This is a genomic window from Mesorhizobium sp. WSM4307 (genome assembly GCF_007003945.1).
Lineage (GTDB): Bacteria > Pseudomonadota > Alphaproteobacteria > Rhizobiales > Rhizobiaceae > Mesorhizobium.
In genome coordinates this window covers 1-223,555 of record NZ_VFTB01000009.1, presented here as the reverse complement: position 1 = coordinate 223,555, position 223,555 = coordinate 1, and the positions used below count along the sequence as shown (strand labels likewise).

The 223,555-nt window shown below is 64.3% G+C and carries 218 protein-coding genes, 2 tRNA genes and 2 pseudogenes (1 of these 222 cut by a window edge); 132 read left to right on the top strand and 90 right to left on the bottom strand.

Annotated elements, in window-relative coordinates:
• The 3 genes from FJV83_RS22930 to FJV83_RS22920 form a co-directional block, all read left to right on the top strand.
• Nucleotides 1-1,856, top strand: partial view of an ABC transporter permease gene (locus FJV83_RS22930; RefSeq protein WP_142886455.1) — the 3' portion only. It extends 694 nt beyond the left edge of the window; 1,856 of the gene's 2,550 nt are visible here — the last part of the coding sequence; the start codon falls outside the window, past its left edge; it ends in the stop codon at nt 1,854-1,856.
• Between the two features lie 243 nt (nt 1,857-2,099).
• Nucleotides 2,100-2,873: a Bax inhibitor-1/YccA family protein gene (locus tag FJV83_RS22925; protein WP_095774825.1), complete on the top strand. Its 774-nt coding sequence runs from the start codon at nt 2,100-2,102 to the stop codon at nt 2,871-2,873.
• A gap of 119 nt (nt 2,874-2,992) precedes the next feature.
• Nucleotides 2,993-3,577, top strand: a complete 585-nt coding sequence (locus FJV83_RS22920; protein WP_142886456.1) for a GNAT family N-acetyltransferase — start codon at nt 2,993-2,995, stop codon at nt 3,575-3,577.
• Between the two features lie 115 nt (nt 3,578-3,692).
• Here the strand turns inward: FJV83_RS22920 and FJV83_RS22915 are convergent, their stop codons facing one another.
• A complete protein-coding gene (locus FJV83_RS22915) occupies nt 3,693-4,079 on the bottom strand; it encodes a DUF2794 domain-containing protein (protein ID WP_142886457.1) in 387 nt (128 codons plus the stop codon).
• A 631-nt stretch (nt 4,080-4,710) separates the two neighbouring features.
• Nucleotides 4,711-5,496, bottom strand: a complete 786-nt coding sequence (locus FJV83_RS22910; protein WP_142886458.1) for a thioredoxin family protein — start codon at nt 5,494-5,496, stop codon at nt 4,711-4,713.
• 179 nt (nt 5,497-5,675) lie between these two features.
• On the opposite strand from FJV83_RS22910, the gene FJV83_RS22905 reads away from it, so the two are divergent.
• Entirely contained in the window at nt 5,676-6,344 is a 669-nt protein-coding gene (locus tag FJV83_RS22905) for a ceramidase domain-containing protein (RefSeq protein ID WP_142886459.1), read from the top strand.
• 77 nt (nt 6,345-6,421) lie between these two features.
• Here FJV83_RS22905 and acnA read toward each other — a convergent pair whose 3' ends face one another.
• Nucleotides 6,422-9,112 (bottom strand): aconitate hydratase AcnA, encoded by a 2,691-nt coding sequence (acnA, locus tag FJV83_RS22900; RefSeq protein WP_142886460.1) that lies wholly within the window; start codon nt 9,110-9,112, stop codon nt 6,422-6,424.
• A 285-nt stretch (nt 9,113-9,397) separates the two neighbouring features.
• Here acnA and ccmA point away from each other — a divergent pair, with 285 nt between their 5' ends.
• The 4 genes from ccmA to FJV83_RS22875 all read left to right on the top strand — a co-directional run bounded on the left by ccmA (nt 9,398) and on the right by FJV83_RS22875 (nt 11,790).
• On the top strand, nt 9,398-10,006 hold the full coding sequence (ccmA, locus tag FJV83_RS22895) for a heme ABC exporter ATP-binding protein CcmA (RefSeq protein WP_142886461.1): 609 nt from the start codon (nt 9,398-9,400) through the stop codon (nt 10,004-10,006).
• A gap of 208 nt (nt 10,007-10,214) precedes the next feature.
• The gene (ccmB, locus tag FJV83_RS22885) at nt 10,215-10,880 is read left to right on the top strand and encodes a heme exporter protein CcmB (protein WP_095774818.1); all 666 of its coding nucleotides are present in this window, start codon (nt 10,215-10,217) and stop codon (nt 10,878-10,880) included.
• Nucleotides 10,881-11,041: 161 nt separating this feature from the next.
• The gene (gene ccmD, locus FJV83_RS22880) at nt 11,042-11,215 is read left to right on the top strand and encodes a heme exporter protein CcmD (RefSeq protein WP_095774817.1); all 174 of its coding nucleotides are present in this window, start codon (nt 11,042-11,044) and stop codon (nt 11,213-11,215) included.
• Entirely contained in the window at nt 11,212-11,790 is a 579-nt protein-coding gene (locus FJV83_RS22875) for a DsbE family thiol:disulfide interchange protein (RefSeq protein ID WP_142886462.1), read from the top strand. The genes ccmD and FJV83_RS22875 overlap by 4 nt, the downstream gene beginning before the upstream one ends.
• Before the next feature lie 227 nt (nt 11,791-12,017).
• Here FJV83_RS22875 and FJV83_RS22870 read toward each other — a convergent pair whose 3' ends face one another.
• Complete coding sequence (locus FJV83_RS22870) at nt 12,018-12,185, bottom strand: hypothetical protein (RefSeq protein WP_019862058.1); 168 nt, start codon at nt 12,183-12,185, stop codon at nt 12,018-12,020.
• Nucleotides 12,186-12,477: 292 nt separating this feature from the next.
• Between FJV83_RS22870 and FJV83_RS22865 the strand changes: the two genes are divergently transcribed.
• Complete coding sequence (locus FJV83_RS22865) at nt 12,478-13,398, top strand: SMP-30/gluconolactonase/LRE family protein (protein ID WP_142886463.1); 921 nt, start codon at nt 12,478-12,480, stop codon at nt 13,396-13,398.
• A 56-nt stretch (nt 13,399-13,454) separates the two neighbouring features.
• Entirely contained in the window at nt 13,455-13,661 is a 207-nt protein-coding gene (locus tag FJV83_RS22860; protein ID WP_010912352.1) for a 4-oxalocrotonate tautomerase family protein, read from the top strand.
• Nucleotides 13,662-13,869: 208 nt separating this feature from the next.
• On the opposite strand, the gene FJV83_RS22855 is transcribed toward FJV83_RS22860, so the two are convergent.
• The 9 genes from FJV83_RS22855 to FJV83_RS22815 form a co-directional block, all read right to left on the bottom strand.
• Nucleotides 13,870-14,400, bottom strand: coding sequence for an NADPH-dependent FMN reductase (locus tag FJV83_RS22855; protein ID WP_095774814.1), 531 nt, complete (start codon nt 14,398-14,400; stop codon nt 13,870-13,872).
• 39 nt (nt 14,401-14,439) lie between these two features.
• Entirely contained in the window at nt 14,440-15,060 is a 621-nt protein-coding gene (locus tag FJV83_RS22850) for a pyridoxamine 5'-phosphate oxidase family protein (protein WP_142886464.1), read from the bottom strand.
• 24 nt (nt 15,061-15,084) lie between these two features.
• Entirely contained in the window at nt 15,085-15,759 is a 675-nt protein-coding gene (locus FJV83_RS22845; protein WP_095774812.1) for a septation protein A, read from the bottom strand.
• A 45-nt stretch (nt 15,760-15,804) separates the two neighbouring features.
• Nucleotides 15,805-17,676 carry a signal recognition particle-docking protein FtsY gene (ftsY, locus tag FJV83_RS22840; RefSeq protein ID WP_142886465.1) on the bottom strand — a complete coding sequence of 624 codons (1,872 nt, stop codon included), beginning with the start codon at nt 17,674-17,676 and terminating at the stop codon, nt 15,805-15,807.
• A 12-nt stretch (nt 17,677-17,688) separates the two neighbouring features.
• The gene (mtaB, locus tag FJV83_RS22835) at nt 17,689-19,029 is read right to left on the bottom strand and encodes a tRNA (N(6)-L-threonylcarbamoyladenosine(37)-C(2))-methylthiotransferase MtaB (protein WP_185973424.1); all 1,341 of its coding nucleotides are present in this window, start codon (nt 19,027-19,029) and stop codon (nt 17,689-17,691) included.
• Nucleotides 19,029-19,913, bottom strand: coding sequence for a diaminopimelate epimerase (gene dapF / locus FJV83_RS22830; RefSeq protein WP_142886466.1), 885 nt, complete (start codon nt 19,911-19,913; stop codon nt 19,029-19,031). Before dapF ends, mtaB begins: the two co-directional genes overlap by 1 nt.
• A 98-nt stretch (nt 19,914-20,011) precedes the next feature.
• Nucleotides 20,012-20,173, bottom strand: a complete 162-nt coding sequence (locus FJV83_RS22825; protein ID WP_095774809.1) for a DUF1328 family protein — start codon at nt 20,171-20,173, stop codon at nt 20,012-20,014.
• A 181-nt stretch (nt 20,174-20,354) separates the two neighbouring features.
• Entirely contained in the window at nt 20,355-20,921 is a 567-nt protein-coding gene (locus FJV83_RS22820; protein ID WP_179296519.1) for a hypothetical protein, read from the bottom strand.
• Nucleotides 20,922-20,992: 71 nt separating this feature from the next.
• On the bottom strand, nt 20,993-22,045 hold the full coding sequence (locus FJV83_RS22815; protein ID WP_185973425.1) for an MBL fold metallo-hydrolase: 1,053 nt from the start codon (nt 22,043-22,045) through the stop codon (nt 20,993-20,995).
• Nucleotides 22,046-22,280: 235 nt separating this feature from the next.
• Between FJV83_RS22815 and FJV83_RS22810 the strand changes: the two genes are divergently transcribed.
• Together FJV83_RS22810 and zapE are read left to right on the top strand one after the other, a co-directional pair.
• Nucleotides 22,281-22,820, top strand: coding sequence for an AprI/Inh family metalloprotease inhibitor (locus tag FJV83_RS22810; RefSeq protein WP_095774807.1), 540 nt, complete (start codon nt 22,281-22,283; stop codon nt 22,818-22,820).
• Between the two features lie 188 nt (nt 22,821-23,008).
• The gene (gene zapE, locus FJV83_RS22805; protein WP_142886468.1) at nt 23,009-24,223 is read left to right on the top strand and encodes a cell division protein ZapE; all 1,215 of its coding nucleotides are present in this window, start codon (nt 23,009-23,011) and stop codon (nt 24,221-24,223) included.
• A gap of 36 nt (nt 24,224-24,259) precedes the next feature.
• Here the strand turns inward: zapE and FJV83_RS22800 are convergent, their stop codons facing one another.
• Nucleotides 24,260-24,688 carry a GNAT family N-acetyltransferase gene (locus FJV83_RS22800; protein ID WP_142886469.1) on the bottom strand — a complete coding sequence of 143 codons (429 nt, stop codon included), beginning with the start codon at nt 24,686-24,688 and terminating at the stop codon, nt 24,260-24,262.
• A 234-nt stretch (nt 24,689-24,922) separates the two neighbouring features.
• Between FJV83_RS22800 and mdh the strand changes: the two genes are divergently transcribed.
• The 11 genes and pseudogenes from mdh to lpdA form a co-directional block, all read left to right on the top strand.
• Nucleotides 24,923-25,891, top strand: a complete 969-nt coding sequence (gene mdh, locus FJV83_RS22795; RefSeq protein WP_142877731.1) for a malate dehydrogenase — start codon at nt 24,923-24,925, stop codon at nt 25,889-25,891.
• A gap of 49 nt (nt 25,892-25,940) precedes the next feature.
• Complete coding sequence (gene sucC, locus FJV83_RS22790; protein WP_095774803.1) at nt 25,941-27,134, top strand: ADP-forming succinate--CoA ligase subunit beta; 1,194 nt, start codon at nt 25,941-25,943, stop codon at nt 27,132-27,134.
• 4 nt (nt 27,135-27,138) lie between these two features.
• Nucleotides 27,139-27,510: a cupin domain-containing protein gene (locus FJV83_RS22785; RefSeq protein ID WP_095774802.1), complete on the top strand. Its 372-nt coding sequence runs from the start codon at nt 27,139-27,141 to the stop codon at nt 27,508-27,510.
• Nucleotides 27,511-27,513: 3 nt separating this feature from the next.
• A complete protein-coding gene (locus tag FJV83_RS22780) occupies nt 27,514-28,011 on the top strand; it encodes a DUF1579 family protein (protein ID WP_142886470.1) in 498 nt (165 codons plus the stop codon).
• A 12-nt stretch (nt 28,012-28,023) separates the two neighbouring features.
• A complete protein-coding gene (gene sucD, locus FJV83_RS22775; protein ID WP_142886471.1) occupies nt 28,024-28,926 on the top strand; it encodes a succinate--CoA ligase subunit alpha in 903 nt (300 codons plus the stop codon).
• A 130-nt stretch (nt 28,927-29,056) separates the two neighbouring features.
• Nucleotides 29,057-32,044: a 2-oxoglutarate dehydrogenase E1 component gene (locus FJV83_RS22770; protein WP_142886472.1), complete on the top strand. Its 2,988-nt coding sequence runs from the start codon at nt 29,057-29,059 to the stop codon at nt 32,042-32,044.
• 31 nt (nt 32,045-32,075) lie between these two features.
• A complete protein-coding gene (gene odhB, locus FJV83_RS22765) occupies nt 32,076-33,353 on the top strand; it encodes a 2-oxoglutarate dehydrogenase complex dihydrolipoyllysine-residue succinyltransferase (RefSeq protein WP_095774798.1) in 1,278 nt (425 codons plus the stop codon).
• A 16-nt stretch (nt 33,354-33,369) separates the two neighbouring features.
• Entirely contained in the window at nt 33,370-34,077 is a 708-nt protein-coding gene (locus FJV83_RS22760) for a DUF4241 domain-containing protein (protein WP_095792253.1), read from the top strand.
• The gene (locus FJV83_RS22755) at nt 34,077-34,577 is read left to right on the top strand and encodes a hypothetical protein (protein WP_142886473.1); all 501 of its coding nucleotides are present in this window, start codon (nt 34,077-34,079) and stop codon (nt 34,575-34,577) included. The genes FJV83_RS22760 and FJV83_RS22755 overlap by 1 nt, the downstream gene beginning before the upstream one ends.
• Complete coding sequence (locus tag FJV83_RS22750; RefSeq protein ID WP_142886474.1) at nt 34,574-35,329, top strand: SDR family oxidoreductase; 756 nt, start codon at nt 34,574-34,576, stop codon at nt 35,327-35,329. The genes FJV83_RS22755 and FJV83_RS22750 overlap by 4 nt, the downstream gene beginning before the upstream one ends.
• A gap of 74 nt (nt 35,330-35,403) precedes the next feature.
• Nucleotides 35,404-36,819 (top strand): annotated as a pseudogene (gene lpdA, locus FJV83_RS22745) (dihydrolipoyl dehydrogenase); the annotation flags it as partial.
• Between the two features lie 671 nt (nt 36,820-37,490).
• On the opposite strand, the gene FJV83_RS22735 reads toward lpdA, so the two are convergent.
• Nucleotides 37,491-38,558, bottom strand: a complete 1,068-nt coding sequence (locus tag FJV83_RS22735; RefSeq protein WP_142886476.1) for a TraB/GumN family protein — start codon at nt 38,556-38,558, stop codon at nt 37,491-37,493.
• Nucleotides 38,559-38,619: 61 nt separating this feature from the next.
• Entirely contained in the window at nt 38,620-39,558 is a 939-nt protein-coding gene (locus FJV83_RS22730; RefSeq protein WP_095792249.1) for a tyrosine recombinase XerC, read from the bottom strand.
• Nucleotides 39,559-39,654: 96 nt separating this feature from the next.
• On the opposite strand from FJV83_RS22730, the gene rimM reads away from it, so the two are divergent.
• Complete coding sequence (gene rimM / locus FJV83_RS22725) at nt 39,655-40,254, top strand: ribosome maturation factor RimM (protein ID WP_095774791.1); 600 nt, start codon at nt 39,655-39,657, stop codon at nt 40,252-40,254.
• Nucleotides 40,251-40,949 carry a tRNA (guanosine(37)-N1)-methyltransferase TrmD gene (trmD, locus tag FJV83_RS22720; RefSeq protein ID WP_142886477.1) on the top strand — a complete coding sequence of 233 codons (699 nt, stop codon included), beginning with the start codon at nt 40,251-40,253 and terminating at the stop codon, nt 40,947-40,949. The genes rimM and trmD overlap by 4 nt, the downstream gene beginning before the upstream one ends.
• Here trmD and FJV83_RS22715 read toward each other — a convergent pair.
• Nucleotides 40,931-41,683 (bottom strand): sulfite exporter TauE/SafE family protein, encoded by a 753-nt coding sequence (locus tag FJV83_RS22715; RefSeq protein WP_142886478.1) that lies wholly within the window; start codon nt 41,681-41,683, stop codon nt 40,931-40,933. The two genes, trmD and FJV83_RS22715, sit on opposite strands and share 19 nt — an antisense overlap.
• 326 nt (nt 41,684-42,009) lie before the next feature.
• Between FJV83_RS22715 and rplS the strand changes: the two genes are divergently transcribed.
• The 3 genes from rplS (at nt 42,010) to FJV83_RS22695 (ending at nt 43,658) form a co-directional block, all read left to right on the top strand.
• Nucleotides 42,010-42,555: a 50S ribosomal protein L19 gene (gene rplS, locus FJV83_RS22705; RefSeq protein WP_019862024.1), complete on the top strand. Its 546-nt coding sequence runs from the start codon at nt 42,010-42,012 to the stop codon at nt 42,553-42,555.
• 156 nt (nt 42,556-42,711) lie between these two features.
• Complete coding sequence (locus FJV83_RS22700; RefSeq protein WP_142886479.1) at nt 42,712-43,125, top strand: organic hydroperoxide resistance protein; 414 nt, start codon at nt 42,712-42,714, stop codon at nt 43,123-43,125.
• Nucleotides 43,122-43,658 (top strand): MarR family transcriptional regulator, encoded by a 537-nt coding sequence (locus FJV83_RS22695; RefSeq protein ID WP_142886480.1) that lies wholly within the window; start codon nt 43,122-43,124, stop codon nt 43,656-43,658. Before FJV83_RS22700 ends, FJV83_RS22695 begins: the two co-directional genes overlap by 4 nt.
• Nucleotides 43,659-43,682: 24 nt before the next feature.
• Here FJV83_RS22695 and FJV83_RS22690 read toward each other — a convergent pair whose 3' ends face one another.
• The gene (locus FJV83_RS22690; protein WP_142886481.1) at nt 43,683-44,597 is read right to left on the bottom strand and encodes an isocitrate lyase/phosphoenolpyruvate mutase family protein; all 915 of its coding nucleotides are present in this window, start codon (nt 44,595-44,597) and stop codon (nt 43,683-43,685) included.
• Nucleotides 44,598-44,939: 342 nt separating this feature from the next.
• Between FJV83_RS22690 and FJV83_RS22680 the strand changes: the two genes are divergently transcribed.
• From FJV83_RS22680 to FJV83_RS22645, 6 genes and pseudogenes are all read left to right on the top strand, one after another.
• Nucleotides 44,940-45,737 (top strand): transporter substrate-binding domain-containing protein, encoded by a 798-nt coding sequence (locus FJV83_RS22680; RefSeq protein ID WP_142886482.1) that lies wholly within the window; start codon nt 44,940-44,942, stop codon nt 45,735-45,737.
• 269 nt (nt 45,738-46,006) lie between these two features.
• Nucleotides 46,007-46,822 (top strand): amino acid ABC transporter permease, encoded by an 816-nt coding sequence (locus FJV83_RS22670; RefSeq protein ID WP_142886483.1) that lies wholly within the window; start codon nt 46,007-46,009, stop codon nt 46,820-46,822.
• 50 nt (nt 46,823-46,872) lie between these two features.
• Nucleotides 46,873-47,507: pseudogene (locus FJV83_RS22665) on the top strand (class I SAM-dependent methyltransferase).
• Between the two features lie 553 nt (nt 47,508-48,060).
• Nucleotides 48,061-49,470: a 3-isopropylmalate dehydratase large subunit gene (gene leuC, locus FJV83_RS22655; RefSeq protein WP_095774781.1), complete on the top strand. Its 1,410-nt coding sequence runs from the start codon at nt 48,061-48,063 to the stop codon at nt 49,468-49,470.
• 163 nt (nt 49,471-49,633) lie between these two features.
• On the top strand, nt 49,634-50,830 hold the full coding sequence (locus FJV83_RS22650; protein WP_142886484.1) for a GGDEF domain-containing protein: 1,197 nt from the start codon (nt 49,634-49,636) through the stop codon (nt 50,828-50,830).
• 74 nt (nt 50,831-50,904) lie between these two features.
• Nucleotides 50,905-52,116, top strand: a complete 1,212-nt coding sequence (locus FJV83_RS22645; protein ID WP_142877718.1) for a GGDEF domain-containing protein — start codon at nt 50,905-50,907, stop codon at nt 52,114-52,116.
• A gap of 61 nt (nt 52,117-52,177) precedes the next feature.
• Here FJV83_RS22645 and FJV83_RS22640 read toward each other — a convergent pair whose 3' ends face one another.
• Nucleotides 52,178-52,540 carry a hypothetical protein gene (locus tag FJV83_RS22640; RefSeq protein WP_095774778.1) on the bottom strand — a complete coding sequence of 121 codons (363 nt, stop codon included), beginning with the start codon at nt 52,538-52,540 and terminating at the stop codon, nt 52,178-52,180.
• A 349-nt stretch (nt 52,541-52,889) separates the two neighbouring features.
• Between FJV83_RS22640 and FJV83_RS22635 the strand changes: the two genes are divergently transcribed.
• The 6 genes from FJV83_RS22635 (at nt 52,890) to FJV83_RS22610 (ending at nt 57,552) form a co-directional block, all read left to right on the top strand.
• On the top strand, nt 52,890-53,330 hold the full coding sequence (locus FJV83_RS22635) for a hypothetical protein (RefSeq protein ID WP_095774777.1): 441 nt from the start codon (nt 52,890-52,892) through the stop codon (nt 53,328-53,330).
• A 345-nt stretch (nt 53,331-53,675) separates the two neighbouring features.
• Nucleotides 53,676-54,095: a succinate dehydrogenase, cytochrome b556 subunit gene (sdhC, locus tag FJV83_RS22630; protein ID WP_095774776.1), complete on the top strand. Its 420-nt coding sequence runs from the start codon at nt 53,676-53,678 to the stop codon at nt 54,093-54,095.
• Nucleotides 54,096-54,097: 2 nt separating this feature from the next.
• A complete protein-coding gene (gene sdhD, locus FJV83_RS22625; RefSeq protein WP_095774775.1) occupies nt 54,098-54,496 on the top strand; it encodes a succinate dehydrogenase, hydrophobic membrane anchor protein in 399 nt (132 codons plus the stop codon).
• A gap of 1 nt (nt 54,497) precedes the next feature.
• Entirely contained in the window at nt 54,498-56,333 is a 1,836-nt protein-coding gene (sdhA, locus tag FJV83_RS22620) for a succinate dehydrogenase flavoprotein subunit (protein WP_095774774.1), read from the top strand.
• A gap of 2 nt (nt 56,334-56,335) precedes the next feature.
• Entirely contained in the window at nt 56,336-56,773 is a 438-nt protein-coding gene (locus tag FJV83_RS22615) for a DUF3052 family protein (protein WP_142886485.1), read from the top strand.
• Nucleotides 56,773-57,552 (top strand): succinate dehydrogenase iron-sulfur subunit, encoded by a 780-nt coding sequence (locus FJV83_RS22610; RefSeq protein WP_010912301.1) that lies wholly within the window; start codon nt 56,773-56,775, stop codon nt 57,550-57,552. The genes FJV83_RS22615 and FJV83_RS22610 overlap by 1 nt, the downstream gene beginning before the upstream one ends.
• Nucleotides 57,553-57,664: 112 nt before the next feature.
• Here FJV83_RS22610 and FJV83_RS22605 read toward each other — a convergent pair.
• Nucleotides 57,665-57,740, bottom strand: a tRNA-Ser gene (locus FJV83_RS22605).
• Between the two features lie 219 nt (nt 57,741-57,959).
• Between FJV83_RS22605 and FJV83_RS22600 the strand changes: the two genes are divergently transcribed.
• Nucleotides 57,960-58,433: a hypothetical protein gene (locus FJV83_RS22600; RefSeq protein ID WP_095774772.1), complete on the top strand. Its 474-nt coding sequence runs from the start codon at nt 57,960-57,962 to the stop codon at nt 58,431-58,433.
• Nucleotides 58,434-58,649: 216 nt separating this feature from the next.
• On the top strand, nt 58,650-59,279 hold the full coding sequence (locus FJV83_RS22595) for a YceH family protein (protein ID WP_095774771.1): 630 nt from the start codon (nt 58,650-58,652) through the stop codon (nt 59,277-59,279).
• A 113-nt stretch (nt 59,280-59,392) separates the two neighbouring features.
• Here the strand turns inward: FJV83_RS22595 and FJV83_RS22590 are convergent, their stop codons facing one another.
• Nucleotides 59,393-59,818, bottom strand: a complete 426-nt coding sequence (locus FJV83_RS22590; RefSeq protein WP_010912297.1) for an OsmC family protein — start codon at nt 59,816-59,818, stop codon at nt 59,393-59,395.
• A 254-nt stretch (nt 59,819-60,072) separates the two neighbouring features.
• Between FJV83_RS22590 and FJV83_RS22585 the strand changes: the two genes are divergently transcribed.
• The 4 genes from FJV83_RS22585 to FJV83_RS22570 all read left to right on the top strand — a co-directional run bounded on the left by FJV83_RS22585 (nt 60,073) and on the right by FJV83_RS22570 (nt 61,911).
• Complete coding sequence (locus FJV83_RS22585) at nt 60,073-60,282, top strand: hypothetical protein (protein ID WP_142886486.1); 210 nt, start codon at nt 60,073-60,075, stop codon at nt 60,280-60,282.
• An 11-nt stretch (nt 60,283-60,293) separates the two neighbouring features.
• Nucleotides 60,294-60,650: a YciI family protein gene (locus FJV83_RS22580; protein ID WP_095774876.1), complete on the top strand. Its 357-nt coding sequence runs from the start codon at nt 60,294-60,296 to the stop codon at nt 60,648-60,650.
• 160 nt (nt 60,651-60,810) lie between these two features.
• Nucleotides 60,811-61,338 (top strand): hypothetical protein, encoded by a 528-nt coding sequence (locus tag FJV83_RS22575; protein ID WP_095774769.1) that lies wholly within the window; start codon nt 60,811-60,813, stop codon nt 61,336-61,338.
• Between the two features lie 174 nt (nt 61,339-61,512).
• Nucleotides 61,513-61,911: a GFA family protein gene (locus FJV83_RS22570; protein WP_095774768.1), complete on the top strand. Its 399-nt coding sequence runs from the start codon at nt 61,513-61,515 to the stop codon at nt 61,909-61,911.
• Here the strand turns inward: FJV83_RS22570 and FJV83_RS22565 are convergent.
• On the bottom strand, nt 61,908-63,167 hold the full coding sequence (locus tag FJV83_RS22565) for a ubiquinone biosynthesis hydroxylase (RefSeq protein WP_142886487.1): 1,260 nt from the start codon (nt 63,165-63,167) through the stop codon (nt 61,908-61,910). The two genes, FJV83_RS22570 and FJV83_RS22565, sit on opposite strands and share 4 nt — an antisense overlap.
• Before the next feature lie 99 nt (nt 63,168-63,266).
• Here FJV83_RS22565 and tesB point away from each other — a divergent pair, with 99 nt between their 5' ends.
• From tesB to FJV83_RS22545, 4 genes are all read left to right on the top strand, one after another.
• Entirely contained in the window at nt 63,267-64,127 is an 861-nt protein-coding gene (gene tesB, locus FJV83_RS22560; protein WP_095774767.1) for an acyl-CoA thioesterase II, read from the top strand.
• 322 nt (nt 64,128-64,449) lie between these two features.
• On the top strand, nt 64,450-64,788 hold the full coding sequence (locus FJV83_RS22555) for a P-II family nitrogen regulator (protein WP_013528889.1): 339 nt from the start codon (nt 64,450-64,452) through the stop codon (nt 64,786-64,788).
• A 31-nt stretch (nt 64,789-64,819) separates the two neighbouring features.
• The gene (locus tag FJV83_RS22550; protein WP_095774766.1) at nt 64,820-66,181 is read left to right on the top strand and encodes an ammonium transporter; all 1,362 of its coding nucleotides are present in this window, start codon (nt 64,820-64,822) and stop codon (nt 66,179-66,181) included.
• Between the two features lie 322 nt (nt 66,182-66,503).
• Nucleotides 66,504-66,779 carry a hypothetical protein gene (locus tag FJV83_RS22545; protein ID WP_142886529.1) on the top strand — a complete coding sequence of 92 codons (276 nt, stop codon included), beginning with the start codon at nt 66,504-66,506 and terminating at the stop codon, nt 66,777-66,779.
• 138 nt (nt 66,780-66,917) lie between these two features.
• Here FJV83_RS22545 and FJV83_RS22540 read toward each other — a convergent pair whose 3' ends face one another.
• A complete protein-coding gene (locus tag FJV83_RS22540; protein WP_095774764.1) occupies nt 66,918-67,289 on the bottom strand; it encodes a hypothetical protein in 372 nt (123 codons plus the stop codon).
• Between the two features lie 196 nt (nt 67,290-67,485).
• Between FJV83_RS22540 and FJV83_RS22535 the strand changes: the two genes are divergently transcribed.
• The 3 genes from FJV83_RS22535 (at nt 67,486) to FJV83_RS22525 (ending at nt 72,182) form a co-directional block, all read left to right on the top strand.
• Complete coding sequence (locus FJV83_RS22535) at nt 67,486-70,143, top strand: DNA translocase FtsK (protein WP_142886488.1); 2,658 nt, start codon at nt 67,486-67,488, stop codon at nt 70,141-70,143.
• A 134-nt stretch (nt 70,144-70,277) separates the two neighbouring features.
• Nucleotides 70,278-70,958 carry an outer membrane lipoprotein carrier protein LolA gene (locus tag FJV83_RS22530; RefSeq protein ID WP_095774762.1) on the top strand — a complete coding sequence of 227 codons (681 nt, stop codon included), beginning with the start codon at nt 70,278-70,280 and terminating at the stop codon, nt 70,956-70,958.
• 417 nt (nt 70,959-71,375) lie between these two features.
• Nucleotides 71,376-72,182, top strand: a complete 807-nt coding sequence (locus tag FJV83_RS22525) for an exodeoxyribonuclease III (protein WP_095774761.1) — start codon at nt 71,376-71,378, stop codon at nt 72,180-72,182.
• A 53-nt stretch (nt 72,183-72,235) separates the two neighbouring features.
• Here the strand turns inward: FJV83_RS22525 and FJV83_RS22520 are convergent, their stop codons facing one another.
• Together FJV83_RS22520 and FJV83_RS22515 are read right to left on the bottom strand one after the other, a co-directional pair.
• On the bottom strand, nt 72,236-72,694 hold the full coding sequence (locus tag FJV83_RS22520) for a cyclic nucleotide-binding domain-containing protein (protein ID WP_095774760.1): 459 nt from the start codon (nt 72,692-72,694) through the stop codon (nt 72,236-72,238).
• A 122-nt stretch (nt 72,695-72,816) separates the two neighbouring features.
• Entirely contained in the window at nt 72,817-73,500 is a 684-nt protein-coding gene (locus FJV83_RS22515) for a response regulator transcription factor (RefSeq protein WP_010912284.1), read from the bottom strand.
• A gap of 144 nt (nt 73,501-73,644) precedes the next feature.
• On the opposite strand from FJV83_RS22515, the gene FJV83_RS22510 reads away from it, so the two are divergent.
• The gene (locus tag FJV83_RS22510) at nt 73,645-74,181 is read left to right on the top strand and encodes a L,D-transpeptidase (RefSeq protein ID WP_185973428.1); all 537 of its coding nucleotides are present in this window, start codon (nt 73,645-73,647) and stop codon (nt 74,179-74,181) included.
• A gap of 77 nt (nt 74,182-74,258) precedes the next feature.
• On the opposite strand, the gene FJV83_RS22505 is transcribed toward FJV83_RS22510, so the two are convergent.
• Nucleotides 74,259-74,501: a hypothetical protein gene (locus tag FJV83_RS22505; RefSeq protein WP_095774758.1), complete on the bottom strand. Its 243-nt coding sequence runs from the start codon at nt 74,499-74,501 to the stop codon at nt 74,259-74,261.
• A gap of 130 nt (nt 74,502-74,631) precedes the next feature.
• On the opposite strand from FJV83_RS22505, the gene gcvA reads away from it, so the two are divergent.
• Nucleotides 74,632-75,564: a transcriptional regulator GcvA gene (gcvA, locus tag FJV83_RS22500; protein ID WP_142886489.1), complete on the top strand. Its 933-nt coding sequence runs from the start codon at nt 74,632-74,634 to the stop codon at nt 75,562-75,564.
• A gap of 24 nt (nt 75,565-75,588) precedes the next feature.
• Here gcvA and FJV83_RS22495 read toward each other — a convergent pair whose 3' ends face one another.
• The 7 genes from FJV83_RS22495 to tsaD all read right to left on the bottom strand — a co-directional run bounded on the left by FJV83_RS22495 (nt 75,589) and on the right by tsaD (nt 80,401).
• A complete protein-coding gene (locus FJV83_RS22495; RefSeq protein WP_142886490.1) occupies nt 75,589-76,332 on the bottom strand; it encodes a glycosyltransferase family 25 protein in 744 nt (247 codons plus the stop codon).
• A gap of 15 nt (nt 76,333-76,347) precedes the next feature.
• A complete protein-coding gene (locus FJV83_RS22490) occupies nt 76,348-76,764 on the bottom strand; it encodes a DUF1761 domain-containing protein (RefSeq protein WP_095774755.1) in 417 nt (138 codons plus the stop codon).
• Between the two features lie 69 nt (nt 76,765-76,833).
• Nucleotides 76,834-77,490 (bottom strand): methyltransferase, encoded by a 657-nt coding sequence (locus FJV83_RS22485; protein WP_095792229.1) that lies wholly within the window; start codon nt 77,488-77,490, stop codon nt 76,834-76,836.
• On the bottom strand, nt 77,487-77,912 hold the full coding sequence (locus FJV83_RS22480) for an EVE domain-containing protein (RefSeq protein WP_095774753.1): 426 nt from the start codon (nt 77,910-77,912) through the stop codon (nt 77,487-77,489). Before FJV83_RS22480 ends, FJV83_RS22485 begins: the two co-directional genes overlap by 4 nt.
• A gap of 38 nt (nt 77,913-77,950) precedes the next feature.
• Nucleotides 77,951-78,247, bottom strand: a complete 297-nt coding sequence (locus FJV83_RS22475; RefSeq protein WP_095774752.1) for a YciI-like protein — start codon at nt 78,245-78,247, stop codon at nt 77,951-77,953.
• A gap of 40 nt (nt 78,248-78,287) precedes the next feature.
• Nucleotides 78,288-79,319: an NAD(P)H-dependent glycerol-3-phosphate dehydrogenase gene (locus FJV83_RS22470; RefSeq protein WP_142886491.1), complete on the bottom strand. Its 1,032-nt coding sequence runs from the start codon at nt 79,317-79,319 to the stop codon at nt 78,288-78,290.
• Nucleotides 79,316-80,401, bottom strand: a complete 1,086-nt coding sequence (gene tsaD, locus FJV83_RS22465) for a tRNA (adenosine(37)-N6)-threonylcarbamoyltransferase complex transferase subunit TsaD (protein WP_179296525.1) — start codon at nt 80,399-80,401, stop codon at nt 79,316-79,318. The genes FJV83_RS22470 and tsaD overlap by 4 nt, the downstream gene beginning before the upstream one ends.
• A gap of 102 nt (nt 80,402-80,503) precedes the next feature.
• Between tsaD and hemC the strand changes: the two genes are divergently transcribed.
• The 6 genes from hemC to FJV83_RS22435 all read left to right on the top strand — a co-directional run bounded on the left by hemC (nt 80,504) and on the right by FJV83_RS22435 (nt 86,605).
• Complete coding sequence (gene hemC / locus FJV83_RS22460; RefSeq protein WP_095774874.1) at nt 80,504-81,430, top strand: hydroxymethylbilane synthase; 927 nt, start codon at nt 80,504-80,506, stop codon at nt 81,428-81,430.
• Nucleotides 81,431-81,432: 2 nt separating this feature from the next.
• Nucleotides 81,433-82,149, top strand: coding sequence for a uroporphyrinogen-III synthase (locus FJV83_RS22455; RefSeq protein WP_142886492.1), 717 nt, complete (start codon nt 81,433-81,435; stop codon nt 82,147-82,149).
• A 110-nt stretch (nt 82,150-82,259) separates the two neighbouring features.
• Nucleotides 82,260-83,726, top strand: a complete 1,467-nt coding sequence (locus FJV83_RS22450; RefSeq protein ID WP_142886493.1) for a COG4223 family protein — start codon at nt 82,260-82,262, stop codon at nt 83,724-83,726.
• Between the two features lie 10 nt (nt 83,727-83,736).
• Nucleotides 83,737-85,338 carry a heme biosynthesis protein HemY gene (locus FJV83_RS22445; protein WP_142886494.1) on the top strand — a complete coding sequence of 534 codons (1,602 nt, stop codon included), beginning with the start codon at nt 83,737-83,739 and terminating at the stop codon, nt 85,336-85,338.
• Between the two features lie 52 nt (nt 85,339-85,390).
• On the top strand, nt 85,391-85,870 hold the full coding sequence (locus tag FJV83_RS22440; RefSeq protein ID WP_095774746.1) for a TerB family tellurite resistance protein: 480 nt from the start codon (nt 85,391-85,393) through the stop codon (nt 85,868-85,870).
• 18 nt (nt 85,871-85,888) lie between these two features.
• Nucleotides 85,889-86,605 (top strand): glutamine amidotransferase, encoded by a 717-nt coding sequence (locus FJV83_RS22435; RefSeq protein WP_142886495.1) that lies wholly within the window; start codon nt 85,889-85,891, stop codon nt 86,603-86,605.
• A gap of 36 nt (nt 86,606-86,641) precedes the next feature.
• Here FJV83_RS22435 and FJV83_RS22430 read toward each other — a convergent pair whose 3' ends face one another.
• The 8 genes from FJV83_RS22430 to FJV83_RS22395 form a co-directional block, all read right to left on the bottom strand.
• Nucleotides 86,642-86,950 carry an NIPSNAP family protein gene (locus FJV83_RS22430; protein ID WP_095774744.1) on the bottom strand — a complete coding sequence of 103 codons (309 nt, stop codon included), beginning with the start codon at nt 86,948-86,950 and terminating at the stop codon, nt 86,642-86,644.
• Between the two features lie 48 nt (nt 86,951-86,998).
• A complete protein-coding gene (locus FJV83_RS22425) occupies nt 86,999-88,237 on the bottom strand; it encodes an MFS transporter (RefSeq protein WP_095788902.1) in 1,239 nt (412 codons plus the stop codon).
• 260 nt (nt 88,238-88,497) lie between these two features.
• Entirely contained in the window at nt 88,498-89,598 is a 1,101-nt protein-coding gene (locus FJV83_RS22420; RefSeq protein ID WP_142886496.1) for a pyridoxal phosphate-dependent aminotransferase, read from the bottom strand.
• Between the two features lie 122 nt (nt 89,599-89,720).
• Nucleotides 89,721-90,176, bottom strand: a complete 456-nt coding sequence (locus FJV83_RS22415; protein ID WP_095774741.1) for a MucR family transcriptional regulator — start codon at nt 90,174-90,176, stop codon at nt 89,721-89,723.
• Between the two features lie 212 nt (nt 90,177-90,388).
• Nucleotides 90,389-91,093 (bottom strand): ROK family protein, encoded by a 705-nt coding sequence (locus FJV83_RS22410; RefSeq protein ID WP_095792223.1) that lies wholly within the window; start codon nt 91,091-91,093, stop codon nt 90,389-90,391.
• A gap of 14 nt (nt 91,094-91,107) precedes the next feature.
• Nucleotides 91,108-92,484: a glucose-6-phosphate dehydrogenase gene (zwf, locus tag FJV83_RS22405; protein WP_095774739.1), complete on the bottom strand. Its 1,377-nt coding sequence runs from the start codon at nt 92,482-92,484 to the stop codon at nt 91,108-91,110.
• A 22-nt stretch (nt 92,485-92,506) separates the two neighbouring features.
• On the bottom strand, nt 92,507-93,523 hold the full coding sequence (gene gnd / locus FJV83_RS22400) for a phosphogluconate dehydrogenase (NAD(+)-dependent, decarboxylating) (RefSeq protein ID WP_142877833.1): 1,017 nt from the start codon (nt 93,521-93,523) through the stop codon (nt 92,507-92,509).
• 48 nt (nt 93,524-93,571) lie between these two features.
• The gene (locus tag FJV83_RS22395; RefSeq protein ID WP_142886497.1) at nt 93,572-95,989 is read right to left on the bottom strand and encodes a glucan 1,4-alpha-glucosidase; all 2,418 of its coding nucleotides are present in this window, start codon (nt 95,987-95,989) and stop codon (nt 93,572-93,574) included.
• Between the two features lie 209 nt (nt 95,990-96,198).
• On the opposite strand from FJV83_RS22395, the gene FJV83_RS22390 reads away from it, so the two are divergent.
• The 5 genes from FJV83_RS22390 (at nt 96,199) to FJV83_RS22370 (ending at nt 102,885) form a co-directional block, all read left to right on the top strand.
• Complete coding sequence (locus tag FJV83_RS22390; RefSeq protein ID WP_142877831.1) at nt 96,199-97,212, top strand: ABC transporter substrate-binding protein; 1,014 nt, start codon at nt 96,199-96,201, stop codon at nt 97,210-97,212.
• Nucleotides 97,213-97,261: 49 nt separating this feature from the next.
• Nucleotides 97,262-98,731, top strand: a complete 1,470-nt coding sequence (locus FJV83_RS22385; protein ID WP_142886498.1) for a sugar ABC transporter ATP-binding protein — start codon at nt 97,262-97,264, stop codon at nt 98,729-98,731.
• 1 nt (nt 98,732) lies between these two features.
• Nucleotides 98,733-99,713: an ABC transporter permease gene (locus tag FJV83_RS22380; RefSeq protein ID WP_185973426.1), complete on the top strand. Its 981-nt coding sequence runs from the start codon at nt 98,733-98,735 to the stop codon at nt 99,711-99,713.
• Between the two features lie 3 nt (nt 99,714-99,716).
• Nucleotides 99,717-100,664, top strand: coding sequence for an ABC transporter permease (locus FJV83_RS22375; RefSeq protein WP_095788895.1), 948 nt, complete (start codon nt 99,717-99,719; stop codon nt 100,662-100,664).
• A 154-nt stretch (nt 100,665-100,818) separates the two neighbouring features.
• A complete protein-coding gene (locus FJV83_RS22370) occupies nt 100,819-102,885 on the top strand; it encodes a 3-hydroxyacyl-CoA dehydrogenase NAD-binding domain-containing protein (RefSeq protein ID WP_142886500.1) in 2,067 nt (688 codons plus the stop codon).
• 37 nt (nt 102,886-102,922) lie between these two features.
• Here the strand turns inward: FJV83_RS22370 and FJV83_RS22365 are convergent, their stop codons facing one another.
• From FJV83_RS22365 to FJV83_RS22325, 9 genes are all read right to left on the bottom strand, one after another.
• A complete protein-coding gene (locus FJV83_RS22365) occupies nt 102,923-104,431 on the bottom strand; it encodes an aldehyde dehydrogenase family protein (RefSeq protein WP_142886530.1) in 1,509 nt (502 codons plus the stop codon).
• Nucleotides 104,432-104,451: 20 nt separating this feature from the next.
• Nucleotides 104,452-104,796: a cupin domain-containing protein gene (locus FJV83_RS22360; protein ID WP_095774732.1), complete on the bottom strand. Its 345-nt coding sequence runs from the start codon at nt 104,794-104,796 to the stop codon at nt 104,452-104,454.
• Between the two features lie 22 nt (nt 104,797-104,818).
• Nucleotides 104,819-105,160 (bottom strand): cupin domain-containing protein, encoded by a 342-nt coding sequence (locus FJV83_RS22355; protein WP_095774731.1) that lies wholly within the window; start codon nt 105,158-105,160, stop codon nt 104,819-104,821.
• Between the two features lie 23 nt (nt 105,161-105,183).
• Nucleotides 105,184-105,534, bottom strand: a complete 351-nt coding sequence (locus FJV83_RS22350; protein WP_095788892.1) for a cupin domain-containing protein — start codon at nt 105,532-105,534, stop codon at nt 105,184-105,186.
• Complete coding sequence (locus FJV83_RS22345) at nt 105,531-106,805, bottom strand: glycosyltransferase (RefSeq protein WP_142886501.1); 1,275 nt, start codon at nt 106,803-106,805, stop codon at nt 105,531-105,533. The genes FJV83_RS22350 and FJV83_RS22345 overlap by 4 nt, the downstream gene beginning before the upstream one ends.
• 10 nt (nt 106,806-106,815) lie before the next feature.
• Nucleotides 106,816-107,889, bottom strand: a complete 1,074-nt coding sequence (locus FJV83_RS22340) for an ABC transporter ATP-binding protein (protein WP_142886502.1) — start codon at nt 107,887-107,889, stop codon at nt 106,816-106,818.
• Nucleotides 107,886-108,680, bottom strand: coding sequence for an ABC transporter permease (locus FJV83_RS22335; protein WP_142886503.1), 795 nt, complete (start codon nt 108,678-108,680; stop codon nt 107,886-107,888). Before FJV83_RS22335 ends, FJV83_RS22340 begins: the two co-directional genes overlap by 4 nt.
• Nucleotides 108,673-109,515 carry an ABC transporter permease gene (locus tag FJV83_RS22330; protein WP_142886531.1) on the bottom strand — a complete coding sequence of 281 codons (843 nt, stop codon included), beginning with the start codon at nt 109,513-109,515 and terminating at the stop codon, nt 108,673-108,675. Before FJV83_RS22330 ends, FJV83_RS22335 begins: the two co-directional genes overlap by 8 nt.
• Nucleotides 109,516-109,579: 64 nt before the next feature.
• Nucleotides 109,580-110,644 carry a spermidine/putrescine ABC transporter substrate-binding protein gene (locus FJV83_RS22325; RefSeq protein ID WP_095792212.1) on the bottom strand — a complete coding sequence of 355 codons (1,065 nt, stop codon included), beginning with the start codon at nt 110,642-110,644 and terminating at the stop codon, nt 109,580-109,582.
• A gap of 236 nt (nt 110,645-110,880) precedes the next feature.
• Between FJV83_RS22325 and FJV83_RS22320 the strand changes: the two genes are divergently transcribed.
• The 4 genes from FJV83_RS22320 to FJV83_RS22305 are packed head-to-tail and all read left to right on the top strand — an operon-like array spanning nt 110,881 to nt 115,790.
• Nucleotides 110,881-111,819: a GntR family transcriptional regulator gene (locus tag FJV83_RS22320; protein WP_095774724.1), complete on the top strand. Its 939-nt coding sequence runs from the start codon at nt 110,881-110,883 to the stop codon at nt 111,817-111,819.
• Between the two features lie 10 nt (nt 111,820-111,829).
• Nucleotides 111,830-113,113: a glycosyltransferase gene (locus FJV83_RS22315; RefSeq protein ID WP_142877826.1), complete on the top strand. Its 1,284-nt coding sequence runs from the start codon at nt 111,830-111,832 to the stop codon at nt 113,111-113,113.
• 5 nt (nt 113,114-113,118) lie between these two features.
• Nucleotides 113,119-114,489 carry a glutamine synthetase family protein gene (locus FJV83_RS22310; protein ID WP_142886504.1) on the top strand — a complete coding sequence of 457 codons (1,371 nt, stop codon included), beginning with the start codon at nt 113,119-113,121 and terminating at the stop codon, nt 114,487-114,489.
• 2 nt (nt 114,490-114,491) lie between these two features.
• Nucleotides 114,492-115,790 carry an FAD-binding oxidoreductase gene (locus FJV83_RS22305; RefSeq protein WP_185973427.1) on the top strand — a complete coding sequence of 433 codons (1,299 nt, stop codon included), beginning with the start codon at nt 114,492-114,494 and terminating at the stop codon, nt 115,788-115,790.
• Between the two features lie 41 nt (nt 115,791-115,831).
• On the opposite strand, the gene FJV83_RS22300 is transcribed toward FJV83_RS22305, so the two are convergent.
• A complete protein-coding gene (locus FJV83_RS22300; protein ID WP_142886505.1) occupies nt 115,832-116,602 on the bottom strand; it encodes an IclR family transcriptional regulator in 771 nt (256 codons plus the stop codon).
• A 117-nt stretch (nt 116,603-116,719) separates the two neighbouring features.
• Between FJV83_RS22300 and FJV83_RS22295 the strand changes: the two genes are divergently transcribed.
• The 7 genes from FJV83_RS22295 (at nt 116,720) to FJV83_RS22260 (ending at nt 124,522) form a co-directional block, all read left to right on the top strand.
• Nucleotides 116,720-117,577 carry a CoA transferase subunit A gene (locus FJV83_RS22295; RefSeq protein ID WP_095774720.1) on the top strand — a complete coding sequence of 286 codons (858 nt, stop codon included), beginning with the start codon at nt 116,720-116,722 and terminating at the stop codon, nt 117,575-117,577.
• Nucleotides 117,574-118,371 (top strand): CoA-transferase subunit beta, encoded by a 798-nt coding sequence (locus FJV83_RS22290; RefSeq protein WP_095792210.1) that lies wholly within the window; start codon nt 117,574-117,576, stop codon nt 118,369-118,371. The genes FJV83_RS22295 and FJV83_RS22290 overlap by 4 nt, the downstream gene beginning before the upstream one ends.
• A 1-nt stretch (nt 118,372) precedes the next feature.
• Nucleotides 118,373-119,578 carry a 3-oxoadipyl-CoA thiolase gene (pcaF, locus tag FJV83_RS22285; protein ID WP_142886533.1) on the top strand — a complete coding sequence of 402 codons (1,206 nt, stop codon included), beginning with the start codon at nt 118,373-118,375 and terminating at the stop codon, nt 119,576-119,578.
• A gap of 154 nt (nt 119,579-119,732) precedes the next feature.
• Nucleotides 119,733-120,764 (top strand): BMP family protein, encoded by a 1,032-nt coding sequence (locus tag FJV83_RS22280; protein WP_142886506.1) that lies wholly within the window; start codon nt 119,733-119,735, stop codon nt 120,762-120,764.
• Nucleotides 120,765-121,035: 271 nt separating this feature from the next.
• Nucleotides 121,036-122,526, top strand: coding sequence for an ABC transporter ATP-binding protein (locus tag FJV83_RS22270; protein ID WP_142886534.1), 1,491 nt, complete (start codon nt 121,036-121,038; stop codon nt 122,524-122,526).
• Nucleotides 122,526-123,581, top strand: a complete 1,056-nt coding sequence (locus tag FJV83_RS22265; RefSeq protein WP_142886507.1) for an ABC transporter permease — start codon at nt 122,526-122,528, stop codon at nt 123,579-123,581. Before FJV83_RS22270 ends, FJV83_RS22265 begins: the two co-directional genes overlap by 1 nt.
• Nucleotides 123,578-124,522, top strand: coding sequence for an ABC transporter permease (locus tag FJV83_RS22260; protein WP_095788881.1), 945 nt, complete (start codon nt 123,578-123,580; stop codon nt 124,520-124,522). The genes FJV83_RS22265 and FJV83_RS22260 overlap by 4 nt, the downstream gene beginning before the upstream one ends.
• 22 nt (nt 124,523-124,544) lie before the next feature.
• On the opposite strand, the gene FJV83_RS22255 is transcribed toward FJV83_RS22260, so the two are convergent.
• Entirely contained in the window at nt 124,545-125,312 is a 768-nt protein-coding gene (locus FJV83_RS22255) for an SDR family oxidoreductase (RefSeq protein ID WP_142886508.1), read from the bottom strand.
• Nucleotides 125,313-125,603: 291 nt separating this feature from the next.
• Here FJV83_RS22255 and FJV83_RS22250 point away from each other — a divergent pair, with 291 nt between their 5' ends.
• Together FJV83_RS22250 and FJV83_RS22245 are read left to right on the top strand one after the other, a co-directional pair.
• The gene (locus tag FJV83_RS22250) at nt 125,604-125,759 is read left to right on the top strand and encodes a hypothetical protein (RefSeq protein ID WP_010912229.1); all 156 of its coding nucleotides are present in this window, start codon (nt 125,604-125,606) and stop codon (nt 125,757-125,759) included.
• A gap of 136 nt (nt 125,760-125,895) precedes the next feature.
• Entirely contained in the window at nt 125,896-126,837 is a 942-nt protein-coding gene (locus FJV83_RS22245; RefSeq protein ID WP_142886509.1) for an LLM class flavin-dependent oxidoreductase, read from the top strand.
• A gap of 6 nt (nt 126,838-126,843) precedes the next feature.
• Here FJV83_RS22245 and FJV83_RS22240 read toward each other — a convergent pair whose 3' ends face one another.
• A complete protein-coding gene (locus FJV83_RS22240) occupies nt 126,844-127,527 on the bottom strand; it encodes an isochorismatase family cysteine hydrolase (protein ID WP_142886510.1) in 684 nt (227 codons plus the stop codon).
• 14 nt (nt 127,528-127,541) lie between these two features.
• Between FJV83_RS22240 and FJV83_RS36505 the strand changes: the two genes are divergently transcribed.
• The 4 genes from FJV83_RS36505 to FJV83_RS22225 all read left to right on the top strand — a co-directional run bounded on the left by FJV83_RS36505 (nt 127,542) and on the right by FJV83_RS22225 (nt 130,166).
• The gene (locus FJV83_RS36505) at nt 127,542-127,709 is read left to right on the top strand and encodes a hypothetical protein (protein WP_179295975.1); all 168 of its coding nucleotides are present in this window, start codon (nt 127,542-127,544) and stop codon (nt 127,707-127,709) included.
• Between the two features lie 90 nt (nt 127,710-127,799).
• Nucleotides 127,800-128,744, top strand: coding sequence for a tonB-system energizer ExbB (exbB, locus tag FJV83_RS22235; protein ID WP_142886511.1), 945 nt, complete (start codon nt 127,800-127,802; stop codon nt 128,742-128,744).
• Nucleotides 128,745-128,751: 7 nt separating this feature from the next.
• A complete protein-coding gene (gene exbD, locus FJV83_RS22230) occupies nt 128,752-129,219 on the top strand; it encodes a TonB system transport protein ExbD (RefSeq protein WP_142886512.1) in 468 nt (155 codons plus the stop codon).
• Nucleotides 129,216-130,166, top strand: coding sequence for an energy transducer TonB (locus FJV83_RS22225; RefSeq protein WP_095788877.1), 951 nt, complete (start codon nt 129,216-129,218; stop codon nt 130,164-130,166). The genes exbD and FJV83_RS22225 overlap by 4 nt, the downstream gene beginning before the upstream one ends.
• 52 nt (nt 130,167-130,218) lie before the next feature.
• On the opposite strand, the gene FJV83_RS22220 is transcribed toward FJV83_RS22225, so the two are convergent.
• The 5 genes from FJV83_RS22220 to FJV83_RS22195 form a co-directional block, all read right to left on the bottom strand.
• Nucleotides 130,219-130,539: a hypothetical protein gene (locus FJV83_RS22220; RefSeq protein WP_095774710.1), complete on the bottom strand. Its 321-nt coding sequence runs from the start codon at nt 130,537-130,539 to the stop codon at nt 130,219-130,221.
• Between the two features lie 106 nt (nt 130,540-130,645).
• The gene (locus FJV83_RS22215) at nt 130,646-130,891 is read right to left on the bottom strand and encodes a hypothetical protein (RefSeq protein WP_095774709.1); all 246 of its coding nucleotides are present in this window, start codon (nt 130,889-130,891) and stop codon (nt 130,646-130,648) included.
• Between the two features lie 66 nt (nt 130,892-130,957).
• Complete coding sequence (locus FJV83_RS22210) at nt 130,958-132,016, bottom strand: SagB/ThcOx family dehydrogenase (protein WP_246691905.1); 1,059 nt, start codon at nt 132,014-132,016, stop codon at nt 130,958-130,960.
• 413 nt (nt 132,017-132,429) lie between these two features.
• Nucleotides 132,430-133,179: a helix-turn-helix transcriptional regulator gene (locus FJV83_RS22200; RefSeq protein ID WP_095774707.1), complete on the bottom strand. Its 750-nt coding sequence runs from the start codon at nt 133,177-133,179 to the stop codon at nt 132,430-132,432.
• A gap of 316 nt (nt 133,180-133,495) precedes the next feature.
• Nucleotides 133,496-133,571: transfer RNA gene (locus tag FJV83_RS22195), tRNA-Ala, on the bottom strand.
• 145 nt (nt 133,572-133,716) lie between these two features.
• On the opposite strand from FJV83_RS22195, the gene FJV83_RS22190 reads away from it, so the two are divergent.
• Together FJV83_RS22190 and FJV83_RS22185 are read left to right on the top strand one after the other, a co-directional pair.
• Nucleotides 133,717-134,007, top strand: coding sequence for a YggT family protein (locus FJV83_RS22190; protein ID WP_027047523.1), 291 nt, complete (start codon nt 133,717-133,719; stop codon nt 134,005-134,007).
• Nucleotides 134,008-134,020: 13 nt separating this feature from the next.
• Nucleotides 134,021-134,341, top strand: coding sequence for a DUF167 family protein (locus tag FJV83_RS22185; protein ID WP_095788875.1), 321 nt, complete (start codon nt 134,021-134,023; stop codon nt 134,339-134,341).
• 3 nt (nt 134,342-134,344) lie between these two features.
• Here FJV83_RS22185 and FJV83_RS22180 read toward each other — a convergent pair whose 3' ends face one another.
• From FJV83_RS22180 to FJV83_RS22170, 3 genes are read right to left on the bottom strand one after another with little or no spacing between them, the layout of a single operon-like run.
• A complete protein-coding gene (locus FJV83_RS22180) occupies nt 134,345-135,226 on the bottom strand; it encodes a MurR/RpiR family transcriptional regulator (RefSeq protein ID WP_095788874.1) in 882 nt (293 codons plus the stop codon).
• 42 nt (nt 135,227-135,268) lie between these two features.
• A complete protein-coding gene (ugpC, locus tag FJV83_RS22175; RefSeq protein ID WP_142886514.1) occupies nt 135,269-136,336 on the bottom strand; it encodes a sn-glycerol-3-phosphate ABC transporter ATP-binding protein UgpC in 1,068 nt (355 codons plus the stop codon).
• A 2-nt stretch (nt 136,337-136,338) separates the two neighbouring features.
• Complete coding sequence (locus FJV83_RS22170) at nt 136,339-137,109, bottom strand: SDR family oxidoreductase (protein ID WP_142886515.1); 771 nt, start codon at nt 137,107-137,109, stop codon at nt 136,339-136,341.
• Nucleotides 137,110-137,291: 182 nt separating this feature from the next.
• Between FJV83_RS22170 and FJV83_RS22165 the strand changes: the two genes are divergently transcribed.
• From FJV83_RS22165 to FJV83_RS22150, 4 genes are all read left to right on the top strand, one after another.
• A complete protein-coding gene (locus FJV83_RS22165) occupies nt 137,292-138,524 on the top strand; it encodes a sugar ABC transporter substrate-binding protein (RefSeq protein ID WP_095788872.1) in 1,233 nt (410 codons plus the stop codon).
• Between the two features lie 490 nt (nt 138,525-139,014).
• Nucleotides 139,015-139,884: a sugar ABC transporter permease gene (locus tag FJV83_RS22160; protein WP_010912213.1), complete on the top strand. Its 870-nt coding sequence runs from the start codon at nt 139,015-139,017 to the stop codon at nt 139,882-139,884.
• Nucleotides 139,881-140,705 (top strand): carbohydrate ABC transporter permease, encoded by an 825-nt coding sequence (locus tag FJV83_RS22155; RefSeq protein WP_142886516.1) that lies wholly within the window; start codon nt 139,881-139,883, stop codon nt 140,703-140,705. The genes FJV83_RS22160 and FJV83_RS22155 overlap by 4 nt, the downstream gene beginning before the upstream one ends.
• A gap of 23 nt (nt 140,706-140,728) precedes the next feature.
• Nucleotides 140,729-142,204 (top strand): M81 family metallopeptidase, encoded by a 1,476-nt coding sequence (locus FJV83_RS22150; RefSeq protein WP_095788870.1) that lies wholly within the window; start codon nt 140,729-140,731, stop codon nt 142,202-142,204.
• A gap of 159 nt (nt 142,205-142,363) precedes the next feature.
• Here the strand turns inward: FJV83_RS22150 and FJV83_RS22145 are convergent, their stop codons facing one another.
• The 6 genes from FJV83_RS22145 to FJV83_RS22120 all read right to left on the bottom strand — a co-directional run bounded on the left by FJV83_RS22145 (nt 142,364) and on the right by FJV83_RS22120 (nt 147,650).
• Nucleotides 142,364-144,418: a M3 family metallopeptidase gene (locus FJV83_RS22145; protein ID WP_142886517.1), complete on the bottom strand. Its 2,055-nt coding sequence runs from the start codon at nt 144,416-144,418 to the stop codon at nt 142,364-142,366.
• Nucleotides 144,419-144,510: 92 nt separating this feature from the next.
• Nucleotides 144,511-144,945, bottom strand: a complete 435-nt coding sequence (locus FJV83_RS22140) for a nuclear transport factor 2 family protein (protein ID WP_142886518.1) — start codon at nt 144,943-144,945, stop codon at nt 144,511-144,513.
• A complete protein-coding gene (locus FJV83_RS22135) occupies nt 144,942-145,586 on the bottom strand; it encodes a carbonic anhydrase (protein ID WP_095774697.1) in 645 nt (214 codons plus the stop codon). The genes FJV83_RS22140 and FJV83_RS22135 overlap by 4 nt, the downstream gene beginning before the upstream one ends.
• Nucleotides 145,587-145,733: 147 nt before the next feature.
• On the bottom strand, nt 145,734-146,504 hold the full coding sequence (locus tag FJV83_RS22130; protein ID WP_142886519.1) for a DUF429 domain-containing protein: 771 nt from the start codon (nt 146,502-146,504) through the stop codon (nt 145,734-145,736).
• Nucleotides 146,501-147,385 carry a pyridoxal kinase PdxY gene (gene pdxY, locus FJV83_RS22125; protein ID WP_095792194.1) on the bottom strand — a complete coding sequence of 295 codons (885 nt, stop codon included), beginning with the start codon at nt 147,383-147,385 and terminating at the stop codon, nt 146,501-146,503. The genes FJV83_RS22130 and pdxY overlap by 4 nt, the downstream gene beginning before the upstream one ends.
• Nucleotides 147,386-147,398: 13 nt before the next feature.
• Nucleotides 147,399-147,650 (bottom strand): hypothetical protein, encoded by a 252-nt coding sequence (locus FJV83_RS22120; protein WP_095774867.1) that lies wholly within the window; start codon nt 147,648-147,650, stop codon nt 147,399-147,401.
• A gap of 163 nt (nt 147,651-147,813) precedes the next feature.
• Between FJV83_RS22120 and FJV83_RS22115 the strand changes: the two genes are divergently transcribed.
• The 6 genes from FJV83_RS22115 to ppa all read left to right on the top strand — a co-directional run bounded on the left by FJV83_RS22115 (nt 147,814) and on the right by ppa (nt 152,418).
• Entirely contained in the window at nt 147,814-148,452 is a 639-nt protein-coding gene (locus tag FJV83_RS22115) for a LemA family protein (protein ID WP_095774694.1), read from the top strand.
• 177 nt (nt 148,453-148,629) lie between these two features.
• Nucleotides 148,630-149,472, top strand: coding sequence for a YgcG family protein (locus tag FJV83_RS22105; protein WP_142886520.1), 843 nt, complete (start codon nt 148,630-148,632; stop codon nt 149,470-149,472).
• Nucleotides 149,473-149,476: 4 nt separating this feature from the next.
• Nucleotides 149,477-150,379: a YgcG family protein gene (locus FJV83_RS22100; protein WP_142886521.1), complete on the top strand. Its 903-nt coding sequence runs from the start codon at nt 149,477-149,479 to the stop codon at nt 150,377-150,379.
• Nucleotides 150,380-150,383: 4 nt separating this feature from the next.
• On the top strand, nt 150,384-151,022 hold the full coding sequence (locus FJV83_RS22095) for a TPM domain-containing protein (RefSeq protein WP_142886522.1): 639 nt from the start codon (nt 150,384-150,386) through the stop codon (nt 151,020-151,022).
• 154 nt (nt 151,023-151,176) lie between these two features.
• A complete protein-coding gene (locus FJV83_RS22090; protein WP_010912199.1) occupies nt 151,177-151,683 on the top strand; it encodes a GNAT family N-acetyltransferase in 507 nt (168 codons plus the stop codon).
• 201 nt (nt 151,684-151,884) lie between these two features.
• Entirely contained in the window at nt 151,885-152,418 is a 534-nt protein-coding gene (gene ppa, locus FJV83_RS22085; protein WP_038650389.1) for an inorganic diphosphatase, read from the top strand.
• 85 nt (nt 152,419-152,503) lie between these two features.
• Here ppa and FJV83_RS22080 read toward each other — a convergent pair whose 3' ends face one another.
• The gene (locus tag FJV83_RS22080) at nt 152,504-153,097 is read right to left on the bottom strand and encodes a hypothetical protein (protein WP_095775862.1); all 594 of its coding nucleotides are present in this window, start codon (nt 153,095-153,097) and stop codon (nt 152,504-152,506) included.
• Nucleotides 153,098-153,140: 43 nt separating this feature from the next.
• Nucleotides 153,141-153,758, bottom strand: a complete 618-nt coding sequence (locus FJV83_RS22075; protein ID WP_095775861.1) for a TetR/AcrR family transcriptional regulator — start codon at nt 153,756-153,758, stop codon at nt 153,141-153,143.
• A gap of 74 nt (nt 153,759-153,832) precedes the next feature.
• Here FJV83_RS22075 and FJV83_RS22070 point away from each other — a divergent pair, with 74 nt between their 5' ends.
• The gene (locus FJV83_RS22070; RefSeq protein WP_179296103.1) at nt 153,833-155,116 is read left to right on the top strand and encodes an MFS transporter; all 1,284 of its coding nucleotides are present in this window, start codon (nt 153,833-153,835) and stop codon (nt 155,114-155,116) included.
• A 91-nt stretch (nt 155,117-155,207) separates the two neighbouring features.
• Here FJV83_RS22070 and FJV83_RS22065 read toward each other — a convergent pair whose 3' ends face one another.
• Nucleotides 155,208-155,492, bottom strand: a complete 285-nt coding sequence (locus tag FJV83_RS22065) for a hypothetical protein (RefSeq protein WP_246691904.1) — start codon at nt 155,490-155,492, stop codon at nt 155,208-155,210.
• Nucleotides 155,493-155,689: 197 nt separating this feature from the next.
• On the opposite strand from FJV83_RS22065, the gene typA reads away from it, so the two are divergent.
• On the top strand, nt 155,690-157,519 hold the full coding sequence (gene typA, locus FJV83_RS22060) for a translational GTPase TypA (RefSeq protein WP_095775858.1): 1,830 nt from the start codon (nt 155,690-155,692) through the stop codon (nt 157,517-157,519).
• Nucleotides 157,520-157,580: 61 nt separating this feature from the next.
• On the opposite strand, the gene FJV83_RS22055 is transcribed toward typA, so the two are convergent.
• Complete coding sequence (locus FJV83_RS22055) at nt 157,581-158,207, bottom strand: DUF1062 domain-containing protein (protein ID WP_142886524.1); 627 nt, start codon at nt 158,205-158,207, stop codon at nt 157,581-157,583.
• Nucleotides 158,208-158,595: 388 nt separating this feature from the next.
• On the bottom strand, nt 158,596-159,381 hold the full coding sequence (locus FJV83_RS22050; RefSeq protein ID WP_142886525.1) for an alkaline phosphatase family protein: 786 nt from the start codon (nt 159,379-159,381) through the stop codon (nt 158,596-158,598).
• Between the two features lie 210 nt (nt 159,382-159,591).
• On the opposite strand from FJV83_RS22050, the gene FJV83_RS22045 reads away from it, so the two are divergent.
• Entirely contained in the window at nt 159,592-160,206 is a 615-nt protein-coding gene (locus FJV83_RS22045) for a LysE family translocator (RefSeq protein ID WP_095775855.1), read from the top strand.
• Nucleotides 160,207-160,227: 21 nt separating this feature from the next.
• On the opposite strand, the gene FJV83_RS22040 is transcribed toward FJV83_RS22045, so the two are convergent.
• Both FJV83_RS22040 and FJV83_RS22035 read right to left on the bottom strand, forming a co-directional pair.
• Entirely contained in the window at nt 160,228-160,554 is a 327-nt protein-coding gene (locus FJV83_RS22040; RefSeq protein ID WP_095775871.1) for a YciI family protein, read from the bottom strand.
• 133 nt (nt 160,555-160,687) lie between these two features.
• Nucleotides 160,688-161,251, bottom strand: coding sequence for a peroxidase-related enzyme (locus tag FJV83_RS22035; RefSeq protein WP_095790284.1), 564 nt, complete (start codon nt 161,249-161,251; stop codon nt 160,688-160,690).
• 136 nt (nt 161,252-161,387) lie between these two features.
• On the opposite strand from FJV83_RS22035, the gene FJV83_RS22030 reads away from it, so the two are divergent.
• Both FJV83_RS22030 and FJV83_RS22025 read left to right on the top strand, forming a co-directional pair.
• Nucleotides 161,388-166,205: an NAD-glutamate dehydrogenase gene (locus tag FJV83_RS22030; protein ID WP_142886526.1), complete on the top strand. Its 4,818-nt coding sequence runs from the start codon at nt 161,388-161,390 to the stop codon at nt 166,203-166,205.
• 204 nt (nt 166,206-166,409) lie between these two features.
• A complete protein-coding gene (locus tag FJV83_RS22025) occupies nt 166,410-167,786 on the top strand; it encodes an MFS transporter (protein WP_142886527.1) in 1,377 nt (458 codons plus the stop codon).
• Between the two features lie 135 nt (nt 167,787-167,921).
• Here FJV83_RS22025 and purH read toward each other — a convergent pair whose 3' ends face one another.
• Entirely contained in the window at nt 167,922-169,538 is a 1,617-nt protein-coding gene (gene purH, locus FJV83_RS22020; protein ID WP_142887254.1) for a bifunctional phosphoribosylaminoimidazolecarboxamide formyltransferase/IMP cyclohydrolase, read from the bottom strand.
• Nucleotides 169,539-169,686: 148 nt separating this feature from the next.
• Between purH and FJV83_RS22015 the strand changes: the two genes are divergently transcribed.
• On the top strand, nt 169,687-169,995 hold the full coding sequence (locus tag FJV83_RS22015) for an antibiotic biosynthesis monooxygenase (RefSeq protein WP_142878064.1): 309 nt from the start codon (nt 169,687-169,689) through the stop codon (nt 169,993-169,995).
• A gap of 27 nt (nt 169,996-170,022) precedes the next feature.
• On the opposite strand, the gene FJV83_RS22010 is transcribed toward FJV83_RS22015, so the two are convergent.
• From FJV83_RS22010 to htpX, 3 genes are all read right to left on the bottom strand, one after another.
• Nucleotides 170,023-171,747, bottom strand: coding sequence for a heparinase II/III family protein (locus FJV83_RS22010; protein WP_142887255.1), 1,725 nt, complete (start codon nt 171,745-171,747; stop codon nt 170,023-170,025).
• Between the two features lie 235 nt (nt 171,748-171,982).
• A complete protein-coding gene (locus FJV83_RS22005; RefSeq protein WP_185973477.1) occupies nt 171,983-173,371 on the bottom strand; it encodes an RsmB/NOP family class I SAM-dependent RNA methyltransferase in 1,389 nt (462 codons plus the stop codon).
• Nucleotides 173,362-174,381 (bottom strand): zinc metalloprotease HtpX, encoded by a 1,020-nt coding sequence (gene htpX / locus FJV83_RS22000; protein ID WP_095775848.1) that lies wholly within the window; start codon nt 174,379-174,381, stop codon nt 173,362-173,364. Before htpX ends, FJV83_RS22005 begins: the two co-directional genes overlap by 10 nt.
• Nucleotides 174,382-174,486: 105 nt before the next feature.
• On the opposite strand from htpX, the gene FJV83_RS21995 reads away from it, so the two are divergent.
• Entirely contained in the window at nt 174,487-174,708 is a 222-nt protein-coding gene (locus FJV83_RS21995) for a DUF1674 domain-containing protein (protein ID WP_095775847.1), read from the top strand.
• Between the two features lie 9 nt (nt 174,709-174,717).
• Here the strand turns inward: FJV83_RS21995 and FJV83_RS21990 are convergent, their stop codons facing one another.
• Nucleotides 174,718-175,383, bottom strand: coding sequence for an HAD-IA family hydrolase (locus tag FJV83_RS21990; protein ID WP_095790278.1), 666 nt, complete (start codon nt 175,381-175,383; stop codon nt 174,718-174,720).
• 170 nt (nt 175,384-175,553) lie between these two features.
• Between FJV83_RS21990 and FJV83_RS21985 the strand changes: the two genes are divergently transcribed.
• The 3 genes from FJV83_RS21985 (at nt 175,554) to FJV83_RS21975 (ending at nt 179,899) form a co-directional block, all read left to right on the top strand.
• On the top strand, nt 175,554-176,423 hold the full coding sequence (locus tag FJV83_RS21985) for a transglutaminase family protein (RefSeq protein ID WP_095790277.1): 870 nt from the start codon (nt 175,554-175,556) through the stop codon (nt 176,421-176,423).
• A 380-nt stretch (nt 176,424-176,803) separates the two neighbouring features.
• The gene (locus FJV83_RS21980) at nt 176,804-178,237 is read left to right on the top strand and encodes a pilus assembly protein (RefSeq protein ID WP_095790276.1); all 1,434 of its coding nucleotides are present in this window, start codon (nt 176,804-176,806) and stop codon (nt 178,235-178,237) included.
• Between the two features lie 393 nt (nt 178,238-178,630).
• Nucleotides 178,631-179,899 carry a cyclopropane-fatty-acyl-phospholipid synthase family protein gene (locus FJV83_RS21975; protein ID WP_142887257.1) on the top strand — a complete coding sequence of 423 codons (1,269 nt, stop codon included), beginning with the start codon at nt 178,631-178,633 and terminating at the stop codon, nt 179,897-179,899.
• Here FJV83_RS21975 and FJV83_RS21970 read toward each other — a convergent pair whose 3' ends face one another.
• A complete protein-coding gene (locus tag FJV83_RS21970) occupies nt 179,900-180,640 on the bottom strand; it encodes an MOSC domain-containing protein (RefSeq protein WP_095790275.1) in 741 nt (246 codons plus the stop codon).
• Between the two features lie 51 nt (nt 180,641-180,691).
• Nucleotides 180,692-182,647: an acetate--CoA ligase gene (acs, locus tag FJV83_RS21965; RefSeq protein WP_142887258.1), complete on the bottom strand. Its 1,956-nt coding sequence runs from the start codon at nt 182,645-182,647 to the stop codon at nt 180,692-180,694.
• Between the two features lie 315 nt (nt 182,648-182,962).
• Between acs and FJV83_RS21960 the strand changes: the two genes are divergently transcribed.
• The gene (locus tag FJV83_RS21960; RefSeq protein ID WP_019861862.1) at nt 182,963-183,235 is read left to right on the top strand and encodes an usg protein; all 273 of its coding nucleotides are present in this window, start codon (nt 182,963-182,965) and stop codon (nt 183,233-183,235) included.
• Nucleotides 183,236-183,303: 68 nt separating this feature from the next.
• Here the strand turns inward: FJV83_RS21960 and FJV83_RS21955 are convergent, their stop codons facing one another.
• From FJV83_RS21955 to FJV83_RS21945, 3 genes are all read right to left on the bottom strand, one after another.
• On the bottom strand, nt 183,304-183,816 hold the full coding sequence (locus FJV83_RS21955; RefSeq protein ID WP_142887259.1) for an SUKH-3 domain-containing protein: 513 nt from the start codon (nt 183,814-183,816) through the stop codon (nt 183,304-183,306).
• A gap of 105 nt (nt 183,817-183,921) precedes the next feature.
• Nucleotides 183,922-184,956, bottom strand: a complete 1,035-nt coding sequence (locus FJV83_RS21950; RefSeq protein ID WP_142887260.1) for an aldo/keto reductase — start codon at nt 184,954-184,956, stop codon at nt 183,922-183,924.
• A 58-nt stretch (nt 184,957-185,014) separates the two neighbouring features.
• Nucleotides 185,015-186,196: an MFS transporter gene (locus FJV83_RS21945; RefSeq protein WP_142887277.1), complete on the bottom strand. Its 1,182-nt coding sequence runs from the start codon at nt 186,194-186,196 to the stop codon at nt 185,015-185,017.
• Nucleotides 186,197-186,318: 122 nt separating this feature from the next.
• Here FJV83_RS21945 and FJV83_RS21940 point away from each other — a divergent pair, with 122 nt between their 5' ends.
• Nucleotides 186,319-187,227, top strand: a complete 909-nt coding sequence (locus tag FJV83_RS21940) for a LysR substrate-binding domain-containing protein (RefSeq protein WP_142887261.1) — start codon at nt 186,319-186,321, stop codon at nt 187,225-187,227.
• A gap of 50 nt (nt 187,228-187,277) precedes the next feature.
• Here FJV83_RS21940 and FJV83_RS21935 read toward each other — a convergent pair whose 3' ends face one another.
• Both FJV83_RS21935 and FJV83_RS21930 read right to left on the bottom strand, forming a co-directional pair.
• Nucleotides 187,278-188,327, bottom strand: coding sequence for an aldo/keto reductase (locus FJV83_RS21935; protein ID WP_142878058.1), 1,050 nt, complete (start codon nt 188,325-188,327; stop codon nt 187,278-187,280).
• A 109-nt stretch (nt 188,328-188,436) separates the two neighbouring features.
• Nucleotides 188,437-189,099: a YggS family pyridoxal phosphate-dependent enzyme gene (locus FJV83_RS21930; protein WP_142887262.1), complete on the bottom strand. Its 663-nt coding sequence runs from the start codon at nt 189,097-189,099 to the stop codon at nt 188,437-188,439.
• A 156-nt stretch (nt 189,100-189,255) separates the two neighbouring features.
• Here FJV83_RS21930 and leuS point away from each other — a divergent pair, with 156 nt between their 5' ends.
• From leuS to FJV83_RS21915, 3 genes are all read left to right on the top strand, one after another.
• On the top strand, nt 189,256-191,880 hold the full coding sequence (leuS, locus tag FJV83_RS21925) for a leucine--tRNA ligase (protein ID WP_142887263.1): 2,625 nt from the start codon (nt 189,256-189,258) through the stop codon (nt 191,878-191,880).
• On the top strand, nt 191,867-192,445 hold the full coding sequence (gene lptE / locus FJV83_RS21920) for an LPS assembly lipoprotein LptE (RefSeq protein ID WP_142887264.1): 579 nt from the start codon (nt 191,867-191,869) through the stop codon (nt 192,443-192,445). Before leuS ends, lptE begins: the two co-directional genes overlap by 14 nt.
• A gap of 265 nt (nt 192,446-192,710) precedes the next feature.
• Nucleotides 192,711-195,287: a DNA translocase FtsK gene (locus tag FJV83_RS21915; protein ID WP_142887265.1), complete on the top strand. Its 2,577-nt coding sequence runs from the start codon at nt 192,711-192,713 to the stop codon at nt 195,285-195,287.
• Between the two features lie 82 nt (nt 195,288-195,369).
• Here FJV83_RS21915 and fsa read toward each other — a convergent pair whose 3' ends face one another.
• Nucleotides 195,370-196,026 carry a fructose-6-phosphate aldolase gene (gene fsa / locus FJV83_RS21910; protein ID WP_095775831.1) on the bottom strand — a complete coding sequence of 219 codons (657 nt, stop codon included), beginning with the start codon at nt 196,024-196,026 and terminating at the stop codon, nt 195,370-195,372.
• A 90-nt stretch (nt 196,027-196,116) separates the two neighbouring features.
• Here fsa and FJV83_RS21905 point away from each other — a divergent pair, with 90 nt between their 5' ends.
• From FJV83_RS21905 to lepB, 9 genes are all read left to right on the top strand, one after another.
• Nucleotides 196,117-198,300: a primosomal protein N' gene (locus tag FJV83_RS21905; RefSeq protein WP_142887266.1), complete on the top strand. Its 2,184-nt coding sequence runs from the start codon at nt 196,117-196,119 to the stop codon at nt 198,298-198,300.
• A 38-nt stretch (nt 198,301-198,338) separates the two neighbouring features.
• Nucleotides 198,339-199,034 carry an aspartate/glutamate racemase family protein gene (locus FJV83_RS21900; RefSeq protein ID WP_142887267.1) on the top strand — a complete coding sequence of 232 codons (696 nt, stop codon included), beginning with the start codon at nt 198,339-198,341 and terminating at the stop codon, nt 199,032-199,034.
• A gap of 173 nt (nt 199,035-199,207) precedes the next feature.
• Nucleotides 199,208-199,603, top strand: coding sequence for a DUF4345 family protein (locus FJV83_RS21895; protein WP_095775829.1), 396 nt, complete (start codon nt 199,208-199,210; stop codon nt 199,601-199,603).
• 246 nt (nt 199,604-199,849) lie between these two features.
• Nucleotides 199,850-200,410 carry a F0F1 ATP synthase subunit delta gene (locus tag FJV83_RS21890; RefSeq protein WP_142887268.1) on the top strand — a complete coding sequence of 187 codons (561 nt, stop codon included), beginning with the start codon at nt 199,850-199,852 and terminating at the stop codon, nt 200,408-200,410.
• On the top strand, nt 200,410-201,939 hold the full coding sequence (gene atpA, locus FJV83_RS21885; RefSeq protein ID WP_019861845.1) for a F0F1 ATP synthase subunit alpha: 1,530 nt from the start codon (nt 200,410-200,412) through the stop codon (nt 201,937-201,939). The genes FJV83_RS21890 and atpA overlap by 1 nt, the downstream gene beginning before the upstream one ends.
• A gap of 32 nt (nt 201,940-201,971) precedes the next feature.
• Complete coding sequence (locus FJV83_RS21880; protein ID WP_095793983.1) at nt 201,972-202,856, top strand: F0F1 ATP synthase subunit gamma; 885 nt, start codon at nt 201,972-201,974, stop codon at nt 202,854-202,856.
• Between the two features lie 70 nt (nt 202,857-202,926).
• The gene (gene atpD, locus FJV83_RS21870) at nt 202,927-204,522 is read left to right on the top strand and encodes a F0F1 ATP synthase subunit beta (RefSeq protein WP_181167985.1); all 1,596 of its coding nucleotides are present in this window, start codon (nt 202,927-202,929) and stop codon (nt 204,520-204,522) included.
• A 110-nt stretch (nt 204,523-204,632) separates the two neighbouring features.
• Entirely contained in the window at nt 204,633-205,040 is a 408-nt protein-coding gene (locus tag FJV83_RS21865) for a F0F1 ATP synthase subunit epsilon (protein WP_095793982.1), read from the top strand.
• Nucleotides 205,041-205,128: 88 nt separating this feature from the next.
• The gene (lepB, locus tag FJV83_RS21860) at nt 205,129-206,106 is read left to right on the top strand and encodes a signal peptidase I (protein ID WP_245438148.1); all 978 of its coding nucleotides are present in this window, start codon (nt 205,129-205,131) and stop codon (nt 206,104-206,106) included.
• A gap of 22 nt (nt 206,107-206,128) precedes the next feature.
• Here lepB and FJV83_RS21855 read toward each other — a convergent pair whose 3' ends face one another.
• Nucleotides 206,129-207,631, bottom strand: coding sequence for a mannitol dehydrogenase family protein (locus FJV83_RS21855; protein WP_142887269.1), 1,503 nt, complete (start codon nt 207,629-207,631; stop codon nt 206,129-206,131).
• A gap of 179 nt (nt 207,632-207,810) precedes the next feature.
• Between FJV83_RS21855 and uxaC the strand changes: the two genes are divergently transcribed.
• From uxaC to FJV83_RS21815, 8 genes are read left to right on the top strand one after another with little or no spacing between them, the layout of a single operon-like run.
• Nucleotides 207,811-209,217, top strand: a complete 1,407-nt coding sequence (uxaC, locus tag FJV83_RS21850) for a glucuronate isomerase (protein WP_095775822.1) — start codon at nt 207,811-207,813, stop codon at nt 209,215-209,217.
• Between the two features lie 34 nt (nt 209,218-209,251).
• Nucleotides 209,252-210,229 carry a TRAP transporter substrate-binding protein gene (locus FJV83_RS21845; protein WP_095775821.1) on the top strand — a complete coding sequence of 326 codons (978 nt, stop codon included), beginning with the start codon at nt 209,252-209,254 and terminating at the stop codon, nt 210,227-210,229.
• On the top strand, nt 210,226-210,813 hold the full coding sequence (locus FJV83_RS21840; protein ID WP_179296570.1) for a TRAP transporter small permease: 588 nt from the start codon (nt 210,226-210,228) through the stop codon (nt 210,811-210,813). The genes FJV83_RS21845 and FJV83_RS21840 overlap by 4 nt, the downstream gene beginning before the upstream one ends.
• A gap of 3 nt (nt 210,814-210,816) precedes the next feature.
• Nucleotides 210,817-212,097 (top strand): TRAP transporter large permease, encoded by a 1,281-nt coding sequence (locus tag FJV83_RS21835; RefSeq protein WP_095790260.1) that lies wholly within the window; start codon nt 210,817-210,819, stop codon nt 212,095-212,097.
• 11 nt (nt 212,098-212,108) lie between these two features.
• On the top strand, nt 212,109-212,882 hold the full coding sequence (locus FJV83_RS21830; RefSeq protein WP_142887270.1) for a FadR/GntR family transcriptional regulator: 774 nt from the start codon (nt 212,109-212,111) through the stop codon (nt 212,880-212,882).
• 22 nt (nt 212,883-212,904) lie between these two features.
• Nucleotides 212,905-213,756, top strand: coding sequence for a 5-dehydro-4-deoxy-D-glucuronate isomerase (kduI, locus tag FJV83_RS21825; protein ID WP_142887271.1), 852 nt, complete (start codon nt 212,905-212,907; stop codon nt 213,754-213,756).
• Nucleotides 213,753-214,517 carry a 2-dehydro-3-deoxy-D-gluconate 5-dehydrogenase KduD gene (gene kduD, locus FJV83_RS21820; RefSeq protein ID WP_142887272.1) on the top strand — a complete coding sequence of 255 codons (765 nt, stop codon included), beginning with the start codon at nt 213,753-213,755 and terminating at the stop codon, nt 214,515-214,517. The genes kduI and kduD overlap by 4 nt, the downstream gene beginning before the upstream one ends.
• Nucleotides 214,518-214,526: 9 nt before the next feature.
• Nucleotides 214,527-214,886, top strand: coding sequence for a cupin domain-containing protein (locus tag FJV83_RS21815; RefSeq protein ID WP_142887273.1), 360 nt, complete (start codon nt 214,527-214,529; stop codon nt 214,884-214,886).
• Between the two features lie 232 nt (nt 214,887-215,118).
• Here the strand turns inward: FJV83_RS21815 and FJV83_RS21810 are convergent, their stop codons facing one another.
• Nucleotides 215,119-216,540 carry a coniferyl aldehyde dehydrogenase gene (locus FJV83_RS21810; protein WP_142887274.1) on the bottom strand — a complete coding sequence of 474 codons (1,422 nt, stop codon included), beginning with the start codon at nt 216,538-216,540 and terminating at the stop codon, nt 215,119-215,121.
• A 252-nt stretch (nt 216,541-216,792) separates the two neighbouring features.
• On the opposite strand from FJV83_RS21810, the gene recQ reads away from it, so the two are divergent.
• Complete coding sequence (gene recQ / locus FJV83_RS21805) at nt 216,793-218,631, top strand: DNA helicase RecQ (RefSeq protein ID WP_142887275.1); 1,839 nt, start codon at nt 216,793-216,795, stop codon at nt 218,629-218,631.
• 28 nt (nt 218,632-218,659) lie between these two features.
• Here recQ and FJV83_RS21800 read toward each other — a convergent pair whose 3' ends face one another.
• Complete coding sequence (locus tag FJV83_RS21800; RefSeq protein WP_095775865.1) at nt 218,660-219,430, bottom strand: SDR family oxidoreductase; 771 nt, start codon at nt 219,428-219,430, stop codon at nt 218,660-218,662.
• A gap of 246 nt (nt 219,431-219,676) precedes the next feature.
• Here FJV83_RS21800 and FJV83_RS21795 point away from each other — a divergent pair, with 246 nt between their 5' ends.
• The 4 genes from FJV83_RS21795 to FJV83_RS21780 all read left to right on the top strand — a co-directional run bounded on the left by FJV83_RS21795 (nt 219,677) and on the right by FJV83_RS21780 (nt 222,571).
• Nucleotides 219,677-219,928 (top strand): type II toxin-antitoxin system ParD family antitoxin, encoded by a 252-nt coding sequence (locus FJV83_RS21795; RefSeq protein ID WP_095775864.1) that lies wholly within the window; start codon nt 219,677-219,679, stop codon nt 219,926-219,928.
• Between the two features lie 2 nt (nt 219,929-219,930).
• Nucleotides 219,931-220,224 carry a type II toxin-antitoxin system RelE/ParE family toxin gene (locus FJV83_RS21790; protein ID WP_142887276.1) on the top strand — a complete coding sequence of 98 codons (294 nt, stop codon included), beginning with the start codon at nt 219,931-219,933 and terminating at the stop codon, nt 220,222-220,224.
• 725 nt (nt 220,225-220,949) lie between these two features.
• Nucleotides 220,950-221,906 (top strand): DUF1403 family protein, encoded by a 957-nt coding sequence (locus tag FJV83_RS21785; protein WP_063169437.1) that lies wholly within the window; start codon nt 220,950-220,952, stop codon nt 221,904-221,906.
• A 2-nt stretch (nt 221,907-221,908) separates the two neighbouring features.
• The gene (locus tag FJV83_RS21780; RefSeq protein ID WP_063169436.1) at nt 221,909-222,571 is read left to right on the top strand and encodes an SMC-Scp complex subunit ScpB; all 663 of its coding nucleotides are present in this window, start codon (nt 221,909-221,911) and stop codon (nt 222,569-222,571) included.
• Nucleotides 222,572-223,555: the final 984 nt, after the last annotated feature.

The window sequence follows — 223,555 nt, the reverse complement described above, 5'->3', positions numbered from 1 at the left end:
TTCAGGATCAGGCGGCGCAAAACTTTCCCGAGGCCGGCTGGTCAATCCGCACGCGCGACAATGCGGCGCCGGCGCTGTCGTCCAACATCGAACGCTTCTCGCAATTCCTGACGCTGGTCGGGCTGACGGCGCTGGTGGTCGGCGGCGTCGGCGTCGCCAATGCGGTGCGCGCCTATCTCGACGGCAAGCGCGGCGTCATCGCCACCTTCAAGAGCCTCGGTGCTTCCGGCGGCTTCGTCTTTGCTGTCTATCTCGTGCAGATCCTGATCATTGCCGCCCTCGGCATCGCCGCCGGCCTGGTGCTCGGCGCGCTGATGCCGTTCGTGGCAAGTGCCGCCCTCCAATCCGTCATTCCGGTGCCGGCGCAGGGCGGCTTCTATCCTGGCGCGCTCGCCATGGCGGCGCTGTTCGGCCTGCTGGTGACGCTGGCCTTCGCGCTGCTGCCGCTCGGGCGCGCCCGCGACGTGCCGGCGACGGCACTGTTCCGCGAGATGGGGCTTGAAGGCCGCGGCCAGCCGCGGCCCGTCTATGTCGCTTCGGCGCTCGGCATCGCGCTGTTGCTGGCGGCGCTCGCCATCCTGTTCTCGGGCGACCAGCGCATCGCCTCGATCTTCGTCGGTGCCACCATCTTCGCCTTCCTGGTGCTGCGCCTGGTCGGCGCGCTGGTGCAATGGGCGGCGAGAAAAAGCCCGCGCGTGCGCTTCGTGGCGCTCAGGCTCGCCGTCGGCAACATCCACCGGCCAGGCGCCCTGACGCCGTCGGTGGTGCTGTCGCTGGGGCTCGGGCTGACGCTGCTGGTGACGCTGGCGCTGATCGACGGCAATCTGCGGCAGCAGATCTCCGGCAGCCTTTCGGAGCGGGCGCCGAACTTCTTCTTCGTCGACATCCAAGGCAGCGATGTCGATGCGTTCTCCGCGCTGATCGCCAAGGAGGCGCCAAAGGGGACGCTGGCCAAAGTGCCGATGCTGCGCGGCCGGGTGATGGCGCTCAACGGCGTCGATGTCGACAAGGTCAAGGTGCCGGCCGCAGGCGCCTGGGTGCTGAAAGGCGATCGCGGCCTGACCTATGATGCCAAACAACCGGAAAATGCGACGCTGACCGAGGGCAAATGGTGGCCGGACAACTATGCCGGCGAGCCGCTGGTTTCCTTCTCGGCGCATGAGGGCCAGGAGATCGGACTGAAGCTTGGCGACACCGTCACCGTCAATGTGCTCGGCCGCAACGTGACGGCGAAGATCGCCAATTTCCGTCAGGTCCAATGGGAAACGATGGGGATCAACTTCGTCATGGTGTTCTCGCCCAACACATTCGCCGGGGCCCCGCATGGCTGGATGGCGACGCTGACCGAAAGGAGCGCCACCACGGCCGACGACGCGCGCGTCCTCAATGCCGTCACCCGCGCCTTTCCCGCGGTGACGACGGTGCGGGTCAAGGACGCGCTCGATGTCGTCAACCGGCTGGTCGGGCAGCTCGGCACGGCGATTCGCGCGGCGGCCGGCGTGGCGCTGGTCGCTTCGGTGCTGGTGCTGGCCGGCGCGCTCGCCGCCGGCAACCGGGCGCGCATCCACGACGCGGTGGTGCTGAAGACGCTCGGCGCCACAAGGCGAACGCTGATCACGGCGTTCTCCCTCGAATACATGCTGATCGGACTGGCCACCGCCATCTTCGCGCTGGCGGCGGGCGGCATCGCGGCCTGGTACATTGTCGCCCGTATCATGACCCTGCCGTCGCATTTCATGCCGCAGGTGGCGGTGGCGACCATCGTCTTTGCGCTGGTGATCACCGTCGGCATCGGCCTCGCCGGCACCTGGCGGGTGCTCGGCCACAAGGCGGCGCCGGTGTTGCGCGAGCTGTAGTTCCGGGGCCGACGCCGCTATCGCGGATTAAATCTTGGTAAGGATGGCGGCTGGAAAGCCCGGGAATCCGCATTTCGGCCCCTCACGAACCGTTACATCCGGTTACGGTCTTGTTCTTGACGCGAATAACCATCATATTTCGCCACAGGCATGCTGGAGCCCCGCCAGCGGCGCCTGGGTCCGGTGGATTTACGTCCCAACAGGATCTGACACCGGACGGGGCAGAAGCAATAGAGGACTACAATGGCTGAACCCATTCGCAACTTCCAGACGCGCGCCGTGCCCGGCGCAGCCGTCGACATCGACCAGGGCCTGCGCGCCTATATGATCAAGGTCTACAATCTGATGGGGCTTGGCCTCCTCATCACCGGCCTTGCCGCTGTCGGCACGATCATGCTGGCCACCACCACCGATCCGGCCTCGGCCGTCGCGACGCTGCCGAGCGGCGAGATGCTGACGTCGTTCGGCTACGCGATCTTCGGATCGCCGCTGCGCTGGGTGGTGATGCTGGCGCCGCTGGCCGCCGTGCTGTTCCTGTCATTCCGCGTCCAATCGATGAGCGTTTCGGCGGCGCAGACGACCTTCTGGGTCTATGCCGGCCTCGTCGGCCTGTCGCTGTCGTCGATCTTCCTGGTCTACACCACGGCCAGCATTTCGCAGACCTTCTTTGCCACCGCCGCCGCCTTCGGTGCGCTGTCGCTGTTCGGCTACACGACCAAGCGCGACCTGACGGCGATGGGCTCGTTCCTGATCATGGGCGTGTTCGGCATCATCATCGCGATGGTGATCAACATCTTCCTGCAGTCGTCGGCACTGTCCTTCGCTGTTTCGGCGATCGGCGTGCTGGTCTTCGCCGGCCTCACCGCCTATGACACGCAGAAGATCAAGGAGATGTATTTCGAGGGCGACGCTTCCGATATCGCCGGCCGCAAGGCCATCATGGGCGCGCTGAGGCTCTATCTCGACTTCATCAACCTGTTCATGTTCCTGCTGCAGTTCATGGGCGACCGACGCTAAGGCTTCGCATCATGGTCTGACTGGACCATCGGGTTTGGAAAGGGCGGCCCAACGGCCGCCCTTTTCTTTTGCGCCGGCGTTTGCTGTTATCGAAGGCAGACAGAAGGCTTGCATAAAGAATGAGCAATATCGTGATTCGGGCGGCCAGCGCCGCCGACCTCGACACCATCACCGAAATCTACGCCGACGCCGTGACACACGGAACGGCGAGCTACGAGCTGGAGCCGCCCAGCCGCGCCGAGATGGGCACGCGATTCGCCACGCTCACGGCCGGCGGCTTTCCTTATCTGGTGGCGGAGAAGGACGGCGCAGTGCTCGGCTACGCCTATGCCGGCACCTTCCGGCCGCGCCCGGCCTATCGCTTCATCGTCGAGGATTCGGTCTATGTCGCGCCTGATGCCAAGGGCCAGGGCGTCGGTCTCCAGCTGATGCAAGCCTTGATCGCGGCGGCCGAGGCGGCGGGTTTTCGCCAGATCATCGCGGTGATCGGCGACGGCCATGCCGACAGCGCCTCGGTCAGGCTGCACGAAAAGCTCGGCTTTCGCCATTCAGGCCGGCTCGAAGGCTCCGGCTACAAGCACGGGCGCTGGCTGGACACGGTGTTCATGCAGTTGTCGCTGAATGGCGGTGCGTCGCTGCCGCCCGACCCGGTCTCGCTGCCGGAGCGGAAGTTTCGGGGGGATAAAGAAGAATTGAAGAACTGAGGAACTGGAGAACTGGAGAATTGAAGAACAATGGCGCTTACGTCAGGTATTGAGTGCCTTTTTCCTCAATTCCTCAATTCCTCAATTCCTCAATTCCTCAATTCCTATTCCCGGCTCAGGCCTCGACCACTCTCAGCTTGCTGTCGAAGACGCCAAGCACGCGGCCGAGCTCCTGGCCGCGTTTGAGGATGCGGCCGCCGGCGGCGATGACGGCGAAGGCGCCTTGCTTGCGGGCCAGTTTCGGATCCTTGACGATCTGGAACAGCGGCACTTCGCTGGCGCGGCGGAAGACGGAAAACACCGCCCTGTCGGTCAAATGATCGATGGCGTAGTCGCGCCATTCATTGGCGGCGACCATGCGTCCGTAGAGCCTGAGGATCTGGTCCAGTTCACGCCGGTCGAAGCGCACCGGCTGGTCGAGGCGTGCGCTGCGCGCCTCGTGCAGCGGGATTAATATTGCGGATGCGTCACCATCCCCCGTCCCGCCGCCGTCGTCAGTCATGCCTCGATCCTTCAAAATGAATCTTTGCCAACCAAAATTGGCCCCTTCGCGCTGCAATTGCAAGAGCCGGCGAAGCGGTCGCGGCAGCGCGCCTTTTCGGTCACGTCCAGTCACGTTTGCAAACCGCATGTTGGAATTGGTGATGCTTCGCCACATTTCTGCCTCTTTTTATCCGCGCTCATGCCCCAATGTCCGACGAATTTACCGGCGTTGCCTGAGACGGTTCGGTCCGGCACCGGCTCGTAAACCCCAAGCCCCCCGCCCACGGGTCTGCGTCGGATCGAACCAACCTCGGTTTTTCCTTGGAAAAATCGGGTGCGACGATCCCAAAACTTCAATGACCGGCGTCAGAAGCAAGCTGACGTCGGTTTTTTCATGCCTGACGGTCCGGATCGATCGTGATGTTATCGGCGCCGTCGATCCATGCCGCGACATTGCCCGAAGAACGCGCCGGTTCAGAATAAGCGGTCGCACGAGTTGGCGTCGGTCAGGCCCGGGTCGAGAGCGCCCGATCCTGGACCGCTTTTACTTATAGCAAATGTCACGGCATGGATCCTCGGGTCTCCGCGACGGAGCTTCGCTCCTGCTCCGCCCGTGGATGACGAAGGCAAGGCCGTTTTCGGCGATTGCGTTACGGCTTGTGGATGAAGGCAGCGCCGAGAATGGGTCCTGGCATGCCGTCCTTGCCGACCGACTGCAAAAGCACGGCGCAGCCGCCCTTCTTGGTGATCTCGCTCATCGGCAATTCATAGCGCTGCGCCTTGCCGTGCCACATGCCGGCGGTCTGGATGCTGGTGACGGCGTTCCAATAGGTCATCTTGCGGCCGGAGTTCTCGCCCTGGGCGATCTTGACCATCTGCGGCGGCTCGAAATAAACGATGACGACATGGGCGTCGCTCGGACCGGCGCCGGCATCGCCGGCATCGATGATCACGCGGTCGCTGGTGCGGCTGACCTTGACGGGCACACGCATGCCTTCGCCGGATTTCGCCATGCGGGCCAGCGCGCCGTCGACCTCACCGCGATTGGCACCGTTGACATGCGCGCGGCCATTGAGGACCGCTTGCGGCGTATAGACGGAGCGACTGCCGAAGGCGCGCATGTAATCATATTGCCGCTCGGTGTTTTCCTTGCGGCTGAGCGTGTCCTTCCAGCCGAGATAGTCCCAATAGTCGACGTGATAGGAGAGCGCGACAATGTCTTCCCTGGTCGCAAGTTCGGCGAAGAAGGCATCGGCCGGCGGGCAGGAGCTGCAGCCCTGGCTGGTGAACAGTTCGACCACGCCGAGCGGCCTGTCGGGCGAGGGTTTTTCGGCCTGGATCCCTTCGGCCTCGCCGGCATGGCCGGCACCGGCAAACGCCGAGAAGGCCAGCGCGAAGGCTGCCAGCCAAAGTGATCTTCGCCAGGCCATGATCATTCCAATTCCCGCCGGTGGCGCCGGCTTTGTTCTGATTGTCTGAAATATGTGGCAGAAGCGGAAGTCAACGGGAAGTCACGTTGCGGTGAAATTTTTGCCGTTGCAGCCGCAGCTAAGGCCGCAATAGGAGGGACCCTGCATTTCACGACGCGGTTCGATCGAGGGCTGGCATCATCATCATGTGGCAAACTCTCCTGATCCCTGCCGATCTCTATTGCGAGCGGACCGGGCCTGGACTTTGGGCCGAGCCCGCCAATGCTTTGACCAACCTTGCTTTCATTGCCGCGGGATTATGGGGTGTGCGGGAAGTACGCCGATGCGAGGCCGGCACTTTCGCCGCGGTACTGGCCTGGTGGGTGGTGGCGATCGGCATCGGCTCGACGATCTTCCATACCTTTGCCACCAGGGGCACGATCTGGGCCGATATCCTGCCGATTGCCGGCTTCACCCTCGCCTATACGCTGTTCAATCTGCGCCGCTTCCTCGGCATGGAATGGGGCAAGGCGATGGTGGTCTTGGTCGTCTTCCATGCGGTGGCCGGCGCGATAAGTTTCGCCGTGCCGGACTGGCTGCGCCTGGCATCGAACGGCACGACGAGCTACCTGCCGCCGTTCCTGGCGCTGGCCTTCTTCGGCATCTGGGTGACGGCACACGGCAACCGGGCCGGCTGGTACAATCTGGCGGGGTCGGCGATCTTCGTGGTGTCCGCCTTCTGCCGGATGATCGACCCGATGGTCTGCGCCAGCTTTCCGCTCGGCACGCATTTCCTGTGGCACATCCTCAACGGGCTGATGCTGGGGGTGCTGCTGGCGGCGGTGGCGCGGTTTGGGGGCGCCGAAAGGCAGTAGGCAGTAGGCAGTAGGCAGTAGGCAGTAGGCAGTAGGCGCCTTATTCCCTACTGCCTAAGCCCCATTTCCTTGCTGCCTTATGCAGCCAGATCGCGCAGCACGTACTGCAAGATGCCGCCGTTCTTGAAGTAGTCGAGCTCGTCCAGCGTATCGATGCGGCAGACGATCGGCACGTTCTTCACCGTGCCGTCGCCATAGGTGATCTTGGCGGTCATCGTCTGGCGCGGCTTGATGGTGCTCAGGCCATCGATCTCGACCAGTTCGTCGCCCTTGAGGTTGAGCGAGGCCCAGGACGTGCCTTCCTCGAAGACGAAGGGGATGACCCCCATGCCGACCAGGTTCGAGCGATGGATGCGCTCGAAGGACTGGGCGATGACGGCGCGGACGCCGAGCAGGTTGGTGCCCTTGGCCGCCCAGTCGCGCGACGAGCCGTTGCCGTATTCAACGCCGGCGAAGATGACCAGCGGCACGCCTTCCTTCTTGTACTCCATCGCCGCGTCGTAGATCGATTCCTCTTCCTTCGACGGGTAGTGGATGGTGTAGCCGCCCTCGCGGCCGTTCTCGCCCAGCATGTGGTTGCGGATGCGGATGTTGGCGAAGGTGCCGCGCATCATCACCTCATGATTGCCGCGCCGCGTGCCGTACTGGTTGAAATCGGCGACGCCGACGCCATGGTCGGTGAGATACTTGCCGGCCGGCGAGGCGGCCTTGATCGAACCCGCCGGCGAGATATGGTCTGTGGTGATCTTGTCGCCGAACAGGCCGAGCACGCGAGCGCCCTTGATGTCGCCGATCTTGCCGAAACCGGATGTCATGCCGGCGAAATAGGGCGGGTTCTGCACATAGGTCGAGTTGTCGTCCCAGGCATAGGTCTGGCCTTCCGGCGCCTGCACCTTCTGCCAGTGCTCGTCGCCCTTGAAGACGTCGGCATATTTGCGGGCGAACAGCTCGCGGGTGACGTTCTTCTCGATGAACTCCTGGATCTCGGCCGAGCTCGGCCAGATGTCCTTGAGGTAGACCGGATTGCCGTTCTTGTCCTCGCCCAGCGGCTCGGTCGTGAGGTCCTTGGTGACGGTGCCGGCCAGCGCATGCGCCACGACCAGAGGCGGCGACGCCAGGTAGTTGGCCTGCACGTCGGGCGAGACGCGGCCTTCGAAGTTGCGGTTGCCGGACAAGACCGCGGCAGCAATCAGACCTTTATCGTTGATGGTCTTGGAGATCGGCCCAGGCAGCGGGCCGGAATTGCCGATGCAGGTGGTGCAGCCGAAGCCGACCAGGTTGAAGCCGATCTGGTCGAGCTCCTTCTGCAGGCCTGACTTCTCCAGATATTCGGCGACGACCTGGCTGCCGGGGGCGAGCGAGGTCTTCACCCACGGTTTCTGCTTGAGACCGAGGCGGTTGGCGTTGCGGGCCAGAAGGCCGGCGCCGATCAGCACGCTCGGGTTCGAGGTGTTGGTGCACGACGTGATGGCGGCGATGACGACGTCGCCATGGCCGAGATCATGGTCGGTGCCTTCGACGGCGTAGCGCTTGGAAATCTCCGCCGCCTTCTTGTATTCGGTCTCCATCGCCTTGGCGAAGCCGGCCGGGATGCCTTCCAGCGGGACACGGCCTTCGGGGCGCTTGGGGCCGGCCATGGACGGCACGACGTCGCCGAGGTCGAGCTCGAGCAGGTCGGTGAAGACCGGGTCGGCGGAGCCCGCTTCGCGCCACATGCCTTGTGCCTTGGAATAGGCCTCGACCAGCGCGATGCGGCTTTCCTCGCGGCCGGACATGGTCAAATAGCGGATGGTTTCGCTATCGACCGGGAAGAAGCCGCAGGTGGCGCCATATTCGGGCGCCATGTTGCCGATGGTGGCACGGTCGGCGAGCGTCATGTTGGAAAGGCCCGGGCCGAAGAACTCGACGAACTTGCCAACGACGCCCTTCTTGCGCAGCATCTGGGTGACGGTCAGCACCAGGTCGGTGGCGGTGACACCTTCTTTCAGCTTGCCGGTGAGGCGGAATCCGATCACTTCGGGCAAGAGCATGGAGACCGGCTGGCCGAGCATGGCCGCCTCGGCCTCGATGCCGCCGACGCCCCAGCCGAGAACGCCAAGGCCGTTGATCATGGTGGTGTGCGAATCGGTGCCGACGCAGGTGTCGGGATAGGCTGTGGTTTCGCCGTCCTCGGTGTTGGTCCACACGACCTGGCCGAGATATTCGAGGTTGACCTGGTGGCAGATGCCGGTGCCGGGCGGCACGACGCGGAAGTTGCGGAACGCCTGCTGGCCCCATTTCAGGAACTTGTAGCGTTCCTCGTTGCGCTCATATTCGAGCTCGACATTGCGGGCGAAGGCCAGCGGCGTGCCGAACTCGTCGACGATGACGGAATGATCGATGACGAGGTCGACCGGGACCAGCGGGTTGATCTTCTGGGGGTCGCCGCCGAGTGAGGCCATGGCGTCGCGCATGGCGGCAAGGTCGACCACGGCCGGAACGCCGGTGAAATCCTGCATCAAGACGCGGGCCGGGCGGTAGGCGATCTCGACGCCGGCGGTGCCCTTGTCGGTCAGCCAGCCGGCCACCGCCTGGATCGAGTCCTTGGTGACGGAGCGGCCGTCCTCGTTGCGCAAGAGGTTCTCCAGCAGCACCTTCATCGAATAGGGCAGCTGGGCGATGCCGGTGAGGCCGTTCTTCTCGGCCTCGACGAGGTCGAAATAGACATATTCCGCATCGCCCGCTTTCAGCGTGCGGCGGCAATTGAAACTATCGAGGGATTTTGACACGTGCGATCCGTCCTTGTCTGTTCAGCCTGAAAGGGAACGGACGCCGATGGCATGCAATCACGCGCAAAGGTGCGGGTACGGCCATTTCCGCTGTCCGTTCCCAAGCAACCCGAGCCGTTCAAGGCGGCGCGTGCGCTGGTTCGGCGCTAATTCTGTTCCCGCGCCGACCGCTGGCACGGATGCACCGCATATAGAGAATTTTCTGGAATAGTTCTAGACAGTCAAAAAGCAAATTTGTGCGATGCGGCAGCGACCGCGGAACATTGTTTTCGGGGCAGGCGAGGGATGCGGCTTATCGCCGAAAATCTGGGCGGCGAACGCGGCGGCGAGGCGGTTTTTTCCGGCATCGGCTTTGCGCTCGATCAGGGTCAGGCGCTGGTCGTCACCGGGCCGAACGGATCGGGCAAATCGACCTTGCTCCGGATCATCGCCGGGCTGCTGCCGAAGGCCGAAGGCCGGCTGCTGCTCGAGAACGGCGGCGATGACTTTCCGTCGATCGCTTCGGCCTGCCATTATCTCGGACACCAGAACGCGATGAAGACGGCGCTCAGCGTCGTCGAAAACCTGCGCTTCTGGCGCGATTTCAATGGAAGTGGCGATTCGGGCGTCGAAGAGGCGCTGAAGACGGTCGGGCTCGGCGGCATCGGCCATCTGCCGTTCGGCTATCTCTCGACCGGGCAGCGGCGACGCGCCGCGATCGCCAAGCTTTTGGTCAGCCACCGGCCGCTGTGGCTGCTCGACGAGCCGACGGCGGGACTGGACAAGGCGTCGGAGGCGCGGTTCGCGGGGCTGATGATGAAGCATTGCATGGCTGGTGGGATGATCGTCGCGGCGACGCATTTGCCGCTGGGATTGGATGGGGCTAAGGAATTGAGGATGGGGGAAGCCGGTTGATGGCGGTGCGAGGCGCCCCCCTCTGTCCTGCCGGACATCTCCCCCACGAGGGGGGAGATTGGATGGCGCCCAGGCTTTCGCCAATCCCCTCCGTCGCAAAGACAAGCGAGGCGCCGAAGCTGCCAATCTTCCCCCAAGTGGGGGAGAGGGCCGGCAGGCCAGAGGGGGGCGTGACAAAACGCCAACCTCAACAAAGGACCACATCGTAATGTGGTCCCTCTTCGCCCGTGACATCCGCCTCAACATCCGCGCCGGCGGCGGGGCGTTGACCGGCGTCATCTTCTTCCTTGCCGTCATCGCCACCATCCCGTTCGGCGTCGGGCCGGACCTGAAGCTGCTTTCCCGCATCGGCCCGGCGATCCTGTGGATCGGCGCGCTGCTCGCCTGCCTGCTCGGGCTCGACCGGCTGTTCCAGGCCGACCGAGAGGACGGCTCGCTCGATCTGCTGGTGCTCGGCAACGACCGGAACATGCTGGCGCTGACGGTGCTGGTGAAATGCCTGGCGCATTGGGCGGGCAGCGTTCTGCCGCTGGTCGTCGCCGCCCCCTTGCTCGGCCTGTTCATGAACATGGAGCCGCTCGGCATCGGCGCGACGGCGCTGACGCTGCTGGTCGGCACGCCGGCCATCACCTTCATTGGCGCCGCTGGTGCCGCCGTGGCGGTGGCGCTGCCGCGCGGCGGGCTCTTGATCTCGGTGCTGGTGCTGCCGCTGACCATTCCGGTGCTGATCTTCGGCGTTTCGGCGAGCTATGGCGCGACCGCCGATCCCGATCCTTTCCTGCAGCCCTTCCTCATTCTTGCCGCGCTGACGCTGTTTCTTGGTGTTTTGGGGCCGGCCTCGGCAGCGCTGGCGCTGCGCCACGGAACCGATTGAGCGAGGTTCGGCATGGTTTGCGCGACATCAAGGGCGGCGGCGCGGCGGCCACGTATGTTTGAAACCATGGCGCGTTGCGCAGCCATGGGCATGTCGCTAAGGGAAAGCATGATCGAACGAGGCAGACGGCTGGAAAGAGGCACGCCGATGGAGCGGCAGGCATGAGTGCGCACGCCCTCTATGTCACGGCCGCCTATGGCATCACGGCGGTTGCTCTGGCCGGGCTGATCGGCTGGATCCTGCTCGATCAAAAGGGGCGCAAGCGCGATCTTGCCGAGCTGGAAGCAGCCGGCGTGCGGCGGCGTTCCGACAAGGCGGAGGCGGAGAAGTCGTGAGCGGCGAGACCGAAACACCGACGCGCGGCCGCCGCCTGTTCGTCCTGTTGCCGCTGCTGGTCTTCCTCGGCCTTGCGGGCCTGTTTCTGTGGCAGCTGTTGTCGGGACGCGATGTCTCGGAAGTGCCCTCGGCGCTGATCGGGCTGCCGGCGCCGCAGACCAATCTGCCGGCGCTGGAGGGGTCAAACCTGCCGGGCCTCGATTCCAGGGCGTTCGCCGGCAAGGTCACGCTGGTCAACGTGTTCGCGTCATGGTGCGCACCGTGCCGCGAAGAGCACCCGGTGCTTCTGGCGCTGGCGCAGGACAAGCGGTTCACCATGGCGGCGCTGAACTACAAGGACCGGCCGGAAAATGCCCGCCGGTTCCTCGGCGATCTCGGCAATCCGTTCCAAGCCATCGGCGTCGACGAAGCCGGCCGCACGGCGATCGACTGGGGCGTCTACGGCGTGCCGGAAACCTTCGTCATCGGCAAGGACGGCAGAATTGCCTACAAGCATGTCGGCCCGCTGACGGCGGAAGCGGCGCGGGATTTGTTGCTGCCGCAGATCGACAAGGCATTGGCCGCACCGAACTGACGGCGTTCTCTCGCTTCGTCATTCTAGAGCGAAGCGACGCGGCGCAGACCCTGGAATCCATGCCGGGACGTTGGTCAAGGATTCGGATCAGAATAGCCGCGTATAGCGGTAGACAGATATTCCGCACCGCTGCGGCGCTCGAAGATCACGGCATGAATCCTTGGCTCTTTGCTCCGCTTCGCGTCGCTACGCCCAAGCATGACGAACGTGATAGGTCGACCGAATACTCAGCCGTAGATCTGCTTGTGGATCTGGTAGAGCATTTCCGAGCGGTCGGCGCGCATGTCGGCCAGATCGCGGCTGGAGAAGCTGTCGATTTCGGCGACGAGGCGGTTGTAGTGCTTGCGCTTGGCGATGTTGTTGCGAGCGCGGGTCATGAGATCGTTGAAGATCATAGCAAGGGTCCTTCTGTGCCGCATTCTGGCGGCGGTTTCTTCCTCCCTTGGTCAATACGGAACATGACATAGGATTGGTGCGTTGCAAAAAGAAGATGTTGCAATGCACCATTGCACGCAGCGCATAGCCGGTTAATCGGGTCCTAAGGCGTCCTGGTTGGACGATCAGGGCTGGAACCGCCTGGGCGGCGGTTTCCTCGCCGTTTTGTCATACAAATTGCTGAGGCCGCGTCTTGCCAGATCGATCGCGGGCTGGCTTGATCCGGCATCACGTGATGCCGGGAGGAAATGCATGGCGGCCGCAGACTATTACGAAATTCTCGATCCGCGCTTCGCGCGGCTGTTCAACGGCAACGCGCAGGTGGAGAAGCTGTTCACCGGATGCCGCTGGGCGGAAGGGCCGGCCTGGTTCGCCGCCGGGCGCTACGTCGTCTGGTCCGACATCCCGAACAACCGCATGCTGCGCTATGACGAGACCGACGGCAGCGTCAGCGTCTTCCGCCAGCCTTCGGGCAATTCCAACGGCAACACCGTCGACCGGCAGGGCCGGCTGGTCACCTGCGAGCATTCGGGCCGCCGCGTCAGCCGCACCGAGTATGACGGCTCGGTCACCACCATTGCCGCCAAATGGAAGGGCAAGCGGTTGAACTCGCCCAACGACGTGGTGGTGAAGTCCGACGGCTCGATCTGGTTCACCGACCCAAGCTACGGCATCGACACCGACTATGAAGGCGACAAGGCCGAGAGCGAGATCGGCGCCTGCTACGTCTATCGGGTCGACCCCGACAGCGGCGAGATCGAGGCCGTCATCACCGACATGGTGCGGCCCAACGGGCTGGCCTTCTCGCTGGACGAAAGCCTGCTCTATGTCGTCGACACCGGTCGCACGCATGGCGCTGAGAATCCGGCGCATATGCGGGTGTTCAACGTTGGCAAGCACGGCAAGAAGGTTTCCGGCGGCAAAGTCTTCGCCGACTGCACCGCCGGCCTGTTCGACGGCTTCCGGCTCGACGCCGACGGACGCATCTGGACCAGCGCCGCGGACGGCATCCATTGCTACGATCCCGACGGCACGCTGATCGGCAAGGTCAAGGTGCCGGAGGTGACCGCCAATTGCGTGTTCGGTGGCGCCAAGCTGAACTGCCTCTACATCGCCGGCACCACCTCGCTCTATTCGGTGCGGCTGATGGTGAACGGAGCCAAGACCTACTGAAACAGATCGCGGCGCGAGCGCCGGCTCGGGAACGCAACCATCCTGGGGGAGAAAAAATGCCATTCGTCAACATCCGCATCGTCAAGGAAGTGATCGCCGCCGATCCGGCAGGCAAGAAGGCTGACATCGCCAAGAAAGTCACGGCGGCCATCATGGAAGCCACCGGGCTTGGCAATGACGATGTCTGGGTGGTTTTCGAAGAGGTCAACGCCCGCGACTGGTATGTCGGCAAGACCGATGTGGAGACATTGCGGAAGGGGTAGGTCTTGCCTTCTCCCCTTGTGGGAGAAGGTGGCCTCGCGAAGCGAGGTCGGATGAGGGGTGTTGGAAGGATCGCGACTTTGTAAAAGTAAGCGCTTAGAATCCTTCGATCTTTTCAAGCCTCACTCCGCTGGAACACCCCTCATCCGTCTCGGCGCTGCGCGCCGATCCACCTTCTCGCACAGGGGGAGAAGGGAAAGACTGTGCCGCTCAACGCGAGGCGATGAAATCCGCGAAAGCAGATAGTGCATTGCACATTGCCAGCACGTTCACCGGCTCCGCCAGGATGCCGTCCACCTCCGGCGGCTTCTTCCCCAGCAGGGCAATTTCCAGCCCATCCTCATAAAGCGCGAAGGACATAGTCCGCATGATCTCGGCCAAAGCGGCACGGGCGAACAGCGAGCGCGGCGAGGCGTGCACTGGCATGGCGGGCTTGGCGACGGCGGCGTCGCGCGAGACCAGCCAGTCGAGCGCGTTCTTCAGCCCGCCCGGCACGCCATGGGCATATTCGGGACAGGAGACGATGACGCCATCGGCGCCGGTGACGGCGTCGATCAGCTTGGCCGCTTCGCGCGGCGTGCGCTCGCCCTCGTCATCGGGATTGAAGATCGGCAGACGGCCGAGCCCGTCATAGATTGTGACCTGGCAGCCTGCGGGCGCATTGCGCGCCAGTGCCGCGACCAGGGCCGAATTGGTGGAGGCGGCACGCAGGCTGCCGGAGATGGCGAGGAGGTTCAGCACAGGGTGGGGACCGGTTCGGCGCGAATCGCGTCGGGAAAACTACCACATCGTCTGCTTGTATTCCTCGTCGAGCCAGCGGTCGGTCGCCTCGGCCGAATCGGCGACCACCAGCTGGTCGCGCAGGATCTGGCCGAGCGTCGGCAGCGTGGCGCGGTCGTACCAGGTGTCGGGCTTCCACAGATCGGAGCGCATGAAGGCCTTGGCGCAATGCATGTAGGCGGCCTTGACCGTGACCACGATGACGCTTTGCGGCTCCTTGCCATCGACGGCGAGGCGCTCGCGCAAACCGGCATCGACGGTGATGCGGGCATCGCCATTGACGCGCAGCGTCTCGTTCATGCCGGGGATCAGGAAGAGCAGGCCGACCGAGGGATTGCGCAGGATGTTCTCCAGCGTGTCCAGCCGGTTGTTGCCGGGTCGGTCGGGGATGGCGATGGTCCTGTCGTCGAGAATGGCGGCGAAGCCGGGCTTGTCGCCCTTCGGCGTCACATCGGCATTGCCTTGGCCGTCGGACGATCCGATCAGCACGAAGGGGCTTTTGCCGATGAGGGAGCGGCAGTGGCCGTCGAGTGCCTTCAGCTCCTTGCGGATCGAGCCGTCGGTCGGGCGCGGCGTCTTGTAGATCGTCCGCAGCTCTTCACGCGTGGTGACGAATTCCATGGCTCTCCCCCTGTTTGCAGGGCGCTACTTGCCGGCCTTTTCTTCCCCGCCTTCTTTATCGTCCAGCGAATGGCGCAGGATCAGCGGCATCTGGCTGAAGGTGAACAGAAGCGTGATCGGCATGATGCCCCAGACCTTGAAGGTAACCCAGGCATCGGTGGAAAAATTGCGCCACACCACTTCATTGACGATGGCCAGGAACAGGAAGAACAGGCCCCAGCGGAAGGTGAGCTTGCGCCAGCCTTCGGCATCGAGCCTGAAGGCCGAATCGAAGACATAGCCAAGCAGCGACCTGCCGAAGTAGAGGCCGCCAAGCAGCACGCCGCCGAACAGCGTGTTGACGATGGTCGGCTTCATCTTGATGAAGATGTCGTCCTGCAGATAGAGCGTCAGCGCGCCGAAGATGAAGACCACGACGCCCGAGACCATGGGCATGATCGGCAAGGTGCGCGTCAGCAGCCATGAGGCGATCAGCGCGATGGCCGTGGCGGCCATGAACAGGCCGGTGGCGACGAAGATCGGGCCGCCGAATTCGGCCAAAACAGGGAATTTCTGCACCAGCCACTCGCCGCGCGCATTAGCGAAGAAGAAGACCAGCAGCGGTCCTAGCTCCAGCGCCAGCTTGAGCACGGGATTGACGCCTTCCTTCTTCTCTTTCTGCGGGTCGGACGGATCGCGTTCGAGAATGGGTGGGTTCATGATCTTCCTTCTTACGCACGATCCCGTTGAAACGGAATCATGCCGTTACGCCACTCCAGCGATCGCCCTGGCGAATTCGCTTGCGGAGAAAGGTTCGAGGTCGTCGACCTGTTCGCCGACGCCGATGAAATAGACCGGCAGTTTGTGCTTTGCCGCGATCGCCACCAGAATACCGCCGCGCGCCGTGCCGTCCAGCTTGGTCATCACTAGACCGTTGACGCCGGCGATGTTGCGGAAGATCTCGACCTGGTTGAGCGCGTTCTGGCCGGTGGTGGCGTCGACCGTCTGCAGCACGGTGTGCGGCGCTTCCGGATCGAGCTTGCCCAGCACGCGCACGATCTTTTCCAGCTCCGCCATCAGTTCGGTCTTGTTCTGCAGCCGGCCGGCGGTGTCGATGATCAGCACGTCGGAGCCGGCCTCCTTGGCCTTCTCGAAAGCGTCATAGGCAAGGCCGGCCGCATCTGCCCCGAGCTTGGAGGCGATGACGGGCGATTTCGTCCGCTCACCCCAGATCTTCAATTGCTCGATCGCGGCGGCGCGGAACGTGTCGCCGGCGGCGAGCATCACCGACAGGCCGCCATCGGTCAGTTTCGCCGCCAGTTTGCCGATGGTGGTGGTCTTGCCGGTGCCGTTGACGCCGACCACCAGGATGACATGCGGCTTGTGTGAGAGATCGAGCTCCAGCGGCCGGGCGACAGGGGTCAGCACCTTCTCCACCTCGGCCGCCATGACGGTGCGGACATCGGTATCGGAGACGTCCTTGCCGTAGCGGCTGGCGGCCAGCGCGTCGGTGATACGAAGCGCCGTTTCCGTGCCGAGATCGGCGCGGATCAGCACATCTTCCAGGTCCTGCAGCGTGTCCTCGTCCAGCTTGCGCTTGGTGAAGACGCCGGCGATGTTGCCGGTGAGTTCGCGCGAGGAACGGGCAAGTCCGTCCCGCATGCGCTGGAACCAGGAGCGCCGCGGTGCCGGCTCCGGCGCCTTGACCGGCTCGGCCTTCTGCTCGACCTTTTTGGTGACGGTCACCTTGCCGGGAGCGGGTTTCGATTCCGGCTTCGGCTGTGGGACGGGCTGCGGCTCGGGCGCGATCTCGGCAATGACGGGCGGCGTCTCGACGGGCGTGCGCCTTACCTCCCCCTCGATGGGGGAGGTCCCGGGCGCGGCTCGGGGGTGACTGGCGCTGGCGTTGGCGCCATCACCCCGCCCCGCCACTTCGTGGCGACCCTCCCCATCGAGGGGAGGGTGGGGCGCTGGCGTAGCTTCGGCAGCCGTTGGCGGCACTTCAACGGGAGCGGGTGTCTCGGCCGGGATCTCGGCAGGCGGGACCGGCACTTCGATCGGTGCCGGTTCGGGCTGCCTTTCCGGGCGCGGCGGCACAATCTCCGGCTCGGCAGGTGCCGGAGCAGGGACTTCCTGCGGCTGCGGTTCGGGGACGGGCTCCGGAGCGGCGGGGGGAAGCGGAATCTCCTCGGGAGCCGGCGGCTCCGGGGGCTCTGGCGCGGGTGCCGGTTCCTCTTGCGGCGCGGGCTGCGGCAGGGGTTCCGGCTCGGCGGGAACCGTCGGCTCCGGCGTGGGCGGGATGGTAGGAGCGGTCTCGGGTGCCGGTTCTTCAGGTGCGGGCTGAGGTGCCGGCTCTACCTGCCACTCGATGGGGGTCCCAAGCGGAGCTTGGGGGTGACTGGCGTCGGCATTACCCCTCCCCGCCACTTCGTGGCGACCCTCCCCATCGAGGGGAGAGTGGGGCGCCGGCTCCAGCTCATCGCGCTTCAGAAATTCCGGAACAACCTGATCGGCCGCCGGCTTCAGCGCATCGAGCTGGTCCCATTTGATCGGGGGCAGCGGGGCGGTCTCGTCAACACGCTCCTCGACAACCTCTTTCTTGCCGAACGAAAATATCTTCTTGAAAAAACCAGCCATGCTTTGCGTTTCTCAGGCGGCGCGTGCGGCAAGCGGCACTGCGTTGAGCCGGGCGCCATCGTGGCCAGTAATTGTCGCTTCGACGATCTCGCCCGGCGCGCCGGTGCCGAGTGCGGCGAGGGTAAATCCTTCGGTGCGGCCGAGGCCATCGCGCTCGATCAGGATCGACTGGCGCGTTCCCGGCAGCGAGGACAGATGGCGCCGATAGGTGACCTCGCCGGCGGCGCGCAGCTGGGCGGCGCGCTGCTTGACCACCTCGCGGCGGAGCTGCGGCATGCGCGCGGCGGGCGTGCCCTCGCGCGGTGAAAACGGGAAGACATGGAGATGGGTCAGGCCACATTCCTCGACGATTTTTATCGAGTTCTCGAACATGGCGTCGGTCTCGGTCGGGAAGCCGGCGATGATGTCGGCGCCGAAGACGATCGCAGGGCGCAATTTGCGCACATCCTCGCAGAAACGGATCGACTGGTCGCGCAGATGCCTTCGCTTCATGCGCTTCAGGATCATGTCGTCGCCCGATTGCAGCGACAGATGCAGATGCGGCATCAGCCTGGGTTCGGTGGCGATGGCATCGAGCAAATCGTCGTCGGCCTCGATCGAATCGATCGAGGATAGCCGAAGGCGCTTGACGTCGGGCACCTGCTTCAGAATGGTCTTGACCAGTTTGCCGAGCTTGGGCGCGCCCGGCAGATCGGCGCCGAAGCTGGTCATGTCGACGCCGGTCAGCACGATCTCGGCATAACCATTGCCGGCGAGTCGCTTGACCTGCTCGACCACGGCGCCCATCGGCACCGAGCGGGAATTGCCGCGGCCGTAGGGAATGATGCAGAAGGTGCAGCGGTGGTCGCAGCCATTCTGCACCTGGACGAAAGCGCGGGCGCGGCCCTCGATGGCGTCGACCATGTGGCCGGCGGTCTCGCGCACCGAGAAGATGTCGTTGACGCGGGCCTTCTCGGTGTCGTTGACGCCGAAATCCGGCAGCGCACGGTAGGAATGCGCTTTCAACTTCTCCTCATTGCCAAGCACGAGATCGACCTCGTCCATGGCGGCGAATTTTTCAGGCTCGGTCTGGGCGGCGCAGCCGGTGACGATGATGCGCGCCGCAGGGTTGGCGCGGCGCGCCTTGCGGATCGCCTGTTTGGCCTGGCGCACCGCCTCGCCGGTGACGGCGCAGGTGTTGAAGATCACCGCGCCGCCTTGCAGCGCGCCGAGACCGGCGCTTTCGGCCTCGCGCCGCATCACTTCGGACTCATAGGTGTTCAGCCGGCAGCCGAAGGTCACCACGTCAATGCGGCTGGGGGCCTCGGAAAGGGAGCCGTCGAAGTCCGGGCTCCTGGACAGAGCAACCGACATCAGGCCGCGCTTTCGGTGTCGCGGGCCCAGGTGCCGGTCGAAGGGTCGAAGTTGCCGGAAAATTCCCACTCGGCGGCACCGGTCAGGATGACGTGGTCGTCTTCGCGCCATTCGACATGCAGCGTGCCGCCGCCGGGCGTCAAAAGGCTGACGCTGCGGCCGGTGCGCCTGGTGCGGGCCGCGGCCACCACCGATGCGCAGGCGGCGGAGCCGCAGGCCTTGGTCAGGCCGGCGCCGCGTTCCCAGGTGCGGATGATCATGCTCTCGGGCGAGGTCACCTGTGCAATGGTGATGTTGGCGCGCTCGGGAAAGATCGGGTGGTTTTCGAGCAGCGGGCCGAAACGTTCGAGCTCATAGGACCAGACATCGCGGTCGACCCAGAAGATGGCGTGCGGGTTGCCCATCGAGACGGCGGAGGGCGAATGCAGCACCGGCGCGTCGATCGGGCCGATCTGCAATTCGATCATGCGGGTGTCGCGGAACTCCTCGGCCAGCGGAATCTCCTGCCAGCCGAAACGCGGCATGCCCATGTCGACCGAGATCGTGCCGTCGGCATGTTCCCTGGCGTTGAGAATGCCGGCGCGGGTCTCGAAGGTGAAGATCTTCTGGCCGGTCTCGGCGGCGAGCGCCTGGACGACGCAGCGCATGCCGTTGCCGCAGGCCTGCGCACTGGTGCCGTCGGAATTCAGGATGTCGACATAGTAGGCGGTGCCCGGCGTCTTCGCATCATGGATCGCCATGATCTGGTCGAAGCGGGTCGCGGCATCGGCGTTCAGCGCAAGGGCGGCGGCCGCCGTTACCTGATCGGCACGGCCGCGCATATCGGCGACGATGATCTCGTTGCCGATGCCGTTCATCTTGGCGAAAGGGGCAGTGCTTGCCATTGCTCCGCGAAATTCCGTGTCCGTTTGGCGCTATATGGCGGAAACGGGCGGGAATTACCAGTGCGCAGGCGTGTTCAGTCACGGCGAAGACGCCGGGATTAAGTCACGGCAAAGATGCCTAGCACCACCAGCAGGAAGATGATGAGAACGATGCCGATGAGGATGCGCGCGCCTGTGGCGGCGGCTCCAGCCAGCGCCGGCATGCCGAGCAGGCTCGCCGCGGCGGCGATGATGAGCAGGATGATGATCCATCTGATCATGGGAATGCCTCGCAAACCGACAGATTTGTAACCGCATGAAGAACGCGGCAGTCGTGCCTGGGTTCCCGCGGTTTGCGAGGCGATGTCAGTGGAATCTAAAGCGCGTCATGCGACGCGCTTTAGGTCTCTGCTTTATGCATGTCGTTCTCCCAAAACCGAGGTCACTTTTGGGCGACATGCATTAGCCGGCGATCTCGATATCGGTGCTGAACGGCGCCGTCTTGGTCGAATTCTGGTCATGCATGAGGAAGTTGCACTTGTATTTGCCGGGCGGCAGTCCATCGAGGGACAGGTCGAGCTTGAAGAAGAGTTCGCGGTTGTGCGAGCGGGAAGCGACCTGAACGCTGCCGATTTTCTCGAAGGTACCCAGAGCTTCGCCCGAGTCGGAGAGCACGGTGAGGTCGACGGAAAGCGCGATCTGGCTGTTGCCCAGGCCGTCCGACCCATAGCCGTAGCCGACCGGTTCCATATAGAGCACGACCTTCTCGCCTGGCTTGTAGATCTGATTGGCACGCTCGCTGTAGATGCCGAAGCCGCCGGCCGAATCGACCTGTTTGACATTCTGCACGGCGAGCGGCATCGCTTGCCACAAGGCCTCCTCGGCGCCGCGGAATTTCTCCAGCGCGCCGGCTCCGTCGCCTGCCTGCAGCGCCTTTTCGGCCTCAGCGGCGCGATCCGTGATTTCGCCCGCGAAAGCCGCCGGCATCGAGATTGCCAGCACCATCAGCGCTGCAAGCATGGATTTCATCTGCATTCCCCTTTTTCTGCTGGGCGGACCATCGGCGAAAATGATGGTGCCGTAAATGGCCAATGCAGACTTCAACCGTGCTCGATCTCCGGCACGTTCCAGACCTCGCCGGGTTGCAAGGCGCGAAAGCGCTCCGGCGGCAGGCCCTCGGCCTCAAGGGCCTCAGCCAGTTTGCGGACGGGCTCGTCCATCGGTTCGTCGGTGAGCTGGAATGTGCCCCAGTGGCAGCCGGCGGCGAAGGCGGCCTTGCATAGCTTCATGCCTTGCACCGCTTCCTGCGGGTTCTGGTGCTGCGGCGCCATGAACCAGCGTGGCTCATAGGCGCCGATCGGCAGAATGGCGAAGCGGAAGCCGCCATGTTTGTCCGCCATCAGCCGGTAGTTGATGCCGTCATGGAAGCCGGTATCGCCGGCGAAATAGAGTTTGCCGCCCGGCGTCTCGATGACGAAGCCGGCCCACAGTGCCATGCGCCGGTCGCGGGCGCCGCGCGCCGACCAGTGATGCGCCGGCTCGATGTGGACGGCGGTGCGGTCGCCGATGTCGACCCTGTCGCCCCAGTCATGCGCCGCCAGCCGCATGCCGGGAACCACCTCGCCGATCAGCACATCATTGCCGAGCGGCGTCACCACCAGCGGATCGTCTCTTTCCTTCAGCCGCTTCAGCGTGACGAGGTCGAGATGGTCATAATGGTTGTGGCTTACCAGCACGAGGTCGATCGGCGGCAGATCGTCGAAGGCGATGCCTGGCGCATTGACGCGTTTTGGCCCGGCAAAGGAAAACGGCGAGGTGCGTTGCGACCAGACCGGATCGGTGAGGATGTTCAGCCAGGCCGTCTGGATGAGCAAGGTCGAATGGCCGACCATGGTTACAGTAAGGTCGGTGCCTTCGACCATCGCGGCCGGCCTCGCCAGCGGAAAGGGGCTCGGGCTGGTTGCCGGCCATTTCGCACGCTGGCCGTTGAGCTGCCATTTCATGAGATCGGTGAAGCGGCCGGGCATCCGGCCGCCGGGATTGAAGAACAAGATGCCATCGAAATGGTCGCTGGGCGGACCGCTGTAATAGCGGTTGGCGGCTTTCTTTCTCGCGGCCAAGGTATGCTCCAGCGGGGTTCGGCTCCTAGACATAGGCGTTGCGGCGGTTGGCGCAAGCATTTGCAGGCGAATGCGTGGTCGCGGCCGAACTCCACGGACTTAAGCGACGACCGGACTTGGCAGGTCGAGATTGCGATAAATTTGCAACAATCTTGCCGCAAACCCTATTTTAACCATATCGGGTTGAAATTTCGCCACCTTCTCCATCTTGGTGGAGGGTGATATTGCGCGGACGGCTTCCCCCCAGCCGGATCCGACGGAGGTTGTAATGAATTTTTCGAAAAGCGGTCTTGTGGCCGTATCGCTGGCGGCGCTCGTTGCGAGCGGTTGCTCGACCTCGCGCTTCTCGTCGATGGACGACCAGCAACCGGCGCCACTGCAGCCGGCGCCGGCCGGCCAGGTGACCTCCAATCAGCTGCCGCCGCCGGCCTCGCCCGGCACCACCGACCCGTCGAAGTTCCCGACCGCTCCGGGGAACACGCAGGTGGCGTCCTTGCCGCCGGACGGCCAGGCGCCCGCCGGGGCCGCGGATCTCAGCGCGGCAGCCGTCGCCGGCGTCTGGAATGCCAGCGTTTCCGGGCAAAGCTGCAAGATCGCGACGCCGCAGACCAAGTTCGGCGCCGGCTTCCGCGCCGGGCCGCTGCATTGCCCGGCCCCGATCGACGGCATCAAGTCGTGGAACGTCGCCGGCAAGCAGCTGACGCTTTACGATGAGAATGGCGGGTCGCTGGCGCGGCTCTATTCGTCGGGCGGCTCGAAATTCGACGGCCAGACTTCCAACGGTCAACCGATTTCGCTTACAAGGTAAGCCAGGTATGCCGATATTCAGGTGATGCCGGCCTGCGAACGGCGGGTTTCTGCGCTTCCGGTGCTCACGTACTTTAAGTACGCTCCGCTCCGGTTCTCGAAAGCCGCCATTCTCGGTTCGGCCTGACCTGAATCTCGACACACCTAGTTTCCTTGGAGCATTCCTGCTCTGAACAAACGACGTGACCGATGCATCTGCGTGACGGCCTCCAGACCCATGCGACCGTCAGGCAGCGCTACGACCACCTGGTGGAAACCGGCGCGATCGGACGCGATCCTGCGCAGGAGCGGATCGCCGCCGCGCTCGACCGGCTGACCGACGAGATCTCGGCCAAGCGGCTGGCGCACAAGTCCAGCGCGCTGGGCTGGCTGTTTGCCCGCAAGCGCGAGACGCATGAGGCGGTCAAAGGCCTCTACATCCATGGCGGCGTCGGCCGCGGCAAGACCATGCTGATGGACATGTTCTTCGAGCTGCTGCCGGTCCGGCGCAAGCGCCGCGTCCATTTCAACGACTTCATGGCCGATGTGCAGGACCGCATCCAGAAGCACCGCCAGGCGCGCAAGAATGGCGACGTCAAAGAAGACGATCCGATCCCGCCGGTGGCAAAAGCCTTGGCCGAGCAGGCCTGGGTGCTGTGCTTCGACGAATTCTCGGTCACCGACATCGCCGACGCGATGATCCTGTCCAGGCTGTTTTCGGCGCTGTTCGCCAACGGCGTCGTGCTGATCGCCACCTCGAACGTGGCGCCGCAAAATCTTTACCGCGATGGGCTGAACCGCCAGCTGTTCCTGCCGTTCATCGGCATTCTGGAGCGGCACGCGCAGGTGCTGTCGCTCGACACCGACAAGGACTACCGGCTCGAGAAGCTCGCCCGCACGCCGGTCTATGTCACGCCGGCCGATGCGGCGGCCGACCGGACGCTCGACGAGGCCTGGCGGACGATGACGCGCGGCGCGCCGACAGCCGCGACCTCGTTGACGCTGAAGGGCCGCCAGGTTCCGGTGCCGGCCGCCGCCGGCGACGCGGCGCGGTTTTCCTTCGCCGATCTCTGCGAAAAACCGCTCGGCGCGCGCGATTTCCTGGCGATCGCAGGACGTTTCTCGACCGTCTTCATCGACCACGTCCCGGTGCTGGGCGAAGGCAAGCGCAACGAGGCCAAGCGCTTCATCCTGTTGATCGACACGCTCTACGATCATCATGTGCGGCTGGTGGTGAGCGCCGATGCGCCGCCACAAGAGCTTTATGTGGCAAAACGCGGCGTCGAGGTGTTCGAGTTCGAACGCACCGCTTCACGCCTGATCGAGATGCAAAGCCGTGACTGGCTGGAGGACTGGGCGGAGCGGCGGAAGGTGAAGGCGGCGCCGGATGTGCCGCCGGCTCAGGCCCTGCCTTCGTCGCCCTAGGCAGAGGAACGCAAAGCAGGGCGAAGACGCTGGCCGCTAAAGCCTGTACGCATACATGACGAAACTCTCCGCTTCCCCATGCGGCTCCTTGCGCGATTCATAAAGCGCGCGGGCCGGAAGATTGTCGGGTTCGGTGCCGACCCAGGCCTCCTCGCAGCCACTCTCCCTGCCGATCGCGAACATCGCGTCGAGCATTCTGCGCGCGATCCCCTGGCGCTGGAATTCGGGCGATACGCCGACTTCATCTATATAAAGTTCCGCAACTTTGTCGGGATGGCGGTGGATGACGGCGGCGCATTGCCCGACGACCACGCCATTGGCGAGGGCCACGACCATGAAATGGCCGGGTTGGTTGAGATAGGCTGCCAACCGGTCCGGCCTGACAGGCTCGTCGAACACATCCTCGGCGATCCGCATCACAAGGGCGTCATCGCTGGCTTCAAGCCTTACGATCTCCATACTCATTGTGTAGATTTCTCCAAGTCGGCTTACAAACTTTGACGTTTACGTAAATCCCAACCCATCTAACCGATTGAAAATGTTCACTCCAAAATAATCGTTTGAATTTATCTCGCCCGGAGGCTATTGGGTGCGGCGAAATCTCGCGGGTTTCCTCAGCATTCCGGCCTCTTCCTCGGCGCCGTCATCAAGTCGTCAAAGATTTGGGCGCAGTCACAGACAAAGGGAAAACATCCTCACATGGCACGCAACAAGATAGCGCTTATCGGCTCGGGCATGATCGGCGGCACGCTGGCCCACATGATCGGCCTCAAGGACCTCGGCGACGTGGTTCTGTTCGATATTGCCGAGGGTATTCCGCAAGGCAAGGGGCTCGATATCGCGCAGTCGTCGCCTGTCGATGGTTTTGACTCCCGGCTGACCGGCGTCAACGACTATGCCGGCATCGAGGGCGCCGACGTCTGCATCGTCACCGCCGGCGTGCCGCGCAAGCCGGGCATGAGCCGCGACGACCTGCTGGGCATCAACCTCAAGGTCATGGAACAGGTCGGCGCCGGACTGAAGAAGTACGCGCCCAAGGCTTTCGTCATCTGCATCACCAACCCGCTCGACGCCATGGTGTGGGCGCTGCAGAAGTTCTCTGGCCTGCCCAAGACCCATGTCGTCGGCATGGCCGGCGTGCTCGACTCCTCGCGCTTCCGCTATTTCCTGGCCGAGGAATTCAAGGTCTCGGTCGAAGACGTCACCGCCTTCGTGCTTGGCGGCCATGGTGATTCCATGGTGCCGATGATCCGCTATTCGACGGTGTCGGGCATCCCGCTGCCAGACCTCGTCAAGATGGGCTGGACCTCGAAGGAGAAGCTCGACCAGATCGTGCAGCGCACCCGTGACGGCGGCGCCGAGATCGTCGGCCTGCTCAAGACCGGCTCGGCCTACTACGCGCCGGCGGCCTCGGCGATTGCGATGGCCGAAGCCTATCTCAAGGACAAGAAGCGCGTGCTGCCCTGTGCGGCCCACCTCTCCGGCCAGTATGGCGTCAAGGGCACCTATGTCGGCGTTCCCGTGGTGATCGGCGCCGGCGGCGTCGAGCGCATCATCGAGATCGACCTCAACAAGAGCGAACAGAAAATGTTCGACAGTTCGGTGGCGACCGTGCAGGGCCTGACCGAGGCCTGCGTCAAGATCGCGCCGCAGCTCGCCTCGAAGTAAATCCCGCCAAAACGTCCACCCCAGCAAAACGACCTGGAGATAGTTCCCGATGAACATCCATGAATATCAAGGCAAGGCGCTGCTGAAGAGCTTTGGCGCGCCGGTGGCCGAAGGCGTGCCGGTGTTCAAGGCGAGCGAGGCGGAAGCCGCCGCCAAGGCGCTGCCCGGCCCGCTCTATGTGGTGAAGAGCCAGATCCATGCCGGCGGCCGCGGCAAGGGTAAGTTCAAGGAACTGTCGCCCGACGCAAAGGGCGGCGTGCGGCTGGCCAAGTCGGTCGCCGACGTCGTCGCCAACGCCAACGAGATGCTCGGCCACACGCTGGTGACCAAGCAGACCGGCCCGGCCGGCAAGCAGGTCAACCGCCTCTATATCGAGGACGGCGCCGACATCGAGCGCGAGCTTTATCTGTCGATCCTGGTCGACCGCTCGGTCGGCCGCATCGCTTTCGTCGTGTCGACCGAAGGCGGCATGGACATCGAGGCGGTCGCGCACGACACGCCGGAAAAGATCATCACTGTCGCCATCGATCCGGAAAAGGGCGTCACGGCGGATGACGTGAAGGCGCTCAACGCCGCGCTGAAGCTCGACGGCGACGCGGCCAAGGATGGCGGCACCCTTTTCCCGATCCTCTACAAGGCCTTCGTCGAGAAGGACATGAGCCTGCTCGAGGTCAATCCGCTGATCGTCATGAAGAACGGCCGGCTGCGCGTGCTCGACGCCAAAGTGTCGTTCGACAACAACGCGCTGTTCCGCCACCCCGACGTGCTCGAACTGCGCGACACCACCGAAGAGGACGAGAAGGAGATCGAGGCGTCGAAATACGACCTCGCCTATGTCGCGCTCGACGGCAATATCGGCTGCATGGTCAATGGCGCCGGCCTTGCCATGGCGACGATGGACATCATCAAGCTCTATGGCGCCGAGCCCGCCAACTTCCTCGATGTCGGCGGCGGCGCGTCCAAGGAGAAGGTGACGGCGGCGTTCAAGATCATCACCAAGGATCCGGCGGTCAAAGGCATATTGATCAACATCTTCGGCGGCATCATGAAGTGCGACATCATCGCCGAGGGCGTGATCGCCGCGGTCAAGGAAGTCGGCCTAAAAGTGCCGCTGGTGGTGCGCCTGGAAGGCACCAATGCCGAACTCGGCAAGAAGATCATCAACGACAGCGGCCTCAACGTCGTGTCGGCGGACGATCTCGACGACGCGGCCAAGAAGATCGTGGCGGCGGTGAAGGGCTGAGCCTGTGCCTCCACGCAAGATAAACCTGGTCGAGGCGGCGGATCAGAAGATCAGCAAGGTCTTCGATCCGCATATCGCTGGCGACATCAACGACAGCCAAGCCAAAGTCGCCAAGTTCGGCGAGATCTTCGACTGGCACGCGCATGACAATGAGGATGAAGCCTTCCTCGTGTTGCGCGGGCGCATCGCCATCGATTTCCGCGACGGTCCGGTCGAGCTCGGCGAGGGTGATTTCATCGTCGTGCCGCGCGGTGTCGAGCACCGGCCGCGTTCGCTGACCGCCGAGCCGGTGGTGCTGATGTTCGAGCCGGCGACGACGCTCAATACCGGCAACGCCAAGAGCGACCTTACCGTCACCGACCTGAAGCGGCTCTGACCGATGAACGCGGCCTCCTTCTCCTCGCTTTCCGCCGATCACCAGCGCCTGCAGGTGCTGGTCGGCGCGTGGCGCGGCGAGGAAGAGGTCGCGGCCACGCGGTGGACCGATGCCGGCAAGGCGACGTCCGAAGTTCTGGCGGAGGCGCAGTTCGGCGGCCTGTTCGTGGTGCAGCGCTATCGCCAGCGCCGCGACGGCACGATTTCCTTCGGTTCGCACAATGTGTTCGGCTTCGACCAGCCGAACCGCCGCGTCACCATGCACCAGTTCGATTCGATGGGCTTTGTGCCGGCCTCGCCGGCCACGGGAACGTGGAACGGCAGCGAGCTCGATCTGGAGCGGTTGTCGCCGCGCGGCGCGGCGCGCGTGACGTATATTTTCGACGACGCCGACACCTACCGCATGCGACTGCATTTCAAAGCCGCTGGCAGCGATGGCTGGCAAGACATGGTGAGTGGCGTCTATCGGCGCGTCTCGCCTTCCTCGATCAACAGTTTTTAGAAAAGGGCTCCGATGTCCATTCTCGTCGACAAGAACACCAAGGTGCTAGTGCAGGGCCTGACCGGCAAGACCGGTACGTTCCACACCGAACAGGCGCTGGCCTATCACGGCACCAAGATGATGGGTGGCATCCATCCCAAGAAGGGCGGCGAGACCTGGACCGGGTCGAAGGGTGAGAGCCTGCCGATCTTCGCCACAGTCGCCGAGGGCAAGGCAAGGACCGGCGCCAACGCGTCGGTCATCTACGTGCCGCCGGCGGGTGCCGGCGAAGCGATCCTGGAAGCGATCGAGGCGGAGATCCCGCTGATCATCTGCATCACCGAAGGCATTCCGGTGATGGACATGGTCAAGGTCAAGGCGCGGCTCGATCGCTCGACCTCGCGGCTGATCGGGCCGAACTGCCCGGGCGTTCTCACGCCTGACGAATGCAAGATCGGCATCATGCCCGGAAACATCTTCCGCAAGGGCTCGGTCGGCGTTGTTTCGCGCTCGGGAACACTTACCTATGAGGCCGTGTTCCAAACCACCAATGTCGGCCTCGGCCAGACCACGGCCGTCGGCATCGGTGGCGACCCGGTCAAGGGCACCGAGTTCATCGACGTGCTCGAGATGTTCCTGGCCGACGACGAGACCAAGTCGATCATCATGATCGGCGAGATCGGCGGTTCGGCCGAGGAAGACGCCGCGCAGTTCCTCAAGGACGAAGCCAAGCGTGGCCGCAAGAAGCCGATGGCCGGCTTTATCGCCGGACGCACGGCGCCGGCCGGCCGCACCATGGGTCATGCCGGCGCGGTCATCTCCGGTGGCAAGGGCGGCGCCGAGGACAAGATCGCGGCCATGGAATCGGCCGGCATCAAGGTCTCGCCGTCACCGGCGCGGCTTGGCACGACGTTGGTTGAAGCCATCAAGGGCTGAGCGTCGGTTATGGAATGAGAGCCGACGGCGGTTCGTTGGCTTTGAGGGGACAAGAAGGGCGGGTGAATCGCCCACTATCGCGGCGCTGCCGCAAACGTAAGGAGACGGAGCCAGGCTCCGCTGAAACGACATGGCAAGACAAGATCAGGCCAACGACCAGTTCTCGCTCACCTCGTTCCTCTATGGCGGCAACGCCGATTACATCGACGCGCTCTATGCCGCCTATGAGGACGATCCCGCCTCGGTCAATCCCGAATGGCAGGAGTTTTTCGCCGGGCTGAAGGACGATGCCGGCGATGTGCGCAGGAACGCCAAGGGCGCTTCCTGGGCCAAGCCGTCCTGGCCGCTGCAGGCCAATGGCGAATTGGTGTCGGCGCTCGACGGCAATTGGGGCATCGTCGAGAAGCACCTGGAAAAGAAGGTCAAGGACAAGGCGGTCACCAACGGCATCGTGCTTTCAGACGCCGACGTGCACCAGGCGACGCGTGATTCGGTGCGCGCCATCATGATGATCCGCGCCTACCGCATGCGCGGCCATCTGCACGCCAATCTAGACCCGCTCGGCATCGCCAAGCCGCTCGAGGACTACAACGAACTGTCGCCGGAAAATTACGGCTTCACCGAAGCCGACTACGACCGGCCGATCTTCCTCGACAATGTTCTGGGGCTCGAATTCGGCACCATCCGGCAGATGCTGGAGATCCTGACCCGCACCTATTGCTCGACGCTCGGCGTCGAGTTCATGCACATCTCGGACCCCGAGGAGAAGGCCTGGATCCAGGGGCGCATCGAGGGCGCCGACAAGGAAATCTCCTTCACCACCACCGGCAAGAAGGCGATCCTGCAGAAGCTGGTCGAGGCCGAAGGCTTCGAGCAGTTCATCGACGTCAAGTACAAGGGCACCAAGCGCTTCGGCCTCGACGGCGGCGAGGCGCTGATCCCGGCGCTGGAGCAGATCGTCAAGCGCGGCGGCCAGCTCGGCATGAAGGAGATCGTGCTCGGCATGGCGCATCGCGGCCGGTTGAACGTGCTCAGCCAGGTGATGGCCAAGCCCCACCGCGCCATCTTCCACGAGTTCAAGGGCGGTTCGGCCGCCCCCGACGAGGTCGAGGGCTCGGGCGACGTCAAGTACCATCTCGGCGCCTCGTCGGACCGCGAGTTCGACGGCAACAAGGTGCATCTGTCGCTGACGGCCAACCCGTCGCATCTGGAAATCGTCGACCCGGTGGTGATGGGCAAGGCGCGCGCCAAGCAGGACTATCTGTTCGGCCGCAGCCGCGAGGAGATCGTGCCGCTGGAGGAGCGCGCCAAGGTGCTGCCGCTGCTGCTGCACGGCGACGCCGCCTTCGCCGGCCAGGGCGTGATCGCCGAAATCCTCGGCCTGTCCGGCCTGCGCGGCCACCGCGTCGCCGGCACGCTGCACTTCATCATCAACAACCAGATCGGCTTCACCACCAATCCGCGCTTCTCGCGCTCGTCGCCCTATCCGTCCGACGTCGCCAAGATGATCGAGGCGCCGATCTTCCACGTCAATGGCGACGATCCGGAAGCCGTGGTCCACGCCACCAAGGTGGCGATCGAATTCCGCATGAAGTTCCACAAGCCGGTCGTGGTCGACATGTTCTGCTACCGCCGCTTCGGCCACAATGAGGGCGACGAACCGGCCTTCACCCAGCCGATCATGTACCGCAACATCCGCACCCATAAGACGACGGTGCAGATCTATGGCGACCGGCTGATCGCCGAGGGTCACATCACCCAGGCCGAGCTCGACCAGCTGAAGGCCGACTGGCGCTCGCATCTGGAATCCGAGTGGGAAGTCGGCCAGAGCTACAAGCCCAACAAGGCCGACTGGCTGGACGGCGCCTGGTCGGGCCTGCGCACGGCCGACAACCAGGACGAACAGCGGCGCGGCAAGACCGCCGTGCCGGTCAAGACGCTGAAGGAAATCGGCAAGAAGCTGACCGAGGTGCCGAAGGGTTTCGAGGCGCACAAGACCATCATCCGCTTCCTCGAAAACCGCCGTGAGGCGATCGAGTCCGGTGAAGGCATCGACTGGTCGACGGCCGAGGCGCTGGCTTTCGGCGCCATCCTGCTCGACGGCAATCCGATCCGCCTGTCGGGGCAGGATTCCGAGCGCGGCACCTTCTCGCAGCGCCATTCGGTGCTCTACGACCAGCGCGACGAGACCCGCTACATCCCGCTCAACAACCTGTCGGCGGCGCAGGCCGGCTACGAAGTCATCAACTCGATGCTGTCGGAAGAGGCGGTGCTGGGCTTCGAATATGGCTATAGCCTGGCCGAGCCAAAGGCGCTGACCTTGTGGGAAGCGCAGTTCGGCGACTTCGCCAACGGCGCCCAGGTGGTGTTCGACCAGTTCATCTCGTCGGGCGAGCGCAAGTGGCTCAGAATGTCGGGCCTCGTCTGTCTCTTGCCGCATGGCTATGAAGGCCAGGGTCCCGAACACTCCTCGGCCAGGCTGGAGCGCTTCCTGCAGCTTTGCGCCGAAGACAATATGCAAGTGGCCAACTGCACCACGCCGGCCAACTACTTCCACATCCTGCGCCGGCAGCTGAAGCGCGACTTCCGCAAGCCGTTGATCCTGATGACGCCGAAGTCGCTGCTGCGCCACAAGCGGGCGGTGTCGACGCTGCCGGAAATCTCGGGCGAAAGCTCGTTCCACCGGCTGTTGTGGGACGACGCGCAGCTGTTGCCCAACCAGCCGATCAAGCTCACCAAGGACTCCAAGATCCGCCGTGTCGTGCTGTGTTCGGGCAAGGTCTATTACGACCTCTACGAGGAGCGCGAGAAGCGCGGCATCAACGACATCTATCTGCTGCGCGTCGAACAGCTCTATCCTTTCCCGGCCAAGGCGCTGATCACCGAACTGTCACGCTTCCGCAACGCCGAGATGGTGTGGTGCCAGGAGGAGCCCAAGAACATGGGCGCCTGGTCGTTCATCGACCCGTATCTGGAATGGGTGCTGGCGCATATCGACGCCAAGCATCAGCGGGTGCGCTACACCGGCCGGCCGGCGGCCGCGTCGCCGGCGACCGGATTGATGTCCAAGCACCTTGCCCAGCTCGCCGCCTTGCTCGAAGACGCGCTCGGCGAATAAAGAACAGAACCGACAGAAACGGACAGGCACAATGGCTACCGAAATCCGCGTTCCCACTCTCGGCGAATCCGTCACCGAGGCGACCATCGGCAAATGGTTCAAGAAGGTCGGCGATGCCATTGCCGTCGACGAGCCGCTGGTCGAGCTCGAAACCGACAAGGTGACGGTGGAAGTTCCGGCCGCCGCCGCCGGCACGCTGGGCGAAATCGTCGCAAAGGAAGGCGAGACCGTCGGTGTCGGCGCGTTGCTGGGCTCGATCTCGGCAGGTGGCGCCACCGCGCCGGCGACCAAGCCGCAGGCCGTGGCTCAGGCCTCGTCGCCGGATGCGGCTTCGACCAGCAAGCAGGCCGCCGCCGAAACCGCCAAGGTCGCCGGCGATGCCGGTTCCATCGAGCCGCGCAGCATGCCGCCGGCGCCGGCGGCGGCAAAGCTGATCGCCGAGCACAATCTGTCGGTCGACCAGGTTTCCGGTTCGGGCAAGCGCGGCCAGGTGCTGAAGGGCGACGTGCTCGACGCCATCGCCAAGGGTGCGCCGTCGCAGCCGGCCGAGACACCGAAGGCGGCGCCGGCACCGATTTCGGCGCGCGCGCCATCTTCCGGCGACGATGCCTCGCGCGAAGAGCGCGTGCGCATGACCAAATTGCGCCAGACCATTGCGCGCCGGCTGAAGGAAGCGCAGTCGACCGCCGCCATGCTCACCACCTTCAACGAGGTCGACATGTCGGCGGTGATGGCGCTGCGGACCAAGTACAAGGACGTGTTCGAGAAGAAGCACGGCGTGAAGCTCGGCTTCATGGGCTTCTTCACCAAGGCCGTCACCCACGCGCTGAAGGAAATCCCGGCGGTCAATGCCGAGATCGACGGCACCGACATCATCTACAAGAACTTTGCCCATGTCGGCGTCGCCGTCGGCACCGAGAAGGGCCTCGTCGTGCCGGTCGTGCGCGATGCCGACCAGATGTCGATCGCCGAGATCGAGAAGGAGATCGGCCGGCTGGGCATCGCCGCGCGCGACGGCAAGCTGTCGGTCGCCGACATGCAGGGCGGTACCTTCACGATTTCCAATGGCGGCGTCTACGGCTCGCTGATGTCGACGCCGATCCTCAACGCGCCGCAGTCGGGCATCCTGGGCATGCACAAGATCCAGGACCGGCCTGTCGTGGTCGGCGGCCAGATCGTTATCCGGCCGATGATGTATCTGGCGCTCAGCTACGACCACCGCATCGTCGACGGCAAGGAAGCCGTGACCTTCCTGGTGCGCGTCAAGGAAAGCCTGGAGGATCCGGAACGGCTGGTGCTCGATCTGTGAGCGGGGCTGATCCGCAATGAGCGGCTGGCCGGATACCTTACGCCGATTGTTTCGGCGTGGACGTGCCTGGCTTTTCTCCGATTTGCCTGTGGTCGCTTCGCCCGCCGATTGGGACGCCTCGGAGGTTAGCAGCAATCTCGGCGTCTTCGCCCTAAGCGAAGCCGAGATGGCGGAGCGGAAGATCACCATCGCTACGGTCGGCGAGCTTGAGCTACCGACTGGCGAAATCATCGCTTGCGATCCGCTTATCACCGGGCTGGAACGGCCTGTGTTTAGCCGCAGGGTCAGACCGGGACGCTACCCGGTGACCGTGCTTGAGTCGCAAGGCCGGGTTGCGGCAGCCGTCTTGCGGTTTGGCTCCGGCTTGCCGGCTCGCTGGGAATTGGCCACCTTCGCTCGCGATCGCCCATCGGCCTACGAGTTTGAGTTTATCGTCGATGACGCGGTTGCATCTTTCATGGACAAGTCGGTCCTCACGCCGATGACCGATCTGGAGGAACTCGACGACTATCTTGCTGACGTTGCGTGTTCTCTCGACAGGTTTGGCATGGATCATCCGATTGATGGGAACCCGCTCAATGTCGCCATGTTCGACACTGGCTTCGGTGACGGCACGTATAAGTCCTTCTGGGGTTTGGATACAGCCGGCGAACCACTTCTCCTGATGACGGACTTCGAAGTGCTCGAAAACGCGGACGGCCGAGAAAGCAACCAGGCGAACTGATGACAAACGCCACTACGCACATAATCGGATTTTTGGCCGCTCTCACGGCGGCGAATTCTAGTGCGCATGCCGCCTGCCCGATCGAACTCGCCGTCTATGGCGATGCGCAAAGCGGCAGCGAGATCGATTTTACCCCCACCGGCACCTCCGCCACCGTCACCAACAGTTTCCGCATGATCCTCGACAACAATGTCGTGCTGAACGGCATCGTCATGTGGAACGAAGGCGTGGCACGGCCGAACGGTTCCTTGATGTACAAATGCCCCGAGGGCGACACCACCGGCGCCGAGCTCGCCGCCTGCACCCCCTGGCACGGCGTCATCTACACGTCCGACGACAAGGGCAGCATCGGGCTTTTGCCGGCGCAAGGCGTCGAGGCGCCGAAGACGCTGATCCTGCCGGATCTCGGTCCGGCGCTGCGTCAGTCACCGGCCTATGGCGGCGGCGGCTTTTCGAAAGTGCCGTCGGATGTGTTCACGCTGAAGGGATGCCAGGAATGAGCGAGGCGCAAAAAGTGCTGCTGGTCACCGGCGGCAGCCGGGGCATCGGCGCCGCCGTCTGTCGGCTTGGGGCCAAGGCCGGCTATCGCGTCGCGGTCAACTATGCCTCGAACAACGCTGCCGCTGATGCGCTGGTCGGTGAAATCAAGGCTGCCGGCGGTGATGCGTTCGCGGTCAAGGGCGATGTCGGCAGCGAGCCCGATATCATCTCCATCTTCGAGGCCGTCGACCGCAGCTACGGCCGGCTCGACGCCTTCGTCAATAATGCCGGCATTGTCGACGCCAAGGCGCGTGTCGAGGAGATGAGCGCGGCACGGCTCGAGCGCATGATGCGCATCAATGTCGTCGGTTCCATTCTGTGCGGCCGCGAGGCGGTCAAGCGCATGTCGACGCGCCATGGCGGCAAGGGCGGCGCCATCGTCAACATCTCATCGGCTGCGGCGGTGCTGGGCGCGCCGGACAATTATGTCGACTATGCCGCCTCCAAGGGCGCCATCGACACGTTCACCGTCGGGCTCGCCCGCGAGGTGGCGCTGGAAGGCATCCGCGTCAATGCGGTGCGGCCGGGCATCATCGACACCGACATCCATGCTTCCGGCGGACAGCCGGATAGGGTGGCGCTGATCCAGGACACGCTGCCGATGAAAAGAGCCGGCACCGCGGATGAAGTCGCGGGTGCGGTTCTCTATCTTCTATCCGACGCCGCGTCCTATACGACGGGCGCGATCCTGAATGTCAGCGGCGGCCGCTGAGCGCTCATGCAGTTCGAGCATGATGTTATCCGAAAACCGCGTCACACTTTTCGGCATCATGCTCAAAACAGAAGGACAGTATCATGGCTTATGACGTCGTTATCATCGGATCGGGACCCGGCGGCTATGTCTGCGCCATCAAGGCGGCACAGCTCGGCCTGAAGGTCGCGGTGGTCGAGAAGAACGCGACCTTCGGCGGCACCTGCCTCAACATCGGCTGCATCCCGTCCAAGGCGTTGCTTCATGCCTCCGAAATGTTCGCCGAGGCCGGCCATTCCTTCGACACGCTGGGCGTCGAGATACCAGCGCCGAAGCTCAATCTGAAGAAGATGATGGCGCACAAGGATGCGACGGTGTCGTCCAACGTCAACGGCGTCGCCTTCCTGTTCAAGAAGAACAAGATCGACAGCTTCCGCGGCACCGGCAAGGTGGTGGCGGCCGGCAAGGTGTCGGTGACGGGCGAGGACGGCAAGGTCGAGGAGATCGAGACCAGGAACATCGTCATCGCCACCGGTTCCGACGTCGCCGGCATTCCCGGCGTCAAGGTCGATTTCGACGAGAAAATCATCGTGTCGTCGACCGGCGCGCTGGCGCTGGACAAGGTTCCCGGCCATCTGGTGGTGGTCGGCGGTGGCGTCATCGGGCTCGAGCTCGGCTCGGTCTGGGCGCGGCTCGGCGCCAAGGTCACCGTCGTCGAGTTCCTCGACACGATCCTCGGCGGCATGGACGGCGAGGTCTCCAAGCAGTTCCAGCGGCTGTTGTCCAAGCAAGGTTTCGAATTCAAGCTCGGCGCCAAGGTCACCGGCGTCGCCAAGGCCAAGAAGGGTGCGACCGTCAGCTTCGAGCCGGTGAAGGGTGGCGCCGCCGAAACCATCGCTGCCGATGTCGTGCTGATCGCCACCGGGCGCCGCGCCTATTGCGACAGTCTCGGGCTGAAGGAAGCGGGCGTCGAGGTCGACGAGCGCGGCCGGGTCAAGACCGACGGGCATCTCAAGACCAATGTGCCGGGCATCTATGCCATCGGCGATGTCATCGCCGGGCCGATGCTGGCGCACAAGGCCGAGGATGAGGGCGTGGCGGTGGCCGAAACCATCGCCGGCCAGGTGGGCCATGTGAACTACGAGGTCATTCCGAGCGTCGTCTACACCAGTCCGGAAATCGCCTCGGTCGGCAAGACCGAGGAGGAGCTGAAGAAGGCCGGCATCGACTACAAGGTCGGCAAATTCCCCTTCAGCGCCAATGGCCGCGCCCGCGCCATGCTGCACACGGACGGCTTTGTGAAGATCCTCGCCGACAAGGCCAGCGACCGCGTGCTCGGCGTGCACATTGTCGGCTTCGGCGCCGGCGAGATGATCCACGAAGCGGCGGTGCTGATGGAGTTCGGCGGCTCGTCGGAGGATCTCGCCCGCACCTGCCATGCGCATCCGACGATGTCGGAAGCGGTGAAGGAAGCGGCGCTGGCCACCTTCTTCAAGCCGATCCATATCTGAGGGCGCCCAGCGCTTCGTCGTCCTATGGCGGAGCAAGGAGCGAAGCGACGCGGCGCAGACCCCTGGAGCTGGTCCGCAGCCCAAGGGATCCATGCCGTGGCTTCAGAGCGCTCCTGCGGTGCGGAATTCTGCTCCGCTGCCAAGGCCCCCAACGGTCATCACCCAAAACAAAACGGCCCGCATTTCAGCGGGCCGTTGGTATCTGGTGCCGGGTCGATCAGTTGGCCGGTGCTGGAGCAGGCGCTGGTGCGGGCGCGGGCGCAGGGGCCGGCGCGGGCGCAGGGGCCGGCGCGGGCGCGGGTGCCGGAGCAGGAGCTGGTTCTGCTGGCTTGGCCGGTTCAGCGGGCTTCATCGGTTCTGCCGGAGCTGGCGCGGGAGCCGGTGTGCTGGCCGCCGGCGCTTCGGCGGGTGCCGGATGCTCGCCGCTTCTGCCGAAAACGTAATATGCGACAATCGCCAGGATAACGACGACCAGCGCAATCAGCCAGGGGCTGCCGCCGCCGCCGCCGCTTGGCCTGGGAGTGTCGTTCGATGGATTCGCCATAAAAGTGTCCTCCGTGGATGAAAATGATCAATCAATAGCCATCAACGCGCAACCGTTGAATGGGTTTCACTCTGGCGAAGGAAACCGCCGGAAACGCGGCGTTTTGGTCCCCCCGCTGCCATCCGACTCAATTGACGGCGGTGACAGTATAGCCGGCTTTGCGGAAATCCTCGACCAGTCCCTCGGGACCGGGCAGGTGTAGCGCGCCGACCGCCATGAAGGCGTTGCCCCTGGTCAGGATCGGCCCGGCATGATCGACCATCACCTTGTTGCGGCTGGTGATCATGGTTTCCTCGAAGGCGGCATAGCCCGAGGGATCGTTCTGCTCGTCCGGCATGGCGGCGCGGAACAATGGCCAGAACATGCCGGTGTCGCCGCGCTGGTAGAGCACGATCATGGTCTCGTTGATGTCGTTGACCTTGTCGCCGAGCTTCAGCGTGTCGACCAGGCCCTTCATATGAAAGGCGAGCGGCAGCGAGGCCATGGCGCGCAACTGGCTTTCGGCCGTCTCCAGACCTTCCACCGGCTTGCCGGCCGCCTTGGCGCTCTCGGCCAGCTTGACGTCGAGCACCGGTGCCCCGCCGGACTGGCGGGCGAGTTCGCAGGCCGGCAGCGCCATCATCGCCGACAGCATCCACGGCTTCATCTTGGCGACGGTTGCCGGCGGGATGCCGCGCGCGTCGAGTGCGGCGTTCATCGCCGCCGCTTCGTCCGGCTTCAGCAAGGATGACAGCGTCGTGGAGTCGGTGAACATCATCAGGTCCGGCTCCTTCAGCATCGCCGTCATCATCTTCTGCTTGTCGAGCACGTCGGTGGTTTCGATGATGAGGGTGCCGGCGGCGTCAAAGGCCTTCTGTGCCTCGGGCGGCAACGTGGTGACGCGCGGGTCGGTCATGTGCATGGTGCCGAACAGGTAGGAGGGCTGTTCGCCCGGTTTCTCCAGCTTCCACAACAGGCCCTTGCCATTCAGCGTGGCGGCGGCTTCCGCCTCGATCTTGCTGTAGGTGGCAGGGCTGCTCTTCTGCAGGGCCGACAGCATGTCGGCGCCGCTGCAGGTCGGGACTTCCGCATGCGCCCTGCCGGCCGCGAACAGCAGGACGGCCAGGAAGGACAGGAAAAACAGCACGTTGAGCGCGACAAGCAGCTTCAGCGAGATGGAAGCTGCACGGTCGGCGATGGCAATGACGCGTTTCATGACCCCTTTCTAAGGATGAAAAGCGGCAAAACGGTTAATTGGGGGCACGAAATTGAAGAGGTCACGCCCTTGGATGGGCCGATTCGTAGATTTCCAGCAGCCTTGCGGTGTCGACGCCGGTGTAGATCTGCGTCGTCGACAGGCTGGCGTGGCCGAGCAGTTCCTGGATGGTGCGCAGATCGCCGCCACGGCCGAGCAGGTGCGTGGCGAAGGAATGGCGCAGCGCGTGCGGCGTCGCGGTGTCGGGCAGGTTGAGCGCCGAGCGCAGTTTGGCCATGTCGCGCTGGATGATGGCCGGGTTGAGCGGGCCGCCGCGCGCGCCGCGAAACAGGAGTTCCTTGGGATCGAGATGGTAGGGGCAGAGCCGGCGGTATTCGGTGATAGCCCTGAGCGCCACCGGCAGCACCGGCACCAGCCGCGTCTTGCCGCCCTTGCCGGTGACGCGCAGCACGGTGTCGGCCTCCGAGGCCAGATCGGCGCCGGCGAGGCCGAGCGCCTCGGAAATGCGCAGGCCCGAGCCGTAGAGCAGCGTCAGCACGGCGGCGTTGCGGGCGGCGATCCAGGGCTCCTCGGCCAGCTGGCCTTCCACCGATACGACCTGTCTGGCGTCGCTCGCCGTCAGCGGTTTTGGCAGCGATTTGGGTTGGCGCGGCGCGCGCAGCGCGGCGGCGCCAGCGGCGTTGACCAGGCCACGGCGTTCGAGGAAACGCAGCAGTGAGCGGATGCCGGCCAGACCTCGGCCCAGCGTGCGGGCGCCGGCGCCGGCGTTGCGGCGGGCGGCAAGAAAGCCGCGCAGATCGGCCGGACGCAGATTGGCGATGTCGGAGACGCCGGGCGAGCCGCCGCAATGGCCGGTGAGGAAATGCAGGAACTGGCGCGTGTCTCGCTCATAGGCTTCCACTGTCTCGGGTGACAGGCGACGTTCACGCGCGAGCATCTTCAGCCAGCTTTCACGCGCCGCCTGGAGATCGGGTTTCGCCGGGATGAGGAATTCCTGCATGGCGGCATTTTCTTGTATCCGGGTTAGGAAGCGGTGAAGAGCGCGTCATTGAAATGACAGCCGCGTGGGGTTAGAGCAGGCCAAAGGATATTCGCGATGAGCAAGCCGCAAAACCCTGTCCAGATGGCCGTGATCGGCGCCGCCCATGGCATCAAGGGCGAACTCAGGGTGAAGACCTTCACCGGCGATCCGATGGCGCTGGCCGATTATGGGCCGCTCTATGCCAGGGACGGCCGCGCCTTCCAGATCACGGACATAAGGCCGGCCAACACCGTCGTCGTGGTGCGGTTCAAGGGCATCAGCGACCGCAATGCCGCCGAAGCGCTCGCCGGCACGGAATTGTTCGTCGATCGCTCGATGCTGCCGGACGATGGCGAGGAGGATGAGTTCTACCATGCCGACCTGGTCGGACTGGAGGTTCGCGACGACACCGGCACCGCGCTCGGCAAGGTGGTCGCGGTGCATAATTTCGGCGGCGGCGACATTCTCGACGTGACGCTTGCCGGCCGCAAGGGCGTGCTGATCCCGTTCACCCAGGCCGCCGTGCCTGACGTGTCGATCGCCGAGGGCTTTGTCCGCGTCGACCCGGTGGCGGCCGGGCTGGTCGAGGACGAGGATGGCGAGGCGCCGCGCGAGGAAGATTTCGACCCGAAGGGCAGGCCGCGCGGGCCGCGCGACGCCGGGGGCAACCGGTGACATTCCAGGCCTCGGTGCTGACGCTCTATCCCGAGATGTTTCCTGGCGCGCTCGGCCTGTCGCTGGCGGGCCGCGCGCTCGAGGCCGGGACCTGGTCGCTGGAGGCGATCCAGATCCGCGATTTCGCCACCGACAAGCACCGCACCGTCGACGACACGCCGGCCGGCGGCGGTGCTGGCATGGTGATGCGCGCCGATGTCCTGGCCAAAGCCATCGACCATGCCTCACCGCCGGGCGATGCGCGTCCGCGCCTTCTGATGAGCCCGCGCGGTAAACCGCTGACCCAGGAACGAGTACGCGAGCTTGCCGCCGGGCCGGGCGCCGTCATCCTGTGCGGCCGCTTCGAGGGCGTCGACCAGCGGCTGATCGAGGCTCGGGGATTGGAGGAAGTTTCGATCGGCGATTTCATCCTCTCTGGCGGCGAGCCGGCGGCGCTCGTGCTGCTCGACGCGGTGGTGCGGCTGCTGCCCGGCGTGATGGGCAATGCGGTGTCGGGCGAGGAAGAGAGTTTCGAGAATGGCTTGCTCGAACATCCGCACTACACGCGGCCGCAGGAATTCGAGGGCCGGGAGATTCCGCAAGTGCTGATCTCCGGCAATCACAAGAAGATCGCCGCCTGGCGGCGGGCGGAGTCGGAGAAGCTGACGAGGGAGCGGCGGCCGGACCTCTTCGGCGCTCACCCCTTGCCGAAATAGTAAAACGCCAAAAACAGGCCGACGGCGACGACGAAGCCGCGCACCACGTTTTGCGGCACGCGCTTGGCGATCCAGACGCCGGCATAGCCGCCGAGCGCACCGCCTGGAATCATCACAATCGCCTGCGGCCAGGCGACGACGCCACCCGAGACGAAGACGATGATCGCCACCGCGGCGACGACCACGGCCAACATGTTCTTCAGCGCGTTCAGCCGGTGGTAGTCGCCGGCCTGCGTCAGGCCAAGCGTCGCCAGCATCATCACGCCCATGCCGGCGCCGAAGAAGCCGCCATAGATGGCGGTGACGAACTGTGCCAGCAGACCGGCGAGCGAGCCGACCGCCGCCTCATGACCGGGCTTTGGCGCCGGCTTCAGCCACGGCCCGGCGGCAAACAGGGCGGTCGCGCCCAAAAGCAGCCACGGCACCAGGGCGCGGAAGGACGGGTTGGACAGTGCCAGAAGGATGAAGGCGCCGGCCAGCGCACCCGCCGCCGAGATCAGGCACAGCAGCAGGGCACCGCGCCAGAAGTGGCGGATATCGGTCCAGTAGGCGAGCGTCGAAGTGATATAGCCCGGGAATTGCGTGACCGAGGACGTGGCGTTGGCGACGATCGGCGGCACGCCGACCAGTGTCATGGCGCCGAAGGTGACGAAGGTGCCGCCGCCGGCAACCGCATTGGCGGCGCCGGACACGAAGCCCGCCAGGAACAGCAGGATGGCGTCGAAGACGGACATGGAATGCCACCGCGGAAAACTCAGTTATGTCAGGCTTAGAAAGGCCTGAGGGCCGGCGCAACCCGGCACGAAGCGATTACGATGGTGCCATGCCGGCAAAAAAGACTCGTGCGCGGGCGTGACAAAGCGCTGAAATAGCTGTATGTGCGCGCCGAACCGGAAGAAAAATCTGCCGGACCCGTCAACAATGACGGTGTAGTCGCCCCTGTCCGATGTCTTGCAGACGAATGTCTCGGAGGCAAAGGACATAGCCGAGCGGTCAATGGTACTGCAAGGCGAGTGTCGGACGCTCTGACTGTCGGAAGAACAAGAAGTGGATTATTGAGATGGATCTCATCCGTCAGCTCGAGGCCGAGCAGGCCGCCAAGATCGAAGCCAAGCGCAAGCTCCCCGAATTCCAGCCCGGCGACACCGTGCGCGTCCAGGTCCGCGTGACCGAAGGCACCCGCACCCGCGTCCAGGCCTATGAAGGCGTCGTCATCGCCCGCGCCGGTTCCGGCTTCCAGGAAAATTTCACCGTCCGCAAGATCTCCTATGGTGAAGGCGTCGAGCGCGTGTTCCCGGTCTTCTCGCCGATGGTCGAGGGCGTCGAGATCGTGCGCCGCGGCAAGGTGCGCCGCGCCAAGCTCTATTACCTGCGCGACCGTCGCGGCAAGTCGGCCCGTATTTCGGAAAACACCGGCGTGCGCGCCCGCAAGCTCAACGATGAGGAGCGCGACGCGCTGAACGCCGAGAAGGCCCGCATCGAGGCCGAGAAGGTCGCCGCCGCCCAGGCGCTGGCGGCTGAGACGGCCGCCAAGGAAGCCGCCGAGAAGAAGGCCGCCGCCGAGGCTGAGGCAGCCAAGGCCGCCGAGGCGACCCCGGCCGAATAAGGCTTTCGGAAATCCCATTCAAAAAGGCGGCTTCGGCCGCCTTTTTTCGTTTCACCAGACTGTGAACGCTTTCAGCCCCGGAAACAGCATCCGGCAATTGACGACGCATTATCTTGTGCATTAAATAATCGCGCACAAGATAATCGGAGATTTGCAATGGCACTCTACACCACACAGGCTCACGTCACCGGCGGCCGCGCCGGCCATGGCGAGACCACCGACGGCCTGCTCAAGGTCGATCTGGCGATGGCCAAGGAACTCGGCGGGCCAGGTGGCGCCACCAATCCCGAGCAGCTTTTCGCCGTCGGCTACGCCGCCTGCTTCGAAAGCGCCATCCGCTTCGTCGCGCGCAAACAGAAGCTGCCGCTCACCGATGCCGGGGTTACCTCCACCGTCAGCCTGCTTCCCAATGGCGAGGGCTTCAGGCTCGGCGTCGCGCTCGCGGCCCAGACGAAAGGCCTTGATCAGGCGGCCGCGGAAGCGCTTGTATCGGAAGCACACAAGATCTGCCCCTATTCCAACGCCATCCGGGGCAATGTCGAGGTGGCGCTTTCGGTAAAGGCGGCATGACGGGAAAGACCACAAAGAACACCAGCGACGTCCCGGCGGAGACCGCCGGGACGGTCAAGGTGCCTCGACTCGATCAACAGCTCTGCTTCGCGCTCTATTCGGCGAGCGGGCTGATGACGAAGCTCTATCGACCGTTGCTCGATCCGCTCGGCCTGACCTATCCGCAATATCTGGTCATGCTGGCGCTATGGGAGCACGCACCGAGCACCGTGGGCGCGCTTGGCGAGGCGCTGGGCCTCGATTCCGCGACGCTGACACCGCTGCTCAAGCGGATGGAGGCGGGCGGGCTCGTCACCCGCCGTCGCGATGCCGCCGATGAGCGCCGCGTGCTGGTCGAGCCGACGGCCAGGGGCCAGGCGTTGCGTGCGCACGCGAAGGATGTGTCCCTGGCGCTCGCCTGCAGCGTGCCGCTGGAGCCTGGCGAGGCGAGAGCGCTGCACGCGACGCTCACTCATCTTGTCGCCGGCTTGCGCAACGCCACCGCCGACGACCGGTCGGCGGATGCGGAACCGCTGGTTCCGGGTTTGGGATAATTCATGCCATGCCGCCCGGGGATGTCAGCGCTCGACATCTCTCACGGGATGCCGCAGCGTTTGCCATGAGGGCGCGGTGTCCAGCCTTGAGAACTCTCCTGTCGCGATCTCGGACAGGATCGAGAGCAACGCTCCGCCCGCCGCGCGCGCCAGCGAACCGCCCAGGCTGATGCGGCGAACCCCGGCATCGGCGATCTCAGCGAACGTCAAGCCGGAAGCGCCTTGGCCCAGAACATGGTTGACGGGCGAGCCGACCGACCGGCAGATCGTCCGCAAGCCGTCGAGATCCTTCACGCCGGGCGCATAAAGCACTTCCGCGCCAAGCGCCTCAAAGCGCTTCAACCTGCGGATCGCCTCATCCAGATCGTAAGTGCCCTTGCCAAGGCCATCGGCGCGAGCCGTCAGCACGATGTTGTAGCAGCGCGCGGCCTCGGCCGCGACGGCCACGCGCGCCACGGCATCGTCGAAATCGCGAATGGGATGCAAGGGATCAGGCATCCGGTCCTCGATCGAAACGCCGGCCAAACCGGCTTCCGCCGCAAGCCTGACTGTCTCGGCGACGCCGTCGGCAGTAGCAGCGTAACAATCCTCGAGGTCGGCGGTCACCGGAAGGTGGGTCGCGGCGGCTATCTGTGCCGCGTAGGTCAAGCTGTCGTCACGGCTGATATCGTTTGCGCCGTCCTTCCTGCCGCGCGAGAACGCGTAACCGGAGGAGGTCGTCGCCAGCGCTTTGAAGCCTAGCCCAGCCATCATCCTCGCACCTGCGGCATCCCACGGATTGGGGATGATGAAGCAACCGGCACTATGAAGCGCTCGAAAGGTCTCAACTTTCTCCGCACGGGATGCCACCAGGCCAACACTCCTCTTCCAAGTCGAAGGATCCCGGAATGTGCCTCCGCTTGCACCATGCGGCAAGGGCCAGGCACTGCGCGGCCGCATGAAGGACGTGTCCTCGGCACTTGCCTGCAGCATGGGCTGGAGCCTGGCGAGGCGAGAGCGCTGCACGCGACGCTCGCTCATCTTGTCGCCGGCTTGCGCAACGCCACCGCCGATGACCGGTCGGCGGATGCGGAACCGCTGGTTCCGGGTTTGGGGTAGTCCACGCCGTGTGCGGGGTACGGATTATCCCTGAATTCCGAGGTTGAAGGCATCGCAATCCACTTTCGCGTGAGCTTGAGCAGCGGACCGTCTTGCATGGCGCTTGCGGAAAGCTAAAGTCGGCGCCGTCTTTCCTGCAAGCCCGGCGCATGTCCGGGCGCCTTCAATTTTCCGGAGTGTGTCATGACCAAGTCGAAACTGCTGCTGGCCTGCTTGCTGGCCCTGGTGCTGGCGCCCGTTGTCGCGTTCGCGCAGGCGCTGCCCGATCTCGGCGGCAAACAAGTGGTGGTGGTGACTGAAAACGCCTATCCGCCGCTGCAGTTCATCGATCCCAAGACGGGCAAGCAGATCGGCTGGGAATATGACGCGATGAACGAAATCGCCAAGCGGCTCAATTTCAAGGTCGACTACCGGAACACCTCCTGGGACGCGATGATCCAGGCGGTTTCCGACAACCAGTACAACATCGGCATGACCGGCATCACCATCAAGGACGACCGCAAGGAGAAGGTCGATTTCTCCGACCCCTATATGCGCTCGGAGCAGTTCATGCTGGTGCGCGGCGACGAAAGCCGCTTCACCGACGCCAAGACCTTCGGCGCCTTCAAGGACGGGTTGATCGGTGCGCAGCCCGGCACCACGCCCTTCTACACCGCCGTCTACAGCGTGCTCGACGGCAATGAGCAGAACCCGCGCATCAAACTGTTCGAGACTTTTGGCGCCACGGTGCAGGCCCTGAAGTCGGGCGACGTCGATGTCGTGCTGACCGACGGCACCGCCGGCAAGGGCTATGTCGATGCTTCCGAGGGCAAGCTGAAGCTGATCGGCGGCCCGCTCGGCACCGAGGACTTCGGCTTCATCTTCCCGAAGGGATCGGACCTGGTGAAGCCGGTCAACGCCGCGATCGCCGCGCTCAAGGCGGATGGCACGTTCGATGCGCTGAACAAGAAGTGGTTTCTTGACTACAAGATGGGGCAGTGAGCCTCCTTGCGACGTGCATTTCATGATGGTCATGCGCGGCAATTCGCGCTGAGCTTGCGCTTGAACGCCCCCCTCTGCCCTGCCGGGTATCTCTCCCTCAAGGGGGGAGACTGGCTGTTCGGCCAACGGCGCCCTCCAGTCGACGTAGATGGTTGGCGAAAGCCGATCAAAGATCCGATCTCCCCCCTTGAGCGGGAGATGGCTGGCAAGCCAGAGGGGGGTGCCTTGACGCTACCCTTTCGGGACTTCCATCGCGGCGACATCGCCTGATGGCACCCCCTTCGTCATCCTCCGCCAAAGCCGAATTCCCCTGGTGGCTTGCCGCTGCCGCCGTGCTTGCACTGGCGGCGGCCCTTTTCATCGCGGCCAGCGATCTCTATGCCCAGGTCTTCGCCACGGTCGCCAAGGGCATCGGCATCACCGTCTTCGTCACCGTCGTCGCCTTCGCCATGGCGTCGATCATCGGTCTCGGCGTTGCGCTGATGGGCTTGTCGGGTTCGCCCTGGCTTCGCCAGATCGCGCGCTTCTATGTCGAGATCATCCGCGGCGTGCCGATCCTGGTGCTGTTGTTCTGGATCGCCTTTGCCGGCGCGCCGGCCTTCGTCGCGGCCTGGAACGCGCTGACCGCGCCGCTGCAAGGCGCGGGCTATCTGGGTGAGCTCCTGGTGCGCGACGTGTCGCTGTTGTGGCGGGCCATCATGGCGCTGACCATCGGCTACTCCGCCTTCATCTCGGAGGTCTTCCGCGCCGGCATCCAGGCGGTCGAGAAGGGCCAGATCGAGGCGGCCAAGGCGCTTGGGCTGAGCCGTGCGCAACGCTTCCGGCTGATCGTCTTTCCGCAGGCGATCCGCACCATATTGCCGCCGCTCGGCAATGATTTCGTCGCTTTGGTCAAGGATTCCTCGCTGGTCTCGGTGCTCGGCGTCGCCGACATCACCCAGATGGGCAAGATCTATGCCGCCGGCTCGTTCCGCTTCTTCGAGACCTATTCGATCGTTGCCTATATCTATCTCATCCTGACCGTCGGCCTGTCGCTGGCGCTCAGGGCGCTGGAGCGGCGCCTGCGCCGCCAGCACGAGGAATAGTTTTTGGGTAAGGACAGGGTTACGATCCTGTCGACATCGAGGGAGGTCTCATGATCGTCGACAAGGCCAATGCGGCGCTGGATTCCGTCTATGGCGCGGACACGCCGGAAAGACTGGCGCAGGCCTATGCCGCCTGGGCCGCGACCTATGACAGCGAGACCGCCTCGCTCGGCTATCTCCTGCCGTTCCTGATCACCGCCTGGGTGGCGCGCCATGTTCCGGCTGGCGAAGGGCCGCTGCTCGATGCCGGCTGCGGCACCGGCCTGTCGGGTCCGTCGCTGAAGGCGCTGGGCTATGGCGACATTGCCGGGCTGGATCTCTCGGACGACATGCTGAAGATCGCCGGCAGCCGCAACGCCTATAGCGAGCTGAAACAGGCGATGCTGGGCGGGAAGCTACCCTGGCCGGATGGTCATTTCCGCGCCTTCTTTTCCACCGGCGTGTTCACCATCAGCCACGCGCCGGCGGCGGGCCTGCACGAACTGGTGCGCATCACCAAAAAGCGCGGCCACGCTATCTTCACCGTGCGCGACCAGTGTTCGAGAGCGGCGGGTTTCAGGCCGTGTTCGACGAATTGGAGCAGGCGAGAAAATGGCGGCCGGTCGAGCAAAGTCCGTGGTTTCGCTGCTACGCGATCGCCGAGCCGGATGCGCTGGTGAAGACTTTTGTGTTCGAGGTGATGTGAGCTGCGAGTTCCCCGATCTTGGCTCCCTTCCTCTCCCTCCGGAGGGGGGGAGAGGTGGCGCTGCGTAGCAGCGACGGAGTGGGGGAAGGCGGTCCTCGAATGCACCGCCGCTGACAACTTGCCACAGGGCCTCAATCTGGCGAGGCATCGCCCCGGCTTGAAACAACAACGGCCAAGCCTGGTCGACCCCCACTCCGTCTCGGCTTCGCCGAGCCACCTCTCCCCCGATCGACGGGGGAGAGGAAAGGCGCGAGTTCGTCGAGCTTGGTGCCCTTCCTGCCCCTGAAGATGTGTAAGTGAGGGCGGGGAGCCCGCCAGGCCACGCCGCAATTGCCGAAAAGCCAAAACATTGGTATGAGCCACGCCATGGAAGAGCTTTTTGGCGATCCGGCCTACAAGGGGTTCGTGCTGCAGGACAGAAAACGCCTGCCGTCGCGCTTCTCCGCGCGCGTCTGTGGCGCTTTGACCAGCCGACTTAGCTAGACCGCTTTCGCCGGGCCAAGGGCTTGCGGCGTCACACTCTTCCCATTCTCATATCGACGGATTTACGCACATGAGCGCACCGCGCACCCTCTACGACAAGATTTTCGACGACCACGTCGTCGACCGCCAGGACGACGGCACCTGCCTGCTCTATATCGACCGCCACCTCGTCCATGAAGTGACCAGCCCGCAGGCCTTCGAAGGCCTGCGCCTGAGCGGCCGCAAGGTCCGCCATCCGGAAAAGACGCTGGCAGTCGTCGATCACAATGTCTCAACCTCGCCCGAGCGCAAGTTCGGCATCAAGAACGAGGAAAGCCGCATCCAGGTCGAGGCGCTGGCCAAGAACGCCAAGGACTTCGGCGTCGAATATTATTCCGAGAATGATATCCGCCAGGGCATCGTTCACATCATCGGTCCCGAGCAGGGCTTTACGCTGCCCGGCATGACGATCGTGTGCGGCGACAGCCACACTTCGACGCATGGCGCGTTCGGCGCGCTGGCGCACGGCATCGGCACGTCGGAAGTCGAGCATGTGCTGGCGACGCAGACGCTGATCCAGCGCAAGGCCAAGAACATGCTGGTGCGCGTCGACGGCCAGCTGCCGGAAGGCGTCACCGCCAAGGACATCATCCTCGCCATCATCGGCGAGATCGGCACCGCCGGCGGCACCGGCTATGTCATCGAATATGCCGGCGAGGCGATCCGCTCGCTGTCGATGGAAGGCCGCATGACGATCTGCAACATGTCGATCGAGGGCGGCGCGCGCGCCGGCCTGATAGCCGCCGACGAGACCACCTTCGCCTATGTCAAGGACAAGCCGCGCGCGCCGAAGGGCGCGGCCTGGGACGCCGCGCTCGCCTATTGGAAGACGCTGCAGTCGGACGAAGGCGCGCATTTCGACAAGGTGATCGTGCTCGACGCGGCCAAGCTGCCGCCGATCGTTTCCTGGGGCTCGTCGCCCGAGGATGTCGTCTCCGTGCAAGGCATCGTGCCGAACCCGGACGATATCGCCGACGAGAACAAGCGCACCTCCAAGCAGCGGGCGCTGGACTATATGGGCCTGACGCCGGGCACCAAGATCACCGACATCGCGCTCGACCGTGTTTTCATCGGTTCCTGCACCAATGGCCGCATCGAGGATCTTCGCGCCGCCGCCAAGGTAATCGAGGGCAAGACCGTCAATCCGCGCGTCAACGCCATGATCGTGCCGGGCTCCGGCCTGGTCAAGGAACAGGCGGAAGCCGAGGGTCTCGACAAGATCTTCCTCGCCGCCGGCTTCGACTGGCGCGAGCCGGGTTGCTCGATGTGCCTTGCCATGAACGACGACCGGCTGAAGCCGCATGAACGCTGCGCCTCGACCTCGAACCGCAATTTCGAGGGAAGGCAAGGCTTCAAGGGCCGCACCCATCTGGTGTCGCCGGCCATGGCGGCGGCGGCGGCGATCGCCGGCCACTTCGTCGACATCCGCGACTGGAAATAACCTCCGGTCCACACGTTCCGATGATTGCCGGACCCCGGACCGCATTGCGGTTCCGGGGTCTTTTTCATTCGCGCGGTCCGCATATGCGTTCGGGCTTAACCGCTTGTTTGGGCTTGCGCGCTAAGGTCTTCCCTGACGTAAAGCGAGGGGAAGTCACCGTCCTTTGGACACCGGCCTGTTCATAGCGCTGCTCAATCCGACGATCGCGCTGGCCCTCGGCGCGGCCTTCTTCGTCCTATGGGCCTATCAGCGTCACCGGCCCTATCTGGCCGTGCTGGCGCTCAGCTATTGTGTTTCGGCGCCCGGCTTTCTGTTCCAGTATTTCACCTTGCCCATCGGCATGGTGCTGACCAAGCTGGTGTCCAACATCTGCTTCGCCATCGCCGGCTGCTGCCTGTCGGGCGCAATCGTCGCCCGTTATGGCCGCAAGGTGCCCTATGTGGCGATCGGCGTGCTGACCGGTGGCGGTCTGGCCTCGTTCTGCTGGTTCCTCTTTGTCGCGCCGGATCTCACTTGGCGTATCCTGGCGATGAATTTCGCCTTCGGCGGTCTCAGCCTTCTGGTGGCCGCCGAATTGCGCCCGGTGCGCAACAATGGCCCGACCGAGAAGATCCTGTTCGTGCTGTCGCTGCTGTCGGGCCTCAACTTCTTCGTGCGAACCCTCGTCGTCGTCATCGCGCACGGGCCGTTCACCAGCTATGATGGATTCTACAGCTCGTCCTACTGGACGACGGCGCTGCTGTCGCATGCGCTGCTGTCGCTGCTGATCGCGCTCTGCCTGTTCACCGCCGCGGCGCTCGACGTCATGAAGGCCCTGAAGGCCGAGACGCACACCGATCCGCTTTCGGGCCTGCTCAACCGGCGCGGCTTCGAGGAGCGCGCGGCCCAGCTCCTGCGACACTGCGCGATGGCCAGGTTCCCGGTGGCGCTGGTGCTGGCCGACCTCGATCATTTCAAGGCGCTCAACGATGTGCACGGGCATGCCGCCGGCGACCGGGTGATCGCTGATTTCGCCGCCAAGCTCCGGTCGGCCACCGGCGCGCGCGGCGCTGCCGGACGCATCGGCGGCGAGGAGTTCGCTGTGCTCCTGCCACTCAGCGATCTCGCCGCCGCGCGCCTGTTCGCCGAGGCTGTGCGCACGCTCTACTCGGCAGGCGGCGTCGACGGGCTTCCCGCCGGCACCAAGGTCACCGCCAGTTTCGGCGTGGCGGCCCGCAACGGCGAGGAAGCGCTGGAGCCGTTGATGCGGCGTGCCGACGAGGCGCTTTACAAGGCCAAGAAAAATGGCCGCGACAGCGTGCGCCTGTCGTACGAACGGCCCGAAACGTTGTTCGTGCCGGAGCCGTCCAAGGCCGGCTGAAGCCGTGTATCCCGCCTCACGTTAACGTCTTTTTCGCCCGTCGGTGTTTAGGTGAGACACGGGGTGCGAAAGAGATGAGCGGCGCGAACTTCATCTTGTTGATCAATCTGTCGGTTGCCGGCCTGCTGGCGGCATCCTTCATGGCGGTGGCGTTTCATGATGTCGGCCGCGCCCCGGCGCGCTGGTTTGCTTCTGGCTATGTCCTGGGCATGGTCTATTCGGCGATCGAATTCAGCATTCCCGCCTTCACCGATGCCCGGCTGCCGGTGGTCACCGCCTTCGCGGTTTTCCTGGGCGCAACAATAGCCTTCAACGTCGGACTGGCCCGCAAATACGGCGTCGCGCCGCCATGGTCGCCGATGCTGTTCTTCTTGGTCGCCGCCACCATCGTCGTCTATTTCGTGCAAGACCTGCCGCGCCAGTCGCTGGTGCGCATGATGGCCTACCAGCTCCCCTATGCCGTCATGCAATTCGTCGGATTGGCCATCGTCTGGTCGTCCAGGCAAAGGCGTGGCCGGCTCGATCGTATCCTGATGGCGGTGCTCGCAGCCAGCGGCGTGCAGTTCGCCTCAAAGCCGTTCATCGCGCATGCGCTCGGCGGCTGGGGCGCCAATCCGCAGGCCTATCTGCAAAGCAGCTACGCGCTGGTGTCGCAATCGCTCGGCACCGTCTTTGCCCTGGCCATGGCGCTGCTGACGCTGGCCATCCTTGTCCGCGATGTGTTGGCCGAAGTGACGTCGAGATCGGAGACAGATACGCTGTCCAGACTGCTCAATCGCGGTGCCTTCACGCGCCAGGCCGAGCAGGCCGTGCTTGGCGCCATGCGGCAAGGCGTGCCGGTCGCGCTGGTCATCGCCGATCTCGATCATTTCAAGAGCATCAACGACAATTTCGGCCATGCCTCCGGCGACCGGGTGATCGAGACCTTTGCCGGTTTCCTGCGCGAAGCCGCCGCCGGGCACCATGTCGCGGGCCGCATCGGCGGCGAGGAATTCGCCATCATGCTGCCCGGAACCAATCTGGCCGCCGCCCGGCTGTTCGCCGAGGGCACGCGCAGCGCATTCGGCGCGCTGCCCATCGACGGGCTGCCGGCGGACAATCGCTGCACGGCGAGTTTCGGGGTTGCCGAACTTCATCCCGGTGAAACCACCGCCGATCTCATGCGGCGCGCCGACGAGGCGCTCTACCTGGCAAAGAATGCCGGGCGTGACTGCGTCCGTGTCTCGGCCGGGCCGGGAGGCGAGTGGTCGTCCAGCGCAATCGTCATCAATTCCAGATCAGCATGACTTTGGTCGAAACGTCATCCTGATCCATCTCTTCGCCGTTTCCGTGAAACGGCGAATTGTACTAGCGGCAGGGGCTGAGTTCCGGCATCTCGCCGTCGGAAAGCCCGTACATATAGCTGCGGCCTTTGACGAAGACCGGCGGCCGGTAGCAATCGCCATAGCCTGAAATCTCGTCGGATTCGTTCTGGTAGATCACCTTGGGCTGTCCGGCGCTGGTGTAGTCGGCCAGCTTCTTGGCCAGCTTGCCTTGGCCGACGATGATGCGCTTGTAGCCGGCCGCGCTGTCGATGACGAGATTGCCGAAGGAATCGGCGTAGACGCGATCCTGGTGGCGTCCATTGGCCAGCGTGGGCGTCGCCAGGCCGGCGAGCGAGACGGCCACGATAAGCGCCGAGAGGCGTGATCTGCTTGAGTTCGAACGCATGGTCTTCCCGATGGTTAGAGGCCAAAGCGCGTCGAGACGCGCTTTTTGGTTACTTGTCTGGATGCATGTCGTTGCCCCAAAACCGCTGACGCACTTTTGGGCGACATGCATGGCTCCTCGAATCAGAAATTAACCTTTTCTTAACCTTTGTTAAGAGGCCGGCGCGTTGCGCGGCGATGTCTCGTCAAACATGGTTAATTCCCGACTGGAGTGAAAACCCGATAGCCATCATTCGGCCATGCTTGGCGGCACCATCGCGGCCGGCATCGAATGGACTTAAAGGCAGCCTCGGGGCAACCTTGATCTGGGCGCAACATCGTGGCTAGTCTGCCGCGCGGGAGGACAGCATATGGGATTACGCCGGACGGTTCGGGTGTCCGTTTTCCCGTTGCTTGCCGTCGTTGCGGCCTGTGTGCCGCAGGATGGCGCGCCGAAGGCGGCCAATGTCGTCCCGCCTGCGCCGGCTCGGCAGTCCATCGCAGCCGCGACGCCCCCGGCATCGGCGCCTCCTGCACCGGCAACCAAGATCACCACCGACCTCACCGCGCCGCGATCCACAGTGGGTACGGCAACCTATGGATGCGGCAATGGCAGCGCGATCACCATCCAAAACCTCGGCTCGTCGTTGCGTGTGATCGAGCCGAATGGCGCGACCGAAGAGTTTGCGGCGTCGCCCGCCAACCAGTCCAGCCGCTACCAGGAAGCCGCCACGCATAACGCAATCGTGATCGACGGGCGTGAGGCGTTGGTGATGAAGAGGGGCTCGACGCCGCAGACCTGCAAGCGCTAGGCCGCACGGCCAAGAAGTCGCTTATGCTGCACTGCAGCGATATCGAGCCGGCCTTGGGTCCTCCACCCCTAATCGATTGAAGCCCGAGCCCGCCTTTTTGTCAGACTAAATGACGTTTCCAAAACGATTTTCTGGCTTTGACGCGGTGCAAAAAGAGCATTAGAAACCGCCTGTCCGAAGTCGCAACCGGAAGCGGCAATGCCGCGTTTCCATCTGAGGCTAAGCGCGTCGCGCCGAAACGGATTCATGCGACGCGCTTTGGATTGTTGTTCTGTGCATGCCGTCCTCGCAAAACCGAGGTCACTTTTGGGCGACATGCACGAAGACGCCAAACCTGGGGGAGCCATGAGCAAATCACCAGCCACCCGCGAATTCGCCAGACGTGAACGGCCGCTTTCGCCGCACCTGACGATCTACCGGCCGCCGGTCACCATGACGATGTCGATCATCCATCGCATCACCGGCGGGGCGCTTTATTTCGGAACGCTGCTGGTCTCGGTCTGGCTGATGGCGGCGGCGAGTTCTCAAGGCGTCTTCGACTGGGTCAACTGGGCCTTCGGCACCTGGCTCGGCCGGCTCATCCTGTTCGGCTACACCTGGGCGCTGATGCATCACATGCTGGGCGGCGTGCGCCACCTGGTCTGGGATACGGGCGCCGGGCTGGAAAAGCATACGGCCTCGAAGATCGCCTGGGCGACGCTTGTCGGCTCGGTCCTGCTCACCCTGCTGATCTGGATCGCCGGCTACATGGCGCGAGGAGCCTGATCATGAGCGGCAAGAGCAATACCGACATGCGCACGCCGCTGGCGAAAGTCCGCGGCCTCGGCTCCGCCCGCGAAGGCACCGGCCATTTCTGGCGCCAGCGGCTGACGGCCATCGCCAACATCCCGCTGATGCTGTTCTTCGTCGGGTTCCTGATCGCGCTCAACGGCGCCGGCTATGCGGAAGTGCGCGCGGCGCTCGCCAATCCGTTCGTGGCGCTGGTGCTGGCCCTGGTGCTCATCTCCGGGCTCATCCATATGCGCCTCGGCATGCAGGTGATCATCGAGGATTACATCACCAGCGAAGGCTTGAAGCTGGCGACGATCGCGCTCAATACATTTTTCACCGTAGCGGTCGGCGTCGCCTCGATCTTCGCCCTGCTCAAGCTGGCATTCGGAGGCTGAGTTGGCCAAGGACGCGAAATCAGCCAAAATGGCAGGCTATAATTTTGTCGACCACAAATTCGACGTGGTGGTGGTCGGCGCCGGGGGGGCGGGCCTGCGCGCCACGCTCGGCATGGCCGAACAGGGCCTGCGCACCGCCTGCATCACCAAGGTGTTCCCGACGCGCTCGCACACGGTGGCCGCGCAAGGCGGCATTGCCGCTTCGCTGTCCAATATGGGCCCCGACAATTGGCAATGGCATCTCTTCGACACCGTCAAGGGTTCGGATTGGCTGGGCGACATCGACGCGCAGGAGTACATGGTCCAGCAGGCGCCTGCCGCCGTCTACGAACTCGAACATTACGGCGTGCCGTTCTCGCGCACCGAAGAAGGCAAGATCTATCAGCGGCCGTTCGGTGGCATGATGATGAATTTCGGTGAAGGCCCGCCGGTGCAGCGCACCTGCGCCGCCGCCGACCGCACCGGCCACGCCATGCTGCACACGCTCTACGGCCAGTCGCTGAAGAACAACGCGCAGTTCTTCATCGAGTATTTCGCGCTCGACCTGATCATGGAGCCGGATGGCACCTGCACCGGTGTCGTCGCCTGGAACCTCGACGACGGCACCATCCACCGCTTCTCGGCCAAGATGGTGGTGCTGGCCACCGGCGGTTACGGCCGGGCCTATTTCTCCGCCACCTCGGCGCACACCTGCACCGGTGACGGCGGCGGCATGGCGGCTCGCGCCGGCTTTCCGCTGCAGGACATGGAGTTCGTGCAGTTCCACCCAACCGGCATCTATGGCGCCGGCTGCCTGATCACCGAAGGCGCGCGCGGCGAGGGCGGCTATCTCGTCAATTCCGAAGGCGAGCGCTTCATGGAGCGCTACGCGCCGTCGGCAAAGGACCTTGCCTCGCGCGACGTCGTCTCGCGCTGCATGACGCTGGAGATCCGCGAAGGCCGCGGCGTCGGCCCGAAGAAGGACCACATCTTCCTGCATCTCGACCATCTCGACCCAGCCGTGCTGCATGAGCGGCTGCCCGGCATTTCGGAATCGGCAAAAATCTTTGCCGGCGTCGACCTGACCAAGGAGCCGATCCCGGTGCTGCCGACGGTGCACTACAATATGGGCGGCGTGCCGACCAATTACTGGGGCGAGGTGCTCAACCCGACGGCGAGGAGCCCGGACAAGGTGTCGCCGGGCCTGATGGCGGTCGGCGAGGCCGGCTGTGCCTCTGTCCACGGCGCCAACCGGCTGGGCTCGAACTCGCTGATCGACCTGGTTGTGTTCGGCCGCGCGGCGGCGATCCGGGCCGGCCAGGTCATCGACCGCAAGTCGGCGATCCCCGCCCCCAACGAGGCCTCGGTCGAAAAGATCATGGATCGCTTCGACCGGCTGCGCCACGCCAATGGCTCGACGCCGACGGCAAGCTTGCGTGAAAAGATGCAGAAGGCGATGCAGGAAGACGCCGCCGTGTTCCGCACGCAGGAATCGCTCGAAAACGGCTGCAAGCGCATTTCGCAAATCTGGGGCGAGCTCAAGGACATCAAAGTGTTCGACCGCTCGATGATCTGGAATTCGGATCTGGTCGAGACGCTGGAACTGGAAAACCTGATGGCCAACGCCATCACCACCGTCTACGGCGCCGAGGCGCGCAAGGAGAGCCGCGGCGCGCATGCGCGTGAGGACTTTTCCGCGCGCGACGATGCCGCCTGGCGCAAGCACACGCTGGCCAGGGTGAGCGAAGACGGCAAGGTGACGCTCAGCTACCGGCCGGTGCACACCGAGCCGCTGCTGGCCGAAAAGGACGGCGGCATCAGCCTCGCCAAGATCGCGCCCAAGGCCAGGGTGTACTGACAATGGCGCTGGCGGCCACGGGATATTCCGGCAAGCCCCTTCCGGCCAAGCTCGGCCTGAAGGACGGTATGACTGCCGCCTTCATCGCGCTGCCGCCGGAGCTCGACGAACTGGCCGGCGCCGTCGATTTCGCAGAGGTCGATCGGCTGGCCGAATGGTCCGACATTTCGGGTAGCCATCAAAGATACGATGCCGTCCACGCCTTCACCAAACAACGCGCCGAGATCGAGGATCGCCTTGGCGACGTCGAGGCGGCGATCAAGCGTGACGGCATGGTCTGGGTGTCGTGGCCGAAGAAGGCATCGAAAGTGCCGACCGACGTCACCGAGGGTATCGTGCGCATTGAAGCGCTGAAGCGCGACCTTGTCGACGTCAAGGTCGCTGCCGTGAATGAAATCTGGTCCGGGCTGAAGCTCGTCATCCGAAAGGACCTGAGGTAATGGTCGAACTGACGCTCCCCAAGAATTCGAAGATCCAGCAGGGCAAGACCTGGCCGAAGCCGGAAGGCGCCACCAATCTGCGGGAATACCGCATCTACCGCTGGTCGCCGGACGATGACGAGAACCCGCGCATCGACACCTATTTTGTCGACATGGACGATTGCGGACCGATGGTGCTCGACGCGCTGCTGTGGATCAAGAACAAGATCGACCCGACGCTGACCTTGCGCCGCTCCTGCCGCGAAGGCATTTGCGGCTCCTGCGCCATGAACATCGACGGCTCCAACACACTGGCCTGCACCAAGGGCTGCGACGACATTTCCGGTGCGGTAAAGGTCTATCCGCTGCCACACATGCAGGTGGTGAAGGACCTGGTGCCCGACCTCACCAATTTCTACGCCCAGCACGCCTCGATCGAGCCGTGGCTGAAGACGGTGTCGCCGCAGCCGGCCAAGGAATGGCTGCAGAGCCATGAGGACCGCGAGAAGCTCGACGGGCTCTACGAGTGCATATTGTGCGCCTGCTGCTCGACCTCGTGCCCGAGCTACTGGTGGAACGGCGACCGCTATCTCGGCCCGGCAACCCTCTTGCAGGCCTATCGCTGGCTGATCGACAGCCGCGACGAAGCCAAGGGCGAGCGGCTCGACAATCTCGAAGACCCGTTCCGGCTCTATCGCTGCCACACCATCATGAACTGCGCGCAGACCTGCCCCAAGGGTCTCAACCCGGCCAAGGCGATCGCGGAGATCAAGAAGATGATGGTGGAGCGGCGGGTTTAGCTGCCGGATGCGGTCGATGGCTATCGCACCGGAAGCCGTCGAGGCGGCCGGGAACCGCACCCTCTATTTTTGGGAGTCACCTATTTACTGGAATGCGACTGTTAGACACGCAGAGAGTGGGCGGGGCTCGAACCCGCGTCCTCTCGCTTAGCAGGCGAGCGCTCTATCCAACTGAGGCTACCACTGCGTAACCCTTGCGGGTTGATCGTGTTCGCACGACCGGCGGGAATATGGGATAGCCGCCGTGCGGTTTCAAGTCACTTGCTCCGAAGCAATGAATACCTTTGGATACAGGTAACGAAATCTGCGGTCACGCATCAATCGACTCGCCTTCCCCCAAGAATCAGGCAAGCTACATCCTAGTTCAGCCAATTGAGTCGATGAAACTCTGACAATTGGAGAGATCAATGGTGCGCAGGGTTCGAGCAGGCAACGTAAAAACCGCTTTGTATAAAATTACGAAGGAACTAGTGGCAAAAGGCACATACTCTACTCCAAATGCTGTCAGGGAATTGAGGTCTAAACACGGAAAGGCAGTCGACGCCGATCTCCAAGACGTCTTGGATATGGGCCTAAAAGTTATTGCTGGCATTGTTCGTTCCAGGCCCAATGGGAGTGCCGACCAAGGTGATCTCACGCGGGAACTGGGTATCCGAGAATTTGAGACGTTCTTCTTTAACGGCCCAGACGGAAAATCCGAGAGTAAGGTCGTGAATGTTTTGGATTCGACCCTTGAGGTCTATGACTCTCGCGTGGTTCCAGTGAAAAAATCGCGCGCTGCGCTGAATGTAAAAGAGGGTTCAGCCAAATATTTCGAAGAGATGCGAGAGCAGGGACTGGTGGGTGTGACGCTTCGTAGATACCTCGCTGATCGGAGGTAGAACCTGCGGTGCGGCAGATGTTTGGCTCGCGCGTCGAGCGCAATGAGCTTCAGCTCGCAGTTCTCGCTCACTGCGCCGCTACCATGTGTCCGACGCCAGCGCCTTGATGCGGGAAAAGGACTGAAAAGTGTGACGCTTCGTAGCGCATCTGTCGGTCGAAAATGGACGACGTTTCGCGAACGGTCGTGGTATCGGAAGCTTTGGGTATAGAAATCCATGAGCGAAGACCTTCCCATCCTCTCCCCCATCGAAGCGCGCGTGCTCGGCTGCCTGATCGAGAAGAAGGAGCTGACGCCTGATGTCTATCCGCTGACGCTCAACGCGGCCCTTGCCGCCGCCAACCAGAAGACGGCGCGCGACCCGGTCATGGCGCTGGAACAGACGGAGGTGCACCGGGCGCTGAAGCTGCTCGAGCAGAAGGGGCTGGTGCGACAGATGTTCGGCTCGCGCGTCGAGCGCTACGAGCATCAGATGGCGCAACGCTTCTCGCTGACCACGCCGCAGACCGCCTTGATCGGCCTGCTCCTGCTGCGCGGGGCGCAGACGGCGCATGAACTGTTGGCTCGAGCCGAGCGCATGGCGCGGTTTTCATCCATCGAAGATCTGCGCGGTGAACTCGACATGCTGATCGGCCGCCGGCCGCCGCTGGTGCAGGAAATCCCGCGCGGGCCAGGCCAGCGCGAGGACCGCTACGTGCATCTTCTCGCCGGCCCGGTGGACGTTGCGGCTTTATCGGCGCAACGCAGTGCGCCGGCCATGCCTCACTCCGACCTGGAAGCGAGGCTGGAAGCACTGGAACAGGAAGTCGCCGCATTGCGCGCCCGGCTTGACGCGCTGGGCGCTTAGGCAACTGGCAATCATTATGGATGTTGGCGGAACAGCGCCCCCCTCTGTCCTGCCGCACATCTCCCCTCAAGGGGGGAGATTGGCAGCTCCGACCTCGGCGCTTGTCCGTTTTCTCAGCCAAGCCTGGCGTCGAGCGAGACCTTGATCGCGCCAAGCGCCTTGGAGACCGGGCATTCGGCCTTGGCCTTCTCGGCCAATTCCTTGAATTTCGCCGCATCGATGCCGGGCACCTTGCCGACCAGCGTGATCGCGCTGCCGGTGATGCCGGTGCCTGGAACCAGCGTCACCACCGCCTTGGCGTCGAGTTCGGCGGCGGGCGTGCCGTTCTCGGCCAGGAAGTGCGAAAGCTGCATGGCGTAGCAGCCAGCATGCGCGGCCGCGATCAGCTCTTCCGGGTTGGTGCCGGATTTGCCGCTTTCATCCTCGAAGCGCGCCTTGAACGAATAGGGTGTGCCCTTGAGCGTCCCGCTCTGGCTGTCGAGCGTGCCCTTGCCTTCTTTCAGATTGCCTTTCCAGACGGCGGTTGCGGTGCGGTCCATGAAGTCCTCCTTGGTTGTCGTGAACTCGGGGGTTGTCGTGAACTTGGCCCGGGTGAGCCCCCGCGTCCGCTCAACTATAGCGCGGGTGGGCGCGAACACCACCGCGCTGTTTGGACCACGCACGATGACGGCGCATTTGCATTCGGAAAATATTGGGGCAGCCTGGAAAAAATATCCGCGCAAAAATGTCGACTTCCATGCGACCCGGCCGTCCTGTGGGCGGCCATGGGATTTGTGGCCTGATGGAGGTTCACATGGACAATCTGTTCTTCACACTGTGGAAGAGCCCGGGCCACGCGCCTGAGCGACAGGAAGACTTCTGGCTCGATCTGCCGGCGCCCGGCTTCGGCCGGCTGCTGGCGGCGGTCGCCATCATCGGAGTCGGGGTGTGCCTGCTCGATCATGCGGCGGCCAAAGGCCCGGCTGACAGCCTGATCGCCTCATCCTATGATTCGTCGCGATAAGGGAGATGGACATGCAATATGTTTGCCTGGTTTACGGTGAGGAGAAAGATCTCCACGCCATGACGACAGAGCGGTTGGCCAAGCTCGACGCCGATTCGCTGGCCCATGACCGGTCATTGGACCAACGCGGGATGCTGATCATCGCGCAAGCGCTGCAACCGGTGAAAACCTCGAAAACCGTTCGCAGGCGCCAGGGCAAGCGGCTGGTCACCGACGGCCCGTTCGCCGAAACCAAGGAGCAGTTGCTCGGTTTCGTCATGATCGAGGCGAAGGATCTCGACGAGGCGCTGGAAATCGCCGGCGAGATCCCGCTGGCCGAGATCGGCACCATCGAGGTGCGCGCGATCTACAACGTGCCGGGGTCATAGATGGCGTCCGGCCTCGACGGCAAGGCCCGTGGGCCACGCTTGTTATTCGCCTAAGCTTCACCAGCCGCAAATTGAATTTTCTTCGCCGCAAGCAACCCGCGCGTGTTGAAGCAGCGCGTCAGTTCTCTTATCGTCCCTCGGATTTCCGGGGGATTTCGACATGCCTTTCCTGATTGCTGTCCTTGGCGTGCTGGGTGCGGCTGCGTTCTGGTGGTACCGGATGAAGGCCATGAACGATGCCGCGCGCGAGGTCGCCGATGTCGTCGGGCGCGTGCAAGGCAATATCAGGCGCAAGAAGCTGCGCAAGCAGGCGGCCCTGTCGCCGCTGACGGCGATCGACGATCCGGTGGTGGCCGCAGCGACGCTGATTGCATCGATCGTCTCCGAGAATGGGCCCATCCTGCCGCAGCGCGAGGCCGTCATCCGGGCGGTGATCTCCGAGATCGCCGACAAGAAGAAGACCGACGAGGCGGTGATCTACGCCAAATGGGCGGCCTCACAGATCGACGACACCACCGTCGTCATCGACAAGCTGGCGCCGTTCCTGCGCGAGCGTCTCGACGTCGCCGAACGCAACGATCTGCTGCAGATGGTCAACCGCGCCGCCCAGGGTGGCGAGAAGCGCCTCGAGATCGCCGACCAACGCATGCTGCGGCTGCGGCAGAAGCTGGGTTTTGAAGTGAACTAGGCTGTGCAGCCAGGGCGTAGTGAATGCAGCCTGGGGGCAACGCCTCGCGCACGCGAACACAATCGCTTGCTTCGAATGTCGGAATTGGGTTCCCGCTCTGCGCATTTCATGGCGGCCCCCTCGCTACGACCGGCATAATTTATCGGTCCGTCGATTGGCTCAAGGAGAATTCGCATGCGTGGTCATTGTTTATGTGGCGCCATTGCTTTCGAGGTCGATGGTCCGGCACAAGCATGCGTGAGCTGTCATTGTGAAAGTTGTCGGCGGCAATGTTCTGCGCCGATGACCACCTATATTGGCGTCTTGGACGACCAATGGCGATGGCTGGGCAAGCCACCGAAGGTATTCAATTCTTCTCCCGGTGTGGAAAGAACATTTTGCGATCACTGTGGCTCGCCACTGTCTTTCCGCTCAAAGAACATGTCCGGCGTCATGCATTTCTTTGCCGCGGCGATGGAGGAGCCGGAAAAATTTGCACCAACGCTGCATGTCGCTTTTGAGGAGAAGCTCCCCTGGTTGAAACTCGCCGACGGCCTGCCCACGCGTTTTGGGCCTGACTATAGGAAAGGCTAGATCGCCTCGCCTTTCAGCAGCCGCGGCGTGTCCGCGGACAATCCCGACGCCTGCCGGATGAAAAACTCCTTCAGGCGCGGCATGCGCTCGACGAGGCCGAGGCCGATGTCGCGGACGGTGCGCAGCGGGGTGATGTCGTTGGAAAACAGCCGGTTCAGCACATCCGTCGTGACGCCCATCTGCACCGTGTCGAAACGGCGCCATTGCTGGTAGCGTTCGAGCACGTCGAGTGCGCCGATGTCCTGGCCGAGCCGGTCGGCCTCGACGATTACCTCGGCAAGCGCTGCCACATCCTTGAAGCCGAGATTGAGGCCCTGGCCGGCGATCGGATGGATACCGTGGGCGGCGTCGCCGGCAAGGGCCACGCGCGGAGCGACGAAGGCGCGCGCGATGGTGAGACCGAGCGGCCAGGCGCGCGGCTTGTCGGCGACGCGGATCTCGCCGAGCTTCAGGCCGAAACGCTGTTCGAGCTCATGCTCGAAGACGAGATCGTCGCCTTCCACCAGCGCTTTGGCATCTTGCGCGCGTTCGACCCAGACGATCGACGAGCGGTTGGTGCCGTCCTCATCGGGTTTCAGCGGCAGCGTGGCGAAGGGGCCGGCCGGCAAGAAGTGCTCTTCGGCACGGCCATTGTGCGGTCGTTCATGCGCCACGGTGCAGACGATGCCGGACTGGCCATAGTCCCACTTCACCGTCTTGATGCCGGCCATGTCGCGCAGCTTCGAATTGACGCCGTCGGCGGCAACCAGCAGCCGCGCGGTCAGCGCGGCGCCGTCGGCCAGATGCACGGTGATGCCGGCGCCATTGGTCTCGAAACCCTGCACGGCGACACCTTCGATGATGTCGATGCCGAGCGTTTCGGCCCTGGCGCGCAAGGCGCCGTTCAGCGACTTGTTGGCGACCATATGCGCGAAGGGCTCGCCCGGCGCCACTTCGCCGCCAAAGGTCAGGAACACCGGGCGCACCGGATCGGCATTGCGCGAATCGGTGATGATCATCTCGGTGATCGCCTGCGCCTGCGGCGCGATCTCGGCCCAGACGCCGAGCTGGTCGAGCATGCGGCAGGCGGCAGCGGCAATGGCCGAGGCGCGGCCGTCGCGCTGCCAGGCACCGGCGGGCGCGGCATCGACCAGCGCCACGGCCAGATGCGGTCGAGCCTGCTTCAGCGAGACGGCGGTGGCCAGGCCGACATAGCCGGCGCCGGCGACGAGAACATCGAGCCCGGATCTGGTCTTGGCGTCCGCCTTGCGTTCCATTGCCTTGGCTCCTTGCGCGCCGGCCCTGGCCCGCGCCCTTGACGGCTCGTTCTTCCTGTCGGAAACCGCCATAGCAATTTTGCGGCGAGGTCACAAAACATGACGGCGGCGATCGACGAGCTTCTGAGCATTCTCGACCTCGAGAGGCTGGAACACAATCTGTATCGTGGTCGCAGCCCCCAGGTGGAGTGGCAGCGCGTGTTCGGCGGCCAGACCATCGCCCAGGCGCTGGTTGCGGCGCAGCGGACGGTGGAACCGGACCGCTTCGTGCATTCGCTGCACGGCTATTTCATGCGGCCGGGCGACATCAGGGTGCCGATCGTCTACGAGGTCGACCGCATCCGCGACGGCGGCTCCTTCACCACCCGACGCGTGCTGGCGATCCAGCACGGACAGGCGATCTTTTCGCTGGAAGCCTCGTTCCAGGTCGACGAGAAGGGGCTGGAGCACCAGTTCGCGCTGCCCGACGACGTGCCGCCGCCGGAAGGGCTGCTGACGCAGCGCCAGCTGCTCGAAAGAGCCGAACGCGTGCCGGAGGCGGTGCGCCGCTTCTGGGCGCGCGAGCGGCCGCTGGAGCTCAGGCCGGTCAATCTCCAGCACTATGAAAGCCGCGACAAGCTGCCGCCCCGGCAGAATGTCTGGATCCGCCTTGCCGGCCCGGTTCCCGACGACCGCGCGCTGCAATCGGTGCTGCTGGCCTATCTCTCCGACATGACGCTGCTGGACACCTCGACCTTCGCGCATGGGCGCGGCCTGTTCGATCCCGACATCCAGGCGGCGAGTCTCGACCATTCGATGTGGTTCCACCGGCCGCATCCGCTCGACGGCTGGCTGCTCTATGCCCAGGACAGCCCGTCGAGTTCGGGATCGCGCGGCTTCAGCCGCGGCACGCTCTATGCGCGCGACGGCACGCTGATCGCCTCGATGGCCCAGGAAGGGTTGATCCGGCTCAAGCGTTGAGCATTGCGAGTCTTGTTTGAGCAGGATCACCGGACAAACGAAAACCGTTTGTCCGAGAAAACCCGGCTCGGCTTTTCGGGATCATGCTCAAAGCCGGCAAATTAGGCAATTTCCAAAAATTGCATATTTTTTGAGCATGTGATGTGCCGCGCGCATTGGCACCTGCTGCCTCCAATCACCTCATTCCCTTTGTTTACAACGGGTTAACACCCTGCTTCGGCACTTGGCACGGAGCTTGAATCCTTGTGGGCACTCTCCGGCTCTTTGGGATCGGTGAAGTCGTGCAAACGCGGGGGACCGCAACAGCAAAGGGTGAAACCTTATGAAAATCGTGATGGCAATCATCAAGCCGTTCAAGCTGGACGAGGTACGCGAAGCGCTTACCGCCGTCGGCATCCAGGGCCTGACCGTCACCGAAGTCAAAGGCTACGGGCGTCAGAAGGGACATACGGAAATCTATCGCGGAGCGGAATACGCGGTCAGTTTCCTGCCGAAGATCAAGATCGAGGTCGCTGTCAGTGCCGACATGGTCGACAAGGCCGTCGAAGCCATCACTGCCGCGGCCAAGACCGGCCAGATCGGCGACGGCAAGATTTTCGTTTTCGGCATCGATCAGGCGGTGCGCATCCGCACCGGCGAAACAGACACCGACGCGCTCTGAGCGGCGAACACGTATTCCAATGGAGAGTTCAATGAATATTTCTTCCACCTTGAAGACGACGGGACGGGCGGCCCTTCTGGGCTCGCTTGCCCTGGCAGCATTGGGCAGCGTCGCCGCCTTTGCGCAGGAAGCCGCTCCGGCCGCTGCCGCCGCCGCGCCTGCTGCCGCGCCCACCCCGGTGCTCGACACCGGCAACACCGCCTGGATGCTGACCTCGACGGCCCTGGTGCTGATGATGACCATCCCGGGCCTGGCGCTGTTCTACGGCGGCATGGTGCGCAAGAAGAACGTGCTCGCCACCATCATGCAGAGCTTCGCCATCACCTGCCTGGTCACGGTGCTGTGGTTCATGTTCGGCTATTCGCTGGCCTTCACCACCAATGAATCCGCCAGCATGAACAGCTACATCGGCGGCTTCTCGAGATTCTTCCATCACGGCATCACCGTCTCGACGCTGTGGCTGCCGGGGGTCGCGAACATTCCTGAATTCGTCTTCTCGATGTTCCAGATGACCTTCGCCATCATCACGCCTGCCCTCATCGCCGGTGCCTTCGCCGAGCGCATGAAGTTCTCGGCGCTGCTGATCTTCATGGCGCTGTGGCTGCTGGTCGTCTATGCGCCGATCGCGCATTGGGTCTGGGGCGGCGGCTTCCTTGGCGCGGCCGGCGTGCTCGACTTCGCCGGCGGCACGGTCGTCCACATCAACGCCGGTGTCGCGGGCCTGGTCTGCGCGCTGGTCCTGGGTAAGCGCGAAGGCTACGGCACCACCAACATGGCGCCGCACAACCTGGTCTACTCGGTGATCGGCGCCTCGCTGCTGTGGGTCGGCTGGTTCGGCTTCAACGCCGGTTCGGAACTGGCGGCCGACGGCCTTGCCGGTGCCGCCATGCTCAACACCCAGGTCGCCACCGCCGCGGCGGCTCTCGCCTGGATGTTCGCCGAATGGATCGTCGCCAAGAAGCCCTCGGTGCTCGGCATCATCTCGGGTGCCGTCGCCGGTCTCGTCGCGGTGACGCCGGCTTCCGGCTTCGTCAACCCGACCGGCGCCTTCATCGTCGGCATCGTCGCCGGCGTGATCTGCTACATCTCGGCGGTCAAGGTGAAGCACATGTTCGGCTATGACGACTCGCTCGATGCCTTCGGCGTCCATGGCGTCGGCGGCGTGGTCGGTGCGTTGCTGACCGGCGTGCTCGCCGATCCGGCGATCAATGCGCTCGGCAAAGACGCTTCCATCGGCAAGCAGCTCTACGGCATCGTCTTCACCATCCTGTGGACGGCGATCGCCACCTTCGTGATCCTCTACATCGTCAAGGCGCTGGTCGGCCTGCGTCCGACGACCCAGGAAGAGGTCGAAGGCCTCGACATCTCCCAGCATGGCGAAGTGGTGCCGTAAGGCCAGCCTCGCCAATGGGGCCGGCGGATCCTCCTCCCGCCGGCCCCGTTGTCCCTCACGCAATTCCAGGGAAAACCGCAATCCGGCTTTCCCGGAGCTGCTCCAGAGATCCCGTCGTGACGCTCCCGCAAGGAGCTCACGCCTTGAGGCCCGGATTGTTTCCGGGCCTCTTTTTTTGGTAAAATGTTCTAGCTATACCCCGGTTCGCGCAATCACGTTCGCGTGATGGACCTTTGGGAAGAAACATCGACCGCATTGGTTCCGAACTGTGGGGGCGATCGTCGTTCTGACGCTCGTGCAAAAAACAGGGAGGAACTTTCTCATGAACCTCAAGAATATCTGCCTTGGAGCGCTCGCTCTTTCCATGGTCGGTGGCATGGCATTTGCCGGTGCTCTGGATGAACCGGACAACATGGCACCGTTCTTCACCGATTCCAGCATGAAGACCATGAAGCCCGAGGCGGATTTCAAAGCAGCCTGGGCCTCGACGGCCAAGGACAAGCAGGACCAGATGATGAAGGAGTGCCAGGACGCAGCGATGAGCAAGCCTCACGCCGAATTCTGTGCCAGCCTGATGATGTATGCCGGTCACAAGTGATCGCGCGGGATCGGGCAGAGGCCGATCTTTTTGTTGCCGAGCGAAACGATGGCGGGTCTACGTGCCCGCCATCGCTTCGTTTGCAAGTGCACTTTGGCGGAGACCGCAGGCGTTCCCGATGCCTTCCGGTGACGGCGTCTATCCGCCGATCCCATCGTCCATCATGGTGTTTGTCAGCGCCTCATAGGCGCTGCTGCAGGCCTGGGAATGGGGGCAATTGCGGACAATCAACGTCGGCGCCACCGTCAGCATGGCCGCCATCAGAATTTGCAGGCCGAGACCCAGCAGCCCAAATCCCTTGCCGAAGAGGCCCCTGCACAGAAAATACAGGCCCTGTATCAGGCAGGCGGAGGCGAGCACGTGCAGGAGTGGGCCCGTCGTTCTGGCAAAGGGCGTCACGTGACCATCCGGGAAGCCCACCATCCCGAGCTCGACAAACCAGAGCACAGCAAGCAGGAGACTAAGCCCTGCCCAGGCCAGAGCTGCCACGCGCAGGACGATGGATTGCATGCCTCTATCCATTTTGGTGGTCGCACGGCAACGTTGCACGCTCCGTCCGCTACCGCTTCAACCTGAAGTGACGGGGTTTGATGATCTCAACTTCTTATAGTTAATGCGCCCTTAACCTTCCCACCGATAGTCTGGCATCCGAATCTGCCGGAGTGCGTCATGCGCTCTGGCCAGGCAATCACTGACGGGGAAGAGCATGCGTTCAGGGGCTTCAGCACCGCTCGCGATGACCGATACGGGGCACGGCATCCAGGCTTTCGCACGGCGCCAGGTCGGCCGGCTGGTCGGCGCCGGCATGTTTGCGGCTGTAGCCTTCGGGGTTGCCAGCCTCGCCACCTGGAACGTTGCCGATCCAAGCTTCTCGCACGCCACCAACAACACCGTCACCAACGCCATGGGCTATGCCGGTGCGGTTTTCTCCGATCTCGCCATGCAGTTCTTCGGCCTTGCCGCGGTTGCCGCGCTGGTTCCCGCCGTCATCTGGGGGTATCTGCTGTTTTCGGCGCGCGGCGTCGACAGACTGCCCAAGCGCGGTTTGTTCTGGTTCGGCTTCGCGCTGCTTGCCGCCGCGATCGCCGGCTGCATCGTTCCGCCCAAGACCTGGCCGCTGCCCACCGGCCTCGGCGGCGTGTTCGGCGACATGGTGCTCAAGATTCCCGGCATGCTGATCGGCGGCTACCCGACCGGGCTGATCGCCAGCGTGCTCGCCGTGCTGCTGGCCGGGCCGGCGCTCTGGCTGTTCGCCTATGGCTCGGCGCTGATCGGGCGCAAGAACGGCTTCGCCGTGATGGAAGAGCCGGCGACCGCGGACCCGCGCGAGGACGATCTTCTGTTCGACAATGAAGAGGATGAGGGCGACGAGGGCATATTGGCGCTCGGCGCCATCACCCATTGGTGGCTGTCGCTGCGCGCGTGGATGCATCGCCGCGCGGTGCGCCGCAGGCAGGAACGCGACGAATACGAGCCGGATATGGAGCCGCGCCCCAGCGCCTGGCGGCGCGCCGCCGAGCGTGTCGAATCGGCCGAATTCGCCGAGCAACGGATGAGCCCGGACGGCCGCGCCCGCGTCGAGCCGGAATTCTTCGCCGCCATGGTCAATGACCGCAGCGTATCCGTCGATCCGGACGATGACGACATCTTCGACCGCGACGACATGGATTTCGACGAGGAGCCCGTCACCCAGCGCCGGGCGGCGCCAACGGCCAAGGTGCAGCAGTTCCGTTCGGATGCCGCCACCCGCGTCGAGGCGCCGGCGCCGCGCCCGGCGCCGGGCGCGCGCGTCCAGCGCGAGGCGCAGACCTCGCTGATCGGCTCGGACAAGTTCGAAATGCCGTCGCTGCATTTCCTGTCCGAACCGAAGAACGTCGCGCGCGACCCAAGCCTGTCGAAGGACGCGCTGGAACAGAATGCGCGGCTGCTTGAAGGCGTGCTGGAGGATTTCGGCGTCAAGGGCGAGATCATCGCCGTGCGCCCGGGTCCCGTCGTCACCCTCTATGAGCTGGAACCCGCGCCCGGCATCAAATCGTCGCGGGTCATCGGCCTTTCCGACGACATCGCCCGATCGATGAGCGCGATCGCCTGCCGCGTCGCCGTGGTGCCCGGCCGCAACGCCATCGGCATCGAACTGCCGAACGCCAAGCGCGAGACGGTGTATCTGCGCGAGATCATGGCCAGCCGCGATTTCGAGACGACCAAGGCAAAGCTCGCGCTGGCGCTGGGCAAGACCATCAACGGCGAGGCCGTCATCGTCGACATCGCCAAGATGCCGCACGTGCTGGTCGCCGGCACCACCGGCTCGGGCAAGTCGGTCGCCATCAACACCATGATCCTGTCGCTGCTCTACCGGCTGACGCCGCAGGAATGCCGGCTGATCATGATCGATCCGAAGATGCTGGAACTCTCCGTCTATGACGGCATCCCGCATCTGCTGACGCCGGTCGTCACCGATCCGAAGAAGGCGGTGGTGGCGCTGAAATGGACCGTGCGCGAGATGGAGGACCGCTACCGCAAGATGTCCAAGGTCGGCGTGCGCAACATCGACGGTTTCAACGCACGCGTCCAGCTGGCGGAGAAAAAGGGCGAAAAAATCTCGCGCACCGTGCAGACCGGCTTCGACCGCCAGACCGGCGAGGCGATCTACGAGACCGAGGACCTCGATCTCGAGCCGATGCCCTATATCGTCGTCATCATCGACGAAATGGCCGACCTGATGATGGTCGCCGGCAAGGACATCGAGGGCGCGGTGCAGCGCCTGGCGCAGATGGCGCGTGCCGCCGGCATCCATGTCATCATGGCGACGCAGCGTCCCTCGGTCGACGTCATCACCGGCACCATCAAGGCCAACTTCCCGACCCGCATCTCCTTCCAGGTGACGTCGAAGATCGACAGCCGCACCATTCTGGGCGAGCAGGGCGCCGAGCAGCTGCTCGGCATGGGCGACATGCTCTACATGGCCGGCGGCGGCCGCATCCAGCGCGTGCACGGTCCCTTCGTCTCCGACGATGAGGTCGAAAAGATCGTCGGACACCTGAAGCTGCAGGGTGTGCCCGAATATCTCGACGCCATCACCGAGGATGACGACGAGGATGACGACGAACCGTCCGGCAAAGGCGGCGGCTCCGGCGGCGGTGGCGGCGGCAATTTCGAGGATTCCGACGATCCCTACGACCAGGCGGTGGCCGTGGTGCTGCGCGACGGCAAGGCGTCGACCAGCTACATCCAGCGCCGGCTCGGCATCGGCTACAACCGCGCCGCCTCGATCATCGAGAAGATGGAGAAGGAAGGCATTGTCGGCCCGGCAAACCACGCGGGAAAACGCGAAATCCTGGTGCCGACCGAGGACGACAAGTTCTGATGGCGGGGAGGTCACGGCAACTTTGAACCCTCTGGCGCGTTCAGCAACTAAGCAGCGTTCGGCCCGCCAAACTTCAGCCCAACTGGGGGTTCAGAACAGCGACAGATAGAGGAATCACCACGAGAGTGACCGACATGAAAAACGATCTTTCCAAGCTCAGCGATTTTGCCCCGACCCGCCGCCAGCTCCTCGGCCTCGGCCTTGTCGCTGCCGGTGCGGCCGCCTTCAACGTGGTGCCCGGGTTCGAGCTTCTGGCCTCGGCGCAGGCGGCCGTGCCAGCCGCCGCGCAGAAGATCGCCGACCATTTCTCCTCGGTCAAATCGATGAGCGGCGAATTCGTGCAGTTCGGCCCCAAGGGCGAGCAGACCGGCGGCAAATTCTTCCTCGAGCGGCCGGGCAAAATCCGCTTCAACTATGACGGGGCGTCGAATTTCAAGGTGATTTCCGACGGCAAGTCGGTGGTCATCCTCAACAAGAAAATGAACACATCGGACCTTTATCCGTTGTCGAAGACGCCGCTGAAGCTGCTGCTCGATGACCGGATCGACCTCTCCGGCGACCGCGTCAAAAGCGTCAAGGAAGAAGACGACCTCACCACCATCCAGCTTTCCGACAAGTCGGTGTTCGGCAATGCGCGCATCACCATGATGTTCGATCCGAAAACCTATGATCTGCGCCAGTGGACGATCACCGACGCGCAAGGCAAGGACACGACGGTGATGATCTTCAACACCAAGGAAGGCGTCAGCTTCGCGCCCGACACCTTTGCCATCGACTATACGGCGAACCGCGAGCTGAATACGAAGACGCGCTGATCGCTGACTTGTTAGCCTCCTTGCTTCGCCATCCTAGGGCGGAGCAAGGAGCGAAGCGACGCGGCGCAGACCCCTGGAGCTGTGCTCCGCAGCCCAAGGGATACATGCCGTTACGCAAGAGCGTCGAGGCGGTGCCAGGCGGGGTGGGAACGGTCGCTACAGCGTTCATTCTGCCCCGTCGTCTTGTTCGACAGACCTCACGGAATGGATCCCAGGGTCTCCGCGACGGCGCTGCGCGCCTGCTTCGGCCAGGGATGACGAAGTTCGGGGGCTTTGACCGACCCCGAAGGGTTCGCAGCAAGCCCGGCTTGTGTTTGCGGCGCCCGGCTGGCAGTTTCCGGACCGACTCCCTCAAAAGGCGTCTTCCCTGTCAGGGCCGATCGATCCTGGCTGGCTGCACGCTGTCCGGATTGCCAAATGCCTTTTTCCATCGCCACCTGGAACATCAACTCCGTGCGCCTGCGCATGCCGATCGTCGAGCGCCTGCTCGATGAATACGCGCCCGATGTGCTGTGTCTGCAGGAGACCAAGGTTCCGGACGAGCTGTTCCCGGAAAAGGCATTCCGCAGGCTCGGCTACCAGCACATCGCCTTTCATGGCCAGAAGGGCTATCACGGCGTCGCCACGGTGGCGCGGCGGCCGATCGCGGTGGTCGAAAAGCGCCGCTTCTGCGAGATCGAGGACAGCCGGCATCTGTCGGTGTCGGTGCGCGCCGGCGGCAAGACGATCCTGCTGCACAATTTCTACGTTCCGGCGGGCGGCGACGAGCCCGATCCCGAAATCAACAGGAAATTCAAGCACAAGCTCGACTTTGTCGCCGAGATGAACGCCATTCGCGCCGAGCATACAGAGGTGTCCGCCTCGGTGCTGGTCGGCGACCTCAACATCGCGCCACTCGAGCACGACGTTTGGTCGCACAAGCAATTGCTCAATGTGGTCAGCCATACGCCGGTCGAGACCGAAAACTTCGAGGCGATGCGGCTCGCCGGCAATTGGGTCGACCTGATGCGGCACAACGTGCCATTCGACCAGAAGCTCTACACCTGGTGGAGCTATCGCGCGCAGGACTGGGAAGCATCGAACCGGGGCCGGCGGCTCGACCATGTCTGGTCGTCGCCCAATCTGGTGCCTGATTTCGCCGGCTACGAAATCCTGCGGGCGGCGCGCGGCTGGGAGCGGCCGTCGGACCATGTGCCGGTTATCGCGCGGTTCAACCTGGATTAGGTGTGCCGAAGCTCCCGCCTAATGTAGTTCCTGGCTGCAACCGACGATCGCTCTCACCTCCCCGAAAACCGTGGCGCCAGTTCCTCGATGCGGCGGATCATGTCCTGGAATTCCTCGGAGATGCGCTGGTGCAGCTTCACCGCCACTTCCGGATATTCCTCCAGGATGCGGCGGAACATCTTGCGGCTGAGCCGGATCACTTCCGAGTCGATTTCGGCCGACGCGCTGGTCAGCCGGTTGGTGTCGGCGATCAACGCCAGTTCGCTGAGCATGGTGCCGGGGCCGGCGGTGCCGATCGGGATGCGTTCGCCACTCTGCTCGCGATAGAGCACGATGCGTCCGCTGACCACGACATAGGCCGTATCCGCCTCGTCGTCCTCGCGGTAGAGCTTGTGGTTGGCCTGCAGCAGGGTGGTCTCGGCGCCGAAGGCGAGCAGGCGCAGCTGTTCCTGCGTGAAACCCTGGAAGAGCCTCACGGCGGACAGGATGCGGATGTCGTCATCCAACGCCATCTCTAGCTGCGTCCCCGAACGGTCAGTCCAATCCCTCCTTCACGAGTCGATCCTTAATCCCCTCCAACAGGATCGCACCCGAAAGCGGTCCCGCCCAGACCGCCTATTGGATAATGAAATGTTTAAGGAACCAGCTTGTAGCCACCGCTTTCTGTCACAAGAATTTCCGCATTGGAAGGATCGCGCTCGATCTTCTGGCGCAGCCGGTAGACATGGGTTTCCAGCGTGTGCGTGGTGACGCCGGAATTGTAGCCCCAGACTTCCTCCAGCAGCACGTCGCGCGTCACCACCTTTTGGTCGGCGCGGTAGAGATATTTGATGATCGAGGCTTCCTTCTCCGTCAGCCGCACCTTGCCGCCACGCGGGTCGATGAGCAGCTTCTGGCTGGGTTTGAAAGTGTAGGGGCCGACCGAGAAGGTCGCGTCCTCGCTCTGCTCGTGCTGGCGCAGCTGGGCACGGATGCGCGCCAGCAGCACCGCGAAGCGGAACGGCTTCGTCACATAGTCGTTGGCGCCGGCCTCGAGACCCAGAATCGTGTCCGAATCGGTGTCGTGGCCGGTCAGCATGATGATGGGCGCCTTGTAGCCGCCCTTGCGCAGGATTTTGACGGCCTCGCGGCCGTCCATGTCGGGCAGGCCGACATCCATGATGAGCAAGTCGATGAGGCCGCCGCGTGCCGCCGTGACGCCTTTTGCCGCAGTCGCTTCCTGCAACACGTCGAATTCCTCGTAGAGGGCGAGTTGCTCGACCAGTGTGCCGCGCAGGTCGTCGTCGTCGTCGACGATTAGGATGGTGCGTGAAGTCATGGATCAATCCGTTGTTTTGAAAATGAAATTCAGTTGACCGCTGCGTATTTATGCGGAAGCTGGCCGACACAATAGCCGATCACAGTGATTTGTTCCGTGGCACGATCATACAAGAAAAAACGCGATCGCAATGCAGCCGGCGCAATTTTGCCGAAACGGCTGCGTGTGCTGACCGTGCGGGCAAGGCCCGGCCACCCCAGCCAAGGCCTGCTGCAGGCCGGGAAAACAGTGTTTGCCTGCGCGCTGGGGCGTGGCGGCATCTCGGCCGACAAGCGCGAGGGCGATGGCGCCACGCCGCTCGGCTCGATGCGGATCCTGTCGGGTTATTTCCGGGGAGATGAGTTTGCCGGCGGCCGCCGGACGCGGCTGGCGATGACGCCGATCGGGCCCGATCTCGGCTGGTGCGAGGTATCAGACGACCGCAACTACAACAGGCCGGTCAAGATCCCCTATGGCGCCAGCCACGAGCGCATGCGGCGCGACGACCGGCTCTACGACGCCTGCCTGGTGCTCGACTGGAACATCGCGCCGCGCCGCCGCGGGCGCGGCAGCGCCATCTTCTTTCACCTGGCGCGGCCAGATTTCACGCCGACGCAAGGTTGCGTGGCGGTGACCGCGCGCACGATGGCCCGGCTGCTGCCGCTGCTGTCGGATAGGACGATGGTGAGGGTGGTGCGGTAGGGAATGGGCAGTAGGCAGTAGGCAGTAGGCATCTCTTTCTACGCCTATTCCCTACCGCCTACTGCCCAATCCCTTTTCTATCGCTTCTGCCAACCCGTGCCCAGCAGTCCGATTTCGCGAAGCTCACGGTCCATCGCCCTGGCAATGTCGCGGCGTTCGCCGCCGATATCGCGCAGTTCACGGTCGGAGAGGTCGTCGACCGATTCCAAGGGAAGCCTGGCGGCGACGTTGGCCTGGCGCAGCCAGTCAAACGTGGCGCGCAGCCACTGCGTGAGAGATGATTTCTGGGTGGTGTGGGACTTCAGAGCGATGTCGGTCATGGCTTTATCCGGTTTCTCCGGATATCAAATCCGGTTTGAAGGTATCTCGATGTCGAGATCATGCCGGATTGAAAAACAAACGGGAAACGAGTAGTTCTTTTCAGATCATCAAGTTTTATTTGGAGATCAGATGTCTCGCCTCCTGCCCGGAACGCGCGCGCTGAGGACCTTCGAGGCGGCGGCGCGTCACCTCAATTTCACCCGCGCCGCCGACGAGCTTGGGCTGACGCCGGCCGCGGTCAGCCACCAGGTCAAGGAAATCGAGGATCAACTCGACCTGGTGCTGTTCACGCGCACCAGCCGCACCATGCGGCTGACGGAAGCGGGAAACGTGCTTCACGAAGCATCGATCGATGCGCTCGACCTGCTCAACCGGGCGGTGTCGCGCGCCCGCAAGATGACGCGCGGCACGTCGCTCTTGAAAGTGACGCTCGACGCCCAATTCGCGACGAAATGGCTGATGCGGCGCATCGACGATTTCCGCCGCCAGCGGCCAGGCATCGAGTTGCGTTTCGACATCTCCTACGATGTCAGGGACTTCGAGCGCGACGACGTCGATATCGGCATCCGGTTCGGCACCGGCAGATATGCCGGGCTTTGCGCGCACCGGCTGTTCGACAACATCATCATCCCGGTGTGCAGCCCGGCGCTGCTGGCTTCCGGGCCGCCGCTCAACGAACCGCGCGATCTCTTCCAGCACACGCTCGCGCATATCGATTGGTCGCGGCAAGGCGTCACCTGGCCGAACTGGAGCATGTGGATGCAGGCGGCCGGCGTCGACGATTTCGACGACAGCCGCACCCTCGTCTTCGGCTCCTCGACCGATGCCACGCAGGCGGCCCTCGACGGCAATGCCGTGGCGCTGGCCGACTTCGCCATGGTCGCCAACGACCTGTCGCAAGGGCGTCTCGTGCGCCCCTTCGAGCTCGGCGTCAAGGTCGCGCCGGACTTCGCCTATTTCCTGGTTTATCCGGAAGCCGTGAAGGACGACGCCCGCATCGCCGCGTTTCGTGAGTGGCTGCTGGAGGAAGCGGCAAAGACGCACGGCACGGAGAAGGTGTAGGCCGCTGCCGGGCCCGTCCTTCGGTCACGACCGGGCGCTATGGCCGAAGATCATGCGCGTGTACTTCTTCCAGTTCCATTTCACGCTTTTGTAAAGACGCGGGTATCTTTTCGCCGAAATGGACGTCTGAAACGCCCCGTTTTCGCTGCCCTGTTCGACAATGGGCCGTTCGAACCAAAGCATTTCAACCCCGAGCCTCTCGTCCATCTGCTCAATCTGGTGATCGATCGCCGTCGATATCTTGTTTTGCGCGATCCAGGCGCAACGGGCCTCGGCAACCGGGCGGGTAATAAGGTAGGAATCGGTGCATCTGGCATGCAGTGCCGGATAAAGCTTCTGGCCCTTCCGCAATTTCCAGCCCGGCGTGTAGTAGTTGCTGCCATTGCCGAGATAGATGACGGCCTCGCGGCTGGGGCTGCCGAGTTCGGAAAGCCCCTGCCGGAACTTGGCGACGAAGTCGCGGGCGAGGAAGACGTCGTCCTCGAACACGAGGCAATAGGGAAGGTCGGTCTCGAGGAAGTCGCGCCAGATGCCGACATGCTTCAGCGCCAGCGAGACGGTCGCCGGATGGGTAAGGGCTGGCGCGACCAGCTCGTTTCGGATTTCCGGCGTGATGTCTGCCTGGTCCCAGTCCGTGTAAAAATAGACCGGCACGCCGCGCCGCTCGAATTCGCGGACAATGTGCCGGCGCCGGTCGTCATAGCCCTGCTTGACGTGGCAGATCCGGCTGAACACCTGGTCGCGTGGAAAGCCGGACTCGTCCGCCATCGTCAGCGCGCCGCCTTAGCTTGCCGCGGCGCCGAACCAGCCGATCACCGCGCCGACGATCAACAGGACGCCCAGCCAGTGACCACCGTCGATGAGGGTCAGGTCCCAGCCGAAATTTTCGTAGCGATGGTTGACCGACAGCGTCGTGGCGATGAACCCCAGCCAAAGCACGAAGCCGAAGACAAGTCCGGCGAGCAATGTCGGTTCACCGCCCGTCATCGCGGCGACGATCAGGGCCATGATGTAGGCCATGACCAGTTCGGCGACGAAGCTGATGACGAAAGGCAGGGGCGATTTCTTCATCGTCGCCGGATCGAGCTTGGCGGCCTTCAGCCACGGCTTGCTCAACGCCATGTACCAGGCGGCGCCGAACAGCCAGGCCAAGACGGCGGCGGCAATGACCGCCAGCCAGTTCACTGCTGAAAAATCCATGAGCTTCCCCCTCCAGATGCAGGCCATGCGACATGCATGCATTCTGTATCAGGCGCTTCGGCGATGGCGTCAAGCAAAGCGCCAGACGGTGGTGCGCTTGACCAGGGAATCCTCCAGCGCCCGCGTGACCTCCACCTCATAGACCGCAAGCGGCTCCAGCCCCGATTTCGGCAGATACGACCGGCCGGGATCGCCGACGAAGATCTCGGCTCCGCGCGCCTTGAGTGTCGCGAACCACGGCATCAGACGGTCGGCGAAGGATTTGTCGTAGAAAACGTCCCCGGCCAGCACCACGTCCCAGCCCGCGTCGGTGCCGATGCAATCCGTGCCGAGGAAGCCGATCCCGACGCCATTGGCCTCGCTGTTGAGGCGGATCGCCGTGGCGCAAAACGGGTCGATGTCGGCTGCGATAACTGCGGCAGCGTCCGCCTTGGCGGCGGCGATGGCGACAAGGCCGGAGCCTGAGGCGAAGTCGAGCACGCGCTTGCCTCGCACCGTGTCGGGATTGTCCAGGACATAGCGGGCAAGGCCCTGCCCGCCGGCCCAGGCAAAGGCCCAGAAGGGCGGCGGCAGGCCGATCTCGACCAGCTCGTCCTCGGTGCGCTGCCACAGATCGTGCGCTTCATCGGCGAGACGCAGCAGAATCTCGGGCACATGCGGCGGCGCCATCAGCGCCGTGTTGTCGAGGATAAATTGCTTCGCGCCGTGCGGGGTGAGCGCCGTCACGGAGCGGGCGTCAGGCCGCCCATGCGGCAGACTTCCTTCCATTCGGCCGGGGTCACCGGCTGCACGGAAAGCCGGCCGAGCCGCACCAGCGCCATTTCGGCGAGCTTCGGATTGGCTTTCACCTGTTCTAGCGTCGGCGGCGTCGGCACATCGCGAACCGCGCGGATGTCCACGCATTCCCAGCGCGGATCATCCGAAGTGGTGTCGGGGTGGGCCAGCGCGCAGACTTCGGCGATGCCGACGATGTTGAGCCCCTCATTGGAATGGTAGAAGAAGCCGAGATCGCCGATCTGCATGGCCTTCATGTTGTTGCGGGCGGCGTAGTTGCGCACGCCGTCCCATTGCGTGCCGGCCTTGCCCTTGGCCTTCAACGCCTCGAAGGAGAAGACCGAGGGTTCGGATTTGAACAGCCAGTAGTTCATGTTTCTCCTCCGTGCGATCGAGGTGCAGGCAACCGGAATTAACTAGCCGCCGGCTTGTTGAACGTCCAGTTCCACTGGCGAATTTCGACGCTTTCGAACAGGCCCGCCTTGGCATAGGGGTCGGCGGCCGACAAGGCCTGCGCCGCGGCCAGATCCGGCGCCTCGACGACCACGAGACTGCCATTGGGCTTGCCGTCGGCATCGAGGAACGGACCGGCGAAGGCCAGTCTCTTGTCCGCATTCAGCCCTTCGAGAAAAGCGACATGCTCGGGCCGCGTGTCGAGGCGCACCTGCAGGCTCGCGGGCTTGTCCTTGCAAATCAAAGCGAACAGCATGGTCTTTCTCCTGGGTTCTTCTGGATCAGAGTCGTGGGGATCAATCGTTGGTTTCGGTCTTCAGCGGCCGGGTCATCAGGGCCGTCACCGCCTGGCCGATGGTGATGGTGCCGTCCAGTATGGCCGCCACGGCGGTTATGATCGGCGCGTCGATGCCGCGCTCGGTGGCGATGCGGGCGGCGATCGTCGCCGTCGGCACGCCCTCGGCCAGCGCCAGTCCGGCAAGCGCCTTGCCTTGCCCGAGCGCCAGCCCGTAGGCGAAGTTGCGCGATTGCGCCGACGAGCAGGTCAGCAGCAGGTCGCCAAGGCCGGAAAGCCCCATCAAGGTCTCGGGCCTGGCGCCGAAGGCGGCACCGATGCGGCGCAGTTCGACGAAGCCGCGCGTCACCATGGCGGCCTGGGCGCTGGCGCCAAGCCCGGCGCCGGCGATGGCGCCCGCGGCGATGGCAAAGACATTCTTCAAGGCGCCGCCGATCTCGACGCCGATCAGGTCGTCGCTCGAATAGCAGCGCAGGTTTTCGGCGGAAAAGCGGGCGGCAAGGTCAGCCGCCAGCGCCTCGTCGCGGGCGGCGACCACGACCGCTGTCGGCAGGCCGCGGGCGACATCGGTGGCGAAGCTCGGGCCCGACAGCGCGGCGACCGGATTTCGCGGCAGGATTTCGTCGACAATTGCCGACAGCAAGGCGCCGGTGTCGCGCTCGATGCCCTTGGCACAGAGCACAAGCGGGATGCCGCCCGGCATATGGTCCTTCGCGGCCGCCAGCGTCGCCCGCAGAGACTGCGCCGGCGTTACCGCCAGCACGCAATGGGCCCCCGAGAGCGCCGCCGCAATGTCTGTTGTCGCTTCGATGCCGGGCGCAATGGCGATGCCGGGCAGATAGCGTGGATTCTGGCCTTGGCCGATCGCGGCCACGGTTTGCGGATCGCGCGCGAACAGCCGCACCTTATGGCCGGCGCGCAGCATGGCCAGCGCCAGCGCCGTGCCCCAGGCGCCGCCGCCCAGCACGGCGACCCGCCAGCCGCCTTTATTGGGATTGCCGACGTCTTGGCCGCTCACCGTTTCACCCGTCATGCCTTGGCTCCGCGCCGGCCGGAACCGACCATCGGCGCCGAGATGCTGTCCAGCGGCCAGCGCGAGCGCGGCACGAAATCGAAGCCGTTCTCCTGCGCCATGCCTTCGCGCAGCCGTTCGATGCCGGCCCAGGCGATCATCGCGGCATTGTCGGTGCACAGTTTCAGCGGCGGCGCGACGAAGGTGAACCCGGCCTCGGCGCAGAGCCGTTCCAGCGTTGCCTTGATGGTGCGGTTGGCGGCGACGCCGCCGGCAACCACCAGCGCCGGGTTTTTCGTGCCGGGAAATGTCTGGCCGAATCGCGCCAGCGCGCGCGAAACGCGGTCAGCCAGCGCATCGGCGACCGCCGCCTGGAACGAGGCGCAGATGTCGGCGACGTCCTGGTCGCTCAGCGGCTCGATCGCGGTCGCCGCCTGGCGCACAGCGGTCTTCAGGCCGGAGAAGGAGAAGTCGGGCTGCGCCGAACCCTTCATCGGACGGGGGAAGGCAAAGCGCGAGGCGTCACCCGATAGAGCCGCCGTCTCGACATTCGGTCCGCCGGGATAGGGCAGGCCAAGCATCTTGGCGGTCTTGTCGAAGGCTTCGCCGAGCGCGTCGTCGATGGTGGTGGCCCAGCGCTGATAGTCGCCGACGCCGCGCACCGCCAGGATTTGCGTGTGGCCGCCGGAGACCAGCAGCAGCAGATAGGGGAATTCGAGCCCGTCGGTCAGTCGCGCCGTCAAGGCGTGGCCTTCGAGGTGGTTGACGGCGATCAACGGCTTGCCGGCGGCGGCGGCGATCGCCTTGGCCGTCATCAGCCCGACGATCAGGCCGCCGACCAGGCCGGGGCCGGCGGTGGCGGCGATGGCATCGATATCGGCTAGGGTCGTGCCCGAATCGGCCAGGGCGGCCTCGACGATGCCGTCCAGCGCCTCGACATGGGCGCGGGCGGCGATCTCGGGTACGACACCGCCGAAGGCGGCATGCTCCTCGATCTGGGATAGCACGATGTTGGACAGGATTTTCGGCGCGGCATCGCCCTCCAGCGCCACGACGCTGGCGGCGGTCTCGTCGCAACTCGTCTCAATGCCCAGAACGCGGATCAATTCGTCGCTATCCCAAGAGATTGTGCAGCCAGGCTTTCCCCTTTAGGGAGAATGCCGGAAACGCAAAGCCAGCCGGGGGGTTATCACGGACCGCGCGCCATGCAAACAATCTTGAAAATCGGAACACGCGGCAGCCCGCTGGCGCTGGCCCAGGCGCATGAAACACAGGCGCGGCTGATGGCCGCGCATGGCCTGCCGGCGGAAGCCTTCGAGGTCGTCATCATCTCGACCAGCGGCGACCGCATCCAGGACCGGCCGCTGTCGGAAGCCGGCGGCAAGGGCCTGTTCACCAAGGAAATCGAGGAGGCGCTGCTCGCCGGTGCGATCGACATCGCCGTGCATTCGTCGAAAGACATGCCGACACGATTGCCGGACGGTCTGGAGCTCAGCGCATTCCTGCCGCGTGAGGACGCGCGCGACGCCTTTGTCGGTAGGGCGGTAAAGACCATCGCCGAGCTGCCGCGCGGCGCCAAGGTCGGCTCGTCGTCGCTCAGGCGGCAGGCGCTGATCCGCCGCATGCGGCCGGATCTCGAGGTGGTGATGTTCCGCGGCAATGTGCAGACGCGACTGCGCAAGCTCGACGAAGGGATCGCCGCCGGCACCATCCTCGCCTATGCCGGGCTGAAGCGGCTGGGCCTGGAGCATGTCGCCACCGACTTGATGCCGCTCGACATTTTTCCGCCCGCACCCGGCCAGGGCGCGATCGGCATCGAGGCGCGCATCGGCGATCGCGCCGTCGAAGAAATGCTGGTCGCCATCCATGATGTGCCGACCGGGCAGGCTCTGGCTTGCGAACGCGCCTTCCTGGCGGCGCTCGACGGCTCCTGCCGCACGCCGATCGCCGGCCATGCGACGATCGAGGCCGGAAATCTTTCCTTCGCCGGCCTGATCATTTCACCCGACGGCACGCAGTCGCATGTGGTCGAATTGCAGGGACCGGCGCAGGATGCCGCGCGCATCGGCGATGAGGCCGCGCGGACGGTGCGGGCCAGGGCCGGCGAAAAGTTCTTCGACGGCTGGCTCTGAAGATGCTTCGCGTCCTGGTGACCAGACCGGAACCGGGCGCATCGCGCACGGCGCGGCGGCTTCAGGACACGGGATTCCAGCCGGTCGTTCTGCCGCTGACCGAAACAGTGGCTTTGCCTGTCGATGCGGGGCTCGTCACCGGCGATGCCGTCGCGGTTGCCGTTACCAGCGCCAATGCCGTGCGCCATGCCCCGAACGAGGTCATCGCGGCGCTTGCCGCCCTGCCTTGCCATGCCGTCGGCGCCAGGACCGCCGAAGCGGCGCGCAAGATGGGGTTTTCTTCCATCATTGAAGGCTCAGGCGATGCCGAGGCGCTGGCCGACGCAATGGCGGCGGCATTTCCCGGCAAGGCAGTCACCTATCTCTGCGGACGCGTGCGGTTTCCCGTGTTTGAACAACGGCTGGAGGCGGCTGGAGTCCGGCTCCGCGCCGTGGAGACGTATGACACGCTCCCGGTGCCGTATTCCGACGAGACCATCCTTGCGCTGCTGTCGGGCCAGCCGGTCGATGCGGTGCTGCTCTATTCGGCCAAGTCGGCCGCCGCAATGCAGGCCTTGACCAAGCGGCCGGCTCTGCAAGAGGCCTTTCAAAAAACGCGGTTTATCGCGCTCTCCGCACGCATCGCCGACGCTTTCGACGATGGCGCCGGCAAAGCGATCCGCGTTGCCGCACAGCCCGATGAGGAGGCGCTGCTGGCGCTTTTGCGGGTGCTGCCCTGAGCCGCGTCATCACACCGCCCCTTTTCACCGCTTGGTGATGTGCTAGACCCTTTCTGAACCATCACGCGCCGGCAGGCGCTGAGACGAAGCGAATTTTGCGGAGCCCAGGCATGGTCAAGACGCCGAAGATGCGACACTCGAAAAGCCGCCGCGAGCCGGTGACCATCGATCTCGAGCCCGGTGCCGTTTCCCGCATCGTCGAGGAGGGTGCCGCCAAGGCAGCGGCCGAGACAGACGAGGCGAAGGCTGAAGAAGCCGCCAATGCCTCGCAGCCGGAGGCTCCCGAAGAGCCGGTGCATGCCGACCAGACCGATCTCGAACCCTGGGAACATGCCGACGGCGTGGGGCAGGCCGGAACCGAGCCACCCGCGGAGGCCAAGGCTGTTGAGCCGGAGATGCCCTATCCCGGTTCGGATGCGCCAGCCGACCGCACTGCCGCCTCCGACTACAATTTCGAGGATGCGTCGGCGAAGCGCACCGACGACGGCAAGGCAAAAACCCAGACGCGGGACGAAAAGATGGCGCCGGCCGAGGCAAAGCGTGGCGGCCTGAACGGCATCGCTGCCGGCATTATCGGTGGCGTCGTCGCGCTCGCCGGCGCCGGCGGCTTGCAATTTGCCGGCCTGCTTGGCGCGCCGGGTTCCGGCGCCGGCGTCTCGCTCGACGGCGTCAATGGCGAGATCGCTTCGCTGAAAACCGAGATTGCCGGGTTGAAGGACGGCGGCGGCAACAACGATGCAGCGGCCAAGGTGGTCGGACTTTCCTCGGGACTGGAGCAGGTAAAAGCCGATGTCGCGGCGCTGAAATCGGCGGTCGAACAAGGCGGCGCGGGCGACAATGCCGGGCTTGCAGCCCTTGGCGACAAGGTCAAGCAGATCGAAACCGCGGTCGCCGCCCTCGGCAAGGCCGGCAGCGCGGTGCCGGTCGATCTCGGCCCGCTCAACGAAAAACTCGCCGGTCTCGACGCGCTGGTAAAATCGACAGGCGAAGCGGCGAAGGCCCAGGACAGCCGGCTCGCCGCGCTGGAACAGTCGGTGTCGCAGCTTTCCGGCAAGGTCGAGGCGGCGGCAGGACAGCCGAAGATCGCGCTCGCCATTGCCGCGTCGGCCTTGAAGTCGGCGCTCGAACGCGGTGCGCCGTTCTCGGCTGAACTCGATACGCTCGCGGCGATTTCGCCCAACGCGCCTGAGCTCGCGACCTTGCGGCCCTATGCCGAAAAAGGCGTGCCCACCCGCACCGAGATCGCCGCGCAGATGGATGCCGCCGCCAATGCCATGGTCGCCGCCGCTACGCCGGTCGACCAGAATGCCGGCTTCCTGCAGAACCTGATGGCGAGCGCCGAATCGCTGGTCAAGGTGCGGCCGATCGGCGCCGTCGAGGGTCCCGGCGCGCCGGAAACCGTGGCGCGCATGGAAGTCGCCGTCACGCAGGGCGACTATGCCAAGGCGCTCGGCGAGTACAATTCGCTGCCTGAGGCCGTGAAGGCCGCCGGCGCCGACTTTGCCGGCAAACTGAAGGCGCGCATCGAGGTCGAAACCCAGGTCGACGCGCTGATCTCCGGCGCGATGAAGGCATGAGGGCAACACGATGATCCGCCTGCTCGCCTTCCTCATCGTCGTCTTCGCGCTCGGGCTCGGCTTTGCCTGGCTGGCCGACCGGCCGGGCGACATGGTCGTCACCTTCAACGGCTATCAGTACCAGGTCAGCCTGATGGTGGCGGCGGTGGCCATCGTCGCCGTGATCGCCGCCGTGATGATCCTGTGGTGGCTGGTCAGGTCGCTGTGGAACAGCCCCTATACCATCTCGCGCTATTTCCGCGTGCGCCGCCGCGACCGCGGTTATCAGGCGCTGTCGACCGGCATGATCGCGGCCGGCGCCGGCGACGGCGCGCTGGCCCGCAAGAAGACCAAGGAAGCGGCCAAGCTGATCCGTTCCGACCAGGAGCCGCTGATCCATCTGCTCGAGGCGCAGGCCTCGCTGCTCGAAGGCGACCATGAAGGGGCGCGCCAGAAGTTCGAAAGCATGCTCGACGATCCCGAAATGCGGCTGCTCGGCCTGCGCGGGCTTTATCTCGAAGCCGAACGGCTGGGTGACCGCAATGCCGCCCGCCACTATGCCGGCCGCGCCGCCGCCGTTGCGCCGCAGCTGGCCTGGGCGGCCGAATCGACACTGGAGGAATTGACCGCGCGCGGCGATTGGGACGGCGCCTTGAAACTGGTCGACGCGCAGAAGGCGACGCGGCAGATCGAGCGCGACGCCGCCAACCGCCGTCGCGCCGTGCTGTTGACCGCCAAGGCGCAGTCGCTCGCCGACAGCGATCCCAATGCGGCAAGAAGCGCGGCGCTAGAGGCCAACAAGCTGCAGCCGGATTTCGCCCCTGCCGCGGTTGCCGCCGCCGCCGCGCTGTTCAGGCAGAACGATGTGCGCAAGGGTTCGAAAATCCTGGAGACCGCCTGGAGGGCCGAGCCGCATCCCGAGATTGCCGAGCTCTACACCCATGCCAGGCCGGGTGACGCCGTGCTCGACCGTCTCAACCGGGCGAAGAAGCTGCAGGAGATGAAGAAGAACCACGCCGAATCGTCGATGACCGTGGCGCGTGCCGCGCTCGACGCACAGGATTTCGCCACCGCTCGCAGCGAGGCCGAGGCGGCGATCCGGATGGACCGCCGCGAAGGCGCCTATCTGCTGCTGGCCGACATCGAGGAGGCCGAGACGGGCGACCAGGGCAAGGTGCGGCAGCTGCTCTCCAAGGCGGTACGAGCGCCACGCGATCCGGCCTGGGTCGCCGATGGCGTCGTTTCGGAACGCTGGGTGCCGGTATCGCCAGTTACCGGGCGGCTCGACGCCTTCGAGTGGCGCGCGCCGATGGAGCGGCTTGGCCAGTTGATCGACGGCCGCGACGATGCGCCTGAGGCCACCGTGCCGGTGATCGAGGCGCTGGCGAAGCCGGCCAGTGAAAAGCCGGTCGAAGCGATCGAGCCTGCCACGGCGGGCAGCGAGACAACGGGCAAGGGAACCGATAGAAGCGAAGACCAGGTCACGCCGGTCACGGCGGCTGCGTTTGCGGCGGTGCCGGCCGATGCCGAGGCCGTCGGGCCGGCTGAAGAATTGGCGCGGCTGCCGGATGATCCGGGCGTCGATCCGGACGAGGAAGCGGAAAAATCGCCGCGCCGCTTCCGGCTGTTTTGATCTTGGCCTTCGGGTGATTGACTTGGCCCTTGGGCCGTTTGGGAATGGATTGATGTTCGAACGCGTTCTATCGTTTCTCAGGGATTTGCCGGCCGGCGCCGGGGCGCATACCAGCACGGACGATCCGCGCGTCGCCGCCTCGGCGCTGCTCTACCATGTGATGAATGCCGACGGCGTGCGCCAGGATGTCGAATGGGAGCGGTTCAAGGCCGTGCTCTCCGAGAGCTACTCGATCAGCGGCGCCGAACTCGAAGCGCTCGCCGCTGCCGGCGAGCGGGCCGACAATGAGGCGATCGACCTCTATGCCTTCACCAGCGTGCTCAAGCGCCATCTCGACGCGGACGGGCGCAAGGCCTTTATCGGCCTGATGTGGGAGATCGTCTATGCCGATGGCGAGTTGCACGAACTCGAGGACAATACGGTGTGGCGCGTCGCCGAACTGATTGGCGTCGAACGCCACGACCGGGTCGAGGCGCGCCGCAAGGCGGCGGCGCAGGCGCCGGGCGCGCGCGGAATTTCGAGCGACGAATAGACGGGATCCCGCCTGACGATGCCGCGCGCAACGAGCTCGAAGCCAAAAATCCTGATCGTGCTGCATCAGGAGAATTCGAGCCCCGGACGTGTCGGCCATATGCTCATCGAGGAGGGTTTCGAGCTCGATATCCGCCGGCCGCCGCTCGGCGACGCCTTGCCGGAGACGCTGGACGACCATGCCGGCACGGTGGTGTTCGGCGGACCGATGAGCGCCAATGACGAGGATGAGTTCGTTCGCCGCGAGACCAACTGGCTGGAAATCCCGCTCAGGGAAAACCGGCCGTGCCTGGGCATCTGCCTCGGTGCGCAGATGCTGGTCAACCATCTCGGCGGCAAGGTCGAGGGCCACGGCGAAGGGCTGGTCGAGATCGGCTGGTATCCGATCAAGGCGACCGAGGCCGGCAAGAAACTGATGCACTGGCCCGAAATGGTCTACCAGTTCCACCGCGAGGGCTTTTCCTTGCCCCGCGACGCGACGCTGCTGGCGACGGCCGAGACCTATCCCAACCAGGCCTTCCGCTACGGTGACAATGCCTGGGGCATACAGTTCCATGGCGAACTGACCCGGGTGATGATGCAGCGCTGGGTGGTGCGCGGCGCGCATCGCTTCGAATTGCCGGGCGCGCAGCCCGGCCGCGATCACCTCGGCGGCCGGCTGATCTGGGACATGCATCTGAAGCGCTGGCTGGACGAATTCCTGCGCATGGTGTTCGGCAGGCCGGCGGTGCGATAGCTCCGTCCGTTTCGCAATTCCGGGCGGACTGTTATTCTAGGGTTCGAGCACCGGCCGCATGAAGCTGCGCTCATAGCTCAAAATGCTGCGATTGCGTTTTTCCGCTTCAAACACATCCTGGCATTCCGGGTCAGCCGCCATCCGCATGCGATAGTCCTCGTAGTCGGCAAGGCTCGGAAAGCTGAACATGGCATAGGCGATATTGTTGGCTCCTTCGCTCGGGAGGAAATAGCCATGATGGTTTCCGCCGAGGCGATTGACCAGACCGATCCAGCGGCGGCCATATTCTTCAAACTCGGCAAGCTTGTAAGGGTCGATGACATATTTCAGGTAGCACGTGATCATGGGATTTCCTGTGACAGGGTGAGGTATCTTGCCGGCCATCGGCGAGCGTCAGTTGCGCCCGTCGAGGTGGCGAACCTTGCGCAATTGCGGGAACAGATACGCCCACAGGCCGGCGACCGCGATGGCGCCGACGCCGCCGATCACCACCGCAGGGACGGTGCCGATCAGCGCCGCCATGGTGCCGGCACGGAATTCGCCGACCTCGTTGGAGGCGCCGACGAAGACCTGGTTGACGGCGTTGACGCGGCCGCGCACCTCGTCCGGCGTCCACAGCTGGATCAGCGTCTCCCTGATATAGACGCTGAACATGTCGGTGGCGCCGAGGAGGGCCAATGCGACGATCGACAGCCAGGTGAGGGTGGACAGTCCAAACAGCACGGTGGAGGCGCCGAATGCAGCGACGAAGCCGAGCATGATCACGCCGGCATGGTTGCGGATCGGATGCCCGGCGAGCCACACCGCCACGCAGATGGCGCCAATGCCCGGCGCCGAACGCAGCAGCCCGAGGCCCCACGGGCCGAGCTGCAGGATGTCGCGCGCATAGACCGGCAGCAATGCCGAGGCGCCGGAGAGAAGCACGGCGAACAGGTCGAGCGAGATGGCGCCAAGCACGATCTTCTCGCTCCAGATGTAGCGGAAGCCGGCAAACAGCGTCGCCATGGAGGGCTTGTCGGTGGCGGTCCGCTGGGCGGGCCTGGGAATGGTGAAAATCAAAAGGGCGGCAGCCAGCATCAGGATGGCGGCGCTGGCGTATGCGACCTCCGGAGAAACGCCGTAGAGCAGGCCGCCGGCAACCGGTCCAACGATGGTCGCCGTCTGCCAGGCGGACGAGTTCCAGGCAATCGCGTTGCCGAAATCCTCCGGCGGCACCAGATTGGCGAACAGCGAGGACGAGGCCGGGCCGTAAAAGGCCCGTGCCGTGCCGAACATCGCGAGCACGGCGAAGATCGGCAGCGGGCTGGCGAGACCGCGCAGCGTCAGGACCAGCAGAATGAGGGCGCATGTGCCCTCGATCACCGTCGACAGCGCCATGATCAGCCGGCGTCCGAAGCGGTCGGCGACGACGCCGGTGACCAGCACCAGAAGCAGGGACGGCAGGAACTGGACGATGCCGACAATGCCGAGGTCGAAAGGATCGCGGGTCAAATCATAGACCTGCCAGCCGACGGCGACGGAGACGATCATGGTCGCGAAAGTGGTGAGAAAGCGCGCCGTCCAGTAGCTGAGGAAGGCTTTGTGCCGGAAGGCCGCGTAACGCTGCTCAGGTGAAGTTTGCAGGGATGTCATGAATAAAGGCCCCGTTGCGATGGCATTGGAGCGACGTCCAATTGGACGCACAAAGTTCGCTCCAACACTGTTTGGTTTCGCATCGTGCTTTGCGAAAATCGGAAATGCACTTTCGGGCCGATGCGATGCCGGCGGGGCACTTCCCGGATGGGCGCTGGTCCGACCAATGGAACGTCTAGCAAAGTTCGATGCGCGATGTGTGCGAAAATCGGCACTGGATCAAGGGATTCTCAGCCCGTTGCGTCCATCGCACAAGGACGTTACTGCCGAAGTGCCGCCGAAATGGCGTCGAGCCCGCCTCGCAACTCGGCCTCCGTCGGCCAGCCGAAGCCGACGCGGAAGAAGCGCTTTTCCATCTCGAACCAGTGGCCGGGCCCGACATAGGTGCCATGGTTTTCCAGCAGGTCCACATAGAAGCGGTCGAGATCGAAGCCGGGTTCGACATTGAGGCGCGGGAAGCCGACGACACCGCCTTCGGGCCGCACCCAGTCGACCAGCGGCTCGCGGTCGATCCAGGCCTGGACGATGTCTCGACGCTTCGCCATTTCGGGCAGCAGCGCTCCCAGGAAGGCGTCCCGGCGTTCGAGCATGCCGCGCGCAATGCCTTCGTCGATGACGCTGCCGCAGATGCCGATCTGTTCCTTGGCGGCAAGGAACGTCTCCTGTAGCGCTGGATCCCTGGTGATCAGCCAGCCGATGCGGATGCCTGGAATGCCGAAGGCCTTCGACAGCGACGCGACGCTGATTGCCTTCGGGCTCAGCGAGGCCGCCGACGGCAGGCGCCGGCCATAGGAAAGGTCGCGATAGGTCTCGTCGACCAGCAAATGGCAGTTGCGGCTTTCCGCGAGCGCTACCAGCGCGTCGAGATCGGCCTGGCCCATCATCGTGCCTGTCGGGTTGTGCGGGCACGTAACGCTGATCAGCCTGGTGTTCGGCCGCATCGCCGCCTCGATGGCGTCGACGTCGATGGCAAAGCCGTCCTCGAAGGCGAGATCGACAAAGCTGATGGCGCAGCCGATCGCGCGTGGGGTTTCGATGTTGGTGGCGTAGTTGGGCCGGATGACGACGAGATGGTCGCTCGCCGACAGCAGCGATGTCGAGATGATGAACAGCGCGCCGGCGGCGCCGGCGGTGACCAGCACATCGTCAGACGAGATGCCGGCATCCTGCGCCGCGATCAGCGCACGCAAGTCCTTGTCGCCGCGATGCTCGCCATAGAACAGCGTGAGGTCAGGCAGCGACAGGCCGATGTCGGAGAGCTTCTGGTCGGCGATCGAGCTCTCGGACAGGTTGAAGCAGATGCGGTCGTAGCCGTACTCCTCCGGCGCCTCTTTCTCGATCACCATCCTGGTGTAGTTCATGGCTTCCCCCACATGACCTTTGTCCGGTCTATCCAAGCCACAAAAGCAGGAAGCCTGCCAAGGCGGTTTCGCCGGCAGGCTTCTGTTCCAGTCGTCCTAAATATTGGCTCAGGCCTGAATGCTCAGGCCGAAACCTTCGCCCTGCGGCCCTTGGCCTTGACAGGCGCCACCTCGACCTTGCGGCCGAGTCCGATGGACTTCGCCAGTTGCGAGCGCGAGGCCGCATAGTTGGGAGCAACCATCGGATAGTCCGAGGGCAGGCCCCATTTGGCGCGGTAGGCGTCCGGCGTCAGGCCAAAATGCACGCCGAGATGGCGCTTCAGTGATTTGAACTTCTTGCCGTCTTCGAGGCAGATGATGAAATCCGGCGTCACCGACTTCTTCGGGTTGACCGCGGGAACCAGGGGAGCCGCCACCGGCACCGCCGGCTTGCTGAGCCCGCCGATCGAGGTGGCGACGCTGGCGATGAGGTCGGCCAGGCCGGAGGCGGGCAGGCGGTTCTTCTCAACGTAGGCGGATACGATGTGGGCGGTCAGCTCGAGAAGGTCGATGCGAGCGTCGTTGCTATCGTCGGTCAATGTTTCCTCCGTCTATGGTGCCCGGCCTCGAAAATGGGGATCGTTTTCGAAAGGACGAGGCACAAATCAAAAAATGCTGAAGGGTCTTCAAGCGTATCCAGTGGAGCGCGCGGGTTAGTGCGCGAAATTCCTAGTCGGCAAATCTGCGCAACGCAATGATTAAGCGCGGCGTCACACGTTATTTTGAACAACTATACTAAACAGTAATAATATCAGACAATCAGCGCCTTGTCTCGCCACAGACGAAATCCGCCTTCGAAGGCGCGTGTGTTGTCACCGCGCCTGGCCTCGGCCGGTAACTCGTCGAGCTTATCGACATTGCCGCCGCCAATGATGACATAATCTGGCTGCAGGGCGGCGCGCAGACGGGTGACGACGTCGACGACGTATTTGCGCCACTTCTTCTTGCCGTACTTTTCCAGGCCGCGCTCGCCGACATAGTCCTCGAAACTTCGGCCTTTCCTGTAGGGAAGATGGGCGAGCTCCATCGGCTGGCCGACATTGTCGAAGACCATCGCCGCACCAAGGCCGGTTCCCAGCCCGAGGAACAGCATGCGCCCGCCTTCATAGCTGCCGATAGCCTGCATCAACGCATCGTTGACCACCTTGACCGGCTTGCCGAACTGCGCGTCGAAATCGAAGCCGGCCCAACCCTTGCCGAGATTCTTGGGATCGAGCACCGGCTTGTTGTGACGCACCGGGCCGGGATAGCCCATCGAGATGACGTCGTAGGACAGGCCCTCGGCGAGCTTCTTCACCTTGTCGATCATCTGCTGCGGCGTCAGGTCCGGGCCGGAATCGTCCCGGCGCTCGGCGCCGCCGGCGCTGGTCAGGATCTTGACGTGCGAGCCGCCAATGTCGATCGAAAGCACGATCTGCCCGGCGTCCGATGCCGTCTGCTTCACCGCCTTGGCCATCGTCTCTCCTCCGCTCATGCCACCGGGTCGATCCAGCCGTTGGGAGGCCCGAAGCCGGCCATGGCGTCGGCCGGCCCCCATGTCTTCGGCTCATAGAGATGCGGCGGCGTGGTGTCGCCGAGCACCGGCCCGACAATGCGCCAGGCAAGCTCGGCCGCGTCCTGGCGGGTGAAGAGCTGGCCATTGCCGTTCATGGCGTCGCCGATCAGGCGCTCGTAAGGCGGCATGTCGGCCTTGCTGTCGTCGAGCGCCGTGAGTTCCACCTGTTCGCCGACCATGTCGTCGCCGGGTGCCTTGCGCTGCGCGCCGATGGCGATCACCACTTGCGGGTCGATGCGGAAACGCACGTAGTTCTGGTCGGCGGGCTTGATCGGGTCGAAGACGTCGAGCGGAGGGCGCTTCAGCCGCACCACCACTTCCGTGACATGCACGGGCATGTTCTTGCCGGCGCGGATGAAGAAAGGCACATCCTGCCAGCGCCAGGTGTCGACGAAGAAGCGCACCGCCGCGAAGGTCTCGACCGGCGAATTCGGCTTCACGCCGGGCTCGGCGAGATAGCCGGTGAACTGGCCGCGCACGACATCGTCTTTTGTCAGTGTCCGTATCGCCCTGAGAACCTGCACCTTCTCGTCGATCAGGTCGTCGGCCGAGCGGCCGACCGGCGGCTCCATGGCCAGCAGCAAGAGGATGTTGAGCAGATGGTTCTCGATGACATCCCTGATGCAGCCGACATCGTCATAGAAGCGGCCGCGGCCCTCGACGCCGAAATCCTCGGCCATGGTGATCTGCACGCTCTCGACGAAATTGCGGTTCCAGATCGGCTCGAGAAAGGAATTGGCGAAGCGGAAATAAAGCAGGTTCTGGATCGCTTCCTTGCCGAGATAGTGGTCGATGCGGAAGATCGACTGCTCGTCGAACACCAGATGCAGCACGCGGTTCAGCCAGCGCGCCGACTGCAGATCATGGCCGAACGGCTTTTCCACCATCAGCCGCGCGCCACGCGCGGTGCCCGACTGCTCCAATCCTTGCACGACAGTCTCGAACATGGTCGGCGGCACCGCCATGTAGTGCAGCGGCCGCTGGGCGGTGCCAAGCGCGGTCTTCAGCTTCTCGAAGGTGGCCGGATCGCGGTAGTCGCCGCTGACATAGCGCAGCAGCGAGGCGAATTTGGCGAACACCTTCTCGTCGATCTTGCCGATGGCGTTGACGATGCCGTCGCGGGCGCGGGCCTGCAACTGCTTGATGTCCCAGGCGTCGAAGGCGACGCCGATCACCGGTTCGGTGAGCGTGCCCTTGGCGACCATCTGGTAAAGGGCCGGAAATATCTTCTTGTGGGCGAGGTCGCCGGTGGCGCCGAAGAGCACCAGCGTGTCGGACCGTTCCTGGCTCATGCGTGCGTCTCCCCAGGCCGCGTCACTTGCCGGCCTTCGGCTTTTCGACATGGCCGCCGAAGGCATAGCGCATGGCGGACAACAGCTTGTCGGCGAATTCGGATTCGCCTTGCGAGGAGAAGCGGTCGAACAGCGCCGAGGACAGCACCGGCGCCGGCACGCCGGTGTCGATCGCGGCCTTCAGCGTCCAGCGTCCTTCGCCCGAATCCGAAACCCGGCCGCCGAACTGCGCCAGGCCCGGGTCGCCCTTCAGCGCGCCGGCGGTGAGATCGAGCAGCCAGGAGCCGATGACGCTGCCATGCCGCCAGACCTCGGCCACCTGCGGAAGATCGATGTCGAACTGGTAGTATTGCGGGTTTTCCAGCGGGCTGGTCTCGGCGTCGGCCGTGCGTTGCCGCTTACCGGCATTGGCCGACTTCAAGATGTTCATGCCTTCGGCATAGGCGGCCATGACGCCATACTCGATGCCGTTGTGCACCATCTTGACGAAGTGGCCGGCGCCGCTCGGCCCGCAATGCAGGTAACCGAAGGGCGCGGTGCCGGCGGCCTTGTCGGGAGCCGGCGCGCCGGCATCGGCGCCGGGCGCCAGCGTGGCGAAGATCGAATCGAGGTGCTGCACCGCAACGTCGGGACCGCCGATCATCAGGCAGTAGCCGCGCTCGAGGCCCCAGACACCGCCGCTGGTGCCGACATCGACAAGATGGATGCCCTTGGTGGCCAGTTTCGCCGCCTGGTCGACGGCGTCATGATAGTAGGAATTGCCGCCGTCGATGACGATGTCGCCGGGCTCCATCAGGACCGAGACCTGATCGATGATTTTGCCGGTGATCGCCGCCGGCAGCATCAGCCAGACACAGCGCGGCTTGGCGAGCTTGCCGACGAATTCCGTCAGGGATGCCGTGCCCAGCGCACCGTCGCTCACCAGGGCCGCGACGCTTGCCGGGTTGATGTCGTAGACGACGCATTCATGGCCATCGCGCATCAGGCGCCGCACCATGTTGGCGCCCATCCGGCCCAGTCCCATCATTCCGATCTGCATGGTTTCGTCCTGTTTCCTAGAGATTTTCTGGGTTTGTCGAGGAAGGATCTAGCCGCTATCCCGCTCGCCTGATGTGACGGAGAAGTCGACATTCTCCCAATCGCCGGTTCCGGGCCAGAAAAAAGTGAAGATCAGCGTGCTTCCGCCGCGGAGGCTGGCGGTGGGAAGATCGGCAAGATGGATGCCGAAGGCATTTTCCGCCGTCTGGCTGTCATGGGCGGTTGCCCAATTGTCGCTGCTCCAGTGCACCGTGGCCGCTGCCAGCAATTCGATGCGCAGCGTCTTGCCCTCGGGCAGCGTGCGGATCTTGTTGTTGAAGCGCCAGGTCCTGAACGGCGATGTGGTCTTGCCCTGGATGTAGCGCTTCACGCCTTGCGGCGGCATGTCGAAGACAACGCCGTCGCGCAGCGAGCGCAGCAGCTTGATATGCTCGGAATGCGCCCAGACCAGCGGCATGGCGCTGCCCGAAGGGCGGCCGTGCAGCAATTCGCGCTCGGGCAGGTCGGCGCCGTCCCAGACCTGCTCCGGAAGCAGGCCGCCGGGCTCGGCCGAACCTTCCAATGCCGCCAGAAGATTGGCTGCCTTGTCCTTGCGCCCCGCCGCCAGTTCATAATGGGCGCGTTCGCCGGCCAGAAGCGGCCATGGCCGGCCCTGGCCGGTGCCGTCGAAAGGGGCGCCGTCCTGGTGTTCGCCATAGCCGTCGCCATTGTAGCGATACCAGAGCGAGCCTTGCGGCAGCGCGCAGCGTAACTGCGCGTCGATGACCTGGACCGTATCGACGATGCGCGGGTCATCAGCCGACCTCAGGCCGAAGCGCACCAGCGCCAGCGCGTCCGGGCTGACGATTTCCTGCGCCGGGCGGTTTGTGTCACCGGGCGGCCGGTTCTTGATCGGTACATAGCCGTCCTTCGGCGAGGCGGCCTCGGTGCTGTCGGGCGGCGCGATGCGGACATAATAGCCTTTGACGCCGGCCGCCTTGCCGATGGCCGTGTCGGTGGCATAGGTCCAGCGTTCGACCTGGTCGTTCCAGCCATCCGATGTCTCGCGCAGATAGATTGCTTCGTCCATCTTGCCGCAGGCATCGAGCAGGTCGGCCGCGGCAAGCAGCGCCGCGATCTCCACGGCCAGCGTGAACGGGCTGTAGCCGGCATCCTCTTCCCAGCGATCCTCGCCGGTGACCGGTCCATTGCGCACGACATAGGTCGCGGCGCGCTCGATCATCGGCAGGAAAGCGGCAAGCCTGGCGCGGGGCAGGTGTCCCGCGCGATGCAGGGCGTCGGCCAGAAGCAGCGGGAAGGCGCATTCGTCCATCTGGATGCCGGGCCAATAGGCCGACCCGTCGAGCCAGGCATTTTGCGGCCAATGTCCGTCCGGCTGCTGGATGGAGCGCAGATACTCGAGGATCTGCAGCGCCGAGCCGGCATCGCCGGCGGCGAGAAAGCCGCCCGCCGTCTCGACCAGATCGCGCGGCCAGACCAGATGGTAGCCGCCGAGATCGTCGTCGCCCTTGTTGAAGCCCCAGGGGATGGACAGGCTGGCGACCGCCGCGCCCGGCATGGCGGTGGAGCGGTGCGTCGCCAGAACCGCGGTCGAGGCGCGATAGGTGTTGATGCCGGATGCCGCGTGCCGGTCCAGCGGCAGCAGTCCCGCCTGCCATTTGCGCCAATTCTGGACATAGGCCTTGGCGGCGGGCTCAAAGCCCGTCTTCAGGCTGGCGAAGGCATTTTCGGCGGCCTCGTCCGCTGTCGCGCCGAAACCCAGCGCCAGCACGGCTTTTGTCTTGGTCGGCGAAAAGCCGATCTCGCCGGTCAGCGCGACATTGCCGTCTTCTGCCCGTTGGCAAGCCGGATCGAGGATGCCGGTATGATTGAGTTGCTGCCAGCCGTCGGAGAAGCCGACGTAGCCGGCTGAACAATCCCGCCAGGGCAGCGACGAGGCCAGCGCCAGGCAAGAGCCGCGGCCCGAGGCGAACAGCACGGGCTGTCCCTTGTGGTCGCCGACCCAGGCGGTGTTGCCCATGCCGGCATTGACCAGATGCGGCGCCAGAAGCGCGTAGACGCGGTAATCGCCGGGAGCACCTTTAAGCGCCGTGAAGGTGATTTCCTGCAGCAGCACGGGTTGCGCCGGGTCGCAGAGGATGCGCTTCTCGATGCGGTAGGCGCCGTCGCCGGCGGTGTTGACCAGCCGGTAGGCGGGCACGCCGGCCTCGAAGGGCTCGATTTCATGCGCGGCATCGCGCTTCTCTTCCGAGAAATAGCCGCCGGGACCGGTGACGATCAGGCCGAGATCGCGCGTGCAGGCGCTGTCGAGCCGTGGATAGTAGACTTCGTTGAGGATGCCGTGGCTGATGGTGAACCAGATGTGGCCGGCCGGCGAAAGCGACGTCCCGACGCCGCTCTTGGCGCTCGACGTCCAGCGCGCCGGAATGCCCGGCGCGCCCGGGGGAACGATCGGCGTCACTGCCATCTCTGTTGGCCTCCTGTGCGCATGGCTTACCCATCCACCGACGCCATTTCAATTGGCGCACCGCAAGTTGATCGGCAGGCTTTGCGGATTGCAGTTGACAGGCCGCTATGCCATCTTCATTTGTCTGACAATCGATAAAAAACAGGAACGCAGGCGCGACTTTCCACCTAAAATCCGCACGACCAGCAACTCTTGGGAGGAGTATGAACATGAAGAAACTGTTAGCTCTGAGCGCTCTTGCCGCGATGCTCGCATCGGGCACGGCACTTGCCGATACCAGCGGCAAGAAGATCGCATTCTCCAACAATTACGCCGGCAATTCGTGGCGGCAGGCGATGCTCGACAGCTATGGCATCGTCACCAAGAAGGCGGTTGAAGACAAGATCGTCGGCGCGGCCGACATCTTCACCACCGCCGACAAGGAAGTGCCGACGCAGGCGGCCCAGGTGCAGAACCTGATCCTGCAGGGTTACGACGCCATCGTCATCAACGCCGCCTCGCCGGACGCCCTCAACGGCGCCATCAAGCAGGCCTGCGACGCCGGCATCACGGTCGTCTCCTTCGACGGCACCGTCACGGAGCCCTGTGCCTACCGCGTCGTCGTCGACTTCAAGGACATGGGCAAGCAGGAAGTCGAGCAGATGGCCAAGTTCCAGCCCAAGGGCGGGAACCTTTTGGAAATCCGTGGCCTGGCCGGCACCTCGATCGACGATGCCATCCATGCCGGCATCCTCGAAGGCGTCGCCGCGCATCCCGAGTTCAAGATCGTCGGCTCGGTGACCGGCGACTGGGATCAGACGACGGCGCAGAAAGCGGTCGCGACCATCCTGCCCTCATTGCCCGATATCGTGGGCATCGTCGACCAGGGTGGTGACGGCTATGGCGCCGCACAGGCTTTCGCCGCCGCCGGCAAGCCGCGCCCGACCATCATCATGGGCAACCGGCAGGACGAGCTGAAGTGGTGGAAGGAACAGAAGGACAAGGACGGCTACAAGACCTGGTCGGCTTCGATCGCGCCCGGCGTGTCGTCGCTCGCCTTCTGGGTGGCGCAGCAGGTGCTCGATGGCCGCAAGGACATTCCGCACGACCTGCTGGTGCCGTATCTGGCCTTCACCCAGGACGACTTCGAGGCAGCCCTGCCGAAGATCAAGGAAGGCGGCGTCGCCACCCACGAATACACGCAGGAAGACGCCCTCGCGGCGATCAAGGCCAACATCAAGTGAATGTCGCGCTTGCGTTGCCCTTCGTACCATCGCGCGGATATATCTAGGCATGCCCGAAGGGAACGCTGACATCATCAGACTGAACGGCGCCGAAAAATATTTCGGCGCCGTTCGCGCGCTGGGCGGGGTGGACTTCCACGTCCGGCCCGGCGAATGCGTCGGCCTGGTCGGCCACAATGGCGCCGGCAAATCGACGCTGATGCACATGGTCGCGGGCACACTCACGCCCGACAGCGGCCAGATCGGCGTGCATGGGGGCATCGAGGACAACTACGCGGTGTCGCGGGCGCAAAAGCTCGGCATACGCTGCGTGTTCCAGGAACTGTCGCTGTGCCCCAATCTCAGCGTCGCCGAAAACACGCGCATCAACCATGCCTCGCTCTCGGGCCTCGGCTGGCGGCGCAAGGCGGCCGCGCTGATCACCGCCAAGCTTGACGAGATCTTTCCCGATCACGGCATCTCGGCCTGGGATATTGTCGGCGACCTGTCGATCGGCCGGCGTCAGATGGTCGAGGTGGCGCGCGCCTTCACGGTGACGCAGGACAGGCTCGACCTCGTCATCCTCGACGAGCCAACATCATCGCTGGACGCGCACACGGCTGGCCAATTGCTGGCCTTCGTGCGCCGCTTCATCGCCGGCGGCAAGAGCTGCATCCTGATCTCGCATGTTCTGGGCGAGGTGCTCAGGAATGCCGACCGCATCGTGGTGATGCGCGACGGCAAGGTGGTGGTCGCCGATGCGGCGAATGCCTTCGACCGCGACCGGCTGGTGACCGCGATGGGCGGGGCGGAAGCGCGCCAGAAGATCGCCGCCGAGATTGCCGCGGCCAAGCCGGCTGACGGTCCGTTGCGGGTGCGGGCGCGTCCCGCCGCGCAGAAGGACGGCGCCGACCTTGTCGCCCGCGCCGGCGAGATCATCGGCCTTGCCGGGCTGGCGGGACACGGCCAGACCGACCTGTTGCTGGCGATCTTCGCTGCCGCCTCCCGCGCCAGGACCGGGATCGAAGTGACCGCGCCGGTGGCGCTGGTCGCCGGGGACCGCCAGTCGGACGGGATCTTCCCGCAATGGTCGATCGCCGAGAACATCGGCATCCGATCGCTGGCGCGGCTGCGCAACGGGCTGCTGATCTCGCCGCGGCGCGAGGCCGAGTTGGCCCAGTTCTGGCAGAAGAAGATCGGCATCCGCACGCCCGACATGAACAACAACATCTTCTCGCTTTCGGGCGGCAACCAGCAGAAGGCGCTGTTTGCCCGCGCGCTCGGCTCGGATGCCCAGATCGTGCTGATGGACGATCCGATGCGCGGCGTCGATATCGGCACCAAGCTGGAAGTCTACGACCTCGTGCGCGAGGAGGCTGGCCGCGGCCGCACCTTCCTCTGGTACACCACGGAAACCGAGGAACTCGACAATTGCGACCATGTCTATGTCTTCAAGAACGGCCGCATCGTCGCCAATCTGGGTCGCGACGAATTGACCGAGGAGAAGATCATCCAGTCCTCCTTCGGCGATGCGGCCTGAGATGACCGCCGCCAGCCTCGACGCCCCCACCAGGAGCTCCGCCGAGCGTGGCGCGCTGGCCCGTGCCCGCCTGCTGCGCGGGCTGCTGCCGGCGCTGTCGCTGGCATTGGTGCTGCTCGCCATCGCCTGGCTCAACCCACGCGCCATCAGCTATTTCGGCTTCAGCCTGATGCTGAACCTGGCGATCCCGATCGCGCTGGCGACGATCGCGCAGATGTTCGTCATTTCAGGCAATGAGCTCGACCTGTCGATCGGCACCTTCGTCGGTTTCGTCGGCTGCGTCACCGCGACCTGGCTGAAGGACGCGCCGCTCATCGGCGTCGCCATCCTGGTTGGCTCGATCGGCGTCTATGCGCTGCTCGGCGCGCTGATCCGCCTGCGCAATCTGCCGTCGATCGTGGTGACGCTCGGCATGAGTTTCGTCTGGCAGGGGCTCGCCATCCTCGTCCTGCCCAAGCCCGGCGGCAAGGCGCCGGACTGGCTGCTGGCGATCATGTCGTTCAAGCCGCCCTTCGTGCCGTTCCCGATCATCACGGCGCTGCTGATAGGCCTCATCGTCCATTTCGGCCTGATGCGCACCTCCTATGGCGTAATCCTGCGCGGCTCCGGCGGCAATGCGGCCGCGCTCAAGCGCGCCGGCTGGTCGCTGCTCAAAACCAAGATCGTGCTGTTCGCGCTGGCAGGCGTGTTCGGCGTGCTGTCGGGCATGGCGCTGATCGGCATCACTACCTCGGCCGATGCCAATATCGGCAATGGCTATACGCTGCTGTCGATCGCCGGCGTCATCCTCGGCGGCGGTGAATTCGTCGGCGGCCGGGTGTCGCCGATCGGTGCGGTGATCGGCGCGCTGACACTGGCGCTGGCCGCCTCGCCGCTGCTCACCTTCATGCACATTCCGCCGGACTGGCAGGTGGCCGCCAACGGCGCCATCCTGATCATCGTGCTGGCGGCGCGGGTGCTGATCAGCCGCAGGGAGAGGTAAGCGATGATCCTGGTTAGATCGCTGGCCGGCAAGCCCTGGGTATGGTCGTTCCTCGGCGCGCTTGTCGTGTGGCTGGCGACGATCGCCTTCACCGGCGGCTACGGCGCCGGCGGCATGGTCACGGCGGCGTTGTCGCTCGCGGTGTTCACGGTCATCGTCGGCGTCGGCCAGATGTTCGTCATCACGCTTGGGCCCGGCAATGTCGACCTGTCGCTGCCGGCCAATATCGGCCTCGCCAGCGCGGTCGCCATGAAAGTGATGGCCGGCAGCGATTCCATGATCGTTGTAGGCCTTCTGGCGGCGCTCGCATGCGGCGCGGCGATCGGCGCGGTCAACTATCTGCTGATCTGGGCGCTGCGCATTCCGCCGATCATCGCCACCTTGTCGGCGAGCTTCATCATCCAGTCGATCGACATCAGCTATGGGCGTGGGCTGCAGATCAAGCCGCCGCCCGGCTTTGCCGATTTCACCAACTGGCAGATCCTGGGCATTCCGGTGCTGGCGGTGCTGACCGTGCTGTTCACCATCGGCGCGGCCATCGCCCTGCAGCGCATGATCTATGGCCGCTCGGTGCTGGCGATCGGCCAGAACATCCGCGCCGCATGGCTCGCCGGCGTCAATGTAGGCCGCATCCGCTTCCTCACCTACACGCTGTCGGGCGCGCTCGGCGGCATCGACGGCGCGCTGCTCGCCGGCTATTTCCGCGGCGCCAATGTCGATATCGGCAATGAATATCTGCTCGCCTCGATCGCCGTCGTCGTCATCGGCGGCACGTCGGTGGCCGGCGGCAAGGCCAATGTGCCCGGCGTGTGGGGCGCGGCGCTGTTTCTGGTGCTGCTCTTGACCATGCTCAACACATTCGGGGTCAGCGCGGGCGTTCGCCTGCTTTTGACGGGGCTGATCATCGTCGGGGTGATTACGGCGGCAGGCGGGGAAAAGGCGGTGCGGTGATCGCCGTTCCCGAGCGTCCGGCGAGCATCGCCGCAAGCTTCTGGGGCAGCCCGTCGCGCCGCCAAACGTTGGGCCAGCCCAACAGCGGGTTCCCATTCGCGGCGCGGCCTAGTAAACCCTTCCGCGATCTCAGTCGGTCCCGGGAGGGCTCTGCTTGTCCAATTCTGTCAGCGTCGTGAACGACAATGGCGTCGCCATCGTCACCATCGACAATCCGCCGGTCAATGCACTGAGTTTCCATGCCCGCGAGCCGCTGATGCAGGCGCTTGTCGACTTGCGCGATGACGCTTCGGTCACGGCCATCGTGATTGCCTGCGCCGGGCGGACCTTTGTCGCCGGCGCCGACATCACCGAATTCGGCAAGCCGGTGCAGCAGCCTGATCTGCGCGCCACCGTTGCGATGCTGGAAACCATCGCCAAACCGACGGTCGCCGCCATCCACGGCACCGCGCTCGGCGGCGGGCTGGAACTGGCGCTCGGCTGTCATTTCCGCGTTGCCGATGCCGGCGCCAAACTCGGCCTGCCCGAAGTGAAGCTCGGCCTCTTGCCGGGCGGCGGCGGCACGGTGCGGCTGCCGCGCCTGGTCGGCGCGGTGAAGGCGCTGAAGATGATTGTCTCGGGTTCGCCGGTCGGTGCCGACGAGGCGCATGAAGCCGGGCTCGTTGACGCTGTCTTCGAAGGCGACCTCACCACGCATGCCGTGAACTTCGCCCGGGAAATCGCCCGCAAGGGTGGTCCGTTCACGCCGGTGCGCGATCGCAATGACGGGCTTGGGGAAACCGATCTGGCGGCTTTCGACGCCGAGGCGGCGGACCTCGCCAGGAAAGCGCGCGGGCTGGAAGCGCCGGTCGCCTGCGCGCAAGCCGTGCGCAACGCCCTCACGCTACCCTTCGACGAGGCGCTGGCGGCGGAGCGCGCGCTGTTCGCGAAACTGGTCGCCAGCGACCAGTCGCGGGCGCAACGGCACCTGTTCTTCGCCGAACGCGAGGCGGCGAAGCTTCCCGGCAAGGACACGCCCAAGCGCAGGATTGCCCGCGTCGGCGTCATCGGCGCCGGCACCATGGGCGGCGGCATCGCCATGGCCTTCGCCAATGGCGGTTTTTCGGTCACCTTGCTGGAAACCAGCGCGGAAGCGCTGCAGCGCGGGCTGGGCATGATCGAGAAGAACTATGCCGTCTCCGTTTCGCGCCGTTCCCTGACCGAAGACGCCAAGCGTCAGCGGCTCGCCCAGTTCGAGGGCTCGACCGACTATGCCGATCTCGCCGATTGCGACCTGGTCATCGAGGCGGTGTTCGAGGACATGGCGGTGAAGAAGCAGGTTTTCGGCAAGCTGGATGCTATCGCCAAGCCGGGCGCCATCCTCGCCACCAACACCTCCTATCTCGACATCAATGAAATCGCCGGCTCGATCTCGCGGCCGCAGGATGTGCTCGGCCTGCATTTCTTCTCGCCGGCCAATGTCATGAAGCTCTTGGAGATCGTGCGGGCCGACAAGACCGCGCCGGATGCGCTGGCGACGGTGGTCGATCTCGCGCGGCGGATCGGCAAGGTGGCGGTCGTCGTCGGCGTCTGCCACGGCTTCGTCGGCAACCGCATGCTGGCCGCACGCGGTTCGGAATCGGAAGCGCTGCTGCTGGAGGGCGCGACACCCAGCCAGATCGACAAGGTCTTCACCGATTTCGGCTGGCCGATGGGCCCGTTCCAGATGGGCGATCTCGCCGGCCTCGACATTGGCTGGCGCAACCGCAAGGCGCGCGGCCTGACGGCCGTTATCGCCGACACGCTGTGCGAACTGGGACGTTTCGGCCAGAAGACTGGTCGGGGTTTCTATCTCTACGAAGCCGGCGCAAGGGCAGGCGTTCCAGATCCGGAGGTCGAGGCGCTGATCCGCGACAAGGCTGCTGAGAAGGGCATTGCGCCGCGCGCGATCAGCGCGGAAGAAATCATCGAGCGCACGCTCTATCCCCTGGTCAACGAGGGAGCGAAAATCCTCGAAGAGAAGATCGCGGCCCGTGCCTCCGACATCGATGTCGTCTGGGCCAATGGCTACGGTTTTCCCATCGGCAAGGGCGGCCCGATGTTCTGGGCCGGTCTCGAAGGGCCGGCAAAGATCGTCGAACGGCTCGACCAGTGGCACAAGCGGACCGGCAAGGACGTGTTCAAGCCGGCTCCGCTGCTGAAGCGGATGGCCGAGACCGGCTCCTGGGAGGCCGAGGCGTAAACCTCGTCGAGCCGCGCGGTGTTGCCGCGCCATTCCCTCACACGTGCTTGCGGCCGCCGGTCTCGCGGAACCAGTTGTCGGGGTAGGGATACCACCAGTCCTGGATCGCCGGTCTGTGGTCGATGATGACCATCTTCGAGCGACGGAAGGCATCGAGCCCCTGCCGTCCCAGTTCGCGGCCGAGGCCTGACGCCTTCCAGCCGCCGAAGGGCAGGGCGTCATTGTCGATCAGCGGGTTGTTGACCCAGACCATGCCGGCTTCGAGCCGTTCGGCCGCCTCATGCGCTTCGGCGAGGTCGGTGGTGAACACCGAGGCGCCGAGCCCGAACGGGCTGTCATTCGCAAGCCGTATCGCCTCGTCGAAATCCTTCACGCGGCAGATGGCGGCGACCGGCCCAAAACACTCTTCGCGCACGATCGCCATGCCAGGGGTGACGCCAGTCAGGATCGTCGGCTCGTAGAACCAGCCGGTGTCGTGCGACGGCGGGATGCGCCCGCCGGTGACGGCCTCGGCGCCATGGGCAATGGCGTCATCGACAAGACGCATGACCTTGGCTCGAGCCGCTTCGCTGACCAGGGGGCCGATCTCGGCCTTGTCCATGCCATTGCCGATGCGCAGCGCGCGTGTCCTTTCGGCAAACAACTCGACGAAGCGGTCATGCACGGCATCGACGACGAAGAAGCGCTCGGCCGAAGTGCAGACCTGGCCTGTGAGGTGGAAGGCGGCGGTGACGCTGCCGGCCGCGGCGACCTCCAGCGGCGCGTGTTCGCTGATGATCAGCGGGTCGCTGCCGCCGGCCTCGATGACGCAAGGCTTCATGCGTTCGGCGCAGGCGACGGCCACCGCCTTGCCGGCGGCGACCGAGCCGGTGAAGGCAACCGCATGGGTGCGGTCGGACGTGATCAGCGCCTGGGCCGTGCCCGCGCCGCCTGGCAGGCAGGAGACCAGGCCTGCCGGGAGCGAGCGGAACACGCTCATGTAGTCCAGCGTCGACAGCGTCGTCGCCTCGGCCGGCTTGACGATGCAGGCATTGCCCGCGGCAAGCGATGCCGCCACGGTCCAGCACATCAGCAGGATCGGAAAATTGTAGGGCATGATGTGGACGGAGACGCCATAGGGCTCGTAGCGCGCATATTGGAACGAGCCGGCCTGCGTCGTGCCGGCGATCTTGCCGGCGTCGTCGCGCGCCATCTCGGCATAGTAGCGGAAGATCGGCGCGCAATTGGCGATCTCGCCGATGGCTTCCGGATAGGGCTTGCCCATCTCGCGCACCATCAGCTCGGCGCAGCGGGTGAAATCGGCGGCCTCGATGGCGTTGGCTACGGCATGCAGGTGCTTCGCCCGGCTCTTGGCATCGAGCCTTTTCCAGGCGGCCTGCGCCCCGGTCGCGGCGGCGAGCACAGTATCGATCTCACCATCGCTGGCCGCGGCGATGGCGCCGACCGTTTCCAGCGTGGCCGGATCGATCACCGGTTTGTTTGCACCCGCCATCGGCAGGTAGTCCGGATTGACGAAGAAGGTCGGCCGGTCAGGGGAGAAATGCATGGACATCCTCTCAGATCCGCTCAGCGGATCATGTAGACCTTCTTGATGGTCTCATGGACGGTGCAGACGCCCTTCCAGTCCTGTGGGAAGAAAGCCGCCGTGTCCGGCTCGATTTCGATCACCTCGCCCGATTCGTGCACATAGGTGCAGCGGCCTTCGAGGAAATGGCAGAACTCGTCGCGGGTGACGTGGCAGTGCCATTTGCCCGGCGTGCAGACCCACAACCCGCATTCGGAGCGGCCTTCCGGTCCCTTGTGGAGCAGCTTGCCCGAGGTGTGGGACTGGCCCTCGATCATCGTCGGGATGATGCCCCAGTCGACGAGGTCGGTGACGGCGAGCGGCGATTGCATGATGGGCGTGGTCATATGGATTTCCTTGAAATGATGCTCACCGGCACATGAAGGCCTTGGTCAGCGTTTGCGTGACGATGGAAATGCCGGTCCAGCCGGCCGGAAAGAACACCAGCGTGCCGGCCTCGACCGGAATCTGTTCGCCGTGCTCGTGGACATAGCTGCCGTGACCGGACAGGAAGTGGCAGAACTCGTCGGTGGCGAAGGTGACCTTGCGGGTGCCCGGCGTGCACGACCACAGGCCGCATTCGCTCGACCCGTCCGGATTCTGCGACAGGATCTTGCCGGAGGCGCGCGGCGCGCCGGCAAGCGTGTTGCTGCCCGCGCCCCAATCCTCCAGTTCCACGCTCGAGGCCTGTGGCCAGTGCGGTGTCGACATGTCTTGCTCCCGGTGTCGCGGCGTCAGGCCAGCATGTAGACGTTGCGCATGGTCTCGTGCACCGTGCATTCGCCCGTCCAGCCGGCGGGGAACATGACCACGGTCCCGGCCGAGACTTCTATCACTTCGCCGACATGCGAGCGGTAGGTCGCGCGGCCGACGACGAAATGGCACAGTTCGTCGCGCGGGATCGAGAGCCGCCAGCGGCCCGGCGTGCAGACCCAGATGCCGGATTCCGGCTGGTTGTTCGGGCCCTTGTGCAGCAGCCTGCCGGTGGAATGCGACGCGCCTTCCAATGCATCCGGCTGGGCGCCCCAGTCGACGAGATCGGTGCGGGTGGATGCCTGGTGGAGGTGCGGAGCGGAAGAGGTCACAGCAACGCCTCCAGCAAACCGGCAGCCTTCTCAGGCCCGCTCTGCGCGTGCATCTGTGCCGATGTCCTCGCCAGCTTCGCCTTCATCTGGGGATCGGTCAGGCAGGCCTCGATCTTCGCGACCAGATCGGTATCGCTCCAGTCGTAGCGCGGCATGCCGAAGCCATGGCCGGTTTCCTCGACGCGGGTGGCGTTGTCGTGACCATCCCAGACATAGGGCATGATGATCGCCGGCTTGCCGAAATAGAGGCACTCGGTGAACGAGTTGTTGCCGCCATGGTGGATGACGGCATCGACCTGCGGGATCACCGAAGGCTGCGGGAACCAGCTCTCGACGATGACGTTGCCGGGCACGTCCGTATACTGATCCTTGTAGCCGCCGACATTGACCAGCGCGCGGTAGCGGGTCTTGCCCAGCGTGGCGATGATGCGCTTCAAGAGCTCGACATCGCCGGCGCCGAGGCTGCCGAAGGAGACATAGAGCAGCGGCCCGTCATTGTTCTTCGCGAAGGTGGGCACCGCATAGGGCTTCTCCTGCCGCACGCAGCCTTCGAGATACTGGAATTTCACCGGGTCGAGCGGATGGCGGCGCTTGAACTTCGCCGCTTCGGGATAGAGCAGCAAATTGAGATAGGGCGAGGCCTCGAAGAACTGGCCGATCGGGTAAGGCGCCTCCTTGTTGGCCTTCAGGAAGGCGTTGAAGTCGTCATGGATCGGCTTGATCACCGCGTTGAAGTGGTCGCGGTAGCGCTGGTGGCCGGCATGGTCGTTCTCGCCGCAGCCGGAGAGATGCGGCGGGATGTCCTCGTCCTCGATCTCGTTTTCCGAGCAGGAGATGACGCGTACCCATGGCTTGCCGAACTGTTTTATGGCTGGGAACAGGATGACATTGTCAACGCAGATGACATCGGGCTTGATGGCGGCCAGCACGCCCGGCAGATCCTTCTGCGCCCATTTGGCGCTGTCGACGATCGCCGTCCAGCAATCCTTGACGTAATTGTCGACCTGGTCGTAGGGCGATTTGCGGAAATTCGGGATGTGGCCGTTGATGAAATCCTCCCAGAATTTCGCCATCTGCTCGGGCGGCATCGGCTCGGACAGGTTCACCGGATGCGCCTCGAAGCCGTAGCCCCGATAGACCTCGACGAAGCCGGGATCGGATAGGAACACCGCCTTGTGGCCGCGCGCCTCGACGGCCTGGGCGATGCCGACGGAATTGAGCGCCGGGCCGTAGGCGGCTTCCGGGAAAAAGGCGATCGTCTTCTGCGCCATCAAGCTTCTCCTATTCTGCGAAAATTCTGACATCAGCGGCATCCCAGCCGAGTTCGACCTGGTCGCCCGACGACACTGGCCGGCGGTCGGCTGCGTCCGCGGTGACGCGCACCAGGAACGGCTTTGGCGACAGCGGTGTGCGGATATGCAGCTGCAGATCGAGGCCGTGATAGGCCAGCGCCTCGATCGTGCCGATGGTGCGGTTGGCGGTCTCGATCGATGGGAATAGCCGGATGCGTTCCGGCCGCACCGAAGCTACGGCCGAAGCACCGGGCGTGAGCGTCGCGGGAACCTTACCGGCAATGCGCGCGCCATTCACGGCCACCACACCATCGGCTGACGCCTTGCCCGGGATGAAATTCATCACGCCGATGAAGTCGGCGACGAAACGGTCGGCCGGATGCTCGTAGACCGTGTGCGGGGTGTCGCATTGCAACAGTTTGCCATCCTTGAGCACCGCCATGCGATCGGCCATGACGAGCGATTCTTCCTGATCGTGGGTGACGATGACGAAAGTGATGCCGACCTCGTGCTGCAGGCGTTTCAATTCCAGTTGCATGGCGCCGCGCAGTTTCTTGTCGAGCGCGCCGAGCGGCTCGTCGAGCAGCAGCAGCCTTGGCCGCTTGACCAGGGCGCGGGCCAGCGCGACGCGCTGCTTCTGGCCGCCCGACAATTGCTCCGGCCTGCGGTCGGCGAAGGGGACGAGCTCGGTGGTCCCCAGGATGGCGTCGACGCGGGAACGGATTTCGTTAGCCGGCAAGCGCTCCATCTCCAGCCCATAGGAGACATTGGCGCGCACGCTCATATGCGGGAACAGCGCGTAGGACTGGAACATCAGGTTGACCGGCCGCTTGTTGGGCGGGGTCCTGGCGATGTCCTTGCCGTCGAGCAGGATGCGCCCGTCGCTCGGGGTCTCGAAACCGGCCAGCATGCGCAAGAGCGTGGTCTTGCCGCAGCCGGAGGGTCCAAGCAGCGCGAAGAACTCGTTCTCCCGGATATCGAGCGAGATGCCGTCAACGGCGGTGACCCGGCCGAAATTCTTCGACACATCATCGATGGCCAACAGCGTGCGCGGTTCGCTCATTGGCCGATCATTCCCCTGTTAAGCCGCTGCGACAGGGTCAGCGCGGTGATGCTTACGGCCATGACGATGGTCGCCAGCGCGTTGATCTCAGGTGTGATGCCGAAGCGGATCATGGCGTAGATCTGCATCGGCAGCGTGGTCGAGGCACGGCCGGCGCCAGCGGTGAAGAAGGCGATGATGAACTCGTCGACCGACAGCGTGAAGGCGAGCAGCGCGCCGGCGATCACGGCAGGCGCGATGACCGGCAAGGTCACGCGCCGAAAGGTGGTGAGCGCGGAGGCGCCGAGATCGGCGGAGGCCTCGACGATCGACCAGTCGAAGCTCTTCAGCCTTGCGCGCACCACCGAGCAGACGAAGGCGAGGTTGAAGACGACATGGGCGAGGATGATTGTGTGCAGGCCCATGGTCAAATTGAGCATGGAGAAGAACGACAGCAGCGCGATCGCCAGCACGATGTCGGGAATGATCATCGGCGCGAAGATCAGGGCTTCCAGCCCCTTGCCATACTGCCGGCGCATCTCGACGCCGATCGCCAGCAGCGTGCCGAGCAAGGTGGCGATGGCGGTGGAGACCAGCGCCACGATCAGCGTGTTGAGGGCGGCCGACAGGATCGCGGAATTGTTGGCCAGCGAGGCGTACCATTTCAGCGAGATGCCAGACCAGGCCGTCGGCAGCCCGCCTTCGTTGAAGGAGAGTGCCACCAGCACGGCGATGGGGATGTAGAGGAAGGCGAAGACCAGGCTCAGCACGAGCCACAGCGTGCGCCGCGTCGCAGGGGGGCGCTCAGCCATCCGCGCCTCCCCCGGCCTGCGCCGCCCGCCCCGAGGCACGGTCGGCGGCGAGCGCCTGCGCCATCAGGACCAGCAGCATGATGGCGATCAGCGCCATCGCCAAGGCGGCGCCGAAGGGCCAGTCATTGGCGGTGAGGAACTGGTCGTAGACGAGATTGCCGATCATCTGGAATCGGCCGCCGCCGAGCAACGCCGGGGTGACGAAATTGCCGATCGACAACACGAAGACGAAGACGGCGCCGGCGGCGATGCCGGGCACGGTCAGCGGCAGGATGACACGGCGGAATGTGGTGGCGGCCGAGGCGCCGAGATCGCGCGAGGCTTCGGCGAGTTCGGGGTTGAGCCGCGACAGCGGCGCGTAGCAGGCGAGGATGACGAAGGGCAGATAGTTGTAGACGAGGCCGGCGATGACCGCGCCTTCGGTATAGAGCATTGACGGCGGTTCGCCGGTATAGCCGAGCCAGCGCAGGAGCTGCGTGATCAGGCCTTCGCGGTTGAGCAGCACGATCCAGGCATAGGTGCGGATCAAATAGTTCGACCAGAACGGTAGCACGGCAAAGAACAGGAACACAGGCTGCCAGCGGCGCGGGGCAGCGGAGATGGCGTAGGCGGCGGCGTAGCCGATCACCACCGCGATCAGGGTGGCGGTGCCGGCGATGCGCGCCGACTTCAGGAAAATGCCGGCATAGAGCGGGTCGAAGACCAGCCCGAAATTCTCCAGCGTGAAGGTGTAGTCGATGCCGCCATAAATGCCGCGGCGGAAGAAGGCGAGCGCCAGCACCAGCGCGCACGGCACCACCATCAGCGCCGTCAACCAGACCAGCGCCGGGGCCATCAGCAGGGAGGAGCGAGAGGGGACGGAACGCAAGCTTGCTTCCAAGATGCTGCTGGAATGCCGCCTACTGCGCGGCCTTGATCTCGCTGACGATCTTGGAATAGTCGCGCTGGGCTTCGCCGACGTCACGCAGCTGCTCGAACTTGACGAGATCGGCCACCGGCATCGCCATGTTGGGGAATTTGGCCAGGAAATCGGCCGGCAGGCTTTCCATCGCCGGCTTGTTCGGCACCTTGTAGTCGATGTTCTGCGCCGCCCAGGCGTGGTTCTTGGCGTCGAGCATGAAGTTGATGAACTTGAAGGCGTCGTCCTTGTGCTCGGAAGCCTTCATCACCACCATCGTGTCGACCCAGAGGTCCGAACCTTCCTTCGGAATGACGTATTTGATCTCCGGCTTCTCGGCGATGCCGTAATTGCACCAGCCGTCCCAGGCCTGCACCATCAGCGCCTCGCCCGAAACCAGTTTGGAATAGAAGGTGGTGTCGTCATAGGCGAGCAAGGTCTTCTTTGCCGAGATCAAGAGGTCCTTGACCTCGGCCATCTTGGTCGGATCGGTCTCGTTGACGGAAAAGCCCTTGTCGAGCTGGCCGGCCGCCAGCAGCCAGCGATCGGTCGCCAGCATGGTGGTCTTGCCCTTCAGCGCGTCTGAAGGCGCGAGCAGATCGCTCCAGCTCGTCGGCGCCGTCTTGACCAGGTCCGAGCGGTAGCAGAGGCCGGTCGTGCCCCAGGTGTAGGGCACGGAGAACGAGTTGCCGACATCGTGCGGCAGCTTGGTCGCTTCCGGATAGAGGTTGGCGAGATTGGGGATCTTGGCGTGGTCCATCGGCTCGATCAGGCCGAGCTTGTTCAGCACCTCGGCGAAGGGCGAGGAGACGAAGACCACGTCATAGCCCTTGCCGCTGGCGGCGATCAGCTTGCCCATGATCTCTTCATTGGTGGCGTGCACCACCACTTCGCCGGAGACGCCGGTGGCGGTCTTGAAGGCGGCCATGGCGTCTGGCGCCATGTAGCCGTCCCAGTTGGAGATGACGAGGTCGGCGGCGATTGCCGGCGCCGACAGCGCCATGGCAAGGCCGAGAGCGATTGAAGAGACCTTGAGCGCACGGCGTCGTGGGCTGGTAGCGGTCATGGCAGACTCCCATTCCGGTTGATCGTCGAATTCTGTGCTGGACCGGGCGCGACCCATGCCGCTGCTTTCGATCCTGTTCCCTCGGTCTTTTTTATCGCCGATTATCCTGACAGTACTATTGCAGAAAAAAGTACGTCAATCCATAATTTGCCAAGCGACCGAGGAATCTGGCCGATTGCGCTTGTGCCCGCGATCGGCCAAACCAATGCGGTCATATCCATCCGCCGAGACAAGTCATGCAAGCCGCAGCCCGACGACCTCGCACCAACCATCTCGACCTGGCGCAGCGCATCCTGGATGTGGCGCGCCAGCGCGGCTTCGAGCCTGGCGCGCGCCTGCCCGAACAGCAGATCGCCTCGCTGTGCAATGTCTCGCGTACGCCGGTGCGGGCGGCACTCAGCCTGCTCGCGGAACGGGGCGTCGTGCGCTGGGAGGCCGATACCGGCTATCATCTGGCGGTCGACCTCGCGGCGCAGCCGGCCATCGCCGCCGAGCTTCCGAGCGCGGAGGAGGATGATCTGGCCGAGGCGATCCTGCGCGACCGGTCGGCGCGGCGGCTGGACCAGACAGTGACCGCCGCGGCGCTGATGCGACGCTACAGTGCTGATCGCAAGACGGTACTAAAAGCGCTTAATAAACTGACAGAGGAGAATCTGCTGGACCGCGCGCCCGGCCAATCCTGGCTTTTCCGGCGCACGCCCGACGATCCCGAGGCGCAAGGCGAAAGCTATGAGTTCCGCTTGCTGCTCGAGCCGGCGGCGATCCTGACGCCGGGATTCCGGCTGGACGGCGCGCGGGCGGCGGCGTTGCGCCAGGGCATGGACGCTCTGTCGGCGTTGCCGGATGCCGCCTTCGACACGCGTGAGTTCCAGCGGCTGGACATGGATTTCCACGGCATGATCGCCGAGGGCTGTGCCAACCGGTTCATCGCCGACGCGCTGGCCGATCATCTGCGCCTGCGCCGGCTGCCGGGCATCTATGCCGGGGTCAACGTCTTCCGGCTGCGGCAGTCCTTGCTGGAACACCTGAACATACTCGACCATCTCGAAAGCCGGCAGTATGAGGTGGCTGCCGATCTGCTTCGCATCCACCTGCGGCTCTCCCGCAACCAGCGACCGCAAGCGGCCAGCCGCGGGGCGCCCGCCCTGTTCGGCATGATCAGCCGGCCGGAATGAAGAGGATTAATTGACGCGTAGAGCCAGCCCGACCATCGCGCTGTTTCCCGAAGCAAGCTTCGGCGCCGCGTTGAATTGCGTCGGCATCGCGCAGGCCTTGCGGGCGCGGGGCGCCCGGCCCGTCTTCATCTGCCATGCCGGTTTCTCCGGCGTCTTTGCCGACTATGGTTTCCAGGAATACCAGCTGCCGACCGACGAGCCGCTGAGCGACAGCGAGCGCCAGAGCTACTGGCAGGCCTTCGTGCGCCGGCACCTGCCGCATTTTAGGCTCAGTCCGATCGACCAACTCGAAACCTATGTCGCGCCGACCTGGCAAGCGATTGTCGACACGGCGGTCAATGCCGAGGCGCCGCTGCGGCAATTGCTGGCGCGGCTGAAGCCCGACGCGGTGGTGCTCGACAATGTCATCATGTTTCCGGCGATCGCCGCCGCCGGCTGCCCCTGGGTACGCGTCGTCTCCTGCGCCGAGACCGAGCTGCCGGACGCCGAAGTACCGCCCTACCTTTCCGGCATGGCTGCCGATGACCCGCAACGCGCGGCGTTCGAGGCGCGCTATCTCTCGGCCTCGGCGCCGGCGCATGACCGCTTCAACCGCTTTCGCGTGGATGCCGGCCTGGCGCCATTGCCCAAGGGCCTGTTCCTCGAGGCTTCGCCCGACCTCAACCTGCTGCTGACGCCGTCGATCGTGCGGCGCGAGCGGGCCAAACCGCTCGATCCCGCCCGATTCGTCTATCTCGAAGGCTGCGTGCGCTCGGAAGGGCCGTTCGAGGTGCCGGTGTTTCCGCGCAATGGCGGGCCGCTGGTCTATGTCAGCTTCGGCAGTTTAGGGGCCATGGATGTCGGGCTGATCGAACGCATGCTTGCCGTGTTCGACAGGCTGCCGGCGCGCTTCATCGTCAATGTCGGCGGCCTGCGCGACGCCTATCGCGCGGTGCCGGACAATGTCTATCTCGACGCCTGGTTTCCGCAGCCTTCGGTGGTGGCGAAGTCGGATCTGTTCATCCACCACGGCGGCAACAACAGCTTTTGCGAGGCGCTGCGCTTCGGCGTGCCGTCGCTGATCATGCCCTATTGCTGGGACGGACATGACAATGCGCGCCGCGCCGGCGAGACCGGCACCGGCGATCATATCGGCCGGGATGCCTGGACTGAAGGAGTATTGGAGAGAGCCATTCTCGGCCTGCTGGCCGACGACGCCATGCGCGCCCGCCTGAGGGACAATGCGGCCCAAATGGCGCTGCAACCCGGAACGGACGTGGCCGCGCAAGCCATACTCTCTCTGATACGGACTTGAACGACATGCTTGATAAGAACACGAATACCGCGACCAACGATCCCAGGGCCTGGCTGGCACAGCACGGCATCAACGAGGTCGAATGCCTGGTGCCCGACATGAACGGCGTGCTGCGCGGCAAGGCGCTGCCGACGGCCAAATTCCTCAAGGCGCTGGAAGACCGTGCGCTGTATCTGCCGAGCAGCGCTTTTCTCGTCAGCATCGACGGCCGCTATTCCGGCTCGATCGACGAGGGCTTTGCCTATTCGGATCCGGACATGCGCATGGTGCCTGACGTCTCGACGTTGTGCCTGGCGCCGGGTGCGGGGGCAGGGAAGGCCTATGTCTTCGCCGACACCTTCCACATGGATGGCCGGCCATGGATGGCCTCGCCGCGGCATGTGCTGCGCGCCGTGCTCGATCTCTACCGCCAGCGCGGCTGGCGCGCGGTGGTGGCGCCGGAGGTCGAATTCTATCTGACCGCGCCCAACCCGGATCCGGACAGGCCGCTGATCGCGCCGGTCGGGGCGAATGGCCGTGCCGAGGGCGTGCAGCATCCCTATGACATGGCGGCGCTGGAAGAATTCGAGCCGGTGATCCGGCGCGTCTACGACTATGCCGCGGCCGCCGGGCTGCCGCTCGATACGCTGATCCATGAATCGGGCACGGCGCAGCTGGAGATCAACCTCCTGCATGGCGACGCGCTGCCATTGGCCGACCAGGTGCTTTTGTTCAAGCGGCTGACGCGCCAGGCCGCGCAGCAATGCGGCATGCATGCCACCTTCATGGCCAAGCCGATCGCGGCCCAGGCGGGCAGCTCGATGCATCTGCACATGTCGGTTGTCGATGAGGCGGGCAATGCGCTGTTTGCCAGCGACGATGATGCCGACACCGAGATGTTCGGCCATTTCATCGGCGGCCTGCAGACATATGTGCCGGAAATCATGCCGCTGTTCGCGCCCAATGTGAATTCGTTCCGCCGCATAAGGCCGAACCACAGCGCGCCGGCCAACATCGAATGGTCGCATGACAACCGCTCCTGCGGCTTGCGCGTGCCGGCCGGCGGCCGTTCGGCGCGGCGGGTGGAGAACCGTTTGCCGGGCGCCGATTCCAATCCCTATCTGGCGATCGCCGGCTCGCTGCTCGCCGGCTATCTCGGCGTCGAGCAGAAACTCGCGCGCTCGGCCGAAGCTTCGGGCAATGCCTACAAGATCAAGAGCACGCTGCCCAAGACCATGGAGGAGGCGCTCGATCGCTTCACCGCCTGTGAGCCAGTGCGCAAACTGCTCGGCGAGGATTTCTTCCAGACCTATCTGCGCGTCAAGAGCGTCGAGCTCGACCTGTTCCAGAGCGTGGTGACGAGCTGGGAACGCGATCACCTGCTGCTGAAGGTGTGATCATGGCATCTTCAACAGGTTTCAATTCCGGTCTCGATATCGGCAAATCCTACTATGTCGCCACCGCCAATCCGGCGCCGGACCATCCGGCGCTTGCCGGCGATGTCGAAGCCGATCTGGTTGTCGTCGGCGGCGGCTGCACCGGCTTGTCGGCTGCTCTTCACGCCGCCGAGCGCGGCCTGAAGGTGGTGCTGCTCGAAGGCGGCAGGATCGGCTGGGGCGCATCGGGGCGCAATGGCGGCCAGATGATCCCCGGCCTGCGCAAGGGCGCCAAAGGCCTGGTCAAGCTTTTCGGGCCGGAGCGGGCGAAGGTGCTGTTCGACCTTGCCTTCGAGGCACGCGGCCTGGTGATGGATATCATCGAGCGCCACGCCATCGACTGCGATCTCAGGCTCACCGGCCATCTGGTTGGCGCCGTCAACGGCTCCGATCTCAAGGATTTGGAGGAAGAGGCCAAGTGCCTCGACAGCGTGATGAAATTCCGCGACGTCGAGATCCTGTCGGCAGCCGACGCCCGGGCCAAGGTCGACACCGCATATCATGGCGCGATGTATGAGCCGCTTGGCGGCCACATGCATCCGCTGAACTACACGCTTGGCCTTGCCCGCGCGGCGGTGGCCGCCGGCGTCACCATTCACGAGAATTCGGTGGCGGTGAAGCTGGAGCGCGAGCCTTCGATCCGGGTCTCGACATCGAATGGCTCGGTGCGCGCAAAACATGTCGTGCTGGCGGGCGATGCGCTGCTCAATGGGCTGGAGCCGCGCGTCAACAGCCGCATCATGCCGGTCGGCAATTACATCGTCGCCACCGAGCCGCTGGAAGGCAAGCGCAACGTCATCCCGGCCAATGTCGCGGTCTCCGACACACGCTTCGTCGTCAATTACTATCGTATGTCGGCGGATGGACGGCTGCTGTTCGGCGGCGGCGAGCGCTACACGCCGTCGCCGCCGGCCGACATTGCCGGCTTCGTGCGGCCTCACATGGAAGCCACCTTCCCGCAGCTCAGGGGCTGCCGCATCGATCATGCCTGGGGCGGGCTGGTGTCGGTGACGACATCGCGGCTGCCGCATGTCGGGCACTATGGCGAGGTCTATTTCGCGCATGGCTATTCCGGCAAGGGCGTCATCCTGTCGACGCTGTCGGGCAAGCTTTTGGCCGAAGCCATCACCGGCGACGCCTCGCGGCTCGACCTGTTCTCGACGCTGACGCCGCTGCCGTTCCCCGGCGGCACGGCGCTGCGCGGGCCGCTCTATGTGCTGGGCATGCTTTGGTACGCGATGCGAGACAGGATCAAGCACTGAGGGTGTAACTATCGGAGGCTGGCCCGCCGGCGTTCGACCTCTTAGACCACAAAAAAATCCTCGATGCGCTGTCTGGCTCCAAGCAGCGCCGGCAGGATTTCCCGCTCCATCTCGGCGACGGTAAACCGCGCCGACTGGGTCGAGACGTTGATGGCCGCGACCGTTTTGCCAGCGCGGTCGCGGATCGGCACGGCGATGGAGCGCAGGCCGAGTTCCAGCTCCTCGTCGACGATGGCAAAGCCGTCGGCCTTCGCCTTGCCGATGGCCTCGGCCAGCAGCCCGATGTCGGTGATCGTCTTCGGCGTCCGTCTCTCGATGGTTGTCTGGTGCAGAAATTCGTCGAGTTCCTCCGGCGCCAGGCCGGCGAGCAGCATGCGCCCCATCGAGGTGCAATAGGCGGGCAGCCTGGTGCCGACATCGAGCGAGACGCTGAGGATGCGCCGGCCAGGAATGCGGGCGACATAGACGACATCCTGGCCCGACAGGATCGCCGCAGAGCAGGCCTCGTTCAGCTGCGCGGCGACCGCGCGCATGATCGGCGCGGCGAAGCTCCACAGCGAGCCGCCACCGAGCCATGTGCGGGCAACGGCCAGCAGGCGCGGCGACAGCGAGAACACACGGCCGTCCTGGGTGGCATAGCCTGATGCGACAAGCGTCAGCAGGAAACGGCGGGCGCCGGCCCGGGTCAGGCCGGCTTGCTGGGCCATTTCCGTCAGCGTCATGCCGGAGGGGTGGCGGGCGAGGATCTCCATGACCGCAAGGCCGCGCTCGAGCGAGCCGACATGATCACGGGAAGCGGCTTCTTCGCCCATCTCACCTCCGCCAAAGGGTATCGACGCCCGGATTGACTCCATGACCTTACCCGGCGTAGAAAGTTTCGCATACAAAACATAAGTTCGCAATACGAACTTTTGGACCGGGAGTCGACGATGGTCAAGTTCCTGCCGCTCAAACAGGCCGTGGCCGAGAATTTGAACGATGGCGACTCCGTCGCCTTCGAGGGCTTCACCCACCTGATCCCGACAGCCGCTGCGCATGAGGCGATTCGCCAGGGGTTTCGCGACCTGACCCTGATCCGCATGACGCCGGATCTGATCTACGACCAGATGATCGGCATGGGCATGGCGAAGAAGATCGTCTTCTCCTATGTCGGCAATCCCGGTGTCGGCCTGCTGCGGCGCGCCCGCGATTCCATCGAGAACGGTTTTCCCCGGACGATCGAGGTCGAGGAGCACAGCCATGCCGGCATGGCCAACGCCTATGAGGCGGGCGCGGCCGGCCTGCCCTGCGCGGTGTTCCGCGGCTATCGCGGCGCAGGCCTTGCCGCGGTCAACCCGAACATCAAGTCGGTCACCTGTCCGTTCACCGGCGAGGTGCTGGCGGCCGTTCCCTCAATTCGGCCTGACGTCACCTTCATCCATGCGCAGAAGGCCGACAGGAAAGGCAATGTGCTGGTCGAGGGCATCATCGGCATCCAGAAGGAGGCCGTGCTGGCGGCCAGGCGCGCCGTGGTGACGGTGGAGGAGGTGGTCGACAATTTCGACGATCTGCACCCCAATCTGACCGTGCTGCCGCGCTGGACGATCGCGGCGATCTCGGTGGTGCCCGGCGGCTCGCATCCGTCCTATGCCCATGGCTATTACGCGCGCGACAACGCCGCCTATCTCGAATGGGACGCGATCGCCGCCGACCGCGAGAAGTTCCATGCCTGGATGCAGGCGAATGTCATCGAAAAGAGCGCCGACGATTTCGCTGGCCGCGTCGAGCATCTGAGGAAAGCTGCATGAGCGACAATCCGGGCTTCACCCCCAACGAGATGATGACGATCGCCGCCAGCCGCGCGCTGCGCAATGACGATGTCTGCTTCGTCGGCATCGGCGCGCCGTCCGCCGCCTGCAACGTGGCGCGGCTGACGCATGCGCCTGACATCACGCTGATCTACGAGAGCGGCACGATCGGCACCGCGCCTGACGTGCTGCCGCTGTCGATCGGCGATGGCGAATTGTGCGAGACCGCCGTCACCACCGTCGCGGTGCCGGAAATGTTCCGCTACTGGCTGCAAGGCGGCCGCATCTCGATCGGTTTCCTCGGTGCCGCGCAGCTCGACAAGTTCGGCAACATCAACACCACGGTCATCGGCGACTATGTCCATCCCAAGACAAGGCTCCCCGGCGGCGGCGGCGCGCCGGAGATCGCGACCTCGTCGAAGGAGATCTACATCACCATGGCGCAAACCAGGCGCGGCATGGTCGAGAAGATCGACTTCTTCACCTCTTTCGGCCATGGCGAGGGCGGCGATCACCGCAAGCGGCTGGGCATCGACACCGCCGGGCCGACACTGCTGATCACCGATCTCGCCATCTGGAAGCCGGACCCGGTGACCAAGGAATTCACGGTCGTGTCGCTGCATCCCGGCGTCACCCGCCAGCAGGTGCAGGACAGCTGTGGCTGGGTGGTTAAGTTCGCCGAGGCGCTTGACGAAACACCGGCGCCAAGCGAACTCGAACTCACGACATTGCGCGACCTGCAGGCCCGCACCAAGGCGGCGCATGAGGGAACCGGAAAAGCAAAGGCTGCATGACATGGCCGAGGCCTATATCTGCGACTACATCCGCACGCCGATCGGCCGCTTCGGCGGTTCGCTGTCCTCGGTGCGATCAGACGATCTCGGCGCCATACCGCTGAAGGCGCTGGTCGAGCGCAATGCCGGCATCGACTGGCAGGCGGTGGACGACATCGTCTATGGCTGCGCCAACCAGGCCGGCGAGGACAACCGCAACGTGGCGCGCATGGCGCTGCTCCTGGCCGGCCTGCCCAAGGAAATCCCGGGTTCGACCGTCAACCGCCTGTGCGGATCGGGCATGGATGCGCTGACCATTGCCGCGCGGGCCATCAAGGCCGGCGAAGCGGAATTGATGATCGCCGGCGGCGTCGAATCGATGAGCCGGGCGCCCTTCGTCATGCCCAAGGCCGACACGGCGTTCTCGCGCAATGCCGAGATCCACGACACCACCATCGGCTGGCGTTTCGTCAACCCGCTGATGAAGAAGCAATATGGCGTCGATTCGATGCCGGAGACGGGCGAGAACGTGGCAGAAGAATTCGCCGTTACCCGCGCGGCCCAGGACGCCTTTGCCGTGCGCAGCCAGGACAAGGCGGTCGCGGCGCAGGCCAATGGGAGGCTGGCCAAGGAGATCACTCCGGTGACCATCCCGCAGCGCAAGGGCGATGCGGTGATGGTCTCGAAAGACGAACATCCACGCGCCGGCACGACGGTCGAGGCACTGGCCAAGCTGCCGACGCCGTTCCGCCAGGACGGCACGGTGACCGCCGGCAATGCCTCCGGCGTCAATGACGGCGCGGCGGCGCTGATCGTTGCTTCCGAGGCCGCGATAAAGAAATACGGCCTGGCGCCGATCGCCCGCATCCTTGGCGGCGCCGCCGCCGGCGTTGCGCCGCGCATCATGGGCATCGGCCCGGCGCCGGCGACGCAGAAACTTTGCGCGCGGCTTGGCCTGACGCCGCGACAGTTCGATGTCATCGAGCTCAACGAAGCCTTTGCCTCGCAAGGCATCGCCGTGCTGCGCCAGCTCGGCATTGCCGAGGATGCCGAACACGTCAACCCGAATGGCGGCGCCATCGCGCTCGGCCATCCGCTGGGCATGTCGGGCGCGCGCATCTCGGGCACGGCGGCCCTCGAGCTGCGTGAGCGCGGCGGCCGCTATGGCCTGGCGACGATGTGCATCGGCGTCGGCCAGGGCATCGCCATCGCGCTCGAACGAGCCTGACCGCCGCCTGCCGTTTGGCCTGCGAGAATCAGGGCTGGATTCGGCGCGTCGCCAAATTTGACCATGTGGACAAAAGTCCGGACCCGTTCCATAGTTCCCCGTCTGATTTTTAGAACGGCCGGCTCGACACGGCTGTCAAACAGAGGGGACTGCAATGGAAAACCGGAAGAACAAATCTTCGTCGACACGCGAAGGGATTTCGCGACGCAATGTGCTGGAGCTCGGCGCGCTTGGCCTGGCAGCGGCCATGCTGCCAGGTGCGGCGTTCGCCAAGGACAAGAAGCTGAAGGTGGCGGCGATCTTCGCCACGCCGATCGAGGAGCCGTGGGACAACCAGATCCATGTCGCCTTGCAGAAGGCGGAGAAGGAACTCGGCATCGAATACAGATGGTCGGAGAAGGTGCAGACCGCCGACTTCAGCCGCGTCATGCGCGAATATGCGCAGGGCGGCTACCAGCTGGTGCTAGGCGACGCCTTCGCCGCCGAGCGTGAATCGCGCCGCACCGCAAAACAATTCCCGAAGACCGCCTGGCTGTTCGGTTCGGGCGCCGGTCCGGCCGAACCGAATTTCGGCGTCTTCGACAACTGGATCCATGAGCCCGCCTATCTCTCGGGTATGATCGCCGGCAAGATGTCGAAATCGGGCACGGTCGGCGCCGTCGCGGCGATGGGCATTCCGGAAGTGAACCGGCTGGTCAACGCCTTCTTTGCCGGCGCCAAGGAGGTCAATCCGAACGTCAAGAAGAAGGTCGCCTTCATCGGTTCCTTCTTCGATCCGCCCAAGGCCAAGGAAGCCGCGGTGGCGCAGATCGATGCCGGCGTCGACGTCATCTATGCCGAGCGCTTCGGCGTCATCGAGGCGGCGGTCGAGAAGAAAATCCTCGCCATCTCCAACATGTCGGACCAGTCGAGCCTCGGCCCCGACACGGTCATCACCGGCCCGGTCTGGGACATGTATCCGACGGTCGAACAAGCGATCAAACTGGTCAAGGCCGGCGTCTATACCGCGCAGGACTATGGCGATTTCTCGCGCATGGCCAAGGGCGGTTCGTATCTCGCCCCCTACCACAAGTTCGACAAGACGCTGCCGGCCGAGGTCAAGGATCTGGTCGAGAAGAAGAAGGCCGAGATCCTCGAAGGCAATTTCCGGGTGGATGTCGACGAGAACACGCCGGTTTCGGATTGAGGCTTGCTTTGAGGGGCGGTGCTAAGCGCCCCCCTCTGTCCTGCCGGACATCTCCGCCTCAAGGGGGGAGATTGGCAGCTTCACCCGAGTCACTTTTCTTTCGACCTAGAAAAACTGGCGAAAGCCGAAAGTGACGTCCAATCTCCCCCCTTGAGGGGGAGATGGCCGGCAGGCCAGAGAGGGGTGCAGCGCCACCCGATCAGTCAAAGCTGAATCGTAAAGCCAATTCCGATCAGGAGTATCCTTGCCGACGCCCGCCCCACTCATCGAAATGCGCGGCATCACCAAGAGCTTCGGCGCCGTCAAGGCGAACGAGGCTGTCGACCTCAGCGTCGCGCCCGGTGAAATCCTCGGACTGCTGGGCGAGAACGGCGCCGGCAAGACGACGCTGATGAATGTGCTGTTCGGCGCCTACGCGCCGGACGCCGGGGAAATCCTCGTCCAGGGGCAGCCCGTGCGGATCACCAGTTCGGCCGATGCGCTGGCCGCCGGCATCGGCATGGTGCATCAGCATTTTCACCTGGCGCCACGGCTGACGGTGCTGGAGAACCTCTTGATCGGCATTCCCGGAAAATCGGGACGGATCGACCGCGCCGGCGGGCTGGCGCGGCTGGCCGAAATCGGCCGCCAGCATGGACTGACGCTGGATCCCGACCTGCCGGTCTCGGCGCTGTCGGTCGGCGAACAGCAGCGGCTCGAGATCGTCAAGGCGCTGTTTCGCGGCGCAAAGCTTTTGATCCTCGACGAGCCGACGGCGGTGCTGGCGCCGAGCGAGGTCGACGGGCTGTTTTCAGCGCTGCGCTCGATGGCGGCGCAAGGTCTCGGCATCATCTTCATCTCGCACAAGCTCAACGAGGTGCGGGCGCTCACCCATCGCTGCACGGTGCTGCGGCATGGCCGTGTCGCCGGCCGCGTCGACGATCCGGCCAACACCACGTCCGCCGCCATGGCGCAGCTGATGTGCGGCCACGAGATCGTGCCGCCGGCCAGGGGGCCTTCGACGCCGGGCGAAGCGGTGCTGACGCTCGACGGCATTTCCACCTCGACGCATTCGGGAACCGCGCTGCGCGATGTTTCGCTTGCCGTCCGCTCCGGCGAAATCCTCGGCATTGCCGGCGTGTCGGGCAATGGCCAGCGGGCGCTCGCCGAAGTGATCTCCGGCGTGCGCGCGCCCGATGCCGGCCGGATGACGATCGCCGGCCAGACGGTCTCGCGGTTTTCGCCGCGCGAGGTGCAGGCGCTTGGGCTCGGCCGCATCCCGGAGGACCGCATGACCACGGGTCTGGTCACCAATTTGCCGCTTGCCGATTCGATGGTGCTGCCACGCATCGGTACCGCCGCATTCAGCAGCAAAGGCCTGCTCAAGCCGGACGCGATCCGCACCTTCGCCGAAGAACAGATCAAGGCCTATGACATCAGGTGCCCTGGACCGATGACGCGTGCCGGGGCGCTGTCCGGCGGCAATCTGCAGAAGGCGCTCCTGGCGCGCGAGCTTGCCTTCGACCCGAAGGTTTTGATCGTCTCTCAGCCGACGCGCGGCCTCGACATCGGGGCTGCCCGCTTCATCCACGAGAAGTTCCTCGACATGCGCGCCAAGGGCTGTGGCATCATCGTCATCGGCGAGGATCTCGAAGAGCTGCTGGTGCTCTGCGACCGCATCGCGGTGATGTATGAGGGCCGCATCGCCGGCACGCTCGACAGTGCTGATGCGACGATCGCGCGGCTCGGCCTGCTGATGACCGGGGCGGAGGGCCACGGCTGATGTTTCGCCTCGAAGTGCGCAACTCGACGCCAGCCTGGTTCAATCTTGCGCTTCCGTTGGTGGCCATCGGCGCCACGCTTGTCCTGTGCAGCGGGCTCATCGCGCTGGCTGGCGCTGGCGTGCTCGAATCTTACGGCGTGATGTTCACGGCCTCGCTCGGCGACAGCTACGCCATCACCGAAACGCTGGTGCGCGCCGCACCGATGATCTTCACCGGACTGGCGGTCGCCGTCGCCTTCCGCGCCAAATTCTGGAACATCGGCGCAGAGGGGCAATTGCTGGCCGGTGCCGTCGCCAGCTGCTTTGTCGGCGCCATTCCGATGCCGGGAGCGCTCGCCATGCTGTTGATGGCAATTGTCGGCGCCGCCGCCGGTGCCGCAGTCGCGTTGGTGCCGGCGACGCTGCGGGTCAAATTCAAGGTCGACGATGTCGTCAGCTCGCTGCTGCTCAACTCGGTCATCTACTATGCGCTGATGGCGCTGATCGAAGGGCCGTGGAAGGACAGCTTCAGTGGCTATCCGATCTCGCCGCCAATCGAGGATTCGGCCAATTTCCCGGTGCTGGTCGAAGGCACGCGGCTGCATCTGGGCGTCATCGTGGCGCTGATCGCAGCACCTCTGATCTGGTTCCTAATCGCGCGCACCACGCTTGGTTTCCGCATCAGGGTCACCGGCGAGAACCCGGAAGCCGCCCGCTACGGCGGCATCCCTGTCGAGCGTGTGCTGCTCTCGACCGCGCTCATGTCCGGCGCGCTGGCGGGGCTCGCCGGCGTCGGCGAAGTCGGCGGCGTGCATTTCCAGGTGATGAGCGACATCTCGCCCGGCTACGGCTATTCCGGCATCGTCGTCGCCATGCTGGCGCGGCTCAATCCGCTGGGCGTGGTGCCGGCGGCGATCTTCCTCGCCGCCGTAATGACCGGCGCCGAGGCGATGTCGCGCGCGACCGGCGTGCCGGCGTTCCTCAGCGACGTCATCCAGGGCACCGCCTTGCTCGCCATGCTGGTGGCCCTGCTGTTTACCGCCTATCGCATTCGCCGTGTGGGGGCCGCCCGATGAGCGCGGTGCTGGAACAGATCTTCCAGGTCGGCTTTTTGGCCGCCATCATCCGCATCGCCACGCCGCTGGCCTTCGCCACGCTCGGCGAAATGTTCTCCGAGCGCGCCGGCGTGCTCAATCTCGGCATCGAAGGCATCATGCTGCTCTGCGCCATGACTGGCTTCACCGCCACCAGCCTCAGCGGCAGCCTGTGGCTCGGCGTCCTGGTGGCGGTGCTGACCGGGATGCTGATGGGCGCGCTGCATGCGCTGTTCACCGTGGCACTGGGCCTGAGCCAGCATGTCTGCGGCATCGGCGTGACTTTGTTCTCGTCGGGCCTTGCCTATTTCCTCTACCGGCTGATCTTCGGTCAGCAATCGGTGCCGCCTGCCATCAAGGGCTTTCAGACGCTGCCGATCCCGGTTCTATCGGACATTCCGGTGCTCGGGCCGGCGGTGTTCAACCAGTTCGCGCTGGTCTACATGGCGATCATCGCCATACCGCTCGCGGCCTTCGTGCTTTACCGCACGCCCTGGGGCCTGTCGGTGCGCATGGTCGGTGAGAACCCGCGCGCCGCCGATTCGGCCGGCGTCAGCGTCATTGCCACGCGCTTCCAGGCCGTCATCCTCGGCGGCGCCCTGATGGGGCTGGCCGGCGCCTTCCTGTCGATGGCGCAGTTCAACGCCTTCACCTTCGGTGTCGTCTCCGGACGCGGCTGGGTGGCGATCGCGCTGGTGGTGTTCGGCCGCTGGGACCCGTGGCGCTCGGCGGGCGCGGCACTGCTGTTCGCCTTTGTCGATGCGCTGCAGCTGCGCATGCAGGCGAGCGGCCTCGGGCATATCCCCTACGAGGCGTTTCTGATGCTGCCGTTCATCTTCACCATCGTCGCCATGGCGGTGATGTCGCGCAACGCGGTGGCGCCGTCGGCGTTGTTGAAGCCGTTTCGCAGGGAAGAGCGGTAGCGAGGCCCTTCTCCTGGAAAGCTCACATCGCCGTAAAACCATTGTCGACGAACAGATGCGCGCCGTTGACGAAGCACGATTCGTCGCTGGCCAAATACAGCGCGGCCTTGGCCACCTCTTCCGGCTCGCCGATGCGGCCCTGCTGCGCAGCCAGTGCCGCGTCGGAGACGTCGACGCCGAGCTTGCCGAGGTCGGCGACCTCGCGCAGGCCGTGCGGTGTCCTGATAAAGCCGGGGCAGACGGCGTTGCAGCGGATGTTGCGGTCGCGGAACTCGACGGCAATGGCGCGGGCGAACATGTGGCAGGCGCCCTTGGTGGTGTCGTAGAGCACTTCGTTCGGTGTCGCCGCCACCGCCGAGATCGACGAGGTGCAGACGATCGAGCCGCCGCCCGCCGCGATCATGCCGGGCAGCACGGCGCGCGTCATCAGGAACATCGAACGCACATTGACGGCATGCAGCCAGTCCCCTTCCTGCACGGTCGTCTCCAGGAACGGCTTTATCACGATGGTGCCGGCGTGATTGAACAGCACCGTGACCGGGCCGAGTTTTTCGGTCGCGCCCTTCACTGCCGCCTGAACCTGCGCCTCGTCGGACACGTCGGCGACAAAATGCTCGGCGACATGGCCGCGTGCACGGATTGCCGTCGCGGTGGCGGCGGCTGCCTCGCCATTGCGGTCGATGATCGCCACCTTGGCGCCTTCAGCCGCGAACAGTTCCGAGGCCGCTCCGCCCATTCCCGTCGCGCCGCCCGAAATGATGGCAACCTTGCCTGCCAGTCTTTCGCCCATTTCTATTCCCCTGTTCGACCCAGTTCGCATTTGCTTGTCGGGGGATGCTACCGCGCCCGCACAAGGCGGCCAATGGACCAATTGGGTGCAGCGGGAACAAGGCCATAGGTCCATTCGGACGCGCCCGGAGGAAGGCTCATGCCCTGCCGATCAATTGCGCCGGCAAGCGATCCCAGCAATTCATGACCAACTTAACCCCTGGAGGGAGAAAATTATTCTGCCTACAGCGCAAAAATAGCAATCGACAAAGTCTACAAGTTTTATAGATTAACCGGCGAGACGGAGGTCGATATGTCCTATATCCAGAACGCTCAAACTGACAGCAGCGGCCAGAGGCTGGCCAATGCCCAGACCTTTCGCCCGGCCTATGCCGGAGCTTTCGCCTATCTCGTCTTTGCCCTTGCGTTCGTGTTCACCGGGGCCGTCGTTCTGGGCCTTATTCCCTAGGGCACCGGATCGACAGGGGCCAGCCGCCCCGCTGTATCAGGCAATCGGAGTTGAATGAACCGGATCCGGTGCGTTTGCGCGCGGCCGCGATTCGAATTTTAGCGCGTCCATGATTCCAGCGATGGAGGAGATGACAATGCCGATCGAATTCACCCATGTCCCTGGCAAGACCGCCGACGCCGCCATTCCGTTTTTCTATGATTTTGCCGAGACGGCGACCAAGCTCGGACTGATCGAAGATGGCGGCTTTCAGAAGATCGTCGTCGACGATTCGGCCGGGCTGCTGACCAATATGGATCTTGCCGCTCAGGTGCTCGACCGCACCGCCGCGCTCGAGGTCGTGCTGACCCACTGGGCAGGTGTCGTCGAGCCGACCGTGGCGGCCCGTCAGCTGGCATCGATAGATCGAAAAAGCGGCGGCCGGCTGGCGCTCCGGATGATCAGCGAGCCGTTGAACGATGACGATGCCGAGTCACGGCCGGTCGGGCACAGCGTCGTCTGGCAGCGCATCGACGAATATCTCGTGCTTTTGAAGCGGCTGTGGTCGAATGACCGACCCTTCGATCATGAAGGCGTCTTCTACAGTATCAAGGGCGGCTACGTGCCGCGCAAAGGCCCGCACGGCGCCGACCTGACCATCCGCATGGGCGGGCAATCAGGAACGGCGCTGAAAGTGGCCGGCCGGCATGCTGATATCTTCGAACTGGCACCGGGCTCGATCGACGATGTCAGGCAGTTGATGGAGCGGGTGCGTGGCGCCGCGGCCGAACATGGCCGGGCCGGCAAACTGCGCTTCGCGCTTCCGGTGCGGATCCACCAGGGCGCTTCCGCCACCGGCCACAAGGCGGTCGACCTGTCCGGGCCGCCCGCCCAGGTCGCGTTGTCGCTGCTTGCCTATGCCGGGCTCGGGATCGATGAGTTCATGATCATCGGCGTCGACACGCCGCGCGAGATCGCGACGGCCGGCCGGGAAACGATCGCGCTGCTGCGCAACTCGCTGGCGCGCCGCGAACATGATGTTTTCCAGCCGGGGGCCTACGCGCCTCGCACGGGGCTGGAGACGCGTGCGGCAGGGTGAAGCCGATCAATCGTCTGCGTGATGCCTGTCGCCAAGCCGCGACAGGCCATCGATGACGGCGGCCGAATCGGCCAGGACGCCGAAGACGCCGTCCTCGACCGTCACCATGTGCAGCGCCGCCTCGTGGGCTTGTCTGTCGCCGCTGGCGCAGGCGTCCGAGATCGTCAGGCACTGGAAGTTGCGGTCGCAGGCCTCGCGCAGCGTGGTGTGGACGCAGACGTCGGTCGTGCAGCCGGAAAACATGAGATGCGTGATGCCTTGCGCGCGCAGCACAAGCTCGAAATCCGTATAGGTGAAGGCGCTGTTGCAGGTCTTGTCGACGATGATGTCATCAGGTGCGACCTCGATCTCCGGAACGATCTGGAACCCCGCCCCCGAGCGCAGCAGTATGTCGGTGCCGTCGAGACCGGAGCGCTTGCGGCGCCATTTCTCATAGGGCGTCATGTCGGCCATGTCGGCGCGATAGCCCTGCCTGGTGTGGATGACCGTGACGCCGGCTTTGCGCGCGGCTGATATCAGCCGGTTCACCGTGGGCAGGATCGCCCGCAGCGGCGAGGGGTCATACCCCTTTCTGGCGAAATAGCCCGTGGTCGACAGGAAATCCTGCTGCAGGTCGATGACGACAAGCGCCGTGTTTTCGGCCGCCAGCCTGCCGTCATACGGGAAGTCGAAGGGCGTTGCCTTGATCATCCGAGAGGGTCTCCTTGCCGATCGTGAGAGCCATCCTGACTGGCGAAGCTCAACTCGTCCACTCAGGCCGCGGCTCTGACGCCAAGAAGCAGGATGTTGCGGGCATCGTGCTGCCGCCGGCGAACGTCATCGGTCGTCCCGACGAATTGTTGACTGTTGCACTCATCTTCAATGTTGACTAGTAGAGCCATGTTTCATGCCCGGAGATCGGACCGCCGGGGTGGCGGAATAGGAAGCGGCCGGCCGTTGTGAGGACAAGGAAGAAGCTGTTGTTGTCTAGAACCAGTTTGCTTGCAGCGTTGGTCGCATCCGTCATCCTGTCGGTCTGCATTGTATCGGCCCAGCAACAGCCGGCCAGCGCTGCCCCTGCGGCGGAGGCCGCGCCGGCGTCTGCCGCACCGGCACCCGCCGCAACGGCCCCGGCCACATCAGCGCCCGCGACACCGCCGCCCGGCGCGCCAGCAACTGCGGCGCCCGTCGCAGCAGCGCCGACGGGGACGATGGAGCTGAACCTGCCGCACGATCTGTCGCCATGGGGCATGTTCATGGCGGCCGACATCATCGTGAAGGCGGTGATGATCGGACTGGCCTTCGCCTCGCTCGTCACCTGGACGATATGGCTGGCCAAATCGCTGGAGATTTTTGGCGGCAAGCTGCGCACCCGCCGTGCCGTTCGCGCGATCGGTGATGCCGCGACGCTGACGCAGGCGAGCCGCGCGCTCGATCGCAGCGGCGGCCCCGGCGCGCTTCTGGTCAAGGCGGCGGAAGAAGAGACCGCACTCTCGGCCGGCGCGCTCGACCATGTCGGCGGCGACGGGTTGAAGGAACGGGTCACCTCGCGCCTGTCGCGCATCGAAGCGGCGGCGTCGCGGCGCATGTCGCGCGGCACAGGCGTGCTGGCGACGATTGGCTCCACGGCACCCTTCGTCGGCCTGTTCGGCACGGTCTGGGGCATCATGAACGCCTTCATCGGCATTTCGCAGGCGCAGACCACCAATCTGGCAGTGGTCGCGCCGGGCATCGCCGAGGCGCTGCTGGCCACGGCGATGGGCCTCGTCGCGGCAATTCCAGCAGTGGTGGTCTACAATGTCTTCGCCCGCTCGATAGCCGGCTACCGCCAGATCCTCGCCGATGCCTCGGCGGGCGTCGAGAGGCTGGTCAGCCGCGACCTGGATTTCCGCACGGTCGCGCCGGCGACGGCGCTGGCGGCGGAGTAGCGACGCCATGGGAAGCAGAATCCGCCAGACCCTGGACGACGATCTCGAGGAGAGCCACGAGATCAACGTCACGCCCTTCATCGACGTCATCCTGGTGCTGCTGATCATCTTCATGGTCGCCGCGCCGCTGGCGACGGTGGACGTCAATGTCGACCTGCCGGGCTCGACGGCGACGCCCGCGCCGCGACCCGAAACGCCGCTGTTCCTGACCTTGAAGGATGATCTTACGCTGGCTATCGGCAATGACAGCGTGCCGCGTCCGGCCTTCGCGGCCACGTTGGACAGCAGGACCAGGGGCGACAAGCAGACGCGCATCTTCCTGCGCGCCGACAAGGCGGTCGCCTATGGCGACCTGATGGAGACCATGAACCTGCTGCGCCGCGCCGGCTATCTGAAGATCGCGCTGGTCGGCCTGGAGACGGCGCCCGCGAGCGATGCGCCGGCACCCGCTCCCGCGGGAACGGCGGCGCCATGACGCAGGCGGCGGCCCTGCCGACGACTTACCCGACGCGCTTCGGCTGGCGCGACCTTGGCTTGTGGACGGGTGCGGCGGCGCTGGTGCTTGGCGCCCATGTCGCGGTCGCCTATGCGGTGCAGAGCTTCAGTCCGATCGAGGTGGATGGCGGACCGCCGCCGGCTCCGGTGATCGAAATGGTGCCGATGGCGGTGATGCCGGCCGTGCCCGAACAGGCCGCGATGCTGGAAGCGGCGATGCCCGACCAGGCCGAACCAGCCGAGGAGGCCGAGAGGGTCGCCGAAGCCGAACCCGAGAAAATGGCCGAACAGACCGAACCGACAGCCGAGCAACCGGAAACGGTGCCGCCCGACGGGACCGAGCCGACCACGACAGCCGACGCCGAACCGATCGACCAGCCGCCGCCGGATCAGGTCGTTCCCGAAATCGTCGAAGCCGTGACGCCAGAGGTCGTCATTGCGTTGCCGCAGCCGAAGCCGGTCGAGAAAACCAAGGAAAAGAAACCGGCCCAGGCCAAGGCGAAAAAACCGGCCGAAAAGCCGAAGCCGCGGCCAAGGAAGGAAAAGGCCGAGCCGGCAAGGACGGTTGCCACCGCAAGCGCACAGACAAGGCCGGCGGCCAGGGCGGCCGCGCCGAAATCGGCGGCAGGGGTCTCGGGCATAGATCCGGCCAAGTGGGAATCCCGACTGGCGTCGTGGATCAATCGGCACAAGCGTTATCCAAGTGCCGCGAAATCCAGGGGAGCGCAGGGCAATGTGAACGTGGCCTTCGCGGTGGACGCATCGGGCAGGGTGGTGTCGGCGCGCGTGGCCCGTTCTTCCGGCGATCCCGACCTCGACCGCGCCGCGCTCGCCGTGCTGCAGGGCGCAACGGTGCCGGCACCGCCGCCGGGACTCGGCTCGCGCGTCAGCCGCACGGCGCCGTTCGTGTTCAATTTGCGGGATTAGAGCAGAGGCCCGGCCCGATACTGGTGCTGTCCGATCTTTGTGAGGACCGCGGTCAGTGGCTCATCGAATGGCACAGCGCTTCGACCTGCTCCAGATAGAAGCGGCATTTCACGCGCAGTGTCCTGAGGTTCGGATCGTCGGCGCCGTTGATCTCGATGGTCTGCATCATGAAGTCGAAATGGGCGTGGAAGGCGTCCGCCGCGCCCCATAGGCTGTCTGCCTGCCAGGTGTCGGCCATCGCCAGGGAAATCATTTGCCGGGCCTCGGCGCGTGCGGCATCTGGCGATGCCGGCCGACGGGCGATCAGGGTCTGGAGCCGGCCGAAGACGCTGTCCGTGGCGTCGGCGCTCCTGATGGGTGCGATCATGTTCATTGGCGGATCCCCCTCGAATCTCTATGCATGAAGTCCATTTGCGGGCCGCAGGCGATCAAGGCGGGGGTCGCGGTACCAGAGCGCGCAGGGCTGAGTGTTGCATCCGCTACGCTCTCCTTTGCTGAGCGTGGTTGTCCTTCGGCCTGGCATGCATCGGGTTGCCGCTGAGCTGCGCATGCCTTGCCGGCTGCGCGCCGCGCAGGACGTCGAAGGCTTCGGCATAGGCCATGCCGAGCAGGTAGGAGATCATGGGAAAACGGCTTGCTTCGGCCATCTGTACGAGCTCATTGCTCATCGTCGCGATATATTGAAGGCTATCGATCTCTGACTGACGTAGGGACTGATTGGCCACGTGCTTCTCCTGTCATCTGGTGGAACTCAGGGAACGCGTATTGGCTACACGGACATACTAAGACGGCTAATTAATGGCCTGGCCCGCCGAATGCGGGTTTGGTTCCGGGGTCGAAAGGGTCAACGCATAGATGGGTGCATCGGTGAGGCGGTCGAGGCCGAGAAGACGCTTGATCGCCGAATGGCTGAGCGCTGCCGTGGGGCAGGCCGACAGACCATGCCTGGTCGCCGCCAGCATCATGTTCTGGCCGATATGGCCGGCCTCGATCAGCACGACGCGGTAGGCGTTGGCATCCTCATATTTCCACATGGTGCGGTCGAGCTTGGCGCAAAGCAGGATCAGGCAAGGCATGGCATCAGCCCATTCCTGCCCGCCGACCAGTTCGGAAATCCTCGGCAGATGGTTGGCCGAGATCCTGCCGAGGTCGTGATCGGCGGCGGAATAGTGGTAGACGCCGGGCTCCAGGCCTTCGACGCCAAGCGCAACCACATAGGCCTCGTAAGGATTGCGTGCGCCGCCCGAGGGGGTCATGCCCAGCGGCAGGGCGCCGACGCAGTTGCTGGTCTCGCCGGTGATGCCCATGCCCGCGAACAGGCAGTCGGAAAGCTGCCGCGCGGTGATCGTGGGGGCGGCCGCGGTGCGGTTGGTGCGGCGCCGCGCCATCAGGGTCAGGAGTTCGTTGTCGTCGAGCGCGTTCGGCAGCCGAATGGCGTCGGCGGCATTCTTGAGCATGAGGTCGGGCTGCGCGACATGGCCGGCGCGTTCGATTTGGCGGGCCTCGGCTTGCTCAATGGTCATGAACTCCGAGTCCTGGACGCAGAAATGCATCAGCGCGGTCGGGATGCCCCAGTTCCACTGTCCGGAGAATTTTGTTTCCTGTTCGGCCAGCGGCGAACCGGCGGTGACCAGGGCGGAAAAATCGAGCAATTGCGGGACGACGGCGTTCAGGTCGGACCTCGACCATCCGTGAGCGCGCGCGATTTCCGCGGGGGAGGCCCATTCGTCCCAGGATGCGAGAAGACCGATCACCTCGGGGCTGCATTCGAAGACGCTTCGGGTCAGGAAATTGCAGGCCGTGACCTTGTTGGTCCCGGGATACAGGACGAGCGTTTTTGAAGAGCGCATTTTCATGATGCTGAATGCCGTTTTGCCAATGTGAGGCGCCGACAGGCGAACCGCCCATCGGCGCCGAACGACCTCAGCGCTTGTTGTAGTGCATGCCCTGCGAGAAGAAGACAGTCTGCGTGCCCGCCGCAACCGTCAGCTTCGGGGCATTGTTCACTTTCTTGGCCATTTTCGTCCCTTTCCCCGACCCCCAATGGGATCTGTTGAAAGATCCCCACAGCGGGATCCGCGTGAAGAAAGGTAAGGTCGAAAGAGTTAATGGTTTGTTAAAATTGTAGTAAAGCCGACGTGGTCTAAAATATCTTTCTTGGCGGTAAAGTCTAAAATATCGATTTTGCTCAGATACGGAGTAGGCAATCGCTAGCATACGCTTTTTTGGTATATTCTTATTCTTATTTAGCGTAACCGATCGACTAACCCAGCCCGTCTCGGGCGAGGCTGACGACGAGTTGATCGATGCCGGGATCGTCGAGCCCGACGACATGCGCCATGCGGATGGCATGCCGTGGCCGGATGCCGGACATATCCTGCCGCATGATGACCGATACGAATGCCGGCCCGGCCTCTGTCAGAAGCATGGCCTTGCCCGTCAGCACCGGTTCGGAGATCGGAGCCCATTGCACGGAGATCAGCGACGGTTCGCCGGTCTGGCGACGGTTGACGCCGCTGAAATAGATCCAGTTCAGGCGCGAGATCGCCACACCATAGTGGTTGCCGCGCGCGCGCGCCCATGTCGAGCCACGGCGCTCCGACCACCCGGTGACCCGGCGGAATGTGACCAGCTCGGCCTCGCGACGCACGAAGGTCACCGAACGCATCAAGAGGTCGGGACGGGTAGGGATCGAAAAGTAGGTGAAATAGGTACCGCCCGCGATCGACGGGGCGGGCGGGCGGATCATCTGGTTGAACAGACTTTCGGAAATCGGCGGCAGACCGGGAGCCCTGTGCTCGGGTGCGCCAGGGTCCTGGTAGAGTTCGGGCTCGTTGATGCGGAAGTAGTCGCAGATCAGCTTGGCGGTGGCCTTGTTCGGAACGGTCTGCCCTTGCAGGTACCGCTCGAACTGCGTGCGGTTGATACCCAACTCACGGCATACCGCACTAACGGAGGCATGGTTCTTGCAGAGCCGTCTGAGATTTGCAGCGAGGTTCTCGCGAATGGACACGTCTTTGCTTTCGCAGGCGAATTCTTCATTTCAACTCGGAATCCGTATAGCGCCTTCGGTCGCCCCCGCCGAAACGCCTTGTCACAACACACAGAAAAAACGATTTGAGAACGCCACTCTAATGGGGCGGCTTCCAAAAAAAATAGCGGCGATCCGGCAACGGCCATCGCCATAAGTCCAATTGACAATTGCCTGGCCCCGGAGGTCGCGAAATTGCCTGCGGCCTGCTTTGGGGTGACATTGGCGCGCGGCGCCGCGTGGGACGACCATGCGTCCCGGCGGCGCGGCAGAAAAAGTGGAGAACCGACGACTTTGCTGGTGGAGCTGAGGGGGATCGAACCCCTGACCTCATCATTGCGAACGATGCGCTCTCCCAGCTGAGCTACAGCCCCGTTCCAGCAAGTGGCGCATTTATCGGGCGCGGCTGATTTCTGTCAAGGCTGCGTTGCCGAAATCCTCGTTGCCTGGCGCTTCGGTTGCCGGCCCTTGCCGGTTTGGCGTGCAATGGCTACATGTCGGCAACAATTGGAGACCGGCATGCTCGCCCTCATTCAGACAATCGTCATGGCGCTTGACCTCTACTGGTGGATCATCATCGCCTCGGCGATCTTTTCCTGGCTCTATGCCTTCAACGTCGTCAATTCGCGCAACCAGTTCGTCGGCAGCATCGGCAATATGCTCTACCGGCTGACCGAGCCGGCGCTGCGGCCGATCCGCCGCTTCATGCCGGACCTTGGCGGCATCGACATTTCGCCGATCATCCTGCTCTTGATCCTGTTCTTCGTCAGGCAGTTCATTCTCACCACGGTAGCACCGCTGGTGCTGTGAGTTTGCCGATCCTATGAGCGCGCCGTTCCGCATCCGTGAGAACGGCATCGACCTGTTCGTGCGGCTGACACCAAAATCTTCCGTGGACAGGTTGGAAGGTGTCGAAACGGCAGCGGACGGGCGAAGCCATTTCAAGGCGCGGGTCCGCGCCGTGCCGGAAAACGGCGCCGCCAATCACGCGCTGGAGAGGCTGGTGGCCAAGACGCTGGGTGTGCCGGCGTCGGCCGTTTCGGTGGTCGCCGGCGGCACGGCACGGCTCAAGACGCTGCGCATAGCCGGTGATCCGAAGGTGCTGGCACGGAGCGTCGAAGCACTCGGTCAATCCTCTGGCTGACGTTCAATCCCCCAATGGGAGCCTTGGATCGTCGACCTTCAGCGTGTTCACGCTCTGCTTGATGCGGCGCAAGTTCTCCAGCACCTTCGGACCGCGCGTCTCGGCAACCGATGTCACGATCATGTCGACGATCGCCAGCAGCGCGTAACGCGACGATGTCGGCTTGTAGATGTTGCCGTCCTCGAGCGGCTGCAAATGGATGACCGTGTCGGCGGCCTTGGCCAGCGCCGAATCGGGCGCGGTGATGGCGACCGTGGTGGCGCCATATTGCTGGGCCACCTGCACCGCCTCGATGACCGAGCGCGCATAGCCGGACACCGAAAAGGCGACCAGGGTGGTTTCCGATGTGGCTACGGCGGCATACATGCGCTGCAACTGGCCATCGATCTGCGCCAGCACCGGCAGGCCAAGGCGGAACAGCCGATTCTGCATCTCGGTCGCCATCATCGAGGAGATGCCGCCAGAGCCGATGCACAGCACATTGCCTGACGTCGCAAGCCGCTCGGCGACGGCGACCAGCGTCGTCATGTCGAGGTTCTCGCTGGCGCGCTGGATGGCCGAGATCGCCGCTTCGGTGATGGCCGAGGCGATGCGCTGTTCACGCGCGTCGCGGCTCAACGGTTCGGGCGACAGATACTGGCCGCCAATGGCGATGGCCTGGGCCAGGTAGAATTTGAAGTCGCGCAGGCCCTCGCAGCCGAGATTGCGGCAGAAGCGCGTCACCGTCGGTTCGCTGACGCCAACGCGCGCGGCAATCTCCGAGATTGCCGCCTTGGAAGCGAAATCGAGATCGGACAGCACAAGGCCGGCCAGCCGGCGATCCGACTTGGTGCCGTCCTGCGACACCAGCTGCAGCCGCGTGATGATGTCTGCCGGCGTCTTCATGTCTGTCGTTTCGTCTTCATGCCGTTGCCCTCGGGGCAGGCCTTATAGCGGCAGGCCGGTCGCCTTGTCGAACAGATGGATGTTGCCGGGATCGACCGAGACCGGCAGCAGGTCGCCCGGCTTGACCGGCACCCTGTCGCGGAACACGGCGCGCACCGTATCGGTGCCGATGGCGCCATAGACATGGGTCTCGGAGCCCGTCGGCTCGACGACATCCACCTTGAGCGCCATGGCGTCGGCGGCCTCGCCGATGATGAAGTGCTCAGGCCGGATGCCGGCCTCCACCGCATTGCCAGCCGGTGCCGCCTTGCCGGCAAGCGCAAGCCGTCCGCCGCCGGCCGATTCGAACCAGCTTTTCTCGGGCGTCGCCTTGAGGGCGCCGGAGACAAAGCTCATCGAGGGGGAGCCAAGAAAGCCGGCGACGAACTTGTTGGCCGGCCGGTCATAGAGCTCAAGCGGGGCGCCGACCTGCTGGATCCGGCCGCGGTCCATCACGACGATGCGGTCGGCCATGGTCATGGCTTCGATCTGGTCGTGGGTGACATAGACGATGGTCGATTTCAGCCGCTGGTGCAGCGCCTTGATCTCGGTGCGCATCTGGACGCGCAACTGCGCGTCGAGATTGCTGAGCGGCTCGTCGAACAGGAACACCGAGGGTTCGCGCACAATGGCGCGGCCCATGGCGACGCGCTGACGCTGGCCGCCCGAGAGCTGGCGGGGATAGCGGTCGAGATAGGAGAAGAGGTTGAGCACCCCGGAGGCCTTCTTGACCTTGTCGTCGATGGCGGCACGGTTCTCGCCACGGATCTTGGGGCCGAAGCCGATATTGTCGGAGGCCTTCAAATGCGGGAACAGCGCATAGGACTGGAACACCATGGCGATGTTGCGCTGCTGTGGCGGCAGATCGTTGGCGCGCGTGCCGCCGATCATGAGGTCGCCGGAACTGATCGTCTCCAGGCCGGCCAGCATGCGCAGCAAGGTCGACTTGCCGCAGCCGGACGGGCCGACCAGCACCACGAACTCGCCGCTCCTTATGTCGAGGTTGATGTCCTCGAGGATCTTATGCAGGCCAAAGGATTTCGACAGGTTGCGAAACAGGACGTCGGTCATGGTCACGCTCCCAATATGTCGTCGATGAACGGCAGGCAGCCGGCGGTCAGTCCGGCATCCACGGGCATCACCACGCCTGTTACGCCCGATGCGCGGTCCGAGGCAAGGAAAGCCACGGCTTCAGCCACTTCCGCGGCGTCGACGATGCGGCCGAGCGGGTAGAGGCGCTTGAGCTTGCCCAGGATTTCCGGGTCCTTGGCCAGGCGATGATCCCAGGCCGCGGTGCGGATCGATCCGGGACAGACGACATTGGCGCGCACGCCGCTGCGGCCGAGTTCGACGGCGATCGATTTGGCATAGGCGTTGATGCCGGCCTTGGCCGCGGCGTAGGCCGGATTGCCGAAATGCGCGAGGGCGTTGACGGAGGAGATGAAGACGACGCTGCCTGACCCGCGCGCCGCCATCGCCTTGACGATGGGGTCGGCGAAAGTCATCACCCCGGTCAGATTGAGGTCGAGCTCGTGCTCGATCCTGTCGGCATCGAGCGCGGAAATCGTCTCGGCGCGCGTCCAGCCGGCATTGTTGATCAGGATATCGGGCACGCCGTCTCTGTCCAGCACAGCGGCGATCCCCGCCTCGATCGAAGCCCGGTCGAGAAGGTTGAAGAGATGGCGCGAGGCAAGGTGCGGGCTTGCCAGCGCCTCCTGCGACTGGTCGCAGCCGACCACCCGTGCGCCCCTTCCGGCCAGCAATGCGACGATCGCCGAGCCAAGGCCGCCGCCGGCACCGGTGACGACGACAGAGCGGCCTTCGAATTCGGCTTTCGAAACCATGGCGCTTGCTCCTCCCGCATGTCAGGCAGATGCCGGCAGGTTACTGAAATGAATGTAATTAAGCAACATGATAATCCGCTTGCATGCGCTGAATTCCTCGATAATGTAGGAAAGTCACATAAATCTTGTGCCCGTCATCGGCACAAGGGAGCGCAAATGCGCGGAACAATGGGAGAGATCAGATGAGCCTTGCCAAATGGACTGTCGGCCTGATGGCCGGAATGAGCATGCTGGCCTTCGCGGCGCAGGCGAATGCGGGTGAAGTGCGCGTCACCGTCGCCGAATACAGCGCCAAGACCGGTCCGTATTTCGAAGCGGTCAAGAAGGAATTCGAGGCCAAGAACCCCGGCATCACCATCAAGTTCGAGGTCGTGCCGTGGGATGTGCTGTTGCAGAAGCTGACCACCGACATCACCGCCGGCACCAATGCGGACCTGTCGATCATCGGCACGCGCTGGCTGATCGACTTCGTCCAGCAGGACGTCGCCGAACCGCTCGACAGCTACATCACGCCCGACTTCAAGGGCCGCTTCATCGACACCTTCCTGTCGCCCTCGATCATGGACGGCAAGACCTACGGCCTGCCGATCGCCGCTTCGGCGCGCGCGCTCTATTACAACAAGGAGCTGTTCGAGAAGGCCGGCATCGCCAAGCCGCCGGCGACCTGGACCGAACTGCAGGACGATGCGCGCAAGATCAAGGCGCTGGGGTCCGGCACCTTCGGCTTCGGCCTGCAGGGCAAGGAGATCGAGACCGACGTCTACTACTACTACGCCATGTGGTCGCAAGGCACCGAGATCCTCAACAAGGACGGCACGTCGGGCCTCGGCACGCCGGGCGCGCTCGAAGCCGCCAAGCTCTACAAGTCGATGATCGACGAGGGGCTGACCGAGCCAGGCGTGACCTCCAACAACCGCGAGGACGTGCAGAACCTGTTCAAGCAGGGCAAGGTCGGCATGATGATCACCGCACCCTTCCTGTCCAACCAGATCAAGGACGAGGCGCCGAAGCTGAAATACGGCGTGGCGGCCATTCCGGCCGGCCCGACCGGGGCGCGCGGGACCTATGGCGTCACCGATTCCATCATCATGTTCAAGAACTCCAAGAACAAGGATGAGGCCTGGAAGCTGCTCGACTTCCTGTTCACCACGGAACAGCGCGCCAAGTTCACGCAAGGCGAAGGCTTCCTGCCGGTGAACAAGGAAGAGGCCAAGATGGATTATTACGTCAACAATGCCGATCTCGCCGCCTTCACCGCGCTGCTGCCCGACGCTCGTTTCGCGCCGGTCATTCCGGGCTGGGAAGAGATCGCCCAGATCACGTCCGACGCCATGCAGAAGATCTATCTCGGCGGCGACCCCGAGGCAGGCCTGAAGGACGCGGCGGCGAAGGCCAACGCCGTGCTGAAGAAATAGGGGCCGTGCTGAAGAAATAGGGCGTATCTCCCTGCGCCCCGTGGCGCGCCCCAGACTCAGGCGGGGCGCGCCACACCCTTGCCGACTTGAGAAGAAGGATAGTTCGTCGGTGTCAGCGCCGCCCTGCCAGGCTCCTTCCTCTCCCTCCGGAGGGGGGAGAGGTGGCTCGGCGAAGCCGAGACGGAGTGGGGGAACCACCTGGCAACCGCCGCGAACGGGCACGGGAAGGGCACTAGGCGCAAATGTTGCCTTGCCTTGCGCCCAAGGGTCGACACCACTCCGTCGAGCTTCGCTCGACACCTCTCCCCCGATCGACGGGGGAGAGGAAAGGCCCCTTCCGCAACGGCTGCGGAGGACGGGCAGACAGGTGATGGGCAGCGCTGATGCTTGCAAGGAATCCTGAAGGCCCTGAGAAGAACGAGGCGGGATAAAGTAATCTGTTAAGCCAGCGCAATCCAATCTCCAACCGCAACGCGGTACGAACCAGCCGATGCAAAATCGTTTCCTGCCCTATCTCCTGACCTTGCCCAGCCTGTTCCTGGCGGCGGTCGTCATCTTCTGGCCGGTCTGGGACCTGATCCAGATCTCGACGCATGACGTCAACCGCTTCGGCCAGCTGCGCGAGTTCAGCGGCCTTGCCAATTTCGCCTCGCTTGCCGCCGATCCCGACTTCGTCGCGGCACTCTGGCGCACCGGTGTGTGGACCGTGCTGGTGGTCGGCGGCGCGCTGCTGCTGTCGGTGCCGGTGGCGATGATCCTCAACACCGATTTCTACGGCCGTGGCCTTGCCCGCGTCATCATCATGCTGCCCTGGGCGGTGTCGCTGACCATGACGGCGGTGGTCTGGCGCTGGGCGCTCAGCGGCGAAAGCGGCATGCTGAATTCGGCGCTGCTTGGCCTTGGCCTGATCGACCACAACATCCAGTGGCTGGCCAGCGCCGAGACGGCGTTCCCGATGCAGGTGCTGATCGGCATATTGGTGACGGTGCCGTTCACCACGACGATCTTCCTCGGCGGCCTGTCGTCGATCCCGGACGATCTCTACGAGGCGGCGGCGCTCGAGGGCGCCACGCCGCTGCAGCAGTTCCGCGAGATCACCTTTCCGCTGCTGAAGCCGTTCATAAACATCGCCATCGTGCTCAACACCATCTACGTCTTCAACTCCTTCCCGATCATCTGGGTGATGACGCAGGGCGGGCCGGCCAACTCGACCGACATCCTGGTCACCCACCTCTACAAGCTTGCCTTCCGCATCGGCAAACTGGGCGAGGCCTCGGCGGTGTCGCTGGTGATGTTCGCCATATTGCTGGTCTTCACCATGATCTATGTGCGGTTGGCGATGCGGGAGCAGCGCGCATGACCAGCAAACTCAAACGCACCATCGTCGCCTGGCTGCTTTTGGCGCCGCTGATCGTGGTGACGCTGTTTCCCTTCGCGGTGATGTTGCTCACCGCGGTCAAGCCGCGACAGGAGGTGCTGTCGCCGACATGGTGGCCAAGCGAGTTCCGCTGGTCGAATTTTGCCGACATGTGGGTGGCGACCGGCTTTGGCCAGGCACTGGCCAATTCGCTCTATGTCTCGGTCATCGCCACGGTCGGCGCCATCCTCATCTCCGTTCCCGCTGCCTACGCCATGTCGCGTTTTCGCTTTGCCGGCTACGGCGCCTTCCGCCAGTTCCTGCTGATCTCGCAGATGATTTCGCCGATCGTGCTGGTGCTCGGCTTGTTCCGGCTGATGGCCGCCTGGGGGCTGGTCGAATCGACGACGGCGCTCGGCTTCATCTACATGGCCTTCAACGTCGCCTTCACCGTCTGGATGCTGCAGAGCTATTTCGACACCATTCCGCGCGACCTCGAGGAGGCCGCCTGGATCGAAGGCGCAGGCCGCTGGCTGACCCTGCGCAAAGTGTTCCTGCCCCTCTGCCTGCCGGCCATCGCGGTCACCGCCATCTTCACCTTCATCAACGCCTGGAACGAGTTCGTCGTGGCGCTGACCATGCTGCGCAGCCAGGAAAGCTATACGCTGCCGATCCAGGTCTTTTCTCTCGTCGCCGGCCGCTACACGATCGAGTGGCATCACGTCATGGCGGCGACACTGCTGGCGACATTGCCGGTGGCGATCCTGTTCATCTGGCTGCAGCGCTACCTCGTGCGCGGGCTGGCGCTCGGGGCCGTCAAATAGAATTTGCATTCCACGGAGCCTACATGCGCATCTTCACCGCCTCGCTGGCGACCGAAACCAACACCTTTTCGCCGGTGCCGACGGACCGGGCATCGTTCGAGATGGCCTTCTATGCCGGACCGGGCAAGCATCCGGAGACGCCGACGCTGTGCTCGTCGCCGATCGTCGCCTTGCGCCGGCGCGCGGCCAAGGAAGGGTTGACCGTGATCGAAGGCACCGCGACCTGGGCCGAGCCTGGCGGCCTGGTGCAGCGGCAGACCTTCGAGGCGCTGCGCGACGAGATCCTCGATCAGTTGAAGGCGGCACTGCCGGTCGACGCGGTCATTCTCGGACTGCACGGCGCCATGGTGGCGCAAGGCTATGACGATTGCGAAGGCGACCTGCTGGAACGTGTGCGCGGGATTGTCGGGCCCGACGTGGTGATCGCCTGCGAGTTCGATCCGCACAGCCATCTGACGCCCAAGCGCGTGGCGGCATCCGACATCATGGCCTATTTCCTCGAATTCCCGCACACCGATTTCTACGAACGCGGCGAGCATGTCGTCGAGCTGGGGCTGGCCGCCGCGCGCGGCGAGATCAAGCCCGTCATCTCGACCTTCGACTGCCGGATGATCCAGGTGCTGCCGACCAGCCGCGAGCCGATGCGCTCCTTCGTCGACCGCATCAAGGCGCTGCACGGCAAGGACGGCGTGCTGTCGGTTTCAGTGATCCACGGCTTCATGGCCGCCGACGTGCCGGAAATGGGCACGCGCATCCTCGTCGTCACCGACAATGACAAGGCCGGGGGCGACGCGCTGGCGGAGCGGCTGGGACGGGAACTCTATGCCATGCGCGAAAAGACGGCGATGACGATGCTCGATACCGCCGACGGCATCGACCGTGCGCTGGCGGTGCGCGCCGAGAACCCCGGCAAGCCGGTGGTCATCGCCGACATATGGGACAATCCCGGCGGCGGCGTTCCCGGCGACGGCACCTTCGTGCTGCGTCAGATGCTGGTGCGTGGCCTCGACAGATTCGGCGTGGCGACGATCTGGGATCCGATCGCCGTCACCTTCTGCCTGGCGGCCGGCGAGGGCGCGGTCATCGACCTGCGTTTCGGCGGCAAGGCAGGGCCGCAGGCGGGTGAACCGATCGACGCCCGCGTCAAGGTGCTGAAGGCCGTTGCCGAGGGCTGGCAGAGTTTCGGGCCGAGCCGGGTGACGCTCGGTCCAACCGCGCTGGTGCGCATCGAAGGCACCGAGGTCGACATCATCCTCAACACCAACCGAACCCAGACTTTCGAGCCGGACATTTTCTCCAATATTGGCGTCGATCCGCTGGGCAAGGATATGCTGCTGATCAAGTCGACCAACCATTTCTACGCCGGCTTCGAGCCGATCGCGGCGGAGATCATCTACGTCACGGCGCCAAGTTCGTATCCCAGCAATCCTGCGGTGACCGATTACAGGAAGCTGACGCGCAAGATATGGCCAAGGGTTGCGGATCCTTGGAAGGCGTAAGGTTCTCCCTTCTCCCCTTGTGGGAGAAGGTGTCGCCGAAGGCGACGGATGAGGGGTGCTCCAGCGGAGTGAGGCGTTGGTGTTCCCTGGAATACCCCTCATCCGTCTCGGCGCTGCGCGCCGATCCACCTTCTCCCACAAGGGGAGAAGGAAGAGGTGCTACACCAATCCGCGCTTCACCATCATCGCTTCCGGCGAAGGCATCTTGCCGCGAAACGCCGTGTAAAGCTCCTCGGGGTCCTTCGAGCCGCCAGCGGCGTAGATGTTCTTGCGCAGCCTTTCGGCCAGTGCCGGGTTGAAGGGATCGCCAGTCTCCTCGAAGGCGGCGAAGGCGTCGGCGTCCAGCACTTCCGACCACATGTAGGAATAGTAGCCGGCCGAATAGCCGTCGCCCGAGAAGACATGGCCGAAATGCGGGGTGCGGTGGCGCATCGCAATGGTGTCGGGCATGTCGAGTTCTTCCAACGTTTCGGCTTCGAAACGAAGCGGTTCCGCCGGCGCCTCGGGCCGGGCGTGATAGGCCATGTCCATCAAGGCGGAAGACGTGAATTCCACCGTGGCGAAGCCGGCGCCGAAAGCACGCGTGGCCAGCATCTTGTCGAGCAGCGCCTTCGGCATCGGCTTGCCGGTCTTGACGTGCAGCGCGTGCTTTTCAAGCACGGCCGGCACCGTCAGCCAGTGCTCGTAGAGCTGGGAGGGCAGTTCGACGAAATCGCGGCTGACCGAAGTGCCTGCAACTGACGGCCAGGTGACGTCGGTCAGCATGCCGTGCAGCGCATGGCCGAATTCGTGGAACAGTGTCTTCGCCTCGTCGACCGAGAGCAGGGCCGGCTCGCCGGCCGGCGGCTTGGCGAAGTTCATGATGTTGTAGATAACCGGCTTCGAGCCGTGGCCGAGTTTATAGCCGGACTTCAGCGCGCTCATCCAGGCGCCGGAACGCTTCGAGGGCCGCGCGAAATAATCGGCGAGGAACAAGGCACGCTCTGTGCCATCGGCATTTTTCACCACGAAGACGCGCGCGTCGGGGTGCCAGGCGGTGATGCCCTTCTTCTCCTCGAAGGTGATGCCGAACAGTTTGGTCGCGACGTCGAAGCAGGCGTCGATCACCCGGTCGAGCTGCAGATAGGGTTTCAGTTCCGCCTCGTCGAAAGCGAATTTTTCCGCGCGCAGCTTCTCCTGGTAGAAGCGCCAGTCCCAGGCGGCGAATTTCTCGTTGCTGCCGGCTTGCGCCGCCAGCCGCTCCAGTTCCTTCTGGTCGGCGGCGGCCTTTTCCAGCGCCTTTTCCCAGACGGGATCGAGCAGGTCGTGCACCGCCTTCGGCGTCTTGGCCATGGTGTCGTCGAGCTTCAGCGCGGCGAAGGAGGCGTAGCCGAGCAGCCCGGCCTTTTCGGCGCGCAGTTTCAGCATGTCGCGCACCACTTGGGTGTTGTCGCTGGCGCCGCCATTCTGGCCGCGCATGGTGAAGGCTTTGAAGGCGATCTCGCGCAGGTCGCGGCGTTCCGAGAAGGTCGTGAACGGCTCATAGATCGAGCGCGACAAAGTGACGGCGTAGCGCCCCTTCTGGCCGCGCATCTCGGCCGCCTCGGCCATCGAGCTCTTCAGGAAATCCGGCAGGCCGGCAAGGTCGCCCTCGTCGAGGAACAGCGCCCAGTCGCGCTCGTCGGCCAGCACGTTCTGGCCGAAAGCGGTGCCGAGCGACGACAGCTCCTCATTGATCTTGGCGAGCCGCTTCTTGCCTTCGGCGTCGAGCTTGGCGCCGGAGCGGACAAAACCTTTCCAGGTCTTCTCCAGCACCCGCAGCGTCTCGGCGTCGAGGCCAAGGCTTTCGCGGCGCTGGTAGAGGTCGTCAATGCGGGCAAACAGCTTCTCGTTCATCGAGATCGCCGAAAAGTGCCTGGACATCTTCGGCGAGATGTCGCGCTCCAGCGCCTGGATGGTCTCGTTGGTGTAGGCGCCGGCGCGGCACCAGAAGATCGACGAGACTTGATCGAGCGCCTCGCCGCCGAGTTCGAGCGCGGCAAGGGTGTTGTCGATGGTCGGCGCATCCTTGTTGCCGGCGATCGCGTCGATCTCCGCCTCATGCGCCTTCAGCGCCGCGTCGAAGACCGGGGAAAAATCGCCGTCGCCGATATGGGCGAAATCGGGCAGGCCGAGCGGCCCCTGCCACGCGGTCAGCGGATGGGCGGCGAGGTCGACGGCTTTCGTGGAGGGCATGGAGGGTCTTTCGCTGGCGTCAAGGAGGAGGGAGTGTCACCGATGTAGGGCGCGGCCAGCGAGGCCGCAATATGGCAGCTGGCCGATCCGCCTCAATAGGCTTCGCAGTTTTCGGCGATGGCCGCCTGCGAGCTGGCGGTGATGCGATTGCCGGCCACCGCGAAGGTTTCCTGCATCAGCATGTCATTGTCCGGGAAGTCGTAGCAGGCGATCACCGTGGTGATGCCGCCCTCGCTCTTCTCGATGCGGTGGCGGATCTCAGCGCCCGCAACCGCGCCTTTCCATTCGTCGAGCGCGGCGATGAATTCCTGCTTGCTCTGGACGATGCCGAGATCATCGAGCTTGATGCGGACGTCGTCGGCAAGCAGGTCGGCGAGTTCGGTGCGGTCGGCGACCAGCAGCGCAGAATACCAGCGGCTGATGATGGCGCCGTCATCGGCGCGCGCGGCAATGATCGCTATCAGGAGTGCGGCGGCGGTGAAGACGGCCGACCGGACGTTGCTCACCGGGCGCGCCTTACCGCTCATTCCGGCACCGGCCGCTCGAAATCGCCGGTTTCCTTGTTCATCACCCAGAGCTCACCGGTCGAAATGTCGAACCAGGCCCCGTGCAGCGACAGCCGCCCCTTGCCCTCGAGGATCGAGACACAAGGAAAGGTCCGGAGGTTGGCGATGGAATAGCGGATCGAGATGCGTTCAAGCGCTGTCTGGCGCTCCACCGCCGTCATGAAGGTGCTGGAGGAGACCGTTTCGGCGGCAGGCGCGATCAGGCTCATCCATTTGCCGATGAAGTCGCCGGGCGACAGCGGCGCGGCATTGGGGTCGAGCGCGGCGCGGATGCCGCCGCAGCGGCCATGGCCCATGACGACGATGTTCTTGACCTTGAGGCTCTGCACCGCGAATTCGAGCGCCGCCGAGGTCGAATGGAACTCGCCGTCCGGCTCGTAGGGCGGCACCAGATTGCCGACATTGCGCAGCACGAAGAGTTCGCCCGGCCCGGCGTCGAAGATCGCTTCGGGGGCCGAGCGGGAGTCGCAACAGGCGACGATCATCGTCTCGGGGGCCTGCCCCTCGCGCGCGAGCTCGCGGTAGCGGCCGCTCTCGGTGAGGTAGCGGCCATTCATGAAATTGCGATAGCCGGCGAGGAGGTGATCGGGGAGATGAGGCATGGGCGGCTAAGGCCTTTCCGGGGTTGGAGGCGGCAGCTCGTTGCGGTCGAGAAAGCCTCTAGCGGCAAAAGCCCGTTGCGAGCAATGCAGAATTGTTGGGGCTGGTCATAAACGCCATGCACATAAGCGGGACGTCCGCCGACATTGTCATGCCCAGATGGCGACCGGTATGCCAAAACCGTCAGCGAGTGGCGGGTTGGGAAATGGCCTCGCGCTGCCGCTGGCGATGCGCCCGGCGATCACCATCATGACCGCCGCATCGAGGAAATCGTCGGCGGCCGCGCCACGCGGCGGCGGCTGGTCGAGGAAGTCCATGGCATAGCCGTGCCGGCAAAGCAGCGCCTTGCGTTCTTCCATGCCGGCCGCATTGACGCTGCCCTTGATCTTCTTCGGCAGCCGCATGGCCCGGTCGCCATTCAGGCGGCAGAAGGCGACTTCCGGATGCGATTCGAAGACGCGGCCGCGCAGATCGGGCCGCGCGATCAGCAGGGCGTCGATCTCGCGGATCTTCGAGAAGATGCCGAAGGCCTGGATGGAAACGCCGCGCGGCGGGTCGGATGTGGCCCTTGCCACCTCGCTTGCCCTGCGATGCGCGGCATACCAGGCTTCGATAGTGGTGAAGTCGCTGGTGTCGGCATAGAGCGCTGCGCGGGACGGGATCGAAAAGACGCTGGACTGGCGCGCGCCAAGCTGCGGCCTGACCAGCGCCTCCGGTCCGCGGCCGCCCTTGCTGGAGAATTCGGGCAGGCCGATCGGCATGTCGACGGCGACAATCGCATCGTCGGGAGTTGCCGCGAGCAGCGCCGCGAAACTGGGGAAGATTTCAACCGAGGGCGCTGAACCGGGCCCGCGCCGCACGGCGATCCAGCCGGCCTTGCAGCCGTCGGCGCCGACCAGCACCGCCCCGGCCGAATTCACGCCCGGCGGTCCCGCCCCGGATGCGTGAGATGGCGCAGCTGCACCATGGCCATCGGCTGCGACAGGCTCTGGGCGTCGGTTTCGAGTTGCAGCTCGTCGCCGCCGCGCTTTGCCGTGCGCGCCAGGATCTCGTAGACCGCCGCGGTGGTCGATTGCAGCGCCTTGATCGGCGGCTGGCCGGAAAGGATGCGGGCGAGGTAGACGGCCGCCGTCAGATCACCCAGGCCGTTCGGCGGCTTGTCGATCAGGCGATGTTCGGCCAGCAGCGCCTGGGTGCCGTCGAGCAGCAGATTGCCGGTGCCGCCAATCATCATCGATTGTGCCGAAGTGACCAGCATCGTGGACGGCCCGGCATGGAGTGCTGCCGCGATCACCGATTTCAGATCGGGCAGCGGCGTGCCGGCCATCCATTCCAACTCGTAGCGGTTGGGGGTGGCGATGTCGGCGATCGGCATCAGTCGGTCGCGCATGGCGGCGGCGATGGGCTCGGGCACATAGAGGCCGCCGGAATCGCCCATCACCGGATCGCAGATATAGACGGCATCGGACGTCCTGGCCTTGACAGCGGCGACCAGCGAGGCGACGGCCTCGGCCTGGCCGGCCTCGCCGAGATAGCCCGACAGCACCGCGCCGACCTCGCCCAGCCATGGCGCGCGCTCCAGATCGGCCATCAGCGCCTTGAACTGGTCGAGCGGCGGCACGATGCGCGTCGCCCGCCCATGGCCGGGATGCCAGGGCAGGATGACCGTCGGCACCGCCCAGACCGGAAAGCCCAGGGTCTCCAGCGCAAAGACGGCGGCACGATTGCCGACCGAGCCACGGGCGACATGGCTGGAAATGACGATGACCGCACGCGGCGCGTCGGGTTTTTCGGCGCTCATTGTTTTTTGATTCCTAGCTGCCCCGGATGAGGAAAAGCACGAGCCAGACCATCAGGCCCAGCGCCAGAAGCAGGCCGAGTATCCTGCCAATGCGTGTGCCCCAGACCTCGATCGGATCGGTGCGGTCGGCATCGGCGGCGGAGACATGGTCGCGCACGCCTTTCGTCGTCCGCGCCACCAAGGAGGTACCGGCTGGATCGGTCTCCCGCGCGACGCGCTCGAGGATGCGGCGCGATTCCCTGTCGCTGTCCTGGCGTTGCGCCATGATGATATCCCGTTTTGACCGGACCTTATCGCGTTCGCGCGGCCAATCACAGGGCCTTGCGGCAAGGCGATGGATGCCGTCGCTGGCCCGGAGGCCGAGGCCGTTTTCTTGCGCGCCGATTGTGGTAATGCTTCGCATGCAACTTCTATCGAGGGACCCCATCATGCTCGCCCAGCGCCTTGCTCGACCATCGCCATTCCGCACGCTGCCCGCCTTCCTGATGATGGCAATCGTGCTGCCGCTGCTTGCCGGCTGCGGCTACAACACGATCCCGACAGCGGAGGAAAACGCCAGGGCGGCCTGGAGCGAGGTGCTGAACCAGTATCAGCGCCGCGCCGACCTCATCCCCAATCTGGTCGAGACGGTCAAAGGCTATGCCTCGCATGAAAAGGACACGCTGGATGCGGTGGTCGAGGCGCGCGCCAAGGCCACGCAGATCACGGTGACGCCGGAAACGCTGAAGGATCCCGAGGCCCTCAAGAAGTTCCAGGATGCCCAGGCCGGGCTGACCAGCGCGCTGTCGCGGCTGATCGCGGTGTCGGAGGCCTATCCCGACCTCAAGGCCAACCAGAATTTTCTGGCGCTGCAGGCCCAGCTCGAGGGCACCGAGAACCGCATCGCGGTGGCACGGCGCGACTACATCCAGGCGGTCAGGGACTACAATCTGACGCTGAAGACCTTCCCGTCGGTGCTGTGGGCGACCTTCTGGTTCCGCGGCAACGAGCCCTTCGCCAACTTCACCGTCGACGAAGACAAGATGCAGCCGCCGAAGGTCGATTTTGGCACGAAACAGGGCGGATAATTCGCGAAATCGGCTGAGCGTCTCTTTGCCACAAGACGGACCGCTGGCGTGCAAACACCCCCCTCTGTCCTGCCAGACATCTGCCCCTCAAAAGGGGAGATCAGTCGTGGTCCAGGCCTTCGCCAATTTTCAGCCTCTCAAAGTGAGACCCGGCAACGAAGCTGCCAATCTCCCCCCTTGAGGGGGAGATGTCCGGTAGGACAGAGAGGGGGGCCTCGCGCTTACCTCACCCTCCTTGGCCTTCTTGCCAGCCTGCTTTTTCTCCCCCTGGCCGCCCGCGCCGCGGACCTGCCGGCGCTTACCGGCCATGTCGTCGACAATGCCGGCATCATCGATGCCGGCACAAAAGCGGCCCTGACACAGAAGCTCGCCGATTTCGAGACAAAGGGCTCCGACCAGATCGTCGTCGCCACCATCCCCAGCCTCGACGGCGAGGAGATCGAGCCCTACGCCAACCGGCTGTTCCGCTTCTGGAAGCTTGGCCAGGCCAAGGAGAACAATGGCGTGCTTCTGCTGGTCGCCAAGAACGACCGCAAGATGCGCATCGAGGTCGGCTACGGGCTGGAAGGCACGCTGACCGACCTGCACACCAAGCTGATCATCGAAAACGACATGGTGCCGGCGTTCCGCGCCGGCGATTTCTCCGGCGGCATCTCCAAGGCCGTCGACGACATGGTCATGGTGCTGGAAGGCAATCCGGAGGAGCTGGAAGCGCGCGGCAAGCGCAACCAGCAGGCGCCGTTCAATTCCGACGACCTGTTCTTCGCCATTTTCATCAGCATCTGGGCGATCATCTTCTTCGGCAGCATCGCCGCCTCCATCCTGCCGCCGATCTTCGGCAAGAAGCTTGGACCCGGCCGCTATCGCTGGCTCGGCATGACGTTCGAGCCCGGCCGGCGCTCCTCCTCGGGTGGCGGCTGGTCCTCCGGCAGTTCCGGCGGCGGCTGGTCTTCGGGCGGCGGTGGCTTTTCCGGCGGCGGCGGTTCGTCCGGCGGCGGCGGCTCCTCGGGAAGTTGGTGAAGGCATGACGACGCGCCGCTTGCCGAGGCCCGGCCGTTTCAACACGACGATCCACGTTGTCCTGGCCGTTCTGGCGCTGCTGTTGTCCTGCTTCGCGGTTTTTGCCGCCGAATTGCCAGCGCTGACCGGCCGCGTCGTCGACAATGCCGGCATCATCGATGCCGGCACCAAGGCGGCGCTGACACAGAAGCTCGCCGATTTCGAGACAAAGGGGTCCGACCAGATCGTCGTCGCCACCATCCCCAGCCTCGGCGGCGAGGAGATCGAGCCCTACGCCAACCGGCTGTTCCGCTTCTGGAAGCTTGGCCAGGCCGGCGAGAACAACGGCGTGCTTCTGCTGGTCGCCAAGAACGACCACAAGATGCGCATCGAGGTCGGCTACGGGCTGGAAGGCACGCTGACCGACCTGCACACCAAGCTGATCATCGAAAACGACATGGTGCCGGCGTTCCGCGCCGGCGATTTCTCCGGCGGCATCTCCAAGGCCGTCGACGACATGGTCATGGTGCTGGAAGGCAATCCGGAGGAGTTGGAAGCGCGCGGCAAGCGCAATCCCGCCGACAGCAGCACCCCCATCGACCCGATCGTCGCGGTGTTCCTGATCCTGTGGGCGACGATGTTCTTCGGCGGCCTGGCCATGGCGTTCCTGCCGCCGATGTTCGGCACCAAGCTGTCGCCGGGCGTGTATAGATGGCTGGGCATGACGTTTCGTTACGGCAAGGGGCCAAGCGGATCCTCGGGCGGGAGCGGCTGGACGACCGGTTCGTCGGGCAGCGGCTGGTCGTCGGGCAGTTCCAGCGGCTGGTCGTCGGGCAGTTCCAGCGGCTGGTCGTCCGGGTCGAGCGGCGGCGGGTTCTCGGGCGGCGGCGGCTCGTCCGGTGGTGGCGGTTCTTCAGGAAGCTGGTGAGACAATGGCAACACGACCGATCAGCCCGCAGGATCATGAGCGCATCGCCGATGCGATCCGCGCCGCGGAAACCAAAACCGACGGCGAGATCTACTGCGTCGTCGCCCACGCCAGCGAAGGCTATTTCGCTCCGGCCGCCATGATGGCGACGCTAGGTATGCTGGTGGTCAGCCTCGCCGTCGCCTATGGGCTGGAGGCATGGTGGCTCACCATCCGCCTGCCGCATTTCGTCATCGCGCAATTGCTGGCACTGGCCTGCGTGCTTGCCCTGTTGTGGGCTGTTCCCGGCCTGCGCATCCATATGGTGCCACGGCGGCTGCGCTATCAGGCCGCACACGCCAATGCGATCAAGCAGTTCCTCGCCCGCAACGTCCATCGCACCACGGCGCGCACCGGCGTGCTGGTCTTCGTCTCGATCGCCGAGCGGTATGCCGAGGTGGTCGCCGATTCGGGCATCGACGCCAAGGTCGGCCAGCATGTCTGGGACGGCGTGGTGGGTGATCTGACGGCGCATGCCGGCGACGACCGGCTTGCCGATGGGTTCGTCAAGGCGATCGAGCAGGTGGGGGCGGTACTGGCCGAGCATTTCCCGGTCACATCCGGCGATACCAACGAGCTCGACGACCATCTGGTCGAAATCTGAGAGCCTGCCGATAGGCGCCACTTTACCGGTCCGGCCTGTTTCCGGACAGGCTTTTGCGCGATGTCAGCAATGTGAGGATCGGCTGTGAGAAAGCGGCCGGCGGGCCGCCCCGGACTCTTGCAATCGGCCGATGCGGGTTTATGGTTAACAAATCATGAATACCCTGACGATCGACATCCGGAAAGCCGACCCGCGCGATGCAGGCGCCATTGCCGAAGTGCATCTGGAAGCCTGGCGCGGCGCCTATTCCGGCATCATTCCACACCGCACGCTGACGTCGATGATCAACCGCCGCGGCGCCGACTGGTGGGCCAATGCGATTCGCCGCGCCGCCACCGTTCTGGTCGTCGAAATCGGCGGCACCATCGCCGGCTATGCGACGATCGGCAAGAACCGCGCCCGGGAACTCAAGCAGCAGGGCGAGATCTACGAATTGTACCTGCGCCCGGAATATCAGGGCATCGGCCTCGGCCGGCGGCTGTTTTCGGCGGCCAGGGCGCGCCTTGCCGACCACGGGCTGAAGGGCATGGTGGTGTGGGCGCTGGAAGACAACCAGAACGCGCTGGCCTTCTATGCCGGCGCCGGCGGCCGCGATGTCGCCGAGGGTGTCGAGATCTTCGAGCAGAAAGCGCTGAAGAAGGTCGCCTTCGTCTGGGAATGACCGCCGGGCGATGATTGCGCAAAGCAAGGCCGGTACGCGGTGCGGTATCCCAGTGAGATCACGACGCTGAAACATCTTGTGCCGATGATTGAACGCGCGTGACGCCATCGCGTCCCGCCTGGCGTTCGCGAGCATCATTCGCCGCATTGCGCCATTGTGCGCCGCCCGCTATCTCCTCCCGACCGAGAGAGGGACAAATCCATGCGCATTGAAGCCATAGCCACCGGAAAGAATCCGCCCGAAGACGTCAACGTCATCATCGAAGTGCCGATCGGCGGCGAGCCGATCAAGTATGAGATGGACAAGGAGGCCGGCACGCTGTTCGTCGACCGCTTCCTGCACACCTCGATGCGCTATCCCGGCAATTACGGCTTTGTGCCGCACACGCTGTCGGGCGACGGCGATCCGATCGACGTGCTGGTCTGCAACACGCGCGCGCTGGTGCCGGGCTGCGTCATCAATGTGCGGCCGATCGGCGTCTTGATCATGGAAGACAATGCCGGCCAGGACGAGAAGGTCATCGCGGTGCCATCGCCCAAACTGACGCTGCGTTACGAGAACGTTACCGAGTATACGCAGCTGCCCGACATCACCCTGCAGCAGGTGCAGCACTTCTTCGAGCACTACAAGGATCTCGAGCCCGGCAAATGGGTCAAGATCGAAGGCTGGCACGATTCCAAATATGCCAAGAAGATGATCGTCGATGCTATCGAACGGGCGAAGAAGAGCAAGTAGCTTGGAGCGGTCCACCGTTTCACAGAAACGGCAAACCGCTCCAACTTTGTTGTTTGACGCGATTCCGAACGGAAAACCGCTTCGGTCAGTTATCCACCCGGCCGAAAGCCGGCACATTGCCGATGACGGTGTGCCGGTCCTTGCCGCAGGCGAAGGTTCGCGCCTTCGCGTCGGCGAGCTTGCGCGCCTGATCGTTGGCTTGCGGGTTGCCGGTGGCCAGCACGAGGCCGACCGTGCAGCTTTCTCGCGCGTCCATCTGGCCGACCTTGGCGACAAGCAGCACGTCCGTCGATTTGTCCTGAACCTCGGCATCGCTGATCGTGCGGCGGTGGATGACCGCGAAGGGCACGGCCTTGTCGCCATTGGTTTCGATGCGCCATTCAACCTTGGCCGCGGACGAATTGAAGCCTGAAAAACTTTCCCAGACGGACGTCATGTCGCCGCCGGGCGGAAAACCGTAGAACAGCGATTCACGGGCGTCGTCATAGGCGATGAGCACGGGATAGCCACGATAGCCCGAACAGGCGAGATCGGCCCAGTCGCCGTCGCCTTCCGCAGCCTGCGCATAGGTCACGCAATCCTTCTTCGAGTCGAGATCGGTATAGGCGCTGGATATGTCGCCGGCACGAGCCACCTGACACAGGCCGGCAAGCGCAAGCGGGATCAGAGTGGCACGCATGACGACAATCTCCAGTTAGGCCGGAGCAACGTATCGCCAAACGCTATTTCTTCAAGCTCGCTTCGATCAGCAGATCGGCGTTCGTCGCCACCGACTGGGCGGGGCCGCCGAGGCCGAACAGCTGGCCGCTGATATAGGCGCCTTCGATCAAAAGCAGCAGCCCGTCACCCAGAGTGTCGGCGTCTTGCGCCCCCATCGCGGCGGCCATGGCGCGCAGCCGGCGGCGCAGTTCCTGCTTGTTGGCTTCGCTCACCACGCGGGCCGGATGGCTGTGGTCGGGATACTCGACCGCCGCGTTGGTCATGCCGCAGCCGCGATAGTCGGCCACCTGCGTGCGCTTGCCAATGCGGGTCAGGAAAGCCTTGATCTGCGCGCGCGGGTCGTCCGGATGGGCTTTGACGGCCTCGTCGAAACGTTCCCAATATTCAAGATCGTATTGCCGAAGATAGGAAGCGGCCAATTCGTCCTTGGAAGGGAAGCTGCGATAGAGGCTGGGCTTGGTGACGCCGGCGCGTTTGACGATCTCGTCGACGCCGATTGCCCTGATGCCGCGCCGGTAGAAAAGGTCATACGCCACGTCGAGGATCTTCTTGGCCGCCTTCGGCGGCGCCGATGCATGATCGTCGCTGATGGACAGTTCAATATTTTTGTCGGTTGGCATCACGGGACTCGATTGACAATGTTACCGATCGGTACGTATACATGCTCCCATCTTGCAACGTACCGGTCAGTAACATGATAGCTCAATCCCGTCCGTTTGGCCAGCGCTACGCCTTCGTGGTGGTCGGCGTCATCTTCCTCTGCCTGCTGATCGCCGCAGGGCTGCGCTCGGCGCCCGCCGTCATGATGCTGCCGCTGGAAAACAGCTTCGGCTGGCGGCGCGATGTCATCTCGCTGGCGGCCGGCGTCGGCATCCTGCTCTATGGTCTGACGGGTCCGTTCGCCGCCGCGTTGATGGAGCGGATCGGGCTGCGCCGCACGCTGATCGCATCGCTGCTGGTGATGTCGGGTTCGACCGCTCTCAGCCTGCTGATGACCAAGCCCTGGCATCTCTTCATCACCTGGGGCGTCTTCTCGGGCATCGGCTCCGGCGCTGTTGCCAGCGTGCTCGGCGCCACCATCGTCAACCGTTGGTTCAAGACCAATCGCGGCCTGGTCATGGGATTGATGTCGGCCTCCAGCGCCACCGGCCTGCTGGTGTTCCTGCCGCTGCTCGCCTCGCTGGCGCAATCGGGCGGCTGGAAGCCGGTCGCCATCGCCGTCGCGGTGGCCACGGCCTGTCTGCTGCCGCTGGTCTGGCTGCTGGTGCCGGAGCGCCCGGCCTCGATCGGCATGGTGCGCTATGGCGCCGAGGCCGACGACGTGCCGCCGGTGCCGCCGGCATCGCAGGGCAATTTCCTGGCGCATACGCTGAACACGCTGCGCCGCGCCGCCGGCACGCGGGTGTTCTGGTACCTGTTCGCCACCTTCTTCGTCTGCGGCTTCACCACCAACGGGCTGGTCGGCACGCACCTGATCGCCTTCTGCGGCGACATGGGCATCGGCGAGGTGCAGGCCGCCGGCCTGTTGTCGATGATGGGCATTTTCGACCTGATCGGCACGACGCTGTCGGGCTGGCTCACCGACCGTTTCGATCCGCGCAAGCTGCTCGGCGTCTACTATGCCATCCGCGGCCTGTCGCTGATCTACCTGCCCTATTCCGGCTTCTCGGCGACCAGCCTGATCATCTTCGCCGTCCTCTACGGCCTCGACTGGATCGCCACCGTGCCACCGACGCTACGGCTTGCCAACGAGGCGTTTGGCGACCGCAGCGGCCCGATCGTATTCGGCTGGATCGTCGCTGGCCATCAGGTCGGTGCGGCCACCGCGGCCGCCTTCGGCGGCACGATGCGCGAGCTGCAGGGCAATTACGAACTGGCTTTCCTCATCGCCGGCATGACGGCCATCGCGGCCGCCTGTATTTCGCTGCTGATCAACACCAGCCAGCCGGCTTTCGATCCGGAACCGCAAGCCGCGTAAGGCGAGAGGCGAGCTGACGGCCGTCAGACCGCCTTGTGCGTTCAGGGCGTGTCGATGGTTGCCGCTGTCCGAGACGGCAATTTATGTGCGGTCAGTCCGGGTAGCAGACCATCGGAATGTTCGGCCACACGGCGCTGTCGCAGTTGGCGGCGTCCTGGCGCTGCTTGAAGGCGGCGCTGACCGGTCCCGTCACCATCGGGTCAACGCCGTCGGGCGCATCGGCAAAGGCCTGTTCGGCGGTCCGGGCGTCTGACTGCGCAACGGCGCGCGCGCCTTTCTGGGTCGCGGCAGCCGACTGCGCGGCATTGGCCGCCAGCAGCAAGGCAAAGGCCACCGAAGCGATGAGCGGCCAAAATCGGTTGAGTTTATCGGTCATGTCGGTCGAACTGCCCGGGCCCTGAAAGGTTCCCGCCTTGGTTAACAAAATCATCTCACACGCAGATGCTTAAGATTTGATGAGTATTTGGTGTCGCGCTTCCCCTTTCGCAACTGCGAAAAACCCTGTATGAGCCGCGCAACCGAAAGAGGCAGCGCCTTTGGCCTGCTGCCTGCAACGCTTCCGAGACCCAGAACATGAAACTCCGTAATATCGCGATCATCGCGCACGTCGACCATGGAAAGACCACCCTTGTCGACCAGCTTTTAAAGCAATCCGGCTCCTTCCGAGACAATCAGCGCGTCGCCGAGCGCGCCATGGATTCCAACGACCTGGAAAAGGAGCGCGGCATCACCATCCTGGCCAAGGCGACCTCGGTCGACTGGAAGGACACCCGCATCAACATCGTCGACACCCCCGGCCACGCCGATTTCGGCGGCGAGGTCGAGCGCATCCTGTCGATGGTGGATTCGGCGATCGTCTTGGTCGATGCCGCCGAGGGCCCGATGCCGCAAACCAAATTCGTCGTCGGCAAGGCGCTCAAGGTCGGCCTGAAGCCGATCGTCGTCATCAACAAGATCGACCGCCCGGACGCCCGCCATGTCGAGGTGGTCAACGAGGTTTTCGACCTGTTCGCCGCGCTCGACGCCACCGACGAGCAGCTCGACTTCCCGATCCTCTACGGTTCGGGCCGCGATGGCTGGGTTTCGGAAAATCCGGAAGGTCCCAAGGACCAGCAGCTTGCGCCGCTGTTCGATCTCGTCATCAAGCATGTGCCGGCGCCGACCGTCCATCCCGGCCCGTTCCGCATGATCGGCACCATCCTGGAAGCCAACCCTTTCCTCGGCCGCATCATCACCGGCCGTATCGAATCCGGCACGCTGAAGGCCAACCAGGCGGTCAAGGTGCTGCACCATGACGGCACGCAGATCGAAACCGGCCGCATCTCGAAGATCCTGGCTTTCCGCGGCCTCGAGCGCCAGCCGATCGAGGAAGCCCAGGCGGGTGATATCGTCGCTATTGCCGGCCTGTCCAAGGGTACGGTCGCCGACACGTTCTGCGACCTGTCGGTGACCGAGGCGCTGCATGCGCAGCCGATCGATCCGCCGACCGTGACGATGTCCTTCCTGGTCAATGATAGCCCGCTCGCCGGCACCGAAGGCGACAAGGTGACCAGCCGTGTCATCCGTGACCGCCTGCTGCGCGAAGCCGAAGGCAATGTCGCGCTGAAGATCGAGGAATCGCCCGACAAGGATTCGTTCTTCGTCTCAGGCCGTGGCGAATTGCAGCTTGCCGTGCTGATCGAGACGATGCGCCGCGAGGGCTTTGAAATCGCCGTGTCGCGGCCGCGCGTCGTCATGCAGAAGGGCGAGAACGGCGAATTGCTGGAACCGGTCGAGGAAGTCGTCATCGACGTCGACGAGGAACATGCCGGCGTGGTCGTGCAGAAGATGTCGGAGCGCAAGGCCGAGATGGTCGAACTGCGCCCCTCCGGCGGCAACCGCCAGCGCATCGTCTTCCACGCGCCGACGCGCGGCCTGATCGGCTACCAGTCGGAACTTCTGACCGACACGCGCGGCACCGCCGTGATGAACCGGCTGTTCCATGCCTATGAGCCCTACAAGGGCGAACTGCCGGGGCGCACCAACGGCGTGCTGATCTCCAACGAGCAGGGCGAATCGGTCGCCTACGCCATGTGGAACCTGGAAGACCGCGGCCCGATGGTCATCGATCCGGGCGTCAAGGTCTATCAGGGCATGATCATCGGCATCCACTCCCGCGACAACGACCTCGAAGTGAACGTGCTGAAGGGCAAGAAGCTGACCAACATCCGCGCTGCCGGCAAGGACGAGGCGGTCAAGCTCACCCCGCCGATCCGCATGACGCTGGAACGCGCGCTGGCCTGGATCCAGGACGACGAGCTGGTCGAGGTGACGCCGAAGACCATTCGGCTGCGCAAGCTCTATCTCGACCCGAACGAGCGCAAGCGGTTCGAGAAGTCGTCCAAGGCGGTCGGCGCGGCATAAGTTTTTCTTCCGACGATTTTCCCAGAGGGGCGGAGCACAAGGTGCTCCGCCCCTCTCTCGTTTACCCGCCGGCAGCACAGATGATCGCTTCCTGATCCGGCTCGCCGGCCAGGTCGATGCGGACCGTCATTCCCTGGCGGGCCGGCTTGCGCAAGGCTTTGGCGCCGTCCGGATCGACGACCAGCAGGCGCCGCTCCTCCAACGCCAGGAGCCGCGAGCGCGAGATGCCGAGTTCATTGGCGAGCAGACGATCGAGCCGGAGCGATGTCGGCATTTCGAGGCCGAGCTGGAGCTCCAGGGCTAACGCGGTTTCCCTGGCGCCGCCGAGCAACCGCTTATGCACCGCGACATCGCGAAACTCCTCGACGCGTCCCACCTGGTTGCGCAAGGCGACGACGTCGAAGGCATGGCGCCGCGCCAGTCCCGGGTCGTTGCTTTCGAGCGCCTGCAGCAGGGCCGGTTCGATGTCGCGGCGGTTGCAGCGCTCGAAAATGCCGAAATTCCAGGAATTGTCGCAGTCGACGCAGCGATAGATGAGCCACACGTCGATGCGCTTGCCATTGGCGTTGACGCGGAATTTTCCGCTGCAGCGATAGGCCTTCACGCCGCCGCAGCGATTGCAGTTGATCAGCGGTCGAGGTGCGATTTCGGGCGCGATAGCCCAGTGGATGCGTAGAGTGCCGGACATGCCGATAAGCCCTTCCCGTCGGGAAGTTCATCAGGTCGGCACGATCGAGATGCCCATGCGGGCGCGGCGTGGCGGTCGGCTGCGGAGATGCTCAAGTGTCGCTGGCGGAAAGCGCGCGACAGTGGTTCAGCAGTGCCAAACCGGTCTCGAACCGCCGCCCAGAGGAACACGTGAACATGAAACAGGCACCGCGGGTGCGGCGCCATGCAAGTGTGTCGGGGGAGTTGACGAGACCGGCGGTTACTGAGGCAAAGTGAAGCTCGAAAATGTTTCGCGGCGGGTCTTCTAGCCTTAGCCAACAAGGACCGCAAGGGAGGCAGTAACTTCGAACGAATGATGGCTTCCGACGTTATTCGGGGGCGATCATTTGGCGACGGAAGGTGGGAAACTACCGTCGGTTCCAACCACTTGCGATCACCTTTCTGATGACGCTGGTGCCCAAGGGGGGTATGCTCTCGATGTCTTCAATGGTTCGCAAGACGGAATAGTGATCGACCTTTTCTGAGTAACGCCCTGGTTCAACTCCAAATCCATAGAATACAGTAAATATATGATTCTCTGTATGGTAGTCGTCTTCATCGAACGTCACTATAAAAAGGCTGTTGTTTTTCTTCGACCAAGCTGCGTAGCCCCCAAGGTAAGTTTTCAACCAGGCATCCGCCGCCTCTATTGTGCCATCATGCATGTCATTATCGAGATTGGGGATTACGAAGCTAACGGATGGTAGCTTCGCATAGTCGCGAGGGAACTGGGCCAAAGGCTTCTCAAATCCCTTTGAATCCGCAAACGATTCCCAGGGATTGTGTTTTCGCGGCGATCTGGCTTCGACGTAGCCCGCGAACGTCTTGCTATGAGCCCGAAGACGAGCGGCCAGGTTCGGCGCTGCAAAGCTATGCATGCCATCGTCATGGACGCCTTGTGTCAGGCCGCTGAACAGCGCGAGGTAATTGGGTTGGCTGGGGTGAGCAACCCCATAGGATTGCTCGAACAGCGCGCCGCCCTTTGCCAGCCTGTTCAAATAGGGGGCGGCTCGCCTCGCCAGGGAAATCTGCTCAAAGCTGTGGTTCTCCATGATCACGACAACCACGTGATCATATTTCGGCGGCTTTGCCGACGATGCGACAGCCTGGAGCCCTCCGCTCAGCGCCATGATGGCTGCCAGGACAGCCAGCATGGAGAACCGTCGAACGACCGCGCGCCTTGGCACAACCACGAAAACGCCTCCTCCCGCCTGCTCGGCACGATCAACCTGACTGCAAGTCGGGCATGGCAGTCAAGGGCATGGCCAAACGCGGAGCCAGTCCGGGATCCGCTGCCACCGGCGTTGCAAGCGGCGATGTCGATCGGATATCGTCCGCCCTTCAACCGTTTGGAGGGCCGTGCCATGCATCTCACCTCGCTGCTGATTTTCGCCGCCGCCTTGTTCGTTGCCGCCGGCTCACCCGGTCCGTCGATCGCGGCACTGGTCGCACGCGTCATCGCGAAGGGCTTTCGCGACGTGTTCCCCTTCCTGCTCGCCATGTGGATCGGCGAGGGCATCTGGCTGTCGCTGGCAGTGTTCGGACTTGCCGTGGTGGCGCAGACTTTTCACTTCGCCTTTGTCGTGGTGAAGTGGGTCGGTGTCGCCTATCTCGCTTACCTTGCCTGGAAGATGTGGACGGCGCCGGTCGATGCCGAAGAGGGCGAGATGCCGCGCGAGGATTCAGCCGTGAAGCTGTTCTTCGCCGGCATGGCGGTGACGCTCGGCAACCCCAAGATCATGATGTTCTACCTGGCGCTGCTGCCGACCATCATCGACCTCGCCTCGGTCAGCATCGTCGGCTGGGTCGAGCTGACGGCGACCATGGCGGTGGTTTTGATCGCCATCGATCTCGCCTGGGTGCTCGCCGCCGCGCAGGCGCGCAAGCTGCTGAAGAGCAAGCGCGCCATGAAGATCGCCAACCGCGTCAGCGCCACCACGATGGCCGGCGCCGCCGCGGCGATCGCGGCGCGGTCTTGAGCATGATCCTGAGGCGAGGCGTCAGGCCATCATATTGATGATCGGTGCGATCTCGACGTTGCAGTTCGGCATGGCCAGCATCGGGCAGCCCTTGGCCTTCTCGGCGGCATCGTCGATATCCTTGGCCTCGATGATCGAGTAGCCGCCGGTCGGGTTGCTGCCGCCGTTGTTTTCTATCTTGCCGCCTGGCAGGACGGTCTTCGACATGCCGACTGGATTGCCTTGGTCGACAACGGCCGAGCCAAGCTTTCCAAACCAGCCTGTCCAGGCGTCGGTCATGGCCTTTCGCTCGGTTTCGCTCGTCGGCATCTTGCCGGAGCCGTGATAGACATAGAGAAACTTCGCCATGTTCTCCTCCCGTGATGAGCGGCATTGAACCGGCATGCGGTCATGCCGCCCGCCGATCATCGGACCAAACCGGCAAACACGCAACGGAAATGAGAGATGACTAATATAAGGCGCGTTGGGCCTCCCGCGAGCCTCAACGCGCCATGGCATGATATTGGTCGTTCGGCCGCATGTCGATTGCCGCGGCCACCCGGTTCGACATGTTGAAGAAGGCCGCGGTCGAGGCGATGTCCCAGATGTCGCGGTCGCTGAAGCCGGCCTTGCGAAGTGCGGCCCGGTCGGCCTCGACGATCTTGGCCGGCTCCTCCGTCAGCTTGACGGCGAATTCGAGCATCGCGGCCTGCCTCGGCGAAAGATCGGCGGCGCGGAAATTCATCACCATCATCTCGCCGAGCGCCGGGTCACCCGACAGCTGGCGCACCGCGGCGCCATGCGCGGTCAGGCAGTAGTAGCAATGGTTGATGGAGGAGACTGCAACGGCGATCATCTCCCGCTCCAGCTTCGACAAGCCGGACTCACCCAGCATCAGGTCGTTGTACATGTCGGTGAAGGCGCGCAGTTTCTTGTCGTCGAAGGCATAGGCCTTGAGCACGTTGGGAACCAGGCCGAGCTTTTCCTCGCATTTGACGAAATAGGCCTTTGTCGGCTCGCTCAGCTCTCCCGAGGCCAGATCAAGCGCTGAAATTTTGCCGGTCATGTGTCGTTTCTCTTCGTTGGATGATGGCTTGCCGCCGAATTCGGATAATTCTCGGCAAGCCGTCAAACCTTTGTCGCCAAACAGCGGTCATCTGCTACGATAGCCGTAAAAGCATTCGACGGGAGGGAATAGCGTCATGGCCAATCCAAAAACCGCAAATCCGCCAAAAAAGAGCGCGGCAAAGGGAGCGGCAAAGGCAGAAGACAGGTCCGGCAAGCTCGCCGACTATCTGCTGGCACGAGCTCCTGCAGAAGACATTGCCGCCTATGACGTCGCCGATCTCGTGCGCGCCGCCGATCTCGCCGGGCGCGCTGTCGCCAGACATAAAAAGGGCGATTGCGTCGTCGCCATAGATGTTGATTCCGAGGTCGTTCGCCAAGGCCGCCCGGTGACGGTGATCACCGTCGTCAACGACAATATGCCGTTCCTGTTCGATTCGGTCCTTGGCGAGATCACCGATAGCGCCGGTGAGCCTTTGCTGGTTACCCATCCGGTGATCGTCGTCAGGCACGGCAAGGGCGGCGTCGAGGAAATCCTCGGTGACGGCGGCCACGCCAAGGGCGACACCGGCCATGACCGGCTGAGCGTGATTCATGTCCATATCGGCCGCCTGCCGCCCGACCAGGCCGAAGCCTTGGCCGGTCGACTAAAGAAGCTGCTCGGCCAGGTGCGCGCCGCCGTGACCGACTGGAAGCCGATGCTGGCCCGCCTCGACCAGGCGATTTCCGAATTCCGCTACTCGCCGGTGCCACTCGACAAGATCAGCGTCACCGAGGCGATAGCCTTCCTCGAATGGTTGCGGGACGACAACTTCACTTTCCTCGGCATGCGCGAGTTCAAATACACCGGCAGCGAAAAGAGCGGCATGCTGGAGCGCGCCGACAAGCCCGGCCTCGGCATCCTGTCCGATCCCGACGTGCTGGTGCTGCGGCGCGGCACCGAAGCGGTGACCACCACGCCCGAGATTCGCGCCTTCCTGCATGGGCCGGAGCCGCTGATCGTCACCAAGGCCAATGCCAAGTCTTCCGTGCACCGCCGCATCTATCTCGATTACATCGGCGTCAAGACCTACACCGCCAAGGGTGTGCTGTTGGGCGAACTGCGCATCGTCGGCCTGTTCACCTCGACCGCCTACACGCGCTCGGTGATGAAGATACCGTATCTGCGGTCGAAGGCCGAAACCATCATTGCCAAATCCGGCTTCAATCCGGGTGATCATTCCGGCAAGGCGCTGATCAACGTGCTGGAGAGCTATCCGCGCGACGAACTGTTCCAGGTCCCGGTGCCGATCCTGCGCAAGCACGCCGAGGCTATTCTGGGCCTGGTGGAGCGTCCCCGCGTCAGGGCGCTGGTGCGTGCCGACCAATTCGACCGCTTTGTCTCGATCCTGGTCTTCGTGCCGCGCGACCGTTACGACAGCGTCGTACGCGAGAAGATCGGCGCCTATCTGAAAACGGCGTTCGAGGGGCGGTTGTCGGCCTACTACCCGGCCTTTCCGGAAGGCGGGCTGGCGCGGGTGCATTTCATCATAGGCCGCTCCGGCGGCAAGACGCCGAAAATCGAGCAGGCGACGATCGAGGAAGCGATCCGCGACATTGTCCGCACCTGGGACGACGCGCTTCGGGAAACAGCGGCCGTGACTGGAGCCGATCCCGCACGGACGGCGATCGCCGCACGGTTTTCCGAAAGCTATCGCGATAGTTTCTCGCCGGCCGTGGCGCTGGCCGATGCCGGGCGCATCGCCAGGATCAGCGCCGCCAATCCGATCGCCATCGACTATTACCGCCATGGCGAGCAGAAGCCGCACCAGGCGGCGCTGAAGATCTATCACCACGGCAGCCCGGTGGCGCTGTCGCGGCGCGTGCCGGTGCTGGAAAACATCGGCTTCCGCGTCATCAGCGAGCGAACCTTCGAGGTCGGCGACGACGCGACCGGCATGATCAACGGGGATCAGCCCGGCATGGTCTTCATCCACGACATGGAACTGGAGAACAGCTACGGCAACCCGATCGACCTTACCGATGGCGGCGCGCTGTTCGAGGACGCTTTCCTGTCGGTGTGGCGCGGCGACGTCGACAATGACGGCTATAATGGTCTTGCCCAGACCGCCGGCCTGTGGTCCGGCGAAATCACCATCCTGCGCGCCTATGGCCGCTATCTGCAGCAGGTCGGCATTCCGCAAAGCCAGGATTTCATCGCCGCGGCGCTTAACCGCTATCCGGAGATCGCGCGCGGCCTGCACGCGCTGTTCATCGCCCGCCTCGGCTCGATGGCGGAGACAGAGGGCGTGGTGGCGGCAAAGCACCTCAAGGCAAAGATCAGGGATGCGCTGGAGGATGTGCCCAACATCGACGACGACACCATCATCCGGCGCTACCTCAATCTGATCGAGGCCTCGCTGCGCACCAATCATTTCGTTGCCGATACGAACGAGAAGGGCCAGTCGCTGGCGATCAAACTCGACTCGCAGGCGATCGAGGGACTGCCGGCGCCACGGCCATGGCGTGAGATCTTCGTCTACGGTTCCGAGGTCGAGGGCGTGCATCTGCGCTTCGGCCCGGTGGCGCGCGGCGGCCTGCGCTGGTCGGACCGCGCCCAGGACTACCGCACCGAGGTGCTCGGCCTGGTCAAGGCGCAGCAGGTCAAGAACGCCGTCATCGTGCCGGTCGGCGCCAAGGGCGGCTTCTTCCCCAAGCGCCTGCCGACGGGCGGCAGCCGAGACGCGATCTTCGAGGTCGGCACCTCGGCCTACAAGAATTTCGTCTCCAGCCTTTTGTCGATCACCGACAATATCGGCCTGGACGGGGTCATCCCGCCGGCCGGCGTCATGAGGCGCGACCGGGACGATCCCTATTTCGTCGTCGCCGCCGACAAGGGCACGGCGACCTTCTCCGACACCGCCAACGCGATCTCCGAGAAGCATGGCTTCTGGCTCGACGATGCCTTCGCCAGCGGCGGCTCTGCCGGCTATGACCACAAGAAGATGGGCATCACCGCCAAGGGCGCCTGGGAAGCGGTCAAGCGGCATTTCCGCGAGATCAACCGCGACATCCAGACCTCACCTTTCACCGTCGTCGGCGTCGGCGACATGTCGGGCGACGTGTTCGGCAACGGCATGCTGTTGTCGCCGCAGACAAGGCTGATCGCCGCCTTCGACCATCGCGACATCTTCATCGATCCCGATCCCGACAGGGCGGCCTCGATGGCCGAGCGCGAGCGCATGTTCGCGCTGCCGCGTTCGAGCTGGCAGGACTATGACAAGACGAAGCTGTCGGAGGGTGGCGTCATCGTCTCGCGCAGCCAGAAGTCGATCACCTTGCCGGCGGCGGCCGCGGCGGCGATCGGCCTGACAAAGACGACCGCCACGCCGGCCGAGATCATGACCGCCATCCTCAAGGCGCCGGTCGACCTCCTGTGGTTCGGCGGCATCGGCACCTATCTCAGGGCCTCCACCGAAACCAATGCCGAGGTCGGCGACCGCGCCAACGATGCCATCCGCATCACCGCGCTCGACGTGCGCGCCAAGGTGATCGGCGAGGGCGCCAATCTCGGCGTCACGCAGCGCGCCCGCATCGAGTTCGGCATGAATGGCGGCCGCTGCAATTCCGACGCCATCGACAATTCGGGCGGCGTCAACTGCTCCGACGTCGAGGTCAACATCAAGATCGCGCTGGCGTCGGCCATGCGCAAGGGATCGCTGACGCGACCGGCGCGCAACAAGCTGCTGGCCGAGATGACCGGCGAGGTCGGCAGGCTTGTGCTCTCCAACAACTACCAGCAGACGCTGGCGCTTTCGATCGCCCGCAAGCGCGGCCTTGCCGACATTGCGCACCAGGCCCGCTTCATGTCGGCGCTCGAAGCGCGCGGCCTGCTCGACCGCGCCGTGGAGACGCTGCCGTCGCCGGCGGCCCTTGCCGAGCGCGAGGCGCGCGGCGAGCCGCTGACCAGGGCCGAGCTCGGCGTGCTGCTCGCCTATGCCAAGATCGTGCTGTTTTCCGACATCGTCGCCAGCGACGTGCCTGACGATGCGCATTTCGACCGTGACCTGATGGGCTATTTCCCGGACCGGATGGCGAAGAAATACGCCGCCGAAATCCACGGTCACCGGCTGCGCCGCGAGATCATCGCCCGCGTCGTCGCCAACGATTTGGTCAATCGCGGCGGCCCGTCCTTCGTCAACCGGCTGCAGGAAGCCACGGGGCGCACCGCCGCCGACGTGGTGCGCACCTTTGCCGTGGTGCGAGACGGCTTCGCGCTGCCGGCGCTCTATAGCGAGATCGACGCGCTCGACAACCAGATCGACGGCCAGGTGCAGCTCGATCTCTACCAGATGGTCAGCCGGCTGATCTATGTGACCAGCGGCTGGTATCTGAAGAACGATGCCGGCACGGCGCCGCTCGGCCAACGCATCGCCGAGCTGCAGGACGCGCGCAAGGCGCTGGAGCCGAAGCTCGTTTCGCTGCTGCCGGCGTTTTCGCGCGAGCGGATCGAGGAGAAGCGGCACGGGCTGTTCAAGGCCGGCGCGCCGGAAAGGCTGGCCGAGCAGCTGGCGCTGAGCGAGGTGGCGGAACTCGTCCCCGACATCGCGCTGACGGCGCGCACGGCCGGCGCCGACATTGTCGCCGCCGCCAAGGCTTTCTTTGCGGTCAGCGATGCCTTCCGCATCCCGCGTGTCGAGGACGCGGCGCGCTCGATCACGCCGTCGGACTACTACGACCAGTTGGCGCTGTCGCGCGCCACCGACACGATCGGCGCGGCGCGGCGCGGCATCGCGGTCGCGGCGCTCACCGGCCATGCCAAGGCAGCGGATCCGGTGGCGGCCTGGCTGGAAGCCGGCGGCGAGCGCGTGGCGCGCATCCGCGAGCGGCTGCAGGCGCTGACCGAAGGCGGCGACATCACCGTGTCGCGGCTGTCGGTGGCGTCTGGGCTGATGAGCGATCTGACCGGGATGTGAGGCTTCGGAGGCCTACCCTCCTCCTTGTGGGGAGGGTCGCTGCGAAGCAGCGGGGTGGGGGCGGCGCCGACCCCACGCGGACCTTCGTTCCGACCTCCCCACAAGGGGGAGGTAGGGGTGGGCGCTCGCGAGGCTTGTCATTTGCATGGGCATCAGAAACATGCAGACATGGCGCCCGACGCGGGTGGGGCCGAGGGAATCATCATGGCGGTAGAGACAGTGCAGCGGGCGTCCGGGCGCGGCATCTGGGGATGGATGTTCTTCGACTGGGCGGCGCAGCCGTTCTTCACGGTCGTCACCACTTTCATCTTCGGTCCGTATTTCGTCTCGCGCATGGCTGGCGATCCCAACACCGGCCAAGCGGTCTGGGGCTACGGTATCGCCGCGGCAGGGCTGGTCATCGCCGTGCTGTCACCGGTCCTCGGTTCGATCGCCGACCAGACCGGGCCGCGCAAGCCGTGGATCGCTTTCTTCGCCGCGATCAAGATCACCAGTCTCGCTTTGCTCTGGTTTGCCGCACCCGGCTCGAACCTGTTCCTGGTCGCGGCTTTGTTCTCGCTGGCGTCGGTAGCAGCGGAATTTTCTACTGTGTTCAACGATTCGATGATGCCGCGGCTGGTGCCGAAGAGCGAGATCGGCCGCATCTCCAACACGGCGTGGGGGCTCGGCTATCTCGGCGGCATGATCGCGCTGATCTTCGTTGTCACCTGCCTCGCCGGCTCGCCGGAGAGCGGCAAGACCATCATCGGCATCGACCCGCTGTTCGGGCTCGATCCGAAGCTCGGCGAGGATGCACGCGCCACCGGACCGCTGTCGGCCGGTTGGTATTTCCTGTTCATCCTGCCGATGTTCTTCTTCACGCCCGACGCCATCAAGGGCATCCCGATCGGGCCGGCGGTGCGGGAAGGCCTGTCGGAGCTGAAATCGACGCTGGCCGAGGTGCGCAGGCGCGGCGGCATCCTCCGCTTCCTCGTCGCCCGTATGATCTATCAGGACGGCGTCAACGCGCTGCTGGCGCTTGGCGGCACCTTCGCGGCGGGCATGTTCCAGTGGTCGATCACCGAGATCGGCATGTTCGGCATCATCCTCAATGTCGTCGCCATCTTCGGCTGCTGGATCGCGGCACGCCTCGACACCGCGCTCGGCTCCAAGGCCGTGGTGATGATCGCACTGGTCATGCTGTCGATAGCAACCATAGGCGTCATCTCGACGGGGCCGGGCTTCACGCTGCTGGGCCTGATCCAGCTCCCGACCACCGATTCAGGTGGGCTGTTCGGCACGGCGGCCGAAAAGGCCTATATCCTCTACGGGCTGTTGATCGGCCTGGCTTTCGGCCCCGTGCAGGCGTCTTCGCGCTCCTACATGGCGCGCAGCGTGACAGCGGCGGAATCCGGCCGCTATTTCGGCATCTACGCGCTGGCCGGTCGGGCGACCAGTTTCCTGGCGCCGTTCCTGGTGGCGACCATCACCGCGCTCTCCGACTCGGCGCGGCTCGGCATGGCCGTGATCATCCTGTTCCTCGGCATCGGCATGGCAATACTGGTTCGCACGCCGTATCCGGCGGATCGGCCGTCGGAGTAGCGCCTTACCCTCCCACTTGTGGGGAGGGTCGATCCGCGAAGCGGAGCGGGGTGGGGGTCAGCGCCATTTCCCCCCCCCCGCCGGCCTCGCAAGCGAGCGCACCGACCCTCCCCATCGAGGGGAGGGTAAAAGTGCTCAGTGCCGGAAATGCCTGACCCCGGTAAACACCATCGCAATGCCATGTTCATCGGCGGCCGCAATGACGTCCTTGTCGTTCATCGAGCCGCCGGGCTGGATGACGGCGGTGGCGCCGGCGGCGACTGCGGCAAGCAGACCGTCGGCGAAGGGGAAGAAGGCATCGGAAGCCACCACCGAGCCCTTGGTCAGCGGTTCGGCCATGCCGGCAGCCTCGGCCGCGTCGAGTGCCTTGCGGGCGGCGATGCGGGAGGAATCGACGCGGCTCATCTGGCCGGCGCCGATGCCGACCGTGGCGCCGTCTTTTGCATAGACGATGGCGTTGGACTTGACGTGCTTGGCGACGCGGAAGGCGAATTTGAGATCGGCCATCTCCGCCGGCGTCGGCGCGCGCCTGGTCACCACTTTCAGTTCGAGATCGTCGACCACGGCATTGTCCCGGCCTTGGACGAGCAGGCCGCCGGCAACGGATTTGACGGTCGTGCCGGGCGAGCGCGGGTCGGGCAGGCCACCGGTGACCAGCAGGCGCAGGTTTTTCTTCGCGGCAACGATCGCCGCGGCCTCGTCCGTGGCATCGGGCGCGATGATCACCTCGGTGAAGGTCTTCACGATGTCCTCCGCCGCTTCGGCGTCGAGCGTACGATTCAATGCGACGATGCCGCCGAAGGCCGAGACCGGATCGCAGGCGAGCGCCTTGGCATAGGCTGATTTCAGCGACGCGCCCTCGGCGACGCCGCACGGGTTGGCGTGCTTGATGATGGCGACGGCGGCGGAGCGGCTGGGGTCGAACTCGCCGGCCAGTTCGAAGGCGGCGTCGGTGTCGTTGATGTTGTTGTAGGAGAGCTGCTTGCCCTGCAGCTGCCGCGCCGTGGCGACACCTGGACGCTTGTCGCCATTGACGTAGAAGCCGGCGCTCTGGTGCGGGTTTTCGCCGTAGCGCATCACTTCGGCCAGCCGGCCGCCAAAGGCGCGCCAGGTCGGATGCTCGATCTCCAGCGCCTCGGCGAACCAGCTGGCAATCGCCGCATCATAGCTGGCGGTGCGGGCAAAGGCCTTGGCCGCCAGCTTCTTGCGAAAATCCAGCGACAGCGAGCCGATGTTCATCTCCAGCGCGTTCAGCACCGAGGCATAGTCGCCCGGATCGGTGACGATGGCGACATAGGCATGATTCTTGGCCGAGGCGCGGATCATCGCCGGGCCGCCAATGTCGATGTTCTCGACGATGGCCGCATAGTCGGCGCCGGAGCGGCGGACTTCCTCGAACGGATAGAGATTGGAGACGAGGAGGTCGATCGGCTCGATGCCGTATTTGCGCATCGCCGCCGCATGCTCGGGGTCGTCGCGCACGCCAAGCAGCGCGCCATGCACGGAAGGATGCAGCGTCTTGACGCGGCCATCCATGATCTCGGGGAAGCCGGTGAGCTCGGAGACGTCGCGCACCGCCAGCCCGGCCTCGGCGAGCGCCTTGGCGGTGCCGCCGGTCGAGACCAGTTCGACACCGGCGGCGGCCAAGGCCGTGGCGAAGTCGATGAGGCCGGTCTTGTCGAACACCGAAAGCAAGGCACGGCGTACGGGAACGAGGTCCGGGGCGGGAATGTTCTTGGCGGCGACGGCCATGGGCTGGCGGCCTTTCACGGCTGGAGGGGCAAGCCCGCGCCGTAGCACATGACATCAGGAAATCAAGCGCCGTGCACCATTCGACGGTTTGATATGCAATTTGCCGGCCCCGGGTATAGGCTGATCTCCTCGCGATGGAGGAACATTGATGGCATTTGTCCGTATTGGCCAGTTCACGGCATTACCAGATACGACCGAGCGGTTGCGGGCGATCTACGAGACCGAGGCGATCCCAGCCATCCGCGCCGCAAACGGCAACATCAGCGCCGTGCTGCTGCAGCAGCATCAGGCACGTGACACTTTCATGGCAATCACCGTATGGAGCACTGTCGAGGACGCGGAGCGCTATGACCGCAGCGGTCAGGCGGCGGCGATGGCCGACAAGATCCGTTTCGCCTTCGCCGGTCCGCCGACGCTCAGCACCTATGAGGCCTTCGGCATCCCGCAGCAGGCTTGAGCGAGCCGGCCGCCTTCGCGCGGCAAATCAGTTGTTTTCCGGATAGCCGACGATGCTGGTGCGCGTCAGCTGCCAGTGGACTTCGGACATGTCGGACGCCTTGAAGGCAAGCACGATCTGCCGGCTGCGGCGCGGGCCGCCAAGACCGGCGAAATAGATCGATTCCTCGACCTCAGGTACCACTTCGCCCGAGGTGAACACCCAGCTGTCGGCCTGCTCGGCGGTCAGCACCAGGCGGTCATGTTCGTCCTGCAGCAAGTTGATGTCGGGGTGGACATGGAAGCGCACGGTGATGAAGTCACGGCCATTGTTGCGGATCGCGGCATTGCCGGGGCGCTGGAACCGGTCGCTGCCGGCCAGCACATTGCCGTTCGACGACAGTTTCAGCTCGCGCTCGTGCAGGAAGCCGAAACGTGGGACGTAGCCGTCATGGCGGGCGATGAAGCCCTGGACGCCCTTCTGGTCGATGCGCTTGCACTGCACATGCTGCGGGCCGCCGATCAGCGGCGAACCCAGCAGGTCGTTGACGCGCAGCGAATGGCTGAAGCGCGCCGACGAGGTGTCGTTGATGGTGGCGGTCGAGTGCGCGGCGGTGGCGCGGGCCAGCGGCCGGAACTCGGCGGCGCCATAGGTGTCGATGCCGGCATTGACGATGTAATGCTGGCGGCCGGACGACAGTTCGAAGGCAAGGCAGCCGGCGTGCGCTGCGTTGGACACATCGACCGGCGGCGGCAGGCCGGTGTCGGCGATGACGGTGACGCCGCCCATCGACAGCCGCTCATAGCCCGAATGCGGCGCGTGCAGCAGCGGCGCGCCGGCGGTGTCGTCATGTCGCAATATGGTGGCGATGCGGTCATGGATGGTGGCGCCCATGCCGTTGAAGCGGGCTAGGCTGCCATCCTGGTGGCGGAAGAAGCGCAGCGCCGGCAGCATGCGGTCGATGGCGCCGATCAGTGCCTGCGGCGGGGTCTCCGCCTGGTTGGCGTAGGTCTGGCGCAGCGGCAAAAGGTCGGCGAGGATTTCCAGCACCGACATCGGATTGCGTGAGATATGGCCGCCATCGGCGAGGATCTGGCGGTTGAGTTCCTCGGCGAGGTTGCGGGTGGCGCCGCGCAGCGCAGAAGCCGGCGCCGGCAGGGAAAGCGCGGCGAAGGCAAGTGCTATGCGGGCGCGCAGCCGGTCCTTGCCGTCGGGCATTTCGCGCGCCATCGACCTGAGGTAGCGGATCTGGACGGCCAGCGATTTCAGGAAGGCGCGATAGAAGGGGAACTCTGCGCCCTGCAGCACGACGGAGGAATGCTGCAGCCAGGCGATGACGCGCTTCGCCGTCGTCCCGGGCTCCCAGGCGATACCGGCAATGTTGTTTCCGTGCATGGCGATCCAGTCGGACACCAGGGCACGCGCATTGGCGGCGGCAAGTTCGGTGCCGGCGGCGCGCATGTGGCGCAGCCAGCGAAAGCCATGCAGCGTCTTTTGCCAGCCGTGATTGGGCACGTTGATCTGGAAGGGCGACTTGCCGCCGGTTTCGACCAGGTGCCCCGACAAGGGATAGCGGCCGTAATAGATCTCGAGCGCGATCTGCGGGTCGGCCAGCCGCAGGTCCGGCGGTGCGATCAGCACGCGTTCGGGCGTGCGGCCGGAATAGCGCCAGCGATAGACCGGCCCGGCGCGCAAACGCCGGCGCGTCTTGCGCCAGAACTCCTTCGCGACAAGCGTCCACAGACGCGTCGTGTTGCTGGCAGCCAGTGCCAAAAGCCCTCCTGGTCCGTCCTCTACCCCGGCGCAGAGTTTACATGAATGAACGAGTCGTGCGAAGGCGAATTCCTGGGTATAGGTCCGGGGGCCTATACTCTCCCTAAAAAAGTCAGCAAATCCTGTGAGTTAAGTCAAATAGCGCCGCACCCGCCGGCCGGACGCGACGCGACTTGCTTTTTGTTCCATGCATGTCGTTATCCCAAAACCGCTACGCACTTTTGGGCGACATGCATTAGCCGGCGCGGCGCATGCGCGCGGCGAAGAAGCCGTCCAGGCCCGAGCGTTCCGGCGCGCCGAGGTCGAGGTCGGCCGGCGTGGTGCGCAGCGTGCCTTGTGGCGTCAAGAACGAATCGATGCCGGCGATCTCGCCTTGCCGCAGCGGATCATCGACGACCACTTGCGTTTCCTTCAGAAACGCCAGATGCAACCCTTCGCCTTCGAGCGGGTCGAGCGAACAATTGGAAAAGACGATCCGGCCACCGGGCCTGACCAGCGTGACGGCGCGGGCGAGCAACCGCCTTTGCAGGTCGGCGAGCTTTTCGACATCGGCCGCCGTCTTGGTCCATGGCACGTCGGGATGCCGGCGCACCGTGCCGGTCGACGAGCACGGCGCGTCGAGCAGCACGGCGTCGAACAGCTCCGTGGGCTCATATTTGAGCAAGTCGGCCTGGACGATTTCGGCCGAGAGGCCGAGGCGGTCGAGATTCTGCGCCAGCCGCCCAAGCCGGTTTTTCGAGGTGTCGACGGCGGTGACCCGGGCGCCGGCCAGGACCAGCTGCGCGGTCTTGCCGCCGGGCGCGGCGCAGAGGTCGGCGACGCGCAATCCGCCGACATCGCCGAAAAGCCGCGCCGGCAGGCTGGCCGCGGCATCCTGGACCCACCAGGCACCTTCGGCGAAGCCGGGCAGGTCGGTGACGGCACCGGCAAGATTTTGCACGCGCACCGTGCCGGTCGGCAGCACGATGCCGCCGAGTTTTTCGGCCCAGAGTTCGGGATCGGCCTTGACCGAGAAGTCGACCGGCGCCTCGTAGCGGTGCGCGGCGAGAATGAGCTTCGCTTTATCGGCGCCATAGGCAGCCTTCAGCCGGTCGGAAAACCATTTTGGCGCTTCATCGGTCGCGGCAAGAGCGGCGGGCAGTTCGGTTTCCTTGGCGCGCGCGAGCGTGCGCAGCACGCCGTTGACGAGACCGGAAAAGCGTTGCGTGCGCGGATCGGACTTGGCGTGGGTGACCGCAAGGTCGACAGCGGCGCTGTCGGGAATGTCGAGGAACAGGATCTGCGCGGCCGCCACATGCAGCATATGCGACAAAGCGGTGGCGTTGGGCGGCAGCGGCTTTTCCAGGCGCCGCGCCAGCAGGCCCGTAATGGTCATGCGGAAGCGCAGCGCGGTGACCAGGATTGCCCGCACCAGGCCACGATCGCGCAAATCGAGCGCCTTGTATTGCGGATGGCCGTTTTCGTGGTCGGTCAGTCCGTCGAGCGGAGTCCTGGCATCGATGACAGCGGCAAGCAGCCGCGCCGCCGCCTTGCGGGCGGCGAGACCGGCGACGAATTCGCCGCCGTCTCTATGATCCTGATTGCCTGAGCGTGCGCGTCGAGATCCCGCCACGCTCACGACCATCGGCCTTTGGGTCCGGTCGGATTGCGCCCCCATGGGTTGGCCTTAGGCCTTTCCGGTTCCGCCGGCTGTTCCGCTTGAGGGGCCTGGCCCCACGGGCCGGACGGCTGTTGTTCCCCGGCCTGCCGAGGCGCTGGCGTCGGGCGCGGGGCGGCCTGGTTGCCGCCCGCCATCTGCCGTGCCATCTCCTGCAATGCGGTGATGCGGTTTTCAGTGCTCGGGTGGGTGGAGAACAGATTGTCCATGCGCTCGCCGTGCAGGGGATTGATGATGAAGAGATGCGCCATCGCCGGATTGCGCTCCGCATCGGGGTTGGGAATGCGTTCGGCGCCGCGGGCGATCTTGTCAAGCGCCGATGCCAGCCACAGCGGGTGTCCACAGATTTCGGCACCGCGCCGGTCGGCCTCGTATTCGCGGGTGCGGCTGACCGCCATCTGCACGATCATCGCGGCAAAGGGCGCCACGATCATCGCCGCCAGCACGCCGACAAAACCGAACGGGTTGTTGTTGTCGCGGTTGCCGCCGAGGAAGAAGGCGAAATTGCCGAGCATCGAGATGGCGCCGGCGAAGGTGGCGACGATGGTCATGGTCAGCGTGTCGCGGTGCTGGACGTGGGCGAGTTCGTGCGCCATCACGGCCGCGACCTCTTCATGGGTCAGCCGCTGCAGCAGCCCGGTGGAGGCGGCGACCGCCGCGTTCTGCGGGTTGCGGCCGGTGGCGAAGGCGTTGGGCTGCGGGTTGTCGATCAGATAGGTCCTGGGCATCGGCAGCCCGGCCTGCTTGGCCAGCCCCTGGACGATGGCGTAATATTCCGGCGCGTTCTTCTCATCGACCTCGACGGCGCGGTTCATCGACAGCACCATCTTGTCGGCGTTCCAGTAGCTGAACAGATTGGTGCCGGCGGCGATCAGCAGGGCGATCATCATGCCGCCCGAACCGCCGATCAGGAAGCCGACGCCCATGAACAGCGCCGTCATCGCGGCCAGAAGCATGGCGGTGCGAAGGGTGTTCATCGTCTGCTCCTGTCCAGAAAGCGGTGAAAGGGGGTCGATCGTCGTGGGTTCATGGCTATATGATGGGAAACACCTGCCCCCATTTCAATCTGCCGGGACTATCGCATGACCGACCAGACCAGCAAAACGCCAGCCGGCCCGAACGACGATGCGCCGCCAAGAGACCTGTCGCCCGCCGCACAGCGGGCGCTGGCCGAGGCCGAGGCGCGGCGTACGGATTATCGCAGCAAGGAAGCCGCGCTGCCGAAGGAAGTCGGCGGCCGTGGCGGCAAGGAACCCGGCCGCTATGGTGACTGGGAAGTCAAAGGGCTGACCAGCGATTTTTAGGGATTGGTCTCAAGCGGCGTTGCGCTGCGCCTCAAGCGCCAGCCAACCGCGCTCGTCGATGGTGATGCCGACATTGTCATAGCCCAGGATCGCGGCATGCAGTGTCGGCAGCGGGTGCGAATGCGTGGCGCTGATCACCATGACCGCGGCTTGCGCGGCCTCGGCCGCCGCGATGCCGGCCGGAGCATCCTCGAACACCAGGCAGTCGCGCGCATCGAAGCCGAGCCGTTGCGCGCCAAGCCGGAAACAGTCGGGGGCCGGCTTGCCACGCGAGACGTCTTCAGCCGCAACGATGACCGCGGGGACAGGAATGCCGGCAGCCTCCATGCGCGCAAGCGCCAGGGAGCGTGGCGCCGAGGTGACGATCGCCCAGCTTTCGCCCGGCAGCGCCTTGAGAAACGCCACGGCGCCGGCGATCGGGACAATGCCGTCGAGATCGGCGGCCTCGGCCTTCAGCAGCAGGTCGGCCTCATGCGCCGGGTCGACGCCTGGAAGGGCAAGGTTGGTGATGGTCTCGATCGCCCGCACGCCGTGGATCGTCGGCAGGAAGGCGGCGACGTCGAGGCCATGGCGGCGCGCCCAATCGCTCCACACCCGCTCCGCCGAGGCGATGGAATTGATGAGCGTGCCATCCATGTCGAAAAGGAAGGCCGCGAATTTTCTGCCAGCAAACATGATTTTCCTTGAAGTCGGGGGAGCGTGTCGAGGGAGGGCTGCCCAACCGTAACGTCAAGGCGCGGGCATGGAAAGGCACGAGGGCCTATTTTGCGGCGGTCCAGGGAACCACAGCCATCTCGCGACGTTGGAACGGCATTGCTTTCCATGACGATCGAAGGGGACCTGTGATGCTGATCCGGCTCGGCTACGAAATCGCCATTGAGTGCGCAGAGGCCACACCGGTGATTTCGCTGCTCGAGATCCACAAGGACAGGCAAGCCGACATCAAGCGGCAGACGCGGGTGCTGACCTCGCCTTCGGTGCCGACCAAGCTCTACCATGACCTGCATGGCAATGGCTGCCGCCGCTTCACCGCACCAGCCGGCGCCTTTCGCATCCTCTATGACGCAGTGATCGAAGACAGTGGCGAGACGGACGAGGTCAACACGCTGGCCCGGGAAGTGCCGGTGGCCGAATTACCCGACGATGTGCTCGTCTATCTCCTGGGCAGCCGCTATTGCGAGACCGATCACCTCAGTAGTCTCGCCTGGCAGCTGTTTGGCCATCTTCCCTCCGGCTGGGCACGGGTGCAGGCGATCGTCGACTATGTCCACAACCGGCTGTCGTTCGGCTATGGCTATGCGCGTTCGACCCGCACGGCGGCGCAGGCGCATGAGGAGCGGGTCGGCGTCTGCCGCGACTTCGCCCATCTGGCGATCACGCTCTGCCGCTGCATGAACATTCCGGCGCGCTATGTGAACGGCTATCTCGGCGATATCGGCGTGCCGATCGATCCGGCGCCGATGGATTTCTCGGCGTGGATGGAAGTGTTCGTCGACGGCAAATGGTACACGTTCGATCCACGCCACAACCGGCCTAGGACCGGTCGTGTCGTCATCGCGCGCGGCCGCGACGCCACCGACGTGCCTTTGCTGCACAGTTTTGGTCCACACCGGCTCAGCCTGTTCAAGGTGTGGACCTATGAGCAGGAAGGCAATCTGTTCAATCCGCCCCATCACGGTATCGACAGGACGGCCAGCGCACAGATGCTGGCCTAAGGTATGTTGATATTCAGGTGATGCCGGCTCGCAAATGGCCTTACCTGAATCTCAACACATTTTGATTCCGTTCGCGCCCCAACTTACTCGGCTATCTCGGTACAGTTGGCCCGTTGCGGCACAGAAGGCATGTGCCGCATCAGGACGGTGCGAAGCAGTCCGCGATTGCCTCGATTCAAGCATGGTAAGCAGTCCGTAAACGCGGCTGATGCCGCGACTTTTTGTTTACCAGTCATTCACCTTCGACAAAGCCGAAGTCCATCAAAAACAAAAGGTTGAAGGTTAGGGGCTCGGTTCCGGCGCCTGACGAGCGGCTTCCGGCTGGAATCCTGCATTGCCCTCATTGCGGCGACGAGGCCGAGGCAAGCGGAGGCTGTTGGATGCGAAATTACGGGGGTCTTGTTCACGCGGTCGGCGGGTTCGCCAGACACAGCGGTGGAAATTTCGCGATCCTGTTCAGCTTTGCTGCCTCGGTCCTGGCGCTGGCCGCAGGCTTCTCGGTCGACATCTCGCAGCTCTACAACGCCAAATCGAGCCTGCAAGGGGTGATCGACGCCGCGGTGACATCGACGGCCCGCGACCTGACGACCGGGGTCATCAAGGAGGCCGACGCCAACAAGGCGGTGCAGAACTTTCTCGTGGCCAACAGCACGGCGGGCATTCTGCAGCCCGACCAAATAGTGCTCGACAAGCTTATCGTCGACAGGACCGCCAACACGGTGCAGGCGGACGCCCATGTCGATGTCGCCCTGTTCTTCCCAGTTTTCGGCATGGGCAATACGAAACGCGTCACCGCGTCGACGACATCGCTTTATTCGGACAAGACCATCGAAGTGGCGATGATGCTCGATGTGACAGGATCGATGGCCGCCAACTGGTGGGCAAAGACCGACAAGATCGGCGACCTGCAGGCCGCCGCTTCAACCGCCGTAGAAAATCTGCTGGACAACAACATCGACCCGAACAATCCGCGCGTGCGCGTGGCCATTGTTCCCTATGCCGAAGCGGTGAATACGGGCGGCCTCGCCGACAGCGTTTTCGTCGAGCAGGCAGGGGGCTCGAATCTGCCACCACCAGTGCCATCAGCGGGTGCACCGATCCCGGTTGGCTCATCCGTGACCCTGCGGCCCGACAAATGCGCCACCGAGCGCAAGGACAAGGATGGCTATGCCGATTACTCGTCCGACGGGCCGTCCGAGTTGCGCAGGAACAACCAGAACCAGGAGTATCTCGCCAAGGTCAACCGCGATGATCGCATGGGTACCTGCCCGACGCCGGAGCTCATTCCGCTGACAGCCGACAAACAGAAATTGCTCGACACGATTGCTGATTTCAAGGCGGCGGGCGTGACCGCCGGCGGCATCGCCGTGCAATGGGGCTATTACATGCTCTCGCCGTCCTGGCGCTCGACCATTGTCAACGCCCGGCTGGGCACCGGTCCCGCCAATTTCGACAACAGAAAGGTCGGCAAGGTCGCGATCCTGATGACGGACGGCCAGTTCAACACGGCGTTCGCCGGCGGGCGAAGCGCACCCAGATCGCAGAATGCCGGTCAGATGTCGCGAAGCAATGCCGAAAGCATTTGCGACAACATGAAGCGCGACGGCATCGAGATCTTCACCATAGGTTTCGATCTCGACGATCCGTCGATGACATCGACCGAGCGGGATCAGGCAAAGAGCGTGCTCCAGGGCTGCTCGACAGCGGACACGTCCACCCTGAAACATTATTACGAGGCGGCTACGGGTCCCGAACTGAACGAAGCGTTCAATGCCATCGTGCAGAACATCGAGCGGCTGACGATCGCCAAGTGAACCGCCGTGGCCTCCGGCGACATTGGCCCAACGGAAAAGGCCGCCGCTTCTTTCGAAGCCGGCGGCCTTCCGTGTTTCCGTCCATGGCGCGGCCTGTGGCGGCAACCCCTTCGGGCTACCTGCCGCGCATCTCGCGCCTTAACGGGAAGACTGCTTCCCGAAAGTGCAATCCGCTGAGGCCACGTTCTGGAAAACGAAATCACTCGACATCGGATCACCTCCTTTCGATTTGTTGAACACATCCTCATGATGGGGTGCGTTGCAGCAAATGACAAGATGCCGGGCTGAAAAAGGCGTCCCGCCGGAGAATGCCGCGCAGTCGGGTCCGCGTGCTTCGGCTTGCGATCCCCGGCCAAAACGGACAACATGGCGTTATCGGTCACGGGAGGGACCATGGACGCCACCGAGAGAGCCGCGCGCATCGTACGAACCGTGATCGGGGCGCTGCAGCCGGGCTTTGCCGTCAGGCTATGGACCGGGGAACGGATCGGCCCCGCCGGCGGTCCTGTGCTTGCCATCAACGACCAGGACATCGTCTGGCAACTAGCCCGTCGGCCGACTTTCTCGACGCTGGTCGAGATGTGGATTTCCAAAACCGTCGATATCGAAGAGGGATCGCTGTTCGATTTCTACGCCCTGCCTTCGCAAGGTAAGTTGAAGACAAAGCTCAGATCGCTGCCGAAGCTGGCGATTCTGCGCGACCTCCCGGCCGTGCTGCTTTCGCGAAAGCAGATGACGGCACGCACCGATCTATCGGGACACAATCCTTATGTCAGCGGTTCGAGCAAGGAGGCGATCCAGCATCACTACGACATTTCGAATGCTTTCTACCGGCTCTTCCTCGACGAACGAATGGTCTACAGCTGCGGTTATTTCAGGGATTTCGCCAACGGCATAGACCAGGCGCAGATCGACAAGCTCGACCACATCTGCCGCAAGCTCCGGCTGAAGCCGGGCGAAAGCCTGCTCGACATCGGCTGCGGCTGGGGGGCGATGCTGATCCACGCGGCGAAGCATTACGGCGTCGTCGGCCGTGGCGTGTCGCTGTCGGAAGCGCAGACGAAGCTGGCGCGCGAACGCATCCGCGCCGAGGGGCTCGAGGACCGCATCACCATCGAGATAAAATCCTACGCCGAGCTTTCCGGCACGTTCGACAAGATATCGTCGATCGGCATGTTCGAGCATCTGGGCCTCGCCAACCATGCGGCCTATTTCTCGACCGTCCACCGTCTGCTGAAGCCCGGCGGCATCTACCTGCACCACGCCATCACGCGGCGCAGCAAGGGCGACCCGAAGAAGACCCTGCGCAAAGGACCGGAATACAGGGCGCTGATCAAATACATCTTCCCGGGCGGCGAGCTCGACACCATCGGCATGACGCTCGGGAATCTCGAGGCGCACGGTTTCCTCGTCGCCGACGTCGAGAATTTGCGCGAGCATTATGCCCGCACCTGCAGGCTGTGGGCCGAGCGCCTGCAGGCCCGCTTCGATGAGGCGATCGCTGAGGTTGGCGAGCCCAAGGCACGGCTCTGGCTGCTTTATCTCACCGGCTGTTCGATCACCTTCGATCGCGGCTCGGCGCAGATTTTCCAGACAGTCGTCACCAAGCGCGCGCGGGGGCCAAGCGGCCTGCCGCCGGCACGGGCCGACCTTTATCGGTAGCTACAGAAAACGCATCGCGTCGCCGACCTTGATACCGGCCGGCCGATCCACTGTGCAGTAGACGCCGAGATTGTGCGCGTTGTGGCGGACCAGATTGCGCAGGATGCCGGGATCGTGGTCGAAGCCGTCCTGGGCGATGATGGTGAAGCCGCAGCGGCGGCAAGGCTCCGAAATGGTCACCAGCAGATCGCCGATCGCGAGCTTGCGGCCGATCCATTCCGTTTCGGGGAACGAGCCTTCCACCGCCGCCATGTCGACGACGACGTTGGGGCGGAAGCGGCGCGGATCGGCGGCGCCATCCGGATGCAGCGCCTTCAGGCGCGCCAACGACGCCGTGGTCAAAAGGTGGATAGGCGCCTTGCTGTAGCGGGCGGCGGTTACCGGACCGGCATAGGCCGGCGGCGCATTCTCCCGGCCGAAGGGCCGGATCGAGGCGGCGAAGCCGAGATAGGCCGATATGGCACGGTCGCATTCGGCGCCGGGTGCGCTCACCCAGTCGCCGCCAGGGACGGCGATCTCCAGGTCGCGATCATTGGCCAGCCGGGTGCGAATGCGCGGCACCTTGTGCCATTTCGCCTCGCGGTCGGGCCTCGCGATCTCGTTGTCCGAGACATCGACGAGGCCGAACATGCGGTCGCCCGCCATGCCCGCCGGTCCGACCAGGATGGCGTCCTGGCGCTCGCCGGCGAGTGAACTCGCCGGATAGCGCCAGAGCTGCGCGACAGTGCCGATATCATTCATTCCGCTGGTCTCTCGTTGGCCGGGCTTCCCGCGACCTTCGACCAGTCGTTTTCAGCCTTTCTTGTTCTGCCGGTTGGCGATGAGATCGTCAACGACGGCCGGATCGGCGAGTGTCGAGATGTCGCCCAGGGTGGCGAAATCGTCCTCGGCTATCTTGCGCAGGATGCGGCGCATGATCTTGCCCGAGCGTGTCTTGGGCAGGCCGGGAGCGAACTGGATCTTGTCGGGCGAAGCGATGGCGCCGATCTCCTTGCGGACGTGGGCGATGAGCTCCTTGCGCAGTTCCTCGGTCGGCCCCACCCCCTTCATCAAGGTGACGTAGCTGTAGATGCCCTGGCCCTTGATGTCGTGCGGATAGCCGACGACGGCGGCCTCGGACACCGTGTCATGGCTGACCAGCGCCGATTCGACTTCCGCCGTACCCATGCGGTGGCCGGAGACGTTGATGACGTCGTCGACACGGCCGGTGATCCAGTAGTAGCCGTCGGCGTCGCGCCTGCAGCCGTCACCAGTGAAATACTTGCCCTTGTAGGTGGAAAAATAGGTCTGCACGAAACGGTCGTGATCGCCATAGACGGTGCGCATCTGGCCCGGCCAGGAATCGGTGATGCAGAGATTGCCGTCGGCCGCCCCTTCCAGCACCTTGCCTTCGCCGTCGACCAGCTGCGGCTTGACGCCGAAGAAGGGCCGCGTCGCCGAGCCGGGCTTGAGGTCGGTGGCGCCCGGCAGCGGCGTGATCAGGATGCCGCCGGTCTCGGTCTGCCACCAGGTGTCGACGATCGGCACCTTGCCGTTGCCGACGACGTTGAAATACCACTCCCAGGCTTCCGGGTTGATCGGCTCGCCGACCGAACCGAGCACGCGCAGCGATTTGCGCGAGGTCTTCTTGACCGGGTCGTTGCCGGCGCCCATCAGCGCGCGCAGCGCGGTCGGGGCGGTGTAGAAGATGTTGACCTTGTGCTTGTCGATGACTTCCCAGAAGCGCGCCTGCGAGGGGTAGTTCGGCACGCCCTCGAACATCAGCGTGGTGGCGCCGTTGGCGAGCGGGCCATAGACGATGTAGCTGTGGCCGGTGACCCAGCCGACATCGGCGGTGCACCAGTAGATGTCGCCGTCATGGTAGTCGAAGACATATTGGTGCGTCATCGAGGCATAGACGAGATAGCCGGCGGTGGTGTGCAGCACGCCCTTCGGCTTGCCGGTCGAGCCTGAGGTGTAAAGGATGAACAGCGGGTCTTCCGCTTTCATCTTCTCGGGCTTGCACTCGGCCTTCACCGTCGCGACCTCGTCGTGATACCAGAGGTCGCGGCCCGGCGCCCAGCCGATCTTGCCGCCGGTGCGGCGCACGACGAGGACGCTCTTCACCATGACGAAGTTCTTGGCGGCGATGTCGATCGCCTTGTCGGTGTTTTCCTTCAGCGGAATCGACTTGCCGCCGCGCAGGCCCTCATCCGATGTGATGACGAAGGTCGATTCGCAGTCGACGATGCGGCCGGCCAGCGCATCGGGCGAGAAGCCGCCGAAGACGATCGAATGGATGGCGCCGATACGCGTGCAGGCCAGCATGGCATAGGCGGCTTCCGGGATCATCGGCATGTAGATGGTGACGCGGTCGCCCTTCTTGACGCCGTGCTTCTTCATCACATTGGCGAGCCGGCAAACGTGCTCGTAGAGCTCGTTGTAGGTAATTTTCTTGTCGTCGTAGGGGTTGTCGCCTTCCCAGATGATGGCGGTCTGGTTGCCACGCTTCTTCAGATGGCGGTCGATGCAATTGTACGAGACATTGGTCAGCCCGTCCTCGAACCATTTGATCGCGACCTTACCGTCGAAGGAGGTGTTCTTGACCTTGCTGAACGGCTTGAACCAGTCGATGCGCTTGCCGTGCTTGCCCCAGAACTTGTCCGGGTTCTTGATGCTGTCGGCATACCATTTCAGGTAGGTGTCGTTGTCGATCAGCGCATTCTTCTTCCACGCCGGCTGGACGCGATGGACATGAACCTCGGACATTCCTGACTTTCCTCCCAAACCAATCCGCCGGCTTGAACCGCCGGCTGGATCGCGGCGAAGCGGCCGCGAATTCGGCGGCATTATTACCAGTTCCGGCGTTACGGCAATATTAGACGTTGGATTTGCGTGGCGGGATGCCGCAGGGGCATTGGCGGACGTTGTCAGCACTCAGCTTAGCTCGCTGCTAACTGTATGTTTTCGCGTCGAAAAGCCTGTTTCGATCAGGAAAAATCAATAGACAGTTAAGCAACGGCGCGCACAATCTGACGTTGGGAGGAAAGGAGACTCAACCAAGGGACCGCCAAGGGGGCAGCAATGCGCGACCATGCCGAAATGGACCTGATGCTCAAAGGCTATGGCCTGACCACGGCCAAGATTCTCTATCATTTCCCGGACCATCCCCACCTGCTGCAGAGCTTCATCTGGCAGGACTACGACATCGCTCCGACGTTTCCGGTGCTGATCAAATTCATCGAATTCTGGAAGGCCAAGCTCGACGGGCCGCTGCACTCGGTCGTCTACACGCACCAGAAGCTGATCGCGCCGAACGAATGGCGCAAGGTGGATGGCGAGTTCGTGCTGCATTAACACAAAGCTCGATGAGCCGTCTGCCATCGATGGCCGAGATGGGATGGATAGGGCCGATCAGGTCGCCCCTATCCCGTCATCAACTCTTCGGTGCTCAGGATCCGAGGGTTTCCACGTAGAAGTACCTCGCCATACCATGACACTTTGTCATGCGATGGCAGAAGAAGGGGTGACGCCCTCAGACCTAGCAGGGTGCGCTCCATTGCTTCACCAAAGGTACTGCCCATAAAACCTATGCCAGGCATACTCGGAGACACGACAAACACCCGGCCTCCTCCATCGACATACAGGCTTACGTGATAATTGTGAGCCGCTGCAAAGCAGGCCAGCTTGGTCTGAAGCAGGGCTTCAATCTCGAAAATTTCTTCGTAGCCTTCGTCTGGAGACCACCAAAAGCTGATATCGCTTCGGGCGCACTCGATCCCAGAACCGGTCTCACCGACCTTAAGGCCATCGAACTCGCTGAGAATGGCAGCTACCGGATGACCAGCCGGGACTGTTGGAGACACGGGAACTTTGCGCCCAGGAAACCACCCGGCTGCGGCAAAGATCGGCAAAACAGCAGGCGGTAGGGTCATCATTGCGCGACTATGAGCAGTGATCCTAACGTCCGCAATAGGTCGACTGCGGACGTTAGCCTAGTGGTGGGCGAATAGTCTCTTGTTGTCAGTTCCCTGTAGTCCTTTTCACACCGCCGGCGGGTTGAGCCGGGCAAAACCTTCCTGGCGGCGATAGGGGAAATACGGATAGGGCGCTGTCACTTCGCTTGCCGCGTCGAGTTTCTTCACCTGTTCGGGCGTCAAGGCCCAGCCGACGGCGCCGAGGTTCTGGCGCAATTGTTCCTCGTTGCGGGCGCCGATGATGACGGAGGAAACGGTCGGGCGCTGCAACAGCCAGTTGATGGCGATCTGCGGCACGGTCCTCCCGGTTTCCCGCGCCACCGCGTCCAGCGCGTCCATCACCCGGTAGAGATGTTCGTCCTCGAGCGGCGGGCCGAAGCTTGCGGTGTCATGCAGCCGGCTCTTTTCCGGCAGCGGCTGGCCGCGGCGGATCTTGCCGGTCAGCCGCCCCCATCCGAGCGGGCTCCACACCAGCGCGCCGACGCCCTGGTCGAGGCCGAGCGGCATCAGTTCCCACTCATAGTCGCGGCCGACCAGCGAATAGTAGACCTGGTGCGCGACGTAACGCGGATAACCGTGCTTGTCGGCCTCCGCCAGCGACTTCATCACCTGCCAGCCGGAGAAGTTGGAGACGCCGACATAGCGCAGCTTGCCGGCGCGCACGAGCTCGTCCAGGGTCGACAGCACTTCCTCGATCGGCGTGCCGGCATCGAAGGCGTGCAGTTGCAACAGGTCGATATAGTCGGTGCCGAGGCGCTTCAGCGCGGCGTCCACGGATTTGATCAGTCGTGAACGGGAAGAGCCGTAGTCGGCCGGCCCATCACCCATCGGCAAGGACGTCTTGGTCGAGATCAGCACGGCATCGCGCCGGCCCTTGATGGCTTCGCCGAGCACCTCTTCCGAGGCGCCGTTCGAATAGACGTCGGCGGTGTCGAACAGATTGACGCCGGATTCCAGGCAGATGTCGACCAGCCGCCGCGCTTCCCTGGCGTCGCTGTTGCCCCAGGCGCCGAACAGCGGACCGGAGCCGCCAAAGGTTCCCGCGCCAAATGAGAGTGCGGGCACTTTCAGGCCCGATGCGCCGAGACGTCGATAGTCCATTTTCTTACTCCTGGTGGTTTGGAAAGGGGTGTCGAAAAAACCGGTCCGCCGACGTGCGTCAGGGTCGGACGGAGACGGGCGCGCCGAGCGCGTTGGCGCGATCAAGGCGCAGGGCCAGCCCGGCCACGGCGAGTGCCGCGACCGGCAGCAAGGCGGCGACCCAGGTGAGCGAACCCAGTCCAAGGCCATGAGCAATGACCGCGCCGCCGAGCCAGGCGCCAGCGGCATTGCCGAGATTGAAGGCGGCGATGTTGAAGGAGGAGGCAAGGCTCTGGCCGGCGCCTTGCGCCTTGTCCAGCACCCACATCTGCAGCGGCGCCACGGTGCCGAAGGCGGCGGCGCCGAGCAGGCCGACATAGATGACGGCCATGACCTGGCTGTGGATGGCGAAGCTCATGGTCGCCAGCACCACGGCGAGCACCACGAGGCTGCCCAGCACCGCCGGCACCAGCCAGCGGTCCGCGACCTTGCCGCCGGCGAGGTTGCCGGCGATGAGGCCGCCGCCGAAGACGAGCAGGATCGGCGACACGGCGGCTTCCTTGAAGCCGCTGATCTCGGTCAACAGCGGAGCGATGTAGGTGAAGACGGCAAAGACGCCGGCATAGCCGAGCACGGTGGTGGCGAGGCCGAGCAGGACCGGCGTGCGGCGCAGCACGGCGAGATCGGCGCGCAGGTCGCTCTTTTCGGGCGCGACCTCGCTGCGCGGCACCAGGGCCAGGATGACGGCGAAGGCCGCCAGGCCGACCAAGGCCACCGCCCAGAAGGTCGCGCGCCAGCCTAAGGCCTGGCCGAGCCAGGTGCCGAAGGGCACGCCGAGGATGTTGGCGACGGTGAGCCCGGTGAACATCAGCGCGATCGCCGACGCCTTCTTGTTGGGCGCGACCAGGCCGGTGGCGACGACAGAACCGACGCCGAAGAACGTGCCATGGGCAAAGGCGGTGATGATCCGCGCGCCCATCAGGGTCCAATAATCGGGCGCCAGCGCACAGGCGAGGTTGCCCAGCGTGAATATCGCCATCAGCGCCAGCAGCACAGTCTTGCGCGGCCAGTTGCCGGTGGCGATGGTGAGCAGCGGCGCGCCGATGACGACGCCCAGCGCATAGCCCGAAATGAGCTGGCCAGCGGCCGAGATCGAGACGCCGAGGTCCTTGCTGACGTCGATGAGCAGACCCATGATGACGAATTCGGTGACGCCAATGCCAAAGGCACCGGCGGCGAGGGCGTAGAGAGCAAGAGGCATGGCGGTTCCCACTTTGGCGACGAGCGCCTTGTCCAAACCGCGCTCCGAGCCAAAAGATCGTGTCGCCATGCACTGTGAACCAGACTTGCATTGGGCACATTTTCTGTGAAATAGATTCACAAATGGCCAGACCCGACATCAACCGCTCCGGCGAGATCGAAGTGTTTGTGCGCGTGGTCGAGGCGGATAGCTTCTCGGCGGCTGCGCGCATGTTGCGCATGACGCCATCAGCCGTCAGCAAGCTGATCGCGCGTCTGGAAGCCCGGCTCGGCGCGCGGCTGGTCAGCCGCTCGACACGCAAGCTACAGCTGACGCCGGAGGGAACGGCGTTCTACGACAGCGGATTGCGTATCCTGGCCGACATGGCCGCGGCCGAGCGCGAGGCGGCGGCGGGTGCCGCACCGCGCGGGCGGCTGCGCGTCAACACCTACGTGCCCTTCGGCGTGCACCGGCTGATCCCGCTGTTGCCGCGCTTCCTCGAACGCTATCCCGAAATTTCGGTCGATCTGGTGCTGACCGACAGCGTCATCGACCTGATGGCCGAACGCGCCGATGTCGCCATCCGCGCCGGGCCGCTCGGCGAATCGCGGCTGGTGGCGCGCAAGCTCGGGCAAAGCCCGGTGGTGGTGGTAGCGGCCCCGTCCTATCTCGAAGCGCATGGCAAGCCGCTGACGCCGGCCGATCTCGATGGGCATAATCGCATGGGCTTCGGCTTCGTCAGGCACATTGATGGCTGGCCGTTTGTCGACGCTGCCGGCAACGCGGTCATGGTCCCGATCACCGGCAACACGCTGGTCAGCGACGGCGAGGCGATGCGGCTGATGACGCTGGCCGGAGCGGGCATCTCCCGGCTGGCGCGCTGGCATGTCGCGGCCGACATCGCTGCCGGGCGGCTAGTGGCGCTGCTGGAGGAATTCAATCCGGGCGACGAGGAGGCGACCCACGCCGTCTATGTCGGCCAGGGCCGGCATCTGCCGGCGCGGGTGCGGGCCTTTCTCGATTTTCTGGGAGAGAGTGTGCGGCTGGCCTGACAGGACACTCGGGAGCCGCCGGGCTCCCGAGATAACTGCGCTGGCAGCTACTATGCTTTCGGCACGAACGGCGCCGGGCGACGGCCAGCCGCCTGGCGCTCCAGCATCCAGCCGGGATATTCGGATGGCAGCGCGCTGACCTCGTCGAGCCTGGCGAGATCGTCCGCGTCGAGCTTCACTTCAGCCGCGGCGAGGTTCTGTTCGAGCTGGTCCATGCGGCTGGCGCCGATGATGACGCTCATCACGAAGGGCTTGGCCAGGACATAGCCGAGCGCCACCGTGGCAACGCTGACGTCATGCTTTCTGGCGATCTCGCGCATGACGGCGACGGCCGCCCAGGCGCGGTCCTCGTTGACCGGCGGGAAGTTGAAGGACGCACGGCGGCCCTCGCCATTGCCGGGCGCGCCAGGACCGTACTTGCCGGAAAGCAGGCCGCCCGCCATCGGCGACCACACCATCAGGCCGAGTTTTTCTTCGCTGATGAGCGGCACGATCTCGCGCTCAAGGTCGCGGCCGGCGATCGAATAGTAGGACTGGATGGTCTCGAAGCGGGCGAAGTCCTTGCGGTCGGCGATGCCGAGCGCCTTGGCGATGCGCCATGCCGCCCAGTTGGAAACGCCGACATAGCGGACCTTGCCGCTGGCAACGAGGTCGTCCAGCGCCCGTAGCGTCTCGTCGATCGGCGTCACCGCGTCGGTGCCGTGCAGCTGATAGAGATCGATATGGTCGAGCTGCAGCCGTTCGAGGCTGGCATCGACCGAATCCATGATGTGGCCGCGCGAGGAACCGCGCTCGTTCGGACCCTGGCCCATGGCGCCATGCACCTTGGTGGCGATGACGACGTCCGACCGTTTGACGCCGAGGTCCCTGAGCGACTGGCCGAGCAGGCGCTCGGACTCGCCGAAGGAGTAGACGTCGGCCGTGTCGAAGAAATTGACGCCGGCGGCGATCGAGCGGCCGACGATCTCGTTGACGCCCTTCTGGTCGAGGCTGGCGATCAGCCCCCATTGGGCATTCTGGCCGGCGGCGCCGAAGGTCATGGTGCCGAGGCACAGTTCGGAGACGAACATCCCCGTATTTCCAAGCTGGTTGTAACGCATGGCGAAGCTCCAGGAGAAATGTGTGATGACACAAAACAAATAGGAACGGTACGTTTCGTTTCAAGTCGTGGCGCAGCCGGCTTGCCGAACTGGCCCAAAGGCGTGCGTATCAGCGGCTGCCGAAGATCGCCGAGCCGACCCTGACGCTGGTGGCGCCGAAGGCGATGGCCGTCTCGTAGTCACCGGACATGCCCATCGACAGTTTGGCGACGCCGGCCTCGCGGGCAAGCTTTTCCAGCAGGGCGAAATGCGGACCGGGATTTTCGTCGGCCGGGGGGATGCACATAAGCCCTTCTATGGCGAGGCCGTGGACATCGCGGCAGCGGGCGACGAAGGCGATCGCCGCGCGCGGCTCGATGCCGGCCTTCTGCGGCTCGGAGCCGGTGTTGACCTGGACATGGAGCTTCGGTGCGCGGCCTTGCCTGGCGATTTCCTTGGCGAGTTCGGCGGCGATTTTCTCGCGGTCGATCGTTTCGATGACGTCGAACAGCGCCACCGCTTCCTTGGCCTTGTTCGATTGCAGCGGACCGATGAGATGCAACTCGATGTCAGGAAAAGCCTGCTTCAGATCGGGCCATTTGGCTTGCGCTTCCTGCACGCGGTTCTCGCCGAAGACCCGTTGGCCGGCCTCGATCACCGGCCGGATGTCGGCGGCGTCAAAGGTCTTGGAGACGGCCACCAGCGTCACCGCGCCGGCCTCGCGGCGGGCCTCCTGCTCGGCGGCGGCGATCTTCGCCTTGACCGCGAAAAACTGCTGAACGGTGTCACCCATATGCAAATCCCGCTGTTTTGACCCGCGTTTTTAGCCGCCGCGATGCCCATATGGTTGACGGGTTTGCCAAACCATGGTGAACACCCGGACCACATTCCCTGAACCGCGGAGCCAGTCGCCCGCGGTTCGCGCCTGCTTTTAAGTGAAAAACGTCCCATGGCAACCGAACGATACAATCCGCGCGCGTCAGAACCCAAATGGCAGAAGGCCTGGGCCGAAAAGAAGCTGTTCGAAGCGCGCAATGACGACCCGAAGCCGAAATACTATGTGCTGGAGATGTTCCCCTATCCGTCGGGGCGCATCCATATCGGTCACACCCGCAATTACACGATGGGCGACGTGGTGGCGCGCTACAAGCGGGCCAAGGGGTTCAACGTGCTGCATCCGATGGGCTGGGACGCCTTCGGCATGCCGGCCGAAAACGCAGCGATGCAGAACAAGGTCCACCCCAAGGAATGGACCTACCAGAACATCGCCACCATGCGCGAGCAGCTCAAGGTCATGGGCCTGTCGCTGGACTGGGCGCGCGAATTCGCGACCTGCGACGTCGACTACTACCACCGCCAGCAGATGCTGTTCCTCGATTTCGTCGAGAAGGGGTTGGTGACGCGCAAATCCTCCAAGGTCAACTGGGACCCGGAGGATATGACGGTGCTCGCCAACGAGCAGGTCATCGACGGGCGCGGCTGGCGCTCCGGAGCGCTGGTCGAACAGCGCGAACTGACGCAGTGGTTCTTCAAGATCACCGACTTTGCGCAGGACCTGCTGGATTCGCTCGACGGCCTCGACGAATGGCCGGAAAAAGTGAAGCTGATGCAGCAGAACTGGATCGGCCGCTCGGAAGGCCTGCTGATCCGCTGGCCTTTGGCCTCCGATGTTGCCGGCGAGCATGAGCTGGAAGTCTACACGACGCGGCCCGACACGATCTTCGGTGCCTCCTTCATGGCCGTCGCCGCCGATCACCCGCTGGCCAAAAAGGCCGCCGAGACCAATCCGGCGCTGGCGAAGTTCATCGACGAGGTCCGCCATATGGGCACGTCGGTGGCCGCACTTGAGACGGCCGAGAAGAAGGGTTTCGACACCGGCATCCGCGTCGTCCATCCCTTCGACGACAGCTGGACGCTGCCCGTCTACGTCGCCAATTTCGTGCTGATGGAATACGGCACCGGCGCCATATTCGGCTGTCCGTCCGGCGACCAACGCGACCTCGACTTCGCCAACAAATACGGCCTGCCGGTGATCCCGGTGGTGATGCCGGAAGGCGGCGATGCGAAGTCGTTCCAGATCACGGAAGAAGCGTATGTCGACGACGGGGTGATGATCAATTCACGCTTCCTCGACGGCATGAAGCCGGACCGCGCCTTCGACGAGGTGGCGAAGCTGCTGGAGCAGAAGACGATCGGCAACCGGCCGATGGCCGAGCGCAAGGTGAATTTCCGCCTGCGCGACTGGGGCATTTCGCGTCAGCGCTACTGGGGCTGCCCGATCCCGATGATCCATTGCGAGGATTGCGGCGTGGTGCCCGTGCCGAAGGCCGACCTGCCGGTCAAGCTGCCCGACGACGTCGATTTCGACCGGCCGGGCAACCCGCTCGACCGGCATCCGACCTGGCGGCATGTAAAGTGCCCGCAATGCGGCAAGGACGCGCGGCGCGAGACCGATACGATGGACACGTTCGTCGATTCGTCCTGGTATTTCGCCCGCTTCACCGCGCCCTGGGCGCATGAGCCGACCGATCCCAGGGCGGCCAACGAATGGCTGCCGGTGGACCAGTATATCGGCGGCATCGAGCATGCGATCCTGCACCTGCTCTATTCGCGCTTCTTCACCCGCGCCATGCGCGAGACCGGCCATGTCGATCTGGCCGAGCCGTTCAAGGGCCTGTTCACGCAAGGCATGGTGGTGCACGAAACCTACCGCGTCGGATCGGCTTCGAACGGCCGCTGGCTGGCGCCGCCCGAAGTGCGGCTGGAGGGCGTCGACGGCGAACGCCGCGCCTTCGACATCGCCACCGGCGAGGCTGTCACCATCGGCCCGCTGGAGAAGATGTCGAAGTCGAAGAAGAACACGGTGAGCCCGGAAGACATTACCGACGGCTACGGCGCCGACACGGCGCGCTGGTTCATGCTGTCGGATTCGCCGCCCGAGCGCGATGTCGAGTGGACCGACGATGGCGCCGCCGGCGCGCACCGCTTCATGCAGCGCATCTGGCGGCTGGTGTCGACGGCGGCCGAGACGCTGGCGGGCGTCAAGGCCGCGGCGGCCGACGCCGGCGAGGCGGGAGCGGTGTCGAAGGCCACGCACAAGATCCTGAAGGCGGTCGGCGAGGACATCGAGAAGCTCGGCTTCAACCGCGCCATCGCCCGCATCTATGAACTGGCCAATGTGCTGACCACGCCGCTCAACCAGGTGGCGGAAGGCAAGGCCGATCCGGCACTGCAGAGCGCCTGCCGCCAGGCGGTTGAGATCCTGGTGCATCTGATCGCGCCAGTGATGCCTCATCTGGCAGAAGAGTGCTGGGAGACGCTCGGCGGCACCGATCTGGTCGCCGAACGGCCATGGCCGGTCTTCGATCCGACGCTGGTCGTCGACAACGAAGTGACCTATCCGGTGCAGGTCAACGGCAAGAAGCGGGGGGATTTGACAATTGCCCGCGACGCGGACCAAGGTGCGGTCGAAAAAGCGGTATTGGCTCTCGACTTCGTGCAGAAAGCACTCGAAGGTAAGGCTCCGCGCAAGGTGATCATCGTACCGCAGAGGATCGTCAATGTCGTTGCCTGATCGGGAAAAGACAGAGCTGAGCCGTCTGCTGCGCCGCGTCGCGCTCGCCGGCCTTGTCGGCTCGCTGGCTCTGGTTTCGGCCTGCACGGTACGGCCGCTCTATTCCAACGCGCCATTGTCGACGGGCTCGACCGCCAATGCCGAGCTGGCGTCGATCGCCATCAAGCCGGTCAGGACGCGTTATGCCCAGCAGGTGCGTAACAATCTGATCTTCGGCTTCGGGCGGGGCGCCGGCGAACCGGCGTCGCCGCTTTATTCGCTTAATCTCAGCGTGGCCGAAGCTGTTGAATCCTCGGCCCTCGTGCAGGTCGGCACCGATGAGGACGAGCCGACCGCCGGCTCGGTGACGCTGACCGCCAACTATACGCTGACCGATGCGAAAACTGGCGCCGTCGTCACCGTCGGCAAGCGCTCGATTACCTCGTCCTTCGACAGGCCGCGCCAGGAATTTGCCTCGTACAGGGCGCAGATCGACGCCGAGAACCGCGCCGCGCGCGAACTGGCCGAGGCGCTGCAGCTGTCCATCGCCCAGGATCTGGTCAGGCACGGCAAGGCGGCCAGCTAGCGCCACCTTCTTTTCACGGAAACACCATCTCGATCCTGGTGTCCGGTCGCCTCGCAGCGGCCGGGCGGCATATTTTCAACTCGCCTTTGGCCCGATGCATTGGGATGCGCGGGCGACCGTTGAACGAGGATCAGCCGCTCGAATTCCGATCACCTCACATCGCCGCGAAAGATACGTTTCGACCGCTCCAAAAGCGCTGGCGGGAAGCAACTGTTAACCACTCGCTCCCTATTGCTCAGCGGACATTTCAGAGTGAGTCTTGAGAATGGAATCCAAGCGTTTTCCTCGGGTCAATTCATTGAAGCCAGCTTCGCCCGATGACCCCGAGGGAAAGCGTTTCAACGGCGTGAGCGGCAAGGTGGACAGCCAGCCGCCCGGCGCGACCGCGGGCGGCCCGCCACCTGTCGATCTCGGCGGCAATGAAAGTCCCGCCTGGCAGGAGTATTTCTTCCTGGCGCCCAATGTGCGGTTTACCCGCACGCCGGACTACGAAGCCAGCGCACGCCATCCGCGCCAGATCACCTCCGAGCAAGGCGAATCGCCGGCGCCGCCGGCGCGGCAAGCCGTCGCACAGCCTGCCGCGGCTGCGCCGTCGTCCGTGGTCCCGTCCCCGTCATTGTCGGCGGCGATGAAAAGCCGGAACGCCGCTTTGGAAACCGCCCGGCCGCCCGCCGGCAACAAAGCCGTGATGCATGAAAGATCACCGGCTTCGGCATCCGTTCCGCCAAGGCATGCCAGCGAAAAGGCGCGGACCCTCGTGACGGCCGGTCCGGGGACCGCTGCGCCGGTACGTGCATCCGCACCGGCGGCGTCTGCCCAGGAAATGGCGGCGCCGGTCAAGACAACAGGCCGTGAAACCGTCCGCTGGCCCTACCTGTCGGATCACGTCTTCTTCGAGCTCATGGCGCCTTACATGATCGAAGGTTCGTCGCCCGCGTCGCGAGCCGTCCCGGTTCAGCGCGCCGCCGCGCCGGTCGCCGCCGGACAGGTCGATGTTCGCGCCGCGCCGACGGCCGACCCGACCGCGTTGTTCCGTGTCATCGACTGCCTTCCAGGCCAGCAGGCCTCGTCCGCCTCGTCGGATGTCCGTCCGGCCAACTCCAACGAAGCGGTGGTTCAGCCGGCGGCGGGTGGTGTGCCGAAGCGAACCCAGGCGCGGGTCGCAGTGCCCGCCGTCGCGGGCAATGCCGCTCCGGCGCAAGGCGCCGAGGACACCGTGCAGGTTCCGGCCGGGCGCGCCTCTTCGCCGCTGCCTTTGGCCGGCAAGATCGTGCCAGCCACGACGGGCGAGGCGTACGAACTTCCCTCGGAAGAGCTGCTGCAGCAGCCGCCGGAAGGGCAGGGCTTCTATATGTCGCAGGAGCGGCTCGAGCAGAATGCCGATCTCCTGGAGAGCGTGCTCGAGGATTTCGGCGTGCGCGGCGAGATCATCCACGTTCGCCCGGGTCCGGTCGTCACCCTCTATGAGTTCGAGCCGGCGCCGGGCGTCAAATCGTCCCGCGTCATCGGTCTTGCCGATGATATCGCCCGCTCCATGTCGGCGATTTCGGCGCGCGTCGCCGTCGTGCCCGGCCGCAACGTCATCGGCATCGAGCTGCCGAACGAGACGCGCGAGACCGTCTATTTCCGCGAACTGATCGAATCGCAGGGCTTCCGCAAGACCAGCTGCAAGCTGGCGCTTTGCCTCGGCAAGACGATCGGCGGTGAGCCCGTCATCGCCGAACTGGCGAAGATGCCGCATCTGCTGGTCGCCGGGACCACCGGCTCCGGCAAATCGGTCGCCATCAACACCATGATCCTGTCGCTGCTCTACCGGCTGAAGCCGGAAGAATGCCGGCTGATCATGGTCGATCCGAAGATGCTGGAACTCTCGGTCTATGACGGCATCCCGCATCTTCTGACGCCCGTCGTCACCGATCCCAAGAAGGCCGTCACCGCGCTCAAATGGGCGGTGCGCGAGATGGAGGACCGCTATCGCAAGATGGCGCGGCTCGGCGTGCGCAACATCGACGGCTACAATGAGCGCGCCGCCCAGGCCCGCGATAAAGGCGAAGCGGTCGTCATGACCGTGCAGACCGGCTTCGAAAAAGGCACCGGCGAGCCGCTGTTCGAGCAGCAGGAAATCGATCTTGCGCCGATGCCCTACATCGTCGTCATCGTCGACGAGATGGCCGATCTGATGATGGTCGCCGGCAAGGAGATCGAAGGCGCCATCCAGCGCCTGGCGCAGATGGCGCGCGCTGCCGGCATCCATCTGATCATGGCAACGCAACGCCCCTCGGTCGACGTCATCACCGGCACGATCAAGGCCAACTTCCCGACCCGCATCTCCTTCCAGGTCACCTCCAAGATCGACAGCCGCACCATCCTGGGCGAGCAGGGCGCCGAACAGCTGCTCGGCCAGGGCGACATGCTGCACATGATGGGTGGCGGGCGCATTTCGCGCGTGCATGGCCCCTTCGTCTCCGACGCCGAGGTCGAACATGTCGTGGCGCATCTGAAGGCGCAGGGCCGCCCGGAATATCTGGAGACCGTGACCGCCGACGAGGACGAGGAAGAAGTCGAGGACGATCAGGGCGCGGTCTTCGACAAGGGATCGGTCGCCGCCGAGGACGGCGATTCCAGCTATGACGAAGCGGTCAAGGTGGTGGTGCGCGACAAGAAGTGTTCGACGTCCTACATCCAGCGCCGTCTCGGCATAGGCTACAACCGGGCCGCATCCTTGGTCGAGCGCATGGAGAAGGAAGGTCTGGTCGGCGCGCCCAACCATGTCGGCAAGCGCGAAATCATCATGGGCCGGCGCCCGCCGGCAGCCGCGCCCGACGAGGACGGCACGGAATGATCGGCGGCCCTTGCGGCGATCGGGCTTCTTCCGACACATAACAAAAAAGGCCGGTCGCCCGGCCTTTTGAAGCAGTGCGATCTCAGCCGATCTTCTGGCCGGTCTTGGCCCAGTCTGCAAGGAAGGCGGCGAGACCCTTGTCGGTCAGCGGATGGTTGACCAGCGCCTTCAGCGTCGCCGGCGGCGCGGTGATGACGTCGGCGCCGATCAGGGCCGCTTGCTTGACGTGGTTCACCGTGCGCACCGAAGCGGTCAGGATCTCGGTCTGGAAATCGTAATTGTCGTAGATCTGCCGGATCTCCTGGATCAGTTCCATGCCGTCCGAGCCGGTGTCGTCGATACGGCCGACGAAGGGCGAGATAAACGAGGCGCCGGCCTTGGCGGCGAGCAGCGCCTGGTTGGCCGAGAAGCACAGCGTGACGTTGACCATGCGGTTCATCTGGGTGCGGATCGTCTTGCAGGCCTTCAGGCCGTCCAGCGTCAGCGGCACCTTGATGCAGACATTGGGCGCGATCTTGGCCAGCACCTCGGCCTCCGCCATCATGTCCTTGTATTCGGTCGCCACGACTTCGGCCGAGACCGGGCCGGCGACGATATCGCAGATCTGCTTGGTGACGTCGGCGATCTTGCCGCCGGATTTGAGAATCAGCGACGGATTGGTGGTGACGCCGTCGAGCAGCCCCAGATCATTCAGCTCACGGATTTCCTTGATGTCGGCGGTGTCGACGAAAAATTTCATGGCGGTCTCCTGACGATTTCGTCGTGCTTGGGAAGGCACGTTCAGCGTTGCTCTTTGATCTAGACCAAAGTCGGGGCAAGGTCACGCCTCATGATCGAAGATTCGCCCTTTGTCGCAGCCGCGCCGGTGCTGGTGCCGATGCCTGCCGAACGCCCCTACACCTATGCCGTGCCGGCCGGCATGCGCGTGGTGCCGGGGTCGATCGTGCGCGTGCCGCTCGGGCCGCGCCAGGTTGCCGGCATCGTCTGGGATGGCGCGGTCGAGACTGTCGACGCGAAAAAACTGCGCCCGATCGAACAGGTCTTCGACTGCCCGCCGATCGACCGTTCGATGCGCCGTTTCGTCGACTGGGTGGCGCAATACACGCTGTCGGCGCCGGGCATGGTGGCGCGGATGCTGCTCAGAGCGCCGGAGGCCTTCGACCCGGAGCCCTGGATCGAGGGGTTGCAGCGCACCCTTATCGTTCCCGACCGGATGACGGATGCGCGGGCGCGCGTGCTGGAAACGGCCGAAGGCGGGTTGGCCTGGACACGATCCGGCCTGGCGCATGCGGCCGGCGTGTCGTCGACGGTGATCGAGGGGCTGAAGGCGCAAGGCGTGTTCGAGACGGTGATGATCCCGCCGCGCCCGGTCGTGGCAGCACCTGACCCGAGCTATGCCGTGCCCGAACTGATGCCGGACCAGAGCGACGCCGCATCGATGCTGCGCGCCAATGTCGCGGCCGGCGCCTTCAACGTCGCGCTGCTCGACGGCGTCACCGGGTCTGGCAAGACGGAGGTCTATTTCGAGGCGGTGGCGGCCGCACTCGACCGGGGCAAGCAGGTGCTGATCCTTTTGCCGGAAATCGCGCTGACCCATGCCTTCCTCGAACGCTTCCAGCAGCGCTTCGGCGCCAAGCCGGGCGAATGGCATTCCGACCTGCCGCCCAGGATGCGCGAAAAAGTCTGGCGGCAGGTGGCGGAAGGCACGGTGCGCGTCGTTGCCGGCGCGCGCTCGGCGCTGTTCCTGCCGTTCAAGGAGCTCGGCCTGATCGTCGTCGACGAGGAGCACGACCCTGCCTACAAGCAGGAGGACCGTGTCTTCTACAATGCGCGCGACATGGCGGTGGTGCGCGGCCATATTGGCGGCTTCCCGGTGGTGCTGGCATCGGCGACGCCATCGGTCGAGAGCCGCGTCAATGCGAGCCAGGGCAAGTACAACAGGGCCATTCTCTCCGCCCGCTTCGCCGAGGCGGCGCTGCCGCAGCTGAAGTCGATCGACATGCGGCGCGCGCCACCGGCGCGTGGCGGCTTCCTGTCGCCGGTGCTGATCGACCATATGCGCAAGACGCTGGAGAAGAAGGAACAGTCGCTGCTGTTCCTCAACCGGCGCGGCTATGCGCCGCTAACGCTGTGCCGCGTCTGCGGCCACCGTTTCGGCTGCCCGGTCTGTTCGGCCTGGCTGGTCGAGCATCGCTTTCGCGGCCAGCTGGTCTGCCATCATTGCGGGCACAATGAGCGCCGCCCCGAAGCCTGCCCGGAATGCGGCACGCTCGATCATCTGGTCGCCTGCGGCCCGGGCGTCGAGCGCATCGCCGAGGAGGTCGTCACGCATTTCCCCGATGCGCGCACCATTGTCTTGTCGTCCGACCTGATGGGCGGCGTGCGGCGGCTCCGGCTGGAACTGGAGGCCATCGCCGATGGCGAGGCCGACATCGTCATTGGCACCCAGCTCGTCGCCAAGGGTCACAATTTTCCCAACATGACGCTGGTCGGCGTCGTCGACGCCGATCTTGGCCTTGCCAATGGCGATCCGCGCGCTGCCGAGCGCACCTTCCAACTGCTCAGCCAGGTGACCGGCCGCGCCGGCCGCACCGGCAAGAAGAGCCTCGGCCTGCTGCAGACTTTCCAGCCGGACCATCCGGTGATGCGGGCGATCGTCTCGGGCGATGCCGAGGCTTTTTACGAACGCGAGATCGCCGAGCGCGAGCGGGCGGCGCTGCCACCGTTCGGCCGGCTGGCCGGCGTCATCGTCAGCGCGGTGACGCGGGCGGAAGCGGAAGGGCATGCACGCGGCCTGCGCCGCGCCGCGCCCGAGGCGGCAGACCTGTTCGTGCTGGGGCCGGCGGAAGCGCCGCTGTTCCTGCTCGGCGGCCGCCATCGCTTCCGCCTGCTGATCCAGGGCGAACGGCGCGCCGACATGCAGGGCTTTATCCGCGCCATGCTGGCCAACGGGCCGAAGCAGCGTGGCTCGGTCCGGGTGCAGGTCGACATCGATCCGCAGAGCTTTTTATAAGGCCGCCATATCGGCGATAGCGAGAAATGGAAGATCACATGAAACCCCTTGGCTTGCTCGGCGGCATGAGCTGGGAATCGACCGCCATCTACTATCGCCTGCTCAACGAGATCGTGCGCGAGCGCCTCGGCGGGTTGCATTCGGCCAAGCTGCTGCTGTGGTCGTTCGATTTCGCCGAGATCGCCGAGCGGCAGCATCATGGCGATTGGGACGGCGCCGGCGTGCTTCTGAATGATGCCGCGCGCAAGCTGGAGGCGGGCGGTGCGGAAGGCCTGGTTCTGTGCACCAACACCATGCACAGACTGGCTGACCAGGTGCAGGCGTCGGTGTCGATCCCCTTGATCCGTATCGCCGATGCCACTGCGGCCGCGGTCAAGCGCACAGGCATGCAGCGCCCGGCGCTGCTGGCGACGCGCTTCACCATGGAGCAGGATTTCTACAAGGGCCGGCTCGCCGACAAATACGGCCTGTCGCCGGTCGTGCCCGATGCGGCCGGGCGCGACATGGTGCATCGCGTCATCTATGACGAGCTCTGTCAGGGCATCGTCAGCGAAGCCTCGAAGGCGGCCTACATGGAAGAGGCCGAACGCCTTCGGCGTGACGAGGCCGCCGACAGCATCATCATGGGCTGCACCGAGATCACCATGCTCATCGGACAGGATGATTTCGACATTCCGGTTTTCGACACGACACGCATCCATGCCGAGGCGGCGGTGGAATTCGCGCTCGGTTGATGCGCCGTTTTTTTCTGACGCAATTGCCTAGGGAAAACGCTATGCGTTTTTCCCGGGAAAACGTTTCACACTTTTCCTGGCATGGCTTTGAAAGTGCCTGATGCCATCTGGCGCGGCGCTTTTCCTCGGTTAGAATGCCCGGAATTTCAAAACAGGCATTTCGAGGGGACAGCATGGATTTTGCGCTTCCATGGCCGACGAGCCAGGGCGAATGGCTGGCCTGGTCGAGCGCCGTCTTCACCGTGCTGCTCGGGTTTCTGTTTTTCCTGGCGCCTGGGCTGGCCTTCCGCATCCTGCGCCTGCAGGCGAAACCGGACAAGGCGGCGGCGATCGCAGAGGGGCGTGGCAGGATGTCGGGCTTTTATCTCGGCGTCGGCCTGTGCTGCATCCTCTTGGCGCAGCCATTGGTTTACATGGCGCTCGGCTTCTCCTGGCTGTTCACGGCCTTCGGCCGGCTGCTGTCGATGATGTCGGATGGCGCCAACACACCTTTCAATTGGGTTTCCATTGTGGTGGAGTTGGTCCTGGCGGCGTTGCCGCTCGCCTTTGCCTTCGGCTTTGTGCCCTGAATCCAAGGCTATTCCGGCGCATCAGGCGCGAGTCTTTCGCCGGATGCGACAATAGTGCCTGAAAAGCATGCGGAACGACGCATTGCGGTCTTAAAATGCCTGTGCTAGACGGCAATCGACTTTCGGCCGGGGATAGCGGAAGCCGCGCCTCCGTGCTTGAAAAAATGCAGTAAGGTCAAAGATTTAGCCAGAGTTTTTGCTCGCGCCAACAATCTGCGGCCTGTCAGACAAGAGAAAAGACGGTCCGTGGCTCAATCGTCATCGCCAATCTCAGGTGTCGCAGAACGCTATGCGGGTTCGCTGTTCGAACTCGCCCTGCAGGCAAATTCCGTGGCCAAGGTCGAGTCCGACCTCAACAGTTTCGAGGCGATGCTCGCGGGCAGTTCCGACCTGACCCGGCTGATCAACAGCCCGGTATTCTCCAGCGAGGAGCAGGCCAAGGCCATCGCGGCGATCGCCGACAAGGCCAAGATCACCGGCCTCACCGGTAATTTCCTGCGCGTCGTCGCCCGCAATCGCCGGCTGTTCGCCGTGCCCGGCATGATCAAGGCGTTCCGCCAGATCGCCGCCGAGCATCGTGGCGAGACCGCTGCTGAAGTGACGTCGGCTCACGAGCTGACGGCTGCCCAGCAGGCCGAACTCAAGGCGGCGCTTAAAGGCGTTGCCGGCAAGGACGTGGCCATCTCCGTCACCGTCGATCCGTCGCTGCTCGGCGGGCTGGTGGTCAGGATGGGCTCGCGCCAGATCGATACGTCGCTCAAAACCAAACTCAATTCGCTCAAGCTTGCACTGAAAGAGGTCGGCTGATGGACATCCGCGCCGCGGAAATTTCCGCAATTCTGAAAGACCAGATCAAGAATTTCGGCAAGGAGGCCGAGGTCTCCGAAGTTGGACAGGTGCTGTCCGTCGGTGACGGTATCGCCCGCGTCTACGGCCTCGACAATGTCCAGGCCGGCGAAATGGTCGAATTCCCCGGCGGCATCCGCGGCATGGCGCTCAACCTCGAAGCCGACAATGTCGGCGTCGTCATCTTCGGCGCCGACCGCGACATCAAGGAAGGCGACACCGTCAAGCGCACTGGCGCCATCGTTGACGTTCCGGTCGGTCCGGGCCTGCTCGGCCGCGTCGTCGACGCGCTCGGCAACCCGATCGACGGCAAGGGCCCGATCAAGGCGACCGAACGCAAGCGCGTCGACGTCAAGGCGCCCGGCATCATCCCGCGCAAGTCGGTGCATGAGCCGATGTCGACCGGCCTCAAGGCCATCGACGCGCTGATCCCGGTCGGCCGCGGCCAGCGCGAGCTGGTGATCGGCGACCGCCAGACCGGCAAGACCGCCATCATCCTCGACACGATGCTCAACCAGAAGTCGGTGCACGACAACGGCCCCGAGAAGGAAAAGCTCTACTGCGTCTACGTCGCCGTCGGCCAGAAGCGCTCGACCGTCGCGCAGTTCGTCAAGGTGCTGGAAGAGCGCGGCGCGCTCGAATATTCGATCATCGTCGCCGCCACCGCTTCCGATCCGGCGCCGATGCAGTTCCTGGCGCCGTTCGCCGGCTGCACCATGGGCGAATATTTCCGCGACAACGGCATGCATGCGCTGATCAGCTACGACGATCTGTCGAAGCAGGCCGTCGCCTATCGCCAGATGTCGCTGCTCCTGCGCCGCCCGCCGGGCCGCGAAGCCTATCCGGGCGACGTCTTCTACCTGCACTCGCGCCTGCTCGAGCGCGCCGCCAAGCTCAATGACGATCTGGGCAATGGCTCGCTGACGGCTCTGCCGGTCATCGAAACCCAGGCCAACGACGTGTCGGCCTACATCCCGACCAACGTGATCTCGATCACCGACGGCCAGATCTTCCTCGAAACCAACCTGTTCTTCCAGGGCATCCGTCCGGCCGTCAACGTCGGTCTGTCGGTGTCGCGCGTCGGTTCCTCGGCGCAGATCAAGGCAATGAAGCAGGTTGCCGGCTCGATCAAGGGCGAGCTCGCGCAGTACCGCGAAATGGCGGCCTTCGCGCAGTTCGGCTCGGATCTCGACGCCGCCACGCAGCGCCTGCTCAACCGCGGATCGCGCCTGACCGAACTCCTGAAGCAGCCGCAGTTCTCGCCGCTGAAGACGGAAGAGCAGGTCGCGGTGATCTTCGCCGGCGTCAACGGCTATCTCGACAAGCTGCCGGTCAACCAGGTCGGCAAGTTCGAGCATGGCCTGCTCAGCCACATGCGTGCGGCGGGCAAGGACGTTCTCGACGCCATCCGCAAGGAAAAGGCGCTGTCGGACGATCTGCGCGCCAAGCTGAAGGCAGAGATCGACGCTTTCGCCAAGACCTTCGCCTGAGCAAAGCGACAAGACGGGATCAGGTTTGAAGCATGCCTTCACTAAAAGACCTTCGTAACCGTATCGCCTCGGTCAAGGCGACGCAGAAGATCACCAAGGCGATGCAGATGGTCGCCGCGGCGAAGCTGCGCCGTGCGCAAGAGGCAGCGGAAGCGGCGCGCCCCTATTCGGAGCGCATGGGTTCCGTGCTGGCCAACATCACCCAGGCAATCGGCAGCGGCGGCGACGCCCCGGCGCTGATGACCGGCACCGGCAAGGACAACGTGCATCTGCTCGTCGTCTGCACCGCCGAGCGCGGCCTGTGCGGCGGCTTCAATTCGCAGATTGCCCGTCTTGCCCGCGATCATATCCGGCGGCTTCTGGCCGACGGCAAGCAGGTCAAGATCATCTGCGTCGGCAAGAAGGGTTTCGACATCCTGCGCCGCGACTATGCCTCGATGATCCTCGATCGCGTCGACCTGCGCGAGGTCAAGACGCTCGGCTTCGTCAATGCCGACGCGATCGCCAAGAAAGTCATCCACCTCTTCAACGAGGGCGCCTTCGACATCTGCACGCTGTTCTATTCGCAGTTCAAGTCGGTGATCAGCCAGGTCCCGACCGCGCAGCAGATCATCCCGGCCGGCGTCGCTTCGGCTCCCGCCGAGGCGGTGGATGGCGGCAATGCCGTCTACGAGTATGAGCCGGAGCCGGGCGAAATCCTCTCCGACCTCATCCCGCGCAACATTTCCGTGCAGGTTTTCCGGGCGCTGCTCGAAAACGCGGCCGGCGAAATGGGCGCCAAGATGAGCGCCATGGACAATGCGACGCGCAACGCCGGCGAGATGATCAACAAGCTGTCGATCACCTACAATCGCCAGCGGCAGGCGCAGATCACCAAGGAACTGATCGAAATCATTTCGGGCGCCGAAGCGCTCTAGGCGTGGTTCGCGGGCCATCGGCCCGCTCCAGGACCGCGTGAGAAACAAAGGACGAAAAAGGGTAAAGACGATGGCGAAAGCAGCGACCCCCAAGACGGCGGCCCCCAAGGCGGCAGCCGCGAAGACCGCAGCCCCCGCAAAGGCGGCCAAGGCTCCGGCAGCCGCCGCGAAGGCAGCTCCGGCAAAGACGGCCGCGGCGCCGGCCAAGGCCGCGGCGGCCAGGACTCCCGCAGTGGCCGCCAAGGCGACGGGCGTCGTCGGCAAGGTCCGCCAGGTCATCGGCGCCGTCGTCGACGTACAATTCGGCGATCACCTTCCGGCGATCCTGAACGCGCTCGAGACGACCAATGTCGGCAATCGCCTGGTGCTCGAAGTTGCCCAGCACCTGGGTGAAAACACCGTGCGCTGCATCGCCATGGACTCCACCGAAGGTCTGGTGCGCGGCCAGGAAGTGCGCGACACCGGTGCGCCGATCACGGTGCCGGTCGGCCCGGGCATGCTCGGCCGCATCATCAACGTCATCGGCGAGCCGGTCGACGAAGAAGGCCCGGTCGACGGGATCGAAATGCGCTCCATCCACCAGCCGGCTCCGACCTATGTCGAGCAGTCGACGGAAGCGCAGATCCTGATCACCGGCATCAAGGTGCTCGACCTGCTGGCACCTTACGCCAAGGGCGGCAAGATCGGCCTGTTCGGCGGCGCCGGCGTCGGCAAGACCGTGCTGATCCAGGAACTGATCAACAACATCGCCAAGGCGCATGGCGGCTATTCGGTGTTCGCCGGCGTCGGCGAGCGCACGCGCGAGGGTAACGATCTCTATCACGAGTTCATCGAATCCGGCGTCAACAAGAAGGGCGGCGGCGAAGGCTCCAAGGCGGCCCTCGTGTACGGCCAGATGAACGAGCCGCCGGGCGCGCGCGCCCGCGTCGGCCTGACCGGCCTGACGGTCGCTGAATATTTCCGCGACCAGGGCCAGGACGTGCTGTTCTTCGTCGACAACATCTTCCGCTTCACGCAGGCGGGTTCGGAAGTGTCGGCTCTGCTCGGCCGTATCCCGTCGGCCGTGGGCTATCAGCCGACGCTCGCCACCGACATGGGCGCGCTGCAGGAACGCATCACCACCACCACCAAGGGCTCGATCACCTCGGTGCAGGCCATCTACGTGCCCGCCGACGACTTGACCGACCCGGCGCCGGCGACCTCGTTCGCCCACCTTGACGCGACGACGACGCTGAACCGCGCCATCGCCGAAAAGGGCATCTATCCGGCGGTCGATCCGCTGGATTCGACCTCGCGCATGCTCGACCCGATGGTTGTCGGCGAAGAGCACTATGCCGTTGCCCGCCAGGTGCAGTCGATCCTCCAGCGCTACAAGTCGCTGCAGGACATCATCGCCATCCTGGGCATGGACGAGCTGTCGGAAGAGGACAAGCAGACCGTGGCCCGCGCCCGCAAGATCGAGCGCTTCCTGTCGCAGCCCTTCTTCGTCGCCGAAGTGTTCACCGGCGCGCCGGGCAAGCTCGTCGACCTCGCCGACACCATCAAGGGCTTCAAGGGCCTCTGCAACGGCGACTACGATCACCTGCCGGAAGCCGCCTTCTACATGGTCGGTGGCATCGAGGAAGCAGTCGAGAAGGCACAGCGCCTGGCGGCCGAAGCGGCTTAATCAAGGGAATAGGGAGTAGTCAGTAGTCAGTAGTGAATAGCAGCTGGGTGATCGGGACGGTTCCCTCTCTCCCTACTTCCTACTCACTATTCCCTACTCACTAAATTGACATGGCTGAAGCTTTCAAATTCGAACTGGTCTCGCCGGAGCGCCTGCTGGTTTCCACTGAGGTCGAATCCGTCGTCATTCCGGGTGCCGAAGGCGAGATGACCGTGATGGCGCATCACGCGCCCGTCATGACCACGATCAAGCCGGGTGTCGTCACGGTGAAGACCGCTTCGGGCGGCGAAGAACGCTATGTCGTGTTCGGCGGTTTCGCGGACATCGTTCCGGCCGGCTGCACGCTGCTGGCGGAATCGGCTGTCGCCGTGAAGGATGTCGACCGCGCCGATCTCGCCCGCCGCATCCAGGAAGCCAAGGAAGATGCCGCCGACGCCAAGGACGACCAGGCGCGCAGCAAGGCCGAGCAGTTCCTTAGCCAGCTGACCACGCTGGAAGGCGCGATTCTTCCGGCCTGAAACTTGCTTCCAATGACTGATTGAAAAGCGGGGCCTTGCCTCGCTTTTTTGTTTGTTGGACAGTCGGACTTGGCGAGGGGGACGGCCGATGACCAACGAAACAGCTGCGCGAGAACCAGCTTCGCGATCCCGGTGGTCGACCGCTCTGGTATCGGCGTTTGGCGGTCCCTTCGGTGGGTTCCTCTGGATCGGCAGCGGCAGACTGGCGGTCGCCAGCCTGATGGTGTTCAGCGCCATCTTTTTCGCGTGTGTCTATACAGGATTTCCGGTGTTGCCGGGCGTCGATCTTGGCCCGGTAGCCAACCTTTCCAGTATTGGTTTGATGCTCCTGTCGGTCGGGCTCGTTGTGCCCTTCACGCGTCGCTTCAAGCCCGACAAGTGGTTTGCGCACGGGCTTTGGGTGCTGGTGCTTGTCTTTTTGACCACTTACCCGTTTGCATTTTCAATACGCGCGTTCCTGTTCCAGCCGTTTTCCATGCCGTCCGGCAGCATGGTGCCGACGCTGGTGGAGGGAGACTATTTCTTTGTCTCCAAATTCGCCTACGGCTACGGTCGCTACAGTGTGCCCTTTGGGCTGTTGCCGGTCGATGGCCGCATATTCGGCGCCGAGCCAAGGCGAGGCGATATCATGGTTTTCAGGGTGCCGACTAACCCAGACATAGACTACGTCAAGAGACTCATCGGTTTGCCCGGTGACAGGATTCAGATGATCGATGGCGTGCTCCACATTAACGGTGTGGCGGTGAAGCTTGAGGCTGTCGGCGATTATTCGTCGGAAGAGGTAAAATCGGCGAAGCTACAGCGGGAAATACTGCCGGAGGGAGTTTCCTATCTGGTGATCGACCTGGCCGACAATTCGGTCGGCGACAACACACGCGAGTTTGTGGTGCCCGTGGGAGAGTATTTCACGTTGGGCGACAATCGCGACAACTCCAACGACAGCCGCTTCCAAATGGGCCTCGTTCCCTACGAAAATCTCGTCGGCAAGGCGGTGCGCCTGTTCTGGAATTCGCGAGGCGTGGAATATTCTTCCCGGCAGACGTTGGACGGTTCGGCTGCCAAATAGCCCGTATCGGGTCCCGCCTTGACTATTCAGTTCCTATTCCCAACGCGGCGAAGGCCAGTGTCGGACCGTCCCGTCGCAGGTGAACGAGATGGACGGCCACGAGTTCAATCAGCGTCTGGCGCTCGGCGTGATCCCTGGCGAAGCCGGCCAAGTCGAACACCACCGTCACGGTTTCGTTCGCCGGCAATTGCTGGTCCAAAAGCGCCGTCAACGCCGCATCGAGCGGGTCGGTGAAATGGTTTTCGGGCAAGGTTTTTCCGCGTGCGGCGCAGGCGGCGATCCAGGCCGCCACCACCAGCGTGAGATGCACGAACTCAGTACCGGCTTCGAGGCACTCGATGGCGGAGGCGATGATGCGCTGCGGCAGCTTCTGGCTGCCATCATTGGCGATCTGCGCCGTGCGGTGGGCGAGCGCGGTGTTAGAAAAACGCTCGGCAAGCTCGGCCGTGTAGGTCGCCGTGTCGAGCCCGGCATCTTCCGGCAATGTCGGGATGGCCTCGGCCCATAGCCCGTCGACGAACTTCCGGATCGCCGGATCGGCGAAAGCGCGGTCGACAGTGGCGTGGCCGCTGAGCAGGCCGAGATAGGCGATGCCCGAATGCGCGCCGTTGAGCAGCCTGAGCTTCATGTCCTCGAAGGGGCCGACATCGCCGACCATGGTGACGCCGAACTTTTCCCAGTCCGGCCTGCCCGCCGGAAAATTGTCCTCGACCACCCATTGGCGGAAGGGCTCGGTCATCACGGGCCAGGCATCGTCGACACCGAGTTCGCCAGCGATGCGTGCCCGGTCGGCGTCGGTGGTTGCCGGCACGATGCGATCGACCATGCTCGACGGAAAGGCGACTTCATTCGCGATGTGGTCGGCGATCCTGGTGTCGCCTGCCGTGGCAAACCTGGCATCGCGCAGCTCGGCGAATTCGGTCAGCAGCCGATGCAGTGTGGCGCCGTTGGCCGGCAGGTTGTCGCAGCACAGCACGGTGAAGGGCGCGGTGCCGGCGGCCAGTCTCCGGGCAACCGCCTCGGCGAGGAAACCATGCGCCGTCTTCGGCATCCGCGGATTGGCCAGATCATGGATGATATCGGGATGAGCGGTGTCCAATCCGCCGCCCGCGGCCCTGAGATAGGCCTTTTCGGTGATGGTCAGCGTGACGATGCGGGTGCGCGGATCGGTCAGCGTGGCCAGCACCGCGCCCGGGTCCTCCGGTGCCACCAGCATCGACTGGATAGAGCCGATGACGCGCAGCTCCTCCTCGCCACTGCTGCGGATCGCCAGCGTGTAGAGCCCGTCCTGCGGCGACAGCGCGTCGCGCGTGTCGGGGCTGCGCAAGGAGACGCCGACGATGCCCCACTCCGTTTCGCCCGCCGCCAGGCACTCGTCGACATAGGCGGCCTGATGGGCGCGATGGAAGGCGCCGACGCCGAGATGCACGATGCCCGGCGCAACCGTGCCGCGATCATATCGAGGTGCGACGACCCCGGCCGGCAGCGCATGCGCCGTGCGGTTGGAAAGGCGGCGGTCTGTCATCGGTACGCGGCGCTCGTCTGACTGGTGATCTTGCTGGGCGGATCGGCAACCGACGTAACATCGCCGGCCTTTGCCCACAATGCTCAGCTTTGCTCAAAAGTCATCATACAACAGTCTAATTTTTGTATGTTGACATAATTTGTAGCCGACCCTACCGATAGCGCCCTGGGAGGATCGCCGTGGCGCTGACCGATGCGGATTTGCTGTTTCCCGCCGAGGGGCATCCGCGCTCGATCGCCCGCGATCTCTATGCCGGGATCAAAGACCTGCCGCTCGTCAGCCCGCACGGCCACACCGATCCGCGCTGGTACGCGCTCAACGAGCCATTCCCGGACCCTGCGCAATTGCTTATCGTCCCGGACCACTACATCTTCCGTATGCTGTTCAGTCAGGGCGTTCGGCTCGAGGATCTCGGCGTGCCGACCCTCGAAGGCGCGCCGGTGGAGACCGACGGCAGGACGATCTGGCGACGCTTCGCCGAACACTATTATCTCTTCCGTGGCACGCCGACCCGGCTGTGGTTCGACCATGTGCTCGCCGATCTGTTCAGTATCGAAGAGCCGCTGGATGCAACGACGGCCGACCGCCATTACGACACGATCGCGACGGTGCTGCAGTGGGAGAATTTCCGCCCGCGTGCGCTGTTCGAGCGCTTCAACATCGAGGTCATCTCGACCACCGAAGGCGCGCTCGACGATCTCAGATGGCACCAGATGATCCGCGACAGCGGCTGGGAAGGCCGCGTTATCACCGCCTATCGGCCGGATGCCGTCGTCGATCCCGACTTCGAAGGGTTTTCGGCCAATCTCGACCGGCTCGGCGAAATCACAGGCTGCGATACGGGGAGCTGGGCCGGCTATCTTGAGGCGCATCGCCAGCGGCGCGCCTTCTTCAAGAGCTTCGGTGCGACCTCGTCGGATCATGGCCACCCGACGGCCGAGACCGCCAATCTTTCCGATGCGGCGGCGCAGGAGCTGTTCGACCGCATCCGCCGCGGCTCGCAGGATGAGCGCGAGCGCAAACTGTTCCGCGCCCAGATGCTGACCGAGATGGCCAAGATGAGCCGGGATGACGGGCTGGTGCTGCAGATCCATCCCGGCTCCTGGCGCAATCATTCGCCTTCCATTTTCCAGAGATTCGGCCGCGACAAGGGCTTCGATATCCCGACCCGGACCGATTATGTGACGGCGCTGAAGCCGTTGCTCGATTGCGTCGGGCTGGAGCGCGACCTGACCGTCATCCTCTTCACGCTCGACGAGACCAGCTATGCGCGCGAACTGGCGCCGCTGGCCGGCGTCTACCCGGCGCTGAAGCTCGGGCCGGCGTGGTGGTTCCACGACAGCCCGGAAGGCATGCGCCGCTTCCGCGAGATGACGACCGAGACGGCAGGCTTCTACAACACCGTCGGCTTCAACGACGACACCCGCGCCTTTCCCTCGATACCGGCGCGCCACGACGTGGCGCGGCGTGTCGATTGCGCATTCCTGGCGCGGCTCGTCGCCGAACATCGATTGCGCGAGGGCGAGGCGCATGAATTGGCCCGCGACCTTGCCTACACGCTCGCGAAGAAAGCGTACCGGCTGTGAGCCGGGCGTTTCGGTTTTCAAAGGGAGGAAAGTCATGGCGCATTTTTCGAAACTGATGGCAGCCACATTCGCCTTCGGCTCGCTGCTGGTCGGCATTGCCAACGCCGGGACCGTATTGCGATCGTCGGATACGCATCCGGACGGCTATCCGACGGTCGAGGCGGTCAAATACATGGGCGACCTGATCAAGCAGCGCACCAATGGCCGCTATTCGGTCGAGGTCTATCATTCGGCGCAACTTGGCGAGGAGAAGGACACGATCGAGCAGACGCAGGCCGGGGTCATCGACCTCGACCGCGTCTCGATGGGGCCTTTCAACGGCATCGTGCCGGAGACCGCAGTGCCGTCACTGCCCTACATGTTCCGTTCGGTCGAGCACATGCGCCACGTCATGGACGGGCCCATCGGCGACCAGATCCTGAAGGCGTTCGAAACGCATGATCTCGTCGGTCTGGCCTTCTACGATTCCGGGGCGCGTTCCTTCTACAACACCAAGAAGGACATCACCTCGATCGCCGACCTGAAAGGCATGAAGTTCCGCGTCATCCAGTCGGACGTGTTTGTCGACATGGTCAATGCGCTGGGCGCCAATGCCACGCCGATGGCCTATGGCGAGGTCTATTCGGCGTTGCAGACCGGCGTCATCGACGGTGCCGAGAACAATTGGCCGAGCTTCGAATCCGCCAAACATTACGAAGTCGCGAAGCACTATACGATGGACCAGCACCAGATCGTGCCGGAAGTGCTCGTCATGTCGAAGGCAAGCTGGGAGAAGCTCTCGCCGGAAGACCAGGGGATCGTGCGGCAAGCGGCCAAGGACAGCGTCGTCAAGATGCGCGAACTGTGGGACGCACAGGAGAAGAAGTCGCGCGGCATCGTCGAGGCCGCCGGCGTCAAGGTCAGCGAAATCGACAAGCAGCCGCTGATCGATGCGATGAAGCCGGTCTACGACAAGTATCTGTCGACGCCCGAGCTGAAGGACCTGGCCGCGCGCATACAGGCCGAGAAATGAGCGGGACGGGCAATGGGCCGAGCAGCGCGGAAACCACCGCGCTGCCTTCGATCAACGCGGCCAAGGGATTCTGGCGCGGTGTGGAGCGCGTGCTCTCCGGGCTCGCCCGGCTGGCCCTGTGGGTCAGCGGCGCCGGATTGACGCTGATGACGATCATCATCTTCTGGCAGGTTTTCTCGCGCTATATGCTGAACCGCTCGCCGAGTTGGACGGAATCCTTTTCCGTGCTCCTGATGGGCTGGTTCATCTTCCTGGGTGCGGCCGTCGGGGTGCGTGAACGCACGCATCTCGGCTTCGATGTGCTGCTTTATGTCCTGCCCACCTCGGCCAAGGCGGTGCTGCGCAGCATTTCGGACATCGTCGTGTTCGCTTTCGGTGCCGGCATGATCGTCTACGGGGTCCAACTGGCCAAACTGACATGGAACACGGTGATGCCTTCGCTTGCGCTGCCCGGCGGCGTCAGCTTCCTGCCGGTCATTTTGGGCGGTGCGTTGGTCTGCCTGTTTTCACTGGAGCGGCTGGCCGGGCGTTTTGCCGGCCTGCCCGTCGACGCGGATATCTATGCAACCGGCGAGGAGCTTTGAACAATGGCGCTGGCCGTCCTCTTCGGTACATTCGTGTTCCTGCTGGTCATCGGCACGCCGATCGCGTTCTGTCTCGGCGTCGCCAGCTTCGCGACGATCCTGACGCTCGGCCTGCCGCCCGTCGTGGTGTTCCAGCGGCTCAATTCCGGCGTCAGCGTCTTTTCGCTCATGGCCATCCCGTTCTTCATCTTCGCGGGCGACCTGATGGTGCGCGGTGGCATCGCCGCAAGGCTGGTGGCGCTGGCGGGATCGCTGGTCGGCCATCTGCGCGGCGGCCTCGGGCAGGTCAACATAGCGGCCTCGACGATGTTTGGCGGCATTTCCGGCTCGGCGGTCGCGGATGCTTCGGCGGTCGGCGGGCTGATGATCCCGCAGATGAAGGCGCGCGGCTACGGCATCGACTACGCCGTCAACATCACCTCGGTCGGCGCAATCATCGCCCTTTTGATTCCGCCCTCGCACAATATGATCATCTATTCCATCTCTGCTGGCGGCCGCATCTCGATCGCGGACCTTTTCACGGCTGGCGTCCTGCCGGGTCTGCTGCTGGCGCTGTCGCTGATGGTAACGGCGTATTGGGTCGCAAGCCGCCGAGGGTATCCGACGGAACCCTTCGCCGGCTTCGGCCGGGCGTTGCAGTTGCTTGTCGCCGCCATTCCCGGCCTCATCCTGATAGGCATAATCTTCGGCGGCGTCAGGTCCGGCGTCTTCACCGCGACCGAAAGCTCGTGCATCGCCATCGTCTATGCTTTCCTGGTGACGTTGATCGTCTACCGCTCGATGAGTTGGGGCGATTTCGTCGCGGCCACGACGGCGGCGGTGCGTACCACCGCCATGGTGCTGATGATCATCGGCTGTGCGGCTGCCTTCGGCTGGTTGCTCGCCTATCTTCGCGTGCCGGCCGCGCTCGTCGCCTTCCTGCAATCGGTGTCCAGCGACAAGCTGGTCATTCTCCTGCTGATCAATGTCGTGCTTTTGATCCTGGGCACCTTCATGGACATGTCGCCGCTCATCATCATCACGACCCCGATCTTCCTGCCGGTCGTCATGGCCTATGGCGTCGATCCCGTCCATTTCGGCGTGATCCTCATCCTCAATCTCGGCATCGGCCTTTGCACGCCGCCGGTCGGCGCGGTTCTGTTCGTCAGCTGCGCCATCGGGCGTATCCCGATCTGGACAGCGATGCGCTCGATCTGGCCATTCTATGGAGCGGCCTTCGTCGTGCTGATGCTTGTCACCTACGTGCCGGAAATTTCATTGTGGCTGCCGAGCCTGTTCCACTAGGAGATCGCCACGTGTCCGATACCGCGCGCGACCTCAGGGTCGAGAGAAAACCCAAGCTGTCGGAGACCGTCGTGGCGGCGATCCGCAGGCAGCTTCAGGCGGGCGAGATCCTCGCCGGCCACAAACTGCCCACCGAAGGCCAACTGACCGGAACCTTCGGCGTCAGCCGCACCGTCATCCGCGAGGCCTTGGCCAAGCTTGCCGCCGACGGCCTGGTCGAGCCGCGCCAGGGCGCCGGCGTCTTCGTCACCGAGCACATCTCGACGATGTTCGGTGCGCTTGCCGCCGACATGGGCAGCAAGGATTCGATCGCCCTCAACGTGCTCGAAGTGCGCCTGGCGATCGAGATCGAATCGGCCGGGCTCGCCGCCATCCGCCGCAACGCCGCTCAGGAAGCGGCGATCCAGGAAGCCTTCTTTGAATTCGAGCGGCTGCTGCTCGCCAGCGAGCCGACCGGTCCGGCCGATCTTGCCTTCCACCGCGCCATCGCCAGCGCCACCAACAATCCGTTCTACGTCGAGATGCTCGACGTGCTCGGCCGCCGCGCCATTCCGTGCGACGTGACCTCGCCCTGGTCCACCGAACTGGTGCAGTCCGACAGCTATCAGCGCGGGCTGCAGCGCGAGCATCTGGTGATTCTCGATGCGATTACATCGGGCGATGCCGAAGCCGCGCGCGAGGCGATGCGCGCCCATCTGGGCGCCAGCCAGCAACGCTACCGAGAGCGTCTGCACGCGCGACAGGCTTATTACGCCCGTTCGGTCAAGGCGGCCGCCGGCGAATGATCCATCGGAAGTCAGGACGGAAATGAGCCAGAACCTTACCGACTATACATCGCGCTTCGCCATTGATCCGGTTGCCGCCGCGGCCATGGGAACGGACGAACTGCGGCACAATTTCCACATCGGGGACCTGTTCCAGCCAGGCCGCATCAACCTGACCTACACTCATTATGACCGCATGGTCGTCGGTGGCGCCATGCCGGTGGCGACAGCGTTGCGGCTGGAAGCGATCAAACCGACCGGGACCAAAGGTTTTCTCGATCGCCGCGAACTGATCGCCGTCAACATCGGCGGCGCCGGCACGATCGAAGCAGGCGGCCAGTCCTTCGAATTGCAGGCGCGCGACATGCTCTATCTCAGCATGGGCACCAATGATGTGGCGTTCGCCTCGGATGACAAGGCCGCGCCGGCCAAGTTCTACCTGCTCAGCGCGCCAGCGCACCAGGCACATCCCAACCGGCTGATCCGCGTCAGTGACGCCAGGCGCCTCGACCTCGGCAGCAAGGATGCCTGCAACGAGCGTTCGATCTTCCAGTTCATCCATGCCGAAGGGGCACAGACCTGCCAGCTTGTCGTCGGCATGACGCAACTGGCGCCCGGCTCCATCTGGAACACCATGCCGTGCCATGTGCACGACCGCCGCATGGAGGCCTATCTTTACTTCGACCTGGCCGAGGCGGCACGCGTCTTCCATTTCATGGGCGAGCCGGACGAAACGCGCCATATCGTCATGCGCAACGAGGAAGCGGTGCTGTCGCCGGGCTGGTCGATCCATTCGGGCGCGGGCACCTCCAACTATGCCTTCATCTGGGCCATGGCCGGTGACAATGTCGACTATACCGACATCGAGCCCGTGACGATGGAAGAGCTGCGGTGAGCGATCTCTCCGCCTTCAGCCTTGCCGGCAAGCGTATTCTCGTCACCGGCGCCAACACCGGCATCGGCCAAGGCATTGTCCTCTCGATCGCGCGCGCGGGCGGCACGGTGGTCGGCGTCGGCCGCTCGTCGATGGACGATACGGCGAGCAAGGTCGCGGCCATCGGTGCCGGATTCGAGGCGGTGAGCGCCGACCTTGCCGACACGGCGGCCGCCGGACCGATGCTTGATCGGGTGTGGGACGAAAGCGGGCCGCTCGACGGGCTGGTCAACAATGCCGGCATCATCCGGCGCGCCGATGCCGTCGATCTGACCGAGACCGACTGGGACGACGTCATGGACGTCAATTTGAAGACGGTGTTTCTGCTTTGCCAGTCCTTCGCCAGGCGCGCGCTTGCCGATGGTCGCCGGGGCAAGATAGTCAACATCGCCTCGGTGCTGAGTTTCCAGGGCGGCATCCGCGTTGCCTCCTACACCGCCTCGAAACACGGCGTGCTCGGCATCACCCGCCTGCTCGCCTGCGAATGGGCGGCCAAGGGCATCAATGTCAATGCCATCGCGCCGGGCTATGTCGAGACAAACAACACGCTGGCGCTGCGGGCCGATCCCGAGCGCAGTGCCGCCATTCTCGGGCGCATTCCAGCGGGGCGGTGGGGCGAGCCGTCGGACATTGGCGATGCCGCCGTCTTCCTGCTGGCACGGGCTTCCGACTATATGCATGGCGGGGCGGTGCCGGTGGATGGCGGCTGGCTGGCGCGATGAGGAGAGAACATGACCAAGACCAAGATCTTCGCGCATGCCGGCGAGGGCGCCTGGACGCCGACGCCCGACGGCAACAGGCGGCGCGTTCTCCTCTCCACCGATGAGCTGATGCTGGTTGAATTCGGCTTCGACAAGGGCGGCGTCGGCGCCGTGCATTCGCACGCGCATGTCCAGGCAAGCTACGTCGCCGAGGGCCGCTTCGAGGTGACCATCGACGGGCGGACGGAAATTCTCGAGGCCGGCGGCGCCTTCATCGTGCCGTCCGGTCTGGTGCATGGCGTCAAGGCGCTGGAAGCGGGACGGCTGGTCGACAGCTTTACGCCGCACCGTGCCGATTTTCTTGCTCTAAATCAAAGCGATAGAGCATGATGTCGTCCGAAAACCGCTTCACAGTTTTCGGCATCATGCTTTAGCCGAGGACTTGCCCTGCCAATCTGGGAGATCGAGTGCGGGCACATGACCCGCGCCCCAAGAGAGGCGCGGGTTGTTGCCTGGGCGCTTGTGGCGCCGCGGTACTCAAGACATGACCGCAGGATGCGAAGCCTGCCGCATCGTGGTGAAGATAAGCTTAATGCGCCGTACAACCGACGGCTGCCTTCGGTCAGGTGATGTGCCGGAGCAGGCTGAAAATCCGCTCGAACGTCTTGCCGTAGGGCGGGCGCAGCAGGGCGCCGGCGCTCAGGCGCGACTGCAGGAAAACCGGCTTCTCCTTGCTGAAGGTGCGGAACCCCCATTCGCCGTGATAGGCGCCCATGCCGCTGGCGCCGACACCGCCGAAAGGCTGGTTCTCCTGCACCAGATGCAGCATGCAGTCGTTGATGGTGACGCCGCCGGCGACGGTCTCGCGCAAGATACGCCGGCGGTTGGTGCTGTCGTTGCCGAACCAGTAGAGCGCGAGCGGCCGGTCGGCCTGGTTCACATGGCTGATCGCCTCGTCGACGGTGGCATATTCGACGATCGGCAGCACCGGGCCGAAAATCTCCTCGCGCATCAGCCGCAAATCCGGGCCGGCATTGCTGACCAGGGTCGGCAAAAGTTTGCGGCTCGCGGCTCCGAAGTCCTCGCCGGCCGGATTGATTTCGACGACATCGGCACCGGCATCGCGGGCTTCCGCGATCATGGCGCGCAGGCGCTGAAAATGCCGGTCGCTGATGATGGCGGTGTAGTCGGGGTTGTCGCGCAGCGTCGGGTAGAGCCGCGCCACCGCGGCAGCGAGTTTGGCGGCGACCGTGCCGGCCTGCCCCTTGGGCACCAGCAGATAGTCCGGTGCGATGCAGGTCTGCCCGGCATTGAGCAGCTTGCCATAGGCGACGCTGGCCGTTGCCGCATCGAGATCGCAGGAGGGATCGAAGATCGCCGGCGACTTGCCGCCGAGTTCGAGCGTGACCGGAGTGAGGTTGGCGGCCGCGGCGATCGCGACCTGGCGGCCGACCGCGGTCGAGCCGGTGAACAGCAGATGATCGAACGGCATCGACACGAAGGCCTTGCCCATCTCGGCATCGCCGGGGATGACGCTCAACTCGTCCGGGGCGAAGTGCTCGCCGGCCAGCCTGGCGAGCAGCGCCGAGAAGGCCGGCGTCAGTTCGGACGGCTTTACCAGCACGCGGTTGCCGGCGGCGAGCGCCGCCGTGACCGGCGCGACGGCAAGCTGGAACGGGTAGTTCCAGGGCGACACGATGCCGACGACGCCGAGCGGCTGTGGCACGAGGCGATTGCGGCCCGGCAGGAACGGCAAGGCGGTGGCGACACGACGTTCCCGCATCCAGCCGCTCAGATGAGACAGCGTGTGGCGGATGCCGGCGCGCACGACAAACAGTTCGGCAAGGCGCGTCTCATGCGCCGAGCGGCCGCCAAAGTCGGCACCGATCGCGGCGCAGATCTCCGCCTCATGCCGTTCGGTCAAAGCTAGCAGGCGCTTCAGCCGGTCTTTGCGAACACTCAGGTCCGGAAAGGGCTGCTTCTCGAAGGCCGTACGCTGCAGCTGGAACCGTTCACCCAGGACATCCTGTCTCACCTGCAGCATCGCGCCCTCCCTGGCTTTTGCCGGCCAAGCTTACATCCAAGCGCGAAGGAATCCAGCGGGGTGCAGGTGTCGCGGGGGAAGGTGTGCCTTCCCGGGCCACGGCCAACCAGTCCGCCGTCAACATGGATGACCGTTCCGGTTGTGTTCCGAGGATAGCTGCGCTACTCCAAAGGTTCACGCGGAGAGCATCTTGATCGATTCCCACATCCTCTCCCATCCCCGAAAAATCGCTTCCCGTCCGGAGTCCGACTGATGTCGGCACAGGCGGCGAGTGTCCGGGCCCAGGATCCCAAACGGCGCGTCCTGAAAGACGTGTTCGGCTTCGACGATTTCCGCCCCGGTCAGGCCGATGTCATGGACGCGCTGCTCGGCGGGCGCCATGTGCTGGCCGTCATGCCGACGGGTGCGGGCAAATCGCTTTGCTACCAGGTGCCGGCGCTGGTCATGGGCGGGCTCGCCCTGGTCGTGTCGCCGCTGGTGGCGCTGATGCAGGATCAGGTCGCGGCCTTGCGGCTGGCCGGCGTCGGCGCCGATACGATCAATTCCTCGCTCGACCGGGAAGCCAATGTCGCCGCCTGGCGCCGCGTGGCATCAGGCCAGACGCGGCTGCTCTACCTGGCGCCGGAACGGCTGATGACCGAGCGGATGCTCGAGGCGCTTTCCAGGCTCGAAATCAGCCTGATCGCCATCGACGAGGCACATTGCATCTCGCAATGGGGGCCGGCGTTCCGGCCTGAGTATGAGGATCTGTCGCGCCTGCGCCACATCTTCCCCAACGTGCCGATCATCGCGGTGACGGCGACGGCGGATGAGAGCACGCGCAGCGATATCGAGGCACGGCTGTTCGCCGAGCGGGTCGAAACCCTGGTGCTGGGGTTCGACCGGCCCAACATCAAGCTCGCCATCGAATCCAAGCAGGACGGCAAGCGGCAATTGCTGCGTTTCATCGAGCGTCACCCGGGCAAGAGCGGCATCGTCTACTGCCTGTCGCGCAAGAAGACGGAGGAGATGGCGGCCTTCCTGGAGAAGAACGGCGTCACCGCGCTCGCCTATCACGCCGGCATGAGCAAGGAGGCGCGCGAGGCCAATCAAAACGCCTTCATGACGCTGTCGGGCGTCGTCATGGTGGCGACCATCGCCTTCGGCATGGGCATCGACAAGCCCGATGTTGCCTATGTCTTCCATACCGACATGCCGGGCAGCCTGGAGGCCTATTATCAGGAGATCGGCCGTGCCGGCCGTGACGGGCGCAAGGCCGAGGCGCATATGCTGTACGGCCTTGGCGACATCCGCATGCGCCGGCTGTTCATCGACGACGAGGATGCTGCGGTCGAGCACAAGAAGCGCGCACATCGCCGGCTCGACACGCTGATCGGCTATTGCGAGACGGCGCAGTGCCGCCGCCAGGTGCTGCTCGGCTATTTCGGAGAAGAAGCCGAGCCTTGCGGCAATTGCGACAACTGCCTGGATCAGGTGCCGCGCGCCGATGGCGGCGCGGAAGCGCGCATCATCCTGGCCGCGGTCGCGCAGAGCGGCGAGCGCTTCGGCGCCGCCCATGTCATCGATATCCTGCTCGGCCACGAGACCGAGAAGATCCTGGCCCGCGGTCACCAGAAGCTCGCCAGCTTCGGCAGCGGCGCGGCGCACAAGAAGGATCCCTGGCTATCGCTGATCCGGCAGCTCGTCGCCGGCGGTTTCCTCGAGCCGGATCCGAGCGGCCATGGCGGCCTCGCCATCGCCGAAAAAGGCCATGCGCTCGGCCGCGGCGAGATGCCGTTCCATTACCGTGTCGAGATGCGCAGCCGCGCCTTGCGCAAGATGCGGGCGGAGGGTTCGGGCGCCAACGCCGATGGCGTCGATGCCTCGCTGCTGGCCACGCTCAAATCCCTGCGGCTGCGCCTGGCCAAGGAGCGCCAGGTGCCGGCCTATGTGGTGTTTTCCGACCGCACGCTGATCGACATGGCCGAACGCCGCCCGCGCGACCTCGACGCCTTCGCCGAGGTCCATGGCGTGGGAGGGGCGAAGCTCAAGGAGTTCGGGGAGATTTTTGTCAAGGCGATTGCCGGACACCGGTCCGACGGGTCGGTCTGAAGCCCGCACCACATCCTGCAGGCAATCCTCACATCTGTATCGACATGCCGCCATCGACGGTCAGGACGTGCCCGTTGACGAAAGACGCCGCGTCGCTGGCGAGGAAAAGCGCGGCGCCGGCGATTTCCTGCGGCCGCCCCCAGCGCTGCAGCGGAACCCGCTGGCGGGCGAAGGCGACCAGATCGGGGTTTGCCGCCATCGCGGCATTGGTCTCGGTGGCAAACATTCCCGGCGCGATGGCGTTGCTGGTCACGCCGTGGGCGCCATATTCGACGGCAATGCTGCGCATCAAGCCGGTCAGTCCCTGCTTGGCGGCGGGATAGATGGCATCGCCGGGTCGCGCCATCTCACCGACGATCGAGGTCACCGCGATCAGCCGGCCATGACCCTGGGCCTTCATGATCTCCGCCGCATCGCGTGACAGCGAGATCGCCGACAACAGATCCGTCCTGATCAGATCGAGAATGTCGTCGTCGTTGAAGGCGGCGAGCGGCCGCCTGTCGCGAGCGCCGACATTGTTGACGAGGACGTCGAGCCGGCCTCGGGTCTTGCTGATCTCGGCAATCATCGCGCGGCCCGCCCCGATGTCGGCGACGTCGAAGACCGCCGCTTGCGCACTGCCGCCATTTGCGGTGATGGCGGCGACGGCGCTATCGAGCGTCGCTGCGGTGCGTCCAGTCATCACGACATGGGCTCCGGCTTCGACAAAGGCACGCGCAATCTCGAAACCGAGGCCGCGTCCGCCGCCGGTGATCAGGGCCACGCGCCCCTTCAGGGAAAATCGATCGAAAATGCTCACAACCGGCGGCCTCTGCACGCATGGGACGGAAACCGATCCCATGCGGCAATCGGCGGCTTGTTGCCAGCCTACCGTTCAATCGAAGCCGGTCAAATGAACTTCATTTCGTTTCGTCTCGGGAGCTTGTCTGTTTGCCGAGCCGACGGAACGCCGCGCCGAAATTGCGCGCACTGGCGGCGAAATTCGCGCAGCTAATTTGACAAACTTTGCCAAAGTATGCCATACCGTAGGTCATCGGAGATGGCTATGGCGACAATGAACGTGTCCTTGCCCGATCCCATGAAAGACTGGGTCGAGGCGCAAACCAAGACAGGCCGCTATGCCAATGCGAGCGACTATGTGCGGGATCTGATCCGCCGGGATCAGGAGCGCAATGACAAGATCGCGGCCATGCAGCGCTTCGTCGATGACGGTCTGAAAAGCGGCATCGGCACTCGTTCCAAGGACGCGCTTTTCGCCGAGGCGCTGACGCGGGCCAATGCGCCGCGCGGCAATTGACCATGGGATTTCGCCTCTCTGTAGCGGCGGAAGAAGATATTATCGCTATCGCTGAAGAGGGTATGCGTCTGTTCGGCGCAGAGCAGGCCGGACTGTATCATGAGCAGATGTTTGCGATCCTTGACCTGATCGCTGCCAATCCCCGCATGGCCCGGGAGCGCCATGAGATATCCCCGCCGATGCGCATCCACCCGTTCAAGGCCCACCTTGTCGTCTACAGGATCGAAGCAGACGGCCATATTCTCATTGTCCGGATACGTCACGGACACGAGGATTGGTCAGGCGATGTCCCTTAGGCCGGACCAAGCCCAGGCTGCGACATCTTTCGGGGTGTCGGGCAATTTATGAAGTAGGGTGGCGGAGAGGGAGGGATTCCCTTTCACCTCTATGATACTGAAAATACTAGTCTTTTCGCGCTTTTTGTTACACAGTTTGTTACACAGCTACAACTACGATTTATAACCGCTCTAAGCTCGCAGCTTTTGGGCTCGCCTGCCCAATCCATCCGATCTGTCGAAACCGATGGCTTGTAGGACACTCCCGCGTGTGTACGTTGGGGCTTGGGTCAGAAGGTGACCCACAGCAAAGACGGGAGCGCCGCAGCGCAAAAGATCTCATCGGTCAAGGAACAGATAGTGAAGTAGCCTGTGACAATCGGCGCCAGCATCACCTCCAAAGCCGACCAGGAAAAACCCGCAAAAAACGTCGCCCTCAGATACCCCGTCGGCAATGAATATGGGACCGAAGTTGCGCGGCAGATCGGGCGTTAGATGCCTTCATGACATCTGAACCTGAGCAGGCTCCTACGCCGCGAGCCGGCACATTTCCGAACGGAGTTTCGTCCGGCTGCGCAAAAAGGTGCCCTGTCGAGACTTACTTGTTGGCCAAATGGCTTAGCAGGGACGAACTCGTGAAGAGATTGATAATGCAACACTATCAGTCGTTGTGCTGATCCGACAGGCTGTGCGTTTTGGCACGAAAATCATGGCGAAAAGCGCACCGGCACTTTACTCTCCAAATTATGATTCGCCTCGATCCCGCGACCGCCAGCTCCTCTGCGCCGCCCTCCGTTCCCGCGTGGGCGATCACAAGCGCCGGCGCGCCGAGTGACGGCGACGCCGCCTTCCGGGCCGGCGCCGCCCTGGGTGCCCTCGACACGCTCGCCCGCGCGCAGGCAGCCTGGGCCGGCGCTTGGCGGCAGCGGCTGGCGGTTCGCTGCGCCGCCTCCAGCATGCGGCTCGCCGGCCGCGCCGAGGATGCGGCCGCCTTGCGCGATGCCTGGCATTTGCGTCCCCTACGTGCTGACCCCGGTCCCGCAGGCGCCGTCTTTGGCGCCTGGCGGCAGTTGGCCAGGCAGCCGCCCGCCGCTACGCCCGGCCGGCTCGGGAAGATACTCGACCAGCTTGGCCTCCATTGGGACGGCGCCGCGCTCGCCGACCTTTGCACGCAGATCGAAAAACTCGGGGTATCCCAGCGGTCGGCGCCATTCGACGCCGCGGCGATCGCCGCTGAGGTCGTCGCCATGCGTCCCGATGCCGAAGTCTTTGGCTGGTGGCTCGCCGACCTGGTACTGGCGCAACGCCTGGGCTGGCCGCAGCCCCTGCCGCTCCTAATGGCGCAGGGTTTTGGACCATCTTTCCGCACCGAGGCCGGCGGTGGCCGGCGCATCCGGCCCGGGGACAAGAATTTTGAGCGGGCGGTTTGCATCGCGCTCGTCGCGGCCGCCGCGGACGCTTGTCGGTTGGCCGCCGAGCTGTCGCGCCGGGCCGAAAAACTCCTGGCGGTGGCGCCGAAACTGCGCGCCAAAGGCGCCGGCGACGTAATCTTTCTGCTGCTCAGTGAAGACGCCGTGTCCGGATCGCTGACGACGGACAATCTGTCGCGCTTTGCATCGCGACGGCTGTTCGAACGGCTGCAGCAACTGGAGGTCGTGCGCGAGCTCTCCGGCCGCCCCACATTCCGGCTGTTCGGGCTGTAGCGATGAGCGAAGCGTCCGCCCGCCGCAAGCCAAACGATCAGCCGGCGCTGCTCGACACCGAACTGGAACATCTGCCGCCGGAGCTGCGCTGGTGCGAATGGATGGCCCGCGTCGAAGCGGTGATCTTTGCGGCAAATGAACCGGTGACACGTAGTGTCCTCGCGCGGGTGGTGGGAAAAAACTGCAATATCGAGCTGATCATCGACGACATTCGCGCCGAACTCGCCGGCCGCCCTTACGAGCTGGTCGCGGTCGCCGGCGGCTGGCAGCACCGGACCAAAAAGGTTTTTGGCGACGCCATTCACGCAGCCTTCGGCACGGCAGCGGGCGAGGGAGCAAAAGAACTGTCGCAGGCGGAGGCGCTTGTCTTGATGTGCATTGCCTATTTCCAGCCGATCACCCGTGGCGAGCTGTCGAGCTTTTTCGGCAAGGAGGTGTCACGTGACCTGATCGGCGTGCTGCGCGCTGAGCAGCTGGTCGCCTCGGGGCCGCGCAGCCCGCAGCCGGGCGCGCCCTACACCTATGTGACGACCAAAACTTTTCTGTCGCAGTTCGGGCTCGACACGCTGCGCCAGCTGCCGGATTTCGAGGCGCTCGAGGACGCCGGGCTGCTGTCGAAGGAGAAGCTGCTGGATCATCCCAGGGTTTGCAGATATCGACGATGATGGCGCCAGCGCCGCGCTCGACGAATAGATGATCCCATCACGGCGGGACACACGCGATCTCGCCGCTCGTCACATAGAAGATTGCGCCACGCACGCCGTCTGGTCTCGCCGGCTGGGTCCTTCGCGTGACGGAAGGGAGGTGGCGGCACGCGTCCGCTTGTCGATGAAGGATAAGCGAACAGGCAATTGATCGAGCCTGGTCGCACATGTCGATCACCATTGAGAGCTCTCGAAGGGAGAAAGTTCAATTGAACCACGTCTACCTTGAGCTTCTCGCGACGATTGAGGCGTTAAGATCCAGCCCATCGGGGCGACCATTCAGACGCTGATGGACAAGGTTCGCGACCTTTCACAGACGATCAAAGCCCTGAAAGACGATCTCCACCAGACAGCCGGCTATGGCCTGCTAAGAACCTAGCCAGCCGGCGAGTGCCCATCCCGGCCATTGTCAGCGAGGCGGCCATCCCAACAAGATCGCCTTGCCGCCACCGCCAATGGCGGATGCTGACAGCAGCGCCATAAGAACGCCAACGTAGATGGGGAAGATCATCCTCGGGCTATTCGTCCTTCCAAATGACAGTCTTCCCCCGAAAATCCCAATGAAATTTGAGGTTGGCTTTCAGTACCTCGGTGGGGATCCTCGGCTCGATCGCTGTGTGGAGAGCGTTATACGTTTCTCGGCAGAAGCTCGGCGGCGGGACATTCAGCTTGTACCCCGACGGGTACCTAAAATCTTGCTGAGAATTCATCAGGTCAAGGTTGTTGGCAATCATCTTCACGTTCCCAATCGGCGGCATTCCTAGGGCCACTGCGGCTTCGTAAATGTCCTCGATCTTGTGACCGAAGCCGAGCCGGAGACCGCGTTTCGACACGCCCTTTGAAGCTAGATACGCTTTCAAGAGGAGTTCTAGGTGTGAGCTTTCGAGAGGTTGTCCATTCGGACCGGACCGAGGAGACTGGAGTTACCACGCTTCAGCATCCATC

What these genes read in the sequence shown, in the direction of transcription:
- FJV83_RS21780 (WP_063169436.1), top strand. Translation starts at nt 221,909, where the DNA reads ATGAGCGAAGCGTCCGCCCGCCGCAAGCCAAACGATCAGCCGGCGCTG.
- FJV83_RS22395 (WP_142886497.1), bottom strand. Translation starts at nt 95,989, where the DNA reads ATGGCAGTGACGCCGATCGTTCCCCCGGGCGCGCCGGGCATTCCGGCG.
- FJV83_RS22245 (WP_142886509.1), top strand. Translation starts at nt 125,896, where the DNA reads ATGCCGATCGAATTCACCCATGTCCCTGGCAAGACCGCCGACGCCGCC.
- FJV83_RS22080 (WP_095775862.1), bottom strand. Translation starts at nt 153,097, where the DNA reads ATGCGTGCCACTCTGATCCCGCTTGCGCTTGCCGGCCTGTGTCAGGTG.
- atpD (WP_181167985.1), top strand. Translation starts at nt 202,927, where the DNA reads ATGGCGAAAGCAGCGACCCCCAAGACGGCGGCCCCCAAGGCGGCAGCC.
- FJV83_RS22770 (WP_142886472.1), top strand. Translation starts at nt 29,057, where the DNA reads ATGGCAAGACAAGATCAGGCCAACGACCAGTTCTCGCTCACCTCGTTC.
- FJV83_RS22425 (WP_095788902.1), bottom strand. Translation starts at nt 88,237, where the DNA reads ATGACATCCCTGCAAACTTCACCTGAGCAGCGTTACGCGGCCTTCCGG.
- FJV83_RS22845 (WP_095774812.1), bottom strand. Translation starts at nt 15,759, where the DNA reads ATGAACCCACCCATTCTCGAACGCGATCCGTCCGACCCGCAGAAAGAG.
- FJV83_RS22525 (WP_095774761.1), top strand. Translation starts at nt 71,376, where the DNA reads ATGCCTTTTTCCATCGCCACCTGGAACATCAACTCCGTGCGCCTGCGC.
- FJV83_RS22385 (WP_142886498.1), top strand. Translation starts at nt 97,262, where the DNA reads ATGCCCGAAGGGAACGCTGACATCATCAGACTGAACGGCGCCGAAAAA.
- FJV83_RS22335 (WP_142886503.1), bottom strand. Translation starts at nt 108,680, where the DNA reads ATGGCTGAGCGCCCCCCTGCGACGCGGCGCACGCTGTGGCTCGTGCTG.
- sdhC (WP_095774776.1), top strand. Translation starts at nt 53,676, where the DNA reads ATGAGCAAATCACCAGCCACCCGCGAATTCGCCAGACGTGAACGGCCG.
- FJV83_RS22250 (WP_010912229.1), top strand. Translation starts at nt 125,604, where the DNA reads ATGTCCTATATCCAGAACGCTCAAACTGACAGCAGCGGCCAGAGGCTG.
- FJV83_RS22550 (WP_095774766.1), top strand. Translation starts at nt 64,820, where the DNA reads ATGAATATTTCTTCCACCTTGAAGACGACGGGACGGGCGGCCCTTCTG.
- FJV83_RS22305 (WP_185973427.1), top strand. Translation starts at nt 114,492, where the DNA reads ATGGCATCTTCAACAGGTTTCAATTCCGGTCTCGATATCGGCAAATCC.
- FJV83_RS22565 (WP_142886487.1), bottom strand. Translation starts at nt 63,167, where the DNA reads ATGGAACGCAAGGCGGACGCCAAGACCAGATCCGGGCTCGATGTTCTC.
- rimM (WP_095774791.1), top strand. Translation starts at nt 39,655, where the DNA reads ATGAGCAAGCCGCAAAACCCTGTCCAGATGGCCGTGATCGGCGCCGCC.
- FJV83_RS22340 (WP_142886502.1), bottom strand. Translation starts at nt 107,889, where the DNA reads ATGAGCGAACCGCGCACGCTGTTGGCCATCGATGATGTGTCGAAGAAT.
- FJV83_RS22355 (WP_095774731.1), bottom strand. Translation starts at nt 105,160, where the DNA reads ATGTCGACACCGCACTGGCCACAGGCCTCGAGCGTGGAACTGGAGGAT.
- FJV83_RS22445 (WP_142886494.1), top strand. Translation starts at nt 83,737, where the DNA reads ATGATCCGCCTGCTCGCCTTCCTCATCGTCGTCTTCGCGCTCGGGCTC.
- FJV83_RS22820 (WP_179296519.1), bottom strand. Translation starts at nt 20,921, where the DNA reads ATGAAATCCATGCTTGCAGCGCTGATGGTGCTGGCAATCTCGATGCCG.
- ccmA (WP_142886461.1), top strand. Translation starts at nt 9,398, where the DNA reads ATGCGGCTTATCGCCGAAAATCTGGGCGGCGAACGCGGCGGCGAGGCG.
- FJV83_RS22290 (WP_095792210.1), top strand. Translation starts at nt 117,574, where the DNA reads ATGAGCGACAATCCGGGCTTCACCCCCAACGAGATGATGACGATCGCC.
- FJV83_RS22030 (WP_142886526.1), top strand. Translation starts at nt 161,388, where the DNA reads ATGGCCAATCCAAAAACCGCAAATCCGCCAAAAAAGAGCGCGGCAAAG.
- FJV83_RS22045 (WP_095775855.1), top strand. Translation starts at nt 159,592, where the DNA reads ATGCATCTCACCTCGCTGCTGATTTTCGCCGCCGCCTTGTTCGTTGCC.
- fsa (WP_095775831.1), bottom strand. Translation starts at nt 196,026, where the DNA reads ATGAAATTTTTCGTCGACACCGCCGACATCAAGGAAATCCGTGAGCTG.
- FJV83_RS22015 (WP_142878064.1), top strand. Translation starts at nt 169,687, where the DNA reads ATGGCATTTGTCCGTATTGGCCAGTTCACGGCATTACCAGATACGACC.
- FJV83_RS21855 (WP_142887269.1), bottom strand. Translation starts at nt 207,631, where the DNA reads ATGACAGACCGCCGCCTTTCCAACCGCACGGCGCATGCGCTGCCGGCC.
- FJV83_RS22190 (WP_027047523.1), top strand. Translation starts at nt 133,717, where the DNA reads ATGCTCGCCCTCATTCAGACAATCGTCATGGCGCTTGACCTCTACTGG.
- FJV83_RS22115 (WP_095774694.1), top strand. Translation starts at nt 147,814, where the DNA reads ATGCTCGCCCAGCGCCTTGCTCGACCATCGCCATTCCGCACGCTGCCC.
- FJV83_RS21985 (WP_095790277.1), top strand. Translation starts at nt 175,554, where the DNA reads ATGCTGATCCGGCTCGGCTACGAAATCGCCATTGAGTGCGCAGAGGCC.
- pdxY (WP_095792194.1), bottom strand. Translation starts at nt 147,385, where the DNA reads ATGAGCGCCGAAAAACCCGACGCGCCGCGTGCGGTCATCGTCATTTCC.
- FJV83_RS22905 (WP_142886459.1), top strand. Translation starts at nt 5,676, where the DNA reads ATGTGGCAAACTCTCCTGATCCCTGCCGATCTCTATTGCGAGCGGACC.
- FJV83_RS22420 (WP_142886496.1), bottom strand. Translation starts at nt 89,598, where the DNA reads ATGAACTACACCAGGATGGTGATCGAGAAAGAGGCGCCGGAGGAGTAC.
- gcvA (WP_142886489.1), top strand. Translation starts at nt 74,632, where the DNA reads ATGTCTCGCCTCCTGCCCGGAACGCGCGCGCTGAGGACCTTCGAGGCG.
- FJV83_RS21950 (WP_142887260.1), bottom strand. Translation starts at nt 184,956, where the DNA reads ATGGACTATCGACGTCTCGGCGCATCGGGCCTGAAAGTGCCCGCACTC.
- sucD (WP_142886471.1), top strand. Translation starts at nt 28,024, where the DNA reads ATGTCCATTCTCGTCGACAAGAACACCAAGGTGCTAGTGCAGGGCCTG.
- FJV83_RS22585 (WP_142886486.1), top strand. Translation starts at nt 60,073, where the DNA reads ATGGACAATCTGTTCTTCACACTGTGGAAGAGCCCGGGCCACGCGCCT.
- FJV83_RS22050 (WP_142886525.1), bottom strand. Translation starts at nt 159,381, where the DNA reads ATGCTGGCTGTCCTGGCAGCCATCATGGCGCTGAGCGGAGGGCTCCAG.
- FJV83_RS22185 (WP_095788875.1), top strand. Translation starts at nt 134,021, where the DNA reads ATGAGCGCGCCGTTCCGCATCCGTGAGAACGGCATCGACCTGTTCGTG.
- FJV83_RS22865 (WP_142886463.1), top strand. Translation starts at nt 12,478, where the DNA reads ATGGCGGCCGCAGACTATTACGAAATTCTCGATCCGCGCTTCGCGCGG.
- acs (WP_142887258.1), bottom strand. Translation starts at nt 182,647, where the DNA reads ATGTCCGAGGTTCATGTCCATCGCGTCCAGCCGGCGTGGAAGAAGAAT.
- FJV83_RS22365 (WP_142886530.1), bottom strand. Translation starts at nt 104,431, where the DNA reads ATGCATTTCTCCCCTGACCGGCCGACCTTCTTCGTCAATCCGGACTAC.
- dapF (WP_142886466.1), bottom strand. Translation starts at nt 19,913, where the DNA reads ATGGCAAGCACTGCCCCTTTCGCCAAGATGAACGGCATCGGCAACGAG.
- tesB (WP_095774767.1), top strand. Translation starts at nt 63,267, where the DNA reads ATGACGGCGGCGATCGACGAGCTTCTGAGCATTCTCGACCTCGAGAGG.
- FJV83_RS22455 (WP_142886492.1), top strand. Translation starts at nt 81,433, where the DNA reads ATGCTTCGCGTCCTGGTGACCAGACCGGAACCGGGCGCATCGCGCACG.
- FJV83_RS22410 (WP_095792223.1), bottom strand. Translation starts at nt 91,093, where the DNA reads ATGGCCAAGGCGGTGAAGCAGACGGCATCGGACGCCGGGCAGATCGTG.
- FJV83_RS22325 (WP_095792212.1), bottom strand. Translation starts at nt 110,644, where the DNA reads ATGACCGCTACCAGCCCACGACGCCGTGCGCTCAAGGTCTCTTCAATC.
- FJV83_RS22850 (WP_142886464.1), bottom strand. Translation starts at nt 15,060, where the DNA reads ATGGAATTCGTCACCACGCGTGAAGAGCTGCGGACGATCTACAAGACG.
- kduI (WP_142887271.1), top strand. Translation starts at nt 212,905, where the DNA reads ATGAGCCAGAACCTTACCGACTATACATCGCGCTTCGCCATTGATCCG.
- FJV83_RS21895 (WP_095775829.1), top strand. Translation starts at nt 199,208, where the DNA reads ATGGATTTTGCGCTTCCATGGCCGACGAGCCAGGGCGAATGGCTGGCC.
- FJV83_RS22375 (WP_095788895.1), top strand. Translation starts at nt 99,717, where the DNA reads ATGATCCTGGTTAGATCGCTGGCCGGCAAGCCCTGGGTATGGTCGTTC.
- odhB (WP_095774798.1), top strand. Translation starts at nt 32,076, where the DNA reads ATGGCTACCGAAATCCGCGTTCCCACTCTCGGCGAATCCGTCACCGAG.
- FJV83_RS22555 (WP_013528889.1), top strand. Translation starts at nt 64,450, where the DNA reads ATGAAAATCGTGATGGCAATCATCAAGCCGTTCAAGCTGGACGAGGTA.
- purH (WP_142887254.1), bottom strand. Translation starts at nt 169,538, where the DNA reads ATGGCCGTCGCCGCCAAGAACATTCCCGCCCCGGACCTCGTTCCCGTA.
- FJV83_RS22480 (WP_095774753.1), bottom strand. Translation starts at nt 77,912, where the DNA reads ATGAACTACTGGCTGTTCAAATCCGAACCCTCGGTCTTCTCCTTCGAG.
- FJV83_RS22025 (WP_142886527.1), top strand. Translation starts at nt 166,410, where the DNA reads ATGGCGGTAGAGACAGTGCAGCGGGCGTCCGGGCGCGGCATCTGGGGA.
- FJV83_RS22505 (WP_095774758.1), bottom strand. Translation starts at nt 74,501, where the DNA reads ATGACCGACATCGCTCTGAAGTCCCACACCACCCAGAAATCATCTCTC.
- FJV83_RS21995 (WP_095775847.1), top strand. Translation starts at nt 174,487, where the DNA reads ATGACCGACCAGACCAGCAAAACGCCAGCCGGCCCGAACGACGATGCG.
- FJV83_RS21840 (WP_179296570.1), top strand. Translation starts at nt 210,226, where the DNA reads ATGAGCGGGACGGGCAATGGGCCGAGCAGCGCGGAAACCACCGCGCTG.
- FJV83_RS22040 (WP_095775871.1), bottom strand. Translation starts at nt 160,554, where the DNA reads ATGGCGAAGTTTCTCTATGTCTATCACGGCTCCGGCAAGATGCCGACG.
- FJV83_RS22580 (WP_095774876.1), top strand. Translation starts at nt 60,294, where the DNA reads ATGCAATATGTTTGCCTGGTTTACGGTGAGGAGAAAGATCTCCACGCC.
- FJV83_RS22645 (WP_142877718.1), top strand. Translation starts at nt 50,905, where the DNA reads ATGAGCGGCGCGAACTTCATCTTGTTGATCAATCTGTCGGTTGCCGGC.
- FJV83_RS22590 (WP_010912297.1), bottom strand. Translation starts at nt 59,818, where the DNA reads ATGGACCGCACCGCAACCGCCGTCTGGAAAGGCAATCTGAAAGAAGGC.
- FJV83_RS22470 (WP_142886491.1), bottom strand. Translation starts at nt 79,319, where the DNA reads ATGACGGGTGAAACGGTGAGCGGCCAAGACGTCGGCAATCCCAATAAA.
- leuC (WP_095774781.1), top strand. Translation starts at nt 48,061, where the DNA reads ATGAGCGCACCGCGCACCCTCTACGACAAGATTTTCGACGACCACGTC.
- FJV83_RS22225 (WP_095788877.1), top strand. Translation starts at nt 129,216, where the DNA reads ATGACGCAGGCGGCGGCCCTGCCGACGACTTACCCGACGCGCTTCGGC.
- FJV83_RS22640 (WP_095774778.1), bottom strand. Translation starts at nt 52,540, where the DNA reads ATGCGTTCGAACTCAAGCAGATCACGCCTCTCGGCGCTTATCGTGGCC.
- FJV83_RS22530 (WP_095774762.1), top strand. Translation starts at nt 70,278, where the DNA reads ATGAAAAACGATCTTTCCAAGCTCAGCGATTTTGCCCCGACCCGCCGC.
- FJV83_RS22575 (WP_095774769.1), top strand. Translation starts at nt 60,811, where the DNA reads ATGCCTTTCCTGATTGCTGTCCTTGGCGTGCTGGGTGCGGCTGCGTTC.
- FJV83_RS21935 (WP_142878058.1), bottom strand. Translation starts at nt 188,327, where the DNA reads ATGCGTTACAACCAGCTTGGAAATACGGGGATGTTCGTCTCCGAACTG.
- FJV83_RS21785 (WP_063169437.1), top strand. Translation starts at nt 220,950, where the DNA reads ATGATTCGCCTCGATCCCGCGACCGCCAGCTCCTCTGCGCCGCCCTCC.
- FJV83_RS21790 (WP_142887276.1), top strand. Translation starts at nt 219,931, where the DNA reads ATGGGATTTCGCCTCTCTGTAGCGGCGGAAGAAGATATTATCGCTATC.
- FJV83_RS22135 (WP_095774697.1), bottom strand. Translation starts at nt 145,586, where the DNA reads ATGCCTCATCTCCCCGATCACCTCCTCGCCGGCTATCGCAATTTCATG.
- FJV83_RS22295 (WP_095774720.1), top strand. Translation starts at nt 116,720, where the DNA reads ATGGTCAAGTTCCTGCCGCTCAAACAGGCCGTGGCCGAGAATTTGAAC.
- FJV83_RS22615 (WP_142886485.1), top strand. Translation starts at nt 56,336, where the DNA reads ATGGCGCTGGCGGCCACGGGATATTCCGGCAAGCCCCTTCCGGCCAAG.
- ccmD (WP_095774817.1), top strand. Translation starts at nt 11,042, where the DNA reads ATGAGTGCGCACGCCCTCTATGTCACGGCCGCCTATGGCATCACGGCG.
- FJV83_RS21880 (WP_095793983.1), top strand. Translation starts at nt 201,972, where the DNA reads ATGCCTTCACTAAAAGACCTTCGTAACCGTATCGCCTCGGTCAAGGCG.
- FJV83_RS22910 (WP_142886458.1), bottom strand. Translation starts at nt 5,496, where the DNA reads ATGATCATGGCCTGGCGAAGATCACTTTGGCTGGCAGCCTTCGCGCTG.
- FJV83_RS21955 (WP_142887259.1), bottom strand. Translation starts at nt 183,816, where the DNA reads ATGATGACCCTACCGCCTGCTGTTTTGCCGATCTTTGCCGCAGCCGGG.
- FJV83_RS21835 (WP_095790260.1), top strand. Translation starts at nt 210,817, where the DNA reads ATGGCGCTGGCCGTCCTCTTCGGTACATTCGTGTTCCTGCTGGTCATC.
- FJV83_RS22255 (WP_142886508.1), bottom strand. Translation starts at nt 125,312, where the DNA reads ATGGGCGAAAGACTGGCAGGCAAGGTTGCCATCATTTCGGGCGGCGCG.
- ugpC (WP_142886514.1), bottom strand. Translation starts at nt 136,336, where the DNA reads ATGACCGACGTCCTGTTTCGCAACCTGTCGAAATCCTTTGGCCTGCAT.
- FJV83_RS21865 (WP_095793982.1), top strand. Translation starts at nt 204,633, where the DNA reads ATGGCTGAAGCTTTCAAATTCGAACTGGTCTCGCCGGAGCGCCTGCTG.
- FJV83_RS22170 (WP_142886515.1), bottom strand. Translation starts at nt 137,109, where the DNA reads ATGGTTTCGAAAGCCGAATTCGAAGGCCGCTCTGTCGTCGTCACCGGT.
- FJV83_RS22495 (WP_142886490.1), bottom strand. Translation starts at nt 76,332, where the DNA reads ATGGCGGACGAGTCCGGCTTTCCACGCGACCAGGTGTTCAGCCGGATC.
- FJV83_RS22270 (WP_142886534.1), top strand. Translation starts at nt 121,036, where the DNA reads ATGCGCGGCATCACCAAGAGCTTCGGCGCCGTCAAGGCGAACGAGGCT.
- FJV83_RS21815 (WP_142887273.1), top strand. Translation starts at nt 214,527, where the DNA reads ATGACCAAGACCAAGATCTTCGCGCATGCCGGCGAGGGCGCCTGGACG.
- leuS (WP_142887263.1), top strand. Translation starts at nt 189,256, where the DNA reads ATGGCAACCGAACGATACAATCCGCGCGCGTCAGAACCCAAATGGCAG.
- FJV83_RS22540 (WP_095774764.1), bottom strand. Translation starts at nt 67,289, where the DNA reads ATGCAATCCATCGTCCTGCGCGTGGCAGCTCTGGCCTGGGCAGGGCTT.
- FJV83_RS22075 (WP_095775861.1), bottom strand. Translation starts at nt 153,758, where the DNA reads ATGCCAACCGACAAAAATATTGAACTGTCCATCAGCGACGATCATGCA.
- FJV83_RS22055 (WP_142886524.1), bottom strand. Translation starts at nt 158,207, where the DNA reads ATGTCCGGCACTCTACGCATCCACTGGGCTATCGCGCCCGAAATCGCA.
- FJV83_RS22095 (WP_142886522.1), top strand. Translation starts at nt 150,384, where the DNA reads ATGGCAACACGACCGATCAGCCCGCAGGATCATGAGCGCATCGCCGAT.
- FJV83_RS21960 (WP_019861862.1), top strand. Translation starts at nt 182,963, where the DNA reads ATGCGCGACCATGCCGAAATGGACCTGATGCTCAAAGGCTATGGCCTG.
- FJV83_RS22345 (WP_142886501.1), bottom strand. Translation starts at nt 106,805, where the DNA reads ATGGCGCAGAAGACGATCGCCTTTTTCCCGGAAGCCGCCTACGGCCCG.
- FJV83_RS22035 (WP_095790284.1), bottom strand. Translation starts at nt 161,251, where the DNA reads ATGACCGGCAAAATTTCAGCGCTTGATCTGGCCTCGGGAGAGCTGAGC.
- FJV83_RS22240 (WP_142886510.1), bottom strand. Translation starts at nt 127,527, where the DNA reads ATGATCAAGGCAACGCCCTTCGACTTCCCGTATGACGGCAGGCTGGCG.
- FJV83_RS22695 (WP_142886480.1), top strand. Translation starts at nt 43,122, where the DNA reads ATGACGGGAAAGACCACAAAGAACACCAGCGACGTCCCGGCGGAGACC.
- FJV83_RS21990 (WP_095790278.1), bottom strand. Translation starts at nt 175,383, where the DNA reads ATGTTTGCTGGCAGAAAATTCGCGGCCTTCCTTTTCGACATGGATGGC.
- FJV83_RS22280 (WP_142886506.1), top strand. Translation starts at nt 119,733, where the DNA reads ATGGAAAACCGGAAGAACAAATCTTCGTCGACACGCGAAGGGATTTCG.
- FJV83_RS22825 (WP_095774809.1), bottom strand. Translation starts at nt 20,173, where the DNA reads ATGATCAGATGGATCATCATCCTGCTCATCATCGCCGCCGCGGCGAGC.
- FJV83_RS22165 (WP_095788872.1), top strand. Translation starts at nt 137,292, where the DNA reads ATGAGCCTTGCCAAATGGACTGTCGGCCTGATGGCCGGAATGAGCATG.
- zwf (WP_095774739.1), bottom strand. Translation starts at nt 92,484, where the DNA reads ATGAGCCAGGAACGGTCCGACACGCTGGTGCTCTTCGGCGCCACCGGC.
- ccmB (WP_095774818.1), top strand. Translation starts at nt 10,215, where the DNA reads ATGTGGTCCCTCTTCGCCCGTGACATCCGCCTCAACATCCGCGCCGGC.
- FJV83_RS22860 (WP_010912352.1), top strand. Translation starts at nt 13,455, where the DNA reads ATGCCATTCGTCAACATCCGCATCGTCAAGGAAGTGATCGCCGCCGAT.
- zapE (WP_142886468.1), top strand. Translation starts at nt 23,009, where the DNA reads ATGCATCTGCGTGACGGCCTCCAGACCCATGCGACCGTCAGGCAGCGC.
- FJV83_RS22670 (WP_142886483.1), top strand. Translation starts at nt 46,007, where the DNA reads ATGGCACCCCCTTCGTCATCCTCCGCCAAAGCCGAATTCCCCTGGTGG.
- FJV83_RS22570 (WP_095774768.1), top strand. Translation starts at nt 61,513, where the DNA reads ATGCGTGGTCATTGTTTATGTGGCGCCATTGCTTTCGAGGTCGATGGT.
- FJV83_RS22780 (WP_142886470.1), top strand. Translation starts at nt 27,514, where the DNA reads ATGAACGCGGCCTCCTTCTCCTCGCTTTCCGCCGATCACCAGCGCCTG.
- FJV83_RS22155 (WP_142886516.1), top strand. Translation starts at nt 139,881, where the DNA reads ATGACCAGCAAACTCAAACGCACCATCGTCGCCTGGCTGCTTTTGGCG.
- sdhD (WP_095774775.1), top strand. Translation starts at nt 54,098, where the DNA reads ATGAGCGGCAAGAGCAATACCGACATGCGCACGCCGCTGGCGAAAGTC.
- FJV83_RS22145 (WP_142886517.1), bottom strand. Translation starts at nt 144,418, where the DNA reads ATGCCCTCCACGAAAGCCGTCGACCTCGCCGCCCATCCGCTGACCGCG.
- FJV83_RS21905 (WP_142887266.1), top strand. Translation starts at nt 196,117, where the DNA reads ATGATCGAAGATTCGCCCTTTGTCGCAGCCGCGCCGGTGCTGGTGCCG.
- FJV83_RS21845 (WP_095775821.1), top strand. Translation starts at nt 209,252, where the DNA reads ATGGCGCATTTTTCGAAACTGATGGCAGCCACATTCGCCTTCGGCTCG.
- sucC (WP_095774803.1), top strand. Translation starts at nt 25,941, where the DNA reads ATGAACATCCATGAATATCAAGGCAAGGCGCTGCTGAAGAGCTTTGGC.
- FJV83_RS22300 (WP_142886505.1), bottom strand. Translation starts at nt 116,602, where the DNA reads ATGGGCGAAGAAGCCGCTTCCCGTGATCATGTCGGCTCGCTCGAGCGC.
- FJV83_RS22310 (WP_142886504.1), top strand. Translation starts at nt 113,119, where the DNA reads ATGCTTGATAAGAACACGAATACCGCGACCAACGATCCCAGGGCCTGG.
- FJV83_RS21810 (WP_142887274.1), bottom strand. Translation starts at nt 216,540, where the DNA reads ATGCTGCAGGTGAGACAGGATGTCCTGGGTGAACGGTTCCAGCTGCAG.
- FJV83_RS22490 (WP_095774755.1), bottom strand. Translation starts at nt 76,764, where the DNA reads ATGGATTTTTCAGCAGTGAACTGGCTGGCGGTCATTGCCGCCGCCGTC.
- FJV83_RS22520 (WP_095774760.1), bottom strand. Translation starts at nt 72,694, where the DNA reads ATGGCGTTGGATGACGACATCCGCATCCTGTCCGCCGTGAGGCTCTTC.
- FJV83_RS22220 (WP_095774710.1), bottom strand. Translation starts at nt 130,539, where the DNA reads ATGAACATGATCGCACCCATCAGGAGCGCCGACGCCACGGACAGCGTC.
- typA (WP_095775858.1), top strand. Translation starts at nt 155,690, where the DNA reads ATGAAACTCCGTAATATCGCGATCATCGCGCACGTCGACCATGGAAAG.
- FJV83_RS22595 (WP_095774771.1), top strand. Translation starts at nt 58,650, where the DNA reads ATGAGCGAAGACCTTCCCATCCTCTCCCCCATCGAAGCGCGCGTGCTC.
- FJV83_RS22545 (WP_142886529.1), top strand. Translation starts at nt 66,504, where the DNA reads ATGAACCTCAAGAATATCTGCCTTGGAGCGCTCGCTCTTTCCATGGTC.
- FJV83_RS22140 (WP_142886518.1), bottom strand. Translation starts at nt 144,945, where the DNA reads ATGAGCGGTAAGGCGCGCCCGGTGAGCAACGTCCGGTCGGCCGTCTTC.
- FJV83_RS22715 (WP_142886478.1), bottom strand. Translation starts at nt 41,683, where the DNA reads ATGTCCGTCTTCGACGCCATCCTGCTGTTCCTGGCGGGCTTCGTGTCC.
- FJV83_RS21975 (WP_142887257.1), top strand. Translation starts at nt 178,631, where the DNA reads ATGGACGCCACCGAGAGAGCCGCGCGCATCGTACGAACCGTGATCGGG.
- ppa (WP_038650389.1), top strand. Translation starts at nt 151,885, where the DNA reads ATGCGCATTGAAGCCATAGCCACCGGAAAGAATCCGCCCGAAGACGTC.
- FJV83_RS22700 (WP_142886479.1), top strand. Translation starts at nt 42,712, where the DNA reads ATGGCACTCTACACCACACAGGCTCACGTCACCGGCGGCCGCGCCGGC.
- FJV83_RS22150 (WP_095788870.1), top strand. Translation starts at nt 140,729, where the DNA reads ATGCGCATCTTCACCGCCTCGCTGGCGACCGAAACCAACACCTTTTCG.
- FJV83_RS21930 (WP_142887262.1), bottom strand. Translation starts at nt 189,099, where the DNA reads ATGGGTGACACCGTTCAGCAGTTTTTCGCGGTCAAGGCGAAGATCGCC.
- FJV83_RS22160 (WP_010912213.1), top strand. Translation starts at nt 139,015, where the DNA reads ATGCAAAATCGTTTCCTGCCCTATCTCCTGACCTTGCCCAGCCTGTTC.
- lptE (WP_142887264.1), top strand. Translation starts at nt 191,867, where the DNA reads ATGTCGTTGCCTGATCGGGAAAAGACAGAGCTGAGCCGTCTGCTGCGC.
- FJV83_RS22755 (WP_142886473.1), top strand. Translation starts at nt 34,077, where the DNA reads ATGACAAACGCCACTACGCACATAATCGGATTTTTGGCCGCTCTCACG.
- FJV83_RS22005 (WP_185973477.1), bottom strand. Translation starts at nt 173,371, where the DNA reads ATGGTCGTGAGCGTGGCGGGATCTCGACGCGCACGCTCAGGCAATCAG.
- FJV83_RS22810 (WP_095774807.1), top strand. Translation starts at nt 22,281, where the DNA reads ATGAATTTTTCGAAAAGCGGTCTTGTGGCCGTATCGCTGGCGGCGCTC.
- FJV83_RS22210 (WP_246691905.1), bottom strand. Translation starts at nt 132,016, where the DNA reads ATGCGCTCTTCAAAAACGCTCGTCCTGTATCCCGGGACCAACAAGGTC.
- FJV83_RS21795 (WP_095775864.1), top strand. Translation starts at nt 219,677, where the DNA reads ATGGCGACAATGAACGTGTCCTTGCCCGATCCCATGAAAGACTGGGTC.
- FJV83_RS22065 (WP_246691904.1), bottom strand. Translation starts at nt 155,492, where the DNA reads ATGACCGATAAACTCAACCGATTTTGGCCGCTCATCGCTTCGGTGGCC.
- FJV83_RS22360 (WP_095774732.1), bottom strand. Translation starts at nt 104,796, where the DNA reads ATGACCACGCCCATCATGCAATCGCCGCTCGCCGTCACCGACCTCGTC.
- mtaB (WP_185973424.1), bottom strand. Translation starts at nt 19,029, where the DNA reads ATGTCGGTTGCTCTGTCCAGGAGCCCGGACTTCGACGGCTCCCTTTCC.
- gnd (WP_142877833.1), bottom strand. Translation starts at nt 93,523, where the DNA reads ATGCAGATCGGAATGATGGGACTGGGCCGGATGGGCGCCAACATGGTG.
- FJV83_RS22390 (WP_142877831.1), top strand. Translation starts at nt 96,199, where the DNA reads ATGAAGAAACTGTTAGCTCTGAGCGCTCTTGCCGCGATGCTCGCATCG.
- FJV83_RS22120 (WP_095774867.1), bottom strand. Translation starts at nt 147,650, where the DNA reads ATGGCGCAACGCCAGGACAGCGACAGGGAATCGCGCCGCATCCTCGAG.
- FJV83_RS22260 (WP_095788881.1), top strand. Translation starts at nt 123,578, where the DNA reads ATGAGCGCGGTGCTGGAACAGATCTTCCAGGTCGGCTTTTTGGCCGCC.
- rplS (WP_019862024.1), top strand. Translation starts at nt 42,010, where the DNA reads ATGGATCTCATCCGTCAGCTCGAGGCCGAGCAGGCCGCCAAGATCGAA.
- FJV83_RS22430 (WP_095774744.1), bottom strand. Translation starts at nt 86,950, where the DNA reads ATGATCACGTGCTACCTGAAATATGTCATCGACCCTTACAAGCTTGCC.
- FJV83_RS22760 (WP_095792253.1), top strand. Translation starts at nt 33,370, where the DNA reads ATGAGCGGCTGGCCGGATACCTTACGCCGATTGTTTCGGCGTGGACGT.
- FJV83_RS22330 (WP_142886531.1), bottom strand. Translation starts at nt 109,515, where the DNA reads ATGGCCCCGGCGCTGGTCTGGTTGACGGCGCTGATGGTGGTGCCGTGC.
- FJV83_RS22440 (WP_095774746.1), top strand. Translation starts at nt 85,391, where the DNA reads ATGTTCGAACGCGTTCTATCGTTTCTCAGGGATTTGCCGGCCGGCGCC.
- FJV83_RS22800 (WP_142886469.1), bottom strand. Translation starts at nt 24,688, where the DNA reads ATGAGTATGGAGATCGTAAGGCTTGAAGCCAGCGATGACGCCCTTGTG.
- lepB (WP_245438148.1), top strand. Translation starts at nt 205,129, where the DNA reads ATGACCAACGAAACAGCTGCGCGAGAACCAGCTTCGCGATCCCGGTGG.
- FJV83_RS22735 (WP_142886476.1), bottom strand. Translation starts at nt 38,558, where the DNA reads ATGAAACGCGTCATTGCCATCGCCGACCGTGCAGCTTCCATCTCGCTG.
- FJV83_RS21945 (WP_142887277.1), bottom strand. Translation starts at nt 186,196, where the DNA reads ATGCCTCTTGCTCTCTACGCCCTCGCCGCCGGTGCCTTTGGCATTGGC.
- FJV83_RS22100 (WP_142886521.1), top strand. Translation starts at nt 149,477, where the DNA reads ATGACGACGCGCCGCTTGCCGAGGCCCGGCCGTTTCAACACGACGATC.
- FJV83_RS22600 (WP_095774772.1), top strand. Translation starts at nt 57,960, where the DNA reads ATGGTGCGCAGGGTTCGAGCAGGCAACGTAAAAACCGCTTTGTATAAA.
- FJV83_RS22475 (WP_095774752.1), bottom strand. Translation starts at nt 78,247, where the DNA reads ATGCTGTTCGCTTTGATTTGCAAGGACAAGCCCGCGAGCCTGCAGGTG.
- FJV83_RS21980 (WP_095790276.1), top strand. Translation starts at nt 176,804, where the DNA reads ATGCGAAATTACGGGGGTCTTGTTCACGCGGTCGGCGGGTTCGCCAGA.
- FJV83_RS22815 (WP_185973425.1), bottom strand. Translation starts at nt 22,045, where the DNA reads ATGTCTAGGAGCCGAACCCCGCTGGAGCATACCTTGGCCGCGAGAAAG.
- FJV83_RS22265 (WP_142886507.1), top strand. Translation starts at nt 122,526, where the DNA reads ATGTTTCGCCTCGAAGTGCGCAACTCGACGCCAGCCTGGTTCAATCTT.
- FJV83_RS22090 (WP_010912199.1), top strand. Translation starts at nt 151,177, where the DNA reads ATGAATACCCTGACGATCGACATCCGGAAAGCCGACCCGCGCGATGCA.
- hemC (WP_095774874.1), top strand. Translation starts at nt 80,504, where the DNA reads ATGCAAACAATCTTGAAAATCGGAACACGCGGCAGCCCGCTGGCGCTG.
- htpX (WP_095775848.1), bottom strand. Translation starts at nt 174,381, where the DNA reads ATGAACACCCTTCGCACCGCCATGCTTCTGGCCGCGATGACGGCGCTG.
- FJV83_RS21940 (WP_142887261.1), top strand. Translation starts at nt 186,319, where the DNA reads ATGGCCAGACCCGACATCAACCGCTCCGGCGAGATCGAAGTGTTTGTG.
- FJV83_RS22635 (WP_095774777.1), top strand. Translation starts at nt 52,890, where the DNA reads ATGGGATTACGCCGGACGGTTCGGGTGTCCGTTTTCCCGTTGCTTGCC.
- FJV83_RS22515 (WP_010912284.1), bottom strand. Translation starts at nt 73,500, where the DNA reads ATGACTTCACGCACCATCCTAATCGTCGACGACGACGACGACCTGCGC.
- atpA (WP_019861845.1), top strand. Translation starts at nt 200,410, where the DNA reads ATGGACATCCGCGCCGCGGAAATTTCCGCAATTCTGAAAGACCAGATC.
- FJV83_RS22380 (WP_185973426.1), top strand. Translation starts at nt 98,733, where the DNA reads ATGACCGCCGCCAGCCTCGACGCCCCCACCAGGAGCTCCGCCGAGCGT.
- FJV83_RS21915 (WP_142887265.1), top strand. Translation starts at nt 192,711, where the DNA reads ATGGAATCCAAGCGTTTTCCTCGGGTCAATTCATTGAAGCCAGCTTCG.
- FJV83_RS22730 (WP_095792249.1), bottom strand. Translation starts at nt 39,558, where the DNA reads ATGCAGGAATTCCTCATCCCGGCGAAACCCGATCTCCAGGCGGCGCGT.
- pcaF (WP_142886533.1), top strand. Translation starts at nt 118,373, where the DNA reads ATGGCCGAGGCCTATATCTGCGACTACATCCGCACGCCGATCGGCCGC.
- FJV83_RS22915 (WP_142886457.1), bottom strand. Translation starts at nt 4,079, where the DNA reads ATGACTGACGACGGCGGCGGGACGGGGGATGGTGACGCATCCGCAATA.
- FJV83_RS22535 (WP_142886488.1), top strand. Translation starts at nt 67,486, where the DNA reads ATGCGTTCAGGGGCTTCAGCACCGCTCGCGATGACCGATACGGGGCAC.
- FJV83_RS22070 (WP_179296103.1), top strand. Translation starts at nt 153,833, where the DNA reads ATGATAGCTCAATCCCGTCCGTTTGGCCAGCGCTACGCCTTCGTGGTG.
- FJV83_RS22320 (WP_095774724.1), top strand. Translation starts at nt 110,881, where the DNA reads ATGCAAGCCGCAGCCCGACGACCTCGCACCAACCATCTCGACCTGGCG.
- FJV83_RS22690 (WP_142886481.1), bottom strand. Translation starts at nt 44,597, where the DNA reads ATGCGGCCGCGCAGTGCCTGGCCCTTGCCGCATGGTGCAAGCGGAGGC.
- mdh (WP_142877731.1), top strand. Translation starts at nt 24,923, where the DNA reads ATGGCACGCAACAAGATAGCGCTTATCGGCTCGGGCATGATCGGCGGC.
- FJV83_RS22870 (WP_019862058.1), bottom strand. Translation starts at nt 12,185, where the DNA reads ATGATCTTCAACGATCTCATGACCCGCGCTCGCAACAACATCGCCAAG.
- FJV83_RS21900 (WP_142887267.1), top strand. Translation starts at nt 198,339, where the DNA reads ATGAAACCCCTTGGCTTGCTCGGCGGCATGAGCTGGGAATCGACCGCC.
- FJV83_RS22925 (WP_095774825.1), top strand. Translation starts at nt 2,100, where the DNA reads ATGGCTGAACCCATTCGCAACTTCCAGACGCGCGCCGTGCCCGGCGCA.
- recQ (WP_142887275.1), top strand. Translation starts at nt 216,793, where the DNA reads ATGTCGGCACAGGCGGCGAGTGTCCGGGCCCAGGATCCCAAACGGCGC.
- FJV83_RS22180 (WP_095788874.1), bottom strand. Translation starts at nt 135,226, where the DNA reads ATGAAGACGCCGGCAGACATCATCACGCGGCTGCAGCTGGTGTCGCAG.
- exbD (WP_142886512.1), top strand. Translation starts at nt 128,752, where the DNA reads ATGGGAAGCAGAATCCGCCAGACCCTGGACGACGATCTCGAGGAGAGC.
- FJV83_RS22750 (WP_142886474.1), top strand. Translation starts at nt 34,574, where the DNA reads ATGAGCGAGGCGCAAAAAGTGCTGCTGGTCACCGGCGGCAGCCGGGGC.
- FJV83_RS22920 (WP_142886456.1), top strand. Translation starts at nt 2,993, where the DNA reads ATGAGCAATATCGTGATTCGGGCGGCCAGCGCCGCCGACCTCGACACC.
- FJV83_RS22435 (WP_142886495.1), top strand. Translation starts at nt 85,889, where the DNA reads ATGCCGCGCGCAACGAGCTCGAAGCCAAAAATCCTGATCGTGCTGCAT.
- FJV83_RS22680 (WP_142886482.1), top strand. Translation starts at nt 44,940, where the DNA reads ATGACCAAGTCGAAACTGCTGCTGGCCTGCTTGCTGGCCCTGGTGCTG.
- ftsY (WP_142886465.1), bottom strand. Translation starts at nt 17,676, where the DNA reads ATGGCTGGTTTTTTCAAGAAGATATTTTCGTTCGGCAAGAAAGAGGTT.
- FJV83_RS22450 (WP_142886493.1), top strand. Translation starts at nt 82,260, where the DNA reads ATGGTCAAGACGCCGAAGATGCGACACTCGAAAAGCCGCCGCGAGCCG.
- FJV83_RS21970 (WP_095790275.1), bottom strand. Translation starts at nt 180,640, where the DNA reads ATGAATGATATCGGCACTGTCGCGCAGCTCTGGCGCTATCCGGCGAGT.
- FJV83_RS22610 (WP_010912301.1), top strand. Translation starts at nt 56,773, where the DNA reads ATGGTCGAACTGACGCTCCCCAAGAATTCGAAGATCCAGCAGGGCAAG.